Raw genomic sequence first — 227228 nt, 5'->3', positions numbered from 1 at the left:
CAGGCCGCGGGCAATGGCCAACTGCACCAGGGGGATGTCGAACAGGTCGCGGTTCTTGTCCTGGGCTTTGCCGGGCGTTTCGTTTTCCTGGCCGTACAGCGCTGGGTCGATGTTGCTGCCGGCGCCGGTCAGGTAGACGCCGTCGGCCATGTCCAGGTAGCTCTCCAGGTCTTCGGTACCACAGCACGTGGGAACCAGGACCGGAATGCAGCCTGCGAAGTCGACCAGCGGAGTGATGTATTTGTGGGTCATGACCTGATAGTCATGGCCTTTGCGCTCTTGGCTGCCCATGGTCATCAGGACGACGGGCTTGCGCAGGGAAGGTTGCTTGTTGCCAATGTTGCTGTTGGACATATGTCACCTTGGGACAGGTGCTTCCTGTCGTTGTTGTGCAGGCGCACGGCCTTGGCCTTGTGTACGACCTCGGGCCCCGAGCACTGCCGGCTCGCAGAGGGAGACGATGCCGGTCGGGGCTTACTCATAGCTTGCCAGAGCCGTTCGATATGTCAAACGAGTGGCGCGCGCTTTGGCGCCGGTTTTCGGGGGGTGTAGAGCGGCGGGGCCTTGGCTGGCAAGGGTTTGGCGGGGGTTTTGGTAAATATATTTAACGATGCAGTTGGATCATTGCAGCGCTGCAATGATCGGGGGCAAGCCGCTCCCACGATCAACGTGCTCGCGTGGGAGCGGGCTTGCCCCGCGATAGGGCCCATACTGCCTAGCTCAATGCAGGATCTGCTTCAAGAACGCCTGCGCCCGCGCCGTGCGCGGCTGCCCGAAGAACACCTGTGGCGGGCTGTCCTCGATGATCTGCCCTCCCTCCAGAAACAGCACGCGCTCTGCCACCTGCCGAGCAAAGCCCATCTCATGGGTGACGCAGAGCATGGTCATGCCGGTATCGGCCAGTTTCACCAGCACATCCAGCACCTCGGCGACCATCTCCGGGTCCAGCGCCGAGGTTGGCTCATCGAACAGCATGATCCGCGGCTTCATGCACAAGGCGCGGGCGATGGCCACGCGCTGCTGCTGGCCACCGGAGAGCTGGCTGGGGTATTTATGCGCCTGGCTCTCGATCCCGACTTTGCTCAGGTACATCCGCGCACGCTCCTCGGCGTCCTTGCGCGATAGCCCACGAACGCTGGTGGGGGCGAGCAGGCAATTGTCCAGCACGCTCATGTGCGGGAACAGATTGAAGTGCTGGAACACCATGCCGATTTCGCTGCGTACCTGGGCGGCCTCGCGGCGGCTACTGGCCAGATCGATCCCGGCAACCTGGATAGTGCCTTGTTCAGCAATTTCCAGGCGATTGATACAGCGAATCAAGGTCGACTTGCCCGACCCCGAGGGGCCACAGAGCACGATCCGCTCGCCTTCACGGACCTGCAGGTTGATATCACGCAGGACATGGAAGGCGCCGTAGTGCTTGTTCAGGCCTTCGATGTCGATCAGCACCGGCCGCGAGTCGGCTTCGGGGGTAATACTGGCAAGGCTTAGAGGGGCGGTCATGTTGTTGTTCTCCCGCTGAAGTTCTAGTCGAAGCGTGCGGCGCTGTAAGGCGCAGGATCAGTAAACGGCTGTTCGCCGGTGAGCATTTCGGCCAGCAAGCGCCCGGTCACTGGGCCCAGGGTCAGGCCATGGTGGGCGTGCCCGAAGTTGAACCACAGGCCTTTGTGCCTGGGCGCTGGGCCAATCACCGGGCGCATGTCCGGCATGCACGGGCGCCGGCCCAGCCAGGGCTGGTCGTCCAGGCGCTCACCAAGCGCCGGGAACAGCTTGCGGGCCAAGGCTTCGCAGCGCTGCAGCTGGATTTCGTTGGCCGGCGCATCGCTGGCGGCGAACTCGATGCCGGTGGTCAGGCGCACGCCACGGGCCATCGGTGCCAGTACGTAGCCGCCTTGGGTGTCGCAGATCGAATGCTGCAATTGGGCATCGCCACGGGTGGCGTAGTGCATGTGATAGCCACGCTTGATGCCCAGCGGGAAGCGATAGCCCAGCGGTGCGTACAGCTCGGCCGATTGCGGACCAAGGCAGGCGACTACTTCGTCGGCGCTCAGCGCTCCGCGCTGGCTGTCGACCTGCCATTTGCCATCCACCTGGCGCAGGCTACTGGCATCGCCATGCAGGAACTGCCCGCCACGCTGGACGAACAGTGCGGCATAACCACGGGTCAGACCACCTGGGTTGCTGACGGTTTTCGGGTCGAGCCAGTGGATGCCGCCAACGACATCACCTTGCAATTGCTGCTCGCGTGCTTGCAGCTGCTCGCGCTCCAGAAATTCATAGTGCAGGCCATAACGGGCCAGGCCCTTGACCTCTTGTTTGGCCTGGGCGAACAGGGCAGGGTCGCGGAACACCTCGATCCAGCCTTTGGCCTTGACCAGCGCAGCCAGCCCGGCGGCTTCTATCAACGCGTCGTGCTCCTCGACGCTGCGCTGCACCAGCGGCAGCATGTCGGCCGCCGCCGCAGCCAGGCGGCCGGGCGCCGATTGTTGCCAGTAGCGCAGCAGCCAGGGCGCCGCCTTGGGCAAGTGCAGCGGGCTGTAGCGCACATCCGGCTGGCGGTTCAGGCCATAGCGCAGCAGCGCGCCAAGGTTACGCGGGAACGCATAGGGAATGACGCTGGAGCGTTCGATCAGCCCGGCGTTGCCATGGCTGGTGCCGCTGCCCGGCTCGTCGCGGTCGATCAGGATCACCTGACGGCCACGCGCTTGCAGGTGCAGCGCAGTGCTGACGCCGACGATACCGGCGCCCAGGACAAGGGTTTGGCAATGCATGGAGCGTATCCTTCGGTCAGTTCAGGTGGCGGCCCAGGCGGGCTTCCAGGTGTTTCAGGGTGCGCCGGACGATTTCCACGATCAGCAGATAGAGCACCGCCGCCCACAGGTAGATCTGGAAGTCGAAACTGCGCGAGAAGGCCAGCTTGGTCACGCCCATCAGGTCATAGATGGTCACCAGCGAGGCGATGGCGCTGGCCTTGATCATCAGGATCAGCTCGTTACCCAAGGGGCCGATGGCCACCAGCAACGACTGCGGCATGATCACCTTGAAGAAGGTGGTCGAGCGCTTGAGGTTGAGCGCTCGCGCCGCTTCGTACTGCCCCGGGGCGATGGCCAGCAGGCTGCCGCGGAAAATTTCTGCCTGGTAGGCGGCAGTGTTCAGGGTGAAGGCGAGCACGGCGCAGTACCAGGCCTCGCGGAAGAACCACCATAGCCCCAAGTCTTGCCAGAAGCCTTTGAGCGAGCCGAGGCCGTAGTACAGCAAAAACAGCTGGGCCAGCAGTGGCGAGCCACGGAAGAAATAGATGTAGCCAGCAGCCAGGCGGTTGAGCAGTGGCTGCTTGGACATCCGCGCCAGCGCCAGCAGCAGGCCCAGTAGCGCCCCGAGGGTAAACGAGATAGCCACCAGCTTGGCGGTCACCAGCAGGCCATCGATAAAGCGCGGTCCGTAGCGCTCCAGCAGTTCGGGGTCGAGCACCAGCCCCAGCAGTTGTTCGACAGTCATGCCCGTGCTCCTTGCAGGTGACGGCTGCAGCGCCGCTCGATGAAGGCAAACACCCGGCCCGACAGCGCCGAGAACAGCAGGTAGCCCAGGCAGGCCACGCCATAGAAGAACATCGGCTCCTTGGTCACGCTGACCGCCAGGTTGGTCTGGCGCATCAGATCGACCAGGGAGATGGTCGACACCAGCGAAGTGTCCTTGAGCAGCGACAACCAATTGTTGGATAGGCCGGGCAGGGCGATGCGGGTCAACTGCGGCAATACCACCTTGAAGAACCCGGTGCGCTTGCTCAGGCCCAGTGCCGAGCAGGCTTCAAGCTGGCCCTTGGGCAAGGTCTTGAAGGCGGCCAGCCAGATTTCGCTGGAGAAGGCGGCGAACACCAGGCTGAAGGCGATCATCGCCGCGAGGAAGGTATTGATCAGCACCTCGCCTTGATAGCCCATGGCAGCGAGAATCTTCTGCGCAGCGATCTGGCAGCCGTAATAGATGATCAGCAGGGTCAGCAGCTCCGGCAGGCCGCGAAATACCGTGGAAAAAGTGGTTGCCCAGGCCCGTGGCAGGCGTTTGCGCGAGCGGGCGGCAAGGGCCACAGCCAGGCCAAGTGGCAGGCCAATAGGCAGACAAGCCAGGGCCAGCGACACAGTCACCAGGGCGCCGGCGAGCAGCGCCTGGCCCCAGCCACCGCTGGCGAAAGACAGCAAGGACAGTTGATCGAACATGGGTGTTTCCCCACTTGCAATGAGTGCATGCGAACGTGCGCGGGAGCGGGCTTGCCCCGTGATGGCGCCCGTCAGGCGCCTAGGCTGAGCCCGCTGCCACGCAAATGTCCTGGTGGTCAGTTATAGATGTCGAACTCGAAGTACTTGCTGGCGATCTTCTGATAAGTGCCATTGGCGACGATCTCGCCCAGGGCCTTGTTCAGTCGCTCGCGCAGCGCCTCGTCGTCCTTGCGCACGGCGATGGCGGCATCGGCTTTGGTCTTGCTGACATCACCGAGGATCTTGCAGCAGTCCTGGCCGTTCTTTTTCTGCCAGTCGAGCAGGGGGAACTTGTCGGCGATCACCCCGTCCAGGCGCCCGGCAGCGAGGTCGGCATTGGCCTCATCCATGGTCGGGTAGAGCTTCACATCGGCGCCGGCCTTGGCGTACACGTCCTCGGCGTAGATCGCCTGGGTCGAGGACGACTGGGCGCCAACGGTGTAGCCTTTGAAGTCGGTCTGGGCGTCGCTGATCGGGCTGTCCTTGGCGACCGCGACGGTCAGCGGGGTGCGGTAATAGTGGTTGGTGAAGGCGATCTTCTTGCGCCGCTCCTCGGTGTCGATCATCGAGGCGACCACAGCATCGTATTTGCGCGCCATCAGCGCCGGAATGATGCCTTCCCAGTCTTGCGCGACCAGCGTGCACTCGACTTTCATCTGCTCGCACAGGGCGTGGGTGATATCGATATCGAAACCGTGCAGCTTGTTGTCGGCATCGACATAGTTGAACGGCGGATAAGCGCCTTCAGTGGCGAAACGCAGGGTCTCGGCGCTGGCAGTCCCCGCCAGCAGCAGGGCGCACGCACCCACCATAGCCATGGTCTTGTTCATCTTGCACCTCTAGGGTTGCTCGCTTGCTATTGTTGTTTTCCCGCCGGCCACGAGGTGTAGCCGACGAACTCGTTATGTAGAGCGGCAGTCGCTTCCAAGCGCTTTTCAACATCAGGCCCGAGTTTCTTGCAGACCTCGTTGACCATCAGGTGCACCCACGACAGCATCGCCGAGGTGGATTCCCAGAACAGATTGAACTCGGTGGGGATGCGAAATACCTCGTCGGCATTGGCATCGGCCCAGTCACAGAAGGTGTCGGTCACCAGCGTGACCGGAATGCCCGCCTGGCGTGCCTTCTGGCACAGCATCAGGGCGTGGCGTGAATAGCGGCGCGCCTCGAAGACCACCAGCGCACTGTGGTCTGGGCGGCCGAGCAGGACCTCGCCAAAGTGCCCGGCGCTGCCGTCGACCACCTGCACGCCATCGCGCAGGTAGTGCAGCAGGTGGGTCATGCATTGGGCGACGCCGCGCTCGGTCTGAAACCCGGCGATGAACACCCGGGGCCGTTGTGCCAGGCGCTGGGCAACCTGGTGCCAGGCCTCAGTGCGGCTGTACTCATGCACCCGCACCAGGGCGGCGATTTCCAGCTCCAGGCTGCCGCTGCTTTGACTGTCGTCGTGCTTCTGGCGATATTCTTGCAAACGGTCACCCACCAGCCATGGGCCATCGCCCAGGTCGCTTTGCAGGTCTTGCTTGAGCGCCTTCAAGTGGGCATAGCCGAGCGAGCGGCAGAAGCGACCAACGCTGGATTCGCTGACACCAAGCTTCTCGGCGATGCTCGCCGAAGTCTGGAACGGCAGTTCGTGCAGGTTGCCGAGCATGTAGCTGGCGATCTTGCGGCCCGAGGCGGCAGCACTGTGCAGGCTGTGCTCCAGGCGTTGCTTGATCGATTGGCTCATGACGTGCTCCGGGCTGGGTGAGGCGTGAAATAGAAAATGGATCTTTTCTGTCATCAAGTCAACATTTGACAGATAGCTGTCACATGCATGAAAGTTTTTGTCATTGCCAGCGCTGTTGCCATTGCGTTTCCAATAATTCCAAAAAGGAGCTTCAGATGTCCGCACCCTCCACCAGCGCAGTCGTGCGCGTGCCGTTTGCCCAATTGCAGGCGTTGCTGCAAGCGATCCTCGAGCGCCATGGCTGCAGCCAGCAAGTCGCCAGTGCGCTGGCGTTCAACTGCGCCAGTGCCCAGCGTGACGGCGCCCATAGCCATGGCGTGTTCCGCATTCCCGGCTACGTCTCGACCCTGGCCAGTGGCTGGGTCAACGGCAAGGCCGTCGCGCAGGTCAGTGATGTGGCGTCGGGGTATGTCCGGGTCGATGCCGGCGGTGGCTTTGCCCAGCCCGCGCTGGCTGCGGCGCGCGCGCTGCTGGTCGAGAAGGCGCGCAGCGCCGGGATTGCCGTGCTGGCGATTCACAACTCGCACCATTTCGCGGCCCTTTGGCCGGATGTCGAGCCGTTCGCCGATGAGGGCCTGGTGGCGCTCAGCGTGGTCAACAGCATGACCTGCGTGGTGCCCCATGGCGCCAGCAAACCGCTGTTCGGCACCAACCCGATTGCCTTCGCTGCACCGTGCGCCGGGACTGACCCGATCGTCTTCGACATGGCTACCAGCGCCATGGCCCATGGCGATGTGCAGATCGCGGCGCGCGCCGGTCAGCAACTGCCGCTGGGCATGGGGGTGGATGCCAATGGCCAGCCGACCACTGACCCCAAGGCGATTCTTGAAGGTGGCGCGCTATTGCCGTTTGGCGAGCACAAGGGCTCGGCGCTGTCGATGATGGTCGAGCTGCTGGCAGCGGCATTGACCGGCGGCAACTTCTCCTGGGAGTTCGATTGGAACGGTCATCCGGGGGCGAAGACGCCTTGGACTGGGCAGCTGATCATCGTCATTGACCCAAGTAAGGCGGAGGGTGATCGCTTTGCCCAGCGCAGCCGCGAGCTGGTTGCGCAGATGCAGGCGGTGGGGTTGACGCGCATGCCGGGTGAGCGGCGTTATCGCGAGCGCGAGGTGGCTGAGCGTGAAGGGGTGGCGTTGACCGAGCAGGAGTTGCACGAGCTTGAGGCAATGGCTGGCTGAACTGGCGCTATCGCGGGGCAAGCCCGCTCCTACTAGTAGTCGTGCAAGGGACACACCTGGCGGGTCGTGCAGCCTTGCACTGACTCTGTTGCACCAAGGTGATGTTCCTTGGGCGCAACTGCGGGTATCCTCGCTCAAGCATTTCCGAACTGTCCTGATTCAAGGAGCTGTGCGCTGTGTTCAAACATGTCGATGCCTATGCCGGCGATCCGATCCTCTCGTTGATGGAAACCTTCAAGGCCGACCCGCGTGCCGACAAGGTCAACCTGAGTATCGGCCTGTACTACGATGAGGCCGGCGTCGTGCCGCAGCTGGCGGCCGTGGCCGAGGTGGAAAAGCGCCTGGCCGGTCAGCCCCATGAAGCTTCGCTGTACCTGCCGATGGAAGGTCTGGCCAGCTACCGCCAGGCGATCCAGGCACTGCTGTTCGGTACCGATCATCCGGCCGTCGCTGGCGGGCGGGTTGCCACCGTGCAGACGGTCGGTGGCTCCGGCGCGCTGAAAGTCGGCGCCGACTTCCTCAAGCGCTACTTCCCGCAGTCCGAAGTCTGGGTGAGCAATCCGACCTGGGACAACCACCGGGCAATCTTCGAAGGCGCGGGATTCAAGGTCAACACCTACCCGTACTTCGATGCGAGCACCCGTGGAGTGGACTTTGCCGGCATGCTGGCAACCCTGCAGAGCCTGGCACCCAACAGCGTGGTGCTGCTGCACCCGTGCTGCCACAACCCGACCGGTGTCGACCTGGACCAGAGCCAATGGCAGCAAGTGGTCGAAGTGGTCAAGGCGCGTGAGCTGATTCCGTTCCTGGATATCGCCTATCAAGGCTTTGGCCAAGGCCTAGTTCAAGACGCCTACGCCATTCGCGAAATGGCCCGTGCCGGTGTCCCGTGCCTGGTCAGCAATTCGTTCTCGAAAATCTTCTCGCTGTATGGCGAGCGGGTAGGGGGCCTGTCGGTGGTCTGTGACGACCAGGCGACTGCGCAGAGCGTGCTGGGTCAGCTCAAGGCCACCGTGCGCCGCAACTACTCCAGCCCACCGGCATTTGGTGCGCAGTTGGTAGCCGGCGTACTGAACGATGCCGAGCTCAATGCCCAGTGGACGGCGGAAGTCGAAGTGATGCGCAAGCGTATCCTGCAAATGCGCCAGGGCCTGGTCGATCTGCTCGGCGAGCTGTTGCCAGGTCAGGACTTCCAGTTCTTCCTCGAGCAGCGTGGCATGTTCAGCTACACCGGTTTCAACGTCGAGCAAGTGCGCCGTCTGCGCGACGAGTTCGGCGTTTACCTGATCGACAGCGGCCGGGTCTGCATGTCGGGGCTGCGCCCAGACAACCTGCGCCGTGTGGCCAAGGCGTTCGCCGCGGTTCAGAAGTAAATCGTTTGGGGCCGCTACGCGCCCCTTCGCGGGCAAGCCCGCTCCCACAGGTATAGCGCTCATCTTCAAAGTGGCGCGGGCCCTGTGGGAGCGGGCTTGCCCGCGAAGGGGCGCGTAGCGGCCCCATCATTTCACCCATTCTTGCAGCTCATGTCGCCTTTTCCTGTCATGACAAGTGCAACCGTCCCTCGGACGGGGCTTCGCAAGTGCAACCTTTCAGTGCACAATCGCGCCCCTCTTTTCGGTTGAGGTGTGCGATCCCTCTGTTTCGCCACTCTCAGCCTGTTGCAGTCTTGCGAGTGGAGTTGCACCCGGAATGAATGAGCAGGCCCAAGGCGTTGAACAACGCTTCGAACAATCGTCCCCCGCCGTCCTCGGCAGCTGGTCGCGTCAAGACACTACCTGGATGCTGGGCCTGTTTGGCACGGCTATCGGCGCCGGAACCCTGTTCCTGCCGATCAACGCAGGCCTGGGCGGCTTCTGGCCGCTGCTGATCCTGGCGATCCTCGCATTCCCCATGACTTACTACGCACACCGCGGCCTGACCCGCTTTGTCCTGTCCGGACGCAGCGGCGACATCACCGAGGTGGTCGAAGAGCATTTCGGCATCAAGGCCGGTGCACTGATCACCATCCTGTACTTCTTTGCCATCTTCCCGATCCTGCTGATCTACAGCGTGGCGTTGACCAACACGGTCACCAGCTTCATGCAGCACCAGCTGCACATGACCCCACCACCGCGCGCGCTGCTGTCGTTCGTGCTGATCCTGGGCCTGCTGGCGATCGTGCGCTGCGGCGAGCAGGCCACGGTCAAGGTCATGAGCCTGCTGGTGTACCCGTTCATCGTTGCCCTGGCGCTGCTGGCGCTGTACCTGGTGCCGCACTGGAGTGGTGGCATCCTCGACACCGCCATGCAGGTGCCGTCCGGCTCGGCCTTCCTGCACACCGTGTGGCTGGCGATTCCTGTGATGGTGTTCTCCTTCAACCACTCGCCGATCATCTCGGCGTTCGCCGTCGACCAGAAGCGTCGCTATGGCGAACATGCCGATCAGCGCAGCGGTCAGATCCTCTCGCGCGCCCACCTGCTGATGGTGGCCATGGTGCTGTTCTTCGTGTTCAGCTGCGTACTGACCCTGGACAGCGCTCAACTGGCTGAAGCCAAGGCGCAGAACCTGTCGATTCTGTCGTACCTGGCCAACCACTTCAGCAATCCGACTATCGCCTTTGCCGCGCCATTGATTGCCTTCATTGCCATCGCCAAGTCGTTCCTGGGTCACTACATTGGCGCCAGCGAAGGCCTTAAAGGCATCATCAGCAAGGCCGGCCTGCGTCCAGGTGCCAAGGCCCTGGATCGCATGGTCGCCGCGCTGATGCTGGTGGTGTGCTGGATCGTCGCCACGCTCAACCCGAGCATCCTGGGCATGATCGAATCACTCGGCGGGCCGATCATCGCCGTGCTGCTGTTCCTGATGCCGATGTACGCCATCCGCAAAGTGCCGTCGATGCGCAAGTACAGTGGCGCGATGTCCAATGTGTTCGTGGTGGTGGTGGGTCTGGTCGCCATTACCTCGGTGGTCTACTCGCTGGTAGACAGCCTGCTGGGCTGATCGCGTTATTGTTGTAAGAAATGTCCGGGTCGGCTGTCGCCACCCGGACATTTTTATGTGCGGCCATAGGCTTGGGCGCAGCTTCATGCTTAACTCAGTGTCCTTTCCAAACCCCGTATAAGGATTACGCTCATGGCTCAAGTGACCCTCAAAGGCAACCCGGTTCAGGTCAAAGGTGTCCTGCCGAAGGCTGGCGCCCAGGCTCCGGCCTTCTCGCTGGTTGGTGCGGACCTGTCTGACCAGTCGCTGAAGGACTTCGCCGGCAAGCGCAAGGTGCTGAACATCTTCCCGAGCGTCGATACCCCCACTTGCGCCACCTCGGTACGCAAGTTCAACGCCCAGGCCAATGACCTGGCCAACACCGTAGTGCTGTGCGTGTCGGCTGACCTGCCGTTCGCCCAAGCGCGTTTCTGCGGCGCCGAAGGCCTGGAAAACGTCAAGAACCTGTCTACCCTGCGTGGTCGTGAGTTCCTCGAAAACTACGGCGTGGCCATTGCTGACGGCCCGCTGGCTGGCCTGGCTGCCCGCGCAGTAGTGGTGCTGGACGAAAACGATAAAGTCCTGCACAGCGAACTGGTTGGCGAGATCGCTGAAGAGCCGAACTACGAAGCAGTGCTGGCTGTCCTGAAGTAATCGCTTATTGGGGCTGCGCAGCGGCCTCAATAGTATCTAAGCAACACCCTGAAACGGCCTGGAACGATTTCCAGGCCGTTTTCATTTAAAGTTCATCATTTTAGCAACGTCAGCCAAAGGTAAATGCCTGGTAAAGCCGCTTTGCTAAACCGGTCTCAATGCTTATCGTTCACCCTCCCACGTCGCCGTTTCCGAACAAGGTTCGTTCAACCCATGCAAGCTTCCGTCTCCCGCTCCCCTCGTCGCTGGCTCATCGGCCTGCTGATCCTGCTACTGGTGGCCTTGTTGGCCTGGTGGCTGTGGCCCGCTGCGTCGACCTCCAAGGAACCGGCCGGGCGCATGGGGAAAAATGGCCGCCCAGGCTTTGGTGGCTCGACCGAGGCGGTGCCGGTGCGAGTCGAACCGGTGCAGATCGGCGATTTCCCGCTGTATTACAAGGCGTTGGGCACGGTCACGGCGAACAACACGGTCAATGTGCGCAGCCGCGTTGCCGGTGAGCTGGTCAAGATCCATTTCAAGGAAGGCCAGCAGGTCAAGGCAGGCGATCTGCTCGCCGAGATCGATCCGCGCAGCTACCGCATCGCCTTGCAACAGGCCGAAGGCACGCTGGCGCAAAACCAGGCGCAGCTGAACAATGCCCTGGTCGATGTAGCGCGCTATAAAGGCCTGTACGCCGAAGACAGCATCGCCAAGCAAACTCTGGACACCGCCCAAGCGCAGGTGGCGCAGTTCCAGGGCTTGGTCAAGACCAACCAGGCAGCGGTAAGCGATGCCCGGCTGAACCTCGAATTCACCCAGATCCGCGCACCGATCAACGGGCGCTTGGGCCTGCGTCAGCTCGACCTGGGCAACCTGGTTGCCGCTAACGACACCACCGCGCTGGTGGTCATCACCCAGACCGAGCCGATCAGCGTCGCCTTCACCCTGCCGGAAACCGAGCTGAGCACCGTGCTCGAGCGCTATCGCAGCGGCGCGGCGTTGCCGGTCGAGGCCTGGGACCGTGGCGACAGCAAGTTGCAGGCCACCGGTGTACTCGGCAGCCTGGATAACCAGATCGACACCACCACCGGCACCCTCAAATTCAAGGGCCGTTTCGAAAACAAGGACCAGGCCCTGTTCCCCAACCAGTTCGTCAACGTGCGCCTGCTCGCCGATACCCTCAAGCAGGTGGTGATGGCCCCAGCCGCGGCGATCCAGTTCGGTAACGAAGGCACTTTCGCCTACGTGGTCAACGCGCAGAACACCATCAATGTGCGCAAGCTCAAGGTCGGTGCCAGCGATGGCGAACGCAGTGTGATCCTCGAAGGCCTGGCTGCCGGTGATCGATTGGTGCTGGAAGGCACCGACCGCCTGCGCGAAGGCAGCAAGGTCGAAGTGGTCGAAGACAGCTCGCAAGTGCCGACCACCCCCGGTCAGCATTTGCAGGGCCAGGACGCCAATGGCGCGATCGAGGCCGGTAAGTCGGACAAGGCGGGCGCATGAACCTCTCGCGCCTGTTCATCCTGCGACCAGTCGCCACCACGCTGAGCATGCTGGCCATCGTCCTGGCCGGCCTGATCGCCTACAAGCTGCTGCCAGTCGCGGCCTTGCCCCAGGTCGACTACCCGACAATCCGGGTCATGACCCTGTACCCCGGTGCCAGTCCGCAGGTGATGACCAGCGCGGTCACCGCGCCGCTTGAGCGCCAGTTCGGCCAGATGCCAGGCCTGACCCAGATGGCCTCGACCAGTTCCGGCGGCGCCTCGGTGTTGACCCTGCGCTTTAGCCTGGACATGAACATGGACGTCGCCGAGCAGCAGGTGCAGGCTGCGATCAACGCCGCCAGCAATCTGTTGCCCAGCGACCTGCCGGCCCCCCCGGTGTACAACAAGGTCAACCCGGCCGATACCCCGGTGCTGACCCTGGCCATCTCGTCCAAGACCATGCCGCTGCCCAAGCTCAACGACCTGGTCGATACCCGTGTGGCGCAAAAGCTCGCCCAGATCAGCGGCGTGGGCATGGTCAGCATCGCTGGCGGCCAGCGCCAGGCAGTGCGGATCAAGGTCAACGTCGACGCCCTGGCCGCCAACGGCCTCAACCTGGATGACGTGCGCACCTTGATCGGCGCCTCCAACGTCAACCAGCCCAAGGGCAACTTCGACGGCCCGACCCGGGTGTCGATGCTCGATGCCAACGACCAGCTGCGCTCGCCCGAGGAATACGCCAACCTCATCCTCGCCTACACCAATGGCGCGCCGCTGCGCCTGAAGGACGTCGCCGAAATCGTCGATGGCGCTGAAAACGAGCGCCTGGCGGCTTGGGCCAACGAGAACCAGGCGGTGCTGCTCAATATCCAGCGCCAGCCGGGGGCCAACGTCATTGAAGTGGTCGATCGGATCAAGGATTTGCTGCCATCGATCACCGACAACCTGCCGGCCGGCCTGGATGTAATGGTACTCACCGACCGCACCCAGACCATCCGCGCCGCCGTTACCGATGTGCAGCACGAGCTGCTGATCGCCATCGTCCTGGTGGTGATGGTTACCTTCGTGTTCCTGCGCCGCTTCAGTGCGACCATCATTCCCTCGATTGCCGTGCCGCTGTCGTTGATCGGCACCTTCGGTGTGATGTACCTGGCGGGCTTTTCCATCAACAACCTGACCCTGATGGCCCTGACCATCGCCACCGGCTTCGTGGTGGACGATGCCATCGTCATGCTGGAGAACATCTCCCGGCACATCGAGGAGGGCGAGACGCCGATGCAGGCGGCGCTCAAGGGCGCGCGGCAGATTGGCTTTACCCTGATCTCGCTGACCTTCTCGCTGATTGCCGTACTGATCCCGCTGCTGTTCATGGCCGACGTGGTCGGCCGGCTGTTCCGTGAGTTCGCCATCACCTTGGCCGTGGCCATCCTGATTTCCCTGGTGGTGTCGCTGACCTTGACCCCGATGATGTGCGCGCGCTTGCTCAAGCGCGAGCCCAAGGAGCAAGAGCAGAGCCGCTTCTATCGTGCCAGCGGCGCGTGGATCGACTGGCTGATCGAGCACTATGGGCGGGGCCTGCAGTGGGTCCTCAAGCACCAGCCGCTGACGTTGCTGGTGGCGGTCGGCAGCCTGGTGCTGACCGTGTTCCTCTACATGATCGTGCCCAAGGGCTTCTTCCCTGTGCAGGACACCGGGGTGATCCAGGGCATCTCCGAAGCGCCGCAATCGACCTCGTTCGCCGCCATGAGCGAGCGCCAGCAGGCGCTGAGCAAGGTCATTCTGCAAGACCCTTCGGTGCAGAGCCTGTCCTCGTATATCGGCGTCGATGGCGACAACGCCACGCTCAACAGTGGCCGTCTGCTGATCAACCTCAAGCCCCACGGCGAGCGCGACGTCACTGCCAGCCAGGTGATCGATCGCCTGCAACCGCAGGTCGACAAGCTGGTGGGTATTCGCTTGTTCATGCAGCCAGTGCAGGATTTGAGCATCGAAGACCGGGTCAGTCGCACCCAGTATCAGTTCAGCCTGTCCTCACCAGACGCAGACATGCTTGCGCAGTGGAGCGGCAAGCTGGTCCAGGCCCTGCAACAGCGCGCCGAACTGCGCGATGTCGCCAGCGACCTGCAAGACAAGGGCCTACAGGTCTACCTGGTGATCGACCGCGACATGGCCAGCCGCCTGGGCATCAACGTGGCGCAGATCACCAATGCCTTGTACGACGCCTTCGGCCAACGCCAGATATCCACCATCTATACCCAGGCCAGCCAGTACCGCGTGGTGCTGCAGTCGCAGGCTGCGGCCAGCATCGGCCCGGCAGCGTTGGAGTCGATCCACGTCAAGGCCAGCGACGGTGGCCAGGTGCGCCTCTCGGCCCTGGCGCGTATCGAGCAGCGCCAGGCGCAGCTGGCGATCTCGCACATTGGCCAGTTCCCGGCGGTGATGATGTCGTTCAACCTGGCACCAGGCGTGGCCTTGGGCGAGGCAGTCCAGGCCATCGAGCAGGTGCAGCAGGACATCGGCATGCCCATTGGCGTACAGACCCGTTTCCAAGGCGCCGCCGAAGCCTTCCAGGCTTCGCTGTCGAGCACCTTGCTGTTGATCCTGGCGGCGGTGGTGACCATGTACATCGTGCTTGGCGTGCTCTACGAGAGCTACATCCATCCGGTGACTATCCTCTCGACCTTGCCGTCGGCAGCGGTCGGCGCGTTGCTGGCGTTGATCCTCAGCGGTAATGACCTGGGCATGATCGCGATCATCGGCATCATCCTGCTGATCGGTATCGTCAAGAAGAACGCCATCATGATGATCGACTTCGCCCTGGAGGCCGAGCGCAATCAAGGCATGGCGCCGCAAGAGGCGATCTACCAGGCCGCGCTGCTGCGCTTCCGACCGATCCTGATGACCACCCTGGCCGCGTTGTTTGGCGCGGTGCCGTTGATGCTCGCCACCGGCTCCGGTGCCGAGCTGCGTCAGCCGCTGGGCCTGGTGATGGTCGGCGGGTTGCTGGTCAGCCAGGTGCTGACCCTGTTCACCACGCCGGTCATCTACCTGTACTTCGACCGCCTGGCGCGCCGCTGGCGTCCGGCTGCTGACGCCAAGCAGGCCGAGGCATGAATCTCTCCGGTCCTTTCATCCGCCGGCCAGTGGCGACCATGCTGCTGAGCCTGGCGATCATGCTGCTCGGTGGCGTGAGCTTCGGCTTGCTACCGGTGGCGCCGCTGCCGCAGATGGACTTCCCAGTGATCGTGGTGTCGGCCAACCTGTCGGGCGCAAGCCCCGAGGTCATGGCTTCCACCGTAGCCACGCCACTGGAGCGCAAGCTCGGTGCCATCGCCGGGGTCACCACCCTGACCAGTAGCTCCAACCAGGGCTCGACCCGGGTGATCATCGGTTTCGAGCAAGGCCGCGATATCGATGGCGCGGCACGCGAGGTGCAGGCGGCGATCAACGCCACCCGCAACCTGCTGCCAAGCGGCATGCGCAGCATGCCCACCTACAAGAAGATCAACCCATCGCAGGCGCCGATCATGGTCCTGTCGTTGACCTCCGACGTCTTGCAGAAGGGCCAGCTGTATGACCTGGCCGACACCATCCTGTCGCAAAGCCTGGCCCAGGTCAGCGGGGTAGGGGAAGTGCAGATCGGCGGCAGCTCGCTGCCGGCGGTGCGCATCTCGCTGGAGCCACAGCTACTCAACCAATACGCGCTGTCGCTCGATGAAGTGCGCACGGCGGTGGCCAACGCCAACCAGCGCCGGCCGATGGGCTTTGTCGAAGACGCCGAGCGCAATTGGCAGGTGCGCGCCAATGACCAGTTGGAGAAAGCCAAGGACTACGCGCCGCTGGTGATTCGCCAGAGCGATGGCTCGATCCTGCGCTTGTCTGATGTGGCGACCATCACCGACAGCGTCGAGAACCGTTACAACAGCGGCTTCTTCAACGACCAGAGCGCGGTGTTGCTGGTGATCAACCGGCAGAACAACGCCAACATCATCGAAACCGTCGAGCAGATCAAGGCGCAGTTGCCGGCCCTGGAATCGCTGCTGCCGGCCAGCGTCAAGCTGAACATCGCCATGGACCGCTCGCCGGTGATCAAGGCGACCCTCAAGGAAGCCGAGCACACCTTGTTGATCGCGGTGGTGCTGGTGATCCTGGTGGTGTACCTGTTCCTCGGCAACCTGCGCGCCTCGCTGATCCCAAGCCTGGCGGTGCCGGTGTCGTTGGTCGGCACGTTCGCGGTCATGTACCTGTGCGGGTTTTCCCTGAACAACCTGTCGCTGATGGCGCTGATTCTGGCCACCGGCCTGGTGGTGGACGATGCCATCGTGGTGCTGGAGAACATCTCCCGGCATATCGAGAACGGCGAGCCACCGATGCGCGCGGCGTTCCTCGGCGCCAAGGAAGTGGGCTTCACCCTGCTGTCGATGAACGTCTCGCTGGTGGCGGTGTTCGTCTCGATCCTGTTCATGGGCGGTATCGTGCGCAGCCTGTTCCAGGAGTTTTCCATCACCCTGGCCGCAGCGATCATCGTCTCGCTGGTGGTATCGCTGACCCTCACGCCGATGCTCTGCGCGCGCTGGTTGCGCCCGCACCAGCAGGAGCAGAACCGCTTGCAACGCTGGAGCGACAAGGTTCACCAGCGCATGGTCGCCGGTTACGACCGCAGCCTGGGTTGGGTCTTGCGTCATCGCCGCCTGACCCTGCTCAGCTTGTTGGTGACCATCGGGGTCAACGTCGCCCTGTACGTAGTGGTGCCCAAGACCCTGATGCCGCAGCAGGACACCGGCCAGCTGATGGGCTTCATCCGCGGCGACGACGGTTTGTCGTTCACCGTGATGCAGCCGAAGATGGAGGTCTACCGCCGCGCGCTGCTCGCAGACCCGGCCGTGCAGAGCGTGGCCGGCTTCATTGGTGGCAATAGCGGCACCAACAACGCCATGGTCCTGGTACGTCTCAAGCCGATTGCCGAACGCAAGCTCAACGCCCAGCAGGTGATCGAGCGCCTGCGCAAGGAAATGCCCAAAGTGCCAGGCGGGCGGCTTTACCTGATGGCCGACCAGGACTTGCAATTGGGCGGCGGCGGGCGCGACCAGACCACCTCGCAGTACCTGTATACCCTGCAAAGTGGTGACCTGGCGGCATTGCGCGAGTGGTTCCCGAAAGTCACCGCGGCCTTGCGCGCACTGCCTGAGCTGACCGCCATCGACGCCCGTGATGGCGCCGGCACCCAGCAAGTGACCCTGGTCGTCGACCGCGATCAGGCCAAGCGCCTGGGCATCGACATGGAAATGGTCACCAGCGTGCTCAACAACGCCTACAGCCAGCGGCAGATATCGACCATCTACGACAGCCTCAACCAGTACCAGGTCGTGCTGGAGATCAACCCCAAGTATGCCTGGGACCCGAGCACCCTGGAGCAAGTCCAGGTGATCACCGCGGACGGCGCACGCGTGCCGCTGTCGGCCTTCGCCCGCTACGAGAACAGCCTGGCCAATGACCGCGTCAGCCACGAGGGCCAGTTCGCCGCCGAAGACATCGCCTTCGACGTTGCCGAAGGCTACAGCCCCGACCAGGCGATGGCCGCGGTGGAGAGGGCAGTGGCCAAGCTTGGTCTGCCCGAGGAAGTGATCGCCAAGCTCGGTGGCACCGCCGATGCCTTTACCAAGACCCAGGAAGGCCAGCCGCTGATGATCCTTGGCGCGCTGGTGCTGGTTTACCTGGTGCTGGGCATTCTCTACGAGAGCTACATCCACCCGCTGACCATTCTTTCGACCTTGCCTTCGGCCGGCGTCGGCGCGTTGTTGGCGTTGTACGTCACCGGTGGCGAGTTCAGCCTGATCTCGCTGCTTGGCCTGTTCCTGTTGATCGGCGTGGTGAAGAAGAACGCCATCCTGATGATCGACCTGGCCCTGCAATTGGAGCGTCAGCAAGGCATGAGCCCGGAGGAGTCGATCCGCCGCGCGTGCCTGCTGCGTCTGCGGCCGATCCTGATGACCACCATCGCCGCCATTCTCGGCGCGCTGCCGTTGATGCTCAGCAGCGCCGAAGGTGCCGAGATGCGCCAGCCATTGGGCCTGACCATCATTGGCGGTCTGGTGTTCAGCCAGGTCCTGACCCTTTACACAACGCCGGTGGTCTACCTCTACCTCGACCGCCTGCGTCACCGATTCAACCGTTGGCGCGGCGTGCGCACCGACGCCGCTCTGGATACCCCGCTATGAACTTTGCCCAGACTCCACTTCACCGTGCCCTGCAGCAGCTGGGCCGTGGCCGCGGCTCGCGACTGCTCGGCGCCAGCCTGTGCGCATTGATGCTCAGTGCCTGTACCTTGAGCCCCGACTACCATCGGCCGGAGCTGGCCACGCCTGCGCAATTCAAGCAGGCCGAAGGCTGGACCCAGGCCAATCCCTCCGACGCCATTGCCCGTGGCGCCTGGTGGGAGCTGTATGGCGATGCCGGGCTCAATGCCCTGGTCGAAGAACTCAACCGCAGCAACCAGACCGTGGCCCAGTACGAGGCCCAGTACCGCCAGGCGACCGCACTGATTCGCAGCAGCCGCGCTTCGCTGTTCCCCAGCCTCGATCTGTCGGCCGGCAAGACCCGTTCGGCGCAAGGTACCGGCAGTAGCAGCTCAAGCCTGTCGAACAATAGCAGCGGCATCCGCAACACCTACAACGCCCAGCTCGGCGTCAGTTGGGAGATCGACCTGTGGGGCAAGCTGCGCGAGACGCTCAATGCCAACGAAGCCAGCGCGCAAGCCAGCTTTGCCGACTTGGCGGCGATTCGCCTGAGCTTGCAGTCGGAACTGGTGCAGAACTACCTGCAACTGCGCGTCATCGATGAGCAGAAGCGCTTGTTGGAGGCCACCGTGGCTGCCTATGAGCGTTCGCTGAAAATGACCGAGAACCAGTACCGCGCCGGTGTTTCCGGCCCGGATGCGGTGGCCCAGGCGCGCACCCAGCTCAAAAGCACCCAGGCCGACCTGATCGACCTGATCTGGCAGCGCGCGCAGTACGAGAACGCCATTGCCGTGCTGATGGGTAAGGCCCCGGCCGATTTCGCCTTGGCTGACAGCAAGTCGATTCCGGCCTTGCCGCAGATTCCCGTTTCGCTGCCCTCGCAGCTACTGGAACGGCGCCCCGATATCGCCTCGGCGGAGCGCAACGTCATGGCGGCCAACGCCAATATCGGCGTGGCGCGTGCGGCGTACTTCCCAGACCTGAGCCTGAGCATGAGCGGCGGCTATTCGAGCAGCAGCTTCAGCAACTGGATCGAGCTGCCCAACCGCTATTGGTCGGTGGGGCCATCGCTGGCCATGACCTTGTTCGATGCCGGTAAGCGCAGCGCCGAGGTCGATCGCACCGTCGCGGTGTATGACCAGACCGTGGCGCAGTATCGCCAGACCGTGCTCGACGGCTTCAAAGAGGTCGAGAACTACCTGGTCCAGCTCAAGGTCTACGGCGACGAGGCGGTGGTACGCCAGGAGGCGCTGGACGCTGCCCGTGAGTCGCTGCGCCTGACCGAGAACCAGTATCGCGCTGGGTTGATTGGCTATCTGGATGTGGTCAATGTGCAGACCACTGCCCTGAGTAACGAGCGCAGTGTGTTGACCCTGTTGCAAGGGCGGCTGGTGGCCAGTGTGCAGTTGATTGCCGCGCTGGGTGGCGGTTGGGATGCCGAGCAGGCCTTCGCCGAGGCTGAGCGCGCCCAGGACTGATGAGGTAGCGGTTGCTGGCCCTGCAGATTTGCTTCAGCTACGCCCCGGCAGCTCAACCTGCGCAATCAGCCCTGAGCCGCTGCCATTGCGCAGGGTGAGCTCGCCGCCTTGCTCACGCACGATCGCCCGCGCTGCCGACAGGCCCAGGCCCACCCCGCCGGTGTCGCGGTTACGCGAGCCCTCAAGGCGAAAGAACGGATCGAACACGCGCTGCAGGGCGGGTTCGGGAATCCCCGGCCCTTGGTCGCTAATCTCGATGCGCACGGCTTGCTCGTCACTGCTCAGGTCAATGCGCGGCTGTCGGCCATACTTCACCGCATTGTCCAGCAGGTTGACGATCACACGCTTGATGCTCAGCGGCCGGCCGTCATACACCAGGTGCGCGGGGCCGGCGAAGTCGACGGCAATGCCCTGGTCGCGGTAGTCGTCGATGATGGTTTGCAGCAGCTCCGACAGATCGAACGCGGTGCTCTGCTCCAGCGCGGTGTCTTCGCGGAAAAACGCCAGGGCGGCGTTGATCATCGATTGCATTTCTTCGACATCGCGAATCAGTTTGCGCTGGTGATCGAGGTCTTCCATGAACTCGCTGCGCAAGCGCATCCGCGTCAACGGCGCACGCAGGTCGTGGGAGATGGCTGCGAGCATGTGAGTGCGCTCAGCGATGAAATGCTGAATCTGCGCCTGCATGGTGTTGAAGGCGATGATCGCCTGGCGGATTTCGTGGGGGCCTTCAAGCTTGATCGGTGGCGCGCTTAAATCACCTCCAAAGCGCCGGGCCGCACCGGCAAAGCGCTGCAGGGGCTTGGCCAGTTGGTGGGTGGCGATCCAGGCGACCAGCAAGGTGGCGATCAGCCCCAGGGCGATGATCACGCCAATACGGGCCGGCAAGTTCAAACCCCAGCTGCGCTCAGGTGGCACGAACGAGAGCCAGCTGCCATCGCCGAACTCGATCAGCACGGCATACCGCGCCTGGACGCTGCCGCTGGGCCAGTCACTGGGCCGGTAGACTTCGATTTCCCGCTGATTGCCGAGCAATTGGCGCAGCACGGGCACTTTGCCGGGGTCGACCTGCGCGCCACCCGGCGGCAAATCGAATGCGCGGCGCTCGGCTTGCCATTGCACCTGCAGCATGGGGCTGCTGGCGGCATTGGCCAACTGCGGGCGCAGGGGCGCCGGGGCGGCTTCGATCACCCGCGCGGTGGCGGCAATCTGGTCGAGCAAACCTGTGCGGTCGATCGGCGGCCGCGCCCAGATGCCTGCCACCTGCACGAACAAGGCATTGAGGGCCAACGAGATCAGCATCGCCAGCAGGATAGTCAGGGCAATGCGCCGGTTGAGGGTATCGCGGCGCCAGCGTGGTGTAGTCACGAGCGGCTGACCTTGGCGGTGAACATGTAGCCGCCATTGCGCACGGTGCGGATCAGGTCCGGACGCTTGCTGTCGGGCTCGATCTTGCGCCGCAGGCGGCTGACCTGCACGTCGATGCTGCGGTCATAAGCGTCGTGGCCTTGGCCGTGGGTGAGGTCGATCAGTTGCTCGCGGGTGAGGATGCGCTGTGGATGCTCGAGAAACACCAGCAACAGATCGAACTCACCGCCAGACAGTGGGATCATCACGTTTTCAGGCGAGCGCAACTCGCGCGCGGTGATGTCCAGGTGCCAACCGGCAAAGCCGATTATCGGCCGTGACGGTTCGCTGTCGGGCACTTGCCGTTCGCCTACCCGGCGCTGCAAGGCGCGCAACCGCGCCAGCAGCTCACGCGGGGCGAACGGCTTGGTCAGGTAATCGTCGGCGCCCAGCTCCAGGCCGACGATGCGGTCGCTCAGTTCGGCCATGGCGGTGAGCATGATGATCGGGATGCCGGTTTGCGCGCGGACTTTCTGGCACAGGCTCAGGCCGCCTTCACCAGGCAGCATCAGGTCGAGAATGATGGTGTCCGGGCGCTGCTGGGCGATCGCCGCCCACATCGCCTCGCCATGCGGGGCGACATCCACCTCATAGGCATGCTGAAGGAAGAACTTCTTCAGCAACGACAGGATTTCCATATCGTCGTCGACGATCAGCAGTCTGCTCACGATCACTCAGGTCCACAGGCGAAAAAAGGGCAACTGTAAAACCATTGCCCGGGTTGGGTCATATATTTCAATCGAGCAACAAAGCGTCAGCGCAGCCATCAAGCGGACATCCTCCAGCAAAACGCGCCGGGCACTCTGCCGGCTTTCCAAGCCAAAGGGGGCGTCCATGAAGGTTTTGCACAGCAAGTATCCCGCACACGACATCGCCCGCTCGTTGATCCTGATGCAGCGCACCACCACCACCGGGCGCGACGAGCCGATCATTTTCCAGCAGTCGTGCCTGGGGCTGGCCCAGGATCAGCACCAAGTAGTGCTGCGCCGCTACGTCGAGCACTACAGCCCGGACAGCGGTCACTGGGTCGAGTACGCCCACGCAGTGCCCACCGCCGAGCTGATCGCCTGGATCATGGCCCATGGGCAACTGCGCATCGCCTGCTCCGAAGGCGCTGAAGGTAGCCAAGTCCATGTATGACCACGTAGTTGTTAAAGGGATTGCCGTGATGAGAAGCAACCGTTCGCTGTCGCTGCTGTTTGCCGCCGTGTTGACCCTGTCGGCCTGTAGCAGCAAAAAGGCGCCCAATGAGATGCACGCCGGGTTTCTCCAGGACTATAGCCTGCTCAGCCAGCGTCAAGCGCCCTCGGGCCAGACGGTGCTGAGTTGGGTCAGCCCTGGCGTGAGCCGGGGGCAGTACACCCAGGTGTACTTTGCCCCCAGCGTGTTTTACCCACGGTTCGAGCCGAGCGAGCGGATTCCTGGGGCCACTTTGACTAACGTGCTCGGCTATTACGATGCATCGCTCAAGTACGAGCTGGGCAAAGTCTTGACCGTGGTCGACAAGCCAGGCCCGCATACCTTGGTGGTCAGGCCTGCCATTACCCGGGTTGCGGCCAGTACCCAGGGCCTGCGCTTTTATGAGTGGCTGCCAATTACCTTGGTCGCAGCCGGGGTGAGCACTGCCACCGGGATACGCGATCAGGACAGCGAGATCAGCACTGAGCTTTCATTTGAGGATGGCGCGACCGGGGCGGTGGTGGCCGAGGTGATGAGGATGGGCACCGGGGTGCCGCTGGAGAATGACCGGCAGGTGATGACGGCGGATAACGTCAAGGCTGTGCTCGATGGCTGGGCGTGTGATTTGCGTGAGGCGTATGCGGCGGTCTACAGGTAGTTGCCGGACGAATATAGGGGCGCGCAGCGGCCCCTCTTGCACAGGATTGGATCCGTTCTCATTCGCGAAAACCCGTGCGTTTCGCTAAAGCTTGAGTACAATCATCAGCTTTTTGCGGGCACTCTCACGCCCGCCGCTGGATGTGCCAATGCTGATCGGTAGCTACTCTTCCTCGCTGGTGTTGATCTCGCTGTGCGTCGCCATTCTTGCCTCCTACACCGCCCTTGACCTGACCGGGCGGATCGCCACGGCCAAGGGCCGTGCAGCGCATTTGTGGATGGCTGGCGGGGCGTTGGCCATGGGTATCGGCGTGTGGTCGATGCACTTCATTGGCATGCTCGCCTTCAGCCTGCCGATCGACCTGGGCTACGACTTGCCACTGACCGCGCTGTCGTTGCTGATCGCGGTGCTGTCGTGTGGCTTTGCCTTATGGCTGGTGAGCCAGCCTAGCCTGCCGTGGCTGCAACTGGGCTTTGGCGCGCTGATCATGGGCAGCGGCATCAGCAGCATGCATTACATGGGCATGGCTGCCCTGCGCATGCAACCGGGCATCGATTACGACCCGACGCTGTTCGGCGCCTCGCTGGCGATCGCAGTCGGCGCTTCGGCCGCGGCGCTGTGGATTGCCTTCCGTCTACGCCAGCACACCCCTTATGTGCGGCAGATCCGCGGCGCGGCGGCAGTGGTGATGGGTATTGCCATCGTGGGCATGCACTACACCGGCATGGCTGCGGCGAACTTCCCCGAGGGCAGCTTCTGCGGCGCGTTGACCACTGGCCTGAGTGGCGACGGCCTGGATTACCTGGTGCTGATCACCACCTTGGCAGTGCTCTCGGTGGCACTGCTGACCTCGGTGCTCGATGCCCGGCTGGAAGCGCGCACCGCAGAGCTTGCGCGGTCGCTGACGTTGGCCAACCAGGAACTTACCCAGTTGGCGCTGCACGATATCCTTACCGGCTTGCCCAACCGCACGCTGCTGGCCGATCGGATCGACCAGGCAATCGGCAAGGTGACCGAGCAGGGCGGTTGTTTCGCGCTGATGTTCATCGACCTGGATGGCTTCAAGCCGGTTAACGATGCGTTTGGCCATCATGTCGGTGATCAGTTGCTCAAGGCTGTCGCCTCGCGCCTGCGTGGTCACTTGCACAGCCAGGACACCCTGGCGCGGATTGGCGGCGATGAGTTCGTCCTGCTGGTCGAGCTGCAAGAGCCGGAGGACGCCATGGATGTAGCGGCCAAGCAAGTCAACCTGGTCTCGCGGCAATTTCGCGTGGCCGAGCACGACCTGCAACTGACCGCGAGCCTGGGCATCGTGCTTTATCCGGGCAACGGCGTCGATCAGCTCGAACTGCTGCGTAACGCCGATGCGGCGATGTACCACGCCAAGAGCGCAGGCAAGAACGGCTACAGCTTCTTCGACGTGTCGATGAACAGCAACGCCCGCCAGCAGCTGCAATTGCTCCAGGACCTGCGCGCAGCGTTGGAGCTTGGCCAGTTCCGCCTGCATTACCAGCCTAAATTCGACGCTACCCTGCGCCAGCCAATTGGTGCCGAGGCGTTGCTGCGTTGGGATCATCCGCAGCAGGGGCTACTGCTGCCGGACCGCTTCATCGGCCTTGCGGAAAAAACCGGGCTGATCATCCCCATCGGTGAATGGGTGCTCGATGAAGCGTGTCGGCAGATGCGCGAGTGGCTGGAGCAGGGGCACCCAGACTGGCGCATGGCGGTCAACCTGTCGGCGATCCAGTTTTGCCACGCAGGCCTGGTGGCCAGTGTTGCCAGCGCCTTGCAGCGCAATCAGCTGCCCGCCAACCGCTTGACCCTGGAGATCACCGAAACCACGGCCATGCACGACGCCGATGCCAGCCTGACCGTGCTGCAGAAGCTGTCCGACATGGGCGTGGACATTTCCATCGACGACTTTGGCACCGGCTATTCGAGCCTGATGTACCTCAAGCGCCTGCCGGCCAACGAACTGAAGATCGATCGCGGATTCGTCCGTGATCTTGAGCACGACAGCGATGACGCCGCGATCGTCTCGGCCATCGTCGCCCTTGGCCAGGCGCTGGGCCTGCGGATCGTTGCCGAGGGGGTCGAAACCGATCGCCAGCAAGACTTTCTCACCCGCTTAGGGTGCGATTCGCTGCAGGGCTACCTGATGGGCAGGCCGGTACCTGCCGAGCAGTTCATGGCAGGGCTGGTGGCATTGCGGGAAAAACAGCAGCAGGTCGGCTAGACCGCGTCGCGCAAGGCGAACGATGGGACGAACGCGGCCATTTCATCCTCTACCGCTTCGATGATCCGTTCGACATCGGCCGCGGCCATGATCGCCGCACAGGGAATGCCGGCGATGGCCAGTACGGTTTCGCCAGTGGCGCGGTCGAACAGGCGGGCGATCATGCTGCGCGGCGCATCCATGCTGGCTTCGAATCCCAAAGGGTGGAAGTGCCAGCGCATCACCTGGCAGGCGTTGGGGAACGTCATCTTGTTCATGCCAGCCTCCTTGTCCTCATTTTGAACGCGGTGATCATGCGGCCACTCATGCGGCCGGTGGGACTGTAACGATAGCACTTGGCTTAGCAGTGTCCCCCAGAAAATATGACAAATGTGCTAATGCATGACGGCGGTCACAGCACCTGCTTGGATGCTCGCTGGCGGCAGTTTGTCAGGCAAACGTTTTCGCTGTGTGCAGGGCCTGGGGCGAGAGGAGGGCTGTGCTGTTTTTCCGCCTGCGCCTGCCCAGCAGTTTCCGACCGACGGTGCAGCTAATTTGCGCCAAGCAGGCCGGCAGCAATGTTGATGGTAAAGCCCAGGATGGCGGTATTGAATACGAAGCCTACCAGTGAGTGGGCTAGCACCACCCGGCGCATGCCTCGGCCGCCGACACCGACATCAGAGGTCTGCACGGCGACGCTGATGGTGAAGGAGAAGTAGTGAAAGTCCCAGTAGTCGGGGTTGCGCTCGTTGTCGGCAAAACGCAACAGCGGCTGGTGGCCCTTGTCGGTGTAGAACAAGCGCGCGTAATGCAGGCTGAAGATGCAGCCGATCAGCAGCCATGAGCCCGCCACCGTCAGGCCGGTGTACAGGTAGTGCAAGGCGAGCGCGCTGCCTTGCAGGCCGCGGCTGGACACCAGTTGCAGGGTCACCGCGGCAAGGCTGGCGATAGCCGCGATGCACACGGTGAACAACACCAGCGCTGCGTTCTCATCCTCGACCCGGGCGACCTTGCGCACCGTCTCAGGCGTGGCCCGCCAGGTCAGCCAGGCGACCAACAGCAAGTACAGCCAGACGCCCAGGTTCCAGCCCGCGAGAATGTGCTGGGTCAGATCATCTGCTGGGATCAGCCAGGCGCCCACCAGTCCGGCAAGGGCGGCGATGCTCAGGCGTGGGTGGGTACGGGTCAAACGGTGCAAAGCCATGCTGCCTCGGCGCTCAATGGTCATGGCTACCACTCTAGCCCACCCCGGGGCTAGGCCTCAGGTTCGATCAGAGCAGTAGGAATGAGGTACCATCACCGCTTTCACACTGCGCAAAGCCCTTGTATATCAAGGTGATGGCACCGTTTTCGCCTCCGTTTCACGCTACAGGATCCACGTTTTGTCTGATCTCCTGCACAATCCGCTGTTGCAGTATCTGGGGCGCTTGGCGCCATCCAGCCAGTTGACCATGCGTTACATCCTCCAGGATGGCGCCGACCGCCTGGGGTTCGTCGATTGCGATATCGAAGAGGTGCCGTGGCATCGTCTTGAGCCTGGCCATGTCATCGCTCTGGTGGCGGCGCTGCGTGCCGATGGCTATGCGCCGAATACCTCGTCGTTGTATGTCAACGCGGTGCGCGGGGTGATGAATGAAGCCTGGCGCCAAGGCCTGATCGACCACGAGCAGTTGCTGCGCATACGCGAGGTCAAGCCAGACAGCGGCAGCCGCTTGCCACCGGGGCGCAATCTGCGCCGTAGCCTGATTCGAGAGCTGATGGACGTCTGCGCCGCCGACCCACGCCCGCAAGGCGTGCGCGATGCGGCGATCATTGCCTTGTTGTATGGCACCGGCATGCGCAAGTCGGAATCGGTCGATGTCGATCTGGCCCAGGTCGACTTCCAGGCCCGCAGCCTGCAAGTGGTGGGCAAGGGCAACCGCCAGTTGGTCAAGTATGCACCGGCTTGGGCCTTCGAAAAGCTACAGGCCTGGCTCGACCTGCGCCGTGCGCAGTTAGCGGAAGGTGAGGGCGATGACGGCTTTCTGTTCAATCGGATTCGCCGGGGCAATCACATCACTCGCGCGCGGATCACCAAGCATGCCATCTATTACATCGCTCGCCAGCGTGGCGCCCAGGTCGGAGTGAAGATCATGCCCCATGATTTTCGCCGGGCGTTCATTACCCGGGTGATCGAGGAGCACGACCTGTCGATTGCACAGAAGCTGGCCCACCATGCCAATATCCAGACCACCGCCGCCTATGACCGGCGCGACGACAACGAGCGGCGGCGGGCGGTGGATCGCTTCGATTACTGAGGCTTGCGCTCAATGAATGCTCGAAGCCAGCTCGAAGATCGGCATGTACATCAGGATCACGATCAGGCCGATCAACAGGCCAATGAAGGTCATCAGCAAAGGCTCGAACAGTTTCACGAACCATTCCACCCAGCGACCGACTTCCTGGTCATGAAAGTCGGCGCAGCGCTCGAGCATCTCGCCCAGGTTGCCCGACTGCTCGCCGGCCCTGAGCAGGCGCAGTGACACTGGCGTCACCAAGCCGCCAGCCTCCAGTGCATCGGACAGCGGCAGGCCTTCAGCGACCCGCTGGCTGGCTTGCTCAAGCCCCTGCGCGGTGCCGCTGCCGAGCAGCCCACGGGCCATGCCCATGGCAGTCAGAATGGATATCCCGCCTTGTAGCAAGATCCCCAGCGAGCGGTAGAAACGCGCCAGTTCATACATCAGCAAGCGCTGGTGCAACGCCCCAAAGCGCCGTATTTGCCGCCCTAGCCAGCGCCGTAATGCTGGGTTACGGCGCATCAGCGCCAGCGCCGTCAGCGCGCCAAGCGTGGCCACTGCCAGCGGCAGCATCTGCGCATGCAGGAACAGGCCAATCTGCATCAATACCCGTGACAGCCAGGGCAGTTCAGTGCCCATACCCTCGAACACCAAACTGAAGCGCGGCACCACATAGCCCAGCAAAAACAGCACCACGCCACCCCCAACCAGCAGCAACAGCAACGGATACACCGAGGCTCCCACCAGTTTCTGCCGGACCAGGTCCAGCCGCTGGCGGTAGCCGATGTAACGGCCCAGGGCATCGCCGAGGGCGCCAGTGCGTTCGCTGGACTGCACCAGCGCCACATACAGGGTTGGAAACACCTGCGGTTGCTGGCCTAGCGCCTGGGACAGCGAGCGGCCTTCATACAGCTGACGTACCAATTGCTCGAGCACCTTGCGGGACGACCCGCCAGGGGCTTTTTCGGCCAGGCTTTCCAGGGCATCGATCAGCGGCAGGCCGGCATTGAGCAGGGTGCTCAGTTCCTGACTGAACAGCACCAGGTCGAACGCCGGGGCGCGGCGCCAGGGCAGGCCACGCAGACTGTTGGCCTGGCCGCGCAGGCTGACCACCCGCAGGCCTTGCGCCTGGGCCTGGCGGCGCGCCTGCTCGGCATCCTCGGCGTCGATCTGCAGCTCAACGACGCCTTGGCTCCCCAATGCTTTGAGGTGGTAGCGCATAGTCGCTCTCCTTACTGCCAGCTGGTGACTTCGGCGTTTTCCCCATCGCCTCCGGGCTGGCCATCCTTGCCCATCGACAGCAGGTCGTACTCGCCACCGTTTTCGCCGGGTTGGCGGTAGATATAGGCGCGGCCCCAGGGGTCTTGAGGCACGGCTTTTTGCAGGTATGGGCCCGACCAGCGTGCCTCGCCGCTCGGCGCACTGACCAGGGCCTGCAAGCCTTGCTCGCTATTGGGGTAGTGACCGACTTCCAGGCGATACAGGTCCAGGGCTTTGCTTAGCCCTTCGATCTGGGCGCGGGCCACTTTCGCTTCGGAGCGGCCGAGTTGGCTGAAGTACTTGGGTGCGACGATGCCGGCCAGCAAGCCGAGCACCACCAGCACCACCAACAATTCAAGCAGGGTGAAGCCTCTCTGGGCGTTGGATCTGCGCTGCATGGTGAAACCCTCCAGTGCGGTTAGGCAGTTCTCGCCAAGCCTTATGCAACTGTCGTGCACGTCTGCCTCGCGGCCTTGCGCCATGGGCCATGGCAAGCGGCACAGTGCTTGCGTGAGAGGTTCAAACCTCGGGTTTTCCGGGGCATATCCCCCACATCGGGGGCCACGACGGGGAGGTGACCGACATGCGTGGAATTATCCTGGGACTGATCTGGCTAGCGGCGGGTGCTGCTCAGGCCGATGTGTATATCTCCATCGATGCCAAGGGCGGCTATGTGTTATCCAACGTGCATCGGCCAGGACGCCACTATGAGCGGGTGATCAGCGAAGTCGCGGCGCTGTCCGGGCCGGCCAACGCGCAATTGGTCACCGGCCGGCCTTATGCCGACGAGGTTGCCGCCGCCGCGCGTACCCACGACGTGCCTCAGGCTTTGCTGCATGCCTTGATCAAGGCCGAGTCGGGCTACAACCCCAAGGCACGTTCGCCCAGAGGCGCGGTTGGGCTGATGCAACTGATGCCCGATACGGCCAAGGAGATGGGTGTTAAGGATGCGTTGGACCCGGCCGCCAATGTGCAGGGTGGGGCGCGCTACCTCAAGCGCATGCTCAAGTTGTTCGACAATGACATCACCTTGGCGGTGGCCGCTTACAACGCAGGCCCCGAGGCCGTGCTGAGCCGTGGCCGGGTAGTGCCTCCGTTCGCCGAAACCCGCCGTTATGTGCCTAACGTGCTGCGTGAATACCGAAAGCTGCAGGGTTTGGCTGATGACGCGCCGCTGAGCGCCCAGATTGGCCGGCAGCAGGGTCTGTAGCGGGACCGGCGCGAAATCAGTCAATTGCCATCATGGTTTCCCCAACACTGGGCTATAACCTCTTACAGGTGCCCAGTTGTGGAGTCCGCCATGGACCTCGTCCCTCGTCCAGACACGCTTGAAGTGCCCGCAAGCGCTGATGGGGGCGCAAGCCGCAAGCCCTTCGACCTGTTGCGCTGGTATGCCTGGGTAAGCCTGGCGATCATCGTCTCGGTTGCAGCCGGACTTGGGCTGATCTCCAGCCGGTTCATCATTGATGAAAGCGTCGAGCGCGATGCGCTGCTCACCGCCCAGTTCATTACCTCCATCGCCGATGCCGAGGTACGCCATGTTGCGATCCCTAATGTGCGCAGCATGGGCGAATTACTCGATCCACGCACCGACCAGGACATGCCCGATGTCGACCCGGATGCGCGGCGCAAGGCCCGCGGCGAGTTTCTCGATCACATCGCCCACTTGCCAGATGTACTGTTGGCCAACATCTACGCACCCGATCGCACGGTGATCTGGTCGAGCAACCCGGCCTTGACCGGCAAGATCATCGAATCGGACGACGACCTGGAGCGCGCTTTCGAATACAAGATGCGCGTCTCAGCCAGCTACCACGACATTGACGATGCGCGCAGCGAGCAGAAGTTTGTCACCCCGCCACAGCAGCTGTTCATCGAAAACTACATACCGTTGTTCGATGCCGACGGTGAGCGGGTCACCGCCATGGTGGAAATCTACAAGGAGCCGCATGACCTGATCGTGCGCATCGAGCACGGGCTGTTGTTGATCTGGCTGGCCATCGCGGTGGGCGCTGGGCTGGTCTATGTCGGCTTGTACGGCATCATGCGCCGGGCCTCAAAGGTGATGGCGGTGCAGCAAAAGCGCCTGATCAGTAACGAGACCTACGTGGCGCTGGGCGAGATGTCCTCGGCGGTGGCCCACAGCCTGCGCAACCCATTGGCCAGCATTCGCTCCAGTGCTGAGCTGGCCCAGGTGTTCGACGAGGGGCCGGCGCAGAAGAACGTCAACGATATCATCAGCCAGGTCGACCGCATGTCGCAGTGGGTGCGGCAACTGCTGCAATCGTTGCGGCCACTGAATGATGACGCAGTCCCGGTGGATCTAACCCAGGCGCTGCAAGAGAGCCTGCAAACGTTCGCCGTGCCGCTGGTTCGGGCGGGGGTGAGCCTGGAGCTCAAGCCGTTGCCGGCGGTGCGGGTGCTCGGCCAGCCGGCCTTGCTGGGGCAGATCTTCAGCAGCCTGATCGCCAACGCGTTGGAGTCGATGGAGCAGGGCGGGCAGCTGCGCGTTGAGGTCGTACGGCGTGATCGGCGCAGCCTGACCTTACGTATCTCCGATACAGGCAAAGGCATGAGCGAGCAGCAGCAGCGCCTGGCCTTCCAGCCATTTTTTACCACCAAGCAAGGCGGGCTGGGCGTGGGGCTGGTGTTGGTCAAACGGATCATGGAGCGCTTCGGCGGATCAGTCAGGCTGAGCAGTTACGAAGGCAAGGGCACCCGAGTGTCACTGAGTTTTCGAGTCATCCACGATTGAAACAATGCCTTAGATTCTCTATCTAAAGATATGATTTATAAGGATTAATTAATTTTGGGTGAAAAATACCCATTATTGGGGAATACGACTGATATTTAGCATTAGATATGCATCCTAAGGTACTGAAAATAAACAGAATAATGAGTTATGAATTCTTGGCTGATTTCTTGCTGCATGAACGTACCGACCAGCGGCCGCTGCAACGCTAGCGGCAAAGTGATATCACCCTGCTACGCACGGTAGCAGTTCAAGGCGGGAATTACGCGATGCAGACGCTGGAAAACAATGCGCCAGACACGTCTTCGACGCCCTCCAGTGAGCTGGCTGTGCCGCCGCGCGAGTTCAATCTGCTGCGCTGGTTCTCGCTGATCAGCCTGTTGATCATCACCGCCGTGGCAGGCAGCCTGGGTTATGTCTCGACCCGCTTCGTGGTGCGAGACAGCGTTGAGCGCGATGCCATGCTCACCGCTCAGTTCATCCAGGCCATGGCCCAGGCGGAAGTGCGCCATTCGCAGCTACCACCGGGCACCACCATGGGCGAACTGCTTGACCCGCGCCTTGACGATCAGCACCTGCAGGTACCGGCGGCGCTGGCCAAGTCCACTCGTGAAGAGTTTCTCGATCACGTCGAGCACCTGCCTGACACCTTGCTGGCCAATGTCTATGCCCGCGACCGGACGATCGTATGGTCGACCAACCCGCAACTGATCGGCAAGCGCATCGAAGTCGACAGTGACCTGGACCACGCATTTCGCTCGCGCAAACCGGTCTCGGCCAGTTATCACAAGGCCGAAGAAGACCGCGAGGAGCAAAAATTCCAGCGTGAACCGCAATACCTGTTCATCGAGAACTACATCCCCTTGTTCGACAGCCAAGGTGAGCAGGTCTTGTCGATGGTGGAAATTTACAAGGAACCGGTAGATTTGATCCGCCGCATCCAGCGCGGCTACGTGCTGATCTGGGCCTCGACCCTGGTCGGTGGGGCGCTGATCTATTTCGGGCTGTTCTGGATCGTGCGCCGCGCCGCCGGCATGCTGCATCACCAGCAGGAACGCTTGGTCGCCAGCGAGACCTACGTGGCGCTGGGCGAGATGTCCTCGGCAGTGGCCCATAGCTTGCGCAACCCGCTGGCCAATATCCGCTCCAGTGCCGAGCTTGCCCAGGAAATTGCCAACGAGCCGGCACGCAAGAACATTGCCGACATCATCAGCCAGGTTGATCGCATGTCGCGCTGGGTGCGTGACCTGCTGGTATCACTGCGTCCAACCAGTGACGAAGCAGAGCCGGTCGACCTGGTTGCAGCCATCGAAGACACCCGCCTGGCCTTCGCCCAGCAGATCGAACGCAACGGCGTGCAGTTCAGCTACGAGGGCGCGGCGCAGTACTGGGTGGCCAGCCAGTCGTTGCAACTGACGCAAATTCTCAACAGCCTGTTCGCCAACGCCGTAGAAGCCATGCCCAAGGGTGGTCGGCTCAGCGCACAGCTGAGTGAGCTGGAAGGGCAGCAGGTGCAACTGCTGCTCAGTGACACCGGCAAGGGCATGAGCCAGCAGCAGGAGCGGATGGTGTTCAAGCCGTTCTTCACCACCAAGCAGGGCGGCCTCGGGGTGGGGTTGGTCCTGGTCAAGCGCATCATGGAACGATTTGGCGGCTCGGTCAGCCTGAGCAGTCGCGAAGAGGAAGGAACCCGGGTCTGCCTGATCTTCAATATTGCAGTGGGAGAGCACCATGGAGCACAGCATCCTGGTAGTCGAGGATGACGAAATCCTCGCCGACAACATCCGCACCTACCTGAACCTCAAGGGGTTCGAAGTGACGGTCTGCCACAGCGCCGAGCTGGCCCTGGAGCAGATCAGTCGTGCCCAGCCGGACGCGGTGCTCACCGACAACTCGTTGCCGGGCATGAGTGGTCACGACCTGCTGCGTAATCTGGTGGCGCAGGCGCCGGAGCTCAAAGTGATCATGATGACCGGCTACGGCAATGTCGAAGATGCCGTGCTGGCGATGAAAGAAGGCGCCTTTCATTATCTGACCAAGCCGGTGGTGTTGGCTGAGCTCAAGTTGATGCTGGAAAAGGCCCTGGCCACCGAGCGGATGGAGCGCACCTTGTCGTTCTATCAAGAGCGCGAGGCGCAAAAGTCTGGCCTGCAGGCGCTGATTGGCGAGTCGGCACCCATGCACAACCTCAAGCACACCCTGCGCCAGTTGCTCGATGCCGAACGGCGCATGGCCAGCGATGACCTGCCGCCGGTGTTGATCGAGGGCGAGACCGGAACCGGCAAAGAGCTGGTGGCGCGCGCCCTGCACTTTGATGGCATGCGCAGCAAGGGCCCGTTCATCGAGTTCAACTGTGCCTCGATCCCGGCCAACCTGCTTGAGGCCGAGCTGTTCGGCCATGAGAAAGGCGCCTTTACCGATGCCAAGGAGCGGCGGTTAGGCTTGGTCGAGGCCGCCGATGGCGGCACATTGTTCCTCGATGAGATCGGTGAGATGGACCTGGTGCTGCAAGCCAAGCTGCTCAAGCTGCTGGAAGACCGCAGCATCCGTCGGATTGGCGCGGTCAAGGAGCGCAAGGTCGACCTGCGGGTGATCAGTGCCACCAACTGCAACCTGGAGCAGATGGTCCAACAGGGCAAGTTTCGACGCGACCTGTTCTTCCGCCTGCGCATCATTGCCCTCAAAGTGCCCAGGCTGTATGCGCGCGGCCAGGATATCTTGCTGCTGGCGCGACACTTCCTGGCCCATCACGGGCGCCGCTACGGCAAGCCCAACCTGCGTTTCTCGGCCGAGGCCGAATCGCTGATGCTTGGCTACAGTTGGCCGGGCAATGTGCGCGAGCTGCGCAATATGCTTGAACAAACGGTACTGCTGGCGCCCAGCGAAGTGATTGCCGCGCATCAGTTGAACTTGTGCCTGACCTTGATCGACGAGCCACAGGCGCAGCCACAGCCCATGCTCAGCGCCTATGAAGCGCCACGGCATGAGGCCGACCCAGGTAGCAGTCTGCCGGAGATGGAGCGTGACCTGGTGTGCCGTACGCTCGACCGCACCGATTGGAACGTGACCAAGTCGGCGCGTCTGCTTGGGCTGTCACGCGACATGCTGCGCTACAAGATCGAAAAGCTTGGCCTGAGCCGTCCAGACAAGCGTCAGTGGTGATGCCAGCGGGCCCGGATCAGTCAGGGCTTGCTGCTGCCGCCTTCGCCCTGGCGGCCGGAACCCTCTGAGCCGGTGTCACCCATTCCGGGCAGATCGCGGTTTTCATTGCGCTCGGCGGGCGGGCTGTCTGGATCGTTACCTTGGATCCGTGGATCGGTATCGCGAGGCACAGGTGTCTCGATGGGGTTCAAGGTGCTATCGACGCCGGGCACAGGTGCCGGATTGTGGGGGTCGTCGGGGTAGGTCGTGCCGGTGCCAGCTGCCAGGGCCAAGGGCGAGGCGAGCAGGGCTGCGAGTAGCAGGGCGTGTTTCATGGGCAGGCTCCTTTGCATCGAGATAGTGGCTGCCTGGGCCAACGTCATCGCGGGGGCGTCGACGTTCGCCAGGCTTCTACCTCAGTTGGGCCATGCCCGATGGAGCGGGGTGCCATCACCCCGATCAACGGTCACACCACTTGGGCCAACAGCATGATGAAGATGATGCCCACCACCGAAAGGATGGTTTCCATCATGCTCCAGGTCTTGAAGGTCTCGGCCACGGTCATGTTGAAGTACTGCTTGACCAGCCAGAAGCCTGCATCGTTGACGTGAGAGAGGATCAGCGAGCCGGCGCCGGTGGCCAGTACCAGCAGTTCGCGGTTGACCCCGGGCACCAGGTCGACCACGGGTGCGACGATGCCGGCGCCGGTAATGGTCGCCACGGTTGCCGAACCGGTAGCGATGCGAATCACCGCCGCCACCAGCCAGGCCAGCATGATCGGCGAGATTTCTGCCTGCACAGCCATTTGCCCGATCACGTTGCCCACACCAGTATCCACCAGCATCTGCTTGAAACCGCCGCCAGCGCCGACGATGAGCACGATCGCTGCGGTCGGCGCCAGGCTCTGGTCGAGCATCTTCATGATTTGTTGGCGCGAGAAGCCGCGGGCCGAGCCGAAGGTGTAGAACGCCAGCAGCAGGGCAGCGAGCAGGGCGGTGATCGGGTGCCCGATCAGGTCCATCCACTGCCGCACGATGTGTTCGGCGGGCAGCACCACGTCAGCGAAGGTCTTGAGCAGCATCAGCACCACCGGCAGCAGCACGGTGATCAGGGTCACGCTGAAGCTGGGCAGGTTGCGCTGGTCGGACTCCTTGGCGATCTGGTCCATCAGCTCCTGGGACGGGTTGCCGGGGATGTAGCGGGAAATGAAGTTACCGAACAGGGGGCCGGCGATCACCGCCGTGGGCAGTGCCACCAGCAGGCCGTAGAAGATGGTCTTGCCGATGTCGGCGTGGAAGATGCCGATCGCCAGCAATGGCCCTGGATGCGGCGGCACCAGGCCGTGCACAACCGACAGGCCGGCCAGCAGCGGGATACCGATCTTCACCAGCGACACCCCGGAACGGCGGGCGACGATGAATACCAGCGGGATCAGCAGCACGAAGCCGATCTCGAAGAACAGCGGGATGCCCACCAGGAAGGCCGCGAACATCATCGCCCAGTGCACCTTCTGTTTGCCGAAGGCGCGGATCAGGGTCTGGGCGATCTGGTCGGCACCGCCAGAGTCAGCCATCAGCTTGCCGAGCATGGTGCCCAGCGCCAGGACGATGCCGACAAAGCCGAGCACACCGCCAAAGCCGTCCTGGAACGACTTCATGACCTTGGCCACCGGCATGCCTGAGGTCAGGCCGAGAAAGCCTGCGGCCAGGGTCAGGGCGACGAAGGGGTGAACCTTGAAATGGGTGATCAGCAGGATGAGCCCGATGATGGTCACCAGGGCATCGAGTAGCAGGAAGGTATCAGTAGCCAGTCCGAACATGGTTCATGAGCCTCGGTCTTGTCTTTGTTTTTAGGCGGAGCATTGGTGCAACTCTAGACGCCATCAAGCGTCGGGGTAGCGCTGTCTTTGGTGAGCCGGAAAAACCGCCCGCTCAGGCGGTCCGCGCCAATGTCCGCTCACCGCAGGGCTTTAGCCAGTCATTGACGGTTTCAGCCAAGGCGGCGACGGGACGGGTAGCGTCCAGCGGCAAGGTCAGGGGTTCGCCATGGGGCGGCTCAAGGGCGGCAAACTGGCTTTCGATCAGGCTGGCCGGCATGAAGTGGCCAGGTCTGGCGAGCACGCGCTTTTCGGCTTCGGCAGGGGTCAGCTCGAGGAACACGAAGCCCAGGTCCGGCACCGCGTGGCGCAGGGCATCGCGATAGCGGCGCTTGAGCGCAGAGCAGGTGAGGATTGGCCGTTCGCCGGATTTGAGCGTGGCCTGCAGCTCTTCTCCCAGGCGGATTAGCCAACCGGCACGGTCATCGTCGTCCAGGGGAATGCCGGCGCTCATCTTTTCGATATTGGCGGCCGGGTGGAAGGCATCGCCTTCAATCAGGCGGCCGCCGCTTCGCGTAGCAATAGCGGCGCCGATGCTGCTTTTACCGCAGCCGGCCACGCCCATTACCACAATCGCGGACAGGGGAGAGTTCATCAGTACCTCCTGCGGGGTAAGATAGCGCTGTCTCAGCTCTGGCAAGGAGTGATTGCGGGCGCCACCCTCCCGGGTGTTATTAGTCTTGTCTAACGCAGTATGGCCGTTGGACACGGGCTTGCTACCAAAGATTACATTGCCTGTGTCCTGGGACAGCGCTACCTTAGTGGCCGTTCCCTATCCTGGCAAGTAGTAAAATTACAACATCCATGTCCCGCACCGGCTCCCGTACTACAGGTCGCCCGACCCTGGCTGAAGTGGCCAGGCTTTCCGGCGTATCCCCCATTACCGCATCCCGTGCCTTGCGCGGCGTCAGTACCGTGGCCCCAGAACTGGTGGAAAAGGTCCTCAGCGCTGCCGCCAGCCTGGGCTATATCGCCAACCCGGCGGCCCGGGCGCTGGCCTCGGCGCGTAGCCACTCGGTGGTGGTGCTGATTCCGTCGCTGTCCAACCAGCTGTTCATCGATACCCTGGAAGCCATCCATGAGGTGATGCGTCCACGCGGTCTGGAAGTGCTGATCGGTAACTATCACTACGATATTGCCGAAGAAGAGAACCTGATTCGCAACTATCTGGCTTATCAACCCTGTGGGGTGCTGCTCACTGGCTTTGATCGCAGCGAAGCGGCAAGGCAGTTGCTGACCGCCAGCCGAGTGCCCTGTGTGCACATGATGGAGCTTGGTGGTGACGCCGGCGCGGTGTCGGTTGGTTTCTCGCAGCAACAGGCCGGGCGCGCTGCTGCGCGGCACCTGATCGAACGCGGCCGGCGGCGCCTGGCGTTCATCGCTGCGCAGCTCGATCCGCGGGTGCTGCAGCGTGCCGAAGGATTTCGCCAGGCCTTGGCTGAAGCCGGCATGCAGGCGCCTGAGCTGGAAGTGCTGGCGCCGCAGCCGTCGTCGATTGGCCTAGGCGGGGAGCTGTTTAGCCGCTTGCTGGCCCAGGCGCCGGATGTCGACGGGATCTTCTTCTGTAACGACGACCTGGCCCAGGGTGCAGTCTTGCAGGCATTGCGCCAAGGCATCGAGGTGCCGCGGCAAGTGGCGATGGTCGGTTTCAACGACCTGCCGGCCTCAGCGCATATGGTCCCGCCCTTGACCTCGATTCGCACGCCGCGCGCTGCGGTCGGACGGGCGGCTGCGCAGGCACTGCTGGCCATGCTCGACGGCAAGCGCGTGGCCAGCGAGCAGCAGGATCTGGGCTTCGAGTTGGTGGTGCGCGAAAGCAGCTGATGCGCATGCTCTGCTTCGTTCGGGCTGCGTTGCAGCCCGTTCACGCGGCGCACGGTTAATCCTAAAGTGATAGCAGATTGCTTGCATGGCGTCGGCGCCGATCTATGCTCAGGGCATCCCGTGGATGAAGGAGCCCGGCGTCATGTTCGAATACCATCGCAAGTCCGACCTCGTCGAGATTCAGCGTTGCCGCCAGGCCTTGGCGGGTATGGAGGCGAAGTTGGCGGCGGTCAGCCGTTCCATGGCCATGATCGAGTTCGCCCCTGACGGCACCATCCTCGGCGCCAACGACAACTTCTGCAAAGCCATGGGCTATAGCGCTGAAGAGATCAGCGGTAAACATCACCGCCTGTTCTGTGACCCGGCCTATGCCAAAACTGCCGAGTACCAGCAGCTGTGGCGTGAACTGGGCCAGGGCAAGGCGATCAGTGGCACCTTCGAGCGGGTCGACAAGGCTGGCCGCGAAGTGTGGCTGGAAGCTAGCTATATGCCGGTGCTGGATGAGCGCCAACAGGTTACCAGTGTGATCAAGGTGGCGTCCGATATCAGCCGGCGGGTGCTGGAGGAGCATGAAAGCGAAAGCCTGCTCAAGGCGATCGGTCGCTCGATGGCGATCATCGAGTTCACCCCGCAAGGCCGGGTGATCAAGGCCAACCAGAACTTCCTCGACACCATGGGCTATCGGCTCGAAGAAGTCGTCGGTCGCCATCATGGCTTGTTCTGCCTGGCGCATGAGCGCGAGTCGGCCGAGTACCGGGAGTTCTGGGCCTCTCTGAACCGCGGCGAGTACCACTCCCATCGTTTTGAACGGGTCAACAAGCGCGGCGATACGGTGTACCTGGAGGCTTCGTATAATCCGATTTTCGACAGCAAGGGCCGGCTGTACAAGGTAGTCAAGTTCGCCAGTGATATCACGGCTCAGGTCAGCACCCAGCAGAGTGCCGCCGACGCCGCCCATGCCAGTTCCGTGCAGACCGACGCCTGCGCCCGCAAAGGCAGCGATGTGGTGCAGCAGACGGTGCAGGTGATCGAGCAGATTTCCCAGGAGTTGAGCGATGCCGCGCGCACCATCGATGCGGTGAGTAAGCAGTCGGAAGTAATTGGCCAGATTGTCCTGACCATCCGGGGTATCGCTGATCAGACCAACCTGTTAGCGCTCAACGCCGCGATCGAGGCGGCCCGTGCAGGCGAGCACGGTCGTGGCTTTGCCGTGGTCGCTGACGAGGTACGCAGCCTGGCGGCGCGCACGAGCAAGGCTACCTTGGAGATCGTTGATGTGGTGCGCCAGAACCACGACCTGTCGCTGACTGCGGTGGCCAGCATGCAGTCGAGCCTGTCGCGCACTGGGCGCGGAGTAGCGTTGGCCAACGAGGCGGGTACGGTGATCCAGGAAATTCAACAGGGATCGCGGCATGTGGTCGATGCCATCAGCCAGATCAGCTCGACGTTGCAATTGCATTAAGGTTTTCGCGCAGCTCTCGTTGCAGCGTCTGCAGGCTGGCCTCCAGGCGCTGGAGCAGTTTCAAGGTGGATTCGTGGTGGCTGATGGCCTGTTCCACGGCCTCGCAATCGCGCACCACGCCCCTGACTTTAAGCATCTTTGCTCCGCCTTTGATCCGATGCACCAAGGTCCGCACAGCGTCTTCGCGCGGTGCTGGGCCTAAGGCGCGTAAGCCCTGCAGGTCTTCGCTGGCGCTCTGTGCCAGCTGCTCAAGCAGGCGTCTGATCAAGGTGGCGTCATCCTGGGTCAGGTGGCGCAGTTCATCGAGGTTAAAGCCGCTGCTGCTCAACCCAGGCTCTGCCTCGGGCGGTTGGACCAGCGGCAGGTGCGCCTTGATGGTTTGCAAACCGATAGGCTTGAACAGGCAGTCGTCCATGCCACTGGCCAGGCAGCGTTCACGTTCTTCGACCTGGGCATTGGCGGTGACGCCGAGGATCCGGCAAGGAGGGCGGTTAGTGAGTTTTTCCGCGGCGCGTATGCGCTGCGTCAGTTCATGGCCATCCATCACCGGCATGCTGCAGTCGGTGATCACCAGGTCAAACTGGCCTGTTTGCCAGAGGCCGAACGCCGCCTGGCCATGCTCGGCCAGCGTCACATGATGGCCCAAAGTGGAGAGCTGCTTGTCTAGCAACAGCAGGTTGGCTGGGTAGTCGTCAACCACCAGGATGTTCAGCGGCCCGCCCTGGTCGATGGGTTCAGCTTCGGCTGGCTCGACCTCGGCAGGCGCCTGGGCGGTTGTCAGTTGCAGTGTCACCTCGACTTTGGTGCCCATGCCCTCGACGCTTTGCAGGGTCAACTTGCCGCCCATCAATTCGGCCAGGGTGCGGCTGATTACCAGGCCTAAGCCTGCGCCCTGGCGCGCACGTGGTCCGTCTACCTGGGCGAAGCTATTGAACAACTTGGCCTGGTCGGCGGGGCTGATGCCCACGCCGCTATCTTGCACACAGAGCGTGACCTGTACGGGCTGGTTGGCTTGCCCGGCAGCCGCCGACAGGCGCACCAGAATTTCACCGCGATCGGTGAACTTGATCGCGTTGCTCAGCAGGTTGGACAGCACTTGCTTGAGGCGCAATGGATCGGCCTGCAGCCAAAGCGCCTGCTCGGGCAGCTCGGTGCGCAGGTGCAGGCCCTTGATGCGGGCATTGCCATCGAACACCCGAACCGTTGCGCGGACCAGCTCGACCAGATCGGTCGGTGCCGGTTGCAAGGTCATGTGACCGGATTCGATGCGGGAAATATCGAGGATATCGCCGATCAGCTCGAGCAGGCCGACAGCCGAGTCATGCGCAGTCTGTAAGGTGTGGGGGTCGCTTTGGCCATTTTGGGCGTCCTCCAGTGCCAACTCCAGCAAGCCGATCACCGCATTCATTGGCGTGCGGATTTCGTGGCTCATGGTGGCCAGGAAGGTGCTTTTGGTCTGGCTGGCCTGTTCGGCGTCGTCCTTGGCCTGGCGCAGTTGTTCGAGCAGGCCGCGGCTCAGTGCCAACTGGGCCTGCAGTGCACCTTGAGCCTCGGTACGTTGATGAATCAATTTGCGCAGGTAGCTGTTCCAGAACACCACGCCTGACAGCAGCAGCGCGGCAAGGATCAATACCTGCAAAGCCAGGGTGCGGTAATTGCGCCACGGGCTGTCACTGACCAGAGTGCTGCTGCGCCAGCGGTTGACCAGTTGGTCCATCTCGTCGGGGGGAATGCTGAGCAAGGCTTTGTTGAGGATGCTTTGCAGCTCGACCAGCTCGGGTGCGACGGCGAACGCAGCACTCGCTGGATCGTCGTTTTGCAGGCCGGCAATTCGCAGCTTGCCTTTGAACACCTGGCCAATGTAATAGCTGGCATTGATCAGGCTGCTCAGGGCCACATCGGCTTCACCATTGGCTACCGCTTCCATCAAGCCCAGTGGGGTGTTCACTTCGACAAAGCGGGCATGGGCGTACTGGGCCTGGAGCAAGGCGCGCTGGGGCGAGCCGCGGATCAACGCGACCCGCTTGCCTTCCAGCGAGCGCGAACCTGCCGGCCACGCCATATCCGCGCGGGTCACCAAGACCCGCGGGCTGACCAGGTATGGGCGGGTGTAGCGCAGGCGGGCGGCTCGGTCGCCGCCGTAGCCCAAGGCGCCGATCATCTGCGCCTCACCTTGGGCGACCTGTTCGACCATCGCCTGCACCGAGTCGACTTCGACGCAATTGAACTGCAGGCCGGTGCGCAGGCTGATTTGCCGGAGCAGGTCCATGGTGATGCCGGTAGGGCGTTGCTGGCTGTCGTTGAAGGTCAGCGGGGCCAGGGAGGGATTGACCAGCACGCGCACCACCGGGTGGCGGGTAATCCACTCTTGTTCGGCGGTAGTCAGGGCCGCCACCCGGCGCTGCATCAGCAGACTGGTATTGCCGCTGCTCCAGCGTCGCAGAATATTCAGGCGTTCGCTGTCGGTGATTCTGTCGAGCGCATTATCCACCAATCGGCGCAACTGGGTGTTTTCATTGGCCAAGGCGAAGGCAAAGAACTCAGCAGGCAGGGGCGAGAAGTGATCTACCCGAATCTGCCCTTGGTAGCTCTTGCCGATCAAGTAGTCGGTGCTGATGGCATCGCCCAGGTAGGCATCCACCTCGCCCAGCGCCACAGCCGAGAGGCCTGCCAGGGTCGAGCGATAGAGCGACAGCTGCGCCTGGGGATAGTGCGCGCGCACCATTTCGGTTGGCAGGTAGTGATCGACCATCGCCAGGCGCAGGCCGGCGAGCGCGTTGCTTTGATTGAGGGTGTGCCCTTGGCGGCTGACGATCACCGGCAAGTCATCGGCATACGGCTGGCTCAGGCTCAGTTGGGCCTCGACCGCTTCGAAGGCATTGGAGCTGCCTAAAAGATCGATGCGCCCTTCATGCAGGGCGGCGATCGCCTCGTCGCGGCTGGGAAAGCGCCGTACCTCGATGGGAATGCCCAGCTGTTCGGCGATAAGTCCCGCGTAATCGGCGCTCAAGCCCTCATAGTCGGCCTGATCAATGTTGATTTCAAAAGGCGGATAGTCAGGGCGAGAGCTGCCCAGCACCAACACCTTGCGCTTATCGAGCCAGTCACGATCTTGCTGATCCAGCACCAGCGGCGGGGCCGCGCTTGCCGAGCGGGCCAGTAGCTGGCGGACTTCGCCTTCGGCATGGGCCAGCGTGGCGAGGCTGATCGCCAGCATCATTGCCAGTAGAGCGCCCCTGATCATGTGCGCAGGTTCAGTTGACGTTATTGCGCTTGGCAAGGTCGACCATCTCAACCAGCGATTCGGATTTGAGCTTTTCCATGATCCTTCCGCGGTAGGTACTGATGGTCTTGGCACTGAGGTTCATGCGTTCGCCGATCGACTTGTTGTTTTCGCCTCGGCTCAAACGACGCAGAACTTCCATCTCTCGGTTGGAGAGGCTGCCCAGGCGCACGTTTTCGTTTTCCAGCGAGTTGCTGTTGACCGACATCTGCGGAAAGGTCGAATAACCCTTGACCAGTGCCTTGAGGGCGAACACCAAGGATTCGGTGTCTTCATCCTTGTTGACGAAGGCGGCGATGCCTGCATCCAGGCAGCGGCGTACGTAGAGATCGGCGGGTTGTCCGGTCAGCACCAGAATTTTTGGCGCAGGTTCCAGCAACTGCAAACGCTTGATCACTTCCATGCCGTCCAGGCCCGGCAGGCCGATGTCGAGAATCACCACTTGGGGCGAGAGTTTGCGCGCTTGTTGTACCGCTTCAATGCCGTTGCCGGCCTCACCGATCACCTGGAAACGTTCACGCTCCAGCAACATGCGTACGGCCATCCTTACGGTTGGGTGGTCATCGACCATCAGCACGGTTGTCATTGGGAAACTCCTGTCGGAAATTTAGTCCGTTTCCTGAATCACCCAGGAATACGTCTGTAGGGCCTGCCCGGCAGCGCGCAAGATACGTCGATTCAGAATCCTTGGTAATGGCGAGTATAGGTGCGTTGAAAAAACGCGGAGGGTCTGTTGAAAAAGCCTACAAAAAAGAGCGGTTTTGCACGCCCCGGCAAGCGATTTGGCTCACCGGAGCGTGTAGGGATCAGGCGCAGGCGGGGTGCGGTTTTACGATGCGTTGCGTCGAAGCGGGATTATTACTCAGCGCCGTGCCGACCCGGCTGGGCCTGGCCAGCAGCTGGCCCGAGCAATTTGGGCAGCGCCCCTGAAAACGCTGCTCGGCGCAGGCCTGGCAGAAGGTGCATTCGAATGAGCAAATCAGCGCCTGGGGGCTTTCTGCGGGCAAGTCGACATCGCAGCATTCGCAGTTGGGGCGTAGCTCGAGCATGGGCATGACTCCGGTGGGCGAGAGGTAGACCGCAGTCTGCTACGCCAGCCGCGCGCCTGGCAACGCTCAGTTGCCAGGACGATACAGGTGGGCATGGCCGGCCCGGTACAGGGCCGAGTCGCTGAAGGGGGCATCGCCCAGCACATGGCCAACCAGGATCAGCGCGGTGCGCCGGAAGTCCTTGGCCGAGGCGCGTTCGACGATGTCCTGCAACGTGCCCTGGACCCAGTCCTGATCTGGCCAGGAGGCCCGATGAATCACGGCAATCGGGCAGTCGGGGCCATAGTGCGGCAGCAGCTCGGCGACGATCCGTGGCAAGTGCTTGACGCCCAGGTGAATGGCCAAGGTGCTGCCGTGCCGGGCCAGGTCCGCCAGTTGCTCGCCAGCGGGCATCGGTGAGCGGTCGCCGTAGCGGGTGAGGATCACGGTCTGGGCGACCCCGGGCAAGGTCAGTTCGCAGCCAAGCAGGGCGGCGCTGGCGGCGGTGGCGGTGACGCCCGGGATGATCTGGTAGTCGATGCCCAGCTCGCGCAGGCAGCGGATCTGCTCGCCAATGGCCCCATACAGACTTGGATCGCCGCTGTGCACGCGGGCCACATCCTGGCCTTTGGCATGGGCTGTACGGATGGCGCTGATGATCTGCTCCAAGTGCAGCTCGGCGCTGTTGATCAGTGTTGCGGCGCGGTGGCCTTCGAGCACGGCGGCCGGTACCAAGGAGCCGGCGTAGATGATCACCGGGCACTGGCGGATCAGGCGCTGGCCTTTGACCGTGATCAGTTCCGGGTCGCCGGGGCCGGCGCCGATGAAGTAGACCGTCATGGAAAATCCTTGCAGATGAAATAGGCGCGATTATCGGCCACTGGCGAAGGCGAGGGTAGCGCCGCCGAGAATCTGCCGGGCAAGTACCAGTCGCGCAGCGCCATGGGCCTGGGCAGCCAGGGCCAGGGCGCTACTTTCGGCAACGCCCCAGCAGCCGCTGTGGGTGAAGGCTGCAGCGGAACGATGGGACAGTTGCGCTTCGAAGCGTTGCAGCTGCACGGGGGTGAACACCCGCAAAGGCAGCGCGAGTTGCCTGGCCAAGTCAGCCAGGCCAGCCTCGTCGGCTTTCAGCTCGATGCTGGCGATGCCCTGCACTGCACTCAGCGGCAGTTGCAGCTGTGCCAGGCCTAGGCGCAGCAGGGTTTCAAGGTTCTGCCGCGAGCAGCCCTGGCGACAGCCAAAGCCGGCATACAGCACCGGCAGGGCAGTGGCGCTAGGCATCAGGCCTGGCGGGAGCGGCGGAACAACCAGGCGCTGAGCAGGCCCAGGGCCACCCAGAACGCTGCGTTGGTCAGCCAGGAGGCGATCTTGAACTGGGTTTCCAGCGCCTCAGGGGCGAGGCTTTGATGAACCTCTGGCTGCGGCGCGCCGATCACGTGTGGCACCACCAACAGCAGCACACCCACCAGTTTGAGCAGCCAGTGCTGGGCGAACACGATCAGCGCCAGGCCCGTGGCAGTGGCGGCGGCAGTGCCAATCCACCAGGCCTGGCGCTGGCCAAGATCGGCCGCAGCGGTGCCCGGCAACTCAGGTGGCAGGCCCAGGGTCGGCGCCAGGCAGAACACCGCGAAACCGGCCAGGCCCCACAATGCGCCGGTGCTCACCCGATTGGGTTCGCGCAGGCTATACAGCGCGGCCAGAATCAGCGCGAATCCGACCGCGACCACCAGGTTGCCGCCCGTGGTCGACAGCACGCGCTGCCAGCCATCCTCAGGCGCCCAGGCTTCGGCGCTATGTTCATGAGGTGCGTGCGCTTCGCCGGCATGCTCATGCTGCTCGGCAGGTGCTGCGGTTTCGAAGGTTTCCGCTTGAAGAATCAGCGGGCTGACCCACACGCTTTGCAGCAGGGTCAGCAACAGGGCTGCAAGCAGGCCGCTGAAGCCGGCGGTACGGGCAATGCGCTTGATCATGCGAGGCTACTCAGTGGCAAGGAAAGGCGGCGCTGTGGCGGGTGTCGTGGGCAGCGTTGTGCACCGCTTCGATGTGCGAGAAACCGGCAAAGTAGATCAGGCACAGGCCGAGCAGGCTGGCGCCGGCGGCGATGATCACGCGCTGGCTGAGGCTGATGGGGGTGGCGATACTGTGCTTGGCGCTGGTGATGGGCATGACGCTTTCCTCTGCTTGTTATAGGCAACGGGCAAGCGCGGCAGCCCCGGACGTGATTCGTCCAGGGACATGCGACAGCGCCCGCCCACCGCGGGGTGTTCATTGCTACGTAGGCAGGCCGGTCTCCGGGCTTGCGAGGTGGAGCAGGGCTCCAGCAGAGGCGTCACCTTCCCATGCCAGACAACTCGGCACAGTGGTCAAGACGCTTCCTCGCTTACCGTTGCGGGGGCAGCACCGGCCTTGTCGTGGGCATGGATGAAGAGCCTACGACGCACCGGTTTCCCGTTTCACCCCCGTGGGGGCACCTGAACGCAAGGCGTTAGCAAACCACACCTGAGCTTCAGGCTACAAGCTGTAAGCGATGCGATGGCTGGCAAAGTCGGCTGTTTTTTGGTGTATTGAAGGACGACTGGATGTCGTTTGTTCTGGCCTCATCGCGGGGCAAGCCCGCTCCCACGGGATCTAGGTGCGTATCTACTTGCAGCTTATAGCCGTGATGCGTAGCCTTGCCGCTTCGAGGTTCTGCGCCTGTAGGCGCAGCTAAGACGGGAACGCGGTACAAGCCGCGGCTGCCCCCGCAACTGTAAGCACTGAACAGGATCGACACAGCCACTGCGCCCCGGCGCGGGAAGGCGTCATCCAACCGGCCTGGCGCCGGAGCGGTGCGAGCCAGGAGACCTGCCTCGTAGCGATTTCGACTTTTAATCCGGGCGGGGTGATCCGGTGGCGAACGAGCCTGGCCAATCGGCCTGAGGCTTTCGTCCTGCATGCCCGCGCCATCCTGCCAAGGGCATCGAGACATGAAAACACTGGCCAAGCTTCCCGTCACCATCGTCACCGGCTTCCTCGGCTCGGGCAAGACTACCTTGCTGCGGCACATGCTCGACAACGCCCAAGGCCGGCGCATTGCCGTTATCGTCAACGAATTCGGCGAGCTGGGCATCGACGGCGAGATTCTCAAGCAATGCAGCATTGGCTGCACCGAAGAAGAAGCCAGCGGCCGCGTCTACGAGCTGGCCAACGGCTGCCTGTGCTGCACTGTGCAGGAGGAGTTCTTCCCGGTGATGCGCGAGCTGGTGGCGCGCCGTGGCGACCTTGACCACATTCTCATCGAAACCAGCGGTCTGGCCCTGCCCAAGCCATTGGTGCAAGCCTTCCAGTGGCCAGAAATCCGCAACGCCTGCACGGTCGACGCGGTGATCACGGTGGTCGACAGCCCGGCCGTCGCGGCTGGCACCTTCGCCGCCTACCCAGACCAGGTGGATGCCCAGCGCAAGCTCGACCCCAACCTGGACCACGAATCACCACTGCATGAACTGTTCGCCGACCAGTTGGCCAGCGCCGACCTGGTAGTGCTGAACAAGGCCGACCTGATCGACGCCGAAGGCTTGGCCAAGGTTCGCGCCGAGGTCGCCGAGGAGTTGCCAGCGGCCGTCAAAGTGATCGAGGCGAGCAGTGGTCGTCTGCCACTTGAGGTGCTGTTGGGCGTGGGGGCAGAGTCTGAAGCGCACATCGATGGGCGTCGTACTCACCACGATTCGCACCACGACGACGGCGATCATGACGATCACGACCACGATGCCTTCGATTCCATCTCCATCGACTTGCCCGAGGCTGACGAAAGCCTGCTGCTCGACGCCCTGACCCAACTGGTGGTCGAGTTCGGCATCCTGCGCGCCAAGGGCTTCGCGGCGATCCCCGGCAAGCCGATGCGCCTGCTGATCCAAGGTGTCGGCACCCGTTTCGACAAACACTTCGACCGCGCCTGGCGTGCCGATGAACTGCGCATCACCCGCCTGGTGCTGATTGGCCAGGATTTGCACGCCGCTGAGCTCGAAGCGCGCCTGCGCCAGGCCCTGGGCGCCTGACCCATGCACTTGCTGCGGACCCAGCCCGGCGGCTTCGTGCCGGACGACAGCATCGCCGACCTCGGCCAGACCCCGGCCGAGCTGGTGATTCTCTGCAGCGGTGATTCGCACCTGGCGCTGCTGGCGGACACCGTCGAGCAGTTGCCCGGCGACTACCCCAGCGTGCGCCTGGCCAACCCTATGCAGGTACAGAACCATGCCTCGGTCGATCTGTATGTCGACCAGGTGCTGCGCCACGCCAAGGTGATTCTGCTATCGCTGCACGGTGGGGTGGGTTATTGGCGCTACGGGGTCGAACAGTTGGTCGAGCTGGCCAGTCGCGGCGTGCAACTGATCCTGGTGCCCGGCGATGATCGTCCCGACCCGCAGTTGACCGACCTGAGCACAGTGCCGGCAGCACACGCCGAACGGCTTTGGCACTATTTGCGCCAGGGCGGTAAGGCCAATGCGCTGAACCTGTTCAATTGCCTGGCCAACCTGTGGCTTGGGCGTAATTACTCCTGGGACGAGCCGCAGCCGCTGCCGCGCACCGCGGTCTACCACCCGCACAAGGCCAGTGCCCAGCCAAGCGACTGGTTCGCCGATTGGGACCCGCTCCAGCCGGTGGCGCCGCTGCTGTTTTATCGCTCACATTTGCAGGCGGCCAATACCGCCTTCATTGACGTATTTTGCCAGCGCTTGCAGGCCGCGGGCCTGAATCCGCTACCGATCGCGGTCGCCAGCCTTAAAGAGCGCGGCTGCCTCGATCAGGTCGAGGCCTGGATGGATGAGGTCGAGGCCGAAGTGGTGATCAATACCACCGGTTTCGCCTTGTCCAGCCCCGAGCAGCCCAACCTGCGGCCGTTACGCCGGGATGTGCCGGTGTTGCAAGCCATCTGCGCCCAGGACAACCAGCAGGGCTGGGAAACCAGCGAGCAGGGCCTGGGCGCGCGCGATTTGGCCATGCACATTGCCTTGCCGGAACTCGATGGGCGGATCATCACCCGCCCGGTCAGCTTCAAGGACTTGGCCTGGCGCAGCGAGCGCAGCCAAGCGGATGTGGTCTGCTACCGCGCCCATCCGGAGCGGATGGACTTCGTTGCCGAACTGGCCAGGCGCTGGGTTGAACTGGCGCGCTTGCCCAATGGGCAGAAACGCGTTGCCCTGGTGCTGGCCAACTACCCAACCCGCGACGGGCGCATTGGCAATGGCGTAGGCCTGGATACGCCGGGGGCTGCGCTGAACATCTTGCAGGCGCTGCGGGCCGAGGGCTATCCGCTAGGGGAATTGCCTGAAACGGGCACCGCGCTGATTCATCAGCTGTTGGGCGGTGTCACCAACGACCTGGATCACCTCGACCAACGCCCTTGCGCACAGAGCTTGAGCCTGGCCGATTACCAGCAGGCGTTCGCCCGCTTGCCCGAGGCCAATCAGCAGGCGGTGCTCGAACGTTGGGGGCCACCGGAACAAGACCCCATGTTCCGCAGCGGACGGCTGATGGTAGCGGGTTTGCGTTTCGGCCTGACCTTCGTCGGGATCCAGCCTGCGCGTGGTTATCAGGTCGATCCGAGCGCGGTGTATCACGACCCCGACCTGGTCCCGCCGCACGGCTACCTGGCGTTCCATTTCTGGTTGCGCCATGTCTATGCAGCCGACGCGGTGATCCATGTCGGCAAGCATGGCAACCTCGAATGGCTGCCTGGCAAGGGCGTCGGCTTGTCCGCGCAGTGCTGGCCGGATGCGCTGCTGGGGCCGCTGCCGAACATCTATCCATTCATCGTCAATGACCCGGGTGAGGGCGCCCAGGCCAAGCGCCGGACCCAGGCAGTGATCATCGACCACCTGATGCCGCCGCTGACCCGCGCCGAAACCTATGGCCCGTTGCGTCATTTGGAGCAATTGGCCGACGAATACTACGAAGCCCAGTTGCTCGACCCACGCCGGGCGCGTGAGCTGCAGCGGGACATCCTCGAGTTGCTCAAAGCCAACCACATCGACCGTGAGTTGCAGCTAGAAGGCCAGCTGGATGACGCCGCCGTCTGGTTGCCACGCCTTGACACCTACCTGTGCGACTTGAAGGAGTCGCAGATTCGCGATGGCCTGCATGTGTTCGGCCAGTCGCCCGAGGGGCGTTTGCGCATTGATACCCTGTTGGCGTTGCTGCGGGTCGCCCGAGGCGATGGCAAGGGCGGCAATGCCAGCCTGATCCGCGCCTTGGCCCAAGCCCTGGCGTTGGGCTTCGATCCGCTGGACTGCGATCTTGGCCTGGCCTGGCAAGGGCCACGGCCGCCGCTGTTGCAGGCGCTCGGTGAAAACCCATGGCGTACCCAGGGTGATACCCGTGAGCGGCTCGAACATCTGGCCCTGGCGCTGATCGAGCAGGCGCTGGCGGGGCAACTGACGCTTGACGCTGATGCGCAATGGCAAGGGGTCAACGAGGTACTGCGCGAGCTGGTCGACTCGGTAGCGCCGAACCTCGACGCCTGTGGCGCGGCGGAGCTTGACGGCCTGCTCGCGGCGCTTGCAGGCCGCTTCGTGCCAGCAGGCCCCAGCGGCGCGCCCAGCCGCGGGCGCCTGGACGTGCTGCCCAGCGGGCGCAACTTCTACACGGTGGATGTGCGCAACCTGCCCACCACTACGGCCTGGCGGCTGGGCTTCGCCTCGGCCAACCTGATTCTGGAGCGGCACCTGCAGGAGCACGGCGATCACCTGCGCCAGCTGGGGCTGTCGGTCTGGGGCACGGCCACCATGCGTACCGGCGGTGATGACATTGCCCAGGCCATGGCCTTGATGGGTGTGCGTCCGGTCTGGGCCACCGGCAGTCAGCGGGTCGATGATTTCGAAATCCTGCCCTTGAGCCTGCTGGACCGGCCACGGGTGGACGTAACCTTGCGGGTCTCCGGGTTCTTCCGTGATGCGTTCGGCAACCTGATCCGCCTGTTCGATGCCGCGGTGCAGGCGGTGGCAGCGCTCGATGAGCCCGCCGACCTCAACCCCCTGGCGGCGCGCGTGCGAGCGGAGCGAGAAGCCTTGCAGACACAAGGCCTTGACGCCGAACAGGCGGCGCGACAGGCCGGTTGGCGGGTGTTCGGGGCCAAGCCTGGTGCTTATGGTGCCGGGGTGCAGAATGCCATCGACGGGCGCTTGTGGCAGGGCCGCGAAGACCTGGCCGAGGTTTATCTCAACCATGGTGGCTATGCCTATGGTGGCGCTGACGAGGGCACCCCGGCCCGCGCCCAGTTCGCCACACGCCTGGGCCAGGTCCAGGCCGTGTTGCAGAACCAGGACAACCACGAGCACGACCTGCTTGACTCCAATGACTACTACCAGTTCCAGGGCGGCATGCTGGCAGCGGCCGAGACCTTGGCCGGCTCGACAGTGGCCAGCTATCACGGCGATCACAGCCAGGTCGATCGGCCGCGCATCCGCACCCTCAAGGAAGAGCTGAACCGGGTGATCCGTGCCCGCGCGCTGAACCCAAAGTGGATCGACGGCGCCAAGCGCCATGGCTACAAGGGCGCCTTCGAATTGGCCGCCACGGTGGACAACCTGTTCGCCTTCGACGCCACCACACACCTGATCGACGACCATCATTATCAGTCGCTGGCCGAGGCCTATGTGCTCGATCCAGCGACCCGTGACTTCATGCGTGAGCACAACCCAGAAGCCCTGCGCGACCTCACCGAGCGTCTGCTCGAAGCCCAGCAACGGGGCCTCTGGCAAGAGCCGGGCGCGTACCGCGAAGCGCTCGAAGAGCACCTGCTCGAGGGCGAGGAAGATTCGTTAAATGACTGAACCCGTGCAATTTCCCCTGGCCGCCGTAGTCGGCGCCGAGCCACTCAAACTGGCCCTGTGCCTGACCGCGATCGACCCCAAGATTGGCGGCGTGCTGATCGAAGGCCCGCGTGGCATGGCCAAAAGTACCTTGGCCCGTGGCCTGGCCGACTTGCTGGGCAATGCCGAGCACAGCCCGCCGTTCGTCACCTTGCCGCTGGGGGCGACTGAAGAGCGCTTGGTCGGCACCTTGGATCTGGATGCCGCACTGGGGCAGGGCAAAGCCCAGTTTTCCCCAGGGGTGCTGGCCCATGCCAATGGCGGCGTGTTGTACGTCGATGAGGTCAATCTGCTGCCTGATCCTCTGGTGGACCTGCTGCTGGATGTTGCCGCCAGCGGCACCAACCGTATCGAGCGCGACGGCATCTCCCATCGGCACGACGCCCGTTTCGTGCTGATCGGCACGATGAATCCGGAGGAGGGTGAACTGCGTCCGCAATTGCTCGACCGCTTCGGCTTGAATGTTTCCCTCGATGGCCTGCCCGAGCCTGCGGCGCGTCAACAGATCATTCGTCGGCGCCTGGCGTTCGACAGCGATCCGCAGGCCTTCTGCACCCAGTGGGCAAGCGCTCAGGCGCAGCTGCGCGAGCGTTGCCAGAACGCTCGCCAGCGGCTTGAGCAGATTGCCTTGGACGACCAAGCCTTGGCCTGGATTACCGAGCGTTGTTTTGCTGCGGGAGTGGATGGCCTGCGCGCTGACCTGGTCTGGTTGCGCGCGGCGCGTGCCCATGCTGCCTGGCGCGGCAGTGAGGCTATCGAAGAGCAGGATGTCGACGCTGTTGCAGAATTCGCCCTGCGCCATCGTCGGCGAGAAGCGCCGGCGGCCAATCCGCCGAGTGCAGCGCCTGCTGCTGGCGGTGCCGATAGCAAGTCTGAGGGCGGGCAGGGTGACTGGGGGGCGCTACCGCCACAACCGGTGGCAGCTGGCCCGCGGCGCGAGGTGCCGAACTGGGCAAAAAAGCCCTGAGCATCCGCCAGCCCAACGCTGCGGCGGCGGATGCCAGACCCCGCGTCGGCAAATTGACAGGCGCTCCGCGTGGACGGGGTCGCAGTGCCGCATCTGGGCGGGTCGCCTGGTTACCGACCCTGCTCAAAGGCAAGCCCCGCCTGCGTCAGGACTTGGCCTGGCAGCAGCGTCAGGCCCAGCAGCCAGAGCTGTGGTTGGTGATTGTCGATGCGTCGGCTTCGACCCGGCGCCATCAGGCGTTGGCTCAGACCAAGGGCTTGTTGGCGCAGTTGTTCGATCAAGCTTACCGCCAGCGCGCCCGGCTAGCCTTGCTCACCGCCAGTGGCCGTGGCCCGCAATGGCAACGGCATGGCCTGAAGGCCTCGGCGGCGCTGCAGTCATGGCTACACGCACTGGGCGCCGGGGGTGGTACGCCATTGATCACGGCGCTGGAGCAGGCACGGGACTGGTTGCAGCTACGGCGTAAACGCCATCCCCACGAGTTGCAGCGCTGCCTGGTGTTTACCGATGGGCGTCTGCAGCACTGGCAGCCAGTACTGCCAATGCCCTGTGCGACCTGCCTGGTCGACATGGAATTGGCGCCAGTGCGGCTGGGGCGTGCGCACGTGTTGGCCACGCAGCTGCAGGCCGACTATCAACATATCGACCAGTTAAAACGACTGAATTGATATAACTCGCTGTTGTGCGACCCAATGTCTCACGCGCAGAAGTTAGTCGATGGAAGTTGCTGTAAGTGCGTGGTTTAACACGCACTTACAGGCGAAGTAGGCTTACTTGGGCATCGACCAGGGTTGCAGGTCATAACCTTTTTCACACAGCTCGGCGCGTACTTCTTCGATCAAGCTGGCCCATTGGGCAGGGTCGGAGTAAATACGTGAGGAGACTTGCTTGGCGCCGATACGCGTGCTGGTCCGGTCGATCACTGCCAGGCTCAGCTCACCAGTACCGTTAGGTGCATCCCAGGCTACGCACTGGAACGGTTCGAAGGCGTGGTCGGCGATCAGCAGTGCTTCGTTGACACGGAGCGGGGCATTCATGGTTCGGTCTCTCTTTGGTCCCAAACAGCGAAAGTAAGTCCGCGAGGCTGAAAAGTTAAGTTACGCAGCGCGGGGTTAATGGTACTGATGCTCCGGGGCCGGGTTGAAGTCACATGGCAGTTGAATTTTTTTATCCGCGCTTGGTTTTAGCGGCGGGCTATCCGGCGTGTGACGCCGACAACTAAATAAAATTCCCGTACGGCTAGAACATGCCGTTAACTGGCAGACAAACGGTAGGGGGTTCTGACGCTTTCGTTGCTACTGTTAATTCGGGCGCTGCAACTTACTGTTTCTACGAAAAAAACCAATCATTGGCGCCAAGGAACGGTCATGCTCGAACCCGCACCGCAACGCCGCTTGTTGATCGTCGACCCTTGCGACGACTGCCTCCGTCTATTGCCTGGCTTGCGTAGCGCCGGCTGGGATGTTCACGGCTGCACCCTGGGCTCGGCACTGGAGCACCCCTGTGATGTCGGTTTGCTGCGCTTGCAGGCCTCGCATCTGCGCCATCCCGAGGCGGTCAAGGACATGATCAAGCGCAGTAATACCGAATGGATCGCAGTGCTCAGCGCCGAGGAGCTGCGCATGCAGAACGTGGGCGACTTCGTCTGCGAGTGGTTTTTTGACTTCCATACCCTGCCATTTGACGTCTCCCGGGTGCAGGTGACCCTGGGGCGCGCTTTCGGCATGGCGCGCCTGCGCGGTAAAGGCGCAATCAAGGTTGACGAGCCTGAGCACGAATTGCTCGGCGAGAGCCGGCCAATTCGTGAGCTGCGCAAGTTGCTCGGCAAGTTGGCGCCCACCGAATCACCTGTGCTGATTCGTGGAGAAAGCGGCACCGGCAAGGAGCTGGTGGCGCGTACGCTGCATCGCCAGTCACATCGGCGCGAAAAGCCGTTTATCGCGATCAACTGCGGGGCCATCCCTGAACACCTGATCCAGTCCGAACTGTTCGGGCATGAGAAGGGCGCGTTTACCGGCGCTCACCAGCGCAAGCTAGGCCGGATCGAGGCAGCCCATGACGGCACGCTGTTCCTTGACGAGGTGGGCGATCTGCCGTTGGAGTTGCAGGCAAATCTGCTGCGCTTTCTACAGGAAAAGCACATTGAACGGGTCGGTGGTAGCCAGCCGATTCCGGTCGATGTGCGGGTGTTGGCGGCGACCCACGTGGACCTTGAGAAGGCCATCGAGCATGGGCGTTTTCGCGAAGACCTGTACTACCGGCTCAACGTGTTGCAGGTGGTGACCGCCCCCCTGCGTGATCGGCATGGTGACCTGTCGATGCTGGCCAACCATTTCTCGCACTTCTATAGCCTGGAGACCGGACGCAGGCCGCGCACTTTCAGTGACAATGCCTTGGCCGCCATGGGCCGGCACGACTGGCCGGGTAATGTGCGTGAGCTGGCCAATCGGGTGCGGCGTGGCTTGGTCCTGGCAGAGGGGCGGCAGATCGAAGCGCAGGACCTGGGTTTGCAAGTGGTCGAGCAGGAAGATCAGCCGCTGGGCACACTGGAGGATTACAAGCACCGTGCCGAGCGCCAGGCACTGTGCGATGTGCTTAACCGGCACAGTGATAACCTGAGTATCGCGGCGAAGGTGTTGGGCGTTTCGCGGCCGACGTTCTATCGCCTGCTGCACAAACACCAGATTCGCTAGGTATGTCAGTGCCTGGCGCCTGGCCGGCACTGACTCAACAGAGCTGATCGGTCAACTGGACTGCGCGATATGCCCATCTGAGCGCTCTTCGGCTGGCTCTTCATCCCCAGGCAACGCGGTAATCACGCTGAAGTCACTCACCTCGACCTCACCGCCACCATAGCCCAGCAGATGGAAGGAGAACGCCTTGCGCATGTTGGGGTTGTCGAAGCTGAACTCCATGTCCAGCGGCTGATCGGCAGTGACCAGGATTTCATCCGGCAAGCCCAGCGGCACATCCTGTTCCAGTTCCTTGGCCTTGAGCTGGATGTGCGCAGTGCGCTGCGGGTCAAGTGAACGCACCTTCACCCGCACGCGGGTATGCGAGCCTTCAGGCATTTCCAGGTACTGCGCGCCAATCAGGTTGTCCGCCCAGTCATCGTGAATGCGTGCCTGCAATTGGATCGGCGAGGGCCCGCCGAACTGGTAACGCAGGTTAAGCGGTGTGCGCAACAGCGACTGATCGAGGACGCCGGCCAGGGCGCTGATCTGCTCGCCGACGGCAGCTTGCCCAGGGCCGAGGTACTTGGCCTGGTCGGCAATGAAGCCCTCGCTGGCGTAGCGGCGACAGCGCTGCTGGAAATCGCATTCGGTAAATACTCCCTGGCCGTTGTGGTAGCGCAGCATGCCATTGGTGTAGGCGATCATTTCCCGGCCGCTGTCATAGTTTCGGTACAGCGAGCGCCCGCCCAGCGCATCGGGGATTGGCAGGGCGAAGTAGTCGAGCAAGGAGGCGGCCAGGTCGATATGGCCATAGGTGCCACGTTTGACTCGTGGGAGTTCGGCCTGCTCCGGGGCCAGGGTGAGGTTGAAGCCCCAGGACGAGGCCAGGCGCACGCCATCGATGCCGTGGGACTCATCGGAGGTGACCACTACCAGGGTGTCCTTGAGCACGCCCTGGCGCTCCAGGCTATCGAGGAACGCACCAATGGCGTCATCCAGATAGGCGACCGCCGCTTGTTTGGGGGTGTCGTAGCGTTGCAAGTACTGCTCGGGTGCCGAGTAGGGCTGGTGGGTGCCAACGGTCAGCAGGGTCAACATCCAGGGTTGATCCTGCTTGCCGAGTTGACCGATGTAGTCCAGTGCACCTTCGAAGAAGGCGCGGTCATCCTTGCCCCAGGGGAACTCCAGGTAGTTGGCGTTGCTGAACCACTCCAGGCCATGCACCGAGTCAAAGCCGATGTGCGGCATGATGCGGTCCTTGGCCATGAAGCGCAGCCCGGCGCCTTGCAGGTAGTGGGTGGTGAACCCCGCCTGACGTAGCTGCGCGGGCAGGCAGGCCTGGTTGCGCTGGTTCTGGGTGAGCAGTTCGACACCCTTGGGGGTGCCGTTGGCCAATTTGTCGTAGTCGCCGCAGAGCATGGCATACAGGCCGCGGATGGTCTGATGGGTGTGCAGCACGTAGTCGGGGGTGTTCATGCCGCGCTCGGCCCACCGGCTGAGCTTGGGCATCAACGCTTCGTCGAAGCGGCTATCGAGGGCCTCACGGTTGGCTTGCACATAGGCGCCGGGAATGCCTTCGAGGGTAATTACCAGCAGGTTGCGCGCCTGTCCGGGGGCGGCCAACAGTTTCTGGCCGCTGAGGTCAGACTGGGTCAGGCCAACACTGGGTAAAGGGGTAACTGCCTGAGTCTGGCCCAGCCAGCCCTGAGCCTGGCGCTGCAGGTTGCCCACCCCGGCCGACAACAGTTGGTGCGAGAGGTTGTACTGACGCCACTGGTCGGCGTCGGAAGGGGCCAGGTGCTGGCTCGCCCAATGCAGGCCGAACAGCATGAGCGGTACCGCCAGCGCCATGCGCGGTAGCGCGGCTAGCGGCTGTGCCCGGCTGCGCCAGGCGCTGATCAGCCACGCCAGCAGGCCGGCGCCGAGCACGGCTGGCAGCCAGGGGTGGGCCAAGCCGCCGCCGGTGGAGTTTTCCATGAACTGCGGGTCGAACAGATAACCCAGGTCGGCACTGTTCGGCAGTCGGCCCACCGCGCTCACCAGCTCGGCCGAGGCCACCCACAGCGCAGCCCATGCCAGCAGCACCGGCAAGGCCAGCCACCATGGACGACGCAACAGCAGCAGCACCAGCAGGCTGCCCAGGGCGAGGTCCGACAAGTAGCCGAGCGGGTTGGACCAGCCCAGCAGGGCACGCGCACCCAGTGGAAGCACTAGCACCAGGGTCGCCAGGGCGACAAGCCGGGTCCGCGGGTGGCCGAACAGGTTTTTCACGCAAACTTTCCTTATTGCCATTAAAACGTCACACATCCGTGCTCGATGATAACAGGCCAGGGTCAGGAAAGCGGTTGGCTACAAGCCTGGTTACCAAAAGACGGACCCGCCAAGCAGGTCCGTACGTTCGGCAAACTCAGAAGTAATAAGGGAATTTCAGGCTGAAGGAGAAGTCTGGCGAGTCGTCGGTCAGGCCAATCGAGAGGTTGGGCACGATGGTCAGGTTGTCGGTTGCGGCGAAGGTCATGCCGATGTTGAAGTTTGCCGCGTTGTAGTCGCTGTTGGGCACGTCCTGCCAGTCGCCGCCATCGGGTTTGATCTTGCTCTTGGTGGCAAATTGGTCGGACACCGAGAACGACATACTCATTTTTTCGTTCAAGGCAAAGGCAATACCGGCGCCGATCTGCCAAGAGTCACCGAGCTTCACGTCCCCTGCGACTTTACTGTTGACCTGCGGGCTGATGTCGCTGAACGAGTCCTGCATGTTGTAGGTGTAGGACAAGCTGGCAAACAGCACCGCCGGGTCGAAGGTCTTGACCAGCGAGATACCCGGGGTGATCGACCAGACACCATTGCCGGTCGGCAGGCTTTCAGGCACCGACAGGTTATCGTTGGTCGGGTCGTTGACCAGCTTGATGCCATAGGGGTCTTTGCCGGTAGGCGCCTTGACCCGCAGGGTGGCCACCGCATCGGGCCAGTTTTCCGACTCATCGAGGAATTTATAGGCGACCCCGAAGTTGACATCGCCAATGGTCGGGTCGCGGGTGACGGTGGCATCGGAGGTAACTGGGCCTGCGCCACCGGCGCCGCCAGATGAGTAGGTGGATTCGCGGTAGACCACCGGTACGTTGACGTCGAATTGCCAGCGCTGATCGAGGTTGTAGCGGGCCGTCAGGTCCAAGGTCCAGTTATCGGCCTTGATCCGGTCAAGGTTGATATTGCCCAGGAATATCGAGTCCAGCGCCAGGAAACCATTGAGCACCAAGGCTCGGGTATCGTAGTGGGTGTAGGTCAGGCCGGTTTCGACGCTGAACTTGCCGCCGCCGAAGAAGCCACTGGCCTCGTCATACAGGTTCGATACACTTTGCGCAGGTTCGGAATCTTCCTTGAGCGATTGGCCGTATGAGCTGCCGCTAGTACCTGGCGCGCCTGCGGCAACGCTCTGGCCGCCCCGTACGGTTTCGGCAGGGGATTTGGTCAGGCGCTTGGGTGCAGGGGTTGCGGGTGCTTCCTCAACCTGGCGAACGCGCTGTTCAAGCACCATCAGCGCGTGTTGCTGGGCTTCGTAACGTTGTTTCAACTCCATCAGTTCTTGTTTTAGGGCTTCGACTTGAGGGTCGGGTGCTGCATAGAGCAATGCGGCTGGAGTCAGGCTACCCAAACAGACGATAGCTCTGAAGGTTAACGATCGGTGCATGGGTTAGCCGTCCCTTCTGACTACATTTGATGAGACAGAGCGTAGATCAGAATCCGAGAGTACGAAGGCCTTTGAGCTGGTCTAGGTTGCCGCTCACCGACCCGGCTGCCGAGACGTTGTCACGCAGCACGACATTGAGCGAAGTGAGGTTTCTGACCTGATTGCCGGCGCCGAGCAACGTGGTGTTCTGCATCAGCCCACCCTGGCCCAGGCGTTGGAAGGTGCTGCCCTGGTTATTGTTGGCATTGATGTTCAGTTGCACGCCGGTGCCGCTCGAGGACACGCTCAGCGCGCCTGCAGCATTGGCTCCGAGTACTTTGCTGCCAGCGGCCAAGGCCTCGCCCTGGGGCTGCGTGGTGGGCGCTTTGTTGCCTTTGCTGACATTGATATCAACGCCGTTGTAGGCCAGGTTATGGTCGCCGGCAGCCCGCACGATCTGGGTCACGCCCTCGGTGCTATTGAGCCCCTTGCCGCCGGTTACGCTGCCCGTGCCGGGGCCTTGGCCACGCGGTGTGCCGCTGCCTTTTTGGTTGATCATCGACACGTAGAACTGCGGCTTGATGGTCGATTGCTGGATTTGCATCGACGAGGTGGCGCCAATCACTTCGCCGTTGGCATTTTGCCAGGTGCTGGTCATGACAACCCCGAAACTGATGATCCGCCCTGGCATGACATAGCGCCCGCGCAAGTTGGCCAGCTCCTGATCCTTCAGCTCAATGGGTTTGAACGTCTCCGCCTGGAGCGGCAGGCTGGCGGCCAGGCACACCACGGCTAGCCAGGTTGAAGTCTTCATTGGATGCTCCCGGAGCGTGGTGCTCCCTTGTCATTATTAGAAGAAGTCGCTTTGGATGAATCCGAAATCCATCAACTCTGCGTCTTGCACCGGGGTGAAGTTGTTGATGCGACCTTTGACGGTCAGCGGAATGGGCGGGTCGAGCAAGGCATTGCTCTTGTCGTACCCCTGGCCGATGATGGCAAAGATGATGCCGTTCCAGCCTTTGATGAAATCTTCGACTTTGAAGCGCTTGTGACCCAGTACCGGATCACCGATATACACCCAGCCGTTGTCGACTTTTTGCATGACCACAAAATGCTTGTAGCCGCGGATGTCCATCAGGACCACGACGGGAATGCGGATACTGTGCAAGGTGTCGACGGCTACCCGGTAGCCGCGGGCGCGCATGCCGAGGGTTTCCACGTAGCGTTTCATGTCGAGCATGGAAAAACCCTGCACGCGGACCAGATCCTGATCGGCGTTGGCCAGCATGCCTTCGATGATCTGCTGTTCATCGACGTCCAGCCAATAGGCTTGGCGCAAGATGGTCGCCAGCGCGGCGGCGCCACAACTGAAGTCGGTTTTCTGTTGCACCAGATCGGCGAACTTGCGTTCGCGCACACTCTGGATGGGTTTGAATATCACCGCGCCACCCGGCAAAACGGAAAGTGGCATTTGCGCGGCTTCTGCTTGGCTTGCCAGGCAAAGCAACAGCGCCAAGGCGATAATGCGCATGTTCGACGTCCCCCTGCGGATGCTGAAAAAGGCCCCCCGAAGGGGGCCTCAGGCCACAGTACTTAGAACGAGGTGTTGGAGATGGCCAGCGAGTTGCTTTGCTGGTTGCCGACACCCGAGGCCACGTTGACGCCCAGGTTGCCGCTGCCGCCATTCACCGAACCGCTCAGGGTTGCAGTGTTGGTCACAGGGTTAGCCCAGCCGATTGGAGTCAACACTTGGTACGAGATGGTGTTGCTCAGCTCATACGAGTTGGCTTCGCTGTAGCTCTTCGAAATGTCTTTCGAAGACTCGTTGGCCTTCTCGTAGGACTTCTCGAACGAGCTGGAGGCGGTCTTGTCGTACGAGGACTCACGAGACTTATCGTACGAAGAGTCACGTGCCTTGTTGTACGACGAATCGCGCGATTTGTCGTACGAAGAGTCACGAGCCCTGTCGTAGGAGTAGTCACGAGACCTGTCGAACGAGGAGTCGAACGACTTCTCGAACGAAGCGTCATACGCGCTTTCATGCGACGTATCGATCGACGCATTCAACGAAGCGTCAAGCGATCCGCTGGCACTCTGGCTGCGAGTGCGATCGCCAAAGCCGTTGTTGACGGTAGTCGACCGGGTAGACTCGGCTGCGGCGGTCAAGGTAGCGTCCAGCGAAGCGCTAGAGCTCGAGCTGGCGCTGCCGCTAGCCGAACCGTTGGCACTGGCGCTGTTGGAACCACTGGCGTTGGCGCTGCCTGAACCGCTGGCGCTGGAGCTGTTGGACCCACTGGCGGTCATGCTGTTGGAGCCGCTGGCAGTCATGCTGTTGGATCCGCTGGCACTCCAGCTGTTGGAGCCACTGGACGCCGAGTTTTTCGAGCCGCTGACACTGCCGCTCGAAGACGAGCTGCGATTGTCGCTGGACTCGAAGGTGCCTTCGCGCGAGAACGAGCCGCTCGAAGTCTTGGTCAGGGTCAGCGTATCTAGCCGGGTTTCACGATCGGCATAGTTGTTGACGGTCAGACCAGGGCCACTTTGGTTGGCAGAAGCGGTGGCCACGGCGTTGCCAATGGGCGCATTGGTGTTAGCAATGGCCATGGTGTTTTTCTGTTGGTTGAGGTCGCCACTGGCGATGTTGACACCCACGTTGCCGTTGGCGCCGCTGGCTGATCCGCTCATGACCGCAGAGCTTTGGGTGGACCAGTTGGTGACCCGGTTGTTGTTGCTGACCTGGCGGACGTCGGCAGTGGCAGTGGCGGTGCCAAACACGAAGCTGTTATCCAGGCTTGAGTCGGAGGCCGCGTTGGCGATGGCGGCGGCGTTGTCTTGTTGGTTGCCGTTACCGGCTGCCACGTTGACCCCGACGTTGCCTGCGGCGCCTTCGGCGGAGCTGCTCATTTCAGCTTCGTTGACAGTCCCTTCGTTCCAGATGCGGTTGCCGGTACTGCTTTGACGATCGGTAGCTTCGGCAGTGGCGCTGATTGGGATGATGATCGGACGAGGGTTGTTGTTGCCGTTGTTGTGGCCGTTGTTATGGCCATTGTTGTGGCCGTTGCCACGCCTATCGTCAGCTTGTACAGCTACAGCCATGATCGCAGCAATTGCGAAAACCAGAGGCTTGATTGCCATCGAGGGTTTCATGGTGATTCTCCGTACTTTATTTTAGGTTAAGTGTTGTTATTACCTGTGGGTCAGTCCGCGACCCGGACGCTCAGGGTGTTGGCCGTTCGGTTTCCCACCCCGGCGCTCTGATTCAACTGGATCACCCCACGACTACCGGTGAAGGCCTGGTCACTCGTGGTGATCTGGCGATAGCCGGGTGCAGAGGCAGTTGCATCGGAGTTATTGATCAGCGCCACGTTTTGTTGCAGCAGGACGCTGTCATCAATGGTTTGCGGTTGCGCACTAATGCTGATGCGCAATGCGTTGGCTTGCTGGTTGCTGGCCCCCGCGCTCTGGTTGACGCCCAGCGCGCCAGTGCCTTTGCTGAAGGCATCGCCCTGGATGCTCGACTTGGCATCGCGCGAAGGGTCGACCTCGCTGCGCAGGCGTTGGCGAATTTGCGTGGTAGCGCTGGCGTTATGGCCAATGGCGAAGGCTCGGGCGTTGGCTTGTTGCTGGAGGTCGCCGGCCGCCTGGTTGACGCTAAGATTGCCCTGGTATTGCGCACCGGAACGGTCAATGGTGGCGGTGTCGATGATGGGGCCTTGGGCAAAGGCCGATGCACTGCAAAGGCTGGCCAGAATCAGCAGCGTGTGCTTCATCTCATTGGCCTCCGCCGAGGATCTTCAGCGCGCCCATGCCACGCTGGACGTTCGAGTTGACCATGTTGGAGATGCCATTGCCCGAGCCTGAAGCGCGTCCACCGGCCAGGTTAGGCAACTGGTTCTGGTTGTTGATCTGGCCGCCCAGGTTGTTGGTCTGTTGGGTGATCATGGTGCTGATGCCAGAACCGCTGCTGATACCGGCAAAGTCGCCATCGCTGAGCTCATTGGTTTGCTTGAGAATGTGAGCGGAGGGATTGGTATTGACGGTGACGGGGCTTGGATCGGGGATCAGCGGTGGGCGCATGGCGTTGCGCGGCTGCACATCGCGCGTGATGATGATCACCCCGTTTTCGGCTTGGACTGGCAGACTGAGACTGGGCGCCAGGGCACAACTGAGCAGCAGCAGGCGATAGATGCCTTTATCGAATTTCCCCACGATGGCAATTCCTTCTTCAGAGCGCTGGTCCTAGTCAGCGTTGCGAGGAATAGAGCAGAAGCTGTGCCGGTTTTGCTTATTGCAGTGCAATCAACAGCTTGTGCGGGGGAATGGGGCGCGCCGGGATTTTGCTGTATCAGCGCTGAGACAATTTTTCCTGAAATACCCGCGCAGCCCAGCACGGGCGGTGCCTGAGCGGGCTTTGCCGGGGGTGTATCACCGGCTTAACACTAGCCCCATAACTGGCGAGGGAGGCCCAACTGCGGGGACTATGGCCCAGTGGGATGTATCAGCGGCTTAACACTCGGTGGGGCACGCTGCGGCTTTGCCGTTCAGTAAACGCTGCACCGCAGCGAGCACGGCAGCGCTGCGCTGCGGCCAATCACCGCCAATTACCTGCACCGGCTGCTGATGGCGCTGCAGCCAGGCATGGCTGTCGCTGAAGAACGCCTGGCGTTCGCGCAAATCGGGCTGACAGCGCTGACCATCACCGACCCAACTGACGCCCTGCGGGTCGAGCAGCAGGTGCAGATCGTAGTGGCGTTCAAGCAGTGCTTGCTCGATCCATGCCGGACAATCGTTGAACAGTGCCCGGCTCCACAGCAGGTTGCTCAACAGGTGGGTGTCGAGGATCAACAACTCAGGCTGATGGGCGCGCGCGGCGTCTTCCCAGGCCAGTTGACCGCGAGCAATCGCCGGAATATCGGCGTAGCAGGTATCGCGCCCTTGCTCGTCGATAAAATGACGCACGTATTCGCCGACCAGTTCACCACCAAAGTGCGCCTGGATCTCACTGCTGAGCCAGCTCTTGCCGCTGGACTCTGGCCCGCACAGCACCAGGACCTTCATGCGTTGCCCAGCGCCGGGTCACGGCGCCACTCCAGCCAGCCACGCACCGCGATCACGGTGAGCACGACGAACAGTCCGGCGGTGAAGTACAGCTGCTGGTGCAGGTATTGGCCGACATAGACCACATCGACCACCAGCCACAGCGGCCAGCATTGCACGCGCTTTTGTGCCATCCACACCTGTGCGACCAGGCTGAAACCGGTCAGGGTAGCGTCCAGCCAGGGCAGGGCGGCATCGGTCCAATGCGCCATGGCAGCGCCTAGCGCCATACTCAACAGCAGGCCCACGGCCAGCCCGGCGAGTATCTGTGGGCGCGCCAGGCGCGATACCTGGCGGGCATCCTCGACCCGCTCGGGGCGTGTCCATTGCCACCAGCCATAGAGCTGCAGCAGGGCGTAGGTGGCCTGCAGGAGCATCCCCGAGTACAGCTTCACCTCGTAGAAGAACCAGCCATAGAGGGTCACCATCACCAGGCCGATTGGCCAGCACCAAGGGTTTTGCTTGACGGTGAGCCACACGGCAATGACGCCGAGCACGGCGGCGATCAGTTCAAGGCCGGACATCGGCGATCCTTGGCGGCAGGGAAAGGGCGCGATTGTAGCCTGTGGGGGCGGACAGGAGTAGCGCTCAGTGCAGGCCACGACGCGGGTAAACCTACAGGGTGTATCGCGCGCAATTGCTGCGAACGACACCAACCCTGTAGGCGCCGGCTTGCCTGCGAAGAGGCCGGCAGCGGCGACCTCTGCCGACGCTGTTACACCCTGAACTGCTTCAACAACTGCTCCAGTTCCTCGCTTAGGCGTGCCAGCGCCATTCCCGAATCCGTCGATTGCCGCGCCGCTTCGGCCGTTTGCAGCGACAGTCCGGCTGTCTCGGTCACATTGCGGTTAATCTCTTCGACCACATGCGATTGCTGCAAGGTAGCACTGGCGATAGACGCGTTCAGAGCCGTGAGGTTGTGCAGTACCTGGCTGATGGCATCCAGGCTGGTGCCTGCTTCACGGGCTTGCTCGACGGTCTGGCGCGACGCCTCGCTGCTGGTGTCGATGGCTCGCACCGCCGCTTCCGACTGGCCTTGCAGGTGCTCGATCATGGTCTGGATTTCGGCGGTCGATTGCGCGGTGCGCTGGGCCAGCAGGCGCACTTCATCGGCTACCACGGCAAAGCCGCGGCCTTGCTCGCCGGCCCGAGCGGCTTCAATGGCGGCGTTCAAGGCCAGCAGGTTGGTCTGCTCGGCAATCGAGCGAATCACCTCTAGCACGCCGCCGATCTTGTTGCTGTGCCCCGCCAGTTCACGAATGACCTGGACCGCTTGATCGATGGTGGCAGACAACCGGTCGATCTGCTCCAAGCTGCCGTGAATCGCCTGTTGGCCATGGCTGACCTGCTCCTGCGCGGCGCGCATCTCGCTGGCTGCCTGTTCGGCGTTCTTGGCTACGTCCTGGACGGCATAGGTGACCTCATTGACCGCTGTCGCCACCTGATCCATCTGCAACGACTGCTGGGCGCTGCGCTCGTGGGCTTGGCCGGCGTTGTCGCCGACATGGCCGGCCGATTGGGCCAAGGCGTGAGCGGTGCCCTGCAATTGACCAACCACCCCCTGCAGCTTGCCGTTGAAGCGGTTGAAGTGCTCGCCAAGGTGGGTGATCTCGTCGCGACCATGGGTGTCCAGGCGCTGGCTCAGGTCGCTTTCGCCACTGGCGATAATGCCCATGGCCTGTACCGCTTCCTGTAACGGGCGGGCAATGCTACGGGCGATCAGCATCACCAGCAGCCCCATCAACAGGGCGATACCCAGGCCCAACAGGCAGGCATCGCGAACCTGGCGGGCGAACTCGGCCTGTACGTCATCGACGTACACCCCCGAACCGATGATCCACCCCCAAGGCTTGAACAGCTGGATGTATGAGGTCTTGGCCACCGGCTCGCTGGCACCCGGCTTAGGCCAGCGGTAGTCGACGGGCCCGGCGCCCTGGCTGCGAGCCAGGGCGACCATTTCGTTGAACACGGCAAAACCATCCGGGTCCCGGATGGCCGCCAGGTCCTGGCCATCGAGCTTGGGGTTGGCTGGGTGCATGATCATCTTCGGCGCCAGGTCGTTGATCCAGAAGTAGTCGTTCTGGTCGTAGCGCAGGCCGCGCACCACTTGCAGGGCTTGCTGCTGGGCGGCGTCGCGGGTGAGCGTACCGTTGGCTTCCAGGCCTTGGTAGTAGGCCAGCACCCCCGCTGCGGTTTCGACCACATGGTGGGTCTTCTCGGCCTTGGCTCGGTACAGGTCAGCATGGATCTGGCGCAGCATCAGCAGCCCCAGTACCAGCAACATCGCCACCGCCACCAGCAGGATCAGCCACAAGCGGCGGCTGATCGACATCGACCTCAAGGTCTTCATTTATAAGCTACTCCCGCGTTGTTCTTGTTATTGAGATGCATCCAAGCATGCTTTGCCGTTGCTCCCCCAGTCGACCAATGGCTAGGTGTCCGGCAGGACAATCCATGATGTTTGCGCGCGAGCCTTCGGCGGGCTGCTCTGATAGCATCTCGGCCGCTTTGGATGAAACCTTTAGGCATCCGGAACAATTCAACTGGCATTGCGCCTGACAGTCGCTGTAAAACTGCCGGGCCGCGTGCGGCAATCACCAGCAAATCAAGAACAAGGGGCGTGCCACGAGCTGCGTCCCATCGGGGGAATGATGGATTTTTGGAGTGCCTTTCAGGCAATCATCTTAGGCGTCGTCGAAGGACTGACAGAGTTTCTGCCGATCTCCAGTACCGGGCACCAGATCATCGTCGCTGACCTGATCGGTTTTGGTGGCGAGCGGGCCATGGCGTTCAACATCATCATCCAGCTGGGCGCGATCCTGGCGGTGGTGTGGGAGTTCCGCCGCAAGATCTTCGATGTGGTGCTGGGGCTGTCCAGCCAAGCGCCGGCGCGACGCTTCACGGCCAACCTGCTGGTGGCGTTCATGCCTGCAGTGGTGCTGGGCGTGCTGTTCGCCGACTACATCCACGAGTACCTGTTCAACCCGATCACCGTGGCGGCCGCCTTGGTCGTGGGCGGGGTGATCATGCTCTGGGCCGAGCGGCGTGAGCATCGTATCGAGGTCGACCATGTCGATGACATGCACTGGAGCCACGCGCTGAAGATCGGCCTGGTGCAGTGTGTGGCGATGATCCCAGGGACTTCGCGTTCCGGCTCGACCATCATCGGCGGTTTGCTGTTTGGCTTGTCGCGCAAGGCCGCGACCGAGTTCTCGTTCTTCCTGGCCATGCCAACCATGGTGGGCGCTGCGGTGTACTCGGGCTACAAATACCGGGAGCTGTTCCAGCCTGCCGATCTGCCGGTATTCGCCATCGGTTTCGTGGTGTCGTTCATCTTCGCCATGATCGCCGTGCGGGCGCTGCTCAAGTTCATCGCCAACCACAGCTATGCGGCCTTCGCCTGGTACCGCATCGTCTTTGGCCTGATCATCCTGGCGACCTGGCAGTTCGGCTGGGTCGACTGGGCGACGGCGCAGGGCTGATATGGCGCGTATGCACACTGCGGCCAGACGCGGCAATGGCGCTGAACAGGGCGTGCGCCATGCACGCCTGAAGCTACTGATTCTCGCCGTTCTGTGCCTGTTGCCTGGCCTGGGTGCGGCGCAGATGGCCTGGAGTGGGCAGTCGTGGTTGCCATTGGCGGCCTATCCAGCCGTGAGCTTGATCAGCCTCATGCTCTATTGGCAGGACAAACAGCAGGCCCGCAGCCAGGCCTGGCGCACGCCGGAAAAGGTCCTGCATGCCAGCGAACTGTGCGGCGGCTGGCCTGGCGCCTTGCTGGCCCAGCAGCTGTTTCGGCACAAGACACGCAAGACCTCCTATCAGCTGACCTTCTGGGCCATCGTCGCCGTGCACCAGCTGTTTTGGTTCGATCATCTGGCGCTGCAAGGGCGCTGGCTAGGCGCGGCGGTAGCGCCGTTGTTCAGATAAGCAGCCCAAGGCGCAATCGCTTGGGCAGGCGCTGCACCACCAACTGGTGGGAGCGCTGCAGCAGATCGCACAGCGCGGTTCGGCCCATGGGATAGGGCGGGGCCATGCTGATCCAGCGGGCCCTGGCCAGGTAGGGAGCCGGGCGCACGCCCGGGAGGTCGACATACCCCAGGAACAGCTCGTCATCGACCTTGAACGACAACCCCGCACCCGCCAGGTCGAGCACGGCAAACATCTTGTTGCCGGCCACCGAGAACACCCGGATCCCACCCCACTTGTAGTCTTCTCGCGCTCCTGGCAGGCCCAGGCAAAACTCGGCCACCTGCTCAGGGCTCATGCGTTGCTCAGACATAGCGCTCTCCACAGGCCTCGAACGAGGCCGCCAGATGATCGATCCACACCCGCACCGCCGGCAGCACGCCCCGCCGGTGTGGGTACACCGCCTGCAGCCAGCCGCCCGGCAGCGACCAGTCGGGCAACAGGCGCACTAACTCACCGCGCTCCAGCTCTTCTTCGCAGTACATGCTCGGCAGCGCTGTGAAGCCCAGCCCGGCCAGCACCGAGGCCTTGCGTACGACAAAGTCATCGATGGCCAGGCGCGGCTCCAAGGCCAGGTCCTGCTGACGCCCACCAGGGCCAAACAAGCGCAGATGCACCAATCGATCAGCCTCGGCCGCGCCCAACACCGGTAGGCTGGCCAGCTGCGAAGGCTCACTGATACCGTCGGCAAAGCCTGGCGCGGCAACCAGATGCATCTGCGCCTGGCGCAAGCGGCGGGTGACCAAGGCCGGGTCCTCGTCGCCCAGGTCGCGCACCCGCAGGGCCACGTCGATGCCTTCGGAAATCAGGTCGACCCGGCGATTGAGCAGGACCATGTCCAACTGCACCAGCGGGTGCAACTCCAGAAAACGGCTGATCACCTCCGGTAAAAAGGCATGCGCCAAAGCCACCGGGCATGACACTCGCAAGCGCCCGCGTGGCTCACTGGTCATGCTGGCGACGGCTTCATCAGCCATCTCCGCTTCCAGCAGCATGGCCTGGCAGTGATGCAGATAGCGCTCGCCCACCGCCGTCAGCTTCAGTTGGCGCGTGGTGCGTTGCAGCAAGCGGGTGCCCAGGCGCTCCTCCAGCTCGGCGATGCGCCGCGACAGGCGCGATTTGGGGATACCCAGTTGGCGGCCGGCGGCGGCAAAGCCGCCAGCCTCGACCACGCGGGCAAAGTAGAACAGGTCGTTGAGATCTTGCATGTGAAAATCCATTGTTCCATCAGTAGGACAAACTAATGCATTTTTGCCGACTTATCAGCTATTCGATGGTTGTATAGGATTCTCTCCATCGTGATCGCCCACTACCGCGGTCGTCATTCACAGGAGAGTCCCATGAAACTGTTGCATATCGATTCGAGCATTCTGGGCGACAATTCCGCCTCCCGTCAGCTGAGCCGCGAAGTGGTAGAAGCCTGGAAAGCCGCTGATTCGAGCATCGAAGTGGTCTACCGCGACCTGGCCGCCGATGCCATCAGCCACTTCTCCGCCGCCACCCTGGTTGCCGCTGGCACCCCAGGCGAAATGCGCGATGCCGCCCAGGCTCACGAAGCCAAGCTGAGCCAGGAAACCCTGGATGAGTTCCTCGCTGTCGACGCCGTGGTGATCGGCGCGCCGATGTACAACTTCACCGTACCGACCCAGCTCAAAGCCTGGATCGACCGCATTGCTGTCGCTGGCAAGACCTTCCGCTACACCGAAGCCGGCCCAGAAGGCCTGTGCGGTAACAAAAAGGTGATCCTGGTTTCCACCGCAGGCGGCCTGCACGCTGGCCAACCGACCGGTGCTGGCCATGAGGACTTCCTTAAGGTGTTCCTCGGCTTTATCGGCATCAGCGACCTGGAAATCGTCCGTGCCCACGGCCTGGCCTATGGTCCAGAGCACCGCAGCCAAGCGATCGACGCCGCTCAGGCGCAGATTGCCGGTGAGTTGTTCGTCGCTGCCTGAGTGCAGTGATGTGCTGACGCCATCGCGGGCCAAGCCCGCTCCCACGCTACCTCCTTTTAGAGGGCGGTAGCGGGAGCTGGCTTGCCCCGCGCTGGGTTGTTTCATCCAGTTTTCATCTGCTGGCCAAGGCCGGGGCTTATGCTGGCGCTATCCTTTTGCTTCGCGGGGAGACGCCTGCGATGAACCGAACCCCTGTGCTGGTAGCGTGCCTGTTGTTGGCCGGCCTGTTGGCTCGCGCTGACGCGGCGCCGTGGGTTGCAGGGTTGCATCATCTGCAACTGGCCGACCCGCTAGACGCCCGCCCGATGCAGGCCTTGGCGTTCTATCCCTCCACAGGTCAAGCACATCACATCCGCCTTGAAGGCTATCCGCTCACCGTAGCCGAGGACGCTCCGGTCGCGCTGGGGCAGTTCCCTTTGCTGGTCGTGTCCCACGGCAATACCGGCAGCCCTTTGGCTCTGCACGATTTAGCCAGCGCGCTGGCGCGTCGGGGATTCGTGGTGGTGGCGCTGACCCACCCGGGCGACAACGCCAGTGACCACAGTCGCCTGGGTACCTTGAGCAATCTCTACGGCCGGCCATTGCAAGTGAGCGCAGCGATCAGCGCTGCGCGTGCGGACAGCGTGCTCGGCCCCTATTTGAACGACGGCAAGGTGGGCGTGATTGGTTACTCGGCAGGGGGCGAGACGGCCTTGATCGTGTCTGGCGCCCAGCCCGACCTCGATCGTTTGCACCGTTACTGCCTGGAGCGCCCAGGTGATGCCGATGCCTGCAAGACCCACGGCGTGTTGATCGCTGATCGCAGCGAGCTGACCGCCCAGGCCGACCCCAGGGGTGGCGCACTGGTGCTGATGGCGCCGTTGAGCTTGATGTTTGGCCGGCACGCCTTGAGCGGCGTGCATGTCCCTGCGCTGATCTACAGCGGTGACAACGATCAGTTGCTGGCGCTGGATCGCAATGCCCAGGCTCTGGCGCGCAAGCTGCCGGTCACCCCCGACTATCGGTTGTTGGCAGGGGCGGGGCATTTCATTTTCATGGCGCCCTGCGATGCCGAGCAGCATGCGCGCATGCCTGTAGTGTGCAAGGATGCCGAGGGCGTCGACCGTCGGCAGATTCATCACTCGCTACAGCGCGAAACCGCCGATTTCTTTAGCCAGACCCTGGGTGGGCCAGAGCCAGGCGAGCGCTCAGCGGCGGCGAGCGAGCACTAGGGTCAGGCCCACTCCAGAAAGCGCCAGCAGGGCGGCCACGCCGAAGATCGAGGCATAGCCCAGGTGCACCGCCACTGCGCCCATCACCGGGCCAGCGATTGCCAGGGCCAGGTCGAAAAACACCGCATACGCCCCCAGGCCAGCGCCACGACTGCTGCTCGGCACCTGTTTGATCGCTTCCACGCCCAGGGCCGGATACACCAGGGACAGGCCGAATCCGGTCAAGCCCGCGCCAACCAGCGCCCAGGCAGGCGAGGGCGCAAGCCAAAGCAGGCTCAGCCCTAGCACTTCCGTCGCCATACAGCTCACAGCCACCGCATAACCGCCAAAGCGATTGACCGCATTGACGAACAGCAGCCGCGAAATGATGAAGCACACGCCGAACGCGCTCAGGCACAACGCCGCGCCAGCCCAGCCGCGCTCCAGGTAATACAGGGTGACGAAGGTGGTCAGCGTGCCATAGCCAATCGAGGCCAGGGTCAGGCCCATTCCACAAGGCGCTACTCGGGCGAACGCCGACCAGAACGGCAGCCGTTCGCCGCGTACTACCACGACGTCAGGCCGCTTGCGCAGGGCCAGCAGCGCCAGTGCCGCCAGGATCAGCAGGGCCGGCCCCAGCACGCTGAAGTCCAGGCCATCGACCATCAGCACGCCCACCGGCGCGCCGATGGCGATGGCGCCATACGAGGCGATGCCGTTCCAGGAAATCACCCGTGCGGTGTGCTCGGCGCCCACCTGGCTGATGCCCCAGCTCAAGGTGGCAACGCCGATCAAGCCTTGGGCGATGCCCAACAGCAAACGCCCACCGAGCAGCAGCGCCAGGCTCAGCCAGGGCAGGCTCAGGGTCCAGGCCGAGAACAGGGTCAGCACCCCGCAACCGGCGATGCCAAACAAGCCGTAGCCAATGGCTCGCTTGCCACCCAGGCTGTCTGCCACCCGCCCGGCGAACGGCCGGCTGAGCAGTGTCGCCAGGTACTGCAGGCCGATGGTCACTCCAGCGATCACCGCGCCAAAACCCAGTTGGTCGTGCACATAGCTGGGCAGTACCGCAATCGGCAGGCCGATGCAGAGGAAGGCGATGAAGGTATAGAAGACGATCGAGAGGATCTGCTGGGTGATGGCAAAGCTATTACTGGGGGCGGGTTCTTGCGCGGTCATGGGCTCGTTCGCGGGCGGGCGGTTGGGCGTGCAAGCATCATGGCCGTAGTCTGGGATAAATGAAAGCAGGCTAACGAATTATTCGTCGGCTGGTGCTGGCCGCAGGCCGAAAAGAGCGCGGGGCAAGCCCACCCCCACGCACTGCGTGAGGGCGGGCTTGCCCCGCGATTGCTGGCTACTGACTCAGTCGCTCAGCTCAGACCACGACGCCCTGGCTACGCAGGTAGTCGTCATAGGTGCCGCTGAAGTCGACCACGCCCTCAGGCGTCAGCTCGATGATCCGGGTCGCCAGCGACGACACGAACTCGCGGTCATGGCTGACGAACAGCAGGGTGCCTGGGTAGTTTTCCAGCGCCAGGTTCAGCGCCTCGATCGATTCCATGTCCAGGTGGTTGGTCGGTTCGTCCATCACCAGTACGTTCGGCTTTTGCAGGATCAGCTTGCCGAACAGCATCCGGCCTTGCTCACCACCGGAAATCACCTTGACCGACTTGAGGATCTCGTCGTTGGAGAACAGCATCCGGCCCAAGGTGCCACGGATCATCTGCTCGCCCTGGGTCCACTGGCCCATCCACTCGAACAGGTTGACGTCATCTTCGAAGTCGTGGGCGTGGTCCTGGGCGTAGTAGCCCACTTCGGCGCTATCGGTCCACTTGACCGCACCCGCGTCGGGCTGCACTTCACCGACCATGGTACGCAGCAGGGTGGTCTTGCCGATACCGTTAGGGCCGATGATGGCGACGCGCTCACCGGCTTCGACGGTGAAGCTGAAGTCTTTGAACAGCACTTTGTCGTCGAATGCCTTGGCCATCTTCTCGATGGTCACCGCCTGACGGTGCAGCTTCTTGTTCTGCTCGAAGCGGATGAACGGGCTGACCCGGCTCGACGGCTTGACCTCGGCCAGCTGGATCTTGTCGATCTGCTTGGCCCGCGAGGTGGCCTGCTTGGCCTTGGAGGCGTTGGCCGAGAAGCGGCTGACGAAGGTCTGCAGCTCGGCGATCTGCGCCTTTTTCTTGGCGTTGTCGGCCAAAAGTTGCTCGCGCGACTGGGTTGCAGCAGTCATGTACTCGTCATAGTTGCCCGGGAACAGGCGCAGCTCGCCGTAGTCCAGGTCAGCCATGTGGGTGCACACGCTGTTGAGGAAGTGCCGGTCGTGGGAAATGATGATCATGGTGCTGTTACGCGCCGTGAGAATGGTTTCCAGCCAGCGGATGGTGTTGATGTCCAGGTGGTTGGTCGGCTCGTCGAGCAGCAGCACGTCCGGATCCGAGAACAACGCCTGGGCCAGCAGCACGCGCAGTTTCCAGCCCGGCGCGACTTCGCTCATCGGGCCGTAGTGCTGTTCCAGTGGAATACCCAGGCCCAGCAACAGTTCGCCGGCGCGCGAGTCGGCGGTGTAGCCGTCCATTTCGGCGAACTCGGTTTCCAGCTCAGCGACGGCCATGCCGTCTTCTTCGCTCATCTCAGGCAGCGAATAGATACGATCACGCTCGGCCTTGACCTTGAACAGCTGCTCATGGCCCATGATCACGGTGTCGATCACAGTGAAGTCTTCGTAGGCGAACTGATCCTGGCGCAGCTTACCCAGGCGGGTGTTCGGCTCAAGCATCACCTGGCCGCCAGACGGCTCCAGATCGCCGCCGAGGATCTTCATGAAGGTCGACTTGCCGCAACCGTTGGCGCCGATCAGGCCGTAGCGGTTGCCGTTGTTGAATTTGACCGAGACGTTCTCGAACAGCGGCTTGGCGCCGAATTGCATGGTGATGTTAGCGGTAGAAATCAAGTGCTTGTCCTGCGGGGATTCCAGAGGTGTATTTAGGCCCTGTCGTCAGTCTTGGGCCAATTTTGGGCCAATTCGACGCGGGGCGGCAGCTTCTCCAGCTCCCTCCAGTCCGAGGAGGAGCTGATCCATTTCGCGTAGGTAGAGAGCAACATCTCGACGCTGTGGCCAAGCTGGCTCGCGATGAACGCGGGGTTCATCCCAGGCATCAGGCACATGGTTGCGTAGGTGTGGCGGGTGTCGTACTGACGGCGTTCACGGATGTTCAGCGCCTTCAGCGCCGATTTGAAGTGGCGGATTGTAACACTTGGCTCGTTGATCCACAGCCCACCTTTGCCAGGTTGGAACACGAAGCGACTGGTCGGGTGGGCCGACTTGGACGCCATGCGACGAAGGGTAGCCTATCGAATCGTGGCGATTGATTGGCGCCACTCATTTGATATCGTTGGGTTCCGCTTACAGGAGGTTCTATGTCAGGAAAGTTTGTCACGCGCTGGTTCTACGCATCACTGGAATCAGGAACCAAGCCAGCCGGGCTCTTCGGGAACAAGGTCGAAGTTGTGCACAATCAGAAGGTCGTGGATTTTGATGAGTACGCGGCGCACTTACAAAAAATGTACGAAGACTTTGATCACGCCGGCTACGACGTTATCAACGTGGTACCGATTGCGATGGGGCGGTCCGAGTCATGCACACAAACGACTGGCAATTACGTAGGGGACGTCGGATTCTCGATCACCCGCGGCGCGGTCGTCGTTGGCAAGCGCCGAGATTCCTAGGCAACACTCGCGAGTTCCGATACCGTCGGCCATGGATCATCGGCTCGCGCCAGTGCTGCCATCGGCGGCGGGCTAACGCTGTTGCCACACGTACGCACCTGCTCGGTCTTGGTGAACGGCGGTCAGCAGCCGTTCTCCACTTATCTCTTTGTCGCTCTCCTTCGTCTACCCAGCCTGTCTGTATCAAGACTTTACTGACACGGCCAGGCTGCTAAAATACCGGCCCTTTGAAACCTTGAGACGGATCTTATGCGCAACTTTCTTGCTATGTCCTTTGGCGGTCTGACGCCTAGCTATTACGCTCGTCAATTGTTTTTCGGCGCACTCTTCGCGGCCTTTTTCATTTACATGAAGTCACGTGCTCCCCTCGGGCTTGACTTCGCCACCGTTGCCATTTCCGTGGTGAGCACGTTGCTCTATCCCTACTCAAGGTTCGTGTACGAGAGCACGGTGGGTTTCATCATGGGGCGCAACGTATTCTTCGTGAACGCGTTGTTCATGCTGGCTGCCAAGTTCTTCACGATGTTCGTGTGCTGGTTCCTGGCGATCTTTATCGCCCCGCTTGGACTGCTGTACCTCTATTGGCACCACAGTCGCCAGCCGTCCAACTAAACCTTCGCAGCCCGGCGAACGAGTCGGGCTTGGTCGTTTTTCAGCCCTGGCAAGTGCCGGGGCTTTTTTATGCATCAGTGCCTAGGGCCGAGCCCAGTGGCAGCGTCATCGCGCTGATCGACTTGGTGGCTATCTGTGGCTGGGATTGGCGCGTTGTCCTTAGGTGGGCTATTGCTGAAGCTTCTGCACTGGAGCGAATCAGGAGGTTGTATGAGGCATGTTCTGTTGGGTGCAGTGCTGGCTTGCCTAGCCGGGCTGGCCCAGGCGCAGATTCCACTGGTCAACGCCACATGCCCTGGCGACATCGAAGTACATGCCGACGAAGGCGGGCCGATCTACATCAACGGCAAGGAGGCCAAGCTGAAGAAGTTCAACGACAACTATTTCGAGGCCAAGGGTAGTGGTGTGACTATTTCCCTGACCGTCAGCCCCGATGGCTCGCCGAGCGTCTCCTACACCGGTAAAGGCGGCGCCAACGGTGTGTGTGAATTGACTGAAGAGGATTGATCGCGCATACACCTAGCCATGTCGCCAGGTGGCTGTGCGGGCAGCTAGCAGCTACAGTGCACGCCAGGGCAGGAAACGCCCAAGTCACGAACAGGGAGGTGGTGAGGTGGTTGCGAAGCTCTTGGTGACCGTTGGCATAGTCTTCTACGCCGTCATCGTGCCGATTCTCGAGGTCAATGACAGCCATGTCTTCAATCAGGCGTGGGCGCCGCATGCGCGCCTGCATGAGACCTGGCAATTGTTCACCAATACCGCGCTTGGGGTGTTCAGCGTCTGGCTGGTCTGGGTCAAGGATAATCTGCGCCTGGCCAGCCTGCTGACCGCCTTCGTCACCGGCGGCTTCTTGATGGCGTACTGGTTGCGTGATGGCTACGGTGGCTCGATGGTGCTCTCGGACGGCTCAGAGAAGATGATCCTGGGGGTTAACCTGGGGCTTTTTGCCTACACCCTGGCGATCGCGCTGGTGGGTATCGCGTTGGGGCTTGAGCGGCGCAAGCGAGATTCGCGTGCTGAAACCTGAGCGCTGCCCAGGTGCCGTTGCAGGCATTTGCAGGTAAAGTTCGCCGAACACGTTGTTACCTAGGTATTGGTCATGTCTTGCGCATTCACCCTCATGCAATCGCCCGTTGGCACCTTGACCCTGGTTGCGCGGGGTAATCGGCTGGCCGCGGTGTTATGGCAGGAGGAGCGGGAGAATCGTGTGCGTCTGGGCGAGCTTCAGCGCGATGACGAGCATCCGCTGTTGCAAGAGACTGCACTTCAGCTAGGCGAGTATTTTGCCGGCCAACGGCAGCGCTTCGAGCTGGATTTGGACTTTGTCGGCACCGAATTCCAGCGCCAGGTGTGGGCGGCGCTCTTGACCATTCCGTTCGGCGAAACCCGCAGCTACAGCGAAATCGCCCGACAGATCGGCAACCCCAGTGCTGTACGTGCGGTCGGCGCGGCCAATGGCCGTAACCCCATTTCGATCATCGCCCCTTGCCATCGGGTGATCGGCGCCTCGGGCAGCCTGACCGGCTTTGCCGGTGGTCTGCCGGCCAAGCAACTGCTGCTGGCCCTGGAGGGGCGGCAAAGTCTGACGCTGGATTTCTGATCCGCAGCGCGGGGCACGGCCAAGCCCTCAACTAAGCCAATAGGCCAACAGGCAAATCACCAGTGCTAGGGCGCTACCGGCCATCAGGCTGTATTGGCGATGGGCGCGCCGGGCATGCTGCTCGACTTCGCGCAAGTATTGGCCAGGCGTTGGCGCATCCGGCCGATGGCGCAGCCCTTGGGCAATATCGGCAAGTTGGCCGCGAATCAGCAGGCCCACCAGCCAGTAGCTGCAGGTGTAGCTGGCCAGGATCAGCAACAGGTATCTCATGGCCCCAACTCGGCCAATGGCACGGCCTGGGCCTTGCCCGTGAGGGTGTCGAGCACGATCAGTCCTGGCGACACGTCATCCAGGGTGGCCAGGAGGTTGCCCTGGGCATCCCAGGCAGCCGATCCGCCTGCGCCGACAAAGCTATCGGCAGGGCCTATGCAGTTGGCCAGCACTACCGGCATGGCGAAACGCCGGGCGACTTCGGGGTAGTGTTGGTAGCCTTCCTTTATGCCTTTGGCAGTCTTGGCCACGCTGACCAAGTAAAGCTCGGCGCCCAGTTGGCACACCTGCTGTGCGTGCTCGAAAAACATCGATTCATAACAGATCGCCGGCGCCAGCCGAAGGTCGTCAGCAGCAATCAGTAGCGGTTGATCGCCAGCGACGAAGAACGCCAGCTCATCGGCATGCAAGCGTTGCTTGGCATACCCCAGGCGAGGTTGATCAGGGCGCAGTACAGCCATAGCGATTTGCACGCCTGCCGCTGTCGCCAGCGGTAGTCCGAACGCGATGACCACGCCGTGGCGGTCGCTCACCACCTGCAAGGGGTCGACGAGCGTCGTGTCCAGCGGCTGGGCCAATTCGCGAGCCAGGCTCGGCTCGTAGCCGCTCAGGGACAGCTCAGGAAACACCACCACCTGCGCGCCGTGGCGCACGGCCTGCTCGACGCAATGGACATGGCGCAGGAGATTGGCTTGCAGGTCGCCCTTATCAGAGGCAAGTTGGACAGCGCACAGCTTCATTTTGGATCCATCCTGGTGACGGCTGAGCGCCGAGGATACTCTCGCTCACAGCGTGCACACCAGTGCACGCGGGCCAATTCCACGCAAGGAAGATCAACATGAGCCAAGTGCTACTCACTCAAGAGGTCGGCTTGGGCGCAAAGCGCTGGCGGAACCAGTCGTCGAGCATGGCTTTTTCGGCAAACAAGCGGTCGCTGCTGCTGACCTGGCGGCCCGGACGACTCAAGTACATCTTGTCGCTGACTCGCTCTTGGGCCTGCTGATCGGGTTTTCCCGGTTGGCTCAAGGTGTAGTTCAGCTCGATGGTCGGCCAAGTGATCTCGCGCATGAAGCGCACATCGTAGGCGTAGCTGTTCCATGGCTCGTAGCGACCCGCCAGGTCGATGTCGCGGATGTCGATGCGCAGCTGCTGACCGGGTTGCAGGTAGCGTTGACCGAGTTTTTGCAGATGAGCACTGAGCGCCTTCATCACCTGCTCATCGGCGCCACGCTCGTAGCCTTGGCTGTTGAGGCTGGCATCGCGGAATTTTTCCGGATGATCGAAACGCACCTCGACCTGCGCGGTCGGGGTGCCTTGTGCCATGCTGTCGAATGCCAGCACCATCAGTACGGCACAGGCAAGTACAGAACGCATGATGCACCTCCGGTTTTGCTGACTGCGTGTGCTTTCATTCTACGCCTGGCGTTGGCGCAGTAGCAGAGGAACGATGCCATGACGCTTTTTCGCCGGCTAGCAGCCAATAGCAAAGGGCGCGACCTGGCCGTGGGCGATATCCACGGGCACTTCGCGCGCTTGCAGCGATGCCTGGATGCGGTCGGTTTCAACCCGCTAGTCGACCGCCTGTTCAGTGTCGGCGACCTGGTCGATCGCGGGCCGCACAGTGAACAGGCGCTGCACTGGTTGGCCCAGCCCTGGTTTCATCCGGTGCAGGGCAATCACGAAGCCTTGGCCGTTACCTATCTGCGCGGTGGGCGCTTGGATCTGGACATGTACCGCGCTGCCGGCGGTGGCTGGTTTCTCGATCTGCCCAGCAGCGAGCAGCTGCGCTTTGTCGAGGTGTTCGCCAATCTGCCGCTTGCCCTGGAGGTACCGACCGAGGCGGGCTTGATCGGCCTGCTGCATGCCGACAGCCCGTTCGCCGACTGGCCGACCCTGCGTAGGCGGCTTCAGGCCGAGGATGACCCGCAGGTTCGCGAAGTCTGCCAATGGTCGCGACGTCGGCTCAAGGAGGGCGACACGCAGCGGGTGCAAGGCCTGGCAGCGCTGCTGGTCGGCCACACCCCGGTGCTGCAGGTCAAACAGTTGGGCAATGTCTGGCACCTGGACACCGGGGGCTGGAGCAGCGGCCACTTCAGCCTGCTGGACATGAACCGGCTGGTGTTGCTCAGCCCAGCGCCAGGTGAATGAGTACGGCGCTGGCCAGCAGGATCAGCATGATCCCCGAGGCGCGCTCGAGCCAGGGCAGGGCGCGGCTGAAGCGGCGCAGTACCCGGCGATTGCCGATGCTCATTGCTACCAGCAGGTCCCACAGCAAGACAATGGCGCACATCCAGCAGGCGTAGGCGATTTTCCAGCCTGCGCTGCTGCTGGCCAGCATGCTCGCCAGGCTTGCGTAGAACAGCGCGTTCTTCGGGTTGAGAATGCCCGAGGCAAAGCCCATTGCCAGGCTTGCCAACCAGCCCGGGGTCGCCCGTGCTGCGCTGGCTTGAAGGTTATCCAGGGCGTTCTGCCCGGCATGACGCAGGAACACTTTGCCGATGTACAACAGATAGGCGCAGCCAGCCAACTGCAGGGCCATGAACAGCGCACTGCCTTCGCGCAGTATTGCTACCCCAGCGAAGGCTGCGCCGATGAACACGCCATTGGCCAGCGCGATGCCCAGGCAAGCACCGCTGGCCACCCGCCAGCCAGCGCTGGCTGAGGTACGTGCTACCAGGAAGAAGTCCGGGCCTGGTGAGAGCAAGGCGAGAAAGTGGGCGGCGGCGACAATCAGAAATTGCTCCATGGACTAGGCTGGCTCCGGTGGCGAAAGCCCTAGTCTCAAGCGTCATCGCTTGGGCGTATTGAAGAATATTGCACGCAGCGGCCGGGCGCTGCGACGCAAAGCCTTTACTCCAAGCGGGCTGGCCTCATCGCGGGGCAAGCCCGCTCCCACGCCAGTCGGTGTTCGGCTTTGCCCCGCGATGAGGGCGGCCTGGCCAACAGAGAAACCGTTGTCGATCAGCAAGGGATTATTCCCAAGGTAGTAAGGCCGGTGCTGGGTGCAACAGCTACGCTAGAGCGCATTGCCCAGGTAGCGGGCAATTTCTGAGCTATGCATTGCCTCATCACAAGGAAGACGACACATGACCGAAGTCACCCTGATCGAAACCGTTAGCGCCGACTCCCTCACCCAGTTGCTGCAAGACGCCGGTTGCCGGGTCAACCGCAGCGAGCAGAACGCTGTGGTGCAGTTGCTCAGTGCCAGCCAGGGCGTGGGCTATGCCGTGCGGTTTGGTAATCGTGCGCCGAACAAGGAAGGCGAGTTCCTCGATTTCACCTTCAGCTGCGCCTTGCGTATCCAGGGTGAGCTGCCCGGGGGGCTGGCCGAGCGCTGGAACGCCAGCCGCCGTTTTGCCCGGTTGTCGGTGCAGGGCGAGTTCCTGGTGATGGAGAAGGATGTGGTAGTCGCAGACGGTGTCAGCGAAAAACACCTGCTGGGCAGCCTGCTGCTGTGGGACCGCCTGCTGCAAGAGTTCATCGTCTACCTGCGCGACTACAGCCGCAACGTGGCCGACCAGGCCCCAACCGAGGCAGGCTCTGCAACGGCGCGCGTCTCTTGAGCGCGCGCACCCTCTGGGCCGGCGCCGGGGCGCTGGCCGTGATTGCTGTGGCTGTGACCTTGGCGCTACGCCCAGGGGATGAGCCAGTGGCAGCGGCGCGTACTGCGCCGGCTGCCGACAGCGGGCCGACCTTGGCGCGGCTGGGCGATCAACACGTGGGCAGTGATGAACTCAAGGCACTGCTGGCGCTATTGCCTGAGGATGCGCGCAACCAGTTGCGCAACGATCGGCCAGCATTGGAAGCATGGATTCGTGCACGTCTGGCGGAGAAGGCGCTGTTCCAGCAGGCACAAACCCAGGGCTGGCCGCAACGACCTGAGATCTTGACCCAGACCCGCGCGGCGACCGAGCAAATCGTCTTGCGCGACTACCTGAGCTCGGTCAGCAAGGTGCCCGACGATTACCCCAGTGACGCGCAGTTGCAGCAGGCCTACGACAATGGCAAGGCGGGCTTGCAATTGCCTGTGCGTTATCGCCTGAGCCAGATCTTCCTACGGGTGGAGAACCCCAAGGATGACGAGGCAGTACGCAAGCAGGCCCAGGCACTGGCCAAGCAGGCGCAAGCCAGCGACGCTGACTTTGCCGCACTGGCGCGGGAGCACTCGCAGGATGAAGGCACCGCGGCGCAAGGCGGCGATACCGGGTTGCAGCCTCTAGCGGGGTTGTTGCCGGAGGTGCGCGGGGTGGTACCCAAACTTAAGCAAGGCGGTGTCAGCGAGCCGGTGCAAAGTGCTGCGGGCTATCACATCATCAAGCTGGTCAGCCAGGAGCCGGCGCGCACGGCAACGTTGGAAGAAGTTGCTCCGCGTTTGCGCGAGGTGTTGCGTGCCCAGCGTCAGGAGCAGTTGGCCAAGGCCTATGTCGAGGGCATGTTCGACAGCGCGACGTTGAGTATCGATGGCGCGGCGTTGAACAAGGTGGTTGAAGGTAGCTGATCGAGGTTGCAGTTGCTGAGCTCACAGGATCACTTGCCAATAGGGCCGCACAGCGGCCCCAAAACAGACGACGCCGGTCTTAAGTGAGCAGCGATATCACCCCGCCTTACGCAAAGTCAGGTTGATCCGCCGCTCACCCAGGCGTTCATGCACGCCGGGCTTGATGGGCAATACGCCATGAAAGCGCAATCGATCCTCGCCACCCCAGACCAGTACATCGCCATGGTTCAGGGCAATGCGCTGGGTACGATCGGCGCGCTGTAGCCCGCCAAACAGAAATACCGCCGGCAAGCCCAGACTGACCGACACGATAGGCTGACCGAAGTCGTGCTCGTCTCGGTCCTGGTGCAGGCTCAAACGCGTCCCGGGCAAATAATGGTTGACCAAGCACGCGTCGGGCACGAAGTCGTCGAACCCTGCTGCACTGGCGGCCCGGGCAGCGAGCGCCAACAAAACCTGGGGCAGGGCGGGCCAGGGTTTGCCGCTGACAGGGTCTATTGGGCTGTAGCGATAGCCGTGCTGATCACTGACCCAACCCAAGCTGCCGCAGTTGCTCAGGCCTACCGCCATGCGCAAGCCACCCGGCGTATGCATGTGGCGAAACGGTGCGGCCCGCAGCACCGGGCGCAGGGCATCGAGCAGCGCCTCGACGTCGCCCAGGGCGAAGCCTGGCAATAGCACGGTGTGACTGGCCAGGCGCTGCGGCTGCGGGCCGAACAGGTCGAGGTCGGACTGAATCATGCCGGTGGCTTCGGGGGGAGGTAGGCGCATTGTATCGCTGTCGGCCAATCACCACAGCGCCAGAGGCGATAAAAAGGAACCGCGGCGCCAGGGAGTGAGCGCCACGGTCCAAGGGGGAGGGATTACTGCTGGTTGACGGTCGCCAGGTTGGCGTTGCCGAATTGGGTGATGGTGGCGCTCTGGTTGGCGCCGCTCTGGTCGACGAATGCCTGGTTGGCATTGCCGCCTTGGGTCACGTAGGCGACGTTGTAGCTGTCGGTCTGTTTGAGGGTGGCCTCGTTACCGCTGCCATACAGCTGGTTGGTATAGCTCTGGTTGCTGTAGCCCGATTGCTCCAGGGTGATGGTGTTACCGGTGCCAGCGGAAAGGCCGGTGGCGTAGTTGTCGGTGCCGCGCTGATCGGCGATCAGCAGGTTGTCGGTGCCGTTCTGTTCGAAGTACAGCTCGTTGTTGCTGTCGACCTGATTGGTTTGCATCTCGTTGCCCACGCCTTTCTGGTTGAGGCGGGCGAGTTGGTTGGCGCCGTCCTGGGTCAGGTTGACGCTGTTGAGCGAGCCGTTCTGGTTGATTTCGGCGCGTTGCGCAGTACCGAACTGGCCCCCGGCTTTGTCACCCTTCCAATTGCTGGCCATGATCTTGTTGCCATTGCCGGTGGTGGTGATGCTCAGGTTGTGGTTGTCGCCGGTCTGGTAGGTGAAGTGCAGGTTGTTGTTGCCGTTCTGCGAAATACTGGTGACCGAGTTGTTGGTCTCGAACTGATCGGACCAGCTGGCGTTGGCGGTGCCGCTCTGGCTCAGGCTGGCCAGGTTGGCTTCGCCGAAGCTCTGGTCGATGTAGCCTTCGTTGCGCTCGCCGCTCTGGTTGACGCTGGCCTGGCTGTCGGTCTGATTGCCTTGCCAGACCTCCACCGAGTTGCCGTCGCCATGCTGGTTGATGCCGATGACTCCGGCAAAACCATCACGCTGGTCGCCGTAGGCCCAGTTGCCCTTGCCCTCTTGGAAGATCTGGATATTCCCGTCCTGATGATAGAGGTGCTCTGCGGCGGCAAAGTTGTCGGTACCCCCTTGCATGATCAGCGCGCTGTTGTTGGTACCACCGAACATTTGCTCGACCACCGCCTCGTTACGGTCGCCCCACTGCATGGTGGTGGCGTGGCTGCCCACTTGGGTGTCCTGGAACACGATCGATTTGTTGGCACTGCCTTGTTGGGTCTGCAAGGACTGGTTGCTTTCACCTACAGACTGACTGGACAAACTGTCGTTGAGGCTGCCACCCGATTGCTGGGTGATCTGGCTGCCTTGCTCGAACAGTTGCTCGCCGTAGCCGGCGTTCTTCGAGCCGGTGGCGCTCTGGTTGATGTGGCTGGTGCTGTTGTCCTGCACGGCTACGTGGTAGTGGCCTTGGCCAGTCTGGTTCTGGGTTGCCGAGGCGAACGACGACTGGGTCTGTTTGACTTCAGCGCTGTTGTCGGCGCCGAGCTGGTTTTGCGTCGAGGTGCTGTCGTCGGCCATGACCTGGCCGGCCAGGGTCAGGACTATCGCGGCGCTTAAAGGTGCGAGCTTGAACATGGTGGTGCCTCCAGGTCTATCGATATTGGGTGATCTGTACGTGTTGGCCATTGCCGGCTTGGGTCACGGCGCTGGTCAGCCCCGTGCCGGCCTGCTCGATGCTGGCGCTGTTGTTGTTGCCGATCTGCTCGATCGCAGCACTGTTGCTACTGCCGCTCTGGCGGATCGATGCGGAGTTGCCGTAACCCTGTTGGCTGATCGAGGCCATCAGGTCGTTGCCGTCTTGCAGGATGTACGCCTCCTGCGCGCCCCCGGCCTGGACGATCCGGCCCAGCAGGGCCTGACCGTTCTGGTCGAGGGCGGCGCGGTTGCCCGTGCCTTGCTGCTCGATGACTGCTGCCTGGCCCGAACCTGCCGGTAGCAGGCGCACGATCAGCGGTTCGCCAAGGTCGTTGCCGGCGGCAAGGTCGGCGTTGTCCATCAGGTCGTCGGCCCAGGCAGCCTGGCCACTCAGGGCCAGGCACAGCAGCAGCGGGTACAGGCGGTTCATGGCGTTCTCCTTGGCAGCTGTTACTGCACGACCACTGGCACGGTGCGGGTAGTGCCTTGGCTACTGCGCACGGTGGCCGATGGCGTGGCCGTTGGGATCACCGTGGTGCTGTTGCTCACCGCCAGGCGCCAGCGACCGGTCACCGGTACCGTTGTGGTGCCCAGGGTTACCAGGCCGTTCGGCGTGGTCACCTGCACGGTGATGGTGTTGCCGGTGGTCACCGACGAGGTGCCGCTGATGTCCCAGTTGTAACGGTTGTTGGAGCGCGCCGAGACCGTGGCGGCGGTTACCGCGAAGTTCTCTGCGACTGGGCGTGGCGACACCTGTACCGTGACCGTGCCTGGGCTGGACAACGCCCCAACCGCGTCACGCACCACATAGGTGAAGGTCGTGGTGAAGGCCGTGGTGACGGTGGTTGGCGGGGTATAGGTGACTGTGGTGCCATCGGTGGTCACGGTGCCTCGACCAGGTGCTGGTTGGCCGACGCTGGCGACGGTCAATGGCAGGTTGCCTTCCAGGTCGGTGTCGTTGGTCAACACGTTGATGGTCAGCGGTACGCCCAGGGTAGTGACGGTTTCAGCAACCGCAGTGGGTGCCTGGTTGGGCGCGACGTTGATGGTCACCGTGGTCAGCTCCGATTTCAGGCCTTTGCTGTCCTGGGCGCGGTAGCTGAAGATGGCCACCAGTGGCGAGGCAGCGCCGGGCGGTGGGGTGTAGGTGATCGCGGTCGTGCCGTTGAGCACCACCGAGCCCAGACCGGTGCCGGGTTGGGTCAGGTCGGTGATCGCCAGGGGCACGTTGAGGTCCGGGTCGCTGTCGTTGGCCAGCAGGTTCAGGGTCAGCGGCACGCCGACACTGGTACTGCCGCCGTCGGCCTGGGCCAGCGGTGGCTGGTTCTCGGCTTCGACCGGTGCGCTGCCGACTACGATCACCGGCTCGACATCGCTGCCGCCGTGGGCGGACTTGACGGTGACCGTTGCTGGAGGCTGGGTCAGGCCATTGACCGTCAGGCTTTGCAGCGTGCCGGATTTGGACATGCGCCCGTAGCCTTGGGCGACCAGGTCAGGCACCTGCACTTCATCGCTGGAGCTGGCTTCGATCAGCAGGCGTTTGTTGGCCCAGTCATAGCGTGCGGTGCGCACCTTGACCACGTCGGTGAGTTTGCTCGACAGCGAAGTCGGGCGGGTGGCGCCGGTCGCGCTGCTGGCGGTGACCACCACCACTGGCGGCGGTGCGGCCTGGGTCAATTGCTGGTTGAAGAACAGCCCGTTGTTGTCGGCCAACATGCTGAATTGGCAAGGGGAGGCCGGTGAGCCGACCAGCGCCAGGCCATTGCGCAGGCACAGGCTGGCGCTGTTCGGCGCCTTGGCGAAGACCTCGACGCGGGTACCGGCGCCGTTGCGCTGGTAGGTGGCACGTTGCAGCTCCGCCGGGGTTTGCTCACGCGGGTCGAGCACCTTGCCGGAGACGCTGAAGAGGTTGGTTTCGATCTGCCCAGGAGGGCCCTCGATGCGCACGAAGTTGGTATTGAACGGGCTGCCGACGACCGCCTCGGTGAGGTTGGGATCGCCGATGAAGGTCTCGATGGCGCTGGTGTCCGGGTTGACCTCGGTCACCAGGCCGGCGGCGCGCTGCAGGAACGGCCCGATGTTGCCGTTGAGTGCACCGGTAAAGTTGCCTGGGGCGCCGATGCCGATGTCGCGGGTGATGTTGATCGCACGCCGTCCACCTGCCGCGACCGTGACCCTCTCGACCCCGTAGGGGTGGGTGATGGTGTAGGTGCCGGCAGTGGGTACCGAGGCGCGGATGCGGATGCGGGCGAAGCTCTGCTGGTCGCCATCGACCGGATTCTCCGAGGCGAATGCCGCCTCGATACCGGCCACATAGACTTCCAGCTCGTAGCCGCTATTACCCACTTGCGGTATCGACGTCTCGGCCAGGAACCAGAACATTTCTGGCGGCCAGTTATCCGGGAACACCAGTGGCAGGGCATCGTCATAGATGCCTGGCTCTGGCAGCAGGGTGCACATGTAGGCAGGTGCACCAGGCGCACCGGGTGCCCGCGAGCTGGTAGCGCGCGATTGGCACAGTTCGAGGGCCAGGTCGTTGGCGTCCTTGTACCACATCGGGTAGCGCCCGGTGGCCAAGGTATAGGGACCAGGATCGACTTCGCTGAGCGCGGCCCAGGCCACGCTGCTCAGGGTAAAGGAGAGCCCGGCTGCGTACAGCGTGCGGCGTGACCATGTGTTCATGATGCCTCCTTGGAGGTACGGCCGTTGTCTGTTCATGGCACCAGCACCACGTCTTCGCTGTCGCTGCCGCCATGGGCGCTGGTCACCGTGACCGAGGCCGGCGGGATCGGCGAGAGCCCGGTGGTCAATGTTTTCACTGCGCCATTGCCGGCGAGGCTGCCGATCAGCGCGCCATTGAGGGTGCTGGCGGTCATCGCCGGCGGCGAGGTTTCATCGCTGCTGCTGGCGACCAGGGTCAGCTGGCCGCTGGCCAGGCTGTATTCCGCGCGGCTGATGGTCACCAGGTCAGTCAGCGCTAGGTTGACGTTGGTCGGCGTGCTGCTGGCGATGGCCACGCTGTTGTCGGCATTGACCACCAAGGTGGTGGGCAGGGTCGGGTTGAGGGCCGACTGCACGTACCAGGCGCCAGTGCCATTGGCCTCGGTCAGCGACTGGCTCGGGCTTTGGCTGGTCAGACTGACCGTAGCCGGTGGCGGTGGGGCCATGACGAACACGTCCTGCTGCGCGCGCAGGTCGCCATTGTCGGTGTGCCGCGAGTAGGTGCTGCGCAAAGGAATCAGCGGGGTGGGGCGCTCGACCGTGGACAGTTTGCCGGAGATCGAGAACAGCTCGGTGCGCAGGTCGATGCCGTTGGGGCCTTCGATGCGCACGAAGTTGGTGTTGAACGGGCTGCCGGTCACGGCTTCTTCAAGGTTCGGATCGCCAATGTAGCGTTCGCTGGCGCCGGTCAGCGGGTTGGTCTCGGTGTAGGGGCCGTTGACACTGCGCAGGAACGGCCCGACGTCGCCTTTGAGTGCGCCGCTGAAGTCGCCGGCACCGGCAATGCCGATGTCACGGGTCATGTTGATCGCGCGCCCGCCGGCAGCAGGCACGTCGAATACGTCGACGCCATAGGGGTGGGTGATGATGTAGGTGCCGGCCACCGGTACATCGACGCGGATCCGCACTCGGGCGAAGCTGACCTGGTCGCCTTCGACCGGCTCTTCGGCGGCGAACGCCGCCTCGATAGCCGTGCCGAAGCTCAGGTCGATGCCACGGGCAGCGTCGACGATGGCCGCATCGGCGGTAAACCAGAAGGTCTCGTCGGGGAAGTTGCTGGGAAACACGATTGGCTGGGTGTCGTCGAACACCCCGGGGGTCGGCAGCAGCGTACACATGTACGACGGTGCGCCGGGGGCGCCTGCTACTCGCGAGCTGACCGCCTTGGACAGGCACAGGTCGAGCGTGCGCCCGTGGCTGTCCTGGTACCACGAGGCGAATCCGCCGGTTTCAGGATGATAAGGCCCAGGGTCGACTGCATAGAGTGCAGCTTGGGCCGGAAGCTGGAGCATGCCGGCGAGGATCGCCACTGCCAGCGGGTGGGGTATCGGTCGGTGCATGAGTCAATCCCTCCTGCAAACGGGCCCAAGGGGTTGGGGCGTCTGAGGGGGTATGGGCAACAGCCGTGCCAGTTCTTGGTGATAGGCGTGCAGCCCTTGTGGGGCAAGGCTTGTAGCCCTGAAGGGCAGGGGGCTTTGGGTGTGCGCTGGGTGGGCGGTGGTCCCCAGCATTGGGGAAATGGGTGGAGGGATTGGCTATCCTCCGGGGCCGTTTAGCGGGTCAATGCGCTCAGTGGACGACGTACAATTGCCTACCTTTACGTATACGTAACCTTATGCCACCCTCAGGCCTACCTTGATGACGCTTGGTTGATTCTGACGCACACTGCAGGAAATTCCGTGGCCCGATGTCTCAGCGTGGCTGGGGCACCGCTGGAGTAAAACAATGGCGCGACAATTACCTATAACAAACGCCCAAGATCCGCTGCACGAATCCCGTCAGGCCCGTCTCAGACTGGCCCGCGAAGGCGAACTGCCGTCCGGGATGCTGCGTGACGAAATCGATGCCTCCTGGCGCCGCAGCCTGGGTCATGGCCTGGACTGCCTGCAAGGCGAACAGGTCGGCCTGGGCATGCAGCAAAGCCTCGACCTGCGCGCACTGCTCGAACACAACCGGCTGCTGATCGACGCCGTGACCCCTGAACTGGACTACCTGGTCGAGCGCCAGGGCAAGAGCGGTATCGTCATCCTCGGCGATGCCCAGGCCAACGTCCTGGCCATCGAAGGCCAGAAACATGTGCTCAACCGCGAGGGCCTGCGCGACCTGCACCCTGGCAGTTGCTGGAGCGAAGCCCTGCGCGGCACCAATGCCATCGGCACGGCCGTAGTAGAAGGACGGCCAACCCTGATCAATTGCGGCGAACATTACCTCGACCGGCTCAGCCCTTTCTCTTGTACCTCGGTGCCACTGCGCGACCCGCGTGGCGAGGTGATCGGCGTGCTCGATGTCACCCGCGAAGGGGTGATGAGCCAGCCCCAGGACAGCCTCTGCACCTTGATGCTCGCCGCGGGCAACATCGAAAGCCGGCTGTTCGGCCTGTGCCATCCCGAGCAACTGGTGCTGGCGTTTCATAGCCGCGCGCAGTACCTGACCAGTGCCTGGCAGGGGCTGTTGGCCTTGAGCCTGGAGGGCGAAGTGCTGGCGGCCAACGACAATGCCTGCCAGCTGCTGCAGGTGGCGCGCCAGGCCCTGATCGGCCGACGCTGCAGCGATCTGCTCGGCGAACGTTCGCCCGCGTTTATTGCCCGGCTGTGGCAAAACGGCGTGAGCAGTGTGCAGACCGCCAAGGGCGAGTTCTTCTTCCGCGCCTTGCAACTGCCGCGACACAGCAACCTCAATGGCAGCGTGCCGGCGAGCAAGCCTGCCCCTTCAAGTAAATCCCCCGCGTTGGACAGCCTGGCCGGTGGCGATCCGCGCCTGGCGCGCAACCTGCGCATGGCCCGCCAGGGCCTGGTCAATGGGCTACCGGTGCTGCTGCTGGGCGAGACCGGTACCGGTAAGGAAGTGGTCGCCCGTGCCTTGCATCAAGCCAGCCCGCGTGCCGACAAGGCGTTCGTGGCGGTCAACTGCGCGGCGATCCCTGAGGGCTTGATCGAATCCGAATTGTTCGGCTACCGCGAAGGCGCCTTCACCGGCTCACGCCGTGGCGGCATGATCGGCCGGCTGATGCAGGCCCATGGCGGTACGCTGTTCCTCGATGAGATTGGCGACATGCCGCTGGCCTTGCAAGCGCGCCTGCTGCGGGTGCTGCAAGAGCGCCGGGTAGCGCCGCTGGGCGCAGGGGAGGAGCAGGATATCGATGTCGCGCTGATCTGCGCCACTCACCGCGACCTCAAGCATTTGCTGGCCGAGCAGCAGTTCCGTGAAGACCTGTACTACCGAGTCAACGGGGTATCCCTGCGCTTGCCGGCGTTGCGTGAGCGTGATGACCTGTCCGGCATCATCGAAGGCCTGTTGGACAAGTTCGGCGCCAAGGGCGTATCGCTCGACCCGGCCCTGGCCGAACTGCTCGATGGCTTCGACTGGCCGGGCAACATCCGCCAGCTGGAGATGGTCTTGCGCACCGCCTTGGCCATGCGCGAGGACGGCGAGCAGTTGCTGGGTCTGGAGCATTTGACTGATTGCCTGCTGGACGAGTTGGCCAACGGCGCGGCGCCTTCTGGCAGCCTGCGCGAGAACGAGCTGGAGCTGATTCGCGGCGCCCTGGCGCGTCACCAGGGCAATGTGTCGGCTGCGGCCGAAGCCTTGGGCATCAGCCGCGCGACGCTCTATCGCAAACTCAAGCAGCTGCGCGGTTAAGCCATGGGCGGGTTATTTTCCAGGCTGATCGAAACCAGCGATCCGCTGCTGATGCGCCAGGCACTGGCCTGGCTGTATGGCTTTGTCCGCCCACAGCGCAAGGCGATTGCCGTGCTGCTAGGGTTGTCCCTGAGCGCCTCGCTGTTGGCATTGGCCCAGCCCTGGCTGGTCAAGACCCTGATCGATGAAGGCCTGCTGGCGCGCGATTACCAGACCTTGTGGCACATGGCGGCGATCATGATCGTCGCCGGCCTGCTCGGCACCGTGCTGGCCGGGGTCAATCGCTACCTGCACACGCGTCTGTCTGGGCGCATCCTGTTCGCTTTGCGCGACGACCTCTATCGGCACCTGCAGCAGTTATCGCCGACCTTCTATGGCCGCCGACGTACCGGCGATATCTTGTCGCGGCTGGACGGCGATGTCGCCGAGATCCAGCGCTTTGCCGTGGATTCGCTGTTCTCGGCGGTGTCCAGCGGGATCGGCCTGATCGGCGCGGTCACGCTGATGCTGATGCTGTCGTGGCAACTGTCGTTGCTGCTGGCGTTGTTGATCCCGATCGAGGTGCTGTGGCTGCGCTGGATGCGGCGCAAGGTCGAGCGTGAAGTGCGCAGCCTGCGTGAGCGTTCGGCGGATGTCTCGTCGTTTCTGGTCGAAACCCTGCCGGCAATGAAATTCATCCAGGCCTCAGGCCAACAGGCCCGCGAGGCCGGGCGGCTGGATCAGCTTGGCCAGGGGTATATGGGCCAGTTGCTCAAGGTGCAGGTCACCGAGTTCTTTACCCAGGCAGTGCCTGGCACGCTGACGTCGTGGTGCCGCGCCTGTGCGTTTCTGATCGGCGGCTGGTGGGTGATCCAGGGCACCTGGCAGCTGGGGGCGTTGATCGCGTTTTCGACTTACATGGGCATGGCGGTGGGGCCGGTGCAGAGCCTGCTGGGGCTGTACGTGGCAATCCAGCGGATGGCGGTGAGCCTGGGGCGGGTGATGGAACTGCGCCAGGAGCCGGTGGCCGTGCGCGAGGTGCCAGTGCCGCGACCGATGCCGCAAGGGACGGGCGAGCTGCGCCTGGAACGCGTGCAGTTCTCCCATGCCGGGCGCCAGGGTGCGGTAATGCGGGAGGTCGACGTGGTCATCCCGGGCGGGCTCAAGGTGGCCATCAGTGGTGCCTCCGGGGTCGGCAAGTCAACGCTGATCGACCTGTTGCAACGCTTCTACGACCCCGATGCCGGACGCATTCTGCTCGATGGCGCCGACCTGCGCGAACTCGACCTGGGCGCGCTGCGCCGCCGTATCGCGGTGGTCAGCCAGGACATCGTGCTGTTTCGCGGCACCCTGGCGCAGAACCTGGCCTACAGCGCCCCCGAGGCCAGCCGCGCCCAACTTGAACAGGTGGTGCAGTTGACCCAACTGGACAGCCTGGTGCAAAGCCTGCCGCTGGGCCTCGATGGCCTGCTGGGCGAGCGCGGCCAACAGCTTTCTGGTGGGCAAAAGCAACGCATCGCGATTGCCCGGGCATTGCTCCAGGAACCGGCCATTCTGGTGCTCGATGAAGCCACCTCGGCGGTGGACGAAGCCACCGAGCGTGAGGTGATCGCCGCCATCGACCAGCTGTTCGCCGGGCGTACGCGGATTCTGATCAGCCACCGTGCCTCGACCTTGGCCGATGCCCAGTTGCGTTTGCATTTGCATGAAGGGCAATTGCAGGTGTTGCCGCTGGAGACGGCTGGCCATGGGCGCTGAGCTGCGGGTCGGGGTGATCGACAGCGGCTGCTCGCCCGACCAGGCGGCAGGCTTGCTGGGTGCGCGCAGGTTCTGGCTGGACGACGGCGTGCTGCGCGAGGGAGAGGCGTTGGCCGATCAATTGGGCCACGGCACTGCCGTGCTGGCGCGGCTGCGCCGTGAAGCGAGCCGGGTGCCGGTGCTGATGGCCCAGGTGTTTCAGCAGCACGGCAGCACCAGTGCGCTACAGGTGGCTGCGGCGCTGTTGTGGCTGGTCGAGCAGGGGGTCAGTGTGGTCAACCTCAGCCTCGGCCTGCACCAGGACCGGCCGGTGCTACGCCAGGCCTGCGCCGAGGCTCAGGCGGCTGGAGTGCTGTTGTGCGCCTCCAGCCCTGCCCAGGGCATGCCGGTGTATCCGGCCAATTATCCGGGGGTTATCCGTATCACCGGGGATGCCCGCTGCGCTGCCGGGCAATGGTCGTGGTTGAACAGCGCCCAGGCCGATTTTGGCGGGCATATGGGCGGGCAGGGTTCTGCTGGTGCGAGCATGGCTTGTGCAGCGTTGACCGGGCGGATTGCCGCGATGCTGCGCGATCAGCCGCGGATGGACGCCCAGCAGGTGCTGGACCGGTTGCGCCGCCACGCAGCGTTTATTGGCCCGGAGCGCCGAGGTGTCGTGGATGCCTGAAACAGCGATCCTGATCCTCGGCGCAGGCCCCGCTGGCGCCGCCTGCGCGATTGGCCTGCGCCGGCTGGGCTACCCAGTTACGCTGGTGTCCGACTGGCGCCGCTTCGCCGCCGTTGAAGGCGTCTCGCAGCGGGTGCTGGATGCGCTGCGCCATGCCGGGCTCGGTGGCGCGCTGGGCCAAGCGGCAATGCCGGCCACCCGTCATGTGCGCTGGAACGGTGAGCAGTTGCAGCTTAACCAGGAGTTCTTGCTCGATCGCCAGCGCTTCGACGCGGCCTTGCGCGATGAACTGCGCCGCGCCGGGGTGGTGCTGGTCGAAGGCCGGGTGCGCGAGGTGCAGCGCGAGCACGGCTACCAGGTCAAGCTGGAGCACGGCCCAGTGTTGCAGGGTGGGTTTTTGGTCGAGGCACGTGGCCGCCAGGCACCGCTGGCGAGTGATCGGCTGCGCGGCCCGGAGACCGTGAGCTTGCTCAACCTCTGGCAATCGACCCCAGGCCCGCCAGCCTCGGCGGTGGAAAGCCTGGACGATGGCTGGGCGTGGATGGCGCGCTTGGCCGACGGCCGCTGCTACTGGCAGATCACCCTGGACGCCGGCGCTGCAGGCCTGCCCGGCAAGGCACAGTTGCCCGGGTACTGCGCCGACCGGCGCAGGCAGTCGGCCAAGGTCTGCGAACTGTTCGACCCGCAGGCCCTGCAACCCGCCCCAGTCCACGCACGTAGCAGCACAGCGATCCTCGCTGGGGACTGTGCGGGCAGTGACTGGTTGCGGGTGGGGGATGCGGCAATGGCGGTTGACCCATTGTCGGGGAATGGGATCTTCCAGTCGTTGTCCTCGGCATTGCAGGCGCCGGTGGTGATCAACACCCTGCTGCGCATGCCTGAACGGGCGGCGCTGGCACGGCAATTTCATCAGCAGCGGATCGAGCAACTGTTCCTGCGTTTTGCCCGGATGGGGCGCGATTTCTACCGTCAGGAGCAGCGCCTGGCCGGCCAGCCATTCTGGCGCAACCGCCAGGACTGGCCGGATGAGCAGCCGATGCATGTAGCGGCGCAGTGGAGCGCAGTGCGTATCGAGCGTCGGCCGGTGCTGCGCGATGGTTGGGTGGACCAAACCGAAGTGGTGGTGACTGCCGATCAGCCGCTGGGCATCTGGCATTTGCAGGGCATCGAGCTGGCGCCGTTGGTGGCCAAGCTGCAGGCGGGCGCAGCTATCGATGAGGTGTTGAGTGGCCGAGCGCCGGATCAGCAGGGCATGCTGCGGCGCTGGTTGGCAGAGCAGGGTTATCGCTGAAAGTGGGCTGCATGGCAGCCCACTGAGCCAGGTCAGTCAGTCTGTTACTGCTTCTACCCGTTTGGCAGCTGGAGCCGGTTGAACGCCAGGTTCGGCGTTACCCCCGACAGCCTTCACATCCTTGGCGAAGGTGCCGTCCACCTCACCCTTGAAGAAGTTCTTGCCGTAGATCAGCAGGCACAGCACTACACCAATGCCGAACGCCCAGCTGGCGCCCTTGATCGCCAGCACTGCGCCGATCACCCCGGCGATCCCCAGGTCGCGCTGGCTGCGCGCTTCGAGGATGCCCAGGCGCACACTGACATAGCCCTGGATCAGCAGGGTCAGCGACAGCGCGACACCCAGGATCGGCTGCACCAAGGTCACCACCGGCAGTAGCAACAAGCCAGTGTTGGTGCCCCAGCGGAACGAGCCGACCCCGCCGATGATCGACTGCATCGCCTTCGGCCCGCCTTTGAAGCGCTCGATGACCACCACCAGCATGGCCGCCCATTTCGGCCCGCACATGGCCACGTCCGGGCCAAAGATGCTCATGAACGCATTGCGTGCGCCGAAGATCAGGTGCGCGCGGTCGGCGTTGTAGTCGACCACCTCATCGGTGCGCACGGTTTCAGCCTCATCGAGCAGCGATTTGGCACTGAGCACGTCGCCAAACACGATGATGTACGCCGCGAGCATGGTCGGCAGGGCCGAAATGAACATCGACAGCGGTGGCATGCCCAGGCCGAACACGGTGTAGTTGTTCCACAGACCCGCGAAATCTGGCGTGCTGATGCCCCACTGGATGGTCGGCCAGGGCGCCTCGCCGAACAGCGGCGCAATCACTACCGCCAACAGGATGATCGGCAAGATGCCGAGCTTGGCGAAGTTCCACCAGAAGCGGTTGCGTTGCTTGAGCTGGTTGAAGTGCTGGGAAAAGATCAGGTAGAAGGCGATGCCCACGGCAATCGAGATGGTCCACGGCAGGACGTTGAACTTGCCACCGACCTGGAACACCGCGATCACCGCACTCAAGCCCGCGCCGACGATGATCCCCGACTTGATCGCCGAAGGCACATACTCGACCACCTTCTTGGCCATCCCGGTCGCGCCCAGGGCTATCGAGAACGCGCCGAGCATCAACTGGAAGGCAATCAGCGCATGCACCCGCTCCGGGCCTTCGGGAAACTGCGCGCAGTAGGCCATCAGCAGCGGCACCGCCGGGGTGATCCAGCCCGGCACCGTCGGGTCGCCGAGCAAATGGTGGGTGAGGTAGAGCAGGCCGTTGAGCATCACTACTGCCAGCGCCACTTCAAAGGGCATGCCCAGCAGCTCGGTCATCAGCGGAATGGCGGCCAGGTCCACCGCGCACATCAGCAAGCCTTGCAGGTAGTCCGGCAGCTCGATGCGGTAGTGAATGAACGGTAAGCGGACCTTGAACGGGCCCAGCGGGATGTACGGGCTTTCGCCTCGCGGCTCAGCAGGAGTGGTCATTGGGTGCACCTGTTTTATTGGTTTTGTAATGGCAGACGCCGCAGCCGCTTGGCTGGGCGTCGAGTTCGCTAATCAGTAGGCTGCGCGGTAGATCTGCTCGATATCGGCGGCGCTCAGCTGGCGCGGGTTGTTGCGCATCAAACGGTCGATCTTGCTGGCTTCTTCGGCCATCGCCGGGATAGCGTCGGCAGGCACGTTGAAGCTGCGCAGGCCCGAGGGGATATCCACCGCCGCGCACAGCTCGGCCATGGCCTGAACCGCCTGATCGGCGGCTTGCTTGTCGCTCAGCTCGGCCACGCGCACGCCCATGGCGGCGGCGATGTCGCGCAGGCGCTCGACGCAGGCCAGCTTGTTCCAGGCCATCACGTAGGGCAGGAGCAAGGCGTTGCTGACGCCGTGGGCGATGTTGAAGCGACCGCCCAGCGGATAGGCCAGCGCATGCACCGCGCCAACCCCAGCGTTACCAAATGCCATGCCGGCCATCAGGCTGGCGGTGGCCATGTCTTCGCGCGCTTTGAGGTTGGTCGGATTGGCGTAGGCCTTGGGCAGCGCCTTGGCGATCAGCTTGATAGCGCCCAGGGCGATGGCGTCGGTGATCGGCGAGGCGTTGACCGACAGGTACGACTCGATCGCATGCACCAGCGCATCGACACCGCTGGCAGCGGTCACGCTCCTCGGGCAGGTCAGGGTCATGCTCGGGCTGACCAGGGCCACGTCTGGCAGCAGGTAGTCGCTGACGATGCCTTTCTTGAGTTGTGCTTGCTTGTCGGAAAAGATCGCCACATTGGTCACTTCCGAGCCGGTGCCGGCCGTGGTCGGGATGGCGATCAACGGCGGGCCTTTGCGCGTGACCAGGTCAACCCCGAACAATTCAGCCAGCGGCCCTGCATGCCCGGCGAACGCTGCGACGCCTTTGGCGATATCGATTGCGCTGCCGCCGCCCAGGCCAATCACGCCATCGTGGCCGCCCTCACGGTAGGCGCGGGTGCAGGCCTCGACGATGGCGATCTCCGGCTCGGGTTGGACTTGATCGAAAATGCCGTAGGGGCGGGCGCCGAGCTGCGCCAGGGCGAGGTCGACGGTGCCGGATTTGAGCAGGATGGCATCGGTGACGATCAGCGGGTTGTCGACCTTGAGGCGGGTCAGCTCAGCGGCCAGTTGTTCGATGGCCGCGGGGCCTGTGATCAATTTGTTGGCGATCTTGAAGGCAGAAATGCTCATTAGGCGCGTCCTGTGTGCATTGTTGTAGTGGAAGACGTGCCAGAGCAGATAGCGAAAGCTGTGCCAAGATGCGCCAAGCCCCGTGCGGTGCGGCTTGGCGAGGCAGGCATGGGGTTTTACCGGCTGTGCACGGGGCGCTGGCGATTAGCTTTTTGATCGTTATCGCCGGGGATGATTGAAATCCTAATCAGAGCGCTCCCAGCGCTTCATCTTCTGCACCACGGTCGCCTGGCTCACGCCCAGCGCCTTGGCGGCCAGGCGGGTGGTCTTGTGCGTCTGTAGCGCGGCACGGATCGCAGCACGCTCGGCGTTTTCCAGCACCTTGCGCAGCGGCAGGCGGCTGTCGTCGGTGTTCTGCCGACTGAGGTCGAGGATCTCCTCGGGCAGGTCCAGCGCTTCGATGGTGCCGCTTTGGTTGGTCACCACCAGGCGCTCGACGATGTTGATCAACTCGCGGATGTTGCCCGGCCAGGCGTACTCGCACAAAAGATCCAGCGCCGCCAGGCTCCATTGCACCTGGCGCTGGTAGCGGCTGTTGAAGCTGTCGAGGTAGTAATGCAGCAGCGGCGGGATTTCTTCACTGCGCTCGCGCAGCGCCGGGATAGTGATCGGCACCACGTTGAGCCGGTAGTACAGGTCGGCGCGAAAGCGGCCTTCGGCGACCAATTGCTTGAGGTCGTGGTGGCTGGCGCTGATGATGCGCACATCGACTTCCTTGAGCTCCAGGCCGCCGACCGGGATGAAGCGGTTTTCTTCGATGACCTTGAGCAGCTTGACCTGCACCGGCAGCGGCAGATCGCCGATCTCATCGAGGAACAAGGTGCCGTTGTGGGCCAACTCCAGCAGGCCGCGCTTGCCCTTGGGGCCAGCGCCGGTGAAGGCGCCGGGCGCATAGCCGAACAGCTCGGCCTCGATCAGGTTCTCCGGCAGGGCGCCGCAGTTAAGCGCCAGGAACGGCTCGCCGGCACGCCCGCTGGCGTTGTGAATGAACTGCGCGACCAGGGTCTTGCCGACCCCGGTTTCGCCTTGGAGCAAGACCTTGACCGTGCTATCGGCAACTTGTCGGGCCAAGGCGAAGACTCGCCCGGACACCTCCTGGTCGGCCATCAGCGGCGAGTGCAACAGGCTGTCGCGCTGGCCTGCATGCAATTTCGCGGTGCTGTGGCGCAATTGCTTGAGCTGCTGCAGCTCATCGCGCTCATGCTTCATGCGCAGCAGTTCGGTCATGTCGCGCACGGTGCTCACGACGTAGGAGATTCGGTGCTCGGCATCGAGAATCGGTGTGGCGCTGACCAGGAGCTTCTTGCCTTTGCTCAGGCTTTGCATCACCGACACCGGCCGGCCTTCCTGCAACACCCGCAGGGATGCCGATTGGGAAATGATGCCTTCCTTGACCAGCTCCTGCATCAGCCGGCCGATCAGGTCGGCGCTGCTCAGGCCGGTCAGACGCTCATAGGCCTGGTTGACCTTGAGCGTCTTGCCGTCGCCATCGGTGATGTACACGCCGTCATGCAAAGCGTTGAGCAGTTCTTCGAAACTGGCGTCGTTGACGTTCACCGCAGGCTCCAGATGGGGTTGAGAAGCGCTGGAGTTTAAACGCTTGGGCCACCCATGCGCAGTCTGCAATGGTCCTAGAAGAACGTCCCGACCAGCAGTTGCAGATAGGTGCCGCCATCACGGCTGCCCATCTGCACGCCGCCGTTGTCGGCGCTGCGCTCAGGCGTGTAGTAGCCCACCAACGGGCTGATCAGGATGTGCTCGGTGACCATCCACTCGACATACAGATCCAGCTCGCGCCCGCCCAGGTTGCCCTGGTCGGTATCGAGCGTATCGAAGTCGAAATACAGCGCGCCGACGCTCAGGTTGTCGCGTGGCTTGGCCTTCAAGCCCAAGTGGTGCACCTGGCTGTTGCTGTTGAACGGCCCGGCATAGTTGGCCGCCACCTCGCCCTGGAACCAGGTGCCGTAGCCACGGCTCAGGCCATAGAACAGCGGGTCGAAGTCTTGCGAGAAGCGGCTGTAGCGGTAGGTGGCGGTCGGCGACCAGGGCAGCGCGGAGAAGGTCCAGTTGCCCTCCAGGTACCAGGCGTCTTCGCGCCCGCCGCTGCGGTCCTGGGTGACGTACTCGGCGGCTAGCTGCAGATCCTTGACCCCGAGGCTGCCGCGCCCGCGCAGGCTCACGGTGTCCATGCCATCGCGGTGCTCCAGGCCCATAATCTGCGCGTAGCGCTGGTCGACATCCAACCCGCGAATCCAGCTCAGCCCGACGGTGCCTGCATCGGAGACATGCTCAAGGTTGCTCACCGCCAGCGAGGTGTCGGCCTGGTAATGGTTGTCGGACTTGAGCCACATCAGGTCGCCACGCCAGCCCTGGCTGCCGCCAATGCGCAGCACCGCAGTGCGGTCGAAGGCCTTGCGCGCGGCCAGGTAGTAGGCGCCGCCGCGGTTGAAATTGGCGCCCAAATCGACCTTGCCGAGGTTGACCGGGTCGCCCTGGATCAGGAAGCCGTCGCCTAGGGTCACCAATTGGCGGCCAGCGGAAATATCCACGCCGTCTTCGCCCAGGGCTGGGAAGAGGCTGCCTGAGCGCCAGCCGAGGTAGGCGTCTTCGATGGCGGTGCGGCGCTCATCGCCCAAGGTCAGGCCGGCCGCATCGCCGTCGCCCCAGGTCGCCGAGCTGACCAGGCTGAAGGCGCCGTACAGGCTACCGCTGCCGGCCAGGGCCTGGCTGGCGCTGAGGCCGTACTTGATGTAGCCCTCGCGCCAGGCGCTGCTGCCGGGTTGGCGGTTGCCGGCCTGGTTGAAGCTTTCGTCGCTGTGGAACACGCCGAACAGGGCTTCGAGGTCGGCGTTCAGTACTGTGCCGTCCTGGTTGTACAGTTCATGGGCGTGGGCGGTGTGCAGGGCGAGGGCGGTGAGGGCGGTGATTGCCAGGCGGGGGATACGGGGCATCTTGGATGTTCCTTATTATTGTGTTGGTGTATTTCTTGTTCCGGCCTCATCGCGGGGCAAGCCCGCTCCCACGGGCATCACCACGCTGCGGCTTGCCCCGCGATGAGGCCGGAACTGATCAAAGAACACTCAAAGCTTGATCAGCACCGACTTGAGCTCGGTGTAATGCTCGATCGCCGCCGCGCCCATCTCCCGGCCGACGCCCGACATCTTGTAGCCACCAAACGGCAGCGCCGGATCCAGCGCACTGTGGCAGTTGACCCAGACCGAGCCTGACTTGATTCGCGGGATCATCCGGTGCACCGCGCCCAGGTCGTTGGACCAGATACTGGCGCCCAGGCCATACGGGTTGTCGTTGGCCATACGCACGACGTCATCGATGTCATCGAACGGCATGGCCACCAGCACTGGGCCGAAGATCTCCTCTTGCACCAGGCGATGACGCTGGTCGACATCGACGATCACGGTCGGCTTGACGAAGTAGCCCGGGCCGAAACCTTCGCCGCCGCAGGCGATGGTGGCGCCCAGTTCACGGCCAAGGTCGATGTAGCCAGTGACCCGATCCTGCTGCTTGGCCGAGATCAACGGGCCCATTTGCACCGCCGGATCCAGGCCACTGCCCAGCTTCATGCCGTTGGCAATGCCGGCGATATCGGCCACCACATTGTCGAAGTGCTTGCGGTGCACATACAGGCGTGAGCCGGCGCAGCACACCTGGCCCTGGTTGAAGAAGATCGCCATGGCCGCACCCGCTGCAGCTTCCTGCAGGTTGGCATCGGGCATGACGATGGTTGGCGACTTGCCGCCCAACTCCAGGGTCACCCGGGTCATGTTGTCCATCGCCGCCTTGCCGATCAGCTTGCCGATCTCGGTCGAGCCGGTGAACGTCAGCTTGTCCACCCCAGGGTGGCTGCTCAGCGCGGCGCCGGCATTCAAACCGGTGCCCGTGACGACGTTGAGCACGCCCGCTGGATAGCCTGCTTCATCGACCAGTTCAGCGAGTTTCAGCGCGGTCAGCGGGGTTTCGTCAGCCGGCTTGAGCACCAGGGTGCAGCCTGTCGCCAGGGCAGGGCCGAGCTTCCAGCAGGCCAGCAGCAGGGGGAAGTTCCAGGCCACGATCGCACCGACCACACCCACCGCCTCGCGCCGCACGAAGCCATGGAACTGCTCGTCCGGCATCAATGGCATCGATGGCTCGACCGTGCTGCCTTCAAGCTTGGTCGCCCAACCGGCCATGTAGCGCAAGAAGTCGATGGCCAATTGCACATCCATGACCTTGGCCACTGCCGCGCTCTTGCCGTTGTTCAGGCATTCGAGCTCGGCGAGGATTTGCGCGTCGCGCTCCATCAAATCGGCCAGGCGCCACAGCAGGTTCTGCCGCTCACGTGGGCGTACCCGGCTCCACGGCGAATCATCGAAGGCACGGCGCGCGGCGGCGACGGCGCGGTCGACGTCTTGCGGGTCGGCCGAGGGCACCTCGCCCAGGACTTCGCCGGTGGCCGGGTTGCGGAACGTCATGGTGCGGCCGCTGGCGGCGTCTTGCCAGTCGGCGCCAATGCGCATCTTCAGCTTGCGTTCGAGAAAGGCGCGGGTGGCGGGGAGGATGGGCAGATCACAAAGCATGGGGCTGTGCCTCTTGTCATTGAATGGTCAGAGGCGCTTGCGCAATGGCCGTGCCAAGGGCTGTAGATCGACCTAAGCCATTGAACCACCTGATGTTTGTCCTGGCGCACCGCTGCCATTGCAGGGGCGCGCTGTTGCACATTGAGACGGCGTGAGACGGGGGTGAAACAGCACGTCGACTTCTTGCCGGTGGCCTGGTTCAACTGCTGCGCCAGCGCTCATGGAACAAAAAGAATTCTTTGAGTTGACTGCGGCAGCGTGGGAGCGGGCTTGCCCCGCGATGCGGCGTTTGGCACCGGCTTTGCCGGTGATCGCGGGGCAAGCCCGCTCCCACGCTGGAACTCTGTTCCCTGCGCGACACCCGCAAGGGCTGTGTGATCTCCTACAGGGTTTTACTGTGGATTCATCAGCGGGCTGTCTCAAGGTGAAACACTCAGTCGCGAAATGGGACGTTCCGACCCGCCGGCTACCCGCGGCAATCGTCCAGCCGAACTAGCCAAGCAGTTGAAATCAAACAGCTTTGGCAAGGCTGGCACACTTCCTGTATTGCAACTGTCACATGCACCTGCAGTACCCAGGCGTGCACAAAAACGATAAGAAACGACACCGTGGAGGTCTGACCTTGAAGACGACTCGACTCCGGCGGCATGCGGGCAAACTGGCGCTGGTCGCCGCCGCACTGCTGGGCACCCAGGCCATGGCGGCCGAGCAGGGCCCGAGCCTGTTGCAAACCAAGTGCATGGGGTGTCACATCCCCGAAGGCAATGACGCCTACAGCCGCATCAGCCACCAGCGCAAGACCCCGGAAGGCTGGTTGATGAGCATCGGCCGCATGCAGGTCATGCATGGCCTGCAGATCAGCGATGATGACCGCCGCACCCTGGTCAAGTACCTGGCCGACAAACAGGGCCTGGCGCCTAGCGAAACCGAAGGCGTGCGTTACGCCATGGAGCGCCGGCTCAATACGGTCGAGCAGTTCGATGACCCGCTCAGCCAGATGTGCGGTCGATGCCACTCCGGCGCCCGGGTCGCCTTGCAGCGCCGTCCGGCGCAGGAGTGGGAACATCTGGTCAACTTCCACCTCGGCCAATGGCCGTCCCTGGAGTACCAGGCCCAGGCGCGTGACCGCGACTGGCTGGACATCGCCCTCAAGCAAATGGTGCCGGACCTGGCCAAGCGCTTCCCCCTCGACAACCCAGCCTGGAGCCAGTGGCAGCAGGCCAAGCCCAAGGCTGATGCGTTGGCCGGGCAATGGGCGTTTGGCGGGCACATGCTGGCCAAGGGCGATGTGCGCGGGGTAATGAGCGTTAGTGCAGGCGGGGGGGACACTTTCAAGGTCGAGGTCAAGGGCAGCTATGCCGACGGCACGCCGTTCAACGGCAGCGGTACGGCAATTCTCTACAACGGCTACGAGTGGCGCGGCAACGTCAAGATCGGCGAGGCCAACTTGCGCCAGGTGTTCGCCGCGCTCGATGGTGAGATGAAGGGCCGCATGTACGAAGCCGAGCATGATGAGCGTGGCCTGGACTTCACTGCGGTGAAGGAGGGCAAGGCACGCCTGCTGGCGGTGCAGCCGGCGTTCATCAAGGCCGGCGCTGAAAGCGAGATCACCCTGGTCGGCAGCGGCCTGAGTGGCAAGCCGGACCTCGGCGCTGGGGTCGAGGTGAGCGAGGTGCTCGAGTCGAGCGCAACCCTGGTCCGGGTCAAGGCGCGCGCCGCCAAGGACGCCGCGGCAGGCACCCGCGAGGTCGCCGTTGGCGCGCTCAAAGGTGTGACCCTGGCGGTCTACGACAAGGTCGAGCAGGTCAAGGTGGTGCCGGCATTCTCCATCGCCCGGATTGGCGAAAATGGCGGCTCCACGCCCAAGGTTCAGGGCCGCTTCGAAGCTGAAGCCTGGGGCAAGGACGCCAGTGGCCAGCCACTGCGCATCGGCTACCTGCCGGCGAAGTGGAAGGTCGAGCCGTTCAACGAGCGGGCAATCGAGGACGAGGACGTCAAGTTCGCCGGTGCCATGCAGCCCGACGGTGTGTTCATGCCGGCCGGTGCCGGGCCCAACCCTGAGCGCAAGATGATGACCAACAACGCCGGCAACCTGAAGGTCATCGCCCAGCTCGAAGACGGCGGCCAGCAGGGCGAAGGCCACCTGATCGTCACCGTGCAGCGTTGGAACAACCCGCCTTTGCCATAAGGGCGAGCAACGCGCGTCACTAACGGATCGATTACTGGAGGTCGCCATGGGCGCACAATTGAATCTGGTCGAACGCAACTTGCACGAAGTGCAGGTCGATGCCGACCGCATGCTCTTTCACATCCCCAGCAGTTCGCTGTTCAGCACCGATGCAGTCACCGGCGGGATCATCGACAGCTTGCGTCAACAAGGCTGCTCGGCTGAAGAACTGGTGCAGCGCCTGAGCCTGCAATTCAGCGGCCAGGACATCGAAGACACCCTGCGCGAGCTGATCGCCCTGGAAGTGGTCAGCGATGGCTCGCCGCTCACCCCGGAAATCGCCCTCAAGCGGGTCGAGCGCACCGCGCTGAACACTGTGGTACTGAACGTCAACACCGGCTGTAACCTGAGCTGCACCTATTGCTACAAGGAAGACTTGGACAAGCCTTCGGCGGGCAAGAAAATGAGCACTGCCACCGCCGAGGCCTCGGTGGAAATGCTGCTCAAGGAGTCACCCGATGAAACCCGCTACAGCGTGGTGTTCTTCGGCGGCGAGCCGCTGTCCAATCGGCCTCTGATCGAGCACATGGTCGCCTACTGCGAGCAGCGTTTCGCCGAGGCTGGCAAAGAGGTGGAGTTCATCATGACCACCAATGCCACGCTGCTCACCGAAGAGATCGTCGACTGGCTCAACGCCCACCGCTTCGGCTTGTCGATCAGCATCGACGGGCCGAAGACCGTGCACGACCGCAATCGCATCACCGTTGGCGGGCAGGGCACCTATGACGTGGTGCGGCGCAAAGCCGACATGCTGCTCTCGCGCTACACCAGCCGCCCGGTCGGCGCGCGGGTGACGCTGACCCGGGGCATCACCGACGTCGAGACCATCTGGAATCACCTGTTCAACGAGATGGGCTTTGCCGAGGTGGGCTTTGCCCCGGTCACCTCTGGCGACATGGCCGACTTCAACCTGACTGGCGAGGAACTGGTGCAGGTGTTCGCCAACATGAAAGCGCTCGGTCGGCGCTATCTTGAGGCTGCCCTGGAACACCGCAGTATTGGCTTTTCCAACCTGCACCAGCTGATCACCGACATCCATGAAGGCCACAAGAAGGCGCTGCCGTGTGGCGCCGGGCTGAAGATGCTGGCGGTCGATCACCAGGGAGAGTTGAACCTCTGCCACCGCTTCACCGGCTCCAGCCTGCCGACCTTCGGCAATGTCCATCAGGGCGTCAAACAGGCGCAGCTTAACGATTTCCTGTCCCAGCGCCTGGACCGCAGCAACACCGGCTGCGACGACTGCCGGATCCGTAACCTGTGCTCGGGCGGCTGCTACCACGAGAGCTACGCACGCTACGGCGACCCGACCCATCCGACCTATCACTACTGCGAACTGATGCGCGACTGGGTCGACTTTGGCATCGAAGTCTACAGCCGCATCATGGCCGTCAACCCGGCTTTCATCGATCGCTACATCACTCCGCGCAAGGCACATTGATATGAAGCACTTGAAGGCAATGAACAACAAGGCGCGCATCCTTGAACAAGCCGCCGCCGAGGACCGGGTCGAAGAAGTCATGGCCATGAGCGCGGTAGCCGGTTGCACCGCGACCACCGACCCGGGGTGGGAGGTCGACGCCTTTGGCGGCGTCAGCTCGCTATGCCAGCCGATGGAAGCCGACTTGTATGGCTGCTCCGACCCTTGCTGGTGGCCGGCCCAGGTGCCGGACATGATGAGCACCTACCAGGACTGGAACGCCCAGGCGAGCAACTCGCAGGACGACTGGCGCAACCTTGGCACCGTATTCCCGAAAGACAAGTGACCGGCCCGACAAGAACGACAAGGGGAAACCGCATGAAACCTGGATTCTGCGCGCAGCTCGCGCTCACCGTCGCCGCCTGTGCCGGCGCTTGGACTTCGGCGCAGGCCGCTGAAGCCGGCGCTGCGCTGACGCCTGGCCACGAGTACATGATCGTCACCAACTATCCGAACAACCTGCACGTGGTGGATGTGGCCAACGACAGCGTATTCAAGTCGTGCCGCATGCCGGACGCGTTCGGCCCGGGCACCGCGATGATGGCGCCGGACAACCGCACCGCCTATGTGCTGAACAACCACTTTGCCGATATCTACGGCATTGACCTGGACAGCTGCAACACCGTTTTCCACGCCAACTTGTCCAGCGTCCCTGGCGAAATCGGCAAGGCCATGTACTCGTTCGCCATCAGCCCGGACGGCAAGGAGGTCTATGCCACGGTCAACCCAAGCCAGCGACTGAACGATCATTACGTGGTCAAACCGCCGCGCCTGGAAGTGTTCAATACCGCCGACGGCCTCAACGCCAAGCCGGTCCGCAGCTTCCCCATGCCGCGCCAGGTGTACCTGATGCGCGCCGCCGACGATGGCAGCCTGTTCGTCGCCGGCCCCGACATCTACAAGCTGGATGTCAGCAATGGCAAGTACGAGGTGGCGTTGCCGCTACGTAACTGGAACCGCCCCGGCTACAGCGCCCCGGACGTGCTGTACTTCTGGCCGCACCAGAGCGCACGGCACGAGTTCTCGATGCTCTACACCATCGCCAAGTTCAAGGACGACAAGCAAGACCCCGCCACCGCCGATTTGTTGTATGGCTACCTGAGCGTGGACCTCAAGACCGGCAAGACCCACACCCAGGAATTTGCCGACCTGACCGAGCTGTACTTCACTGGACTGCGTTCGCCGAAAGATCCCAACCAGATGTATGGCGTGCTCAATCGGCTGGCGCGCTACGACATCAAGGAGCGCAAGCTGATCAAGGCGGCGAATCTGGACCACACTTATTACTGTGTGGCGTTCAACCGCAGCGGCAGCAAGCTGTACCTGGGCGGGACATTCAACGATCTGGCAGTGTTCGATCCCGATACGCTGGAGAAAGTCGGCAACATCAAGCTGCCGGGTGGCGACATGTCGACCACCACGCCGCAGGTGTTCGTCAGGTAGTTGTGGGTTGTTTGCGCCTTCCCCAGCGCGGGGCAAGCCCGCTCCCACGCGGCTGGTATCTTGGCTACGTGGGAGCGGGCTTGCCCCGCGATAAGGCCCGCACCGACACCCTAAAAATAACAAGAGATCACCATGACCCAGCCCAGCTATACCCAAGGCCAACAAGACAAACCGCTGCTCAGCCAGTGCATCGGCGACGCCTTCGACAGCACCGTGGCCCGCTTCCCTGAGCGCGAGGCGCTGGTGGTGCGTCATCAAGGCCTGCGCTACACCTGGCGCCAATTGGCCGCAGCGGTCGATCAACACGCCCGCGCGCTGATTGCCTTGGGCGTGCAAGTGGGCGATCGGTTGGGCATCTGGGCGCCTAATTGCGCCGAATGGTGTATCACCCAGTTCGCCAGTGCCAAGGTTGGCGCGATCCTGGTCAACATCAACCCGGCCTATCGCAGCAGCGAGCTGGACTACGCCCTGAGCCAATCGGGCTGTCGCTGGGTGATCTGCGCCGATGCGTTCAAGACCTCTGATTATCACGCCATGCTGCTCAGCCTGGTCCCGGGCCTGGGCAAAGGCCTGCCCGGTGAACTGAGCTGCGAACGCCTGCCCGAACTGCGGGGTGTGGTCAGCCTGGCCGCCCATCCGCCGGGCGGGTTTCTCGCCTGGCCTGATCTGCAGGCCAAGGCTGTCGACACCAGCCCTGAGACCCTGGCCGCGCGCCAAGCGCAACTGCGCCCCAGCGACCCGATCAACATCCAGTACACCTCAGGTACTACCGGCTTCCCTAAAGGCGCCACGCTCAGCCATCACAACATCCTCAACAACGGGTACATGGTGGGTGAGAGCCTGGGCTTGACCGAGCACGACCGCATGGTCGTGCCGGTGCCGCTGTACCACTGCTTTGGCATGGTCATGGCCAACCTCGGTTGCATGACCCACGCCAGCACCCTGATCTACCCCAGTGATGCCTTCGACCCCCTGGCCACTTTGCGTGCTGTGGCCGAGGAGAAAGCCACAGCGCTGTATGGCGTGCCGACCATGTTCATCGCCGAGCTGGATCACCCACAGCGTAGCGAGTTCGACTTGTCCAGCTTGCGGACCGGGATCATGGCTGGCGCTACCTGCCCGATCGAGTTGATGCGCCGGGTGATCGACGAAATGCACATGGCCCAGGTGCAGATTGCCTATGGCATGACCGAGACCAGCCCGGTGTCGTTGCAAACGGGCGCCGATGATGACCTGGAGCGCCGCGTGACCAGCGTGGGGCGCACTCAGCCGCAGCTGGAGAGCAAGATCATCGATGCCCAGGGCAATACCGTTGCGTGTGGGGAAATTGGCGAGCTGTGTACCCGTGGCTATAGCGTGATGCTGGGGTACTGGAACAACCCCAAGGCCACTGCCGAGAGCATCGATGGCGATGGCTGGATGCACACTGGCGATCTGGCGGTGATGGATGAGGCTGGCTACGTGCGGATCGTCGGGCGAAGCAAGGACATGATCATTCGCGGCGGCGAGAACATCTATCCGCGGGAGCTGGAGGAGTTTTTCTTCACTCATCCGGCGGTGGCTGATGTGCAGGTGATTGGTATTCCTTGTAGCCGCTATGGCGAGGAGATTGTCGCCTGGGTGCGTTTGCATCCTGGGCATTCGGTGGGTGAGGACGCGCTGCGGGAGTGGGCTAGGGCGCGGATTGCGCATTTCAAGGTGCCGCGGTATTTCCGCTTTGTGGATGAGTTTCCGATGACGGTGACGGGGAAGGTGCAGAAGTTCAGGATGCGTGAGATTAGTATCGAGGGGTTGGTTGGGGGTAAGTCTGGGTAAATGGGAGCTTGGGAGCTTGGGCATTTGGGCTGGGGCTTATCCATTTAATGGGGTGACTTTACTGGCCCCTTCCGCCTTTACGGCGGCTTACTTTTCTCTTGGGAAAAGTAAGCAAAACCGCTCGCTCCTACATACGGCCCTACGCTGCGCTTCGGGTCCCTTCGCGCCGGCGCCTTCCGGGCCCGCGCGGCCTACGATTTGCTGCGCAAATCTACATCTCGCGCCTTCGGCTGCGCCGAAGGATGCTGGCGCACCTGGCCCTCCAGGCACCTCTGCTCAGCCTCCTGAAGTCGCGAATCTGCGGCGCCTGCAATTATGCGCACGAAGATCAAGAGCAGGCGAATCGCTGCGCTCTCGCCAAAGCCAAAGCTTGAATTGTTCTTTTGTGTTGTTTGTTCCGGCCTCATCGCGGGGCAAGCCCGCTCCCACGTGACTCGTGGGAGCGGGCTTGCCCCGCGATGGCGTCCGACTATCCACCACACCTGTCACTATCGACAGATAACGCCAGCTCAGGCGCCGCCATCACCCATGGATAAACCCAATCTGCCTGCACAAAACGGATAACACTCTGCACGAAGCGGATATTGCGTAACACCCCCGCCACATAACCTGACCTGGCCTGAAACAATAACAATTGGAGACCCTGGCCATGTCCCTGGGATTCGACTACCTCAATGCCATGCTCGAGGACGACCGGGAATCGGGCGTCTACCGCTGCAAGCGGGAGATGTTCACCGACCCGCGCCTATTTGACCTGGAGATGAAACACATCTTCGAAGGCAACTGGATCTACCTGGCCCACGAAAGCCAGATCCCCGAAAAAAATGACTTCCTGTCCCTGACCATGGGCCGTCAGCCGATCTTCATTGCACGCAACAAGGACGGCGAACTCAATGCCTTCCTCAACGCCTGCAGCCACCGTGGCGCCATGCTCTGCCGGCACAAGCGCGGCAACCGGTCCAGCTACACCTGCCCATTCCATGGCTGGACCTTCAACAACAGCGGCAAACTGCTCAAGGTCAAAGACCCAAGCAACGCCGGCTACCCCGACAGCTTCAACTGCGACGGCTCCCACGACCTGACCAAGGTCGCGCGCTTCGAGTCCTATCGTGGCTTCTTGTTCGGCAGCCTCAATGCCGAGGTCAAGCCGCTGGTCGAGCACCTGGGCGAGTCGGCCAAGATCATCGACATGATCGTCGACCAGTCGCCAGAAGGTCTGGAAGTGCTGCGCGGCTCCAGCTCCTACATCTACGAGGGCAACTGGAAGCTCACCGCCGAGAACGGCGCCGATGGCTACCACGTCAGCTCCGTGCACTGGAACTATGCCGCCACCCAGAGCCAGCGCAAACAACGCGAAAGCGGTGACGAGATCAAGACCATGAGCGCCGGCGCCTGGGCCAAGCAGGGCGGGGGCTTCTACTCGTTCGACCACGGCCATCTGCTGCTCTGGACCCGCTGGGCCAACCCTGAAGATCGCCCGGCCTATGAGCGCCGCGAGCAACTGGCGGCGGACTTCGGCCAGGCCCGCGCCGACTGGATGATCGAGAATTCGCGCAACCTGTGCCTGTACCCCAACGTCTATCTGATGGACCAGTTCAGCTCGCAGATCCGCATCGCCCGGCCGATTTCGGTGAACAAGACCGAGATCACCATCTACTGCATCGCCCCCAAGGGCGAGAGCCGCGAGGCCCGGGCCAAGCGTATCCGCCAGTACGAAGACTTCTTCAACGTCAGTGGCATGGCCACCCCGGATGACCTGGAAGAGTTCCGCTCGTGCCAGACCGGCTACGGCGGCGGCACCGGCTGGAACGACATGTCCCGCGGTGCCATGCACTGGGTCGAGGGCGCCGACGAGGCGGCTCAGGAAATCCAGCTGCAACCGCTGCTGTCGGGGGTGCGCACCGAGGATGAAGGGCTGTTCGTGCTGCAGCACAAGTACTGGCAAGAAACCATGCTCAAGGCCCTTGAGCAGGAACCACAGCTGATTCCCGTGGAGGCCGTGCGATGAGCGATCTCTATGACAGCGTGCGCGATTTTCTCTACCGCGAGGCGCGCTACCTGGATGATGCCCAGTGGGATCAGTGGCTGGAGCTGTACGCCGCCGACGCGACCTTCTGGATGCCATCCTGGGACGACAACGACCAGCTCACCGAGGATCCGCAGAGCGAGATCTCGCTGATCTGGTACGGCAATCGCGGTGGCCTGGAAGACCGCGTGTTCCGTATCAAGACCGAGCGCTCCAGCGCCACCGTGCCGGACACACGCACCTCCCACAACATCAGCAATATCGAGATCGTCGAACGCAGCGAAGAGCAGTGCCTGGTGCGCTTCAACTGGCACACCTTGAGTTTTCGCTACAAGACCACCGACAGCTACTTTGGCAGCAGCTTCTACACCCTCGATCTGCGCGGCGAGCAGCCGCAGATTCTGGCCAAGAAAGTGGTGCTGAAGAACGACTACGTTCGCCAGGTCATCGACATCTACCACATCTGACTTCAGGTCTTGGCGAGTGCCGTTCGGGGCGCCCTCTGGCGCGCCGCGGCCAGGCTCGCCTGCGAGGTGCACCATGAGCTTCCAGATCGCACTGAATTTCGAAGACGGGGTTACCCGTTTCATCCAGGCCGATGGCCAGGAAACCGTTGCCGATGCCGCCTACCGCCAAGGCATCAACATCCCGCTGGACTGCCGCGACGGCGCCTGCGGCACCTGTAAGTGTCAAGCTGAGTCCGGCCGCTATGACCTGGGTGACAACTTCATCGAGGATGCCTTGAGCGAGGAAGAAATCGCCCAGGGTTACGTGCTCACCTGCCAGATGCGCGCCGAGTCCGATTGCGTCGTGCGCATCCCGGCTTCCTCGCAGCTGTGCAAGACCGAGCAGGCCAGTTTCGAGGCGGCCATCAGCGATGTGCGGCAGTTGTCCGAAAGCACCATCGCCTTGTCGATCAAGGGCGAGTCGCTGAGCAGCCTGGCGTTTCTGCCGGGGCAATACGTCAATCTGAAGGTGCCGGGTAGCGAGCAGAGCCGCGCCTATTCATTCAGCTCATTGCCCAAGGATGGCGAGGTCAGCTTCCTGATTCGCAACGTGCCGGGCGGGCTGATGAGCAGTTTTCTCACCAGCCTTGCCAAGACCGGCGACAGCATGACCCTGGCCGGCCCGTTGGGCAGCTTTTACCTGCGCGCGATCCACCGGCCACTGTTGCTGCTGGCCGGCGGCACGGGCCTGGCGCCGTTCACGGCGATGCTGGAGAAGATCGCCGAGGCCGGCAGCGAGCACCCGCTGCACCTGATCTACGGCGTGACCAACGACTTCGACCTGGTCGAGTTGGACCGCTTGCAGGCGTTTGCTGCGCGCATCCCCAACTTCACCTTCAGCGCCTGTGTGGCCAACCCGGACAGCCAGTATCCACACAAGGGCTACGTGACCCAGCACATCGAACCGGGCCACCTCAACCGAGGTGATGTGGACGTGTACCTGTGCGGCCCACCGCCGATGGTCGAGGCGGTCAGCCAGTACATCCGCGAGCAGGGCATTACCCCGGCCAACTTCTACTACGAGAAGTTCGCAGCAGCAGCCTGAACCTTTGTTGGGGCCGCCCGCATCGTGCGGGTGCTGGCGGCCTCTTTTTTATTACCTGAAGCACACAGTGGGTGATGGCGTGGCAGCGGGCTTGCCCGGCGATAGCGAACGGACATGCGCCGGCGATGGCCTGGCAGATCCAATCGCCGGGCAAGCCCGCTGCCGCGACCGCACCAACAAGGAGGCAACGATGAACGCTAGATTCCAAGGCAAGGTCGCCCTGGTCACCGGCGCCGCCCAAGGCATCGGCCGTGGCGTGTGCTGGCGGCTCAAGGCCGAGGGCGCGCAGGTCATTGCAGTGGACCGTTCGGAATGGGTCCATGAGTTGGCCGGGGAGGGCATGCTGACCCTCACCGCCGACCTTGAACAACACAGCGAGTGCGCCCGGGTCATGGCCCAGGCGGTCGAGACCTTCGGCCGCCTCGACATCCTGGTCAACAACGTCGGCGGCACCATTTGGGCCAAGCCGTTCGAACACTATGAGGTCGAGCAGATCGAGGCCGAGGTCCGCCGCTCGCTGTTCCCCACCCTGTGGTGCTGCCACGCCGCGCTGCCGTACATGCTCGAACGCAACAGCGGCGCCATCGTCAACGTGTCATCGATTGCCACCCGGGGAGTCAATCGCGTGCCGTATGGCGCGGCCAAGGGTGGCGTCAACGCCCTCACCGCATGCCTGGCCTTCGAGACCGCAGGCCGGGGCATCCGGGTCAACGCCACCGCGCCCGGCGGCACCGAGGCCCCGCCGCGCCGGGTGCCGCGCAATGACGCCGAGCAGAGCGAGCAAGACAAGACCTGGTACCAGCAGATCGTCACCCAGACCCTCGACAGCAGCCTGATGAAACGCTACGGCAGCATCGATGAGCAGGTCAGCGCGATCCTCTTCCTCGCCTCCGATGAAGCCTCCTATATCACCGGCGTAACCCTGCCGGTGGGGGGCGGCGATCTCGGCTGATTGCCTGCCCGGCAAGGTTCACCTCACACAACAAAAACAACAGAGACAGATGCCATGCGAACTATTGACGTCCACCCGATCATCGATAATGCCCGCTTCACGCCGTTTCACTGGATGGTCATGGCCTGGTGCGGCCTGCTGCTGATCTTCGACGGCTATGACCTGTTCATCTACGGCGTGGTACTGCCGGTGATCATGAAGGAGTGGGGCCTGACGCCCCTGCAAGCCGGTGCGCTGGGCAGCTATGCGCTGTTCGGCATGATGTTCGGCGCCTTGGTCTTCGGCAGCCTGGCCGACCGCATCGGACGCAAGAAGGGCATCGCCATCTGTTTCGCCTTGTTTTCCGGCGCGACCATTGTCAATGGTTTTGCCAGCAGCCCAAGCGAGTTCGGCATCTACCGCTTTATCGCCGGGCTTGGCTGCGGCGGCTTGATGCCCAATGCCGTGGCGCTGATGAATGAATACGCGCCCAAACGCCTGCGCAGCACCCTGGTGGCGATCATGTTCAGCGGCTATTCGCTGGGCGGCATGCTCTCGGCCGGGGTAGGGATCTTCTTGCTGCCGCGGTTTGGCTGGGAGTCGATGTTCTTCGCCGCTGCGCTGCCCTTGCTGCTGTTGCCGCTGATTCTCTACTACCTGCCCGAGTCGATTGGTTTTCTGGTTCGTCAGGGCCGCACCGAAGAGGCGCGCACGCTGCTCAAACGCCTGGACCCAGAGTGTGAGGTGCAGGCAGATGATCAATTGCAGGCCAACGATCGCAAAGGCAAGGGCGCCTCGGTGCTGGAGCTGTTTCGCGACGGCCTGGCGGTACGCACCCTGGCCCTGTGGCTGGCGTTCTTCTGCTGCTTGCTGATGGTCTATGCGCTCAGCTCCTGGTTGCCGAAATTGATGGCCAACGCCGGCTACAGCCTGGGTTCGAGCCTGTCGTTCCTGCTGGCGTTGAACTTTGGCGGCATGGCTGGGGCGATTCTCGGCGGCTGGCTGGGCGATCGTTACAACCTGGTCAAGGTCAAGGTCGCGTTCTTCATCGCGGCGGCCGTGTCGATCAGCCTGCTAGGGGTCAACAGCCCGATGCCGGTGCTGTACCTGCTGATCTTCATCGCCGGCGCCACCACCATCGGCACGCAAATTCTGCTGTATGCCGGCGCTGCGCAATTGTACGGCCTGTCGGTGCGTTCCACCGGCCTTGGCTGGGCCTCGGGCATTGGCCGCAATGGCGCCATCGTCGGCCCGCTGCTGGGCGGTGCGCTGATGGGCATCAACCTGCCGCTGCAACTTAATTTCATCGCCTTTGCCATCCCCGGCGCGATTGCCGCGCTGGCCATGGCCGTGCACCTGGCCAGCAGCCGGCGCCACGGCCTGGCCACGGCGGCCCAGGCGTGACCCTGTGACTTTAGCCAACTGGAGGCCTTGCATGACAAGCCCGACTATCGAACGGCTGGAGGCGATTATCGTCGACCTGCCGACCATCCGCCCGCACAAGCTGGCCATGCACACCATGCAGCAGCAGACCCTGGTGGTGCTGCGCCTGCGTTGCAGCGACGGCGTCGAGGGCATCGGCGAGGCCACCACCATTGGCGGCCTGGCCTACGGCTACGAAAGCCCGGAAGGGATCAAGGCCAACATCGATGCGCACCTGGCGCCAGCGTTGATCGGCCTGGCGGCGGACAACATCAATGCTGCGATGCTCAAGCTGGACAAGTTGGCCAAGGGCAACACCTTCGCCAAGTGCGGGATCGAAAGCGCACTGCTCGATGCCCAGGGCAAGCGCCTGGGCCTGGCCGTCAGTGAGCTGCTCGGCGGCCGCGTGCGCGACAGCCTGGAAGTGGCCTGGACCTTGGCCAGCGGTGATACCAGCCGTGACATCGCTGAGGCTGAGCACATGCTGGACATTCGCCGGCATCGCCTGTTCAAGCTGAAGATCGGCGCCAACCCGCTGGAGCAGGACCTCAAGCACGTGGTGGCGATCAAGCGCGAGCTGGGCGAGCGCGCCAGCGTACGCGTCGACGTCAATCAGTATTGGGACGAGTCGCAAGCCATCCGCGCCTGCCAGGTGCTGGGCGACAACGGCATCGACCTGATCGAACAGCCGATCTCGCGCATCAACCGTGGCGGGCAGATCCGCCTGAACCAACGCAGCCCGGCGCCGATCATGGCCGATGAGTCGATCGAAAGCGTCGAGGATGCCTTCAGCCTCGCCGCCGACGGCGCCGCCAGCATCTTCGCCCTGAAGATCGCCAAGAACGGCGGCCCCCGTGCCGTGCTGCGCACCGCGCAGATCGCCGAGGCGGCCGGCATCGCCCTGTACGGCGGAACCATGCTCGAAGGTGCCATCGGCACCCTGGCCTCGGCCCACGCCTTCCTCACCCTGCGCCAGCTGACCTGGGGCACCGAGCTGTTCGGCCCGCTGCTGCTGACCGAGGACATCGTCACCGAGCCGCCGCGCTACCACGACTTCCAGCTGCACGTGCCACGCAGCCCGGGCCTGGGCCTGAACCTGGATGAAGCGCGCCTGACGCGCTTCGCCCGCCGCTGAACCTGACTTGATCGAAGGAGAACTGCCCATGCTGTTCCACGTGAAGATGACCGTGAAACTGCCGCCCGATATGGCCCCGGCCAAAGCCGCCCAGCTCAAGGCCGACGAGAAGGAGCTGGCCCAGCGCCTGCAACGCGACGGCACCTGGCGCCACCTGTGGCGCATCGCCGGGCATTACGCCAACTACAGCGTGTTCGATGTGCCCAGTGTCGAGGCGTTGCACGACACGCTGATGCAGCTGCCGCTGTTCCCCTACATGGACATCGAGGTCAACGGCCTGTGTCGCCACCCCTCGTCGGTGCATGCCGACGACCGCTGATTTCCACCGACTCGCACAAGAACAACAGAGGTACGCAATCATGACCGTGAAGATTTCCCACACTGCTGACATCCAGAAGTTCTTCGAGCAGGCTGCCGGTTTTACCAATGACCAAGGCAGCCCGCGCCTCAAGCGCATCATCCAGCGCGTGCTGCACGACAGCGCCAAGCTGATCGAGGACCTGCAGATCAGCGAAGACGAGTTCTGGCAGGCCGTCGACTACCTCAATCGGCTGGGCGGGCGCGGTGAAGCCGGGCTGCTGGTGGCGGGGCTGGGCCTGGAGCACTTCCTCGACCTGCTGCAAGACGCCAAGGACGCCGAGGCTGGCCTCACCGGCGGCACTCCACGGACCATTGAAGGCCCGTTGTATGTGGCCGGTGCGCCGCTTGCCGAAGGCCAGGTGCGCATGGATGACGGCAGCGAGGAGGGCGTGGCCACGGTGATGTTCCTCGAAGGCCAGGTGCTCGACCCCAACGGCCAGCCGCTGGCCGGGGCTACGGTTGACCTGTGGCATGCCAATACCCGTGGCACCTATTCGTTCTTCGATCAGAGCCAGTCCGAGTACAACCTGCGCCGACGCATCGTCACGGACGCTGAAGGGCGCTACCGCGCGCGTTCCATCGTGCCCTCCGGCTATGGTTGCGATCCGCAGGGGCCGACCCAGGAGTGCCTGGATCTGCTGGGGCGGCACGGCCAGCGTCCGGCGCATGTGCACTTCTTCATCTCGGCGCCTGGCCACCGGCACCTGACCACCCAGATCAACCTGGCCGGGGACAAGTACCTGTGGGACGACTTCGCCTATGCCACCCGTGATGGGCTGGTCGGTGAGGTCGAGTTCCGCGAGGACGGCGCACGGGGTGTGGCCGGGCGCTATGCCGAGCTCAAGTTCGACTTCCAGCTGCAAAAGGCCCCGGACAGTGACGCCGAACAGCGCAGTGGCCGGCCGCGGGCGTTGCAGCAGGCCTAAGGGGCAATCGCGGGGCAAGCCCGCTCCCACGCCGGCCTGCTTGCAGCCAAGCCCGTTTGCGTGGGAGCAGATTGGCGTGGGAGCGGGCTTGCCCCGCGATCAAGGGCGTAGCCCTTGCCCCCTCTACAAAAACCAGAGCCGGTCACCCAGGCCGGCCGATGGCTCCCACGCCGATGTGTGGCAGCAGATTGGCGTGGGAGCGGGCTTGCCCCGCGATCAAGGGCGTAGCCCTTGCATCCCTATACAAAAACAAGAGCCAGCCACCAGGCCGGCCCGATGTCTTGCCAGAGGTCACATGAAAGACCTGTTCAAGGATTGCTCACTGTCTGCCATCGTTGCTGGCCTGATCGCGACGATGATCTCCTATGCCGGCCCGCTGGTGATCATCTTCCATGCCGCCGAGGCCGCCGACTTGACCCACGCCCAGTTGTCTTCCTGGGTCTGGGCGGTGTCCATGGGCAGCGCCGTGCTCGGTGCGCTACTCAGCCTGCGCTATCGCGTGCCCGTGGTCATCGCCTGGTCGATCCCAGGCTCGGCACTGCTGGTCACCGCCTTGCCACAGCTTGGCCTGGAGCAGGCCATCGGCGCCTACCTGCTCGCCAACCTGATCCTGCTGCTGATCGGTGTCAGTGGCGCTTTCGACCGGCTGATCGCGCGTCTGCCCGGCTCGATTGCCGCCGGCATGCAGGCCGGTATCCTGTTCAGTTTCGGCATCGAAGTATTCCGCGCCTTGCCGGTACAGCCCGCATTGGTCCTGGCGATGTTCGTCACGTACCTGCTGATGCGCCGGCTGCAACCACGCTACGCCGTGGCCGCTGTGCTGTGCGTCGGCGCCGCGGTCACGCTATTGAGCGGCCAACTGCGCAGTGAAGCGCTGGTGCTCGAGTTGGCCTCGCCGCAATTCATCACGCCGCACTTCAGTTTGTCTGCCCTGTTCAGCCTGGCGGTGCCGATGGTGCTGGTGGCCTTGACCGGGCAGTTCATGCCGGGCATGGCCGTGCTGCGTAACGCCGGCTACCCGACGCCGGCCAGCCCCCTGATCACGGCCAGCGCAGTGGGCGGGCTTGTGCTTGCCCCATTCGCGTGCCACGGGCTCAACCTGGCGGCCGTCCCCGCCAGCCTGTGCACCGGCCGCGAAGCGCACGAAAACCCGCGCCGGCGCTATATCGCGGCGCTTTCGGGCAGCGCCCTGTACCTGCTGCTGGGCATTGCCGGGGCGACCCTGATGTCGTTGTTCGCCGCATTCCCCGCCGCCTTGATCGCCGCTCTGGCCGGGCTTGCCCTGTACGGCGCGATCAGCGAAGCCCTGGCGCGCAGCCTGGCCGAGCCGCAGGAGCGTGATGCTGGGCTGTTTACCTTCTTGGTAACGGCATCCGGGGTGTCGTTCCTCGGTTTGTCGGCGGCGTTCTGGGGGCTGCTGTTCGGCCTTGGCGCCCATGCGCTGCTGGCGATTGGCCGGCCACGACAACCTGGCGCGGCCCTGCGCCGTAGCCCCTGAAAGGAGCCTGTGCACGCACAACCCCGTAATTGCAGCGCTTTACCCATAACAACAAGATCATAGAGAGCTTCGCAATGAACCATACCCCTTGTGTCGCCCTGGGCATCAGCTTGCTCAGCCAACCACTGCTGGCCGCTGAAGGCGGATTTTTCGAAGACGCCAAGGCCAGCCTCAGCGCCCGCAATTACTATTTCAGCCGGGATTTCTCCGATATCGTCGGCGCCAACCCGCAATCCAAGGCCGAGGAATGGGCCCAAGGCTTTATCCTCGACTTCAAATCAGGCTACACCCCAGGCCCGGTAGGTTTTGGGGTGGACGCCTTGGGCTTGCTCGGCATCCGCCTGGACAGCAGCCCCGACCGGGTCAACACCGGCCTGTTGCCGGTGCATGGCGATGGCCGTGCGGCGGGGGAGTACAGCCGCCTGGCACCGACCTTCAAGGCCCGCGTCTCGAAAACCGAGCTGCGTGTCGGTGAATTGCAACCCAACCTGCCAGTGCTGACCTTCAGCGATATCCGCTTGCTGCCGCCGACCTACCAGGGCGTGAGCCTCAACTCTGCCGAACTCGCTGGCCTGACCTTGCAGGCAGGGCATCTGTCGTCCACTCACCTGCGCAACGAAGGCGGTGACGACAAGCTCAATGCCATGCTCGGCCATGTGCCGATGCGTCAGGCCGCCAGCGACGCCTTCAACTACCTGGGCGGCGACTATGCCTTCAATGCCAACCAGACCTCCGCCAGCCTCTGGTATGGCCAGTTGCAGGACATCTACCAGCAGGGCTTCGTCGGCCTCAAGCACAACACGCCCGTGGGCGACTGGCTGCTCAGCGCCAACCTGGGTTACTTCACCGCCCGCGAGGACGGCGACGCCTTGCTCGGCCGGATCGATAACCAGGCGTTTTTCTCGCTGCTGACGGCCAAGCATGGCGGGCATAGTTTCCACGTCGGCTATCAGGGCATCTATGGCGACAGCCCATTCCCACGGGTGTTCGCCAACATCACCCCGCTGGGCAACGAGGTGCCCACCTACGAGTTCGCCTACACCGATGAACGCTCCTACCAACTGCGCTACGACTACAACTTCGCCGCCATGGGCATTCCGGGGTTGACCGCGACCGTGCGCTACATCACCGGTAACAATGTCGATACCGGCCTGGGCTATGAGGGCAAGGACCGCGAACGCGACCTGGACATTGGTTACGCGGTACAAAGCGGCGTGCTCAAGGGCCTGGGGATCCGCGTGCGCAACGCCATGGCGCGGTCCAACTATCGCAGCGATATCGACGAGAATCGGCTGATCCTGGTGTACACCTGGCAGTTGTTCTGAAGTGTTCAACGCTCGGCGTGGACGCCGATTGCATTTGCACTGTCGAACAGGATGCAGGTAGGTTGCCCAAACCACCTACTTGAGATCGTTTCCTTGGACTCAATCACCCAAGCCGTGCTCGGCGCCGCGCTGCAGGGCAGCGTGCTCGGCCGCATCCAGGGCCGGCGCTCGCTGCTTTATGGCGCCGCCCTGGGCACCTTGCCTGACCTGGATGTGATCATCCGCTACGCCGACCCGGTGTCGCAGATGACCTACCACCGGGGCTTTTCCCATTCCGTGTTCGTCCTCACCGGCCTCGCACTACTGCTGGCCTGGCTGGTGAGTTGGCTTGGCCAGCGCTACTGGCCGCAAAAAGGCTATCGCTGGCCACGGTTGTTCCTGGCGTTCTGGCTGGTACTGATCACCCACCCCGTGCTCGACGCCTTCACCGTGTATGGCACCCAGCTGTTCTGGCCGCTGCATTTCACCCCCGAAAGCTGGGCGGCGGTGTTCATCATCGACCCGGTCTACACCTTGCCATTGTTGGCAGTGGTGCTGATCGCCGGGTTCAAGGGCTTGCAGGGCAGGGCAACTACACTGCTCACGGCTACGCTGCTGTTGACTACCGCCTACCTGGGCTTGGGCCTGGCCAGTCGCATGGCCGCAGAGGCGCGCTTTCAGGCCGCACTGGACCAGCAGGGCATCGCCGTAAGCGAGGTGCGTGCAGTGCCTATCGCGTTCAACAGCCTGGTCTGGCGGGTAATGGCCAAGACCGCGGACGGCCATTACTACGAAGGCGTCAGCAGCGCGTTCGATCGCCAGCCCCCGGAAATGCTCCGCCAGTCGCTCAACCTGGAAGCGGCCAAGCCCCTGCAAGGCGCCCCCTTGCACGAGCGCCTGCGCTGGTTCACCGGCGACTGGTTGCGCTATGACGTGGTTGGCGATGCGCTGGTGGTGACCGATTTGCGCATGGGTATCCCGGGCAACTACACCTTCCGCTTCCAGATGGCCCGCCGCGATGGGCACGGGCAGTGGATCGTCGGCACGCCGTCGGCGTGGTCGGGCACGGCGCCCAATTCGATGTTCAATGGGCATGACCTGGCGCTGATCTGGCGACGCATCTTCGATCAGCAGCCACCGCTGCCGCTGGCGGCCTGGACCGCCAAGTACCTGGGCCATGCCGCAGCGCCCGAGCCTGGCCGCTGAGCATGCGCTCGGCCGGGTTGGACCTGGTCAAGTGGCTGGCGATCTTGACCATGGTCGCCGACCACCTGCGTTACCTGTGGCCGCAGGCTGACGGCCTGTTCATCGTTGGCCGGCTGGCGTTTCCGTTGTTTGCACTGGCCTTGGCCATCAACGTTGGGCGCAGCCATCCGCTTGCCTGGCCGAGCGCCACAAGTGCCCGGTATCTGGGTTGGTTGCTGGTGTTCTTGGTAGTTTCCGAGGCGCCGTACCGGTGGCTGGACAACGGCTCGACGACGTTCAACGTGATCCCTACGCTGACCCTAGGCCTGCTGGTCGCCTGGGGCGTACATCACCGCCCATCGGCAGCGCGTTGGCTTGCGGCAGGCGCGGCACTGTTCGCCGCTGTATACAGCGATCAGCTGATGTATGGCCTGCCGGGCGTATTACTGCCGGCTGCGGTCGTCGTTGCCAGAAGCCGTAGGGGCGCAACCTGGCTGCTGCCGTGCGCCCTGGCCGTTGCTGGCAATCTGACCAACAGCTGGTTGCGCGAGCACCCGCTGTTGCCGGTTTCCGTGCTGATCATGAGCGTGGCCGCCTTGTCGATCCCGTCAGGGTATTGGTTGCTGGGCCAGGATTACAGGCGTGTGCCGCGTGTCGGCCGCTGGGGTTATCTGTTCTATCCGCTGCACCTGCTGGCGATCAAACTGTTGCAGGGGGTGCTGTGACCGTTACGCTGACGGGCCTGATCGCGGCGACCGGGTCTTGAATATGTACAACCAATGCCACCCCTACCCAGTACCCAAGTAGCATTCGAGCCAACCCCTGGCTTGCCTATCCTGCCGCCAAGGCATTCCCCTCTCTACGGAACCGAACCATGAGCGAAGGCGTCCTCAGCGCACTTTCGCGCGCCAGCAGTGCCGCCCAGGCCGCGCGCGAGCTTGCCGAGCAGTTGCTGCATGCCGAGCTGGGCTTGGTGCTGTTCTTCTGTTCGGCCGAATACGATCTGCCGGCCTTGGCTACGGCATTGCAAAAGCAGTTCGCCGAGGTGCGCCTGGTCGGCTGCACCAGCGCTGGCGAGCTCACCCCAGAGGGCTACGGGCGTGGCTGCATTACCGCGCTGGGTTTTGATCGGCGCTATTTCTCCATCGCCGCCGGCCTGGTGGAAGCCATGCCCGGTTTCAGCCTGCTGGACGCCCAGGCAATGGTGGCGCGCTTGGTCGATGAGTGCCGAGGCAACAGCCTGGCGCCGATCAAGGGGCATAGTTTTGCCCTGACCCTGTTCGATGGCCTTTCCAGCCGCGAAGAGGTGGTGCTCGCCGCCCTGGCCGCAGCGTTGGGTGATATCCCGCAATTTGGCGGTTCGGCGGGCGATGACAATCATCTGAGCCGTACCCATGTGTATTTCGACGGCGCCTTTCACAGCGGCGCGGCGGTGTTGCTGCTGGTCAATACCTGGCTTGAGTTCGAGGTGTTCAGTACCGATCACATCCAACCTCGCCAGGAGAAGCTGGTGGTCACCCGTGCCGATCGCCAGTTACGCCGGGTGTACGAACTCAACGCCGAGCCCGCCGCCCAGGAGTACGCGCAGCTGATCGGTGTGGCGCAAGCGGCGCTCGATCATCGCGTGTTCGCTGCCCACCCGCTGGCGATGCGGATCAACCACAAGCACTACGTGCGCGCCATCCAGCAGGTGCATGACGACGGTAGCCTGAGTTTCTACTGTGCGGTGGAGAATGGCATCGTCCTCACCGCCATGCGCCCGGGCCCGTTGCTGGCCAACTTGCAGGGGTTGTTTGCCGGGCTGCGGCAACGTCTTGGCCCGTTGCTGCTGACCATTGGTTGCGACTGCGTGCTGCGCCGCCTGGAGCTGGAAGGCGAGGGCGGTGTGGCCGAGGTTGGGGCGTTCTTGCGGGAGCAGCAGGTGCTGGGTTTCAACACCTATGGGGAACAGTTCAATGGCATGCACATCAACCAGACCTTCACCGGCGTTGCCATCGGACGGCCCCGCGAGCCTCTTGCCAGCTGAGCAGATCGCCCAGCTACACAAGGACAACGCCAAGCTCAGGCGGATCAACGCCGCGCTGATCGAGCGCCTCGAATCCGGCGCGGCGCGGCCCGATGATGCCTTTGCCGCCTTTCAGCACTCAGTGGTGTTGGCCGAACAGGTGCGCGAGCGCACCGATGCGCTCAATCATGCGCTGCATGAACTCAAGGCCAGCCACCTGTTGCTCAGCGAGGCTCACCAGCGCGCTGAAACCGCGCATCAGCGCCTGGTGGACGCTATCGAGAGCATCTCAGATGCCTTTGTGCTGTTCGATCCAGACTTGCGCGTGGTGTTGTTCAATCGCCGCTTCAAGGCCCTATGGGCCAATAGCCGGCTACGGGTGGCCAGCGGTATGCACCTGGTGGAGGTCAAACGCCTGATGCACAGCCTGTTGCGCGAGGAGCCGCGGGCAAGCATCGACGAGCAACCGCTGTATCGGCTGCGCAATGAGCGCTGGCTGCAGGTCAGCGAGCGGCCCACCCGCGATGGCGGGCGGGTGATGCTGTTCACCGATGTCACGCGGGTCAAGCTGCGCGAGAATCACCGCCGCGAGCAGGCCCTGGCGCACAAGTCGTACCTGCTCCAGCGCGCCGTGGACAACCTGTCGCAAGGCTTGGCCATGGTCAATGCCGAAGGCGTGCTGGAGTTGTGGAACCGCAGGTTTCTGGAGGTCAGCGGCTTGGCGCCGATTGCCAGCCACCGGCACTTTTGCGATGTGATTGCCGACAGTGAACTGGCCCTGCTGACGCCGGCCAGCCGCGATGACCATGGCCAGCCGGTCCATGAGCTGGAGCAGCGCCTGTTCGATGGGCGCATGCTGGAAATCCGCACCCATCCGTTGCCTACTGGCGGCTTCGTCAATACCTTCACCGATATCACCGAGCGCTATGCCCATGCCGAAGCGCTGCACCAGGCCTATCAGCACCTGGAGCTGCGGGTGCATGAGCGCACTGCCGAGCTGACCTGCCTCAACCAGCAACTGCTGCGCGAAATCGACCAGCGCCGGCGCATGGAAGCCAACCTGCGTGAAGCCAAGGCCGAGGCCGAGCAGGCCAACCTGTCCAAGACCAAGTTTCTCGCGGCGGTCAGCCACGACCTGCTGCAGCCGTTGAACGCTGCGCGCCTGTTCACCAGCGCCTTGCTTGAGCAACCGGGCGTGGGGCCGTTGGTGCACAACGTCAGCAATGCGCTCGATGGCGTGGAGAACCTGTTGGGCACGTTGGTGGATATCTCCAAGCTCGATGCCGGGGTGATCCGCGCCGATGTCGCCAGCTTCGCCCTGAGCGATTTGCTCGATAACCTGGCCGCCGAATACGCCACGGTGGCGGCCAGCGAAGGCTTGCGCCTGGCCTATGTACCCAGCCGTTTGCGGGTGCGCAGCGATGTCCAGTTGCTGGCGAGGATCTTGCGCAACTTGCTCAGCAATGCCATCCGCTATACGCCCAAAGGGCGGATCTTGTTGGGCTGCCGTCGGCGTGGGCGCAAGGTATCGATCGAGGTGTGGGATACCGGAATCGGCATTGCCGCCGACAAATGCGGCGAGGTGTTCCAGGAATTCAAGCGTGGCGAGGCCCAGCGCCCCGATCAGGACCGTGGCTTGGCCATCGTCGACAAGATTGCCGGCATCCTTGGCCACCCGGTGCAGTTACGCTCGCAACCCGGCAAGGGCTCGGTGTTCTCGATCGAGGTGCCGTGCTGCCGGCGCGTGCCGCGCCAGGCGCACACGCTGGTGGGGCACATGCCCATGTTGCAGTCGTTGCAGGGGGTCCGTATCTGGGTGCTGGATAATGATGCGGCCATTTGCGAGGGGATGCGCAGCCTGTTGCAGCAGTGGGGCTGCAGGGTGACCACGGCGTTGAGCGAGGAGGACTTGGCCCGGCAGGTGAATGTCGCGCGGGCGCGGGTGGAGCTGTTGATCGCCGATTATCACCTGGATCATGAGCGTACCGGGATCGAGGCGGTAGCTGCGATCAATGCGCGGCGCGATCGGTCGATTGCGGTGCTGATGATTACCGCCAACTACAGCAATGAGCTCAAGCAGCAGGTGCGTGAGCTAGGCCATACCTTGATGCACAAGCCGGTCAGGCCGATGAAGCTTAAAACGGCTATCTGTCATCTGTTGGGTGGGCAGGTATAAAGCCGGGACCGCTGCGCGTGCCATTGCAGCGGTCCCCGAGCAGCTACCGGGCAATCCGCCCACTGACGTAATGCGCCACATCATTGAACCCCGGCGTTGAGGCATGCCCCGGCGTCACCAACGTATCGATGAAGGCTTCGTCCTCTGCCGTAACCTTGACCTGCAGCGCCCCGGCATAGGTATCCCACTGGGCCTCTGTGCGTGGGCCGACGATAGCCGAGCTGACCAGCTGGTTGTTCAGTACCCAGGCAATGGCGAACTCGACCATCCCCACGCCCTTGGCCTCGGTGTAGGCCTGGATCTTGCGGGCAATGCTCAACGATTCCTGGCGCCATTCGGTTTCCATGATGCGCTTGTCCTGGCGCCCGGCGCGGCTGCCGGCATCGGGCTGCGCACCGGGAGCGTACTTGCCACTGAGCACGCCGCGCGCCAGCGGGCTGAACGGCACCACGCCCAGGCCATGGAAAGCCGCAGCCGCCAACTGCTCAGGCTCGGCCTGGCGATTGACGATGTTGTACAGCGGCTGGCTCACCACCGGCTTGGCCACGCCTAGGCGCTCGGCCACGTTGCAGATTTGCGCGATGCGCCAACCGCGGAAGTTGGAAACGCCCCAATAGCGGATCTTGCCCTGCGCCAGCAGTTCGCCAATCGCCCGGACAGTCTCCTCAAGAGGCGTCCTGTGGTCTTCGCGGTGCAAGTAGTAGATGTCCAGATAGTCAGTGCCCATCCGCGTCAGGGTCGCTTCGATGGCATTGAACAGGTGCTTGCGCGACAGCCCGCTGCGGTTGGGCAGACCTTCTGCCGGGCCGAAGCCCGCCTTGGAGGCAACGATCCAGTCCTGGCGGTGACGTGCCACCGCCTCACCGACGATCTCCTCCGAGCGCCCACCGTTGTAGACGTCGGCGGTGTCGATGAAGTTGATGCCTTGGTCCCAGGCCTTGTCGATGATGCGCAGCGAATCTTCGGTGCTGGTCTGCTCGCCGAACATCATGCTGCCCAGGGTAAGGGCGGAAACCTGCAGGCCGCTGCGGCCGAGAGGGCGGTAGATCATGCGCTGGATCCTTTTCCGGTCATCAGGGTGATCGGATTGTTTTACACACATCCCGCAGGCTTTGAAAGGGTGCTGGGCTTGACGCTTCAACTGTGGCCAAGGGCATGACACACCTGTGTCAGGTCTGCGCCAGGTGCGTCAGCGATGGCTCAGTGTGGTCGCGGGCGATCTGCTCAAGGTTCACACACCGACCGCTCTGGCGCGGCGTTTCAGGGCAATCGCGCAACGCTGGCACAGGCGTTGCTCCTGCTGTTGTCGACAGCCCTGAGCTTTCGCCAATAACAAGAAACGGAGATCCGCCGATGACCCGATCAGGCCCGCACCGCCGGCCCCTGCCCACTGCCTTGATGACCACCGCAGGCTGCGCCTTGTTCGCCCTGGCCTGCCTGAGCCCGGCCTATGCCGCCCAGGTCGACGGCCAGCGCATCATCGATGCCGACAAGGAGCCCGGCAACTGGATGAGCCACGGCCGCACCTACGATGAGCAGCGCTACAGCCCGCTGAAGAACATCACCGATGCCAACGTCAACCAACTGGGCCTGGCCTGGAGCTACAAGCTCGACCTCGATCGTGGGGTGGAAGCCACGCCCATTGTGGTCGATGGGGTGATGTACACCACTGGCCCGTTCTCGGTGGTCTACGCCTTGGATGCACGCAACGGCAAGCTGTTGTGGAAGTACGACCCGCAATCGGACCGCCACCGCGCCGGCGAAGCCTGCTGCGATGCGGTCAACCGCGGCGTGGCGGTGTGGCAGGGCAAGGTCTATGTCGGCGTGCTGGACGGGCGCCTGGAAGCGATCGATGCCAAGACCGGCAAGCGCGTCTGGTCGGTCGACACGCGCAACGACGACAAGCGCAGCTACACCATCACCGGCGCCCCGCGGGTGGTCAACGGCAAGGTGGTGATCGGCAACGGTGGCGCCGAGTTCGGCGTGCGTGGCTATGTCACCGCCTATGACGCCGAGACCGGCAAGCAGGCCTGGCGCTTCTTCACCGTGCCGGGCGACCCCAAGTTGCCGCCGGAAGACAAGGCCATGGAGATTGCCAGCAAAACCTGGCACGGCGATGCCTTCGTCGAACAGGGCGGCGGCGGTACCGCCTGGGATTCGTTTGCCTATGACCCGGAGCTGAACCTGTTGTACATCGGCGTTGGCAATGGCTCGACCTGGGACCCGAAATGGCGCAGCCAGGCCAAGGGCGACAACCTGTTCTTGTCTTCGATCGTGGCGATCAACGCCGATACCGGCGAGTACGCCTGGCACTACCAGACCACCCCCGGCGACGCCTGGGACTTCACCGCCACCCAGCACATGATCCTCGCCGAGCTGCCGATCAACGGCCAGCAGCGCAAGGTGCTGATGCAGGCCCCGAAAAACGGCTTCTTCTACGTGCTCGACCGGGCCACCGGTGAGCTGTTATCGGCCAAGAACATCGTGCCGGTGAACTGGGCCAAGGGCATCGACATGAAAACCGGCCGGCCAATCTTCGATGACCAGGCCGCCGCCTACTGGAAAGACGGCAAACGCAAGCTGGTGACGCCAGCGTTCTGGGGGGCGCATGACTGGCACCCGATGTCCTACAACCCCAACACTGGGCTGGTGTACATCCCGGCGCACATCATGTCGGCCTACTACGAGCACATCCCCGAGGCGCCCAAGCGCAACCCGTTCAAGAGCGTGTATCAGCTCGGCCTGCGTACCGGGATGATGCCTGAAGGCCCGGATGGCCTGCTGGACATGGCCAAGACCTGGTCGGGCAAGCTGATCGCCTGGGACCCGGTCAAGCAAGCGCCGGCCTGGGAAGTGCCCTACATCACCATCTTCAACGGCGGCACCCTGAGCACTGCCGGCAACCTGGTGTTCGAGGGCAGCGCCGATGGCCGGGTGATTGCCTATGCCGCCGACAGTGGCAAGAAACTCTGGGAATCGCCCGCTGCCAGCGGGGTGATGGCCGCACCCATCACCTATTCGGTGGACGGCGAACAGTACGTGACCTTCATGGCCGGCTGGGGCGGAGCGTTCTCGACCTTCGCCGGCGCGCTGTCGCTGCGTGCCGGGGTGCAGCCGTTCTCCCAGGTGTTGACCTACAAGATTGGTGGCAACGCGGTGCTGCGCGAACCACCACCCCCGGCCGACGCGCCTGAGCCGCCCGCGCTTAGCGCCGATGAGCAGACCGTGGCGGCCGGCGCTGCGCTGTATGACGGTAACTGCTCGCAGTGCCACGGCATTCACGCAGTGAGCGGCGGGGTATTGCCGGACTTGCGCAAGCTGACGCCGGAAAAACACCAGATGTTCCTCGGCATTCTCTATGGCGGCCGGGTGCCCGATGGCATGCCGTCGTTCGCCGATGCGCTCAAACCTGAGCAGGTGGAGCAGGTGCATCAATACCTGATCAAGCGCGCCCATGACCTCAAAGGCGAAGGCACTGCCTGGCAGCGCTTCAGCGCCAAGCCAAGCGCCGCTACGCCGCTGGCTGACAACAATCCCAAGGAGTGAGACGACCATGCACGACGCGATTTATCAGAACTACATCGACAACGCCTTTGTCGCCAGTGAGCAACTGATCGAGGTGTTCAACCCGGCCAATGGCCAGTTACTGGCCAGGGTGCCCGAATCTTCCAACGAGCAGGTCGAGCGGGCAATTGCCGCCGCTCGCCATGCGCAAAAGGGTTGGGCAGCCAAGCCTGCAATCGAGCGCGCAGGCTACCTGCGCCAGATCGCCAGCAAGGTGCGCGCCAATGCCGAGCGCTTGGCCCGCACAATCACCCAGGAGCAGGGCAAGGTTGCCGGCTTGGCCATGATAGAGGTGAACTTCACCGCCGATTACCTGGATTACATGGCCGAATGGGCGCGCCGCCTGGAAGGTGAGGTACTGACCAGCGACCGCGTCAACGAACACATCTTCCTGCTGCGCAAGCCCTTGGGCGTGGTGGCCGGGATCCTGCCCTGGAATTTTCCCTTCTTCCTTATCGCGCGCAAGATGGCGCCGGCCTTGCTGACCGGCAACACCATCGTCATCAAGCCGAGCGAGGAGACGCCGATCAACTGCTATGAATTCGCCAAGCTGGTCGCTGAAACCGACTTGCCGGCTGGGGTGTTCAACGTGGTCGGCGGCAGCGGTGCCAGTGTCGGCCAGGGTTTGAGCAGCCATGCCGGTATCGACCTGGTCAGCTTCACCGGTAGCGTGGCTACGGGTGCGCGGATCATGGCGGCGGCAGCGCCGAACATCACCAAGCTTAACCTTGAGCTCGGCGGCAAGGCACCGGCCATCGTCCTGGCTGACGCCGACCTTGACCTGGCAGTGCGCGCCATCGTTGCCTCACGGGTGATCAATACCGGCCAGGTATGCAACTGCGCCGAGCGCGTGTATGTGCAGCGCGGGGTGGCCGATGCGTTCATCGACAAAGTCGCCCATGCCATGGCTGCCACCCGCTATGGCGACCCATCCAAGGACAGTGATCTGGACATGGGCCCACTGGTCAACCAGGCCGGCCTGGACAAGGTCGCGCAGATGGTGCGTACCGCCGTTGGCCAGGGCGCTCAATTGGTAACGGGCGGGCAGGTGGCGGACCTGGGGGCGGGCTTCCACTATCAGCCGACGGTGCTGGCCGGGTGCGCGGCGGACATGGAGATCATGCGCAAAGAGATTTTTGGCCCGGTGTTGCCGATCCAGGTAATCGACGACCTTGACCAGGCCATCGCACTGGCCAACGACAGCGAGTACGGATTGACCTCGTCGATCTATACCCGCGACCTCAATGCAGCGCTCAAGGCCAGCCGCGAGCTTGATTTTGGCGAGACCTATATCAATCGGGAGAACTTCGAGGCCATGCAGGGCTTCCACGCCGGTACGCGCAAATCGGGGATCGGTGGGGCGGATGGCAAGCATGGCTTGTATGAATACACCCGTACCCAGGTGGTCTATATCCAAGGCTGATCCTACTGGCCTCTTCGCGGGCAAGCCCGCTCCCACAGGCACAGCGCCAGCCGTAAGGTTTGTACTGACCCTGTGGGAGCGGGCTTGCCCGCGAAGAGGCCGGCCCGGTCAATCGACCAGATTCGGCGGTACGATCCCGTAGCGTTTCACTGGCGATAAAGCGTCGAGCACCATTGGTAATATTCGCGCTGCCCCTGTGGAAGCGGGCTTGCCCGCGAAGAGGCCGGCCCGGTCAATCGACCAGGTTCGGCGGTACGATCCCGTAGCGTTTCATCTTGCGATAAAGGGTCGATCGGGAAATACCCGCCGCCTCGGCCGCCGAACTGATATTCCACCGCTCGTTGCGCAGAACACCCAGCAGATGCCTGGCTTCGGCATCCCCGACCTGGTCGCCGAGGCGCAGCCCCAGGGCAGGCGTTACCCGCGCAGCTGGCGGGGTGAACAGCTCTTCTGGCAAGCAATCGCACTCGATTAGCCCATCCTCGGCCAAAGCCAGCGCATAGCGCAGGGTATTGAGCAACTGGCGTACGTTACCCGGCCAAGCATATCCCTCAAGACACTGCCGAGCTTCGTCACTGAGACGAACCCTGGCGCCTCCCGCCAAGCGCGCCAACACCCGTTCGATCAACTGCCCACGATCGCTGCGCTCGCGCAGCGCCGGCAAGCACACGCGCATCCCGCACAAGCGATAGTACAGATCCTCGCGAAAACGCTTCTCGCCAATCATTGCGCTGAGGTCCTGGTGCGTTGCAGACACCACCTGGATATCCAAGGCAACAGCCGTCTCGGCGCCCAACGGCTGCAATTCGCGCTCGGCCAGCACCCGCAGCAGGCGGGTCTGCAAGTGGGCGGGCATGTCGCCAATCTCATCGAGGAACAACGTGCCGCCATTGGCCAGTTCCAGCTTGCCCTTCATGCCTTTGCGATTGGCGCCGGTGAAGCTGCCGCTGCGATAGCCAAACAGCTCGCTCTCGATCAACGATTCGGGGATCGCCGCGCAGTTGAGGGCGACGAAAGGCCCGGCATGACGCTGACTGGCCTGGTGGATAGCGCGGGCGAAGGCTTCTTTGCCGGTGCCTGTTTCGCCCGTGATGAGGATGCAGATGTCTTTGTCCAGCACCTTGCGCAGGCGGCGCACGCCTTGTTGCAGCTGGGCATCGCCACCGGCCAGTTGCTCAAGGTCCGGATGGCTTGGCACTGCAGCGGGCCGACTGGGTTTTGCCTGCTGGCCGTAGCCTGCCGGCACCCGCAGGCCCACTTCGATGATGTGCTCACTGTTCGGCGCGCGCAGCTGGGTGCCGCGTGCGCCACCGCGAGTGAGATCCAGCAGCTCATCGATGGTGGCCGGCAACAGCTGCTCGATGCGCTGGCCGAGCAACTGGCCGGGCTGGGCGAGAAACGCTGCGCGATTGGCGCCGATCACCCGGCCGCCTTCGTCCAGCGCGAGCAACTGCTCGTTGGCAAGATCAGTAATGTCGTCATGCGCTTTGAGCGCCAGGGTCAGGCGATCGCGGTAGCACTGGCGAAAATGGGTGTTTTCGATCAGCCGCGCATACAGCATCACCAGGTGCAGGGTCAGGTGCTGGGCTTGCTTGGGGCCTTCGTTGTGCAGGCAAGTGGCGTTCAGGCAGCCGAGCAACTGGTTCTGCGCATCGAAAATCGGTGAGACCGAGCAACTGAGCCGGGCATTGGCCGCCAGAAAGTGCTCTTGGCGGTGGATGGTCAGTGCCTGCTCCGAGGCCAACGCAGTGCCAATGCCGTTGGTGCCAGCGATCGACTCGTCCCAGCGTGCCCCGACGATCAACCCGGCGCGGGTATAGCGTTGCGGGTCCTGGGGCAGGCGGGCGTCGAGGGTGATGCCATCGGCATCGCTGAGCAGCACCGCGAAACCGGCGTCGACCACGCGCCGGGCCAGGCCGTTGACACCTTGGCCGGCGATGCTCAGGTAAGCCTGGTGCTGGGCTTGGTGCTGGCGGATCTCGGCGGCGCTGAGGATATTGTCGACATGGCGCAGGCTAGGGTCGAGGCGGTGCTGGTTGATACTGCGGTACCAGGACTCGGCAATCAGCGCCTCGGGCGCCAGGCCGCGTTCGGCGAAATGGCAGTCGATAAAGGCGGCCAGTTCACTGGCGCGGGTGTCAGCGGTGTGCGCGGGCATGGGCGCTTCCCGTATTGTCGTTGTCTGGGGCCGCTTCGAATGGCGGATTAGAGGGAAACCATAGCTGGTTGTGGCCAAGGGTGCACGGGCGCAGTGGGCGTGTTGGTAGTTACCCCGCGACAACAATCGTGTGGGAGAGGGCTTGCCTCGCGATGGCGCCAGTACAGGCAACCTCAACCCTCCGGCCAAGCGTCGATCAACGCCCGCGCATCTTTGCTTGATAGAGGCCGCTTCATGCGCTGCGACAAGACCGCCATCGCCCGCCCGTAACCCTTGGCGATCACGGCCTCGACCTGGTCATCGATACACTGCAAGGCAATGAAATCGCCTTGCTCCGGCTCGCCGACATACTCGATCCGATTCCAGTTGCGGCCATGCCCGAGCACTTCATAGGTTCGCCCATGCTGATAGGTCCAGAAGAACGGCACGTCGTCATAGCGGCTACGCTCGCCAAGCATATTGGCCGCAGCGATCACTCCGTGCTGCTGGGCCAGGCGCCAGTGTTCGATGCGCACTGGCTGGCCAGCGAGGGGGAAGGTGGCGATGTCGCCGGCGGCCCACAGGCCCTCTGCAGCCAGCATGCGCGCGTCTACCCGCAAAGAATGGTCGTCAGCCAACTGCACACCTTGGATGAACGTGGTGGCCGGTTTCACCCCGGTGCCCAGCAGGACTAATGCGGTCGGCAAGCGTTCGCCATTGGCCAGCAGCACGGCTTCGACCTTGTCGCTGCCCTCGATGCGTTCAACCTCGGTCGGGCCATGGAAGATCACGCCCTTTCTTTGGTGCAGCTCGCGGATGCTGCGCCCAATCCGCTCGCCCAGTTGCTTGGCCAATGGCACGTGGTGACGGCTCACCACATGCACTTGCATCCCATACTTGCGCAGGGCCGAGGCCGCTTCCAGGCCAATGAAACCGTCACCGACGATCACCACTGGTTGGCCTGGCTCGGCGCTGTCGAGCAGGTGCGCGGCATCGTCGCGCGAGCGCAACACGCACACACCGCTCAATTGCACCCCAGCGATATCGGGCCGCAGCGGTTTGCCGCCGGTGGCCAGCAGCGCGTGGTCATAGTTGATGCGCTGGCCGTCGGCGAGGAGCACCTGGCGTTTGCCGGTATCGAGCAGACGCACCTTGCCGTGCACACGTTGCAGATGGCCTTGGCGCAGGTCATCCGCCTCCAGCAAGGCTGGAACTTCATCAGGCGACATTTCGCCGGCAATGACGAATTTGCTCAGCGAGGTTCGATCGTAGGCGGGGTGGCGCTCTTGATCGATCCACACCAGGCGGCCGCCAAAACCGTGGCCGAGCAGGGTGGCAACGGCCGCGCAGCCCGCAGCGCCTGCACCGATGACCACAAAGCAACGCGCATCACTGTGTCGCGGGGGTTGGGTTTCAGGTAGCGGCTGGTCGTCGACCCAGACCTCACCGCCTTTGACCTGGGTGGGGTAACGGCGCAGGTCGCACAGGGCGGGGGGCTCGCAGACGGCGCCTTCATCCACCGCGAAGGCGGCCTTGTGCCAGGGGCAGATCAGCAGCCCGCCGTACACCGTGCCTTCTTCCAGCGGTGCGCCGGCATGGGGGCAGTTGGCCTGGTAGGCGTGTACCTGGTCACCCTGGCGGAGCAGGATCACCTCTTCACTGCCGACCTGTACGCGCAGGGGGCGCTGTAGTTCGAGCTGTTCTAGGCGGGCCACGGCGTGCTGGGTCATGAGCGTTCTCCAAGGACCTTGTGGGTCATTGGACGCCTTTGCCGGGAGGAGGGTGCAGCGAACTGACGATTGGACGGGGGCAGGGGCTAAACCGGCAAGTGTGCGGGCAAGTCGTTAGCGACTTGCCCGCAAACCGCTTCAGTTGGCGCGAGCGGCCTTCAGCGCACCGCTACGGGTTACGCGCAAGGCCACCAGGCTGCCGACCACGATCAAGCCGGCCAGCGAGTACAGCGCGGCATCGGTGGAACCGGTTTGGTCCTTGATGAAGCCCACCAGGTACGGGCTGAGAAAACCGGCCATCTGCCCCACCGAGTTAATGATCGCCAGCCCCGCGACGGCTGCACCGGCGCTAAGCAGCGCGGTAGGCATTGGCCAGAACATCGGCAGGCCAGTCAGCGCGCCCATGGTGGCAATCGACAGGCCAAGGATGGCGATGGTCGTGTTGGCGGCGAAGTTCACCGCGATCAGCAGGCCGATAGCGCCCATCAGCATCGGCACCACCAAGTGCCAGCGACGCTCGTTGCGCAGGTCAGCCGAGCGGCCCACGATGATCATGAACACGCCCGCCAGCAGGTACGGGATGGCACTCAGCCAGCCGATCAGCAGCGGGTTGTCGAAGCCCATGTTCTTGATGATCGATGGCAGCCAGAAGTTGATCGCGTAGACCCCGCTCTGGATGCAGAAATAGACGAAACCGAAGGTCCAGATCAGCGGATTGGTCAACACTGACAGCACGCTGTCGCCACTGGTGGCCGGCTTGCTGGCAGCATCGGCCTTGAGGTCGGCTTCGATCAGTTGACGTTCGGCCGGGCTCAGCCAGGCGGCTTTGTGGTAGCCATCGCTGAGTAGCTTGATCGCCAGGATCCCCAGCACCACAGTCGGCAGCCCCTGGATCAGGAACATCCATTGCCAGCCTGCCAAGCCATGTTGGCCGGCAGCGAAGTGTTCCAGGATCCAGCCGGAGAACGGCCCGCCAAGTAGGCCGGAAACCGGAATCGCCGACATGAACAGGGCCATGATCCGCCCACGCCGATCGGCCGGGAACCAGCGCGAGAGGTACAGCACCACGCCTGGGAAGAAGCCAGCTTCGGCGGCGCCGGTGAGCAGGCGCAGGGCGTAGAACTCGGTGGGGGTGGTGACGAACAGCAGGCAGGTCGAGAGGCTGCCCCAGGCGATCATCATCACCGCGATCCAGCGCCGCGGGCCGAAGCGGTTGAGCGCCAGGTTGCTGGGCAGGCCGCACAGCACGTAGCCGATGAAGAAGATCCCGGCGCCGAGGCCGTAGACGGTTTCGCTGAATTTCAGTGCGTCGAGCATCTGCAGCTTGGCAAAGCCGACGTTGACGCGGTCCAGGTAGTTGAACAGGTAGCAGATGAAAATGAACGGAATCAACCGCAAGGTGATGCGCCGGTAGAGCGCGTTGCGGCTGATGTCTTGGCCTTGGTCAGGGGCAGGGCTGTGTGCCATGATCGGGTTCTCTGTTGTTATGGTTGTCGCCGCGTCGCCTGTGCCGGCGCTCGCCCTGACGAGTCTCGGGGACCGCGGCGCGGCTGTCTTTGTGCTTTTGCACAGGTCGGTGCGCTGGCTGCTGTGCTGCGGCCCAAATCCTATCACTGCAAGGATCGTTGAATGTTCGAACTGGACCATGACCTGGCGCAGGACATCGTCGATCGGGCGATGGCCATCTTGCCGTGCAACGTCAACGTCATGGACAGCCAGGGCCTGATCCTGGGCAGTGGCGAGCCGGAGCGGATCAATACCCGTCACGAGGGCGCCCAGCTGGTACTGGCCAACGGGCGTATCGTCGAGCTGGACGGTGAAGCCGCCAAGTGCCTCAAGGGCGTGCAACCTGGGGTGAACCTGCCATTGATGCTCGATGGCCGCTTGATCGGCGTGCTCGGCCTGACTGGCGATCCGCAGCAACTGCGCACCTTCGGCGAATTGGTGCGCATGACCGCCGAGATGCTGCTTGCCCAGCGCCACCTGCAAGTCGAGCAGCAATGGCGGCGCCAGCGCTGTGATGATCTGCTGGCCTTGCTGCTGGGCAGTAGCGGCGACTCCACGCGGTTGCTGGACGAGGCCCAGCAGTTAGGCCTGAAACCACAACTGGCGCGGGTGCCGTGCCTGTTCGAGTTGCATTCTGGGCCACCGGCCGAGGCACTGTCGGCCTGGCTGATGAGCCGTTACCCAGACAGCTGGTGCGTCAGCCCCGCACGCGAGTCGTTGCTGTGGTGTCGGCCGGCCGGGCTGGTATTGGACGAGCAGCGTTTGCTCGAGCGTTTGCAACGCCACGGCTGGCAGGTGCAGCGCCTGGCCCTGGGGCAACCGGCGCAGAGCCTGGAGCAGTTGCGCAAAGGCTATCGGCGAGTACGCGACCTGTTGGCCTATGGCCGCGAGGTTTTGCCTGGCGAGCGGCTGCTGAGCCTGGCGCGTTATCGCTTGCCGACCCTGCTCTGGCGCCACCGCAACGATGATGCCTTGGATGAGCTGCTTGAGCCGTTGCAGCGGATTCGCGCCAAGGATGCCAGTGGCCAGTTACTGGCGACCCTGCGCGCCTGGTGCGCGCATGATGGGCAGAGCCAGGCCTGTGCCGAGGCGCTGGGGATTCATCGCAATAGCCTGCGCTACCGCCTGGAGCGCATCGCCGAGCTGAGCGAGGTCGACCCGCAGCGTCTGGAAGGGATGCTGAGCTTGTACTTGGGACTGCAATTGTTACCTGCGCAGTAATAGCTCGGCTGATTATCGTGGGAGCGGGCTTGCCCCGCGATGAGGCCAGCCCAAGCAACCCCAAACACCCGTGCAAAGGCATATGCCCAAACAACCCAGCCAGGCTTTTGTGCATCCGACCGAGGCCCCTGCGCGGCGCAACTGTCAGCATGCGGGCTATCTGGATCAGGAGAATCCCCATGAAAGTCGTTATCGCCCCCGATTCGTTCAAGGACAGCCTCGATGCTGCCGGTGTCGCCCGGGCCATTGCCAGCGGCCTGGCCGAGGTCTGGCCGCACGCCGACTACGTTGAATGCCCCATGGCCGACGGCGGCGAAGGCACCATGGAGGCGATCCTGGCCGCAAGCCAGGGCGAACTGCGCCGGCAACAGGTCCGTGGCCCACTGGGCGAGAGCGTCGAAGCCGGCTGGGGTTGGCTTGCGCAAAGCCGCACCGCGATCATCGAAATGGCCCAGGCCAGCGGCCTGCAACTGGTCCCGACCGGTCAGCGCGATGCTTGTAGCAGCAGCACCTGGGGCACTGGCGAGCTGATCGCGGCGGCCCTGGCGGCCGGTGCGCGGCGGATCGTCCTGGCCATCGGCGGTAGTGCCACCAACGACGGCGGCAGCGGCATGCTGCGTGCGCTTGGCCTGCGCCTATTGGATGGCAACGGCCAACCGCTCGCCGAGGGCGGCCTGGCCCTGGCGCAGTTGGCGCGGATCGACGCCAGCGGCCTCGACCCGCGTCTGGCCGAAGTACAGGTCGAGGTCGCGGCAGACGTCGACAATCCGCTGTGCGGGCCTAACGGCGCCTCGGCCATCTTTGGCCCGCAGAAGGGCGCAAGCCCTGCGCAGGTGCAGGCGCTGGACCAGGCCTTGGGCCATTTTGCCGATCACTGTGCGCCACTTTTGGGTGAAGATGTACGTGACTTTCCAGGGTGTGGCGCAGCCGGCGGCATGGGCTTTGCGGCCAAGGCGTTCATGGGCGCGCGTTTCCGCCCTGGGGTCGAAGTGGTGGCCGAGCTGGCCGGCCTGGATGCGCTGGTCCAGGGGGCTGATCTGCTGATTACCGGTGAAGGCCGGTTCGATGCGCAGACCCTGCGCGGCAAAACCCCAATGGGCGTAGCCCGGGTCGCCAAGCGCCACGGCGTGCCGGTGGTAGTGCTCGCCGGCACCTTGGGCGAGGGCTATCAGCAGCTGTATGCCCACGGTATCGATGCAGCCTTTGCCTTGGCCAGTGGCCCGATGACCCTGGAGCAAGCCTGTGCCAATGCACCTGAGCTGCTGCGGGCACGCGCCAGTGACATCGCCAGGCTGTGGCGCTGCGCCCGCCAAGGCTGAAGATCAGCGCTGGCGTTGCGGTTCGGCGTGCGCAGCGGGTGCCGGATCAGGCGCCGCCTGCGCGCTCAGTGCCAGCAGCGCGATCAGCGCCGCGCCAACCCCGGCCAGGGGCAAGTAGGCCAAGCCCAGGTGAGTGATCAACCCGCCACCAATGGCGCCCCCAACTGCTGTGCCGAGGTTGAACGCGGCGATGCTCAGGCCGGAGGCCACGCCGGTGGCATGGGGTGCGAGGGTTTTAGCCAGGTTGAGCAGACGCAAGGTCGACAGGGTGACAATGGCAAAGAACAGCGCGCCGAGCACGCCGACCAATACCAGCACCGCCCACGCGCAATGCTTGGCGACGTACAGCAGCGCCAAGCTCGCGGCGAGCAAGCTCAGGGCAGCCATCAGGCAGCGTGTGCTGTCGTAGCGATCGGCGACATAGCCGCCCAGCAGGTTGCCAAGGATCGTGCAGCCACCGAACATCAGCATCGCCAGCCCTAGCAGCTGCACGCCTCCCTCGGTCACCTCCAGCACAAACGGTGACACATAGGTGAAGAATGAGAACACCGCCACGCTGACCAACATGGCAATCCCCGCAGCCGACAGCAGCGCGGTGTGCATGATTGCCGCCAGACTGGCAATCGGCCCACCCTGCGGGGCAGTCTGGGGCGCGCCCTCGCTGGGCATCAGCCGCAGCAGCCCAATCACGCTGAACAAGCCCAGCCCACCCAGCACGACAAAAATCACCCGCCATGACCAGAAGCTGCCCAGCACGGTGCCAAGCGGCACACCCAGCGCCAACGACAAGGTCAGGCCGATCCACACCACTGACAGCGCGCGGCCGGCGCGCGCCGGCTCGACCAGTTTGACTGCAACGTTGGAGGCAACGGCCATGAACACCCCATGGGCCAGGCCAATCAGGAAGCGCAGCAGGTACAGCGCCAGTAGTTGATCGACTTTAGCCAGCAGCAAACTGCCCAGGCCGAGCACCGCCAGGGTCATCAGCAATACCGCGCGATCGCGCCAGGTCACCAGCAGCGCAGTGAGAATCGGTGCGCCAATGGCAGCGCCCAAGGCATACGCGGCAATCGCCGAACCTACTGCGGTGATTGGGCTGCCAAGGTCGTCAGCCATGACCGAGACCAGACCGGCGACGACGAATTCAGACAGGCCAAATGCGAAAGTGCACAGCGAAAAAACGTAAATGACGATAGGCATTGGTGTATCAGACTCATCCTTGAGTGAAGGAGAAGGTTAACGGATGTCGGCGTTGCAGGCGAGGCGATCAAGGCTGACCCGCCGCGCCAGCTCCAGGGCTTGCTCACCGTTCAGGCGTGGGTCGACCTTGCTCAGGTAGCACTGGCCGAGGTCGCTCGCTTGCAGATCGGCGGGGCCGCCGAGGCATTCGGTGACCGCCTCGCCGGTCATTTCCAGGTGCAGGCCGCCGAGGATCGAACCGTGCCGGGCATGCACCCGGAAGGCCATGGCGATTTCCGCGAGGATGTCGTCGAAGGCGCGGGTCTTGGTGGCGCAGGGCAGGGTGCGGGTGTTGCCGTGCATGGGGTCGCACAGCCACAACACCTTGGCATCGGCGCGCTTTAGCGCATCGATCAGCGCACCTAGACGCTCCCCCAGTAACAGCGCGCCCATGCGGTGGATCAGGGTCAATCGGCCTGGCTGATTGCCCGGGTTGAGGCGCTCGACCAACTGCAGCAGGTCACTGGCCGTGGTGTCGGCACCGACCTTGACCGCCAGCGGGTTGTCCACCCCACGCAGGTACTCCACATGGGCGCCGTCGGGCTGGGCGGTGCGCAGGCCGATCCAGGGCAGGTGGGTGGACTGGTTGAGCCAGCGGCCATCGGCTTGTTGGCGGGTCAGGCTTTGCTCATATTCGAGCAGCAGGGCCTCATGGGAGATGAACAGGCTTCGCTCGGCCAGGTTGTCGCTGTGCATGATGGCCTGGATCGCCCGGGCATGCTCCAGGGTACTGGCGGAGTGGGCGTAGGCCTGTAGCAAGCGGGCAGGATCAGCCCGGCGTGCCTGCGGGCAGAACTCGGCTTGGTTGACGATATCGCCGCGATAGACCGGCAAGCTCAGGCCACCATGGGTCTCGATATCACTGGAGCGCGGTTTGGCATATTGCCCAGCCAAGCGGCCGATCTTGATCACCGGCCGTTGCAGGCCGGGCATCAGCGCCTGGCTCATGTGTTCCATCAGCACCAGCAGGCGCTTGAGCGCAGCGGGGTCGGTGTCGGCAAAGGCCTCGGCGCAGTCGCCGCCTTGCAGGACGAAGGCACGGCCCTGTTGCGCCTGAGCCAAGCGGGTTTTGAGCAAATCGATTGATTGCGCACTGACCAGCGGGGCGGCTTGGCGCAGGTGGGTAGCGGCCTGGCGCAAGCCCTGGGCATCGGCATAGTGGGGTTGCTGGGCGGCGATATGTTCGCGCCATGAATCGGGTGTCCAGGCCGTCTGGCCGTCCAGCACCTGGGCGCATGTGCTCAACATGATCTGTGTCTCCCTGAATGATCGTCGCTCAATCTGCAAGTGCTGCAGGTGGCGGCGATAGTGCGCAGTGACGACACAGCTTGGGAAATACAATAAACGTCTTTATCTGATACTCGGCCAACACCCCCGTGGCGTCGGCGGATGGTTATTTTGTGGCCTCGCTTCCTACGCTAAATCATTGTATTTCAAGGGCAACTAATACTTCGCGACTCTCACCGCAGGGTCGAAAATAGTATTTTACTCAGCGCAGGCACTCGCCAATTCTCGTCGCGACTTATTCGAGAGGGGCGGGTCGATGTTAGTTCACACGGATCATGATTACGCTGTCGTTAAGGACGCCGAACGCGAACTTCGACAGCAACTCGGGCGCATGCCCGAACAGGCTTTTTATACCGGCAAGTTGCACGCGGCCTGGGAGCGTGCTCGGGCCAGCACCTTCTACAGGGATTTGCCAGCCTTCAGCCTGGCAGCCTTTGACCAGCTGCAACCGACCGCCAAGGCCTGCCTCAAGGCACGGCCGCTGGACTTTTGCACCGTAGTACTTGGCGATGCTGCCAAGTATTACGCCACCACCGGCACCACAGGTGAGCCGACACCCACCCCGCGCCTGAAACAGGACATCATCTGGAACGCCATCAGCGTTGCCAGTCACTGGCGCTCGCTGTTACCGGCCGGGGCGCGGGTGGCCAACCTGATGCCCTCGGACATCGTCCCGGTCGGTGACTTGATCGCCAATGTCTGCGAATACCTGGATGTCTCCCATGTGCGGCTGTACCCGTTCACCACCGGCATCACCGACTGGGAACGGGTGTGCAAGACCTTCGCCACCTACCAACCCACGGTATTGTTCATCGCCCCAGGCGTACTGGTGCAACTGACCCGTTACCTGAAGCAGCGCGACATGCTTGCCGACTTCGCCCAGTCGGTGCGTTCTATCATGCTGTTGGGCGAGGTCAACACCCAGCCGTTTCGCCAGCGCCTGGCGCGTTGGTGGCAGTGCGAGGTGTTCGACGCAAGCTACGGCAGCACCGAGACCGGCACCTTGGCGGCGGTGGGCGACGATCAGGTGATGCGCCTGGCCACTGCGACCAACTACTTCGAACTGCTGCTGGCCGATGGCCGCGTGGTCGCGCCAGCCCAGGGCCTGACTGGGCGTTTGTTGGTCACGCCGCTGAATCTCTACGCCCGGCCGCTCCTGCGCCTGGACACCGGCGACAGTGTCACCATCACCGGTGGCTGTGAGCCAGGGCAGATCAGCCCGACCCTGCTGATCAATGGCCGCGACAATGACAGTGTCACGGTCAGCGGTGTCGGCCTTGAAATCCGGGCCGTGGAAGAGGTGGTGTACGGCAGCTGCGACGCGACCGGCTACATGATCGAAGTCGACCGTGACAGCGACACCGCGGCACTGATCCTGGAGCGTGATGTGCTTTGGGACAATGACCAGGAGGGCGCCCTGCAGCAGCACCTGCAAGCCCAGTCCGAGGCGCGCATGCGCCTGCGCTGGAGCCGCATCCTGTTCGTCAACAATCTCTCGGCCCTGAGCAAGAGCGGCGCTTCGCAGAAAAGCTGGAAGAAAACCAACCTGCGTTTTGTCGGTGGCCAGCAATGAACGAGCGTTTGCTGCAACAGCCGCGCTTCCCGCAAGGGCGAGGCCTGGCTAACCATCAACCGGATTTGTGGTGCACCTACGCGGCAATCCGCAGCCTGGCCTGGATCGAGCGGCTGCCCAGCGCGAACGTGGCGCAGCTGCAGGCCTATATCCAGTCTCGGCGCAACCGTGATGGCGGCTATGCCTGGAGCAAAGGCATGCCCTCCGATGCCTGGGCGACATTCTATTGCACCGAAACGCTCAAGGATCTCGCCGCGCCGGTCGATCAGCGCGAGGCTACCGCGCAGTGGATCGATACCCTGTTCGATGGCGACGCCTATGCCATGTGCCCAGGGCAAACCGCAGATGCCTGGGCAACTCACTATGCACTGCGCACCTTGTTGGACGTGTGCAATGGCCAGGTACGCGACGCCGACGCCCTGTACCGCTGGCTCGACGGCTTGCAGTGCGCCAACGGCGGCCTGAGCTGGTCAGCTGATTTCGCCAAGCGTGATGTGGCCGATACCCGCGCCTGCTTCTACGGCGTGATGGCCGCCCGCGCCCTTGCACGAGCGGGCCTGCGCGCACCGGCCTGGGACCGGCCGCGGCTGATCGGCTGGCTGCAGGCGCAGCAAGTTGAGGCAGGCGGCTTTCGCTTCAGCGAGACGGCGCAATCGCCGTGCTTGTGGGCGACCTATCGCGCCACCGCAAGCCTGGCCGAACTCAACGCGCAGCCGCTGGATCAACAGCGCTGCGTGGCCTGGATCGAGGCCCTGCGTGGGCCAGGTGGCGGATTCGTGCGTTGGGATGGTTACGACGGCGAGGATGTCTGGGCGGTGTTCTGCGCCGTGGGCTCGCTCAAGGCGATGGGCCAACCGGTTGAGCATATGGCCGATGCGCTGGCGTCGTTCATCGCTACCCTGGCCATGCCCCAGGGTGGCTACAGCTACCGTGAAGTGAGCAGCGCCGCCGATGTCTTGAGCACCGCAGCGGGCCTGCTCGGCAATGGCTTTGGCGATGATGATCGTGATGCTGCGTTGCGCTGGATCGAAGGCTGCCAGATGCCCAATGAAGCCGGGATCATGTACATGCCCGGGCGTGGCGCCGAGCTGCGCTGTACTGCTTGGGGCCTGGCCGCTGGGGCGTTTGCCGAGCAGCCAAGGGCGCGCCAGGCCATCGGCCAGTGGCTGGCCTCGTTACAGAACCCCGATGGTGGTTTCGGTTTCTGGGAAGGGCGCGGCTCGGATCTGGTCTCCAGCGCCTCGGCGGTGTCGATCCTGCAAGCGCTGAACGACAGTGCCGGGGTGGATCTGCCCAGCCTGGAACGCTTCGTGCGCAGCTGCCGCCGCGAGGAGGGCGGTGTAATTGCCTATTCGGCCTATCCCCGAGGCCAGTCGTCCTTGCGCGCGGGGTTGCAGGCATTGGGCTGCCTGGCCTATCTGGGCCTGGACGTGAAGGCCGAGGCTGCGACGCTGCTCGCCGCGCACAAAGTGCGCCAAGGTGGCTTTGCCAATCAGGGCCAGCGCATCCCTGATTTGCTCAGCACCTATCAGGCGCTGGCGTTGGCGCTCGCCCTTGAGTTGCCGATCGATATCCCGCACCTGGGCTTTTTCCTCGACAAGGTCGGCGCTGGGCAGGGCTTTGCCTGGTCGCCGTTGTACCTGGAGGGCCAGGACGCACTGTCTGCCTGTCTGGGCCAGCTATTGCTGGCGTTGGTCAACGGCGCACGTACGCAGCTACCCATCCTCCACCTCTCCTAAGGACTGGCCCATGCCCACCATTACTGTCGCCTGCGCGCCGTTGGCGCTGATCGAGCGTAAGCGCATCGCCCTGGGCTTCACCCGGGTGTTCAAGGAGCTCGGCGCCGACCCTGCGCACTGCATGGTGTTCTTCGCCCCCTTGCCGCTGGACTGCGTGTTCAGCGCCGGCATGCCGCTGCCCAGCGTCGATCGCCAGGGCAAGCCTGCGCAATTTCACCTGCGCATCACCTGCTCTGAAGAGCGCGACGCGCTCGCCCAGCAGGTGCTGGCCGACGGCTTGTATGCCGGGCTACGCGCCACTTACAGCGGCGCATTCATTTATTTGCAATTCGACCCCATCGCGCCTGCACAGGTGTTCTACAGCGCAGGTTCCGCGCTGATCAACGCAGGCTCACCACAAGGAAGCACACGCTCGTGAATACCCTCTCTATTGAACAGCGCATTCGTCACACGCTTGAGCAACTGCTCGGCGCCGAGGTCGCCTGCCTCGATCGCCACGCCAGTTTTCGCGATTTCATCGGCGAGCGCTTCGATAGCCTGATGGCGGTCGAAGTGATCACCGCGATCGAGCAGTGCTTTGAGATCGAAGTGGACTACCTCAGCGACGACGTGCGCTTCTGGTTCGAGACCCTGGACAAGATGCAGCGCTTCGTCGCGCAAAAGCTCGAGGACCAACTGACTTTGCAGGCCAGCGTGTGAGCCAGCACCAGCTGTTTCAAACCTCAGGCTCCACTGGGGCGCCGCGGCAATGGTTGCGCAGCCATGCGCAGATGGCCTGCGAGGCGCGCTTGATCTACCAGCGCTGGGCGGCGGATGTCGGCGAGATTATCGCGTTCGCTCCCGCGAGCCACAGCTACGGCAAGATCCTCGGCGAGTTCGGCGCAAGCGTGAGCGGTGCGCCGGTGCAGTTTTGCTCGCTGGAACAGCAACAACTGCCAACGCTCGATGGCACAGGACATTGCGTGATCCTGGCGATCGCCAGCACTTGGCGCCTGCTGCCGGGGCTGCTGGAAAGGTTAGTGGGCAAGCGCCAGGTGCTGGTCCTGCACAGCGCCTCATTGTTGCCACCGGATGCCTTGGCCATCGTGCAGCGCTTTGCCGGGCCGAAGGTGCGCTTCATCGAGCTGTTAGGTTCGACCGAAACCGGTGCCATGGCGTTTCGGCAGCTCGATGTGCAGAGCACGGCCGATCAGCCCTGGACCTTGCTCGACGATGTCGAACTGCTGACCCCGGCAGGGCAACCGGCGCCGCTCGAAGTGGCCAGCCCGCGCATCGCCTGTGAGCAAGGCCAGGCCACCGCTGCCAGCCACCGCTGCGACGACCTGATTCAGCCACTGGATGCCAGGCGCTTCCAGTGGCTCGGCCGGGTCAGCAGCCTGATCAAGGTCAACGGCCTGCGCGTCGATCTGGCAAGACTGGGCAGTGAGCTGAGTGGTCATCTCGGCTGTCCGGCGTTGGCCTGCGTGCCGGTGCGCGATGCGCTGCGCGCCGAGGCTTATGAACTGCTGTTTTGCTCCAGTTCGCTGACCGAACGCGAAGTACTGGGTGCTTTCACCGAACTGCCGCCTGCCACCCCGCGCCCGCTCGCGGTGCGGCGGGTCGCGCACCTGCCGCTGTCTGCAACCGGCAAGCCGCAACCCTGGGCGGCTGCCTCTACTGTCAAGGAATACACCGATGTCACACGTTAAAACCGAAGATGCCATTGCCGCTTACTTGGCCGACTGTGGCGCCGATCCAGCGCATGGCCGGCAGCCGCCGCAGTACCTGGCGCTGAGCCTGCGCGAACGCCACGCACGCCTGGAGGCCAACCCGGCTCTGGCCGCTGAATGGGCTGAGCAGTACGAGCAGTGGTCCGTGCATGCCGATCACCATTATCGCTGCCTGGTCAGTAGCCGAGCGGTCGCAGCGCCCTGGTATCGCCTAGGCGTCAAGGACACGGTCGACGTGGCTGGCCTGCCGACCCGCCTGGGCCTGCGCAGCTACCGCCATTACCCGGCGCGCAGCGCCGAGGCGCTAACCTGGCTGGACCCACGCGTGGCGCTGACCTGCAAGGTCACCACCACCGAGCTGAACATTGCCTTTGGCGGCGGTTGTCGCAACCCGCGTTTCCCCACGATCGACCCTTCAGGCTCCAGCACGGGCTCGGCGGTGTCGGTGGCAGCGGGGCTGTGTGATATCTCGTTGGGCACCGACGTGCTCGGCTCGGTACGTTGGCCTGCATCGCACAACGGCATGGTCGGCCTGCGCATGACGCAAAAGGCCCAGAGCCTGGCCGGGGTGTTCCCGCTGTCGCCCCGCATGGATGCCTTGGGCTGGGTGACGCGCACCGCTGACGACCTCGACTTCCTGTTTCCCTTGCTGGGCATCGAAGGCCTGCTCGGCGAGCAGCAACCCCTCAAACAGCACTACCGGGTCGGCTTTCTCAGCCATGTGCACGAGCCGGGCCTGACCAGCGCGCAGATGCTGGCCATGCTCGACAAGACCCGCCATGCCATGACTGAGCTGGGCATGCGCCAAAGCGAGGTGCAGATGCCTGAACTGTGGGCCTGCCGTGGCGACGCCTGGCAGCTGTGCGCACGCGATGCCTGGCTGGCTTCGGCAGCCTGGCAACAGGCCTTCGACTGTGAGCTGCACTGGTCGACGCAAAGCGCCCTGGCCGTAGGCGCCGGGGTGAGCGACAGCGAATACCAGCGCATTCACCAGCGTATGGATCAGATTCGTGGCGGGATTGACGCCTGGTTCGACGCTGCCGAGGTCGACTTCGTGGTGTTCCCGATGGACCCCAACCGGCCATTCGACCTGCGTCATCCGCAGCCCGGCGACTCGACCATCCCGTCGCCAGCAGACGCCGATTACGCGCAGAAAATCAGTTTTACCCCGCTGGCCAGCTTCAGCGGCCTGCCGGCGATCACCGTGCCGATCAGCCAGAGCACGGATGGCAAGGCGGCGCTGGCGGTGCAGATCATGGGCCGGCGCGACAGTGAACGGCAGTTGCTGGATATCGCCAAGCGCTTGCAAGCGCTGGTCGGCCTGGTGCCGGCAGACACCCAGGCACAGTAGGAGAGGCGCACATGTGTGGAATTACAGGGTGGGTGGACTTCACCCGCGACCTTGAACAACAACAGCCCATCATCGCCGCCATGACCGACACCCTGGCCCTGCGCGGCCCGGATGCCCATGGCAGCTGGCGCCACCGCCACGCGTTGTTGGGGCACCGGCGGCTGGCGATCATCGACCTGGCCGGTGGCGTGCAGCCGATGACCTACCGGTTCGCCGACGGCCAGCAAGTGGCGCTGGTGTACACCGGCGAAGTCTACAACCACAACCCGCTGCGCGAACGCCTGCAGGCGCTGGGGCACCAGTTCCAGACCCGCAGCGATACCGAAGTGGTGCTACACGCTTATCTGCAGTGGGGCGAGGCCTGCTGCGAGTACCTCACGGGGATGTTCGCCTTCGCCGTGTTCGACACGCGTGACGGGCATTTGCTGCTGGTGCGCGACCGCCTGGGGGTCAAGCCGCTGTATTACGCGCAGCAGGGGCGAGGGCTGCTGTTTGGCTCGGAAATCAAGGCCATCCTGGCCCACCCGGAGTTCGCCAAAGCGCTGGATATGGTCGGCCTGGTGGATGGCCTGAGCCTGTCACGCGCTACAGCGCGCACGGCGTTTCGCGGCATCAGCGAGCTGCCGCCCGGGCATCGTTTGTCCTGGCGCCCGCAAGGCCAGGTCAAGGTCAGTCGCTATTGGCAACTGAGCCGGCGCGAGCATGAAGATGACCTCGACAGCACAGTGCAGCGCACGCGCGAGCTGCTCGGCAAGGCGCTCGGCGAGCAGCTCTATGCTGACGTGCCGGTATGCTCGCTGCTGTCCGGCGGGCTGGATTCAAGCATTCTCACTGCCATGGCCCAGGGTAAGCTGCAGGCCGAGCATGGCGCTACGGTCAATTCGTTCTCGGTGGATTTTGTCGGCCAGGCCGAGCAGTTCCAGGCCGATAGCTTTCGCCCCGAGCGTGATGAGCCCTATGCGCTGGCCGCTGCCCAGTTCATTGGCAGCCAGCACCAGACTATCTTGATCGACAACCGCGAGCTGGTCGCAGGGCCCGCGCGCGAGGCGGTGTACCGGGCCAACGATTCGGCCAATACCTTCGGAGACGTCGATACCTCGCTGTACCTGCTGTTCAAGGCGATTCGCGGGCATTCCACGGTGGCGATCTCCGGTGAAGCGGCCGATGAGGTGTTTGGCGGCTATGCCTGGTTCCGCGATCCGCAGGCGATTGCCGCGCCGCGCTTGCCTTGGCTGTCGCGCATGCAACTGCTGCAAGCCGACCTGATCAACCCTGAGTTCAATCGCTTGTGCGACTTTGCCGGGTATCAGGACAGCGCCTACCACCAGGCGTTGGACCGGGTCGAGCATCTGCCCGGCGACAGCCCGCACGAGCGAAGGATGCGGGAGATCTGCCACCTGCACCTGCATCACTGGCTGCCGATCCTGCTCGATCGCAAGGACCGTTTGAGCATGGCCGCAAGCCTTGAGGTGCGGGTGCCGTATACCGACCACGAACTGGTGGAGTACGTCTATAACGTGCCCTGGTCGATCAAGGGCAAGGATGGCCAGGAGAAGTGGTTGCTCAAGCAGGCCTGTGCCGACTTGCTGCCCGCTGCGGTGCTGGAACGCAAGAAAAGCCCTTACCCGACCTCGGCCAACCTGGCGTATGAGCGGTTCTTGCGTGATCGCATCCGGCTGCTGCTGAGCGATTCACACAGCCCGGTGTTCCAGGTCATCGACCGCGCCCAGCTGGCGGCGCAGCTCAACCAGGCGCAGGGTTATTTCAATTCGCAGTTACGCCGTAACAACCTGGAAACGGCCTTGGCGCTGGATGCCTGGATGCGCCTGCATGGGCTAGCGGTGTAGTTCGCGGCGCACGATCTCTTCCTGGGTAGCGAGGTCCAGCAGGGTATCGCTGAAGCGCTTCGGCGCGCCCAGGTCGAGCATCGAGATGAAGCTGCCCAGGGCAGGGGAGGCGTTCTGGCTGTTCCAGTTCATGTACAGGCCCATGCTCGGGTTGGGTTGTTCATTGACCGGTTTGATCGGGCGGAACAGCACCCGGTCGCGCAGGGTCGAGTGGGCGATCGACTCCGGCACCAGCGCCACCCCGAAGCCACACGCGACCAGGCCGATCAGGGTATGGATCTGGCCAGCTTCCTGCACCACCTTGGGATAGAAACCGGCCGCTTCGCACAGGGCCATCAGCTGGCTGAAGTAACCATTGCCCAATACCTGCGGGGTGAAAACGAAATCTTCCTCGGCAAAATCACGCAGATCGACCGTCGACTGGCGGGCTTTTTCATGATGGGCCGGCAAGGCCATCACGATCTGCTCGTTAAGGATCAAGCGCGATTCGATCAGGTCAGGCGGCATCGGCAGCTTGCGCATGAAGGCGATGTCCGCTTCGCCGGCCATCAGCGCCGTGGCCTGGGAGGCCGAGGGCATTTCGCGGATGGTCAGGCGCACGTTGGGGTAGGTTTCGCGAAAGCGCCGCAGCGAATTGAGCAGTGATTCGTAGTAAGCGATGGAAATGGCCGTGATGGTCAGCTTGCCGCAGATACCCTCGGAGACATTGCGCGCATACTCGATGCCTTGTTCGAGCTCCTTGAGGGTGCGATACGCGGTTTCCAGGAAAGCCATCCCGGCCGCTGTGAGCTTGACCCCGCGCTTGTTGCGCAGGAACAGGCTGAAGCCAAGCTTCTCCTCGAGTCGGTTGATCGCTTGGCTCAGGGGCGGTTGCGCCATGTGCAGGCGAATGGCTGCCTTGTGAAAGTGCAGCTCCTCGGCCACGGCGATGAACTGCCTGAGCAAACGTGTCTCGATCATTCTACGTTCCTTCATCGAGTCGAACTGGTGCCAGGTCGGCGACGGGCGCCGGCCATTCCTGCAAGCGCGCCATCATAGAGTGTGACTTGGCCATGCAGAAGCCTCTAGACGAGGGCTTTTCCTATCTAAACGCACAGGTCTTAAAGCCTGCTTCATCCAATTGATAATCTTCGGTGATATCCAGGAGATATCAAGGTTGCATGCTTTTAGTATTAAGTCATTGATTTTTTTATTGTTATGGTTCGTGGATAAGAATCGGAGGGGATTCGACGATGTCATTCACGAACAAGGTCGCCATTGTCACCGGTGGCGGCCAGGGGCTGGGGCTTGAGTATGCCAAGGCGTTGCTGGCCCAGGGCGCCCGCGTGGTTGTCAGTGACCTGGGCACTGATCGCGTAGGCGAAGGTGAGAATCAAGCGCTGGTGACTGAGGCGGTCAGCGCCTTGCAGGCCGCCGGCGGGCAGGTGGTGGCGCATATTGGCCACCTGGATGATGAAGCGGGCTGCCAGCAGCTGGTGGAGCTGGCCATCGAACAGTTCGGCGCCTTGGACATTCTGATCCACAACGCCGGTTGGGTCGGCTACCAGGATATCGAAGACCAGCAAGAGGCATTCCTTGAGCGCGCCCTGGGCATCAGCGTGCACGCACCGGTGTGGCTGGCCAAGCATGCCTGGAAGCACCTCAAGCGTTCCGCCGCGCCGCGGGTGGTGCTGACCACCTCGGACCGGGCAATGTACCAGCGCTATGCCCAGCCAGGGTTGGTGGCCTATGCCGCCGGCAAGATGGCCCAGGTCGGCATCATGAACGCGCTGAGCATGGAGGGCCTGGAGCACGGCATTCTGGTCAATGCGATCTCGCCGGTGGCCAAGACCCGCATGTGGGGCGTAACCCAGCCGCCAGAAGACCTCAAGCCCGAGTGGGTCACCCCTGGCGTGCTGTACCTGGCCAGCGACTTGTGCCGCGACACCGGGTATATCCTGCGCGCCAGCAATGGCCAGTTCACCGCCACGCGCTTTTGCGAGAACAGCGGCGTCAATTATCCCCGCGACCTGGCCCGGGTCGAAGCGGGCAGCCTGAACGAGGTGGCCGAGCGCTGGAGCCGCATCAAGGAGTGTCACTACGTGCCGACCAAGGTCGCCCGAACCCGTGCCGATCTGGGTGAGAGTCCGGTTTGGGATGAACGAAACGGGCAGCTGTACTTCGTCGATATCTCTGGTGGCCGGATCAATCGGCTGCGCCCGGGTGGCGAGGTAGAGGAAGTGTATGCGTCGGCTGCACGTATCGGCGCCCTGGCCCTGACAGACAAGGGCAACCTGATCTTTACCGAAGATGCCAGTGCAGCACTGCTCGATGTGGCGCAAGGCAAGGTGCGCCAGTATTCGGCGCCGGTGCATCATCGCTCAAGCTACCGTTTCAACGACGGCGCCTGTGATCCGCAGGGGTATTTCGTCACCGGCCTGATGGATGAAGGCCCCAGCGGCAAGACCGGCGCGCTGTATCGTTTTGACCGTGAGTTGCATGCCGAGGTGATTCAGCGCGACCTGTCTCTGCCCAACGGCCTGGCCTGGAGCGAGGACGGCCAGACCCTGTTCTTCGTCTGTTCGGTTGCCCGCAGGATCTACCGCGCTCAATACCTGCCCGACGGCACGATGGGCGAGGCCACCCTGTTTGCTGAAACCCCGGCCGAGCTGGGGCGCCCGGACGGCATCGCCCTGGACCGCGAGGGTGGTCTGTGGGTGTGCCAGTTCAATGGCAGTTGCCTGTTGCGCTACGATCGCGAGGGCCACCTGAGCGATCAGGTGCTGATGCCGGTACCGCGCCCGACCAGCTGCTGCTTTGGCGGCGAGGGGCTCGATACCCTGTACATCACCACCGCGCGCTTTGGCATGGCGCCGGCGCAGCTGGTCGACTATCCGGATGCCGGCGATCTGTACATGATTCGCCCCGAGGTGCCGGGGGTGGCGCGTCACCTGTTCAAGGAATGAGGCGCTTGTCCTGGCTGCGTGGCAGGACCAAGGTCAGGCCGACACCGGCTTCGTTCTGGATATGCTCGATGCGCATACAAGCGGCAAGTGGGAAGTGGCAAGTGGCAAGTAGCAAGTAGGAGCAACTGTCTTGTTGTGGAAGATGGTCTTGAGGTCTTGAGTCGGGAGCTTATCCATTCTTTGTAGCGACGCTAGCGGCCCCTTCCGCCTTTACGGCGGCTTACTTTTCTCTTGGGAAAAGTAAGCAAAACCGCTCGCTCCTGCATCCGGCCCTACGCTGCGCTTCGGGTTCCCTCGCTGCGGGCTTGCTCCCGGGAGGACCTCGCTGTACGGCCTCTCCTGGGCCGCAGCGCTTGACGGCCATCCATGGCCGTCACCTCCCTTCGCAAGCCCTCCGCTCGGCCTCCTGCCGTCGCAAAGTTAGTGGCGGTGCCTGGGCTGGCGTTATCTGGCGATAGTGGCATTTGTGCTGGATGCTCCGACCTCTTCACGGGCACGCCCGCACAGGTACCGCACAATTCTCCCGGCTGACGGTGAGCCAGCTCCCACTGCACCCACTGCTATCGCGCGCCGATGCTTGCGCGGACATCACTGTCCGGCGGCGTCCATCATCCGCTGCAACGCGGCGTAATCGGCATGGCTCACCGGCACCAAACCGCTGGCTTCCTGGGAGGCAACGAACCCCGCCAGTGCCTGTGGGTCGTCCAACATGGCATTGCGAATCCGTGCCTTGGTCGCTGGGCACAGGCTGGCACTGAATACATACGGGTCGTAGTGAATCGGCTGCGAACGCCACAGTACCTGCAGCCGTTCAGGCTTGATTGCATGACCGGCCAGATACGCATCGGCACGTTCGCTGGCGACGAATGCGGCATCGACGCGACCGTCCAATAGCGCCTCCAGAGCGTTGTCATGGTTGCCGGCATACACCAGCGCGCCAAAGTAACGTGGTAGCGCCAGGGCCACTGTGGCGGCGAACTCGACGCTGGGCACCAGGCTGCCTGACGTGCTGGCCGGGTCGCTCAGCGCGACCCGCTTACCGCGCAGGCTGTCGATTTGTTCAGGCCCATCGGCGCGGGTCAGCAGCAGTGCCTGGTAGTAGTTGCCCGCCGGGGTATAGGTGCCGGCGCTGAGGGTGAAGCTGGCGAAGGGCTCGATGCGCGGGTCGCGACGCTGGGCCAGGACGTAGGAGGCCGGGCCGAGCCGGGCAATATCGGCACCGCCGGAGACGATCGCATCGACCACGCTTTCATAGGAAGAGGCGATCACCAGCTCCACCGGCACACCGGTTGCCTGGCTCAAACGGTCGATCAGTGGCTGGTGTTCACGCTGCATGTCTTGCGCGCTCTTGATCGGGATCACCGCCAGGCGCAACGCACGAGGGCTGCAGTCGGCCTGGGCGTGACCGATAAGGCTCAGGGCCAGGCTCAGCGCGGCCAGCGCCTTGGCTACACGCATGCTTTGACCTCGAGGCTTCTGAACGGTGGATAGTCTTGCAGTTGAGCGACCGACAACGGCCGGCTGAAGTGATAACCCTGGGCAATGTCGCAACCGGCAAGCTTCAGGCACACCACCTGCTCGCGGGTTTCGACGCCTTCAGCAACCACTTCCAGGCCCAGGCGCTTGGCCAGGATGATGGTCGAAGAAACGATCGGGCTGTCGTCGTGGCTGTTGCACAGTGGCGCGATCAACGCACGGTCGATTTTCAGCTTGCTCAGCGGCAGAGAGTGCAGATGGGCAAAACCTGCGTAGCCGCGGCCGAAATCGTCCAGGCTGATGCCGATACCTGCCGCGCGCAAGCGGTGCAGGTGGTCGACGGCGGCGCCTTCGGGGTCGAGCACGGTGGTTTCGGTGATCTCCAGCTCCAGCCGGTGCGGGGCAATTTGCAGGCGCTTGAGCTCGGCGAGCAGGCGCTCGCTGAAATCGCCCTGGCGCAGTTGTAGCGCTGAGACATTCACCGCCAGGCGCGAATCGAGGTCGCGTTGGCGCCAGCGCACCAGTTCCTCGCAGGCCAGGCGCAGCACTTCCCAGCCCAGCTCGACGATAAAGCCGCTGCGCTCGGCAACCCCAATGAACCGGTCGGGGTAAAGCAGGCCGAACTCGGGGTGGTCCCAGCGCACCAGAGCCTCGTAACCCAGCACTTGCAGGGTATCCAGGCGAATCTGCGGCTGATAATGCAAGACGAACTGGCGCTCGGCCAATGCGCTGCCAAAGGCCTGTTCGAGGGTGAAGGCCTGGATGTCGCTCAGGTTCAACGAGGGATCGAAGAAGCGGTATTGGGCACGTCCGGCTTGCTTGGCCGAATACATGGCCGCGTCCGCGCAGCGGATCAGTGCGTCGATGTCCTGGCCATCGCGCGGGCAGATACTGACGCCGACGCTGGGGCTGGTGTTGACCTCCTGGCCATCCAGGGCATAGGTGGCAGAGAGCTTTTGCACCAATGTGCGCACCCAGGTGTTGATCTGTTCTTCACTGCGTTCCCCGGCCAGCAGCACCACGAACTCGTCACCGCCAAAGCGCGAGGCTTCGTCGCCGGGTTCAAGCAGGCGCTGGATGCGCCCGGCGACCGCTTGCAACAGCAGGTCGCCAATGCGGTGGCCAAGCGAGTCGTTGATCGATTTGAAGCGATCCATGTCGATGAACAGGATTGCCATCAGGCGGCGTTTGCCACGTTGCCGGCTGAGGGTCTGGGTAGCTACTTCGACGAACTGGCGGCGATTGTGCAGGCCGCTGAGGTGATCGGTAGCTGCCGCATGGCTGCTGCGCCGGTGCTCGTCTTCCAGGCGCTCGATCAGCTCATGGTTGACCTGCTGGGCCTGCTCCAGCGCACTGAAGGCTTCCTGGCGCTTGCCCAGCAGGCGCAGGCTCCAGGCGAGGCTGGCGAGGATCATCAGGGTCATGCACAGGTTCAGCCAGAATTGGCCTTCGTAGGTCAGTGCCGACGGGGTGAGGATTTCTTCATAGCGCTGGCTGACCACGATGCTGAAACCGCGATCAGCCACGCGCCGATACAGGCTCTGGTAGGGCCCTTCGGCGGCATATTGGGTCAGCACCCCGGCGTCATCACCGGTGTCTGGCAGGTCGGGCATCAATGTGTCGCCGGCCACCACTACGCCGCTGGTGTCGATCCGCAAGCGCTCCTGGCCATCATCCTGCAGCAGCCGCATCAGCCCGCTGCGGCCCAGGTCGATGTGTTGAAACAACACCGCCAGGTAGCCGATGTCCAGTTGCACCACCAGGATAGTGTCGATCTCGCGCCCCGGCAGATCAGTCAGGGGCAGCAGGAATGGCAGGCGCCAGTCGGGCAGGGCGGAGGGATTGTCACTCGCCGCGATGCGCGGCAGGAACGGCTTGAAGCCGTAGCGCGAGACGTGGTTTTTCAGCTGCTCCAGCCACTCATCAGGCAGGCGCTGGACTTCGTCGCCATGGCTGGCCGAGACCAGCTGTCCGTGCCGGTCATATAGGCTCATGCGCTTGAATACGGGGTCTTCAGCCAGAATCCGCGCCAGGCTGAAGCTGCCTTGGCGCAGCGCTTTCATATCGTCCTGGGTACCGCGGCCAACTGCCTGGGCGCGATCGACCAATTGGCGCAGGCTCTCGGCGACGATACTGGCAAGGTTCAGGTGCTCGGCCGCTTTGGCTGACAAAGCGCCCTGGCGGGCGGCGTGTTTCTGGGTGAAGTGCAGGCCCCAGAGAAATGCCAGGGTCGCGGCGCACAGCACCAGGATCAGAATCGGCAGAAGGCCTGCGGAGGATGATGTTCGGCGGATCACTGCTGGTGGTTCCCGACCCTGGGTAATGCTCGGAAAATACGACAGGCAGATGACAGCTGGATGACTAATGGCACTTTGCTTTCATTTTTTCTACCGAGCGCGCAGCCATAGGCTCACAACGCCTATGGCTGCGCATTGATCAACCGCGCACGAACGCCAACAGATCGGCGTTGATCACATCGGCATGGGTGGTCGGCATGCCATGCGGGTAGCCCTGGTAGGTCTTCAAGATGCCGTTGCTGAGCAGTTCTGCCGAGCGCGGGCCGGAGTTTTCGTAGGGCACGATCTGGTCGTCATCGCCATGCATGACCAGCACCGGGATGGTGATGCGCTTGAGATCCTCGGTGAAGTCGGTCTGCGAGAAGGCAACGATGCCGTCATGGTGAGCCTTGGCCGAGCCCATCATGCCCTGGCGCCACCAATTGAGGATGACCCCTTCGGCAGGCTCGGCCCCAGGTCGGTTGTAGCCGTAGAACGGGCCGGCGGGCACATCGTGGAAAAACTGCGCGCGGTTGGTCGCGGTTTGCACCTGGAAGTCGTCGAATACCGACTTGGGCAGCCCACCCGGATTAGCCTCGGTCTTGACCATCAGCGGGGGCACCGCTGCAATCAGCACGGCTTTGGCAACCGGATCCCTGGGATGACGGGTGATATAGCGCACCACCTCGCCGCCGCCGGTGGAGTGGCCGACATGCACCGCGCCCTGCGTCCCCAGGTGCTCGACCACAGCGGCGACGTCATCGGCGTAGTGGTCCATGTCGTGTCCATCCCAGACCTGGCTGGAGCGCCCGTGTCCGCGCCGGTCATGGGCGACCACGCGAAAGCCTTGGCCAAGGAAGAACAGCAATTGCGCATCCCAGTCATCGGCGCTCAGCGGCCAGCCATGGTGAAAGTGGATCACCTGGGCGTCGCGTGGCCCCCAGTCTTTGTAGAAAATCTCGACCCCATCTTTAGTTGTGACGTATCCCATGCTCGCGTCTCCTGTATCAAAGGGTGGCGTGGTGACCGACATCCACCGCACAGCCTGAGCCGGTTGAACCCTCGGTCGCCTATCCAGCGTAGGACTAAAGTCAGCTTCAAGGTCTGAGAATTTTCCGAAGGTGCGGCATCAGTAGTGGTAACTGGGCATACGGCACAAAAAAACAGGCCCATGACGGGCCTGTGAGGAAAGCACCATGCCTGCTTACAGCGTTTCGATACTGCGCGGCGCCATGAAGTACAGCCAGATCAGCGCCAGGAAGTACATGGCCGGAATCAGGGTGAACAACACCGCATAGTTGTTATGGGTAGCAGTCAGCACGCTGCCCACGATCTGGGTCATGAACATCCCACCAATGGCCGCGCACATGCTGGCGAAGCCGAACACCGAGCTGATCAGGTGCTTGGGCGTGTAGTCCATAAGCAGACTCCAGATATTCGCCGTCCAGGCCTGGTGCGCGCCAACCGCCACCGCGATGGCCAGTACCGCAATCCACAGGCCACTGGCGTGCGCGGCAAAAGTCACGCTGAGCATGCTGCAGGCGAAAATCAGCAGCGAGATCAGCCGCGCGCGGATGGCCCGTACGCCGCGACCGATCAACCAGGAAGACAGGATGCCGCCGCCGATGCTGCCGAAATCAGCGGTCAGCCAGATCAGAATCAGCGGGATGCCCATCTGGGTAACGCTGATGCCCAAGTCGTACTGCTGATTGAGAAACGGCGGCAGCCAGTACAGGTAGAACCAGAACACCGGGGCGGTGATCGAGTACGCCACGGCGAAGGCCCAGGTCCCGCGCATGCGCAGGATGCGCTTGAAGGGTACCCGGCGCGCCTCAGGCTCGACGTCCTGTTGGATGTAGTCCAGTTCGCTCTGGCGCACCCGCGGGTGCTGCTCAGGGTCGAAGTATTTCAGCCCCCAGAACACCAGCCAGACCAGGCCCAGGCAAGCCATGGCGATGAACGCGGCTTGCCAGCCCCAGGCGGCGAGGATCAGCGGCAGCAGCGCCGGGGTGACCATGGCGCCGACATTGGTGCCGGCGTTGAACAGGCCGGTGGCAATCGCCCGTTCGCCAGCGGGGAACCACAGCCGCGTGGTCTTGACGCAAGCGGGGTAATTGGCCGCTTCAGTCAGGCCAAGGATGAACCGGCAAACCATGAACCCCGCCGCCGAGGTCGCCAAGCCGTGGGCGCCTGTGGCAAGGCTCCAGAGCAGCACGGCGGCGAAGAACGCACGCTTGACGCCTACTTTGTCGATCAGCCGGCCTTGCAACAAAAAGCCGATCGCATAGCCGACCTGGAACCAGAAGTTGATGTTGGCGTAGTCCATCGCCGTCCAGCTCATGTCCTTGGCCAGCATCGGTTGCATGATCCCGAGGGCAGCGCGATCGATGTAGTTCAAGGTGGTGGCGAAGAACACCAGGGCGAGCATGCCCCAGCGGGTCTTGCCGACGGCGAAGGCATCGCGAACTTTGTCGCCGATGCCTCCCTGCGGGACGCGGGCGGTGGTGATCTTGGAATCGGTCATTTAAGGGTCGTTTGTTGAACTTGTTATGAGCTGCAAGGGCTTATCGAACGCGACCAGCCTTTAGCTAGAGCGGGGCGCGAGATCGGTGAATGGTGCGCAGTGAATCACAGACCGTCAATTCAAGGGGTGGCGCTTGTGTTCGATCATCGAACAGTAGCGGGCCGCGTTTCCTTGCGCCTGAGTATCGGCCGCTTTTCCCTATCCAGTACTCCCGCCGCGAGCTTCTGTACATCTGAGGGCGACTTTTAGCGACGCATTTGCCTCTCACATGCGATAAGCCGTGATTATTGAATGTTATCTAGTCCTTGAAAATCCGTGCCTCCACGATCAGAATCGGTACGTAATTACATAGTACGTACCACATTACGAAATCGTAGGAGCAAATATGGCGCGCGGCGGTATCAACAAAGCAGTAGTGCAGCAGGCGCGCCAGGCCTTGATAGCCCGTGGCGAACATCCCAGCATCGATGCGGTACGTATCGAGCTGGGCAACACTGGATCGAAAACCACCATTCACCGCTACCTCAAAGAACTGGAGGCCCAGCAACCCGCGGCGCCGTTGGCGATGGCAGGGCTGAACGAGCAATTGGCACGGCTGGTGGATCAGCTGGCGGCGCAATTGCATGAGCAAGCAGAGGCGCACGTTCGCCAGGCCGAGGCGGTATTCGTCGAGCAGCGTGAGCAGCTTCACGCGCAGCTGCAGCTGGCGCAGCAGGCGCTGGCTGCGGCGCACCAACAACAGCAGATCCAGGCCGCCGCCTTGCAGGCCGAATCAGAAAAACTCGCCTCGACCTTGAGTACTCTGCAAGCCGAGCAATTGCGCAGTGCCAGCCTCAACCAGTCGCTGGGCGAGTTGCAGCTGCGCCTGACCGACAAGGATGAACAGGTCCGATCGCTGGAAGACAAACACCGCCACGCTCGCGATGCGCTCGAGCACTACCGCGCCGCCAGCCGCGAGCAGCGCGAGCAAGAACAGCGCCGGCATGAGGCGCAGGTTCAACAGCTGCAGGTCGAACAGCGGCAATTGCAGCAGGGCCTGATCGTGCGCCAGGAAGAATTGACCCGCCTGCACCGCGACAATGAGCGCTTGCTAGGTGAGACCCGTCAGTTGACCGCGCAGCACACCCTGATGAACGAGCAACTTGAGCAACGCGATGCACAAGTGCAGGGGCTGCGCTCGATCCTGGCCCAGGCGCAGGGCAGCAGTGATGAGATGCGCCGTCAGCTCGAGGCACAAGCCCAGCAGTTGGAGCAAAAGCGCGAGTTGTGCAGCGAACAGAAGCAGCAGTTGGATTATTTGCAGGCTGAGCTCGGCAGTCGGTCTGCCGCGTTGAGCGAGTGCCGCGCGGTTTTGGCTGCCCAGGAGCACGCCAATGGGCTTGGCGAAGGCGGATAAATCAAACTTTGCGCTGCCGGTGGTTTCTTCTGTAGACACTCACCGGAGTCGCTCAACCATGTCCAAGCCAGAGCAACAGCCTACTGAACAGCCAGGGAAGGGGCCTCATTCTTCCGAGCATTCCACTCAAAAGGATGATCTGGGGTTTGATCCGGACTCGCCAGATGTCGATGATCCGCAAGTTGATCCCCAGGGGCCGGCCAAGCCGCCGCGGGATTTTGAGAAGAAGCAATGAAGACTCCGGCCTCTTTGCAGGTGAGCCCGCAAAGAGGCCGGAATGGGCTTAACCCAGTCAGGACGGTCAGCCTTCGACGTGCTTGGCTGCCTCAACCCCCGCGCTGGAGAGTTTGATCGGATACTGCACGCTGATCTGGTGCTCGGCGTCGACGCCAACGCTGCCATCGTGAATCAGCCCTTCGTCCTGCAGGGTCTTGAGCATGCCGGCCACGGCTTTCTCGCCGCGATAATTGTCCAGCACTTCCTTGCCCAGCCCCTGCGGGTGGGCATGCAGCAGGCGGGTAAGAACTTCTGAGCGTAGTGGATCGTTACTCATGGATGGCTAACCTCGCAGAATCAATTCATTTGCCGTGTTTGGCTTGGAGCTGCTTGGCATGCTCCAGGTGTTTTTGCAGGGTCGGCAGCGTGTCGCTGGCGAAGGCTTTCAGGTCAGGCTTGTCAGAAGAGCTGGCCTCTTTCTGGAACAACTCCACGGCTTTTTCGTGGGCATCGACCTGGTTGTTGATGTACGACTTGTCGAACGACTCGTCACGCCACTCCAGGATCACCTTCTTCACCTTGTCGGTCAGCGCGGCCTCATCCGGCACGCTGATATCGTGTTTGCGGGCGACATCGCCAAGTTGCTGATTGGCCTTGGTATGGTCGGTGACCATTTGTTGAGCGAAGGCCTTGATGTCGGCATTCTGGCTCTTCTGCATGGCCAGGTTGCCGGTCACCACTTCGGCAATACCGGCTTCGGTGGCAGCATCGACAAAGTCATCTGAACTTGCGGCCATGGCATGCAACGAAGCCATGCCCAATGCGACGGACAAGCCGACCCGCTTGAGGAACAGGTTGTTCATGACGCACTCCTTCTCAGTTGGCGCGACCTCAATGTCGCTTATGGTTGAGCCATGGCGCCGAGCAAAGGTTTAATTTTTCTGCGCACAGCGCCTCCTGTGCACCACTGGGGAACGATGCCAGCGGGCAGGGCTCAGAGATTCAAAGGTTGCATGAAGGAGCAGGGGGCATGAGCATTGAACGCAGCATTCCCGAGCTTGAAGCCTGGTACGCCCAGTACGACGACGAGAGCTATAGGCGCGAATCGCCGGATGCTTATCACCACGAGCTGATTCGTACTGCCCAGGCGCTGCGCGACGACGGCGCACTCGATTGGGATGATTGGCTGGCCCTCAAGGCGCTGGCCGACCAGGCCCATGTCCGCGCCCTTGAGGAGGCGGTGCAGGCCCACGTCAACGATCCAGACGCATGAAAGCGCTGAAAATTGCCACCTTCAACATCAATGGCATCCGCAGTCGCTTGCCTGGGTTACTGGCCTGGCTTGAACGGGAACAACCGGATATCGCCTGCCTGCAAGAGCTTAAGGCCGCAGACAAGGACTTTCCCCGTCAGGCCTTGGAAGCGGCCGGCTATGGCTGTGTGTACCAGGGCCAGCCAGCGTGGAACGGGGTGGCGATATTGGCCCGCGACAGTGAGCCTTTGGAGGTGCGCCGTGGTTTGCCAGGCATGCAAGACGACAGCCAGAGCCGCTACCTGGAGGCCGCGGTCCATGGCGTACTGGTCGCCTGTCTGTACTTGCCCAACGGCAATCCGCAACCGGGGCCGAAGTTCGATTACAAGCTCGCCTGGTTCGAACACCTGATCACGCATGCCCAGGGGTTATGCGCCAGCGAACACCCGACGGTGCTGGCCGGTGACTTCAACGTGGTGCCGACCGATCAAGACATCTACAACCCGCGCTCCTGGCTCAAGGACGCCTTGCTCCAACCCGAATCGCGCGCCTGCTACCAGCGCCTGCTTGGGCAAGGCTGGATCGATGCAGTGCGCCACCTGCACCCGGATGAGCGGGTGTATACCTTCTGGGATTACTTTCGTAATCACTGGGCGCGCAATGCCGGGCTGCGAATCGACCACTTGCTGCTCAATCGCGCGCTAGCCCCCTATCTGAAGGCGGCAGGGGTCGACGCCTGGGTGCGTAACGAGCCCAAAGCCAGCGACCACGCGCCGACCTGGATCGAGCTGGGCTCGCGCAAACGGCGCTGATCTATAGTCAAGGACGGCAATTGCGACAACAAGGGACTTCAATGCGTGCTGCCAGGAAACACGACGATGACGGGCTGTTCGCGGTAACCGGCGAGGGCCGCGCCGTGGCCTTGTTTCGTCTGGTATTGGTGTTCATGGCGGTGGTGATGCTGGCATTCGTGTCGACCGAAACCTGGCGCATCTGGCGGGATTATCGGCATGCGTTCGTCAATGCCGAAGACTCGGTCACCAACCTGGCCCGTGCCTCTGCGCAACACGCCGAAGATGCTATCCGCCAGGTCGATGCGATTACCGCAGCATTGGCCGAGCGCTTGGAAGGAGACGGCTTCGAGCACCTCGACCGACCGCGCCTGCACGCCTTGCTGCGTCAGCAGGCCACCATCATGCCGCAGTTGCACGGGTTGTTCGTGTATGGCCCCGACGGCAGCTGGATCGTCACTGACCAGGACGCCATCCCGGCCAATGCCAACAACGCCGATCGCGACTATTTCAGCTATCACCGCAGCCACACCGATCGCCACGTCCGCATCGGCTCGGTCGTCAAAAGCCGCTCGACCGGCGATTTGATCATTCCGATTTCCAGGCGCTTGAACTATCCCGACGGCAGTTTTGCCGGGGTGCTGCTGGGCACCATCAAAGTCGACTGGTTCGTGCGCTATTACGGCGATTTCAAGATCGACGAGCGCGGCGCCCTGGTCTTGGCCAAGCGCGATGGGACCATTCTGGTACGCCGGCCCTTTGTCGAGCAGGTGGTCGGCCGCAGCCTGGCCAACAGCGAGGTGTTTCGCAACCACCTGCCGTATGCCAACGAAGGCATCGCGCAAGCGGTGGCAGTGGTCGACGGCACGCCGCGGCTGTATGCCTACCGGGCGCTGAGCCGGTATCCGCTGGTGGTAGAAGCGGGGCTGTCGCGCGAGTCGATCATCGCGCCGTGGCGGCATGACATGATCAAGTCGATTGGCGTACTGCTGGTCTTGCTCCTGGGCTTGGCGGTATTCGGCTGGGTGGTGCTGCGCCAGCTACGCGAGCGGATTGCCATCGAACGCGCTCTGCACCAGGCGCACCAGACCCTCAAGGACCTGGCCCTGACCGACAGCCTGACCGGCCTGGGCAACCGCCGGCGACTCGATGCGGTGTTCGAAGCTGAAGTCGGCCGGGCACGTCGGCAAGGCTATCCGCTGGCCTTGGTGATGATGGATCTGGATTACTTCAAGGCCTACAACGACCGCTACGGCCACCCGGCAGGCGACCAATGCCTGCGCCGGCTTGGCGAATTACTACGGCACATGTTGAAGCGCCCTGCGGACCTGGCGGTGCGCTATGGCGGTGAAGAGTTCACCCTGTTGTTGCCCGATACCGACGCGCAAGGTGCCGTGTTGATCGTCCAAGAAACGCTGCATATGCTGCGCCGCTTGGGTATTGAGCACGCCGGCAGCCCGTTGGGACAGGTGTCGGCCAGTGCTGGGATTGCGGTGGCTTATCCGGCCCTTGAGACGATTACCGCAGAGGGCTTGATGGCGGTGGCCGATAGCGCGCTGTATGAAGCCAAACGCCAGGGTAGGGACCGTTATTGCCTGGCTGGTGCGCCGGCCACGAGTGCCTAGCCAGAGGTTTTGGGGCTGGCAATACCGGCCTCATCGCGGGGCAAGCCCGCTCCCACGTTAACCAGCTTCATAGAGGGCTGAGTGAGAGCAGGCTGTGTGAGAGCAGGCTGCGTGGGAGCGGGCTTGCCCCGCGATGAGGCCGGTACTGACACTATCAGACCAGAACCCTGCGCATGGCGCAGCGCCCAACCAGTCCATGGCGCTGTTCTTCCTCCAAGATCCCTAGCAACCGCTCGCCCAACTGCTCCTGGCTAATCACGACAAAACCAAGCCGCTGATAAAACGGCGCATTCCAAGGCACCTGGGCAAAGGTTGTCAACGTTACCTCTGCACAACCCATCCTTCGAGCCGCACTGACTGCCTGGGCAATCAACCCGCGGCCAAGTCCCTGGCCCTGCGCCTGCTGAGCAACGGACACTTCGTGAATATGCAGCGCATCGCCCTCCAGACGGGCGCAGAGAAACCCCAATACCCGTTCGTGCGCATCGACTGCCACCCAGCTCGCCTGGGCCTGAATGAATGTCCGATGCGCGGTTTCGCTCAGCACCTCACTCGCAGCCAGCCAGGCCAAGCTGGGCACACTGAGAAATGCCTGGGCTGCCGAACGCTCGATGCTCGGCAGCAGCGGGATATCCTTGGCCAGGGTAGGGCGGATACGCATAGGACGGTCTCGGGCAAGCAAAGCGGCAAGTCTGGGAGCTGACGGAGCGGTGAGCAAGCGGGGGCTTGCAAGTTAGTTGTTATAACGTAACATTTAAGGCTGCCCACCCTCTCAGGATCGACCACTGTGATTCGCAGAAACCCCTCCGGCCACCTCCCAGAAATCGCTGAGTCGGCCTACATCGACCAAACCGCGATCATCTGCGGCAAGGTGGTGATCAAGGACAACGTGTTCGTTGGCCCCTACGCCGTGATCCGCGCCGATGAAGTCGACGCCAGCGGTGATATGCAGCCGATCGTCATCGGCGCCAACTCCAATATCCAGGATGGCGTGGTGATCCACTCCAAGTCTGGCGCCGCGGTAAGCATTGGTGAATACACCTCGATTGCCCACCGCTCGATCGTCCATGGCCCCTGCACCGTGGGTGATCGGGTATTCATCGGCTTCAACAGCGTGTTGTTCAACTGCCGCGTGGGCAATGGCAGCGTGGTGCGGCACAACTCGGTGGTCGACGGCAGGGATTTACCCGAACGCTTCTACGTGCCGCCCACCGAGCACATCGGCCCCCACACAGATTTGCAGAGTTACCCGCCGGTCAGCGTTTCGGCCTCGGAGTTCTCCGAAGACGTCGCGCGCACCAATATCGATCTGGTCCAGGGCTACAAGGCCTTGCAGAACGAGTTTTGAGCATGGCCGACTTGCTCATACGCAATGCCCGGGTGGTCAATGAAGGGCGTGAGTTCGACGCCGACCTGCTGGTCGCCCACGGGCGCATCGAAAAAATCGCCGCGAGCATCGACAACGCCCAGGCGCGCATCGAACTCGACGCCGATGGCCGCTGGCTGGTGCCGGGCATGATCGATGACCAGGTGCACTTTCGTGAGCCAGGCGCTGCGCACAAAGGCTCCATTGCCAGCGAGTCGCGTGCCGCAGTGGCCGGCGGCATTACCAGTTTCATGGACATGCCCAACACCCATCCGCCCACCCTGACCCTGGCAGCGCTGGCCGACAAGCAGCGCCGCGCGGCGGAGACTGCGCGGGCCAACTATGGTTTTCACTTTGGCGTCAGCCGCGACAACCTGGAAACCATCGCCGCGCTCGACCCTCGCGCGGTCGCCGGGATCAAGGTGTTCATGGGCGCATCCACCGGCGACATGCTGGTAGATGACCCTCAGGTACTGGAAAAGCTGTTCAGCTGTGCCCCCACCATCCTGCTCGCCCACTGCGAGCACACCCCCAGCATCCTTGCCAACCAGGCGCGCTGGCAGCAGCGCCATGGCACGTTCATCCCGCCCGCCGCGCACCCACAGATTCGCGACGCCCAGGCGTGCTATCGCTCCTCGATGCTGGCCGTCGAGCTGGCCCGGCGTTTCGGCACTCGGCTGCACGTGCTGCACCTGACTACAGCCGGCGAACTGGCATTGTTCGAGCCAGGCCCGGTGACCGGCAAGCGCATCTCCGCCGAGGTCTGCCTGCACCATTTGCTGTTCGACGACAGCGACTACGCAGCGCTTGGCCATCTGATCAAGTGCAATCCGGCGATCAAGTCGCGCGCCGACCGCGACGCTTTGCGTCAGGCGCTGGCCAGCGATCTCATCGATGTAATCGGCACCGACCATGCACCGCACAGCCTTGAAGAAAAACAGCGCGATTACCTCCAGGCACCGTCCGGGCTGCCATTGGTCCAGCATGCCTTGCCGGCCGCCTTGGAGCTGGTCAGCGAAGGGGTAATGAGCCTGAGCCAGATGGTCAGCAAGACCAGCCATGCAGTAGCGGACTTGTTCGCCATTCGCGAGCGCGGCTACCTGCGTGAAGGCTACTGGGCGGATTTTGCGGTGGTCGAGCGCCTGGCTCAGCCCCTGCCAGCCAGCGCGCAACCGATACTTGCCCACTGCGGCTGGACCCCCTTTGCCCAGCGCAGCTTTCGCCATGCCGTGCGCAGCACCGTGGTGTCGGGGCAGTTGGCTTGGCACCAGGGCCAGGTGATAGACAGCTGCCAGGGGCTGCCCTTGATGTTTGAACGATGAAGGAAGCACCGCCATGACCGAACAAGAGTTACTCAAGCAAAGCCCAGCGGCCTACATGAACGAGCCGCAGCGCCAGTTTTTTCGCACATTGCTGATAAGCCAGCGTAGCGAACTGCAGCAGCGCATCGAGCAAGAGTTTCGCGCCTTGCGCGAACAGGAAGTGCTCAGCGACCCCGCCGACATTGGCAGCGCCGAGGAGGAGCGACACTGGCAATTGCGCTCGCTGGAGCGCGAGAAGAAGCTGCTGGACAAGATCGACCAGGCCCTTGAGCGCCTAGCCCGTGGTGAGTATGGCTGGTGCGAGGAAACCGGCGAGCCGATCGGCCTGCGCCGTTTGCTGCTGCGGCCGACCGCCACCTTGTGCATCGAAGCCAAGGAGCGCCAGGAGCTGAAGGAAAAGCACCAGCGGGACGGCGCCTGAGCCGCCCCACGCTGGCGTTCAGTCTGCCCCCAGCTCACGCACCTGCCAGCGCACCGCGCTGACGCCTTTTTCCAGGCTGACTCGGCCGACCAGCCGCTCCAGTTGAGCCGTGGCTTGCGCATTGCCCAGCAGTTCGGCGCGCACTTCCAGGCGGCTGGCGTCAGGCAGATCCTCGCTGTGCAGCGACTGCAAGCGCAGGCCAGGGTCGCTGAGACTGTGCAGCATCAGGCTGCGCACCTGGATCTCATCCTCGGCGCGGCAAACGATACGCACCTCGAAACGCTGCTCGACCTCGCTGGCCGGCAACACTTCCTGGTGATCCAGGCGTTGGGCGATATCGCGCAGCAAAATGTTGGCGCAGAGCACCACCAGGCTGCCCACCGCTGCCTCCAATAGCAGCCCAACGCTGCACAGCACGCCGACAGCGGCGGTGCACCAGAGGGTCGCGGCAGTATTGAGCCCGCGTACGTTCAAGCCGTCGCGCATGATTACGCCGCCGCCGAGAAAACCGATACCCGACACCACATAAGCGGCGATCCGCGACGCATCGGTCGGGGCCATGCCCGGCACTGCCTGGGTCATCAGCACGAACAGGCAAGCGCCGGTGCTGACCAGCGCATTGGTGCGCAGGCCGGTCAGGCGTTGACGCAGTTGTCGCTCAGCGCCGATCAAGGCACCGAGCAGCAGGGCTACGCTGACGCGCAGCAGAAAGACTTTCCAATCCATAGCAAACCTCGTTGCACGGGCAATCGCCCGTACGAGCACCATCGGCAGATGGCACGTTGAAAAATGAGAATGCGCAGGACCACAGCAGCCATCGCCCATCGGGCGGCGGTGTAGAGAAGAGGGGGGAGGGAGCATTGACCCGTTTGGGCCGTGCTGAACCACCGTCTACCGAGTTTGGCGAGACAGTGGCAGAAATACTGCCGGACTAGCTCGCCGTGTGGACCTGTCGCAATCGACTGGGGCTACTGTCCAATGCAGGACTCCTGTGCGGGGATGCGTAATTGCGCGGCGGACCTTACCCCTGGCACGGGGCAAGGTCAACGACACAAAGATGACAATTGCGTCATAGAGGCGTTTGCTCGATCAGGCTGGGCTGATCCGTACCGGCTGCGGTGGTAATCTTGCGCCTTTGGTTACCTACTGCGGATTTTCCCATGCTGTTCAATCTCGCCATCCTCTTCGCCACCGTGCTGGCCATGGAAGGCGTCGGCACCTTGGCGCACAAGTACATCATGCATGGCTGGGGCTGGTGGTTGCACCGCTCGCACCATCAGCCGCAGCTGGGCATGCTGGAAACCAACGACGTCTACCTGGTGGCGCTGGCCTTGATTGCGACCGGCCTGGTGGCGCTGGGCAAGGCCGGGCATACGCCATTGCAGTGGGTCGGCGGCGGGGTAGCGGGTTATGGCCTGCTGTATGTGCTGGCCCATGACGGCTGGTTTCACCGGCATTGGCCGCGCAAGCTGCGCCCAGCCAATCGATACCTGAAGCGACTGCATCGGGCGCACCGGCTACACCATGCGGTTAAGGGGCGCCAGGGCTGCGTGTCGTTCGGGTTTTTCTATGCACCGCCCTTGGCCGTGCTCAAGCGCCAATTGCGTGCACGGCGTACGCACATCGAGCGCTGAAGCAGCGGGCCTCATCCCGGATCAAGCCCGCCCCTGCAAAGGTCAATCTTCAGCGGTACGCCCAGAACCCGCCGCGCCCGGCTCTAGCGTGTGGCCACGACTCACCCACCAGCCAAACCCCGCCGCGGTGAAGAACATCAGCAAGCTATAGATCGCCGCTGGCACTGCCATGGTGGCGTTATTGAGCAGCGACGGGCTCAAGGCCAGGGCAATGGCCAAGGTGCCGTTGTGAATACCGATCTCCATGCCAATGGCAATCGCCTGGCGCTTGGGGATGTTCAACAAGCGCGGCACCCAGTAGCCCACGCCCAGGCTGAGCAGGTTGAACAATAGCGCTGCGCCGCCGACGATCGGTGCGTACTCGACCACGGTCTGCCAATCCTTGGCCAGCGCCAGGACGATGGTGAACGCCAGGAACAGCGCCGCCACCAGCTTCATCGGTTTCTCCATGCGCGCGGCAAAGCCCGGCGCCCAGCGGCGGATCATCATGCCCAGCGCCACTGGCAGCAAGACGATGGCGAACACTTGCATGACCTTGGCAAATTGCAGCGGAATGGCCTGGTCCGATTCCATGAACCAGATCAGCGACAGATTGACCAGCAGCGGCATGGTCAGGATCGCGATCAGCGAGTTGACCGCGGTCAAGGTGATGTTCAGCGCCACATCGCCATGGGCCAGGTGGCTGAACAGGTTGGCCGTAGTGCCGCCGGGCGAGGCTGCCAACAGCATCAGGCCGACCGCCAGTGCCGACTCCAGGCCAAAGCCATTGGCGATCAGGAAGCACACCAACGGCAGCAGCAGGATCTGGCAAGCCAGGCCAATCACTACCGGCTTGGGGTACTTCACCACCCGGGCGAAGTCAGCCAGGGTCAGCGACAAGCCAAGCCCGAGCATGATGATGCCCAAGGCGATAGGCAGGACGGCGGTAAGCAAGGGTGAGGCGGTCATGGGCACTGTCTCGAGCAAAGTAGTGCCAGCAGTGTAGGTGGCGCCCGAACGATCGCTAATCGCACTAGGCCAGGTCTTGGTAAAGTTTTGTTACTGCGCCTGTGGCCAAAGCACCGTCACAGCGGCCCTGCGCCGCGTTGCTTACTGGCGGCGGGCGCAGTAGGATTCGCGCTTTTGCCGAGGATTAGCCTGTCATGCCGTTCCAGCAAGGTCTGCTTGCCACCCCGGTGCCGGCGCACGCCCGTCACCTGTTCTTCACCTTGCACGCAAGCCAGGCGCTGCCTGCGGTGCTCGACGCTTTGCTGACGCACGTCGATGGCCAGCAACTGATCGTCGGCATCGGCGCGCCGCTGGCCAAGGCCCTGGGCCGCGAAGTCCCGGGGCTACGCAGCTTCCCGCAACTGGACGCGGCGGTCGAGAACCCTAGCACCCAGCACGCCCTGTGGCTATGGCTGCGCGGTGCTGAGCGCGGTGAGCTGTTCCTGCGCGCGCAGGCCTTGGAACAACTGCTGGCACCGGCCTTGCGCCTGGTAGACAGTGTCGATGGCTTCCTGCACCGCGGCGGTCACGACCTGACCGGCTATGAGGACGGTACTGAGAACCCGGTCGAGCAAGCGGCAGTAGACGCGGCAATCGTTGCCGGCGAGCAGCCAGGCCTGAGCGGTTCGAGCTTTGCTGCCTTCCAGCTGTGGAAGCATGACCTGAACTACTTCAAGTCGCTGCCGCAGGCTGAGCAAGACAACATCATTGGCCGCCGTCTCAGCGACAACGAAGAGCTGGACGATGCGCCAGAGTCGGCACACGTCAAACGTACCGCTCAGGAGAGCTTCGACCCTGAAGCCTTCATGGTCAGGCGTTCGGTCGCCTGGACCGATGAGCGTGGCGCGGGCCTGGCATTCGTTGCCCTCGGGCATAGCTTCGACGCTTTCGAGGTGCAGCTGCGCCGCATGAGCGGCCTGGAAGACGGCGTGATCGACGGCCTGTACCGCTTCAGCCGGCCACTGACCGGCGGTTACTACTGGTGCCCACCGCTCAATGCTGGCGGTCTGGACTTGAGCTTGCTGCTGCAGGCCTAAAGCTAAACATCCAGATACAGAAACACCCACCGGTGCGGGGTAGAGCGGCTAGCCTTGAAAGTTTCCGATTCATGACGGGAGCTTTTCTATGTACGGTCGTCGTGATGTCCTACGCACTGGTGCGGCTTTAGGCCTACTGGCTGCCAGCCCTTGGCTACGCGCTGAAGCCGCCAGCGGCATGCTCACCCGCAAGGTCCCCGCAACCGGTGAAGCCTTGCCGGTCATCGGCGCTGGCACCTCTGGCAGTTTCGAGGTCGAGGCGGGCTCTGCGCAGTACCAGCAGCTCAAGCAAGTACTCAAGGCGTTTTTCGACGGTGGCGGCAAGGTCATCGACACCTCGCCCAACTACGGCGGCGCCGATGCCATTCTCGGCCAGTTGCTGGAGGAGGGCGGCTGGCACCGCCAGTGCTTCATCGCCACCAAGATCGCCGCCGACAGCGCCGCTGCCGCCCAGGAGCAGTGGGCGGGTACGCTCAAGAGCCTGCGCACCGACAAGGTCGATTTGCTGCAGATCCACAACCTGCGAGACTGGCAACGCCAACTGCCCTACGCCCGCGAGCTCAAGGCCCAGGGCAAGACCCGCTATATCGGCATTACCCACTACCTGGCCAGCGGCCAGGATGATGTCGAGCGGATTGTGCGCAGCGAAAAGCTCGATTTCATCCAGATCAACTATTCGGTCAACTCGCCTGAGGCGGCGAAAAGCCTGCTACCGCTGTGCCAGGACAAGGGCGTGGCGGTGCTGATCAACCGTGCCTTCGATGACGGCCGGCTGTTCGCCAAGGTCAAGGATCAGCCGTTGCCGGGCTGGGCGGCAGAGGCCGGGGTTAGCAGCTGGGCGCAGTTGTTTCTGAAGTTCGCCATCAGCCATCCGGCCGTGACGGCGGTGATCCCCGCGACCAGTCGCCCGGACCGCCAGCTCGATCAACTCAAGGCCGGCAGTGGTGCGTTACTCAGCCAGACGCAGCAGCAAGCGCTGATCGAGCAGTTCGCCTGAGCCGATGAGCAACTGGCGGCGGCGCCTGGATCAAGGGCTCAACCTCAAGCCCGACGAGGGCCCGGCGGTAATCGCCGGTCTGGCCTTGTTCTACCTGCTGTTCACCGGTTACTTCATGCTGCGGCCGGTACGCGAGACCATGGGCGTAGCTGGCGGGGTGGACAACCTGCAATGGCTGTTCACTGGCACCTTCGTGGTGACGCTGATCTGCCTGCCGCTGTTCGGCTGGCTGGCTTCGCGGGTCAAACGACGGCGCATCCTGCCTTGGACCTATGCCTTCTTTGCCAGCAACCTGCTGCTATTTGCCGTGCTGTTTGCCCGCGACCCTGACGATATCTGGCAGGCGCGGGCTTTTTACATCTGGCTGTCGGTGTTCAACCTGCTGGCCATATCTCTGGCCTGGAGCGTGTTGGCTGACCTGTTTTCCAGCGAACAGGGCAAGCGGCTGTTCGGCCTGCTGGCGGCCGGCGCCAGCTTGGGCGGCTTGACCGGTCCGGTGCTCGGCACTTTGCTGGTGGCGCCGCTGGGGCATGCTGGGCTGCTGGTCCTGGCGTGTCTGTTGCTGCTTGGCAGCATCGGCGCCACCCTCTACCTGCAGCGCTGGCGTGACCGCCATCCGTTGCCGGCGATGAGTGAGCATCCGGCCTCCAAGCCCTTGGGTGGCAATCCGTTCGCCGGCGCTACCGCGGTGCTGCGCTCGCCGTATCTACTGGGTATCGCACTGTTCGTGGTGCTGCTGGCCAGTGTCAGTACGTTTTTGTACTTCGAACAGGCACGCATCGTCAGTGAAACGTTCTCTGACCGGACCCGCCAAACCCAGGTGTTTGGCCTGATCGACAGCGTGGTGCAGGCGCTGGCCATACTGACCCAGGTGTTTATCACCGGGCGGCTGGCCCGGCGCCTTGGGGTCGGCGTGCTTTTGGTGGCAGTACCGCTGGTGATGGCGGCCGGTTTCATCTGGCTGGCCATGGCGCCGGTGTTTGCTGTGTTCGTGGTGGTGATGGTGGTACGCCGCGCCGGTGAATACGCCTTGGTTCGCCCTGGGCGAGAAATGCTGTTTACGGTGTTACCTGCCGAAGACAAGTACAAGGCCAAGAACTTCATCGACACCGTGGTCTATCGCGGCGGCGATGCCTTGAGCGGCTGGGTCAAGCGTGCGCTGGATGTGATGGGCGACCACCCGCAGCTGGCCATGCTGATCGGTGCGGCGATTGCCCTGGGCTGGGCGGTTACCGGGGGTTGGCTGGGTCGCCGTCAGCGGGGGCTGGAGGAGCGAAACTGAAATGCGGCCTTGGGGCCGCTGTGCGGCCCTTCGCGGCGGTTCGGCGCCCCGACAAGCCCGCTCCCACAGGGGTAGCGCTGCTCTTAAGTTTTGCGCTGTACCTGTGGGAGCGGGCTTGTCGGGGCGCCGAACCGCCGCGAAGGGCTGCACAGCAGCCCCAATACAGGCGACCCAGCAGTTCGGTAATACCCTGGGGTAGCCGCCGTATGGGCCTTGAATACCCGCTGAAAATGGCTCTGATCAGCGAAACCCAGGCGGTAGGCCACCTCGGCAAGTTCCTCACCTTGGCGAAGCAGCTGCCGCGCCCGGTTGATCCGGGCGTTGAGCAGATAAGCGTGGGGCGTAAAACCAGTGGCTGCACGGAAGGCGCGAATCAGCTGATAGCGCCCAAGGTCGGCTTGGCGTGCCAGCGAGTCGAGGCTCAACTCGGCCAATTCCGCCTGTTCGATATGCTCAATCAGTTGACCCAGAACAGACCGCCCCAGCGGTGCAATGGGAGCTGCCTCCAGCGCAGGGTATGCACTGAAATCATGGTCCCCCATGAACGTCACCAACGCTGCGTGCTTCTCGGCAACCCCGGCGTCTGAGAACAACAGCGCATTGAGCTGACAAAAGTGCTGGTAAAGCTCCACTGAGCGGACGATGCGCGCCGGTTCACCCGCATCAGCCGCTGGCGTGCCCATCTCCAGGCGCAATTGCTGCAACCATTGGGCATCCAGGTGCAGCATCTGGTAACTCCAGGCCGTACCCGGTTCCGGGTTGCAAGCGTGCACCCGCTGCGCCGGCACCAGCACCAGGGTGCCTGGCGTCAGGCGCACTTGCCGTTTGCCGGCACCGCTGAAACGGCTAAAACCCACATCGACCGCACCTATGGAAAACGTTGGGTGGCTATGGGCCTTGTAACAGGCGCGGCTATGACAAGCGCGGCGACTTTCGACGAAGGGCAGGGCGGGGTCATGCCAGATTTCGCTGCTTGCGCAATGCATGGGCCTGTCTCGGGTGTCAGCGGAGCGCGCAGTCTAACCTGTGGCCCACTGTTGCGGCCATTTACCCCGTGACTGTGCTTGACGCCGGCAGGCCAGGGCGGCGAGGCTGGCCCGGTCGCAACGGAGAACAATAATGGACCTGTCGAGCCTGCTGCTTTTCATCCCCGCCTGCTTTGCCCTGAACATGGCACCTGGCCCCAACAACCTCTTGTCCCTGCACAACGCCAGCCGTTATGGCCTGCGCACTGCCTGTGTGGCCGGCGCTGGGCGGATTCTCGCCTTCAGCGGCATGATCACCCTGGCGGCAATGGGCCTGGCGGTGGTGCTGCACACCAGCGAATACCTGTTTCTAAGCATCAAGGTGATTGGCGCGGCCTACCTGTTCTACATCGCCTGGCAACTGTGGCGGGCACCGGTTGCTGAGGCACAACTGACGGGTGAACACCCGCGCGGCACTTGGCGCCTGGCGCGGCAAGAGTTCTGGGTGGCGGCGGGTAATCCGAAAGCGATTTTGCTGTTCACCGCCTTTTTGCCGCAGTTCGTATCGATGAACAGCGCCACGCCGGTCAGTGAACAGTTCCTCTGGCTGGGCGGGCTGTTCCTGCTGTTGGAGTGGGCGGCAATCGCGATCTATGCGGGGCTGGGCGCTTACCTGCAGCGCTGGTTCAATCGGCCTGGACCACGACGGGTGTTCAACCGGGTCAGTGCTTCGCTGCTTGGCTGTGCCGGGTTAGGGTTGCTGGCAGCGCGGCGCTAGGCTTCATCAATCGCGGTAGAACACCTGCACCAGGTGATAGCCAAACTTGGACTTGATCGGCCCGTGGATCTCTCGCAGGGCTTTCTTGAAGATCACCTGGTCGATCGCGCCGACCATCTGCCCTGGGCGCACTTCACCCAGATCGCCGCCGCGCTTGCCCGACGGGCAGGTGGAAAACTTCTTCGCCAGGACGTCGAAGGCCTCGCCCTTGGCGATGCGCTGCTTGAGCTGTTCGGCCTCGGCAGCGGTCTTGACCAGGATGTGACGGGCTTGAGCTTTCATGGGACACCTGTGTATCGGGCAAAAAAGGGCGCCATTATGCCTGATCGCGCAGCTCTGCGCGGTCGCGGAATTGCTCCAGCGCTTCAGGGTTGGCCAGGGCATCGGTATTTTTCACAGGCTGGCCGTGGACCACATTGCGAATCGCCAATTCCACCAGCTTGCCGCTGATGGTCCGCGGGATATCGTTGACCTGGGCGATCACCGCCGGCACGTGGCGCGGCGTGGTGTACTGGCGAATCACCTGGCGGATACGTTGGCGCAGGGCGTCATCCAGTTGCAGCCCCTCGCGCAGGCGCACGAACAGCACCACGCGCACATCGTTGTGCCACTGCTGGCCAATGGCGACGCTCTCGACCACTTCTTCGACCTTCTCAACCTGCCGGTAGATCTCTGCCGTGCCAATGCGCACCCCGCCCGGGTTGAGCACTGCATCGGAGCGGCCATGGATTATCAGGCCACCTGTGGCACTTTGCTCGGCATAGTCGCCCTGGGCCCAGACCCCGGCAAACTGGCTGAAATACGCCTCGTGGTAGCGGCTGCTATCGCTATCGCCCCAGAACCCCAGCGGCATCGAGGGGAAGTTGCGCGTGCAGACCAGCTCGCCTTTCTCGCCGATCAGCGGCTGGCCGTGCTCGTCCCACACCTCCACCGCCATACCGAGGCCTTTGCACTGAATCTCGCCACGGCGCACTGGCAGTAACGGATTCCCCAGGACAAAGCAGGAAACGATATCGGTACCGCCAGACATCGAAGCCAGGCACACGTCGGCCTTGATCTTGCGATAGACGTAGTCGTAGCTGTGCGGCGACAGCGGCGAGCCGGTCGAGAGGATCAGGCGCAGGCTGTCCAGGCGATGGCTGGTGGCCGGCTGCAGGCCTTCTTGCTCCAGCGCGGCCAGGTACTTGGCACTGGTGCCGAAGGCGGTGACCTGCTCGCTATCGATCAGGTCGAGCAGGCGTTCGGCGGCTGGATGAAATGGCGAGCCGTCGTAGAGCACGATCGTTGCGCCAACGGCTAAGGCGCTGGCCAGCCAGTTCCACATCATCCAGCCGCAGGTGGTGTAGTAGAACAGGACGTCGTCGGCCTTCAAATCGTTATGCAGGCCATGTTCCTTGAGGTGCTGCAACAACACACCGCCAGCGCGATGGACGATGCACTTTGGCACGCCGGTGGTGCCGCTGGAGTAGAGGATGTACAGCGGATGGTCGAAGGGCAGCGCAGTGAACTGCGGCTCGCCCCCGGGCTGGTAGAACGCATTCCACAGGCTGACGTTGGGCGCGACGAACTCCTCGGCTTGGGTATGGCTGCGGGTATAGGGCACGATCAGCAAGCGCTCAAGGCCTGGCAGCTGGCTGACCACTTGGTTGATCTTGTCCACCTGGTCGATGCACTTGCCGGCGTACTCGTAGCCGGCGCAGGCAATCAGGAGTTTCGGCTCGATCTGGCCGAAGCGATCGATGATGCCGTGCAGGCCGAATTCGGGTGAGGAGCTGGACCAGACCGCGCCGATACTGGCGCAGGCGAGCATGGCCACCAACGTTTCCCAGGTATTGGGCATGACCGCAGCAACCCGGTCACCGGCCTGGATGCCCCACGCGCTCAAGGCACGCTGGAAACCGGCCACCTGGGCGGCCAGTTGGCTATGGGTGAACCCCTGGCGTTTACCGTCTTCACGTACGGCGATAACCGCCGGGCGGTCGTCGCGGCGCTGCAGCAGGTGTTCGGCGTAGTTGAGGGTGGCGCCAGGGAACCAGCGCGCATCGGGCATGCGGGGGCCTTCTTCGAGTACCTGGCTGGCGGGGGATTGCCACTGTACGTGGAAGTACTCCGCCAGGGTCTGCCAGAAGGCTGCGCGGTGCTCGATGCTCCAGCGGTGCAGGGCGGGGTAATCGTTGAGCTGCAGATTGAAACGCAGGTTGACCCGGCGGCGGAAGGCATCCATCCGGCTGGCCTCGATCCGCGCCGTGGAGGGGCGCCAGAGCACATCGTTCATGCCGAAATCTCCGCAAAGGCGTGTAGGCGCGAGTAAGCCCGCGCCTACAAGGGCTCTATTACTCCACTTTAGCTGTTTCTACCTTTTCGGACGCCGACCATACGCGATAACGCACCTCGACACCTTTGGGCACGTAGACCACCACCGGCAGCTTGCTGTTGTAGCGCAGCATGAAGCCTTCGCCGATTACCGGCACGAAGGCCTTGGTTTTCTTGCCATCCGGGCAGGCCATCAGGGTGCTGGCCGGGCCGCCGACTGTTTCCAGCCGGTAGTAGCTGTAGCCCCAGCCTTCCAGGGTTTTTTCTTCCAGGGTTCCTGCCAGACGCTGACGATTGCAGTCCACCTCAAGGGTTTTGCCAGCCAGAATCTCCAGCTTGTGGGCCGATTCATCTGCCTGCGCGGGCAGGCGGATGACCTGGCGGGTGAAGCCTTGTTCCGCCTCAGGATAGGGCGCGACGTCCTTGAGCGTGGCCGCCATTGCCGGAACGGCGGCGGCCAGGGTCAGGGAGAAGATCGCGGTCAGTGGGAATGGGCGCATACGGCCTCCTTGCAATTGAACGAATGCAAGACCGCGCCAGGCCCACCGCCAACCCTCACTGGGCCAGCCAGCCACCATCGACGTTCCAGGCGGCGCCGCGGACCTGGCTTGCGGCCTCGCTGCACAGGAACAATACCAGCTCACCCAGATGCTGGGGGGTGACGAACGCCAAAGAAGGTTGTTTTTCGGCGAGCAAATCGTGCTGCGCTTGCTGCGGATCAGCCCCGGCCGCTGCGCGATCGTCGATCTGCTTCTGCACCAGCGGGGTCAACACCCAACCGGGGCAGATGGCGTTGCAGGTGACATTGCTGGTAGCGGTTTCCAGCCCCACCACCTTGGTCAGGCCGATCACGCCATGTTTGGCAGCCACATACGCGGCCTTGCCAGTAGAGCCCACCAAACCATGCACCGAAGCGATATTGACGATCCGCCCCCAGTTGCGCGCACGCATGCCGGGCAAGGCCAGACGCGTGCCATGAAACACCGCCGAGAGGTTCAGGGCAATGATCTTGTCCCAGCTTTCGAGGGGAAAGTTCTCGACCGGGGCGACGTGCTGGATCCCGGCGTTATTGACGAGGATATCGACCCCGCCAAAGTCGCGCTCAGCCAGGGCGAACAGGTCTTCAATCTGCGTGACCTGGGACAAGTCTGCCGGGTGATGGGCAACCTTCACCCCGTGGCGGGCGATCTCGGCCAGTGCCGGCGCCGGATCGCCAAAGCCGTTGAGGATGATGTTCGCCCCAGCGCCTGCCAGCACTTGGGCAATGCCCAGGCCGATGCCGCTGGTGGAACCGGTGACGAGTGCAGTTTTGCCAGTCAGTGTCATGCAAAAGCTCCTTAGACGATGCCGGTGGCGTAGAAAGTCGCGATGACCACGAAAACCGCCAGGGTCTTGATCAGGGTAATCCCAAAAATATCTTTGTAGGCTTCGCGGTGGGTCAGGCCGGTGACGGCCAGCAACGTGATCACCGCGCCGTTGTGCGGCAGGGTGTCCATGCCGCCACTGGCCATCGCCGCCACCCGGTGCAGCACTTCAAGCGGGATGTTGGCGGCGTTGGCCGCTGCGATGAAACTGTCGCCCATCGCCGCCAGGGCAATACTCATCCCGCCTGATGCCGAGCCAGTGATGCCCGCCAGCAAGGTCACGGTGATGGCTTCGTTGACCAGCGGATTAGGGATACCGCGTAGCGCATCGGCCAGCACCAAGAAGCCCGGCAGCGAGGCGATCACCGCACCGAAGCCGTATTCCGATGCGGTGTTCATGGCAGCGAGCAAGGCGCCGCTGACAGCGCTTTTGGTGCCCTCGGCCAGGCGCTGGCGGATTGCGCCGAAGGCGCACACCAGCACCATCAAGATGCCCACCAGCAAGGCCGCCTGCACCGCCCAGATCGCGGTCAGCTTGGCCACATCGCTCTGCACTGGCGCGGCCATCCCCGGCAGTTGCAGGCTATGGCTGCTGCCGTACCACTGGGGGATCCAGTGGGTGAACAGTAGGTTCATCACCCCCACCAGCAGCAGCGGGGCGAGTGCCAGCAGCGGGTTGGGCAGGGCCAGGTCGTCAGCGGTTTCTGGCTCATTGCGCAGTTCGCTGCCATAGCCTTCGCCGGCTCGCTGAGCCTTGTTGCGTTGGCGCTGCAGGTAGAGCATGCCGGTACAGAACACGAAGATTGTGCCAATCAAGCCCAGCCAGGGCGCGGCCCAGGCCGTGGTGTTGAAGAAGGTGCTGGGGATGATGTTCTGGATTTGTGGCGTGCCGGGCAGGGCGTCCATGGTGAAGGAGAACGCACCCAGGGCAATGGTCGCCGGGATCAGGCGCTTAGGGATATTGCTCTGGCGGAACATTTCCGCAGCGAACGGGTACACCGCGAACACCACCACGAACAGCGACACACCGCCATAGGTGAGCAGGGCGCAGACCAGCACGATCACCAGCATGGCCTGGCGGGTGCCCAGTAGGCGGATGGCGGCGGCAACGATCGAGCGCGAGAAGCCAGACAGCTCGATCAGCTTGCCGAACACCGCGCCGAGCAGAAATACCGGGAAGTACAGCTTGATGAAGCCGACCATTTTTTCCATGAACACGCCGGTGAAAGCGGGGGCAACAGCAGAAGGGTCGGTGAGCAGCACCGCGCCGAGGGCGGCGATGGGGGCGAAGAGGATTACGCTGTAGCCGCGGTAGGCGGCGAGCATCAGCAGCGCGAGGGCTGCCAAGGCGATGAGCACAGTCATCGGGTCTATCTCCTGGGTGAATCTTGTTTTTATGGGTTTGGAGGGGATAGCGGGAATCGTGCCAGCTGCTTAAGTGATTGATTTATATGTGTTTATCTTTTAGCTCAGGAATGTATGTCTCTGATTTGAGATTGTTGGGGCCGCGTTGCGGCCCATCGGAGCGGTTCGTCGGGGCGCCGAACCGCTCCGATGGCCGCAACGCGGCCCCAACTCTGCGGTCTCTAACTATAGATCGCCAATCTCATTATTGAGACAAAACCCCCAGCGCGACCATCTTCTTGTATAACGTCGACCGTCCCACCCCCAGGCTCTGCGCCGTTTGCGGCACATTCCCGGCACAACGCGCCAAGGCCTCGACAATCACCTTACGCTCAAACTGCTCACACGCTTCGCGCAGATTCAACGCAACCGGCGCCCCTTCCACAACCAGCAGAGGCCCTAGCGCTTCCTGCAAATCACACAACCCCAAGCGCGGCTGATCCGCCAACAGCGTCGCCCGCTCCAGCACGTTACGCAGCTCACGAATATTGCCCGGCCAGGCATGGCGCATCAGCAAGGCCTGCGCCTCATCTTCAAGCTCATACTGACTGCCCAAATCCGCCAGAATCGCCTCACACAGTGCCGGCAGGTCATCCAGACGCTCACGCAGCGGCGGCACCTGGATCGGCAGCACGTTCAGCCGGTAGTACAAATCCGCACGGAACCGGCCTTCGGCCATGGCTGCCTGCAGATCGATGGACGTTGCAGCGATGATCCGCACATCGCTGCGCAGCATCTGGTTGGAACCAACCGGCTCGTACTCTTTCTCTTGCAGCACCCGCAGCAGCTTGCTCTGTAATGCCAGCGGCATATCGCCGATCTCATCGAGAAACAGCGTGCCGCCTTCGGCCAATTGCAGCTTGCCGGAACGGCCCTTGCGCTCAGCGCCGGTAAAGGCACCCGGCGCGGTGCCAAAGAACTCGGCCTCAAGCAGCGTTTCAGGAATCGCGGCGCTGTTGATGCTGACAAAGGCCTTGTGTGCCCTGGCCGAGGCGGCGTGGATGGCGTGGGCCAGCAGCTCCTTGCCGGTGCCGGTTTCACCCAGCAGCAACACCGGCGAATCACTGTTGGCCCCACGCCGGGCACGGCGTTTGGCTTCAAGGCTGGCTGGGCTGGTGCCGACGAACTGGGCGAAGGTGTACTTGGCCTGGCGCGCCCGCAACTGCGAACGGGTCGATGCCAGTTCCTGCTGCATGCTCGAATAACGTTTGAGCAGCGGTGACAAGCTGCGCAGTTCATCGAACAAGGCAAAGCCAATCGCCCCGATCAGCTTGCCCTGGTCGTCATGAATCGGCAGGCGCATGACCACCAAGGGTTCATTGGGCGTATCGAGCATATCCAGCAGGATCGGCTTGCCATCGCTGACCACCTCGCGCATCAGGCTACCGGGAATCACCGCCTCGCACGGCTGGCCGATGGCAGTGGCGGCGTCCGGCAGGCCAAAGCGGCGGGCGTAGCGCTCGTTCATCCAGACGATGCGCGCCTGGCGGTCGACGATCACCGTGCCTTCGCTGGACTGCTCGATGATCTCGAACAGCGATCGGATCGCCAACTGGCGTACTTGGGGATAGTCCTTGAGGCTGTCGCTGTCGTGCATGGGGAGGCCTGGATAGGTGGAGCATGATTAAAGGTTTGTCAGTCGTAGCGGGTTGTCTGTTTCGCGGGCAAGCCCACTCCCACAGGGATCGCAGCGATCCGCTTGCCAGTGCTGAGCCTGTTACCTGCGCGGGTCGAACGCCTCGCGCAGGGCATCACCCATGAATACCAGCAACGAGAGAATCAAGGCCAGGGCAAAGAACGCGGTGAAGCCTAGCCAAGGCGCCTCCAGATGCTGCTTGCCCTGAGTCACCAACTCGCCCAGCGAGGCGCTGCCAGCAGGCATGCCGAAACCGAGGAAATCCAGGGCGGTGAGGGTGGTGATGGCGCCGGTGAGCATGAACGGGATGAGCGTCAGGGTGGCATTCATGGCATTGGGCAGGATATGCCGCAGCATGATCTGGCTGTCCGCCATGCCCAGCGCACGGGCCGCCTTGACGTACTCAAGGTTGCGCCCGCGCAGGAACTCTGCACGTACCACATCGACCAGGGTCAGCCAGGAAAACAACGCCATGATCCCCAGCAGCCACCAGAAATCCGGCTCGACAAAGCCGCTGAGGATGATCAGCAAATACAGCACCGGCAACCCCGACCAGACCTCCAACAAGCGCTGCCCGAGCAAGTCGACCCAACCGCCGTGATAGCCCTGCAAGGCCCCGGCAAGCAGCCCGATCAGCACACTGACAACCGTCAGGGCGAAAGCGAACAGCAGCGATACCCGCGTGCCATACAGCACCCGCGCCAGCACATCGCGCCCCTGATCATCGGTGCCCAGCCAGTTAGCGGTGGACGGCGGGCTGGGTGTCGGCACTTGCAAGTCGTAGTTGGGGGTATCGGCACTGAACGGGATCGGGGCAAACAGCATCCATCCCCCTTGGCCCTCGATCAGCTCGCGTACGTACTGGCTGCGATAGTCCGGCTGGAACGGCAATTGCCCGCCAAACGCCTGCTCGGTGTAACGCTTGAGCGCCGGTACGTACAGCTCGCCCTTGTAAGACAGCAGCAGCGGTTTGTCGTTGGCCACCAGCTCAGCGCCCAGGCTCAGCAGCAACAGCCCGGCAAACAGCCACAGGGAAATCCAGCCGCGACGATTGTCGCGAAAGCGTCGCAGGCGGCGTCGCGAGACAGGCGAGAGCATCAGTGCGCCCTCGTGTCGAAGTCGATACGCGGATCGAGCAGGGTGTAGCACAGGTCACCGATCAAGCGAATCAGCAGCCCGGCCAGGGTGAAGATGAACAGCGTGCCGAACACCACCGGATAGTCGCGTGATACAGCGGCCTCGTAGCTCATCCGCCCCAGGCCATCGAGCGAGAAGATCACTTCGATCAGCAAGGAGCCTGCGAAAAACACCGTGATCAACGCCTGCGGCACTCCAGCCACCACCAGCAGCATGGCATTGCGCAGCACATGCCCATACAGCACCCGCCGCTCGCTCAGGCCCTTGGCGCGGGCGGTGACCACGTACTGACGGGAAATCTCATCGAGAAAGGCATTTTTGGTCAGCAGGGTCAGCGTCGCGAAACCGCCGATCACCAAGGCGCCGACTGGCAGCACCAAGTGCCAGAAGTAATCCGCGACTTTGCCCAGCAAGCTGAGCTGGTCGAAGTTTTCCGAGACCAGCCCGCGCACCGGGAACCAGTTCAGCGACGTGCCGCCCGCGAACAGCACGATCAACAGCAAGGCGAACAGGAACGAGGGCAGGGCATAGCCAATCACGATCAGCGCACTGCTCCAGGCGTCGAACCGACTGCCGTGGTGCACGGCTTTGCGAATGCCCAGGGGGATGGACACCAGGTAGGTGATCAGCGTCGCCCAAAAGCCCAGCGACAGGGTCACCGGTAGTTTTTCCAGGATCAGCTCGGTGACCTTGGCGCCGCGAAAGAAACTGTTGCCAAAGTCGAGCCTGGCGTACTGGCCGAGCATCAACCAAAGGCGTTCCGGGGCGGTCTTGTCGAAACCGTACTGGCGCTTGATCTCTTCGATCAGCTTTGGGTCCAGCCCGCGGGTCGCCCGCGATTCCCCCTGGAGCGTCTCGACCCGTGCCCCAGGTGCGCCACCGCCAATACCTTGCAGACGCGCGACTGCTTGCTCCACGGGGCCACCAGGCGCTGCCTGGACGATGGCGAAGTTGACCAGCAGGATCGCCAGCAAGGTGGGAATGATCAACAACAGCCGGCGCAGGATGTAGGTCGTCATGGCGAAGTCTTCCGGCGCTCGGCCATCTGTTCGTTGGTCAGGGCGGTGGGGCTGATTTCCCACCAGGTATCCAGGCCTTCGTCATAGCTCGCTTGCACCTTGGGCAGGCCGAAGCGATTCCACCACACGGTCGAGCTGCCGGGCGGGTAGTAGTTGGGGATCCAGTAGTAGTTCCATTGCAGCACCCGGTCCAGGGCGTGGGCGTAGCGCAACATGCTCGCCTGGCTGTCGGCCCGCACCAGGCCATCGAGCAGGGTGTCCACGGCAGGGTCCTTGAGCACCATGAGGTTGTTCGAGCCCGGGTCGTTGGCCGACGCCGAGCCAAAGTAGTTGTATAGCTCAGCGCCCGGCGACAGGGTGACTGGGTAGCCGGTGACGATCATGTCGTAGTCGCGCGCCATCACCCGGTTGATGTATTGCGCCGAGTCGAGGTTGCGGATGTTCAGGGTGATGCCGATCTGTGCCAGGTTGCGCTTCCACGGCAGCAACAACCGCTCAAGGCCAGACTGGCCGTTGAGGAAGGTGAACGCCAGTGGCTCGCCCTGGGCGTTCACCAGGCGATCCCCCTCGGGCTGCCAACCAGCGCTTTGCAGCAGCTGCAACGCTTGCAACTGCTGTGGGCGGATGATCCCGGAGGCATCGGTGACCGGCGCGCTGAAGACTGTGCTGAACACCTCATCCGGCACCTGGCCGCGCAGCGGTTCCAGCAGCTTGAGCTCTTCGGCATCCGGCAGTTGCCGCGCGGCCAGGGGGGTATTGGAGAACACGCTCTGCTGGCGGATGTACATCTTGCGCATCATCTGCCGGTTGCTCCATTCGAAATCCCAGAGCATGGCCAGCGCCTGGCGGGTGCGACGGTCCTTGAACATGGCGTGGTCCAGGTTGAACACAAAACCCTGGGCGGTCTGTGGCTTGGCAGGCCCCAGGTGTGCACGTTGCAAGCGGCCATCGTCGAGTTGCGCGCCGTTGTAGCCAATGGTGTAGGCGGTGGCGGAAAACTCGCGGTTGTAATCGTAGCCACCGCCCCGCAATACCTGGCGCGCGACTTCGGTATCGCCGAAAAACTCGATGCGGATACGTTCGAAGTTATAGCGCCCACGGCTGACCGGCAGGTCTTTGGCCCACCAATTGGCATCGCGCTCGAAGGTAATGCTGCGCCCGTTGTCGATCCGGCCAATACGATAAGGCCCACTGCCAACGGGTTTGCTGAAGCCTGCGCCATTGGCGAAGTCACGCTGTTGCCAATCGTGCTCGGGCAAAACCGGCAGACTGGCCAGATCCAAGGGCAGGGTACGGCCATGAGGCTGCTTGAAATCAAAGCGCACCCGCTGCGGGCCTTCGACCGTCACCTTGGCGACTTCAGCGAACTGGGTGCGGAATTTCAGGCTGCCCTTGCTCATCAGCAGCTCGAAGGTAAAACGCACATCCTCGGCACGCACCGGCTTGCCATCGGCGAAGGTCGCGCGCGGATCGAGGTCAAAGCGCAGCCAGGCATCGTCCGGTCCACGCTCCATGCGACGGGCGATCAGCCCATAAACGGTATAAGGCTCATCGAACGAACGCACTGCCAGCGGTGCATACAGCCAGCCATCGACTTCACTGACGCCAGTGCCCTTGTCGATGTAAGGCAAAATATGGTCGAACTGACCAATCTCGATCGCCGAGCGGCGCAGCGTGCCGCCCTTGGGGGCATCGGGATTGACGTAATCGAAGTGGCGGAACGCTTCGGCGTAGCGGGGGGCTTCGCCATAGACCGTGAGTGCGTGTGAAGCACCGGCATAGGCGCTGGATGACTGCACCAGCAGACCGACCAGCAACCCGCGCCAGGCGCATTTCCCCAAACGATTCAGCACCTTGTAGGAGCGGGCTTGCCCCGCGATAGCGCCAGCAAAGTCACCACAGTTACCAGCCGGATCACCCTCGACGGAGCACCCCACCCCCACAGGCTGCATAGCGTTCCTGAGGAACAATCGCCGATCAGTCCTGACGGCTGGTCACTTCCAACAGGTGGTAACCGAACTGAGTCTTGACCGGGCCTTGCACGACGTTGATCGGCGCGCTGAACACCACGGTGTCGAATTCCTTGACCATCTGGCCTGGGCCGAACGAGCCCAGGTCACCGCCTTGGCGGCTGGACGGGCAGGTCGAGTTGGCTTTGGCAACTTCGGCGAAATCGGCACCCGCTTCGATCTGGGCTTTGAGTTCGTTGCACTTCTCTTCGCTGGCAACCAGGATGTGACGGGCAGTGGCGCGGGCCATGGGGTAACTCCTTGTGAGAAAAGGCACAGGGTAGCCTAATCGCTGCGTTTTGACAGCTGGGCTGTGGTGCGGACCTAGCATTTTTGCCAGTTGTTGGTTTTGCGGCGCGGCATCAGATTGGCCGTTAGAGCACCGCCGCTCTTCGCCCAGGAAACGCTGCCATGACCGATCTGAAAGCTTTCGATGCGATGTACCAAAAGAAGCTAGAAGCTGCCAACAATCCGACAAGTGCCCAACCCACGCCAACCCCAGTTGAGGAACCCTCCGTTGAACCCTCGCAACCAGACAGTGAGCCTAAAATTGAAGGGAGGATGCACTTCGGCCTGACTTTCCTGGAACCTGAACGATCCCATCGGTTGCTGGAGGGGGAAGCAGCAATCGAAACAATGAAGTCGACCTATGCTTCAGTTGTAGCAAGACAGGCGACTAACCGCGCATTGACGGTATCCACCCAGCAGGAGCCAGACGGTTTCGGGCCAGCGGTACCGACAGTGTTTGTCTTGATCGGCACTGAAGATGACCCGGTTATCGGGCTCAATCTGGCCGGCGTGCTGGGGCGCCACCTCGATCCCGATACCAACCAAGCAGTCGTGGGTTTACAGGTGGCACTCAGACCGTTCGAAGGCCGGTCAACCCAGCACACTTACCAGCTGTTCTGGCATGAAGCAGGCATCGTCAATCCTGCTCCGGTATTGACCGTGCCGGTCCGGGCTGGGCAAGAACAGGAAACTATTCTGGCGGTTATTCCGGCAGCCGCTGCGGTAGTCGGTAACGGCTTGTGGTATCTCAGGGTCACCACTGCCGGGGTTGGCAACCCAATTGAAACTGTACCGCTCGATGTGTTCTATAAGGACACTGTGCCCGGCGGTGTCGACGACAGTCCTGCTGCAACGCACCCGGGCTTACTGGCGCCCACACTGACGCTTCCGCCGCAGCTGGTACCCGAGTCACAGATTGCCGTCACCATTGCGCCGTATGTGAATCTAACTGCGGGCGATGTCATCAGTCTGTTCATCGGCAACGTGGTGATCAGCCATACGGTGTTGGCAAGCCAAGTCATTACGGGCCAACCGTTGGTACTGATGGTCTCCAGCACTGCGCTGGAACCTATCCAGAGTCTGGACACGGTAACGGTGTTCTGGAGGGTGGTCGACCTGGTGCTCAACCCTCAGCCCAAACCCTCCCAATCAACACTGCTCAGGCCCAATTTCAGCGATGGACGACTTGGTGTCCCGCTGCTGCTGATCGACAACGTGCGGCAGGATACTGAAATTCATCTGGACGAGCTTGGCAGGCAAGATCTTCAGGTCCGCATTCGCGCGACCAGCCCACCGTTTTTGACTTCAGATCAAATCGTCACCAGCTATGAAATCACCTCCAGCGATGGGCAATCGGTCCTAAGCAGAAACCTACCCATCTTGCCAGTAGGTGACGCAGTGGGGGGGGACCATGACAGTGCACTCCCCAATGCTGATCTACTGCTTGGCGCCGCCGGTCAGTTGTGGGTCAACTATGTGCAGTTACGTAACGGCGTTCAGATCGATCGTTCGCCGCGCATCAGCCGGTTTATCAGAGCTGCGGTTCGTCGTCTGCCGGCGCCCGTCGTACGCGAAGCCCGGGGGCTGTTGCTAGCCGCCAATCTGCCTGAACTGACGGTTGAGCTGCGCTGGCCGACGATCAGTCTGCAGGAGCGGGTTACAGTCGTGCTCGATGGCACGTCGGCCGCTAATCGGAGCTTCCAGAGTACATTTGCATTTCCCATCGATAGCCGGGATGTCGAGAGCGGGGTCAAAGTTGTAAGGCTCAATGCGTCTGGGATGTTGGCTGATTTGAATGGTGGCCGGCTGACGGTAAGTTACCGAGTGCAGCAAGGCGAGGCTGAGCCGGTGTCGTCCGCAGTGCTTAACTTGCTGGTGGGTGATCAAGTGGCATTGCTACCCGCTCCGTTAGTGCAGGGGCTGAGCCAGAACAGAACCTTACCCTCCACTAGCAGCGCTACCGTCACGGTCACTTACGACGGCATGAACTCGGAAGATTTTGTAAGTCTGGTGTTGGTACCATCGAGGAGTGCAACTCATACCATCGAACAGTTCGGCTCTACCACGCCGGTGTCGATCACCGTTAAGCAAGATGTCGTTGCCAGCTGGCTGAATGAAGTAGTGCAGGTCTTCTACACAGTGAGGGATCGCAACGGCCGCGTACGTCTATCGCAGCAAGAGACGATAATCGTTGCCGACCCTCAACCGTTGAACCTGGTGCGCCCAGAGTCGCCGCTTGCTGTCGGTGGGCTGCTCGCTCCAGCCGTGATTCCAGACATGCCCGGTGCAACCTTTACCGTGAATTTCCCCGGGATGCTCCCGCTGGATCAAGTGCAATTATTGGTGAGCGGTGTTGGTTCACATGCCAGCGCAGTTCAAACCGTCAGCCGTCCTGGGCCGCTCACGTTTGTTGTTCCTCGAAACGTCATTTTGTCCAGTCTGCTGAAGACCGTGCGGGTTTATTACACCTTGACTCGAAACGGGCAAGCTCCTCAGCACTCAGCCCAATTAGACTTATTGGTCAACCCACCGCTGATGGTGGATCAACGTCGGCTGGTGCTTAATGGCATTTCTGTAAAAATGCCAGGTTGGACAAGAACCGGGGCGGACTCTATTAATAACACCGCCATTAGGGCCGCGACTGGTGGACAAGCACCCTACACCTACAGTTCTAGCAATCCTGCGGTTGCATCAGTGACCTCTACCGGGCGCGTGGTGGGAGAAAGAAATGGAAGTGCAACCATCACTATTGCAGATGCAAGAGGAACACGGGTCTCCTATCAGGTGCAGGTGAGTAACGTCTACACTCTGGTAGTCAATACCGGCAAGCTTAGTGACGCTCAGTTCAATACCTGGCTGAGACAGACGGGTGTGCATCTGAGCCACCCAATGAGCTATGACATCGCTCGAGTGTATGGCGCCATGCAGCTGAGCCAGTTTACCTGGTTAAGCGTTCCTCCAAATACTCCGCGATATTGGTGGTTCTTCCACACAACCACTCGCGCCAGCGCTGCCTGGGGCGCTGATGGTGGCCCACACCAGCGCTTGAATGGAGTCTGCGCGAGGCTGTACAACGCCTAAATGCAGCTAAGCAGCACCCGCAACCGCCCTACAGCAGTGCGGGTGCTTTTGGGCCAAGGCTCAAGCACCCTGGCGGGCGAGTTTGCTCGCTGCAGTCGTGAGAAGTTGCGCTGTTTTGTCCCAACCCAAACAACCATCAGTGATGGACACACCGTATTTCAACGGTGTTTTGCCCAGCGCCTGGCACCCATCGAACAAATGCCCCTCGAGCATCACCCCTACCAACGACGTATCGCCTGCTAAGCGTTGCGCCAGCACCTGTTCGAACACCGCCGGCTGCCTGGCCGGATCCTTGCCACTGTTGGCATGGCTGCAGTCCACCATGATCCGCGCCGCCAGGCCGACCTTGGCCAAGCCAATGCGTGCCTGAGCCACGCTATCGGCATCGTAGTTCGGCCCTTTGTGGCCACCGCGCAGCACCAGGTGTGTATCAGGATTGCCCAGCGTCTCGATGATCGCCGGGTAGCCTTGCGCATCCATCCCGAAGTGGCGATGCGGGTGCGCCGCGCTGCGCATGGCATCGCAAGCAATGCCAATACCGCCATCGGTGCCATTCTTGAAGCCCACTGGCAACTCAAGCCCACTGACCATCTCGCGGTGAATCTGCGATTCGGTAGTGCGCGCACCAATCGCGGCCCAGCCCAGCAGATCATCGAAGTAGCCAGCAGCCATCGGTTGTAGCAGCTCGGTGGCAATCGGCAGCCCGCGTTCGAGCATGTTCAGCATCAAGCCACGGGAGAGGGCGATACCGGCGTGCATGTCGTCGCTGCCATCGAGGTGCGGATCGTAGGCCAGGCCTTTCCAGCCGACCGTGGTGCGCGGTTTTTCCACGTAGGCGCGCATCACCAGCAGCAACTGGTCATCGACCTCACGGCTCAAGGCGGCGAGGCGGTCAGCGTATTCCAGGGCTGAACGTGGGTCGTGGATCGAGCACGGGCCAACCACGACCAGCAGGCGCGAATCGCGGCCTTCAAGAATATTGCGGATGGCCTGGCGGTGCTGCTGCACTTGCTGGGCGAGCTCGCTGGAGAGCGGCATCTGCTGCTTGAGCAGGTGTGGGCTGGGTAGACGCTGGCTGACGGTGGTGTTGGCAGCTTGCGGTTGGGTCAGGGGCAGGGCGAGGTTGGAGGCTTGCATGGCGTATTGTTCCCTGGGCGGACGGCGGGTTGATGCCCGCGCAGTCGGCCCTATCGAGGTGTTCGACAGATCGTCAAATGGGGTTGTTGTGCGGCATTGCCACCACGAATCGACCGAACGGAGGCGGCAGGCTGGCCCGAACGGGATTGGCTAAATCGCCAGGCGCAGGTGCTTGGGTAGGCGTAGGTGGCGTAGTTCATCGATCTGTCCTCAGGTGCAATCTGTGTGTTTTTCAAAGGTCTGGAAAAGCAAAACCCCCGGTCGGGGAGCCGACCGGGGGTTGAGTATTCTCGTATTCGGCGGCCCCTCGAAGAGTGGGCGCCGTTGGGGTATCAGCGGCGCCTAGTGGCTAAACCAATACCCAAAATAAAAGCTGGCAACGGACGAGCAGCCGACAACGGCCAGCACGCGGCGCAGGATGCGAGCGGTGTGGTTGGCGTGGTCGTGGATGCTGTGGGTCATGTTGCTCTCCAGTGAATGAGCCCGAGCTTACTGCACCTGTAACAAGGTGTTCAATGGATAAATGCTATCGGCGCAATGATTTTTCTGACACACCATTGCGCTCAAAACCAGCAAGGCCCCCTGTAGGAGCGGGCTTGCCCGCGAATAGGCACTAAGGTTCACCGGCGCAGATAAGCACTGAAATCGATATCCCCAGCACTGAGAATCGCCTGCACGCGGTTATGCACATTGAGCTTGCGCAAAATCGCCGAGACATGCGCCTTGACCGTGGTCTCGGCGATATCCAGGTTGTAGGCGATCTGCTTGTTCGACTCGCCCTTGGTCATCCGCTCGAGCACCAGCAGTTGCTTGCGCGTCAGCGCCTGCAGCAGCTCCGGGGCAAAGCCGTGGTGCTCGCTGGTCGTGCGGCGGCTGCCCGGTTTCTGGGTGCGGATGATGTCCGGTGGCAGGTAGACGTTGCCGTTGAGAATCTGCTCGATCGCCTCGGTCATCTGCGAGCGCGGCGAGGACTTGGTGATAAATCCCACCGCGCCATAGGTGATCGCCTGCAACACCACTTGCTTGTCCTGTTCGGCTGACACGATCACCACCGGAATGGTCGGGGCTTCGTTGCGCAGGTTCATCAACCCGCCCAGCCCATGCATGCCCGGCATGTTCAGATCCAGCAGGATCAAGTCCAGATCATCGTGTTCACCGGTCAGGGCCAGGGCGCTGTCGAGGTCGGCGGTCTCCATCACTTCGCTACCGGGAAAGCCATCGGCGATCACATTGTGGATGGCCTCGCGAAACAACGGGTGATCGTCGGCAATGAGGATCTTGTACATGGCTGTGCACCTTATTGTTGTATGTGTGCTCGCACGCAAGGGGCAAATTGCTCGGCAGCCCTTGTTATGCCGCTATTAAGAGCCGGTAGCAAGGCTTTGTGAATGCGACCATCGCCAGGCAAACCAGTACCAAAGTAGTAGAGGGTGGCAGGCGCGCTACTTCTAGCATGGGGCGACACCTTTGCGCAGGAGCAGCACCCCATGGCCATTTTGCTGGTGGACGATCATCCGCTGCTGCGCATCGGCCTGGCGGCGACCCTGGCCCAGGCGATGCCCGAGATGCGAGTGCTGCAGGCCGACAGTGGCGAGGCGGCCCTGGCCCAGGTCCAGGCCCAGGTGCCGGGGCTGGTGATCATGGACTTCGATTTGCCCGGCATCAGCGGATTGGAAACTACCAAGCGACTGCGCCAGCGCCTGCCGCAGTTACGCGTGCTGTTTCTCAGTGAACATACCGAGCTTGGCTTGGTACGTCAGGCCCTGGCAGCGGGGGCGTGTGGGTTCTTGTCCAAGCAGGTGGCGCCGCAGGTGTTGCTCGAAGCGGTGCAGCGAACCTTGGCTGGACATGCCTATATCGAGCAAGCCTTGGCGACCGCGCTGGCCTGCCAGCCGCGTCAACATGGGGATGATCGTTTGCAGGGGTTGACCCAGCGTGAAACGGAGATCTTCCTGATGCTGGCCAAGGGCACGGCGGTGCGCACTATCGCCGAGCAGCTGTGTATCAGCAGCAAGACCGTGTCCAATCACCTGACCTTGCTCAAGAGCAAATTGCAGGTCAGTTGCCAGGCCGAACTGGTGCACCTGGCCATCGAGGCGGGGTTGCTGCGGGTTGCGGCCTGACTGGCGTGTTAGTTAGGACCCTTCGCGGGGCAAGCCCGCTCCCACAGATACCGGCTGTTCTTGAAGCTGGCGCTGAGCCCGTGGGAGCGGGCTTGCCCCGCGAAGAGGCCGCAACTGACTCACCAAGCCGCTTCACTGCCAAGAATCCGGGCAGCCCTGGCAACCTTCCATATTGCTGTCCTGGAAATTCGCATAGTGCTGCCGCGTCCCGCGCAGGTCGGCATTCTCAAGGTTGCTCTCGCCAAACTTGGCCTCCTGCAAATTGGCATCGGCCAGGCTCGCGCCCTTGAGGTCAGCCTTGCTCAGCCAGGTCATTTCCAGGTCGGCCGCCTTCAGCGAGGTGCCATGCAGCTTGGCCCCCGACAGCCTGGCGAACTCCAGGTAGGCCGCAGACAGGTCGGCTTTTTCGAAGTTGGCACCCTGGGCAAACATCCCCCAGGCCTGGACCGCGACCAGTGTCGCCCCTTGCAGCTGGGCCAGGCGCAGGTTGCTCTGTTGCAGGCTGGCACGGGTCAGGTTGGCGCCGCGCAGATCGGCTTTTTCCAGATTGGCCAGATCAAGCCGGGCATGGCGCAGATTGGCCTCGCGCAGGTCAGCGCCGGACAGGTCCATCTTGCGCAGGTCCTGGTTGTTCAAGTCGGCGCCCCGCAGGTTGGCGTTGGGGCATTTGCTTTCTGCGGCGATGACGCAGCCATTGATCGTCAGCGGCGCGTCGGCCTGGTCGTCGGCGAAGGCGCTGGGGAGCAGTAGCAGCAGGGCCAGTGGCAGGTAGTTCATGACAGGCTCCAGGGTTTCAAATGTGCAGGAGCGGCGGTGCGCCGCTCCTGCAGGGGAGGTGTGAATCGGTGATCTAGCTCAGCGCTGAGCGGTCTTGGTGTCCCACGCAGGGATCTTGAACACCCAGAACGATCCACCCTGCGCCACCGGCTTGGTCAGCTCGGCCATGTCGCCACCCCACAGCGGCACCGCGCCGCCGTAGCCCACGGTCACACCGATGTACTGCTCACCATCCTGCTCCCAAGTGATAGGCGGGGAGACGATGCCGCTGCCGGTCTGGAACTTCCACAGCTCATCGCCGGTTTTGGCGTTGAAGGCCTTGAAGTAGCCGTCACCGGTGCCGGTGAACACCAGGTTGCCCTTGGTTGCCAGCACCCCGGCCCACAGCGGCAAGCGCTCCTTGTGCTCCCAGACCATCTTGCCGGTGGTCGGGTCCATGGCGCGCAGCGAGCCTACGTGGTCCTCGTACATGCGCTTGATCCGAAAGCCCATGCCCAGGTACGCCGAGCCCTTCTTGTAGTTGACCTCTTCGGTCCAATACTCTTCTTTCCACTGGTTGGACGGTACATAGAACAGGCCGGTGTCCTGGCTGTAAGCCATGGGGTTCCAGTTCTTGCCGCCGAGGAACGGCGGCGACACTTCCACGGGCTTGCCCTTGGTCTGCCCAGGCTCCGGCTTGGCCGGGCGCTGACCTTCATTTTCCACCGGGCGGCCGGTTTTCAGGTCGATATGGCTGGCCCAGGTGATGTTGTCGGCGAACGGGAAGGCGTTTTTCAGCTTGCCGTTGCTGCGATCGACCACATAGAAGAAGCCGTTGCGGTCGGCGTGGGCGGTGGCCTTGAACTGCTTGCCGTCCTTGTCCTTGTAGTCGAACAGCACCAGCTCGTTGTTACCCGAGAAGTCCCAGGCATCGTTGGGGGTGTGCTGGTAGAACCACTTGACCTCACCGGTGGTGGGGTCGACCCCGACCTGGCCTGAGGTGTACAGGCTGTCGTAGTCGTGCGGGTTGCCGTCCTTTGAGGTGCGCGCCCAGGTGTTCCAGGGGCCGGGGTTACCGGCACCGACGATGATGGTGTTGGTTTCGGCATCGAAACTGGCGCTCTGCCAAGGCGCGCCGCCACCGTGGCTCCAGGCCTCGACCTTGCCGGTCTCGGTGCTCGGATCATCCGGCCAGGAGGGCGCCTTGACGTCGCCGGTGGGCGTGCTGTCCTTACCATTGAGGCGGCCCATGTGGCCTTCGACGAAGGGCCGCATCCATACCTCTTCACCGGTGTCCGGGTCACGTGCATACAGCTGGCCGACCACACCGAACTCATCGCCAGAACTGCCATGGATCAACAGCACCTTGCCGCTCTTCTGGTCTTTGACGATGGTCGGGGCGCCGGTCATGGTGTAGCCAGCGCTGTGGTCGCCGAACTTCTTGTTCCACACCACCTTGCCGGTGTCCTTGTTCAGCGCGACCAAGCGTGCATCGAGGGTGCCGAAGTAGATCTTGTCGCCATAGATGGCCGCGCCGCGGTTGACCACGTCACAGCAGGGGCGAATGTTGTCCGGCAGGCGGTGGTTGTAGGTCCACAGGCGCTTGCCGGTCTTGGCGTCGAGGGCAAATACCCGCGAGTAGGAGCCGGTGACGTAGATCACCCCGTCGTTGACGATGGCCTGGGACTCCTGGCCGCGCTGTTTCTCATCGCCGAAGGAGAACGACCAGGCTGGCGTGAGCTTGAACACGTTCTGCTCGTTGACCTGCGCCAGCGGGCTCCAGCGCTGGGCGTTGGTGCCCATGCCGTACTGCAGCACGTTGTTGGTGGTCTTGTGGTCGTCGGCGATGTCTTCCCAGGTGACCGGCTTGGCCTGGGCGGTACCGCCAATGGCCAGGCTCGCCAGCAGCAGGGCAGCAGAAAGGGGCGAAAGCATGGCGGGTAACGTTCTTGTTGTCATGGTGGAGTTCCCAGTGAGGTTGTGGCCTGCATAGCCTGGAACGCCACCGCGCGGCGAGATACGGAAATCTTCCCGGCCATTACGGGAAAACTTCCCAGGGCGGGCATGATTTGGCACTGCCCCGCACGGGCTACGACCAAGGGAGGAGGGCGCGGCCACCAAAGCAGCATGGGGGCCGGCCTGGCCGCTTTCTAGGATGCTCCAACCGCCTCGCTCTCAGAGGTGGCGCGTGCACTCTCAGAAGTCGAGGCCAGAACAATGACAATCGTGAAAAACGCCTGCAAATCCACCCTGCTGATGCTTGGCCTGTGCGCTGCCGGCGCTGCCAGCGCCCATGGCAACGTCACCCCAACGGCAGTCAATACCGAAGGGCTGGAGCCGCTTGGCAGCGAATGGCGCGCCGAAAACCCGTATCGCGACAGCAAGGATCACGACAAGGCGGTGTCCATCGGTGCGTCGGCGTATAACCAGAACTGCGCGGCATGCCATGGCCTGGAGGCCAAGTCGGGCGGGATTGCCCCGGATCTGCGCATGCTCGATGAAGGCGCGGCGGGGGATGAGTGGTTTGTCGAGCGCGTGCGCAATGGCGCGGTACGCGATGGGCGGGTGTATATGCCCAAGATGGCGGATTTTCTCAGCCAGGAGGCGTTGTGGGCAGTGCGTACCTACCTGGACAGTGTGCATGTGACGGAATGATTGCGGCAGGGCCGGCCTCATCGCGGGACAAGCCCGCCCCCCCAGCGGGTAGGCGCGGGCCGGCCCCGCAATGAGGCCGGTAGGTGTTGCGCCTACAACGGATAGTTCTTCAGTTCCCGCGCAATCAGCATCCGTTGAATCTCGCTCGACCCTTCATAAATCTGGGTAATCCGCGCATCCCGGTAATAGCGCTCCACCGGGTAGTCCTCCAGATAGCCATAGCCACCATGTACCTGAATCGCCATCGAGCACACCCGCTCAGCCATCTCCGAGGCGAACAGCTTGGCCTGTGAGGCCTCCGACAAGCACGGCTTGCCGGCACTGCGCAGACGCGCGGCATGCAAGATCAACAGGCGCGTGGCATTGATCTGCACCTGCATGTCCGCCAGCAGGTTGGCGATGCTCTGGTGCTCATTGATCGGCTTGCCAAACTGGATGCGATCACGCGAGTAGACCAGCGCTGCTTCAAATGCGGCGCGGGCAATACCCAATGCTTGCGCAGCGATGCCGATGCGCCCGCCTTCCAGGTTGGACAGGGCAATCGCCAGCCCCTTGCCGCGTTCACCGAGCAGGTTGGCAGCGGGAATGCGGCAGTTGTCCAACGTCACCGCACAGGTATCGGAGGCGCGAATGCCCATCTTGTGCTCGCTGCGATCAACCTTGAAGCCAGGGTTGTCGGTGGGCACCAGGAAGGCTGACAGGCCCTTCTTGCCAAGCTCCGGGTCCGTCACCGCGAACACAATCGCCAACCCGGCGCGACGGGCATTGCTGACAAACTGCTTGGCGCCGTTGATCACCCACTGGCCATCCACCAGCTCGGCGCGGGTGCGCAGGTTGTGCGCCTCGGAACCGGCCTGGGGTTCGGTCAGGCAGAAGCAACCAATGACTTCGCCGCTGGCCAGGCGTGGCAGCCAGGCCTGTTGCTGTTCAGGCGTGCCGTAGGCGAGCAGCGGCCCGCAGCCGACCGAGTTGTGGATGCTCATCAAGGCGCCCGTGGCGCCGTCACCTGCGGCAATCTCTTCAACCGCCAGGGCGTAGGCGACGTAATCGGTGTAGCTGCCGCCAAAGTCTTCCGGAACGACCATGCCCAGCAGGCCCAACTCGCCCATCTTGCGCACCACGCCATCATCGATCCAGGCGGCTTTTTCCCAGGCCTGGGCATGCGGGGCGATCTCGCCACGGGCAAAGTCCCGGGCCATATCGCGGATCATGATTTGCTCTTCGCTCAGTTCCAGGTCTTGCATCTGCGTACTCCCGGCCTTACAGGCCTTCGAAGAATTGGTCGACTCGGGCCTGTTGCAGCTGCTTGAGGCTCGGTGGATTCCAGCGGGGCTGCTTGTCCTTGTCGATGATCAGCGCGCGCACACCTTCGATGAGGTCGCCGTATTCGAACCACTGGCGGTCCAGGTGCAGCTCCATGGCAAAGCAGTCCTCCAGCCCCAGATGGCGACCACGGCGCAACATCTGCAGGGTAACCGCCATTGCCAGCGGCGAGCGGCTTTCCAGCTGGTCGGCGGTGGCCAGTGCCCATTGATGGCTGTCGCCAATGGTCACCGCACGCAGTTGCTCGATGATGCTGGCCAGGTCGGGCTGGGCGAAGAAGTGATCGATCACTGGGCGCAGCCTGGCCAGCGGCGCGTCGTCGAGGACCTGGGTGCCAAGCTTGGCCAGCAGGCCCTGGAGGTCTTTTAGCGGATGCTCGCCGAAGCTGATGCGCTCCAGTGCTTGATCCAGGGCCGATAGCTTGTCGCTGGCCAGGTACCAGTCGGCCAGACCGCAATACAAGGCATCGGCCGCCTGGATCTGCGCGCCACTGACGCCCAGGTAAGTACCTAGCTCGCCGGGAATGCGCGACAGGAAATAGCTGCCGCCGACATCCGGGAAGTAACCGATGGCAGTCTCCGGCATACCTAAACGGCTGCGCTCGGTGACCACCCGCAGGTCGGCGCCCTGGGCCAGGCCCATGCCACCGCCCAAGGTGTAGCCGTCCATCAGCACCAGTACCGGCTTGCGGTAGCGGTGGATGCACTGGTCGAGGGCGTACTCCTCGACGAAGAACTGCTCGTGCAGCGTGCTACCGGCCTTGAAGCTGTCATACAGCGAGCGGATATCGCCGCCGGCGCAAAAGCCCTTGGGGCCTTCGCCACGCAGGACAATGGCCTGCACCTGGCTGTCATCGGCCCAGGCGTCCAAGTGCTGCTGCAGGCTGCGCACCATATCCAGGGTCAGGGCATTGAGGCCGGCGGGGCGGTTGAGGGTGAGGTGGCCAATCTGATTGCGGACTTCGGCCAAGACATGATCCGTTGCCGAAATGTGAGCATGCGCGGTCATCGCGTTCTCCCTGCTTTGTTATTGATTTTCCAAGTGAAGTCTGGAGGGCGCTGGAGGATCAGGGGATCCTGTCATGCGATTTTGCCTTGCACAATCGACAAATATGCAGGGCCTGCTTGCATTTTTGCCTTAAAGGCGCGCCTTCCGGACCGGGTCTTGCCACTTTAGCCGTGTGACACGGGTGGACAAGGGATTAGTTCGCTGTGCCGCCATCCACTCGCGCCCGGCCAAGGCACTGGCCAATCGCTGCCAAGGCAGCGTAGGGCAGGGCGCACGCGCTTTCGATAATCGGCCCGACACCCGTCCCTACCGATTGCGGAGCGCGCCATGCACAACAATAACAATGCCCAACGCCGTATCCTGCCGCTGCTTGGCGGCCTTGCCAGCCTGGCCCTGAGCCCAATGGCCAGCGCCGAAATCATGCTCTATGACAAGGACCAGACCACCTTTTCCACCGACGGCTACATCAACGCCTTCTACGTCAACAGCGATATCGACCGGGCTGGCGAGCAGTACGACCGGCGCCAATCGCGGGTAAAAATGGGCTTTTTGCCCAACACCCTAGGCTTCAACATGACCCGCCAGATCGACGATCTCAAGCTCGGCGGGCGCTCCTCGTTCTGGGTCACCATCAACGACAGCGAGACCAACGGCACCGACACTGCCATCGATGTGCGCCAGTTCTACGGCACCGTGGCCAACCCTGAATGGGGCGAAGTGCTGATCGGCAAGGATTTTGGCCTGTTCGCCCGCTCCAACATCCTCCTCGATGAACTGCTCGCCGGTTACGGTCAGGTCAGCGATACCCTGGGCCTGGTGGACGGCGGCGGGGTGTCGTTCGGCAACATCGGCAGCGGTTACCCGTACCCGTTCCCGACCTCGCAGATCACCTACCGCAGCCCGCAAATGCACGGCCTGCGCATCGCCGTGGGCATCATGGACCCGGTCGATACCAACGATGACAGCGCGGTGGGCAAGGCCTACCAGGAAAATCCGCGCACCGAGAGCGAGATTACCTACCAGTTCGACCTGGCCGGCGCGCAGATCTACAGCTGGCTCAACGGCAGCTACCAGACCTCCGACAACACCGACAGCACGGTCGAGTCGGTGACCTCCAAGGGCGTGGGCTATGGCGTGCAGGCCAAAATGGGGGCGTTTTCCCTGACCGGTTCTGGCTTTACCGCCAAAGGCATCAACCCGTTTTTCACCAACAATGCCGGCGAGGCGACCCTGCGCGAGGTCGACAGCAAGGGCTACCTGCTGCAGGGCTCGTATCGCTTGGGCAAGAACCGCCTGGCGCTGTCGTATGGCAAGACCAAGGATGATGGCAATGGCGCGGTCAATACCGGGGCCGATTATCAAACCCGCGGCATTGCCCTGTTTCACGACATCAATGACAACCTCAAATTGGTCGCCGAGTACAACCAATTCGAGATCGAAGGCCATGAAGGGGATGCGCAGAACGAAGACACTGACACCTTCGCGGTGGGCGCAGTGCTGACCTGGTAGCGCGCAAGGCTTGCGCACCAAATAAGCGCCTGGTGCTTATTTAATGCCACCGGTCAGGCCGCTTCGGAAATAAAGCGAATCCGCGCTTATCGCCGTACTCCCACACTATGTACGGCGCAGCGCTGTGCATTTTCCCAAGCCTCATGAGGTTCATGACCATGGCTAACAAAGAAAGTGGCAAGTCGGGCAGTCAGGGCGGCACCAAGAACCCTGGCAATTTCGCCAATGACCGGCAGAAAGCCTCCGAGGCTGGCCGTAAAGGCGGCCAGCAATCGGGCACCACTACCGACCGCAGCGAGTCGGGCCGCAAAGGTGGCCGCTCGTAAATGAAGCACGCAGTGCCGTTTGCGCGGCACTGCGTTTTTTATTCGCAGGAGGACAGCCCATGCGCCTGGTATCTACCGTTTGCCTGTTGAGCAGCCTTGCACTGCTTGGCGGTTGCTTTGACCGAGACACCGATCATCCGGCCGAAGACGCCGACCAAAGCAAGCCTTCCCTGCAAATGCAAAAACCCGATCAACCTGCACCGCAGCCAACCCCCGGCCCTGAGCCGATCCCCCAAGACAGCAAACGTCCGTAGTTGGGCAAGGAGTCAGGCATGACGGTGATGACCCGCAAGACTGACCTGCTGGTACCGGCCCAGAGCAGCAGCCTACAGCAGCGCTACCACGCCTTGCTGCAAGGCGGCAACGGCGCGCAGTGGCTTGCCGAGCAGTTGCAACGGGCCGCGCAAATGCCTGATGACCTGCCTGATGATCCGCAGCAACTGGCGCAGTGGAGCGCACACGCCGCTGCCCGGGTCGCGCGTGACTACGCTACCTATCTCCAACAGCGCCGCCAGGGCGAACCCCGGCGGTATTTCGCCAACCGGGCGCAGGCGCTGTGGTACTTGCAGCAAGTCGCTCCGACCAAGGCGGTCGATGGCGCCTGGTTGCACGGCACCTTGCACCAGTGGCGCGACCCACGCTACCACGGCCTGATCCGCACTTATCTGGAAGAGCTGGGCGACGGCGATTCGCGCTGTAACCATGTGTTGATCTACCAGCGCCTGCTCAGTCGCCTGGGTTGCCTTGAGTCGATCGCGCTGGACGACGCCCGCTATCTACAAGGCGCTGTGCAATTGGCCTTGGGGCAGAACACCGAGCAGTTCCTGGCTGAAGTGATCGGCTACAACCTGGGCTACGAGCAACCGCCGCTGCACCTGTTGATCACCACCTACGAGCTGGCTGAGCTGGGTATCGACGGGCACTATTTCCAGCTCCACGTCACCATCGACAATGCTGCCAGCGGCCATGCCCAGCGCTCGATCCAGGCACTGCTGCACCTGTGTCCGCAATCAGATCCGCAGGCGTTCTACCAACGCGTGCGAGGCGGTTATCGCTTGAATGACCTGGGCGTTCCGGCCGCCGAGTTGATAGCCCGTTTTGACCTGCAAGGCGAGCTGTTCGCAGCCCTGGAGCGCAAGCGTGGGTTTGGCCAGTTCATGCACTCTGACCACTGCAAGCTGCAAGGCCGTACGGTCAACCAATGGCTGGCAGGCTCAGAGGCGATCGCCGAGTTCGTCCAAGCCATGCAAGCGCAAGGCTGGATAAAGCGCAATCAAGCGCCGGATCAGAGCCGCTTCTGGGGTTTGATTGAGGGCCCTTCGGCCGCTATGTTCGGGGTGTTCAGCGCCTACGAGAAGCAGCTTTGGTACGACTGGATTGCCGGTGACTGGCAAGGGCCCAAACCGCGCCGGCTGATACCCGGCAGCTGGGAGGCTGATTCATCCGTGCAACCCTCGGCGGCCGACCCGGCACTTGAGCCTATTGACGTACTGATCGAGCGGATGGCTGGCAACCGTCACGCATTGCCAGAAGGCCTGCTGGCGACCCAGGCGTATATCCGCGCCACCGGGCTTACCCAGGAGGGCGCGCACTGATGCAACTGTCCCAGGGGCAAATCCACGCCGACCAAGCCCTGCTGCAGCTGGGCCAACGCCTACGCGCCGATGGCTACCGCTTTACCTGCGTCACGCCCGCCACCCATGCGCGCAACAACGCTCGCCCCGGCGCCGAGCAGGCGCACAATGTGCGCGATGTGTTTGGCTGGAGCCGACCGTTTGCCCCCTCGCTGGTGTCTGCCGATGAGCTGGCACTGCTACACAGTGCGCAGGTTGTCGAGCAGCAGGCTGAGCTGCTGCGCAGCAAGGTCCGATGGTCGAACCTGGATGAGCTGCTGCTGGTGCACTCAGCCTATCCTACCGAGGCCAGTGACGCGGTGTTTTTCGGCCCGGACAGCTACCGCTTCGCCCAGGTCATTGGCGATCATCTACAACGCAGCCCCGAGCCGGTCCAGCACGCCGTCGACATCGGCTGCGGCGCGGGTATTGGTGCGCTGTTGATCGCCCAGGCCGCACCCCATGCGCAAGTCAGCGCGGTCGACATCAACCCCCTGGCGCTGCGCTACACCGCGATCAATGCCGCGTTGGCCGGGCTCAGCAACGTGTCGGTCGAGCCGAGCGACCTGCTCCAGGGGCTGACGGGCAGCTTCGACCTGATCGTCGCCAACCCGCCGTACATGCTCGATACCCAGCAGCGCCAGTATCGCCATGGTGGCGCTGCGCTCGGCGCTGAGCTGTCGATGCGGATCATCGAGCAAGCCTGCCAGCGCCTGAGCCTTGGCGGGACCTTGCTGCTGTACACCGGCGTTGCCATCGTCGAAGGTCGCGATGCCCTCCTGCAAGCTGCCCGCCAACGCCTGGCGGGGCCGCGCTGGAGTTGGCTGTATCAAGAGCTGGATCCGGATGTGTTTGGCGAGCAACTGCTTGAGCCTGGCTATGAGCAGGTCGAGCGCATCGCCGCGGTTGCCTTGCGCGTTACCCGCATTGGCTGACGGGCCATGTACCGGCCATGTACCTTTGGCATCGAGGAGGAATACCTGTTGGTGGACCTCGCCAGCGGTCGTGTGCTGGCCTCACCCTCGCCAGCGATAGCCCGGCGTTGCCGAGAAGTCGCCGGCAGCTACTTTGCCGAAGAAATGTTTCGCAGCCAGATCGAAATCGCCTCACCGGTGTTTGCCAACCTGCACCAGGCACGAAGCTTTTTCGTTGAATACCGGCAACGCCTGAACCAAGCACTGGCCGAGGAGGGCGCTGGCCTCTACTGCGCTGCCAGCCACCCCAGCGCCCATTGGCGGCGACAACGACCGCGGACCTCAACGCACTTTCGGCAGTTGTTCGACGACTATCAGCAGGTGGCCAAGCGCAGTCTGTTATCTGGCCTGCACGTGCATGTCGGCGTGCCGCCCGGCTGCGATCGCATGCAGTTGATCAACCGCGTGCTGTATTGGCTGCCGTTGCTGCTGGCCATGAGCACCTCTTCGCCGTTGTGGAGCGGGCAGAACACCGGCTACATGAGTTATCGGCGGGTGATCTGTGGCGAGTGGCCGCACATGGGGCTGCCCGAGCCCTTGGCCGACTGGGCCGCCTACCAGCGCTATCGCGCCTTGCACCAGCGCACCGGCGCCCTGGCCAAGGACGGCGCGTTCTGGTGGGCGATACGGCCCTCGCAGCGCTATCCCACGGTCGAGCTGCGCATTTGCGATGCCTGCCCGCAGCTGGAGGACGCGCTGGCCATCGCTGCTGTATTTCGTCATCTGGTCGAGCAGTGCGCCCTGGCGCATTACAGCCCCTTGCCACTCAGCCGTGAACAGCACTGGATTACCCAGGAAAACTACTGGCGCGCGCTGCGCTACGGCCGCCACGGCCAGTTCCTCGGCGTTCATCAGCAACAGCCGGTCACCGCCCAAGCCTGGCTGGCGCAATTGCGCAGCCAGCACCCACCGGATACCGCAGATGCCGAGCGAGCCTTCATCCATGGTCTGAACATCCTTGAGCACGGCACCAGCGCCGATCGCCAGCTCAGCTGCCTGGCAGAGGCGCGCGGTGCCGGGCTGGACAGCGCCAAGGCATTGCATCAGGTGGTCGCTCAGGTACTGGCCGAGGGCCGCAGCAGCGCCAGCGGCGCAAAACCGCTGCCATAGGGCAATACGAGTAAACCTTCGCGCCAGCGCGCAGTCAGTGCAAGTAAGAGCCCGCGAAAGCGCGGGTCAAGGAGGTGGCTGATGAAACTCCTCTGCCTACTGCGTGGCTGCCAGTGGCGCACCACGCTCAGTGGTGAAATTGCCGGGCTGCAGTGCCAATGCTGCGAGCGTTGCGGCGCCTTGCGCTACTGCCAATCTGGCCAAACCTGCCAACCCTAGGAGCTGACCGACCATGGCCCGGGCAATCTGGAAAGGCGCGATCAGCTTCGGCCTCGTGCACATCCCTGTCACCCTCAACACCGCCGTGCGTACCGAGCGGGTCGATTTCGACTGGCTGGACAAGCGCAGCATGGATCCGGTCGGCTACAAACGGGTGAACAAGGCCACCGGCAAGGAAATCGACAAGGACAACATCGTCAAGGGCGTGCAGTACGAGAAAGGCCGCTACGTGATCATCAGCGAAGAAGAAATCCGCAATGCCCGCCCGGAAGCGACCCAGACCATCGACATCTTTTCGTTCGTCGAGGCCAGTGACATTCCCTTGCAGCACTTCGATACCCCCTACTACCTGAGCCCAGACCGGCGTGGCGGCAAGGTCTATGCCTTGCTGCGCGAAACCTTGGAAGGCACCGGCAAGGTGGCCCTGGCCACGGTGGTCTTGCACACCCGGCAACACTTGGCGCTGCTGCGGCCGCTTGAGGATGCGCTGGTGATGATCACCTTGCGCTGGCCCGAGGAAGTGCGCGGCATCGATACCCTGGAGCTGGACAAGAGCGTGACCGACAGCAAGCTCGACAAGCGTGAGCTGGACATGGCCAAGCGGCTGGTGCAGGACATGAGCGGGCCGTGGAACCCCGACGAATATCACGATGCCTTCCGCCAGACCATCATGGACCTGGTCGAAGAAAAGGCCAGCAAAGGCAAGATCAGCGTGGTGGAGAAAGCCGAAGGCGAGGGCGCTTCGAAAGGCGCCGATATCATCGACTTGACCGAGCTGCTCAAACGCAGCCTGGGTGGCAAGGGGGCGCCTGCGCCGAAGAAGAAGGCTGCACCGGCCAAAGAAACTGACAAGAAACCAGCCAAGCGCACGCGCAAGGCTTCTTGATCTTATGGGGACTGTATCGGCCTCTTCGCGGGCAAGCCCGCTCCCACAGGGATCTAGGTGTTCTCCAGTGCGCGCTGTGCTTGTGGCTCCAATGACCTGAAAACACCGCGATCCCTGGGGAAGTGGGCTTGCCTGCGAAGAGGCCAGCACAGCCCCTCAACACTCACACAGTAATCTAGTTGTTCTCCAGTGCGCGCTGTACTTGCGTCTTCAAAAGGCACAGCCCAGACCTGAAAACACCACGATCCCTGTGGGAGCGGGCTTGCCCGCGAAGAGGCCAGCACAGCCCTCAACACTCACACAGTAATCTAGGTGATTTCCAGTTTGCGCTGTGCTTGCGTCTTCAAAAGGCACAGCGCAGATCTGAAAACACCGCGATCCCTGTGGGAGCGGGCTTGCCCGCGAAAAGGCCAGCACAGCCCCTCAAACACTCACAGTTTCCAACCCCGCCAGATAATCCCCAAAGCCTTCGCGGGCACGGCTGTCCCGCCGGCTACTGGTCGCGACACTGTGCTTGGCCGTCCAGACGATCTGCGCTCCGTGGGCTTCCAACGCACGTACCAGATGCACATCTTCATGCGCCGGCAACGGCGCGAACCCGCCCACTTTTTCATACGCCTTGGCGCACACGCCCAGGTTCGCCCCGTGGATATGCCGATGCCCCTCACGCGCTTCATAGCGGCTGCGATACAGCTCGCGCAACGCCGCCTTCTGCCAGGGCTGCCAACGCTCGATGTGCACGGTGCCGCACACCGCATCGGCGGCACAGGCGAGCTGCCACAACAGCCAATGACTGGGCACGCGGCTGTCGGCGTCTGTACAGGCCAACCACGAGGCGCCACGTTCAAGCATCAGCGCCGCCCCGGCACGCCGGGCAACGCCCACGTTACCCGCATCGACGGCGAGCGTGTCGACCCCATGGCGCCTCGCAATGGCGGCACTGCCGTCGCTGCAGCGATCGAGCACGACCAACACCTCGACCCGATGGCCTGCCTGCTCGGCCAGCAGAGCGGCGGCCTTGACCGATTTCAGGCATCGCCCCAGACGCCGGGCTTCGTTATGCGCGGGGATGATCACTGCAATCATTCGCACCTCTCATCCAGGTCGACCACGCTGGGCTGACATGACCAGTATTCGAGCAGAAAATCGGCTTCTTCATGGCGAAGCACGGGGTACAGCGGCAAATGCTTGGCCAGCAGGTCATGCACGTGGCGGCCATCCTGCGGGCAACCGGCAATCGGATGGCGCCAATGACAAGCCAGCAGGCCGCCGTCGTAGTCAAGGCTGGCGACCGATTGCTCGATGACTTGCAGCCAATCGGTCGGATCCAGGTAATAACCCACTTCACTCAACACGATCAGGTCGAAGCGTTGCCCCGGCCAGTCTGCGGGCAAGTGGCCTTGTTCGACGCGGGCATGATCCACTCCGGCCAGTCGCTCACGGGCAAGGTTCACTGCGGTGGGGTCAAGGTCCTGGCACAGCAAGCTGGCACAGCGATCGGCCAGCAATACGCTGAGTTCGCCATTGGCGCAGGCCGGCTCGAACACTCGCTCGTAGCATTGGCGTGGGAGGCTGGCCATGACCAGGTCGCGCTTGCGCCGCTCGTACCAGCGGGTGCGAAAGGCCCAGGGGTCATCATTACCGGCATACAACTGGGCGAAGTACTGCGCATCGAGGCTCATAGGAATACCAATTCGAAAGGTTGCAGTAGGCAATCGAGCAAACGTTGGGGCAGCACCGCTGGCGTGTCGCCGTCAGGCTGCAACTGGCTGGCATGGGCGGCGAGCGCCTGACGCTTACGGGCCACAAGGGCCTCACCCAACTGGATACGATGCGCTCGTGGCCAGGGCAGGCGGGGGTCGTCTGGGGTCGCCCAGTGCCAGGCCCATACCGGCACCTCGGCCAGCTGCGCCTTGCGCGCCAGCGCCGCTTGAGCGGCAGCACGGCCAACCGCCTCGTGATCGCAATGGCCATCGTTGCGCCAAGTGGTCAGGAGCAGGTCGTCGGGCTTGAGCAGCTGGTTCAGGTGATTGACCAGAAACGCCTCGTCGCGGGACAGGGCGCCGTCTTTGAGGTTCAGTCGCCGCCAGTCCAGGGTATTGAGGTCCAGTTCCAGTTGTTGCAAGGCATGGCGACTCTCCAGTGGGCGCTGGCGGCGCAGGCGATGCTCGGTCCATTGTGTCGAATGTGGGTGACTGCCTTCGCCATCGGTGACCGAGATCAGCACCAGCTCCTGTTCACGGCCCTTGAAGCTGGCCAGCAAACCGCCAGCCATGAGGATTTCATCGTCCGGGTGCGGCGCCACCAGCACCAGGCGGCGGCCTGGCGGACATAGCTGCTGGGGGGCGATCCAACTGGCCCGGGCCAGGTGCGCAGAGTGTTGCCAGTCGGCCCACGGGGTGCCAGTGCTGGACTGGATCAGGTTTTCGCTCATAGTTGCCAGGCTCCTGTTGGCAGCTGCGCCAGCTGTACGCCAAGGGCAGCCAGATCGCGTTCGGCATGGCTTTGCCGCAGATAGACCGGCAGGTCGGCGCTGAGCCTGGCGAAGTGACTGTTGCGGCAGAACGGGGTGGCGCCAAGGGCGCGGCCGACGTGCTGGATCACGCAGTCCACCGCCTGCTCGACTTGGGCGCGGGTGCGGCGTACCTGCAAACTGGCGTCCGCCATCGGCTGCTGGTCGATCCAGCCGGCACATTCGCGCAGGGCGGCGCTGGCACCCAGGAGCGCCGCATCTACAGCGCCAAGGTGGGCAGCGGCGTGCGGCTCGGGGCTCGGCTTTGCGCAATGCGCACGCAAATACCCAGCGAGCGCCTGCGCCGCGCCATACCAGCACGCGGCGATCCCTGCGCCGCCGTGCCAGAACCCAGGGCGGGCCAGGTACTGACCCGGTTGGCCCACCGCGGTGCCAAGCGAGTCGTCGAAGAGGATATCGGCGCTGGCAGTGCTGGCCATGCCCACCGCCTGCCAATGATCCGCCGCAAGAGTGAGACTGGGATCGGACAAATCGATGGCCACCAGTTGCGGCTGCTGATTCTGGTCCCAGGCCGTGATCAACGCGCGGTCGATCTGCAAGGCACCCGAACACCAGGCCTTGCGCCCGCGCAGACGCAGCTGGTCGCCGGCACGGTCGACGATCTCTACCCGAGCATCGGGCGGCTCAGCGGCGTACACCCCCCAGATGCCATCATCTGCCAGTTCCGGTGCACCGCATTCGGCCAGAATCGCCAGGGCGTCGGTGTGCCCTTCGTAGAGCTTGGCCAGTGCCAGGTCGCAGCCAGCGACTTGCGCCAGGATCTGCCAACGTTGCAGGGTCTGGCCTTGACCTGGCAACGGCAGCACATCCAGATGATCGGCCTGCAGCGCGCGCATCAGCTGCGCCAGCTGATCCTCGATCAGCAGCGGCTGCTTGCGCTCGGCGAATGCCTGTAGCAGGCCTTCCAGGCGCGGTGGGGCAAGATGTGAAAAGGTATTCATGTCTGCGACTCCATGCTCATGTTCTTCTTCCAGCCGCGCAGGTTCATGGCTGCCAGGCAGAACTGCAGCACGATCAGCGCCCAGGCCTGGATCTGCCAGCCCCACAGCACCCACAACACGTTGCTGGTGATAAAGCAGCAAAAACCCAGTCGCCGCCGCCCGGGCTGGCGCGAGCCAATGCACCAGGCGGCCAGTACGGTCAGGAGCATGGCGGGCCATTGCAGCATGTCGATCCAGCGTTCCATTACGTCAACCCCAGCTGCTTGCGCATCCGCGCGGTAATCATCTGGCGGGTTTTGCCTAACTGCGCCCAGGGGTCATCGACCTCGGCCAGACGCTCGCGAATAGTGCTGATAGTCCATTGATTGGCGGCCTTGAGCTGGGTCAGCTCTTCGCGCCAGATCGGCACCGAGACCGGTAGCCCTTCGCGCGCGCGCAGCGAATAGGCGCACGCGGTGGTGGCGCCTTTGCCGTTGCGCAGGTAGTCGATGAAGATCCGTCCGACGCGGTTTTTCGGCCCGGACACCGCACTGAGCCGATCCGGAAACAGCTTGGCCAGGTAGTCGACGATGGCGTGACTGAAGTCCTTGACCTGGTCCCAGCTGTCGCGCCGGCTCAGCGGTATGACCAGGTGCATGCCCTTGCCGCCGCTGGTCTTGAGGAACACCTTCAAACCCAGCTCATCGAGCAGGGTCAGGGTCAACTGGGTCGCCTCGACCATCGATTTCCACGGCAGCGCAGGGTCTGGGTCGAGGTCCAGGACGAACCGATCGGGCTTGTCGAAATCCTTGTCGGTGGCGTTCCAGGTGTGCAGTTCGAGCATGTTCATCTGCACCGCGCCCAGTAACGAGTCAGGCCGATTGAGGACCATCGCCGCCTGGCCCGCCTCGGCTTTTTCGTAACTGAGCACGCCTGGGATGTGCAGCTGGCCGGCATTTTTTTGAAAGAACAGCTCGCCGCTTAGCCCCTCAGGGGCGCGGACCAGCGCCACGGGGCGGTTTTTCAGCTGGGGCATGAGCCACTTGGCGACGTCAGCGTAGTACTCGGCGATCTCGCGTTTGGTCACACCCGTGGTGGCGTCGATGACCCGCTCGGGGTGGGTCAGGTGCAGGTCGCTCAAAAGCGTGTTCTCCTTGTTCTTGGCGGTTTTGTTCGCCGGGCGTTCCAGGTCGATCGACTGCGCCGGCTTGTCGTCGCGAAGGCCATGAAACACCGCATGGCGCACCACGCCGTCGCGGGTCATCTGGGCATAGGCGACCTCGGCCAGCAGCGTCGGCTTGAGCCAATGCACGCCACGCGCCTCGGCGCCTGTGGGTGGCTTGGCCAGGGCGGATTTGCCGACCTCAAGGGGCTTGAGCCGGGCATGAATACTGGCCAGGGTGGTGGCGGTGAACCCGGTGCCGACCTTGCCGGCATAGCGCAGCGCGCCGCTGTCGCTGTCATGCAGCGCCAGCAGCAAGGCGCCGAAGCCACTGCGGCTGCCCTTGGGATCGGTGTAGCCGACGATGACGAATTCCTGGCGCTGTTGGCACTTGAGCTTGATCCAGTCATTGCTGCGGCGGCTGACGTAGGGGCTGTCCAGGCGCTTGCCAATCAGCCCTTCAAGCCCCAGGCGGCAAGCACTGTCGAGCAACGACTGCACCGGCTCATCGAAATCGGCGGAAAAATTGAGCACATCGCTGCGATCTTTCTTCAACAGCTTGGCAAGCTGCTCACGACGCGCCTGCAGCGGCGCCTGGCGCAGGTCCTGGCCATCGAAGAACGGCAGGTCGAACAGGTAGTAGCTGATCTGCTCGTCGCGCTCGGTGTCGAAGGCGTTCTGCAACGCTTGAAAATCAGCCACGCCGTTGTCGCCAGTGACCACCATTTCGCCGTCGAGCCAGGCGGACTTGAGCTTGAGCTTGCGCAGCGCCTGCACCTGATGCGGCATCTTCGCGCTCCAGTCATGGCCGTTGCGGGTGAACAGGCGCACGTCCTCGCCATCGATGCGGGCCAGAATCCGGTAGCCGTCGAATTTCACCTCATAGTGCCAATCGCCGCTGGGTGGGGAGTCGACCAGGGTCGCCAGTTGCGGCTGCAAATGATCAGGCAACGCTGTCTTGGCTGTAGAGCTGGCGCGCTTGCGGCTGGCCGCGGGGCGCTTGGCCGGTTGGTCGGCGACCTTGGCGCGCCGGGACACCAGCGTGCGATCACTGAGCACGCTATCAGGTTGCGCCTCGACGATGCTGTATTCGGCTTCGCTACGCGCCTCGTCATCATGCGACTTGACCAGCATCCACTGCTCTTTCTTGCCTGCCAGATGAGTGCGAAACAGGTTCCACACCCCGGAGAGCTTTTCTCCTTGCAAGCGAAAACGCAGCTTGCCCTTGGCGTAGCTGGCATGCGGATCGCCTTCGGGCTCCCAGATGCCGCGGTCCCAGACGATCACATCGCCCGCGCCGTAGTGCCCCTCGGGGATATTGCCCTCGAAATCGGCGTAATCGAGCGGGTGATCTTCGACGTGCACGGCCAGGCGCCGGACCTTCGGATCCAGAGACGGCCCCTTGGGGATGGCCCAGCTTTTCAGCGTGCCATCGAGCTCCAGGCGAAAGTCGTAGTGCAGGTGGCTGGCATCGTGTTTCTGGATGCAGTACTGCAAGGCATGCACCTGCTTGCCGCGCTGGCGCTTGCCAGCAGGCTCAGGGGTAGCGCTGAAGTCGCGCTTGCGTTGGTACTCCTGCAAGGGTTTGGCCATGGCCGGCTCCGGGACGATTCGCGGGTCTCTAGAGGTGGGAGAGGCCGGCGCCAGACAGAGTTCAATCTGTTGGCAGGCGCCACCTGGCAGAAACTCTGAATCATTGCCAGGGGTTGGCAGTCGACCGAATGAACCCTTTGCCGGAGAACCAAGATGGCCCAGCCAGATGATCGGAAAAACCGCCCTCAGGTCGAGATCGACGACACCGAGGACCGTATGGGCAGCGTCCACGAACTGGATTTCGACGAGCGCAATGACCAGCGCCGAGGCCGCATTGGCGATGAGCGTCCGGCACGCGAAGTGGACCACGAATACCCCGCCCGGCGCGTTGCCGAGAGTGGCATGACCGGCGGTGAGGCGCTGAGCGACAGCCTGCACGAGGACAACGTCACCCTCGACGACCTTAGCCCCGACACCTTGTATGACGAGACCGGTGCCCGCGATGCCGATGAACTGGGTGACGGCGATGGCCCGGCTGATCAAACCCTGCGCGAAGTCGAGGCCAATGAGATTGGCGGTGGGATTGGCCTGGATGAAGCAGAGCTGGCCCGCTCAGCACCGCTGGACGGCGAGCCCTGGACCGATGAGGTCTCGCCGGTTGATTCGCACGATGAAGAGAAAAGGAGCTGACCATGAAAGAGCAACGCTGCGCCTGCCCACACTGCAATTGCACGGTAGACGCCAATGCCGTGCAGCAAGGGGGCAAGGCTTATTGCTGTGAAGCCTGTGCCACGGGGCATCGTAATGGTGAACGGTGCCGGATGGGGGTTGTTCCTGCGGCACGCCTGATCCATCTGAGCAGACCTAAGTTTTTGGGGCCGCGCTGCGGCCCTTCGCGGGCGAGCCCGCTCCCACAGGGACGGCGGCGAGCCAAGATAGCGTCGTATCAGAAAGATACCTATTTTGAAGTCCACGCCGTCCCTGTGGGAGCGGGCTAGTCGGGGCGCCGAACCGCCGCGAAGGGCCGCAAAGCGGCCCCAACAGCCATCTCACCGGTCAATGAGTCTGCCAGATACCATTGTTCCGCTCACAATCGTTACGCGCCTGCCCCAGGCTTGGGGTGTCGTAGTAGTAGGTGATCACCCGCGCATCCTTGGGCAGAGCTGGCCGGGTCGAGGGTTGGTCACTGCCAGCGGCTTTCGGATTGGCGAGCGATTCCTGGGTCAACGGCGCGATGCAACTGCCAACGCTGCCATCGGCGCAGCGGGCGACCTTGTGCTTCTCGGTGCTGAGCATGTCCTTGCTTTCATTGCTGCACGACCAGTTGATCGCTTCGGCAGGCATATTGCTGTAGCTGTAGCAGGTATGTCGGTCCACCGGTTTGACCGCCTCGCTGGACGAACGCGTGATCACATCGCAGGCCTCGGCCAGCACTTGGGTGCTGGTCAAGCTTGCCAGCACCAACAGCAGAACAGGGACACGCATGGCTAACCTCCTGGGCCGTCGGCCCTTGTTCAGGTCTTGCGCAATGTCGCCTTGCCCTGCTGGCGCATGGCCCTGGCGCGCTTTTCCAGGACCAGATAGGCGACCACCGCCAGCAGTAATGGAATCAGGTAATACAAAGTGCGATAGCCAAGCAGCGCCGCCACCAGCGTGCCCTGGCCCAACTGCCCATGGAGCAGGGCGAGGAACACCGCTTCGAGCACCCCCAGGCCTGCCGGGATGTGCGCCACTACACCGGCCACACAGCTGATCAGCAAAATACCCAGCACCGAGGGGTAGAACAGCTCATGCGGCAACAGCCAATGAATCAGTGCGGCCATCAAGGCCCAATTGCTGGCCCCCAGTGCTACCTGACACAGCGCCAGGCGCAGCGAGGGCAGGGTGATCTCATGCTCACGCCACTGCCAGGTACGCCGCTTGGCAAAGGCGCAGGCCAACAGGTATCCGGTAACGATAGCCAACAACAGAAAACCGATTAGCTGTAGCCCGCTAACGCCCACTGCCCAGCTGTCCGGCAGCTTGACCTGACGTGAAGCGAACACCACCCCAGCGAGCAGCATGTAGCCCATCCAGTTGGTCAGCAGACCCAGGGTGAGGATCTTGGTGATGGTCGCGGTATCCAGCCCTAGCCGGCCATACAGCCGATAACGCAGGGCCACGCCACCCACCCAGGTGGTGAAATTGAGGTTGAAGGCATAGCAGACGAACGCCACCGGCAATACCTGGCGCGCCGGCAACGAGTGCCCCGTGTAGGCCCGGCCGAGCAGATCGTAGCTGGCAAATACCAGATAGCTGCATAACGCCAGCACCAGGCCGATCACCAAGGTGCTGGGTTTATAGGCGAGCAACGATTGGCGCACCTCGTTCCAGTCCAGATTGCGCGCCAGGGTATACAGCAGCACAGGAATCAGGATCAGGAACGCCACGGTGAACAGCCGTTTGGCCCAGGTATGCCAGCGCTTGGTCTGCATCAGGTCTTACCCTCGTGAAAGTTGGCGTGGCTATCGGTGTCCGGTTGCAGCGATTGCAGGCGCTGGCGATGGGCCGGGAACCAGCCGGCGACGCGGGGGAACCAGCGGGTCAGGTGGAAACCCATGAAAATCAACGGTGCCCGCCACCAATAGCCGCGAATCATCCGCTCCAGGGTTACCGCCTTGCATTGCTGCATGGCCAGTTCGCTGAGGTGCTTGTAGAGCATCTGGTTGAAGGCGCGATCGCGAATCAGCAGATTGGCCTCCAGGTTGAGCGACAGGCTCAACGGGTCGAGGTTGCTCGAACCGACCGTCGACCACTCCTCGTCGACCAGCGCAACCTTGCCGTGCAGCGGCCGCTGGCAGTACTCGTGAATGCGCACGTTATCGCGCAGCAGGTAGTTATAGAGCAGCCGGGACAACGCCCGGACCCAGCGCATGTCCGGTTGCCCTTGCAGGATCAAGGTCACCTCGACCCCGCGGCGGGCGGCATTGCGCAGTTCTCGCAGCAAGCGATAGCCGGGGAAGAAGTAGGCATTGGCCACTACAATTCGCCGCTGGGCCTGGCGAAACACCTGCAGGTACTGCTGCTCGATATCGGTGCGGTGGCGGTTGTTGTCGCGCTCCACCAAGACCGCACTGGCGTTGCCGGTAGGCGCGCTGACTGGCCGCACCTGGCTTGGCGGTTGCAGGACGGGCGCCAGTAGCCGTCGGCTGGACGCATGGACCTGGGCCACCACCGGCCCTGTGACTTCCACGGCGTAATCCTGCTTGGCCATCGGCCCGAATTCGCCCAAGTGGTCGAGGCAGTAGTTGATTCCGCCAATAAACGCCCGCTCGCCGTCGACCACGACGATCTTGCGGTGCAAGCGACGGAACAGGTTGGTGCGCATCCCGACCAGCCGCGGCTGCGGATCGAAAGCATGGAAACTGACCCCAGCCTCGGTCATGGCCGCGATGAACTGATCGGTCAGGTCCGCTGTGCCGTAGCCGTCGACCGCCACTTCGACACGCACGCCGCGCTTGGCAGCGTCGATCAGCACTTGCTGCAACTGCTGGCCGACCTTGTCCTCGAAGATGATGAAGGTTTCCAGCAGGATCTCTTCACGCGCCTGGGCCATGGCCTCGAACACGCGCGGGTAGTACTCCTCGCCATTGATCAGCAGCTGTACACTGTTGCCGTCTGTCCAAGGGGTTTTCACAGGCTCACCTCCGCAACCAAGGGCGCATGGTCAGACAAGTGCGACCACGGGTATTTGGCCAACACCTGGGCTTTGCAGGGCATGGCGTTACGCAGGTAGATGCGGTCCAGCCGGAGCAACGGCAGGCGTGCCGGAAAGCTGCGGGCGGGCGTGCCAAAGTGCTCGCCGAACGCCTCTACCAGCCGCTCCGATAGCAGCGCATCAGCCTTGAGCCGCCAGTCATTGAAGTCTCCGGCGACGATCACCGGCGCCTTCGCTGGCAGGCTGTCAAGAAACTCCAACAGCAAACGTACCTGGCGCTGGCGATGGGCTTCGCGCAAGCCCAAATGCACGCAGATGGCATGCACCTGCTCATGCCCAGGCACTTGCAGGCGGCAATGCAACAAACCGCGCTGCTCGTTGCCGGCAATACTCACATCCAGGTTGTGGTATTCGCTGATGGGAAATTTCGACAGCAGCGCGTTGCCGTGGTCACCGTCGGGGTACACCGCATTGCGCCCATAGGCGAACTGCGGCCACATGCTGTCGGCAAGAAACTCGTACTGCGGGGTCTGCGGCCAGGCGGCATGGCGCTCGGCATGGCGCTCGTGGCTGCCATGCACCTCCTGCAAGAACACCAGGTCAGCCCCCGTGGCCCGCACCGCTTCGCGCAGCTCGGGCAGGATGAAACGCCGATTGAAGAAGGTGAAGCCCTTGTGCACGTTGATCGTCAGCACATTGAGCCGGTGCACCGCTGTATCGCTGTCGGTGATCTGGCGAGGGTCGGTAAGCGGTGAGTTCACAATTCTACCTCCGGTTCCACGCCGGGCTCGGTCACCAGCTCACCATCGAGATTGAGCTTGGCCAGCAGGCGGCGGGCGTCATAGGGCGCATGGACCTTCTGGTCATTATCGAAATAGCAGTACACATCTCGCGAACGCCGTTTGCGCGGCGCGTGCGCGCTGACCAGCTGGACATCTGCCGGCTGCTCACCCTGGCTCCAGGCTTCGACGCGCATGCGCCAACGGCGTAGGGCGCGCGAGGTATAGCCGCTGCTGTACAGCTCGACATCGCCATGCAAGCGCATATAGACGAAATCGGCGGTCAGATCTTCGACGTAGGGCCATTTGCCGGCACTGTCGGCGACCACCAGAGCGACATTGTGGGTACGCAGCAGCTTGATGAACGACTCACAGAGAAAGCTCTCGTGGCGGATCTCCACGGCATGGCGCAACGGCGCATCGCCCTTGATCTGGGTACCGCTATTGCCCACCAAGCGCTCGGCGCAATGCTGGGCACAGCGCCGGGCGGCCTTGCGATCGAACGGCAACAGCTCGAGAAACTGGCTGAAACGCTCCTCGTCATAGTGCATGTTCGGTGGAAACTGCCAAACAATCGGCCCGAGCTTGTCGCCCAGCAGTAAGGGGCCGGAGGCGAAAAAGTTGGCCAGCGGCTGTTCGATGTCTTTAAGCCTGCGCATATGGGTGATATAGCGCGGGCCCTTGACCGAAAACACGAAGTCCTGCGGGGTTTGCTCAGCCCAATGAAGATAGCGCTCTGGCGTTTGCAGGCTGTAGAACGAGCCATTGATCTCGATGCTGTTGACTGCCCGCGAGGCGAACGCCAGTTCGCTGTCCTGGGGCAGCCCCTCGGGGTAGAAATCTTTGCGCCAGGGGCCATAACGCCAGCCTGAAATACCGATACGGATCTCGCTCACACTGCCTCCTTCAATCCTGGAACGGGAATCAGGCAATCCTTGAGTTGCGACCTTGGCGCGCCGCCCAGGGTTCAGCAGGATTTGACGAATGGCCCGGGCTTGCAGGTGTGCATGAGTTGAACTTTGCCGCGTCGGACGATTCCACCAAAGGTGGGCCATGAGTTTCATCGCTCGCCTGACATTGGAGGACACGCCGATGAAGTTCGATCGCTTCGCCCAATGGCTGGCCAACTGCACGGGACGCCCGGTTACGTTCGCCATCGCCATGTTGATGATCTTGATCTGGGGGATCAGCGGCCCACTGTTCGACTTCAACGACACCTGGCAGCTGGTGATCAACACCTCCACCACCATCATCACCTTCTTGATGGTGTTTCTGATCCAGAACACCCAGAACCGCGACAGCGACGAGCTGCACGTGAAAATCGACGAACTGCTGCGCACCACGCGCAAGGCGCACAAGGCCCTGCTGGATCTGGAAGACATGGATCCCGCCCAGCTGCATGCCTTACGCAAGCAGTACCAGCGCATGGGCGAGCAGGGCGATCAAGCATCCGCCAAGGACACATCCGATTGAGCGTTCGCCCATCCGGGCAAGACCCGCCGACTCTGGAGGCACGCATGGCCAGGCATATCGTTCACTTCACCGGCCCGATCAACTCAAGCACCTGCGGCAACCTGATCAATACCTGCTCGCGCATTCTCCAGCAGAGCCCTGAGGTACTGCAGCTCAACATCGCCACCATGGGCGGGGAGTGCAGCTACGGCTTTACCTTGTACAACTTCCTGCGCTCGCTGCCGGTGCCGGTGCACACCCATAACCTGGGCACAGTGGAGTCGATGGGCAACATAATCTTTCTCGCTGGCGCCCATCGCACGGCCTGTGCACTGAGCAAATTCTTGTTCCACCCGTTTCATTGGACCTTGCATGGCTCGGTCGACCACGCGCGCATGGCCGAATACGCCATGAGCCTGGACTACGACCTGCGCCTGTACGCCGAGATCGTCGCCGAACGTACCCAAGGCGCCACCGAAGCGCTCGATGTACAACGCTACCTGATGGCTTATCCGCGCATTCTTGGGCCGAGCGAGGCATTGGCCAGCGGCATGATCCACGCCATCGATGAGCGGCCCATCGAGGAGCACGACAGCCAATGGAGCGTGCATGCATGAGCCGCTCGTCAGTTAGAACCGACCGCGATTGAGCGCCAGGGCAGTCAAGACGCTCGGAGTTAATGACAAGAGCAATTCGTGCCAAGGAGACCTGATCATGCGCGCATTGACCTACCACGGTGCTGGCGACGTACGGGTCGATACTGTGCCTGATCCAGTGATTCAGGCAAATGACGATATCGTGCTGCGGGTGACCGCCACGGCCATCTGTGGCTCGGACTTGCATCTGTACCGCGGCAAGATTCCAGCGGTTGAGTCTGGCGACATCCTTGGCCATGAATTCATGGGTATTGTCGAAGAGGTGGGCAGCGAAGTGACCGCGGTCAGCCCGGGTGATCGGGTGGTGATCCCGTTCGTGATTGCCTGCGGTAGCTGTTTCTTCTGCCAGCACGATTTGTTTGCCGCATGCGAAACCACCAACACCGGTCGCGGCGCCATCCTCAACAAAAAGGCCATCCCACCGGGTGCGGCGCTGTTCGGTTACAGCCACCTGTACGGTGGTATCCCTGGCGGCCAAGCCGATTACGTGCGCGTGCCCAAGGCCAATGTCGGGCCGTTCAAAGTGCCGGGTCACCTGGCGGACGACAAGGTGCTGTTTCTCTCCGACATTCTGCCCACTGCCTGGCAGGCGGTGCTCAATGCCGAGGTCGGCCAAGGCGCGTCACTGGCGATCTTCGGCGCAGGCCCGGTTGGGCTGCTGTCGGCGGCTTGCGCGCGGATGCTGGGGGTTGAACAGATCTTCATGGTCGATGAGTGCGGTTATCGCCTCGACTACGCCCGTGACGCCTACGGCGTGATCCCTATCGATTTTTCCCACGATGATGATCCGGCCGACACCATCATCCGCCAAACCCGCGGCATGCGCGGTGTGGATGCGGTGATCGACGCCGTGGGTTTTGAAGCCAAAGGCAGTACCACCGAGTCGGTGCTCACCGCGCTCAAACTCGAAGGCAGCAGTGGCAAGGCGTTGCGCCAGAGCATGGCAGCCGTTCGTCGCGGCGGTGTGGTCAGCGTGCCAGGGGTCTACGCCGGTTTTATCCACGGTTTCTTGTTTGGCGACGCCTTCGACAAAGGCCTGACCTTCCGCATGGGGCAGACCCATGTACAGCGCTACTTGCCGGAGCTGCTCGAACATATCGAAGCCGGCCGCCTGAACCCCGAAGCCATCGTCACCCACCGCATCGCCCTGGAAGACGCGATCCGCGGCTATGAGATGTTCGATGAACAACAAGAACGCTGCCGCAAGGTAATCATGGTGCCCGGTGAGGCAGCAGACGCCGTGCTCAGCGTTCACCCTTGAGAGGATTGCATGTCACAACGCATCATCACTTCAGTCAACAGCGAGGATTTACATCCGCCCCAGCAGGGCCTGCTGTTTGAAAGCCCACGCGAGCGCCTGGAGTTCTATCGACGCGAGATCCAGTACGAGACCACCATTCTGGCCAACCGCACCGACGCCTTTCTGGCGGCGCAATCGTTCCTGGTGATTGCCTTCATCTCGTGCATGGCCAATCTCAACCAGAAATGGGGCGGGCAATTCACCTTGATCGTGCCACCGTTTCTTGCACTGTTGGGCGCGCTCAGTTCGCTCAACGCCTGGCCAGGTATTCGCGCCGCCTACGGCATCATCGATCACTGGCACTTCAAGCAGAGCCAGCTGTTACGCAGTGAGCCCAGCGTCGGCATGGCCTATGACGACTGGCCGCTGTTCTGCGAGACCGAATCGAGCCACCGCGGCTATCGCAAGTCGCTGATGTTCTCGATTCGCGCGCCGTGGTTGTTTCTGGTGTTTTGGGTGCTATTGGGAGGCTATTGCCTTTTTTTGCAGCTTGATCCGGCCGGCAGTTAAGGGGCGGCTTTTTGCCACCTGACCGCTCATTCACATTGTTCGACAATGTTTTGAATTTTCACGTAAATCGCTGATCCATTGGCTTGTCATCCATGGAGAAGAGGAGGGCCCCACAGATGCCAAACCCACAGCTTTACATCATCGACTACCGGCTGCATGGCGAGCCGCGTAGCTTCATTATTCGCCTGGAACGGATGGACAATGCCGAGGCTTGGCATTGGGCCAGTTGCGATGCCGGTATTGGCATCATTCCCAAGTTTGGCCGGGAGAAGATTCGCAAGGTCAGCCGGCCCATGGCTGAACGCTATGGAATCAGTGAGGTGAACTGGCGCCTGTCGGGCAGTAGGCCGACCCCGGTCGAGGCCTCCAGCGGCGACGATGCCCAGGCCACTTCGCCTATTGCTTGACCCTGGGGCCGCTGATTGCGGCCCCAGTCATTTTCAGCTCATGCACCGGACTCAGGATCACTGGCCGGCACGCCGGGGCGATTTTCTTCCTCGTCGGTGAGGTTCGGATCGGCATCGGGATCATCGGCGCGGTCGTTGCGCCGATCAGGTTGCAGTTCTGGCCAGTCGTCCTCGACGTTGCCGCCGCCCATGTTCAGAATCTTGCTCATAACACCTCCTTTGGCGCCGCTGCCCCAGGTACAGCGCTTACCCAGAGAACAGCGCGGAACCTGTGGGAGCGGGCTCGCCCGCGAAGGGCCGCGAAGCGGACCAAAATCCGCAAGCCCTCAACAATTGAGAACCGCTCAGCACCCTCAATGCTCCATGGCCAGCCACACCAGCCCGACCAGCGGCATCAGGTGCCGGTGTACTTGACCGCAGCGGCTGTACGCGACGAGACATTCAGCGTGCGCAACAGCGAGGACACATGAATGCGCACGGTGAACGGCGAGATATCCAACTCGCGGGCGATTTCCTTGTTGGTCTTGCCTTGGGCGATCAGGCGCAGCACGTCTTGCTGGCGCTGGGTGAGCTGTTCGACTTCGCTTTCTGCGCCCAGCGCGGGCAGCAGGCCAGAAGGCTGGTACTTGACCACGACTTCACCTTCACGGATGGCCAGGATCGCCGCGCCGAGCTCCTCGGGGGTGATGCTCTTGCCGATGAAGCCGTCGGCGCCGGCGGCCATCACCTGGCTGATCAGCTCCGGTTCATCGACCATCGAGACAATGATCAGCGAGGTGCGGCGCAACTGCTTGCGCAGCGCAGCCAACCGCTCAAGGCAGGTCAGGCCGGGGAAACGCAGGTCGAGAATCAGCGTATCCGGCGTATCGCCGTGATCGATCAGCTCCAGCACTTGGCCGAGGTTGCCCGCTTCCTCCAGGCAAGCCTGCGGTAATATCCGTTGCACGGTACGGACCATGGCTTCCCTGAATAGCGGATGGTCGTCCGCGACGATGATGCGGCAGCTCACGTCTTGTCGCTCCTGAAAACGCCCGTTGTCCGGGTCATGCTAATTTAGCACCTGCCTGCGCAGCCTTCCTGGCGCGCACGGCGCGGATGTCGACTGGCGCACAAGGATGCTTGCAATGGACTTTGACAAGAATAACGAACTGGACCAGGCCAACCTGCGCATCATCGTCGCGACCTGTGCACTGGTCTACATGGGGTTGCTCGGCTTTCTGCCGGGGCGCACCTACCAGACCTACCTGCCAGTGGTGTACTACATCGCAGCGTTCCTGCTGGTGTCGATCGGCTTGCGCCAGGCCATCGCCCATTGGCCTGGGCATTACCCGTGGCGGCGCGTGCTGGGCATGGTGCATGACTATACCGGCACCTGCTTTGGCCTGGTGGTCGGCGGCGAGGCGGCCTTGCCGCTGTATGCGGTGATGGTCTGGGTGAACCTGGGCAACGGCATGCGCTTCGGCTCGCGCTACCTGGCCATCGCCACGGTGCTGGCGCTGGCGGCGTTGCTGGTGGTGTACCAGATCACGCCGTATTGGCAGCAGCAGCCGTTCATGGTGTTGATGCTGTTGACCACCAGCACACTGATCCCGATTTATGCCCACCTGCTGCTGGAGCGCACGCGCAAGGCCTCGGAACTGGCCATGCTTGCCACCCGCGAGAAATCGCGGTTCCTTGCCCAGGCCAGCCACGACCTGCGCCAGCCAATCCACTCCATCGGCTTGTTCACCGCCTGCCTGCGCGAAGGGCAGTTGGGTGAGCAGGAACGGCGCCTGGTGGACAATATCGATCGCTCCTTGCTCAACGTCTCCCAGCTGTTTCGCTCGATTCTCGACCTGTACACCCTCGACAACGGCCGGGTGCAACCCAAGTACGAAACCTTCGCTGTGCAGCCGTTCTTGCGCGAGTTGCTGCGCCAGAACGCCGAAGCTGCGCGCTGGGCGGGGGTGGAGATGCGCTTGCGCGCCGGTCGGCACTGGACGTTGGCTGACCCAGGCATGCTCGCCACCATGGTGCAGAACGTGCTGTCCAACAGTTTCAAGTACGCCGCGCAGCGGCCGCTGCTGATTGGCGTACGCCGGCGCGGCGATCACTTGCAGATCGAGATTCATGACCAAGGCCGCGGCATTGCCGCCGAGCATCAAGACAAGGTGTTCGAGGAGTTCTACCGGATTCGCGAAATGCGCGACAAGGATGTCGAAGGCGTCGGCCTGGGTCTGGCCATCGTCAAGCGCTTGGCCCAGCTGATGGATCTGCGCGTGAGCCTGCGGTCGCGTCCGGGCCATGGCACCAGCGTCACCCTGCAGGGGCTGGCGCGGGTAGCGCCGCGAGCCGTGCACAGCGGCGTCGACCCAGCCTTGCAGGCGGGCCTGCTGACCGGGCTGCGGGTGTGCCTGGTGGAAGATGACCACAACGTATTGCAGGCCACCTCGGCATTGCTCGGGCGCTGGGGTTGCCAGGTGCAGGCAGAAAGCTCGGCCAAGGGCCTGAGCAGTGACTGTGACGTGATCGTCGCCGATTACGACCTGGGGCCGGAGGCCACCGGGCTGGACTGCATCGACAGCCTGCGCGCGCAACGCGGCAGGCAAGTGCCGGCCCTGATCATGACCGGGCACGACATTGAACGGATTCAGGCGGCAGTACATGACCGGAATATCGCCATTTTGTCCAAGCCGGTACGTCCGGCCGAACTGCGTGCAGCCCTACGGGCCTTGCGGGAGGAGCCAGCAACGCCGGTGGGTTAGACCGGCGTCGGGGCTGAAGGGGAAACGCGGACAGTGTCGCTCAGCGCAGAATCAGCGGCTGGCCTTCCTTGAGGCACGACGGCGTTGGGTCGTACAGGCCCATGCCAGCGACGGCAACGATAGCGCCGCTCGGCATCTGGCAGTCGTACTCGCCTTTGGCGGTGGTGGCGGTGAAGTAGGTCAGGGTGCTGTCGTTGCGCACGTTGGAGACCTTGGTCACCGGCACGCCGAGGGCGATTTCGGAACGCTGCTTGAGGGTGTCTTCGGTGGGTTTGACGGTCTGGCAGCCAGCCAGGGTGGCCAATGCTGCGAGGGTCAGGATTGGCATGAGCAGGGGATGACGGGGCTTCATGGGGTGCTTCCTTGGCGTTGTTCTGATTGTTCGGCCACACGCCGGCCTGGCGCCGCGGGGACGGCGCGTGGAAAGCGGGTGAGTGGCCGGACTATAACGCCGAGGATGGGGCGCTGGGATTAGGGCAGATGTACGAGGTGGCGTAGTGCCGCTACTGATGGGGTGTCAGTTATGGCCTCTTCGCGGGCAAGCCCGCCCCCACAGGTGTTGCGCTGATCGTGTAGGCGCGGCCTTGCCCGCGCAGAGGCCGGGACACTCACGCGAGAATGACCCGCATCAGCCCGCCCGCTTGAGCACCAGGGTCAAAATGTCATAGCTGGCCACCAACTCACCCAGCTGGTTGGTCACCTCGACATCCCACGCCACCACACCTTGCGGCTGCCCCAGCGGGCTGCTCTTGCCCTGGTCGATCTTGCGCTTGCAGGTCAGCCGCGCCTGGATGGTGTCGCCGATCCCGACCGGGTTGATGAAGCGCAAGGTATCCAACCCATAGTTGGCCAACACTGGCCCCTCGCCAGGCGAGACGAACAAGCCGGCGGCAGCCGACAGTACGAAGTAGCCGTGGGCGATCCGTTTGCCGAACTGCGACTGCTTGGCGGCAATCTCGTCGAAGTGCATGTAGAAGTGATCGCCCGACAGGCAACCGAAGTTGACCAGGTCGGCCTCGGTCACCGTGCGTCGATGGGTCAGCAGCGATTCGCCGATTTGCAGCTCGTCGAAATAGCGGCGGAACGGATGCACTTGGGTCTCGATCACCTCGGCGCCGCGCACATACTCGCCCGTCACCGCACTGAGCATGCTCGGCGAGCCCTGCACGGCCGCGCGTTGCAGGTAATGCTTGACCGCTCGCAGGCCGCCCAGCTCCTCACCACCCCCGGCCCGCCCTGGGCCGCCGTGCTTGAGCTGCGGCAGGGGCGATCCATGCCCGGTCGACTCCTTGGCCGCTTCACGATCCAGCACCAGCAGCCGGCCATGCCACGCCGCCGCCACCGGAATCGCCTTGGCGGCGACCGCGCGCTCGCCAGTGATCAGGCTCGCGACCAGGCTGCCTTTACCTCGTGCGGCCAGTGCCAGGGCTTCGTCCAGATCGTGGTAGGTCATCAGCGTGCTGACCGGGCCAAACGCCTCGATGTCGTGCGCGCCGCCTTCGGCATGCGGGTCGCGCGCGTGCAGCAGGGTTGGCGCGAAGAAGGCCCCTTCAGCCACACCGTCACCCACCGGCGCAAAGCCATCGCTGGCGCCGAACAGCTGGTCGCAGCTGGCGAGCAGGCTGCGCACCCGCTCGCCAACATCGCGCTGTTGATCATGCGAGGCCAGCGCGCCCATGCGCACGCCTTCCACCGAGGGATCGCCGACCACCACCTTGGCCAGGCGCTCGCGCAGGCGAGTGGCGACCGCATCGAGGTGCTTGGCCGGGACGATGGCGCGGCGGATGGCGGTGCATTTCTGCCCGGCCTTGGTGGTCATCTCGCGCACCACCTCCTTGATGTACAGTTCGAACTCTTCGTCGTCCGGAGTTACGTCCGGGCCGAGAATGGCACAGTTGAGCGAGTCGGCCTCGGCGGTGAACGGTACCGAATGGCGGATCAGGTTGGGGTTTACCCGCAGCTTGGCCGCGGTGTCGGCAGACCCGGTGAAGGTCACTACATCCTGGCCTTGCAGGCGGTCGAGCAGGTCACCGGTACTGCCGATCACCAGTTGCAGGCTGCCAGTGGGCAGCAGGCCGGACTCGTTCATCAGGCGCACCACCGCCTCGGTCAGGTAGCTGGTCGAAGTGGCCGGTTTGACGATGCACGGCATGCCCGCGAGGAAGGTCGGGGCGAACTTTTCCAGCATGCCCCAGATGGGGAAGTTGAAGGCGTTGATGTGCACTACCACGCCGGCACGCGGCACCAGGATATGGCTGCCGGCAAAGTGCCCTTGCTTGCCCAGTGCGATGGCCGGGCCTTCGTGCAGCAGATTGCCCGAAGGCAACTCGCGGCTGCCGATGCCGGCATAGGAAAACAGCGTGGCGTTGCCGCCTTCGATGTCGATCCAGCTGTCGGCGCGGGTCGCGCCGCTGTGATGGGACAGGGCGTAGAGCTGTTCCTTGCGTTCGGCCAGGTACAGGGCCAGCGCCTTGAGGCGCGCAGCGCGCTGCTGGAAATCCATGGCCAGCAACTGGGCCAGGCCCTGGCTGCGAGCAAATGCCACAGCCTCGGCGAAATCAGGACGCTCTTCATGGCTGTAGGCCAGGATGTGGCCGTCCAGGGCGCTACGCAGGGCCTGGGCGCCGTGCTGGCCAATCCAGCGGCCAGCGATGAAGCTCTGCAGGGTAGGGGCGTCAGACATACTGTTCTCCAAGCGGTTGTGATGGACAGGGGCGCGGTTACCACAGCGCCAGGGTGTAGCCGATGATCAGGCGGTTCTCGTCCAGCTTGCTGGTCAGGCCGTTGCCAGAGCGGAAGGTGACGTTGCGCCAACGCAGGCTGACGTCCTTGAATGGGCCGCTCTGGATGACGTAGGTAAGGTCGGTGTCGCGTTCGCGCTCGCGGCCATTGCTGAGGGTTGCGGTTTCGGCGTGGCGGCCGTCGGTGTAACGGGTCATGAAGCTCAGGCCGGGGATGCCCAAGGCGACAAAGTCGTAGTCGTAGCGCAACTGCCAGGAGTCGAGCCCGGCGCGGGTGAAGGTGTTGTAGGTGACCAGGTTGACGGTGTAGGGGTCGCCGCCATTGAGGAACGGGAAGGCGCTGTCGCCGGACATCTGCTGCCAGGTCGCGGTGAACTTATGCGCGCGCACCCCAAGGGTGAACATGGCGTTGAAGTTGCGGTTGTCGATGCGCCCGGCGCGCTCGGCGCCGTCACCACGGCTATCGAAGTAGCGCAGGTCGCTGCGCAGGCTCAGGCCTTCGCCCAGCGGTTGGGTATGCAGCAGGCCGACATACTGCTGACGGTAGATCTCGTCGAGCTTGGCGTAGTAGTAGCTCAGGCTGGTCTGTGGGGTGAGTGCGTAGCTGCCACCGGCAAAGTCGAAATGATCGCTCTGCGCTGCGCCATAGCCGATATCGTCACGCCCGGACGAGTCACGCAGGTTGGCCTCGGTCAGACGCCCGGCATTGACCGTCAGCCCGTCGATTTCCTGGCTGGTCAGCAAGCCACCTTGGAAGGTCGATGACAGCAAGCGGGTGTCGTTGTACACCACCACCGGCAGGATCGGCTGCAGGGTGCCCAGGCGCAGGGTGCTCTTGGACAGCCGTAGCTTGCCGGTCAGGCCCAGCTCACTGTAGTTGTCGACCGGCTCGTGGCTGTTCGGCCCATACGGCAGCAGGCCGGTATTGCGCCGATCACGGCTGGAGTCGAGCTTGATCCCCAGCTGTCCCATGGCGTCGAGGCCAACCCCCAGCGGGCCTTCGCTGAAGCCCGACTCGAAGCGCGCGGTGAAGCCTTGGCCCCATTCCTCGGCCTTGGACTGCGGGGCATTGGCCTGGCGAAAATCGCGGTTGATGTAGTGGTTGCGCAGCTCGATACGCGCGTGGCTGTCTGCGATCAAATCCGCCATGGCGGGCGAGGGCAGGGCCAGGCTGGCCAGCCAGGCCAGCGACTTGAAGCGAGTGTGGTTCATTATTGTTGTACCCGACATTCGAAGTTCAAGGGTTAGTGTTTGCTGGCGCCAACCGCGCCAATACCGGTCATGGAGCGGATGAACTGGCCCAGGTAGCGCCCACGCTCCTGCGCGGCGCGTTCAGAGCCGTCGGTGACCGAGAACGCCCAGGCGCTGAAGAACGCCAGGCTCATGGAGAACAACGCCGGGTTGCTGTAGGGGAACAGCGCTTGCTGGTTGTGCAGGACGTTGACCCACACCGCCGGGCCGAGCACCACCAGCACGATCGCCGAAATCAGCCCGGCCATGCTGCCGCACACCGCCCCACGGGTGGTCAGGCCCTTCCAGAACATCGAGAGCAGCAGCACCGGGAAGTTGACCGAGGCCGCTACCGCCAGCACCAGGCCGGAGAGGAAGGCAATGTTCTGCGACTCGAACATCAGACCGAGAATGATCGCCAACACGCCGATAACCAACGTTGCCAGGCGCGACACGCGCATTTCATCCTGCTCGCTGGCCTGGCCTTTGCGCATTACGCAGGCGTACAGGTCGTGGGAGACTGCCGAGGCGCCAGACAACGCCAGACCTGCAACCACCGCCAGGATGGTGGCGAAGGCCACGGCCGAGATGAAGCCGAGGAACAAGTTGCCACCTACGGCCTGGGCCAGGTGCACGGCGATCATGTTGCCACCGCCGATGATTGCGCCGCTGGCATCGCGATAAGACGGCTCGGTGCCGACCATGACGATGGCGCCGAAGCCGATGACGATCAGCAGCAGGTAGAAGTAGCCGATGAAGCCGGTGGCGTAGAACACGCTCTTGCGTGCTTCCTTGGCATCGCTGACAGTAAAGAAGCGCATCAGGATATGCGGCAGGCCAGCGGTGCCGAACATCATCCCCAAGCCTAGGGAAATCGCATCGATCGGGTTGGACAGCAAGCCGCCCGGGGCCATGATCGCCTGGCCTTTGGCATGCACCGACACCGCGCTGGCAAACATCGCCTCGGTGCTGAAGCCAAAGTGCTTGAGCACCATGAACGCCATGAACGTCGTGCCCGAAAGCAGCATCACCGCCTTGATGATCTGCACCCAGGTGGTTGCCAGCATGCCGCCAAAGGTCACGTAGAGCACCATCAGCACGCCGACCAGCACCACCGCATACAGGTAGCTGATGCCAAACAGCAGTTCGATCAGCTTGCCGGCGCCGACCA

The 227228-nt window shown here is 63.0% G+C and carries 203 protein-coding genes, 5 pseudogenes and 2 riboswitches (2 of these 210 cut by a window edge); of the genes and pseudogenes, 104 read left to right on the top strand and 104 right to left on the bottom strand.

The annotated features are described in order from the left end of the window. The 7 genes from HU737_RS10610 to HU737_RS10580 all read right to left on the bottom strand — a co-directional run. On the bottom strand, positions 1–354 hold the start of the coding sequence (locus HU737_RS10610) for a gamma-glutamyl-gamma-aminobutyrate hydrolase family protein (protein WP_186557071.1). The gene continues 459 nt to the left of window position 1, outside the view; the window shows 354 of its 813 coding nt (coding positions 1–354); it begins with the start codon at positions 352–354; the stop codon falls past the left edge of the window. 366 nt (positions 355–720) lie between these two features. After that, complete coding sequence (locus tag HU737_RS10605; protein ID WP_186557072.1) at positions 721–1503, bottom strand: amino acid ABC transporter ATP-binding protein; 783 nt, start codon at positions 1501–1503, stop codon at positions 721–723. A 23-nt stretch (positions 1504–1526) separates the two neighbouring features. Then, entirely contained in the window at positions 1527–2771 is a 1245-nt protein-coding gene (locus HU737_RS10600; protein ID WP_186557073.1) for an NAD(P)/FAD-dependent oxidoreductase, read from the bottom strand. A 16-nt stretch (positions 2772–2787) separates the two neighbouring features. Then, on the bottom strand, positions 2788–3498 hold the full coding sequence (locus tag HU737_RS10595) for an ABC transporter permease (protein WP_186557074.1): 711 nt from the start codon (positions 3496–3498) through the stop codon (positions 2788–2790). Continuing rightward, the gene (locus HU737_RS10590) at positions 3495–4214 is read right to left on the bottom strand and encodes an ABC transporter permease (RefSeq protein ID WP_186557075.1); all 720 of its coding nucleotides are present in this window, start codon (positions 4212–4214) and stop codon (positions 3495–3497) included. The genes HU737_RS10595 and HU737_RS10590 overlap by 4 nt, the downstream gene beginning before the upstream one ends. 116 nt (positions 4215–4330) lie before the next feature. After that, a complete protein-coding gene (locus HU737_RS10585; RefSeq protein WP_186557076.1) occupies positions 4331–5083 on the bottom strand; it encodes a transporter substrate-binding domain-containing protein in 753 nt (250 codons plus the stop codon). Positions 5084–5109: 26 nt separating this feature from the next. Further along, complete coding sequence (locus HU737_RS10580) at positions 5110–5982, bottom strand: MurR/RpiR family transcriptional regulator (RefSeq protein ID WP_186557077.1); 873 nt, start codon at positions 5980–5982, stop codon at positions 5110–5112. 155 nt (positions 5983–6137) lie between these two features. Here HU737_RS10580 and HU737_RS10575 point away from each other — a divergent pair, with 155 nt between their 5' ends. From HU737_RS10575 to HU737_RS10540, 8 genes are all read left to right on the top strand, one after another. Beyond that, positions 6138–7163, top strand: a complete 1026-nt coding sequence (locus HU737_RS10575; protein ID WP_186557078.1) for an Ldh family oxidoreductase — start codon at positions 6138–6140, stop codon at positions 7161–7163. Positions 7164–7339: 176 nt separating this feature from the next. Further along, on the top strand, positions 7340–8536 hold the full coding sequence (locus HU737_RS10570; RefSeq protein WP_186557079.1) for an amino acid aminotransferase: 1197 nt from the start codon (positions 7340–7342) through the stop codon (positions 8534–8536). Positions 8537–8852: 316 nt separating this feature from the next. Then, complete coding sequence (locus HU737_RS10565) at positions 8853–10142, top strand: serine/threonine transporter (RefSeq protein WP_186557080.1); 1290 nt, start codon at positions 8853–8855, stop codon at positions 10140–10142. Between the two features lie 132 nt (positions 10143–10274). Further along, entirely contained in the window at positions 10275–10775 is a 501-nt protein-coding gene (gene tpx / locus HU737_RS10560; protein ID WP_186557082.1) for a thiol peroxidase, read from the top strand. A 213-nt stretch (positions 10776–10988) separates the two neighbouring features. Beyond that, positions 10989–12257, top strand: coding sequence for an MdtA/MuxA family multidrug efflux RND transporter periplasmic adaptor subunit (locus HU737_RS10555; RefSeq protein WP_186557084.1), 1269 nt, complete (start codon positions 10989–10991; stop codon positions 12255–12257). Continuing rightward, complete coding sequence (locus HU737_RS10550; protein WP_186557086.1) at positions 12254–15352, top strand: MdtB/MuxB family multidrug efflux RND transporter permease subunit; 3099 nt, start codon at positions 12254–12256, stop codon at positions 15350–15352. The genes HU737_RS10555 and HU737_RS10550 overlap by 4 nt, the downstream gene beginning before the upstream one ends. Next, complete coding sequence (locus HU737_RS10545; RefSeq protein WP_186557088.1) at positions 15349–18456, top strand: efflux RND transporter permease subunit; 3108 nt, start codon at positions 15349–15351, stop codon at positions 18454–18456. The genes HU737_RS10550 and HU737_RS10545 overlap by 4 nt, the downstream gene beginning before the upstream one ends. Further along, positions 18453–19952, top strand: a complete 1500-nt coding sequence (locus HU737_RS10540; RefSeq protein WP_186557091.1) for an efflux transporter outer membrane subunit — start codon at positions 18453–18455, stop codon at positions 19950–19952. The genes HU737_RS10545 and HU737_RS10540 overlap by 4 nt, the downstream gene beginning before the upstream one ends. A gap of 33 nt (positions 19953–19985) precedes the next feature. Here the strand turns inward: HU737_RS10540 and HU737_RS10535 are convergent, their stop codons facing one another. Together HU737_RS10535 and HU737_RS10530 are read right to left on the bottom strand one after the other, a co-directional pair. Then, positions 19986–21254 (bottom strand): ATP-binding protein, encoded by a 1269-nt coding sequence (locus HU737_RS10535; protein ID WP_186557100.1) that lies wholly within the window; start codon positions 21252–21254, stop codon positions 19986–19988. 62 nt (positions 21255–21316) lie between these two features. Beyond that, on the bottom strand, positions 21317–22027 hold the full coding sequence (locus HU737_RS10530) for a response regulator (RefSeq protein ID WP_186557093.1): 711 nt from the start codon (positions 22025–22027) through the stop codon (positions 21317–21319). Positions 22028–22193: 166 nt separating this feature from the next. Here HU737_RS10530 and HU737_RS10525 point away from each other — a divergent pair, with 166 nt between their 5' ends. The 3 genes from HU737_RS10525 (at position 22194) to HU737_RS10515 (ending at position 25432) form a co-directional block, all read left to right on the top strand. Beyond that, positions 22194–22499 carry a hypothetical protein gene (locus HU737_RS10525; RefSeq protein WP_186557094.1) on the top strand — a complete coding sequence of 102 codons (306 nt, stop codon included), beginning with the start codon at positions 22194–22196 and terminating at the stop codon, positions 22497–22499. Between the two features lie 28 nt (positions 22500–22527). Beyond that, complete coding sequence (locus HU737_RS10520; RefSeq protein ID WP_186557096.1) at positions 22528–23196, top strand: DUF3313 domain-containing protein; 669 nt, start codon at positions 22528–22530, stop codon at positions 23194–23196. Between the two features lie 148 nt (positions 23197–23344). Beyond that, a complete protein-coding gene (locus tag HU737_RS10515) occupies positions 23345–25432 on the top strand; it encodes a putative bifunctional diguanylate cyclase/phosphodiesterase (protein WP_217838527.1) in 2088 nt (695 codons plus the stop codon). Here HU737_RS10515 and HU737_RS10510 read toward each other — a convergent pair. Together HU737_RS10510 and HU737_RS10505 are read right to left on the bottom strand one after the other, a co-directional pair. Beyond that, a complete protein-coding gene (locus HU737_RS10510; protein ID WP_186554305.1) occupies positions 25429–25689 on the bottom strand; it encodes a DUF1652 domain-containing protein in 261 nt (86 codons plus the stop codon). The genes HU737_RS10515 and HU737_RS10510 overlap by 4 nt on opposite strands. A 272-nt stretch (positions 25690–25961) precedes the next feature. Next, positions 25962–26615: a DUF1345 domain-containing protein gene (locus HU737_RS10505; RefSeq protein WP_186554306.1), complete on the bottom strand. Its 654-nt coding sequence runs from the start codon at positions 26613–26615 to the stop codon at positions 25962–25964. 178 nt (positions 26616–26793) lie between these two features. Here HU737_RS10505 and HU737_RS10500 point away from each other — a divergent pair, with 178 nt between their 5' ends. Further along, positions 26794–27708: a site-specific integrase gene (locus HU737_RS10500; RefSeq protein ID WP_186554307.1), complete on the top strand. Its 915-nt coding sequence runs from the start codon at positions 26794–26796 to the stop codon at positions 27706–27708. 9 nt (positions 27709–27717) lie between these two features. Here the strand turns inward: HU737_RS10500 and HU737_RS10495 are convergent, their stop codons facing one another. Both HU737_RS10495 and gspG read right to left on the bottom strand, forming a co-directional pair. Next, on the bottom strand, positions 27718–28908 hold the full coding sequence (locus HU737_RS10495; RefSeq protein ID WP_186554308.1) for a type II secretion system F family protein: 1191 nt from the start codon (positions 28906–28908) through the stop codon (positions 27718–27720). A gap of 11 nt (positions 28909–28919) precedes the next feature. Further along, entirely contained in the window at positions 28920–29345 is a 426-nt protein-coding gene (gene gspG, locus HU737_RS10490) for a type II secretion system major pseudopilin GspG (RefSeq protein WP_186554309.1), read from the bottom strand. Between the two features lie 185 nt (positions 29346–29530). Here gspG and HU737_RS10485 point away from each other — a divergent pair, with 185 nt between their 5' ends. From HU737_RS10485 to HU737_RS10470, 4 genes are all read left to right on the top strand, one after another. Further along, entirely contained in the window at positions 29531–30157 is a 627-nt protein-coding gene (locus HU737_RS10485; RefSeq protein ID WP_186554310.1) for a lytic transglycosylase domain-containing protein, read from the top strand. A gap of 90 nt (positions 30158–30247) precedes the next feature. Next, complete coding sequence (locus tag HU737_RS10480) at positions 30248–31702, top strand: ATP-binding protein (protein ID WP_186554311.1); 1455 nt, start codon at positions 30248–30250, stop codon at positions 31700–31702. A 266-nt stretch (positions 31703–31968) separates the two neighbouring features. After that, positions 31969–33462 carry a sensor histidine kinase gene (locus HU737_RS10475; RefSeq protein WP_186554312.1) on the top strand — a complete coding sequence of 498 codons (1494 nt, stop codon included), beginning with the start codon at positions 31969–31971 and terminating at the stop codon, positions 33460–33462. Further along, positions 33431–34861, top strand: a complete 1431-nt coding sequence (locus HU737_RS10470; RefSeq protein ID WP_186554313.1) for a sigma-54-dependent transcriptional regulator — start codon at positions 33431–33433, stop codon at positions 34859–34861. The genes HU737_RS10475 and HU737_RS10470 overlap by 32 nt, the downstream gene beginning before the upstream one ends. Before the next feature lie 20 nt (positions 34862–34881). Here HU737_RS10470 and HU737_RS10465 read toward each other — a convergent pair whose 3' ends face one another. The 3 genes from HU737_RS10465 to HU737_RS10455 form a co-directional block, all read right to left on the bottom strand. Beyond that, positions 34882–35175 (bottom strand): hypothetical protein, encoded by a 294-nt coding sequence (locus HU737_RS10465; RefSeq protein WP_437182215.1) that lies wholly within the window; start codon positions 35173–35175, stop codon positions 34882–34884. A gap of 131 nt (positions 35176–35306) precedes the next feature. Then, positions 35307–36659, bottom strand: coding sequence for a GntP family permease (locus HU737_RS10460; protein ID WP_186554314.1), 1353 nt, complete (start codon positions 36657–36659; stop codon positions 35307–35309). Between the two features lie 112 nt (positions 36660–36771). Continuing rightward, positions 36772–37311: a gluconokinase gene (locus HU737_RS10455; protein ID WP_186554315.1), complete on the bottom strand. Its 540-nt coding sequence runs from the start codon at positions 37309–37311 to the stop codon at positions 36772–36774. Positions 37312–37520: 209 nt separating this feature from the next. On the opposite strand from HU737_RS10455, the gene gntR reads away from it, so the two are divergent. The 3 genes and pseudogenes from gntR (at position 37521) to HU737_RS26575 (ending at position 40002) form a co-directional block, all read left to right on the top strand. Continuing rightward, positions 37521–38540 (top strand): HTH-type transcriptional regulator GntR, encoded by a 1020-nt coding sequence (gntR, locus tag HU737_RS10450; protein ID WP_186554316.1) that lies wholly within the window; start codon positions 37521–37523, stop codon positions 38538–38540. 85 nt (positions 38541–38625) lie between these two features. Continuing rightward, positions 38626–39465: pseudogene (locus tag HU737_RS26580) on the top strand (PAS domain-containing protein); the annotation flags it as partial. A 42-nt stretch (positions 39466–39507) separates the two neighbouring features. After that, the gene (locus HU737_RS26575; RefSeq protein WP_392467266.1) at positions 39508–40002 is read left to right on the top strand and encodes a methyl-accepting chemotaxis protein; all 495 of its coding nucleotides are present in this window, start codon (positions 39508–39510) and stop codon (positions 40000–40002) included. Here the strand turns inward: HU737_RS26575 and HU737_RS10440 are convergent. The 7 genes from HU737_RS10440 to HU737_RS10410 all read right to left on the bottom strand — a co-directional run bounded on the left by HU737_RS10440 (position 39977) and on the right by HU737_RS10410 (position 46479). Beyond that, positions 39977–43243, bottom strand: coding sequence for a transporter substrate-binding domain-containing protein (locus tag HU737_RS10440; RefSeq protein ID WP_186554602.1), 3267 nt, complete (start codon positions 43241–43243; stop codon positions 39977–39979). The two genes, HU737_RS26575 and HU737_RS10440, sit on opposite strands and share 26 nt — an antisense overlap. A gap of 13 nt (positions 43244–43256) precedes the next feature. Continuing rightward, complete coding sequence (locus HU737_RS10435) at positions 43257–43871, bottom strand: response regulator transcription factor (RefSeq protein WP_186554318.1); 615 nt, start codon at positions 43869–43871, stop codon at positions 43257–43259. 220 nt (positions 43872–44091) lie between these two features. Further along, entirely contained in the window at positions 44092–44334 is a 243-nt protein-coding gene (locus HU737_RS10430) for a DUF1272 domain-containing protein (protein ID WP_186554319.1), read from the bottom strand. 66 nt (positions 44335–44400) lie between these two features. After that, the gene (gene cobM, locus HU737_RS10425) at positions 44401–45153 is read right to left on the bottom strand and encodes a precorrin-4 C(11)-methyltransferase (protein WP_186554320.1); all 753 of its coding nucleotides are present in this window, start codon (positions 45151–45153) and stop codon (positions 44401–44403) included. Positions 45154–45183: 30 nt separating this feature from the next. Continuing rightward, complete coding sequence (locus HU737_RS10420) at positions 45184–45576, bottom strand: cobalamin biosynthesis protein (protein WP_186554603.1); 393 nt, start codon at positions 45574–45576, stop codon at positions 45184–45186. Between the two features lie 17 nt (positions 45577–45593). Next, positions 45594–46283, bottom strand: coding sequence for a CbtA family protein (locus HU737_RS10415; protein ID WP_186554321.1), 690 nt, complete (start codon positions 46281–46283; stop codon positions 45594–45596). A gap of 10 nt (positions 46284–46293) precedes the next feature. Then, entirely contained in the window at positions 46294–46479 is a 186-nt protein-coding gene (locus tag HU737_RS10410) for a CbtB domain-containing protein (protein ID WP_186554322.1), read from the bottom strand. Between the two features lie 99 nt (positions 46480–46578). Beyond that, positions 46579–46803: riboswitch (cobalamin riboswitch) on the bottom strand. 176 nt (positions 46804–46979) lie between these two features. Further along, a riboswitch (cobalamin riboswitch) is annotated at positions 46980–47179 on the top strand. A gap of 100 nt (positions 47180–47279) precedes the next feature. Between HU737_RS10410 and cobW the strand changes: the two genes are divergently transcribed. The 4 genes from cobW to HU737_RS10390 are packed head-to-tail and all read left to right on the top strand — an operon-like array spanning position 47280 to position 53795. Next, positions 47280–48347, top strand: a complete 1068-nt coding sequence (gene cobW / locus HU737_RS10405) for a cobalamin biosynthesis protein CobW (RefSeq protein WP_186554323.1) — start codon at positions 47280–47282, stop codon at positions 48345–48347. Positions 48348–48350: 3 nt separating this feature from the next. Continuing rightward, positions 48351–52121, top strand: a complete 3771-nt coding sequence (cobN, locus tag HU737_RS10400) for a cobaltochelatase subunit CobN (protein WP_186554324.1) — start codon at positions 48351–48353, stop codon at positions 52119–52121. Next, positions 52114–53127 carry a magnesium chelatase ATPase subunit I gene (locus tag HU737_RS10395; protein ID WP_186554325.1) on the top strand — a complete coding sequence of 338 codons (1014 nt, stop codon included), beginning with the start codon at positions 52114–52116 and terminating at the stop codon, positions 53125–53127. Before cobN ends, HU737_RS10395 begins: the two co-directional genes overlap by 8 nt. 53 nt (positions 53128–53180) lie before the next feature. Further along, positions 53181–53795 (top strand): vWA domain-containing protein, encoded by a 615-nt coding sequence (locus HU737_RS10390; protein ID WP_225915605.1) that lies wholly within the window; start codon positions 53181–53183, stop codon positions 53793–53795. 102 nt (positions 53796–53897) lie between these two features. Here the strand turns inward: HU737_RS10390 and HU737_RS10385 are convergent, their stop codons facing one another. Then, positions 53898–54164 carry a hypothetical protein gene (locus HU737_RS10385; RefSeq protein ID WP_003247923.1) on the bottom strand — a complete coding sequence of 89 codons (267 nt, stop codon included), beginning with the start codon at positions 54162–54164 and terminating at the stop codon, positions 53898–53900. 330 nt (positions 54165–54494) lie between these two features. Here HU737_RS10385 and HU737_RS10380 point away from each other — a divergent pair, with 330 nt between their 5' ends. Continuing rightward, positions 54495–55820, top strand: coding sequence for a sigma-54 dependent transcriptional regulator (locus HU737_RS10380; RefSeq protein WP_186554326.1), 1326 nt, complete (start codon positions 54495–54497; stop codon positions 55818–55820). A gap of 51 nt (positions 55821–55871) precedes the next feature. Here HU737_RS10380 and HU737_RS10375 read toward each other — a convergent pair whose 3' ends face one another. The 11 genes and pseudogenes from HU737_RS10375 to HU737_RS26565 form a co-directional block, all read right to left on the bottom strand. After that, entirely contained in the window at positions 55872–58073 is a 2202-nt protein-coding gene (locus tag HU737_RS10375; RefSeq protein WP_186554327.1) for an LTA synthase family protein, read from the bottom strand. A gap of 136 nt (positions 58074–58209) precedes the next feature. Further along, positions 58210–59490: a fibril amyloid transporter FapF gene (gene fapF, locus HU737_RS10370; RefSeq protein WP_186554328.1), complete on the bottom strand. Its 1281-nt coding sequence runs from the start codon at positions 59488–59490 to the stop codon at positions 58210–58212. 46 nt (positions 59491–59536) lie between these two features. Then, the gene (gene fapE, locus HU737_RS10365) at positions 59537–60283 is read right to left on the bottom strand and encodes a fibril amyloid subunit FapE (protein WP_186554329.1); all 747 of its coding nucleotides are present in this window, start codon (positions 60281–60283) and stop codon (positions 59537–59539) included. Between the two features lie 36 nt (positions 60284–60319). Then, positions 60320–61000, bottom strand: a complete 681-nt coding sequence (fapD, locus tag HU737_RS10360; RefSeq protein WP_186554330.1) for a fibril amyloid maturation endopeptidase FapD — start codon at positions 60998–61000, stop codon at positions 60320–60322. Positions 61001–61062: 62 nt separating this feature from the next. Further along, positions 61063–62616, bottom strand: a complete 1554-nt coding sequence (fapC, locus tag HU737_RS10355) for an amyloid-like fimbrin subunit FapC (RefSeq protein ID WP_186554331.1) — start codon at positions 62614–62616, stop codon at positions 61063–61065. 50 nt (positions 62617–62666) lie between these two features. Continuing rightward, complete coding sequence (fapB, locus tag HU737_RS10350) at positions 62667–63239, bottom strand: fibril amyloid subunit FapB (protein WP_186554332.1); 573 nt, start codon at positions 63237–63239, stop codon at positions 62667–62669. A gap of 1 nt (position 63240) precedes the next feature. Further along, positions 63241–63678 (bottom strand): functional amyloid chaperone FapA, encoded by a 438-nt coding sequence (fapA, locus tag HU737_RS10345; RefSeq protein ID WP_186554333.1) that lies wholly within the window; start codon positions 63676–63678, stop codon positions 63241–63243. A 297-nt stretch (positions 63679–63975) separates the two neighbouring features. After that, positions 63976–64527: an AAA family ATPase gene (locus tag HU737_RS10340; protein WP_186554334.1), complete on the bottom strand. Its 552-nt coding sequence runs from the start codon at positions 64525–64527 to the stop codon at positions 63976–63978. Then, positions 64524–65090, bottom strand: coding sequence for a nicotinamide riboside transporter PnuC (pnuC, locus tag HU737_RS10335; RefSeq protein ID WP_186554335.1), 567 nt, complete (start codon positions 65088–65090; stop codon positions 64524–64526). The genes HU737_RS10340 and pnuC overlap by 4 nt, the downstream gene beginning before the upstream one ends. Before the next feature lie 191 nt (positions 65091–65281). After that, complete coding sequence (locus HU737_RS26570) at positions 65282–66016, bottom strand: methyl-accepting chemotaxis protein (protein WP_405129529.1); 735 nt, start codon at positions 66014–66016, stop codon at positions 65282–65284. A 138-nt stretch (positions 66017–66154) separates the two neighbouring features. Beyond that, positions 66155–66826, bottom strand: a pseudogene (locus HU737_RS26565) (cache domain-containing protein); the annotation flags it as partial. Between the two features lie 391 nt (positions 66827–67217). Here HU737_RS26565 and HU737_RS10325 point away from each other — a divergent pair. Further along, complete coding sequence (locus HU737_RS10325) at positions 67218–68048, top strand: undecaprenyl-diphosphate phosphatase (RefSeq protein ID WP_186554337.1); 831 nt, start codon at positions 67218–67220, stop codon at positions 68046–68048. A gap of 10 nt (positions 68049–68058) precedes the next feature. Further along, positions 68059–68496 carry a DUF1294 domain-containing protein gene (locus HU737_RS10320; protein ID WP_405129528.1) on the top strand — a complete coding sequence of 146 codons (438 nt, stop codon included), beginning with the start codon at positions 68059–68061 and terminating at the stop codon, positions 68494–68496. Here the strand turns inward: HU737_RS10320 and HU737_RS10315 are convergent. Next, positions 68489–68848: an MmcQ/YjbR family DNA-binding protein gene (locus HU737_RS10315; RefSeq protein WP_186554339.1), complete on the bottom strand. Its 360-nt coding sequence runs from the start codon at positions 68846–68848 to the stop codon at positions 68489–68491. The two genes, HU737_RS10320 and HU737_RS10315, sit on opposite strands and share 8 nt — an antisense overlap. Next, positions 68841–69743 (bottom strand): LysR substrate-binding domain-containing protein, encoded by a 903-nt coding sequence (locus HU737_RS10310; protein WP_186554340.1) that lies wholly within the window; start codon positions 69741–69743, stop codon positions 68841–68843. The genes HU737_RS10315 and HU737_RS10310 overlap by 8 nt, the downstream gene beginning before the upstream one ends. A 132-nt stretch (positions 69744–69875) precedes the next feature. Here HU737_RS10310 and HU737_RS10305 point away from each other — a divergent pair, with 132 nt between their 5' ends. Continuing rightward, positions 69876–70487 (top strand): FMN-dependent NADH-azoreductase, encoded by a 612-nt coding sequence (locus HU737_RS10305; RefSeq protein WP_186554341.1) that lies wholly within the window; start codon positions 69876–69878, stop codon positions 70485–70487. 179 nt (positions 70488–70666) lie between these two features. Next, entirely contained in the window at positions 70667–71698 is a 1032-nt protein-coding gene (locus HU737_RS10300) for an alpha/beta hydrolase family protein (RefSeq protein ID WP_186554342.1), read from the top strand. On the opposite strand, the gene HU737_RS10295 is transcribed toward HU737_RS10300, so the two are convergent. From HU737_RS10295 to HU737_RS10285, 3 genes are all read right to left on the bottom strand, one after another. Continuing rightward, the gene (locus tag HU737_RS10295) at positions 71675–72856 is read right to left on the bottom strand and encodes an MFS transporter (protein WP_186554343.1); all 1182 of its coding nucleotides are present in this window, start codon (positions 72854–72856) and stop codon (positions 71675–71677) included. The two genes, HU737_RS10300 and HU737_RS10295, sit on opposite strands and share 24 nt — an antisense overlap. Positions 72857–73052: 196 nt before the next feature. After that, a complete protein-coding gene (locus HU737_RS10290) occupies positions 73053–74639 on the bottom strand; it encodes an ABC-F family ATPase (protein WP_186554344.1) in 1587 nt (528 codons plus the stop codon). A 32-nt stretch (positions 74640–74671) separates the two neighbouring features. Beyond that, positions 74672–75022: a site-specific integrase gene (locus HU737_RS10285; protein ID WP_186554345.1), complete on the bottom strand. Its 351-nt coding sequence runs from the start codon at positions 75020–75022 to the stop codon at positions 74672–74674. Between the two features lie 84 nt (positions 75023–75106). Here HU737_RS10285 and HU737_RS10280 point away from each other — a divergent pair, with 84 nt between their 5' ends. The 5 genes from HU737_RS10280 (at position 75107) to HU737_RS10260 (ending at position 77627) form a co-directional block, all read left to right on the top strand. After that, complete coding sequence (locus HU737_RS10280) at positions 75107–75415, top strand: hypothetical protein (RefSeq protein ID WP_186554346.1); 309 nt, start codon at positions 75107–75109, stop codon at positions 75413–75415. A gap of 249 nt (positions 75416–75664) precedes the next feature. Then, positions 75665–76027 carry a hypothetical protein gene (locus tag HU737_RS10275; protein ID WP_186554347.1) on the top strand — a complete coding sequence of 121 codons (363 nt, stop codon included), beginning with the start codon at positions 75665–75667 and terminating at the stop codon, positions 76025–76027. Between the two features lie 210 nt (positions 76028–76237). Further along, positions 76238–76534, top strand: coding sequence for a hypothetical protein (locus tag HU737_RS10270; protein ID WP_186554348.1), 297 nt, complete (start codon positions 76238–76240; stop codon positions 76532–76534). A 106-nt stretch (positions 76535–76640) separates the two neighbouring features. Further along, on the top strand, positions 76641–77054 hold the full coding sequence (locus tag HU737_RS10265) for a hypothetical protein (protein WP_186554349.1): 414 nt from the start codon (positions 76641–76643) through the stop codon (positions 77052–77054). Positions 77055–77126: 72 nt separating this feature from the next. After that, positions 77127–77627: a methylated-DNA--[protein]-cysteine S-methyltransferase gene (locus HU737_RS10260; protein ID WP_186554350.1), complete on the top strand. Its 501-nt coding sequence runs from the start codon at positions 77127–77129 to the stop codon at positions 77625–77627. Positions 77628–77654: 27 nt separating this feature from the next. Here HU737_RS10260 and HU737_RS10255 read toward each other — a convergent pair whose 3' ends face one another. The 3 genes from HU737_RS10255 to HU737_RS10245 form a co-directional block, all read right to left on the bottom strand. Next, entirely contained in the window at positions 77655–77897 is a 243-nt protein-coding gene (locus HU737_RS10255) for a hypothetical protein (RefSeq protein WP_186554351.1), read from the bottom strand. Next, positions 77894–78637 carry a carbon-nitrogen hydrolase family protein gene (locus HU737_RS10250; protein WP_186554352.1) on the bottom strand — a complete coding sequence of 248 codons (744 nt, stop codon included), beginning with the start codon at positions 78635–78637 and terminating at the stop codon, positions 77894–77896. The genes HU737_RS10255 and HU737_RS10250 overlap by 4 nt, the downstream gene beginning before the upstream one ends. A gap of 118 nt (positions 78638–78755) precedes the next feature. Continuing rightward, on the bottom strand, positions 78756–79271 hold the full coding sequence (locus HU737_RS10245; RefSeq protein WP_186554353.1) for a DUF3016 domain-containing protein: 516 nt from the start codon (positions 79269–79271) through the stop codon (positions 78756–78758). Between the two features lie 78 nt (positions 79272–79349). On the opposite strand from HU737_RS10245, the gene HU737_RS10240 reads away from it, so the two are divergent. Beyond that, positions 79350–80045: a metallophosphoesterase gene (locus tag HU737_RS10240; protein ID WP_186554354.1), complete on the top strand. Its 696-nt coding sequence runs from the start codon at positions 79350–79352 to the stop codon at positions 80043–80045. Here the strand turns inward: HU737_RS10240 and HU737_RS10235 are convergent. Beyond that, complete coding sequence (locus tag HU737_RS10235; RefSeq protein WP_186554355.1) at positions 80023–80643, bottom strand: LysE family translocator; 621 nt, start codon at positions 80641–80643, stop codon at positions 80023–80025. The genes HU737_RS10240 and HU737_RS10235 overlap by 23 nt on opposite strands. A 340-nt stretch (positions 80644–80983) precedes the next feature. Between HU737_RS10235 and HU737_RS10230 the strand changes: the two genes are divergently transcribed. Then, positions 80984–81460: a YbjN domain-containing protein gene (locus HU737_RS10230; protein WP_186554356.1), complete on the top strand. Its 477-nt coding sequence runs from the start codon at positions 80984–80986 to the stop codon at positions 81458–81460. After that, positions 81457–82395, top strand: coding sequence for a peptidylprolyl isomerase (locus tag HU737_RS10225; protein WP_186554357.1), 939 nt, complete (start codon positions 81457–81459; stop codon positions 82393–82395). The genes HU737_RS10230 and HU737_RS10225 overlap by 4 nt, the downstream gene beginning before the upstream one ends. 96 nt (positions 82396–82491) lie before the next feature. Here the strand turns inward: HU737_RS10225 and alkB are convergent, their stop codons facing one another. The 5 genes from alkB to HU737_RS10200 all read right to left on the bottom strand — a co-directional run bounded on the left by alkB (position 82492) and on the right by HU737_RS10200 (position 88825). Further along, complete coding sequence (alkB, locus tag HU737_RS10220) at positions 82492–83136, bottom strand: DNA oxidative demethylase AlkB (RefSeq protein WP_186554358.1); 645 nt, start codon at positions 83134–83136, stop codon at positions 82492–82494. Positions 83137–83258: 122 nt separating this feature from the next. After that, a complete protein-coding gene (locus HU737_RS10215; RefSeq protein WP_186554359.1) occupies positions 83259–84704 on the bottom strand; it encodes a curlin in 1446 nt (481 codons plus the stop codon). A 16-nt stretch (positions 84705–84720) separates the two neighbouring features. Continuing rightward, entirely contained in the window at positions 84721–85194 is a 474-nt protein-coding gene (locus HU737_RS10210; protein ID WP_186554360.1) for a curlin, read from the bottom strand. A 20-nt stretch (positions 85195–85214) separates the two neighbouring features. Continuing rightward, positions 85215–87446: a cadherin-like domain-containing protein gene (locus HU737_RS10205; protein ID WP_186554361.1), complete on the bottom strand. Its 2232-nt coding sequence runs from the start codon at positions 87444–87446 to the stop codon at positions 85215–85217. Between the two features lie 32 nt (positions 87447–87478). Then, positions 87479–88825, bottom strand: coding sequence for a hypothetical protein (locus tag HU737_RS10200; protein ID WP_186554362.1), 1347 nt, complete (start codon positions 88823–88825; stop codon positions 87479–87481). Between the two features lie 385 nt (positions 88826–89210). Here HU737_RS10200 and HU737_RS10195 point away from each other — a divergent pair, with 385 nt between their 5' ends. The 4 genes from HU737_RS10195 to qhpG are packed head-to-tail and all read left to right on the top strand — an operon-like array spanning position 89211 to position 94819. Continuing rightward, positions 89211–91124, top strand: a complete 1914-nt coding sequence (locus tag HU737_RS10195) for a sigma-54-dependent Fis family transcriptional regulator (RefSeq protein ID WP_186554363.1) — start codon at positions 89211–89213, stop codon at positions 91122–91124. Positions 91125–91127: 3 nt separating this feature from the next. Continuing rightward, positions 91128–92861: an ABC transporter ATP-binding protein gene (locus HU737_RS10190; protein WP_186554364.1), complete on the top strand. Its 1734-nt coding sequence runs from the start codon at positions 91128–91130 to the stop codon at positions 92859–92861. Further along, complete coding sequence (qhpE, locus tag HU737_RS10185) at positions 92851–93528, top strand: subtilisin-like serine protease QhpE (protein WP_186554365.1); 678 nt, start codon at positions 92851–92853, stop codon at positions 93526–93528. Before HU737_RS10190 ends, qhpE begins: the two co-directional genes overlap by 11 nt. Further along, on the top strand, positions 93521–94819 hold the full coding sequence (qhpG, locus tag HU737_RS10180; protein ID WP_186554366.1) for a flavin-dependent monooxygenase QhpG: 1299 nt from the start codon (positions 93521–93523) through the stop codon (positions 94817–94819). The genes qhpE and qhpG overlap by 8 nt, the downstream gene beginning before the upstream one ends. Before the next feature lie 36 nt (positions 94820–94855). Here qhpG and HU737_RS10175 read toward each other — a convergent pair whose 3' ends face one another. From HU737_RS10175 to HU737_RS10155, 5 genes are all read right to left on the bottom strand, one after another. Further along, positions 94856–96292 (bottom strand): hypothetical protein, encoded by a 1437-nt coding sequence (locus HU737_RS10175; protein WP_225915604.1) that lies wholly within the window; start codon positions 96290–96292, stop codon positions 94856–94858. Between the two features lie 72 nt (positions 96293–96364). Further along, positions 96365–97513 (bottom strand): iron-containing alcohol dehydrogenase, encoded by a 1149-nt coding sequence (locus HU737_RS10170; protein ID WP_186554367.1) that lies wholly within the window; start codon positions 97511–97513, stop codon positions 96365–96367. A gap of 183 nt (positions 97514–97696) precedes the next feature. Next, a complete protein-coding gene (locus HU737_RS10165; protein ID WP_186554368.1) occupies positions 97697–99070 on the bottom strand; it encodes a sigma-54 interaction domain-containing protein in 1374 nt (457 codons plus the stop codon). A 74-nt stretch (positions 99071–99144) separates the two neighbouring features. Continuing rightward, positions 99145–100464: an alginate export family protein gene (locus HU737_RS10160; protein ID WP_225915603.1), complete on the bottom strand. Its 1320-nt coding sequence runs from the start codon at positions 100462–100464 to the stop codon at positions 99145–99147. A gap of 129 nt (positions 100465–100593) precedes the next feature. Beyond that, the gene (locus HU737_RS10155; RefSeq protein ID WP_186554369.1) at positions 100594–102087 is read right to left on the bottom strand and encodes an aldehyde dehydrogenase family protein; all 1494 of its coding nucleotides are present in this window, start codon (positions 102085–102087) and stop codon (positions 100594–100596) included. A 622-nt stretch (positions 102088–102709) separates the two neighbouring features. On the opposite strand from HU737_RS10155, the gene peaA reads away from it, so the two are divergent. From peaA to HU737_RS10060, 19 genes are all read left to right on the top strand, one after another. Then, the gene (peaA, locus tag HU737_RS10150; protein ID WP_225915602.1) at positions 102710–104275 is read left to right on the top strand and encodes a quinohemoprotein amine dehydrogenase subunit alpha; all 1566 of its coding nucleotides are present in this window, start codon (positions 102710–102712) and stop codon (positions 104273–104275) included. 46 nt (positions 104276–104321) lie between these two features. Continuing rightward, positions 104322–105752, top strand: a complete 1431-nt coding sequence (gene peaB, locus HU737_RS10145) for a quinohemoprotein amine dehydrogenase maturation protein (RefSeq protein ID WP_186554371.1) — start codon at positions 104322–104324, stop codon at positions 105750–105752. Between the two features lies 1 nt (position 105753). Next, positions 105754–106077, top strand: a complete 324-nt coding sequence (gene qhpC / locus HU737_RS10140; protein ID WP_186554372.1) for a quinohemoprotein amine dehydrogenase subunit gamma — start codon at positions 105754–105756, stop codon at positions 106075–106077. A 32-nt stretch (positions 106078–106109) separates the two neighbouring features. Continuing rightward, positions 106110–107234: a quinohemoprotein amine dehydrogenase subunit beta gene (peaD, locus tag HU737_RS10135; RefSeq protein WP_186554373.1), complete on the top strand. Its 1125-nt coding sequence runs from the start codon at positions 106110–106112 to the stop codon at positions 107232–107234. A gap of 132 nt (positions 107235–107366) precedes the next feature. Next, positions 107367–109049, top strand: a complete 1683-nt coding sequence (locus HU737_RS10130) for a fatty acid CoA ligase family protein (protein WP_186554374.1) — start codon at positions 107367–107369, stop codon at positions 109047–109049. A 649-nt stretch (positions 109050–109698) separates the two neighbouring features. Next, positions 109699–111057: a benzoate 1,2-dioxygenase large subunit gene (gene benA, locus HU737_RS10125; RefSeq protein ID WP_186554375.1), complete on the top strand. Its 1359-nt coding sequence runs from the start codon at positions 109699–109701 to the stop codon at positions 111055–111057. Continuing rightward, the gene (gene benB / locus HU737_RS10120) at positions 111054–111542 is read left to right on the top strand and encodes a benzoate 1,2-dioxygenase small subunit (protein WP_186554376.1); all 489 of its coding nucleotides are present in this window, start codon (positions 111054–111056) and stop codon (positions 111540–111542) included. Before benA ends, benB begins: the two co-directional genes overlap by 4 nt. Before the next feature lie 73 nt (positions 111543–111615). Then, entirely contained in the window at positions 111616–112626 is a 1011-nt protein-coding gene (gene benC / locus HU737_RS10115; protein ID WP_186554377.1) for a benzoate 1,2-dioxygenase electron transfer component BenC, read from the top strand. Between the two features lie 190 nt (positions 112627–112816). Beyond that, a complete protein-coding gene (locus HU737_RS10110) occupies positions 112817–113578 on the top strand; it encodes a 1,6-dihydroxycyclohexa-2,4-diene-1-carboxylate dehydrogenase (protein ID WP_186554378.1) in 762 nt (253 codons plus the stop codon). Positions 113579–113632: 54 nt separating this feature from the next. Further along, positions 113633–114961, top strand: a complete 1329-nt coding sequence (locus tag HU737_RS10105; protein ID WP_186554379.1) for an MFS transporter — start codon at positions 113633–113635, stop codon at positions 114959–114961. A gap of 31 nt (positions 114962–114992) precedes the next feature. Next, entirely contained in the window at positions 114993–116114 is a 1122-nt protein-coding gene (locus tag HU737_RS10100) for a muconate cycloisomerase family protein (RefSeq protein WP_186554380.1), read from the top strand. A gap of 28 nt (positions 116115–116142) precedes the next feature. After that, complete coding sequence (gene catC, locus HU737_RS10095) at positions 116143–116433, top strand: muconolactone Delta-isomerase (RefSeq protein ID WP_186554381.1); 291 nt, start codon at positions 116143–116145, stop codon at positions 116431–116433. 40 nt (positions 116434–116473) lie between these two features. After that, positions 116474–117400 carry a catechol 1,2-dioxygenase gene (gene catA, locus HU737_RS10090; protein ID WP_186554382.1) on the top strand — a complete coding sequence of 309 codons (927 nt, stop codon included), beginning with the start codon at positions 116474–116476 and terminating at the stop codon, positions 117398–117400. Positions 117401–117695: 295 nt separating this feature from the next. Then, positions 117696–118898, top strand: coding sequence for a benzoate/H(+) symporter BenE family transporter (locus HU737_RS10085; RefSeq protein ID WP_186554383.1), 1203 nt, complete (start codon positions 117696–117698; stop codon positions 118896–118898). 74 nt (positions 118899–118972) lie between these two features. Next, entirely contained in the window at positions 118973–120223 is a 1251-nt protein-coding gene (locus tag HU737_RS10080; RefSeq protein ID WP_186554384.1) for an OprD family porin, read from the top strand. A gap of 93 nt (positions 120224–120316) precedes the next feature. After that, entirely contained in the window at positions 120317–121408 is a 1092-nt protein-coding gene (locus HU737_RS10075) for a metal-dependent hydrolase (RefSeq protein ID WP_186554385.1), read from the top strand. Positions 121409–121410: 2 nt separating this feature from the next. Continuing rightward, positions 121411–122112: a TraX family protein gene (locus HU737_RS10070; protein ID WP_186554386.1), complete on the top strand. Its 702-nt coding sequence runs from the start codon at positions 121411–121413 to the stop codon at positions 122110–122112. A 149-nt stretch (positions 122113–122261) separates the two neighbouring features. Further along, positions 122262–123413, top strand: a complete 1152-nt coding sequence (nosP, locus tag HU737_RS10065) for a nitric oxide-sensing protein NosP (RefSeq protein ID WP_186554387.1) — start codon at positions 122262–122264, stop codon at positions 123411–123413. After that, the gene (locus tag HU737_RS10060; RefSeq protein WP_186554388.1) at positions 123343–125568 is read left to right on the top strand and encodes a PAS domain-containing hybrid sensor histidine kinase/response regulator; all 2226 of its coding nucleotides are present in this window, start codon (positions 123343–123345) and stop codon (positions 125566–125568) included. The genes nosP and HU737_RS10060 overlap by 71 nt, the downstream gene beginning before the upstream one ends. A gap of 43 nt (positions 125569–125611) precedes the next feature. On the opposite strand, the gene HU737_RS10055 is transcribed toward HU737_RS10060, so the two are convergent. Then, positions 125612–126619 (bottom strand): aldo/keto reductase, encoded by a 1008-nt coding sequence (locus HU737_RS10055; RefSeq protein ID WP_186554389.1) that lies wholly within the window; start codon positions 126617–126619, stop codon positions 125612–125614. Between the two features lie 302 nt (positions 126620–126921). On the opposite strand from HU737_RS10055, the gene HU737_RS10050 reads away from it, so the two are divergent. After that, positions 126922–129114 (top strand): PQQ-dependent dehydrogenase, methanol/ethanol family, encoded by a 2193-nt coding sequence (locus tag HU737_RS10050; protein WP_186554390.1) that lies wholly within the window; start codon positions 126922–126924, stop codon positions 129112–129114. A gap of 7 nt (positions 129115–129121) precedes the next feature. Then, a complete protein-coding gene (gene aldA / locus HU737_RS10045; RefSeq protein WP_186554391.1) occupies positions 129122–130555 on the top strand; it encodes an aldehyde dehydrogenase in 1434 nt (477 codons plus the stop codon). Between the two features lie 232 nt (positions 130556–130787). On the opposite strand, the gene HU737_RS10040 is transcribed toward aldA, so the two are convergent. From HU737_RS10040 to HU737_RS10030, 3 genes are all read right to left on the bottom strand, one after another. Beyond that, a complete protein-coding gene (locus HU737_RS10040) occupies positions 130788–132713 on the bottom strand; it encodes a sigma-54-dependent Fis family transcriptional regulator (RefSeq protein WP_186554392.1) in 1926 nt (641 codons plus the stop codon). Between the two features lie 173 nt (positions 132714–132886). Beyond that, positions 132887–134422, bottom strand: a complete 1536-nt coding sequence (locus HU737_RS10035) for an FAD-dependent oxidoreductase (protein ID WP_186554393.1) — start codon at positions 134420–134422, stop codon at positions 132887–132889. A gap of 138 nt (positions 134423–134560) precedes the next feature. Then, positions 134561–135889 carry an MFS transporter gene (locus tag HU737_RS10030; protein WP_186554394.1) on the bottom strand — a complete coding sequence of 443 codons (1329 nt, stop codon included), beginning with the start codon at positions 135887–135889 and terminating at the stop codon, positions 134561–134563. A gap of 162 nt (positions 135890–136051) precedes the next feature. Between HU737_RS10030 and HU737_RS10025 the strand changes: the two genes are divergently transcribed. Beyond that, positions 136052–137149 (top strand): sugar diacid recognition domain-containing protein, encoded by a 1098-nt coding sequence (locus HU737_RS10025; RefSeq protein WP_186554395.1) that lies wholly within the window; start codon positions 136052–136054, stop codon positions 137147–137149. A gap of 179 nt (positions 137150–137328) precedes the next feature. Then, positions 137329–138468 (top strand): glycerate kinase, encoded by a 1140-nt coding sequence (locus HU737_RS10020; protein ID WP_186554396.1) that lies wholly within the window; start codon positions 137329–137331, stop codon positions 138466–138468. 3 nt (positions 138469–138471) lie between these two features. Here HU737_RS10020 and HU737_RS10015 read toward each other — a convergent pair whose 3' ends face one another. Together HU737_RS10015 and HU737_RS10010 are read right to left on the bottom strand one after the other, a co-directional pair. After that, positions 138472–139668, bottom strand: a complete 1197-nt coding sequence (locus HU737_RS10015) for an MFS transporter (RefSeq protein WP_186554397.1) — start codon at positions 139666–139668, stop codon at positions 138472–138474. 36 nt (positions 139669–139704) lie between these two features. Beyond that, positions 139705–140955 carry a 3-deoxy-7-phosphoheptulonate synthase gene (locus HU737_RS10010; protein ID WP_186554398.1) on the bottom strand — a complete coding sequence of 417 codons (1251 nt, stop codon included), beginning with the start codon at positions 140953–140955 and terminating at the stop codon, positions 139705–139707. A 295-nt stretch (positions 140956–141250) separates the two neighbouring features. On the opposite strand from HU737_RS10010, the gene HU737_RS10005 reads away from it, so the two are divergent. Genes HU737_RS10005 through asnB form a run of 7 tightly spaced genes read left to right on the top strand, consistent with a single transcriptional unit; the run spans position 141251 to position 149213 of the window. After that, positions 141251–142567, top strand: coding sequence for an AMP-binding protein (locus tag HU737_RS10005; protein ID WP_186554399.1), 1317 nt, complete (start codon positions 141251–141253; stop codon positions 142565–142567). After that, positions 142564–144306, top strand: a complete 1743-nt coding sequence (locus tag HU737_RS10000) for a prenyltransferase/squalene oxidase repeat-containing protein (RefSeq protein ID WP_225915601.1) — start codon at positions 142564–142566, stop codon at positions 144304–144306. The genes HU737_RS10005 and HU737_RS10000 overlap by 4 nt, the downstream gene beginning before the upstream one ends. A gap of 10 nt (positions 144307–144316) precedes the next feature. Continuing rightward, positions 144317–144724, top strand: coding sequence for a hypothetical protein (locus tag HU737_RS09995; RefSeq protein WP_186554400.1), 408 nt, complete (start codon positions 144317–144319; stop codon positions 144722–144724). Next, a complete protein-coding gene (locus HU737_RS09990) occupies positions 144721–145005 on the top strand; it encodes an acyl carrier protein (RefSeq protein ID WP_186554401.1) in 285 nt (94 codons plus the stop codon). Before HU737_RS09995 ends, HU737_RS09990 begins: the two co-directional genes overlap by 4 nt. Continuing rightward, positions 145002–145994 (top strand): AMP-binding protein, encoded by a 993-nt coding sequence (locus HU737_RS09985; RefSeq protein WP_186554402.1) that lies wholly within the window; start codon positions 145002–145004, stop codon positions 145992–145994. The genes HU737_RS09990 and HU737_RS09985 overlap by 4 nt, the downstream gene beginning before the upstream one ends. Next, complete coding sequence (locus HU737_RS09980) at positions 145981–147366, top strand: amidase family protein (protein ID WP_186554403.1); 1386 nt, start codon at positions 145981–145983, stop codon at positions 147364–147366. Before HU737_RS09985 ends, HU737_RS09980 begins: the two co-directional genes overlap by 14 nt. A gap of 11 nt (positions 147367–147377) precedes the next feature. Next, positions 147378–149213: an asparagine synthase (glutamine-hydrolyzing) gene (gene asnB / locus HU737_RS09975; protein WP_186554404.1), complete on the top strand. Its 1836-nt coding sequence runs from the start codon at positions 147378–147380 to the stop codon at positions 149211–149213. On the opposite strand, the gene HU737_RS09970 is transcribed toward asnB, so the two are convergent. Next, positions 149202–150173 carry a LysR family transcriptional regulator gene (locus HU737_RS09970; protein WP_186554405.1) on the bottom strand — a complete coding sequence of 324 codons (972 nt, stop codon included), beginning with the start codon at positions 150171–150173 and terminating at the stop codon, positions 149202–149204. The two genes, asnB and HU737_RS09970, sit on opposite strands and share 12 nt — an antisense overlap. Positions 150174–150445: 272 nt before the next feature. On the opposite strand from HU737_RS09970, the pseudogene HU737_RS26185 reads away from it, so the two are divergent. Together HU737_RS26185 and HU737_RS26180 are read left to right on the top strand one after the other, a co-directional pair. Continuing rightward, positions 150446–151054, top strand: a pseudogene (locus HU737_RS26185) (SDR family NAD(P)-dependent oxidoreductase); the annotation flags it as partial. After that, on the top strand, positions 151049–152158 hold the full coding sequence (locus HU737_RS26180) for an SMP-30/gluconolactonase/LRE family protein (protein WP_434727074.1): 1110 nt from the start codon (positions 151049–151051) through the stop codon (positions 152156–152158). The pseudogene HU737_RS26185 and the gene HU737_RS26180, both read left to right, overlap by 6 nt. A 588-nt stretch (positions 152159–152746) precedes the next feature. Here the strand turns inward: HU737_RS26180 and HU737_RS09960 are convergent. The 4 genes from HU737_RS09960 to HU737_RS09945 form a co-directional block, all read right to left on the bottom strand. Beyond that, positions 152747–153616 (bottom strand): phosphate/phosphite/phosphonate ABC transporter substrate-binding protein, encoded by an 870-nt coding sequence (locus HU737_RS09960; RefSeq protein ID WP_186554407.1) that lies wholly within the window; start codon positions 153614–153616, stop codon positions 152747–152749. Beyond that, positions 153607–155931 carry a putative bifunctional diguanylate cyclase/phosphodiesterase gene (locus HU737_RS09955; RefSeq protein WP_186554408.1) on the bottom strand — a complete coding sequence of 775 codons (2325 nt, stop codon included), beginning with the start codon at positions 155929–155931 and terminating at the stop codon, positions 153607–153609. Before HU737_RS09955 ends, HU737_RS09960 begins: the two co-directional genes overlap by 10 nt. Positions 155932–156070: 139 nt before the next feature. Further along, positions 156071–156901, bottom strand: coding sequence for an alpha/beta fold hydrolase (locus HU737_RS09950; protein WP_186554409.1), 831 nt, complete (start codon positions 156899–156901; stop codon positions 156071–156073). A 213-nt stretch (positions 156902–157114) separates the two neighbouring features. Then, on the bottom strand, positions 157115–158434 hold the full coding sequence (locus HU737_RS09945; protein ID WP_186554410.1) for an MFS transporter: 1320 nt from the start codon (positions 158432–158434) through the stop codon (positions 157115–157117). A 385-nt stretch (positions 158435–158819) separates the two neighbouring features. On the opposite strand from HU737_RS09945, the gene HU737_RS09940 reads away from it, so the two are divergent. Next, positions 158820–159830: a DNA-binding protein gene (locus HU737_RS09940; protein WP_186554411.1), complete on the top strand. Its 1011-nt coding sequence runs from the start codon at positions 158820–158822 to the stop codon at positions 159828–159830. Positions 159831–159888: 58 nt separating this feature from the next. Then, entirely contained in the window at positions 159889–160065 is a 177-nt protein-coding gene (locus tag HU737_RS09935) for a DUF6021 family protein (RefSeq protein ID WP_225915688.1), read from the top strand. Between the two features lie 66 nt (positions 160066–160131). Here HU737_RS09935 and HU737_RS09930 read toward each other — a convergent pair whose 3' ends face one another. Continuing rightward, the gene (locus HU737_RS09930; protein ID WP_186554412.1) at positions 160132–160383 is read right to left on the bottom strand and encodes a hypothetical protein; all 252 of its coding nucleotides are present in this window, start codon (positions 160381–160383) and stop codon (positions 160132–160134) included. 25 nt (positions 160384–160408) lie between these two features. Further along, positions 160409–160909: a DUF4142 domain-containing protein gene (locus HU737_RS09925; RefSeq protein ID WP_186554413.1), complete on the bottom strand. Its 501-nt coding sequence runs from the start codon at positions 160907–160909 to the stop codon at positions 160409–160411. Between the two features lie 167 nt (positions 160910–161076). Here HU737_RS09925 and HU737_RS09920 point away from each other — a divergent pair, with 167 nt between their 5' ends. Genes HU737_RS09920 through HU737_RS09910 form a run of 3 tightly spaced genes read left to right on the top strand, consistent with a single transcriptional unit; the run spans position 161077 to position 163714 of the window. After that, positions 161077–161319 (top strand): hypothetical protein, encoded by a 243-nt coding sequence (locus HU737_RS09920; RefSeq protein WP_186554414.1) that lies wholly within the window; start codon positions 161077–161079, stop codon positions 161317–161319. Continuing rightward, positions 161316–162110: an exodeoxyribonuclease III gene (xth, locus tag HU737_RS09915; RefSeq protein WP_186554415.1), complete on the top strand. Its 795-nt coding sequence runs from the start codon at positions 161316–161318 to the stop codon at positions 162108–162110. Before HU737_RS09920 ends, xth begins: the two co-directional genes overlap by 4 nt. Positions 162111–162151: 41 nt before the next feature. Next, positions 162152–163714: a sensor domain-containing diguanylate cyclase gene (locus HU737_RS09910; protein WP_186554416.1), complete on the top strand. Its 1563-nt coding sequence runs from the start codon at positions 162152–162154 to the stop codon at positions 163712–163714. A 154-nt stretch (positions 163715–163868) separates the two neighbouring features. Here the strand turns inward: HU737_RS09910 and HU737_RS09905 are convergent, their stop codons facing one another. Further along, complete coding sequence (locus tag HU737_RS09905) at positions 163869–164375, bottom strand: GNAT family N-acetyltransferase (RefSeq protein ID WP_186554417.1); 507 nt, start codon at positions 164373–164375, stop codon at positions 163869–163871. A gap of 126 nt (positions 164376–164501) precedes the next feature. Here HU737_RS09905 and HU737_RS09900 point away from each other — a divergent pair, with 126 nt between their 5' ends. The 3 genes from HU737_RS09900 to dksA are packed head-to-tail and all read left to right on the top strand — an operon-like array spanning position 164502 to position 166823. Further along, entirely contained in the window at positions 164502–165062 is a 561-nt protein-coding gene (locus HU737_RS09900; RefSeq protein ID WP_186554418.1) for a gamma carbonic anhydrase family protein, read from the top strand. Positions 165063–165064: 2 nt separating this feature from the next. Then, positions 165065–166402 (top strand): dihydroorotase, encoded by a 1338-nt coding sequence (locus HU737_RS09895; RefSeq protein WP_186554419.1) that lies wholly within the window; start codon positions 165065–165067, stop codon positions 166400–166402. Positions 166403–166415: 13 nt separating this feature from the next. Next, positions 166416–166823, top strand: a complete 408-nt coding sequence (gene dksA / locus HU737_RS09890; RefSeq protein ID WP_186554420.1) for an RNA polymerase-binding protein DksA — start codon at positions 166416–166418, stop codon at positions 166821–166823. An 18-nt stretch (positions 166824–166841) separates the two neighbouring features. Here the strand turns inward: dksA and HU737_RS09885 are convergent, their stop codons facing one another. Continuing rightward, a complete protein-coding gene (locus HU737_RS09885) occupies positions 166842–167549 on the bottom strand; it encodes an MgtC/SapB family protein (protein WP_186554421.1) in 708 nt (235 codons plus the stop codon). A gap of 434 nt (positions 167550–167983) precedes the next feature. On the opposite strand from HU737_RS09885, the gene HU737_RS09880 reads away from it, so the two are divergent. Next, positions 167984–168457, top strand: coding sequence for a sterol desaturase family protein (locus HU737_RS09880; protein WP_186554422.1), 474 nt, complete (start codon positions 167984–167986; stop codon positions 168455–168457). Between the two features lie 42 nt (positions 168458–168499). Here the strand turns inward: HU737_RS09880 and HU737_RS09875 are convergent, their stop codons facing one another. Beyond that, a complete protein-coding gene (locus tag HU737_RS09875) occupies positions 168500–169405 on the bottom strand; it encodes a bile acid:sodium symporter family protein (RefSeq protein WP_186554423.1) in 906 nt (301 codons plus the stop codon). Between the two features lie 194 nt (positions 169406–169599). Here HU737_RS09875 and HU737_RS09870 point away from each other — a divergent pair, with 194 nt between their 5' ends. From HU737_RS09870 to HU737_RS09860, 3 genes are all read left to right on the top strand, one after another. Next, positions 169600–170481 carry a Dyp-type peroxidase gene (locus tag HU737_RS09870; RefSeq protein ID WP_186554424.1) on the top strand — a complete coding sequence of 294 codons (882 nt, stop codon included), beginning with the start codon at positions 169600–169602 and terminating at the stop codon, positions 170479–170481. A gap of 88 nt (positions 170482–170569) precedes the next feature. Next, the gene (locus HU737_RS09865; protein ID WP_186554425.1) at positions 170570–171478 is read left to right on the top strand and encodes an aldo/keto reductase; all 909 of its coding nucleotides are present in this window, start codon (positions 170570–170572) and stop codon (positions 171476–171478) included. A gap of 4 nt (positions 171479–171482) precedes the next feature. Beyond that, entirely contained in the window at positions 171483–172760 is a 1278-nt protein-coding gene (locus tag HU737_RS09860) for an NTP/NDP exchange transporter (RefSeq protein WP_186554426.1), read from the top strand. Between the two features lie 83 nt (positions 172761–172843). Here the strand turns inward: HU737_RS09860 and HU737_RS09855 are convergent, their stop codons facing one another. After that, positions 172844–173746 carry an AraC family transcriptional regulator gene (locus HU737_RS09855; protein ID WP_186554427.1) on the bottom strand — a complete coding sequence of 301 codons (903 nt, stop codon included), beginning with the start codon at positions 173744–173746 and terminating at the stop codon, positions 172844–172846. Positions 173747–173879: 133 nt separating this feature from the next. On the opposite strand from HU737_RS09855, the gene HU737_RS09850 reads away from it, so the two are divergent. Next, positions 173880–174503, top strand: coding sequence for a LysE family translocator (locus HU737_RS09850; RefSeq protein ID WP_186554428.1), 624 nt, complete (start codon positions 173880–173882; stop codon positions 174501–174503). 6 nt (positions 174504–174509) lie between these two features. Here HU737_RS09850 and HU737_RS09845 read toward each other — a convergent pair whose 3' ends face one another. From HU737_RS09845 to HU737_RS09800, 10 genes are all read right to left on the bottom strand, one after another. After that, the gene (locus HU737_RS09845; protein ID WP_186554429.1) at positions 174510–174785 is read right to left on the bottom strand and encodes a peptidylprolyl isomerase; all 276 of its coding nucleotides are present in this window, start codon (positions 174783–174785) and stop codon (positions 174510–174512) included. A gap of 34 nt (positions 174786–174819) precedes the next feature. Continuing rightward, on the bottom strand, positions 174820–176778 hold the full coding sequence (locus HU737_RS09840; RefSeq protein WP_186554430.1) for an acetoacetate--CoA ligase: 1959 nt from the start codon (positions 176776–176778) through the stop codon (positions 174820–174822). 58 nt (positions 176779–176836) lie between these two features. Beyond that, positions 176837–177316, bottom strand: coding sequence for a serine protease inhibitor ecotin (gene eco / locus HU737_RS09835; RefSeq protein WP_186554431.1), 480 nt, complete (start codon positions 177314–177316; stop codon positions 176837–176839). Between the two features lie 55 nt (positions 177317–177371). After that, entirely contained in the window at positions 177372–178142 is a 771-nt protein-coding gene (hbdH, locus tag HU737_RS09830) for a 3-hydroxybutyrate dehydrogenase (protein ID WP_186554432.1), read from the bottom strand. 11 nt (positions 178143–178153) lie between these two features. Continuing rightward, positions 178154–179545 carry a GntP family permease gene (locus HU737_RS09825; protein WP_186554433.1) on the bottom strand — a complete coding sequence of 464 codons (1392 nt, stop codon included), beginning with the start codon at positions 179543–179545 and terminating at the stop codon, positions 178154–178156. Positions 179546–179789: 244 nt separating this feature from the next. Beyond that, positions 179790–181181 (bottom strand): sigma-54 interaction domain-containing protein, encoded by a 1392-nt coding sequence (locus HU737_RS09820; RefSeq protein ID WP_186554434.1) that lies wholly within the window; start codon positions 181179–181181, stop codon positions 179790–179792. Between the two features lie 120 nt (positions 181182–181301). Then, the gene (locus tag HU737_RS09815) at positions 181302–182318 is read right to left on the bottom strand and encodes an ABC transporter permease (RefSeq protein ID WP_186554435.1); all 1017 of its coding nucleotides are present in this window, start codon (positions 182316–182318) and stop codon (positions 181302–181304) included. Next, a complete protein-coding gene (locus tag HU737_RS09810) occupies positions 182318–183376 on the bottom strand; it encodes a microcin C ABC transporter permease YejB (RefSeq protein ID WP_186554436.1) in 1059 nt (352 codons plus the stop codon). The genes HU737_RS09815 and HU737_RS09810 overlap by 1 nt, the downstream gene beginning before the upstream one ends. Continuing rightward, the gene (locus tag HU737_RS09805) at positions 183373–185328 is read right to left on the bottom strand and encodes an extracellular solute-binding protein (protein ID WP_225915600.1); all 1956 of its coding nucleotides are present in this window, start codon (positions 185326–185328) and stop codon (positions 183373–183375) included. Before HU737_RS09805 ends, HU737_RS09810 begins: the two co-directional genes overlap by 4 nt. Positions 185329–185353: 25 nt before the next feature. After that, positions 185354–185635 carry a peptidylprolyl isomerase gene (locus HU737_RS09800; protein WP_186554437.1) on the bottom strand — a complete coding sequence of 94 codons (282 nt, stop codon included), beginning with the start codon at positions 185633–185635 and terminating at the stop codon, positions 185354–185356. A gap of 161 nt (positions 185636–185796) precedes the next feature. Between HU737_RS09800 and HU737_RS09795 the strand changes: the two genes are divergently transcribed. Next, positions 185797–188754: an immunoglobulin-like domain-containing protein gene (locus HU737_RS09795; RefSeq protein WP_186554438.1), complete on the top strand. Its 2958-nt coding sequence runs from the start codon at positions 185797–185799 to the stop codon at positions 188752–188754. 60 nt (positions 188755–188814) lie between these two features. Here the strand turns inward: HU737_RS09795 and HU737_RS09790 are convergent, their stop codons facing one another. Continuing rightward, the gene (locus HU737_RS09790) at positions 188815–189891 is read right to left on the bottom strand and encodes a 3-deoxy-7-phosphoheptulonate synthase (RefSeq protein ID WP_186554439.1); all 1077 of its coding nucleotides are present in this window, start codon (positions 189889–189891) and stop codon (positions 188815–188817) included. A gap of 620 nt (positions 189892–190511) precedes the next feature. Next, on the bottom strand, positions 190512–191177 hold the full coding sequence (locus tag HU737_RS09785; RefSeq protein WP_186554440.1) for a response regulator transcription factor: 666 nt from the start codon (positions 191175–191177) through the stop codon (positions 190512–190514). A 201-nt stretch (positions 191178–191378) separates the two neighbouring features. Between HU737_RS09785 and HU737_RS09780 the strand changes: the two genes are divergently transcribed. Further along, the gene (locus tag HU737_RS09780) at positions 191379–192014 is read left to right on the top strand and encodes a response regulator (RefSeq protein ID WP_186554441.1); all 636 of its coding nucleotides are present in this window, start codon (positions 191379–191381) and stop codon (positions 192012–192014) included. Positions 192015–192146: 132 nt separating this feature from the next. Here HU737_RS09780 and HU737_RS09775 read toward each other — a convergent pair whose 3' ends face one another. Together HU737_RS09775 and exaA are read right to left on the bottom strand one after the other, a co-directional pair. Then, positions 192147–192791: a pentapeptide repeat-containing protein gene (locus tag HU737_RS09775; RefSeq protein ID WP_186554442.1), complete on the bottom strand. Its 645-nt coding sequence runs from the start codon at positions 192789–192791 to the stop codon at positions 192147–192149. Positions 192792–192869: 78 nt separating this feature from the next. Then, positions 192870–194729 carry a quinoprotein ethanol dehydrogenase gene (exaA, locus tag HU737_RS09770; RefSeq protein ID WP_186554443.1) on the bottom strand — a complete coding sequence of 620 codons (1860 nt, stop codon included), beginning with the start codon at positions 194727–194729 and terminating at the stop codon, positions 192870–192872. 297 nt (positions 194730–195026) lie between these two features. On the opposite strand from exaA, the gene pedF reads away from it, so the two are divergent. Then, a complete protein-coding gene (pedF, locus tag HU737_RS09765; protein WP_372353281.1) occupies positions 195027–195425 on the top strand; it encodes a cytochrome c-550 PedF in 399 nt (132 codons plus the stop codon). Positions 195426–195517: 92 nt separating this feature from the next. Here the strand turns inward: pedF and HU737_RS09760 are convergent, their stop codons facing one another. Together HU737_RS09760 and HU737_RS09755 are read right to left on the bottom strand one after the other, a co-directional pair. Continuing rightward, positions 195518–196669, bottom strand: a complete 1152-nt coding sequence (locus HU737_RS09760; protein ID WP_186554445.1) for an acyl-CoA dehydrogenase family protein — start codon at positions 196667–196669, stop codon at positions 195518–195520. Between the two features lie 16 nt (positions 196670–196685). Further along, entirely contained in the window at positions 196686–197756 is a 1071-nt protein-coding gene (locus HU737_RS09755; RefSeq protein WP_186554446.1) for an enoyl-CoA hydratase/isomerase family protein, read from the bottom strand. Between the two features lie 327 nt (positions 197757–198083). Here HU737_RS09755 and HU737_RS09750 point away from each other — a divergent pair, with 327 nt between their 5' ends. The 8 genes from HU737_RS09750 to ku all read left to right on the top strand — a co-directional run bounded on the left by HU737_RS09750 (position 198084) and on the right by ku (position 204393). Beyond that, on the top strand, positions 198084–199265 hold the full coding sequence (locus HU737_RS09750; RefSeq protein WP_186554447.1) for a porin: 1182 nt from the start codon (positions 198084–198086) through the stop codon (positions 199263–199265). Positions 199266–199423: 158 nt separating this feature from the next. Continuing rightward, positions 199424–199591 carry a con-10 family general stress protein gene (locus HU737_RS09745; protein WP_186554448.1) on the top strand — a complete coding sequence of 56 codons (168 nt, stop codon included), beginning with the start codon at positions 199424–199426 and terminating at the stop codon, positions 199589–199591. 59 nt (positions 199592–199650) lie between these two features. Further along, the gene (locus tag HU737_RS09740) at positions 199651–199845 is read left to right on the top strand and encodes a hypothetical protein (RefSeq protein WP_186554449.1); all 195 of its coding nucleotides are present in this window, start codon (positions 199651–199653) and stop codon (positions 199843–199845) included. Between the two features lie 18 nt (positions 199846–199863). Next, positions 199864–201186: an iron-containing redox enzyme family protein gene (locus HU737_RS09735; protein WP_186554450.1), complete on the top strand. Its 1323-nt coding sequence runs from the start codon at positions 199864–199866 to the stop codon at positions 201184–201186. After that, positions 201186–202139 (top strand): methyltransferase, encoded by a 954-nt coding sequence (locus HU737_RS09730; protein ID WP_186554451.1) that lies wholly within the window; start codon positions 201186–201188, stop codon positions 202137–202139. The genes HU737_RS09735 and HU737_RS09730 overlap by 1 nt, the downstream gene beginning before the upstream one ends. 6 nt (positions 202140–202145) lie before the next feature. Beyond that, positions 202146–203288, top strand: coding sequence for a carboxylate-amine ligase (locus HU737_RS09725; protein ID WP_186554452.1), 1143 nt, complete (start codon positions 202146–202148; stop codon positions 203286–203288). Between the two features lie 81 nt (positions 203289–203369). Next, positions 203370–203507, top strand: coding sequence for a PSPA7_2676 family Cys-rich small protein (locus tag HU737_RS09720; RefSeq protein WP_186554453.1), 138 nt, complete (start codon positions 203370–203372; stop codon positions 203505–203507). Positions 203508–203520: 13 nt separating this feature from the next. Next, the gene (ku, locus tag HU737_RS09715; protein ID WP_186554454.1) at positions 203521–204393 is read left to right on the top strand and encodes a non-homologous end joining protein Ku; all 873 of its coding nucleotides are present in this window, start codon (positions 203521–203523) and stop codon (positions 204391–204393) included. A gap of 423 nt (positions 204394–204816) precedes the next feature. Here ku and HU737_RS09710 read toward each other — a convergent pair whose 3' ends face one another. The 6 genes from HU737_RS09710 to ligD are packed head-to-tail and all read right to left on the bottom strand — an operon-like array spanning position 204817 to position 210601. Continuing rightward, complete coding sequence (locus tag HU737_RS09710; protein ID WP_186554455.1) at positions 204817–205479, bottom strand: glycosyltransferase family 2 protein; 663 nt, start codon at positions 205477–205479, stop codon at positions 204817–204819. Then, complete coding sequence (locus tag HU737_RS09705; RefSeq protein ID WP_186554456.1) at positions 205476–206075, bottom strand: class I SAM-dependent methyltransferase; 600 nt, start codon at positions 206073–206075, stop codon at positions 205476–205478. Before HU737_RS09705 ends, HU737_RS09710 begins: the two co-directional genes overlap by 4 nt. Beyond that, the gene (locus tag HU737_RS09700) at positions 206072–206827 is read right to left on the bottom strand and encodes a PIG-L deacetylase family protein (protein ID WP_186554457.1); all 756 of its coding nucleotides are present in this window, start codon (positions 206825–206827) and stop codon (positions 206072–206074) included. Before HU737_RS09700 ends, HU737_RS09705 begins: the two co-directional genes overlap by 4 nt. Continuing rightward, a complete protein-coding gene (locus HU737_RS09695; RefSeq protein WP_186554458.1) occupies positions 206824–207867 on the bottom strand; it encodes an acyl-CoA dehydrogenase family protein in 1044 nt (347 codons plus the stop codon). Before HU737_RS09695 ends, HU737_RS09700 begins: the two co-directional genes overlap by 4 nt. Then, complete coding sequence (locus HU737_RS09690; RefSeq protein WP_186554459.1) at positions 207864–208112, bottom strand: hypothetical protein; 249 nt, start codon at positions 208110–208112, stop codon at positions 207864–207866. Before HU737_RS09690 ends, HU737_RS09695 begins: the two co-directional genes overlap by 4 nt. Then, the gene (gene ligD / locus HU737_RS09685; protein WP_186554460.1) at positions 208112–210601 is read right to left on the bottom strand and encodes a DNA ligase D; all 2490 of its coding nucleotides are present in this window, start codon (positions 210599–210601) and stop codon (positions 208112–208114) included. The genes HU737_RS09690 and ligD overlap by 1 nt, the downstream gene beginning before the upstream one ends. Positions 210602–210754: 153 nt before the next feature. Between ligD and HU737_RS09680 the strand changes: the two genes are divergently transcribed. After that, complete coding sequence (locus HU737_RS09680; RefSeq protein WP_186554461.1) at positions 210755–211231, top strand: phosphotransferase system, HPr-related protein; 477 nt, start codon at positions 210755–210757, stop codon at positions 211229–211231. Between the two features lie 2 nt (positions 211232–211233). Then, positions 211234–211409, top strand: a pseudogene (locus tag HU737_RS26175) (metallothionein). 188 nt (positions 211410–211597) lie between these two features. Here the strand turns inward: HU737_RS26175 and HU737_RS09670 are convergent. The 5 genes from HU737_RS09670 to HU737_RS09650 are packed head-to-tail and all read right to left on the bottom strand — an operon-like array spanning position 211598 to position 215913. Continuing rightward, complete coding sequence (locus tag HU737_RS09670) at positions 211598–212026, bottom strand: hypothetical protein (protein WP_186554463.1); 429 nt, start codon at positions 212024–212026, stop codon at positions 211598–211600. A 29-nt stretch (positions 212027–212055) separates the two neighbouring features. Continuing rightward, a complete protein-coding gene (locus HU737_RS09665; protein WP_186554464.1) occupies positions 212056–213015 on the bottom strand; it encodes a lysylphosphatidylglycerol synthase domain-containing protein in 960 nt (319 codons plus the stop codon). Continuing rightward, positions 213015–214217 carry a cardiolipin synthase ClsB gene (gene clsB / locus HU737_RS09660; protein WP_186554465.1) on the bottom strand — a complete coding sequence of 401 codons (1203 nt, stop codon included), beginning with the start codon at positions 214215–214217 and terminating at the stop codon, positions 213015–213017. Before clsB ends, HU737_RS09665 begins: the two co-directional genes overlap by 1 nt. Continuing rightward, positions 214214–214999 carry an endonuclease/exonuclease/phosphatase family protein gene (locus HU737_RS09655; RefSeq protein ID WP_186554466.1) on the bottom strand — a complete coding sequence of 262 codons (786 nt, stop codon included), beginning with the start codon at positions 214997–214999 and terminating at the stop codon, positions 214214–214216. Before HU737_RS09655 ends, clsB begins: the two co-directional genes overlap by 4 nt. Beyond that, positions 214996–215913 carry a DUF72 domain-containing protein gene (locus tag HU737_RS09650; protein WP_367616020.1) on the bottom strand — a complete coding sequence of 306 codons (918 nt, stop codon included), beginning with the start codon at positions 215911–215913 and terminating at the stop codon, positions 214996–214998. Before HU737_RS09650 ends, HU737_RS09655 begins: the two co-directional genes overlap by 4 nt. A gap of 196 nt (positions 215914–216109) precedes the next feature. Here HU737_RS09650 and HU737_RS09645 point away from each other — a divergent pair, with 196 nt between their 5' ends. The 5 genes from HU737_RS09645 to HU737_RS09625 all read left to right on the top strand — a co-directional run bounded on the left by HU737_RS09645 (position 216110) and on the right by HU737_RS09625 (position 219342). After that, positions 216110–216490, top strand: a complete 381-nt coding sequence (locus HU737_RS09645; protein ID WP_186554608.1) for a low affinity iron permease family protein — start codon at positions 216110–216112, stop codon at positions 216488–216490. A gap of 44 nt (positions 216491–216534) precedes the next feature. Continuing rightward, positions 216535–217086 (top strand): ATP-dependent Clp protease proteolytic subunit, encoded by a 552-nt coding sequence (locus tag HU737_RS09640; protein WP_186554468.1) that lies wholly within the window; start codon positions 216535–216537, stop codon positions 217084–217086. 97 nt (positions 217087–217183) lie between these two features. Further along, positions 217184–218386: a zinc-dependent alcohol dehydrogenase gene (locus tag HU737_RS09635; RefSeq protein WP_186554469.1), complete on the top strand. Its 1203-nt coding sequence runs from the start codon at positions 217184–217186 to the stop codon at positions 218384–218386. A 9-nt stretch (positions 218387–218395) separates the two neighbouring features. Beyond that, positions 218396–218935, top strand: coding sequence for a hypothetical protein (locus HU737_RS09630; RefSeq protein WP_225915598.1), 540 nt, complete (start codon positions 218396–218398; stop codon positions 218933–218935). A 116-nt stretch (positions 218936–219051) separates the two neighbouring features. After that, positions 219052–219342, top strand: a complete 291-nt coding sequence (locus HU737_RS09625; protein WP_186554470.1) for a DUF6555 family protein — start codon at positions 219052–219054, stop codon at positions 219340–219342. A gap of 38 nt (positions 219343–219380) precedes the next feature. Here HU737_RS09625 and HU737_RS09620 read toward each other — a convergent pair whose 3' ends face one another. After that, a complete protein-coding gene (locus HU737_RS09620; protein ID WP_186554615.1) occupies positions 219381–219551 on the bottom strand; it encodes a hypothetical protein in 171 nt (56 codons plus the stop codon). A gap of 185 nt (positions 219552–219736) precedes the next feature. Further along, positions 219737–220351 carry a LuxR C-terminal-related transcriptional regulator gene (locus HU737_RS09615; protein WP_186554471.1) on the bottom strand — a complete coding sequence of 205 codons (615 nt, stop codon included), beginning with the start codon at positions 220349–220351 and terminating at the stop codon, positions 219737–219739. Positions 220352–220466: 115 nt separating this feature from the next. On the opposite strand from HU737_RS09615, the gene HU737_RS09610 reads away from it, so the two are divergent. Further along, positions 220467–222086, top strand: coding sequence for an ATP-binding response regulator (locus tag HU737_RS09610; RefSeq protein WP_186554472.1), 1620 nt, complete (start codon positions 220467–220469; stop codon positions 222084–222086). A gap of 40 nt (positions 222087–222126) precedes the next feature. On the opposite strand, the gene HU737_RS09605 is transcribed toward HU737_RS09610, so the two are convergent. From HU737_RS09605 to HU737_RS09590, 4 genes and pseudogenes are all read right to left on the bottom strand, one after another. Continuing rightward, the gene (locus HU737_RS09605) at positions 222127–222438 is read right to left on the bottom strand and encodes a hypothetical protein (protein WP_186554473.1); all 312 of its coding nucleotides are present in this window, start codon (positions 222436–222438) and stop codon (positions 222127–222129) included. Between the two features lie 276 nt (positions 222439–222714). Then, positions 222715–224769 carry a phenylacetic acid degradation bifunctional protein PaaZ gene (gene paaZ / locus HU737_RS09600; protein ID WP_186554474.1) on the bottom strand — a complete coding sequence of 685 codons (2055 nt, stop codon included), beginning with the start codon at positions 224767–224769 and terminating at the stop codon, positions 222715–222717. 37 nt (positions 224770–224806) lie between these two features. Beyond that, on the bottom strand, positions 224807–226039 hold the full coding sequence (locus HU737_RS09595) for an OprD family porin (protein ID WP_186554475.1): 1233 nt from the start codon (positions 226037–226039) through the stop codon (positions 224807–224809). Between the two features lie 32 nt (positions 226040–226071). Further along, positions 226072–227228, bottom strand: a pseudogene (locus HU737_RS09590) (cation acetate symporter); its annotated part runs 412 nt beyond the window's last position; the annotation flags it as partial.

The sequence above is a fragment of the Pseudomonas urmiensis genome, assembly GCF_014268815.2.
Lineage (GTDB): Bacteria > Pseudomonadota > Gammaproteobacteria > Pseudomonadales > Pseudomonadaceae > Aquipseudomonas > Aquipseudomonas urmiensis.
Note: the sequence above shows the minus strand (reverse complement) of the source record. Positions and strands in the feature narration are given on the sequence as shown.

Excerpts from the sequence above, each read along its gene's own strand:
- HU737_RS10605 (WP_186557072.1), bottom strand. The coding sequence starts at position 1,503 with ATGACCGCCCCTCTAAGCCTTGCCAGTATTACCCCCGAAGCCGACTCG.
- HU737_RS10600 (WP_186557073.1), bottom strand. The coding sequence starts at position 2,771 with ATGCATTGCCAAACCCTTGTCCTGGGCGCCGGTATCGTCGGCGTCAGC.
- HU737_RS10595 (WP_186557074.1), bottom strand. The coding sequence starts at position 3,498 with ATGACTGTCGAACAACTGCTGGGGCTGGTGCTCGACCCCGAACTGCTG.
- HU737_RS10590 (WP_186557075.1), bottom strand. The coding sequence starts at position 4,214 with ATGTTCGATCAACTGTCCTTGCTGTCTTTCGCCAGCGGTGGCTGGGGC.
- HU737_RS10585 (WP_186557076.1), bottom strand. The coding sequence starts at position 5,083 with ATGAACAAGACCATGGCTATGGTGGGTGCGTGCGCCCTGCTGCTGGCG.
- HU737_RS10580 (WP_186557077.1), bottom strand. The coding sequence starts at position 5,982 with ATGAGCCAATCGATCAAGCAACGCCTGGAGCACAGCCTGCACAGTGCT.
- HU737_RS10575 (WP_186557078.1), top strand. The coding sequence starts at position 6,138 with ATGTCCGCACCCTCCACCAGCGCAGTCGTGCGCGTGCCGTTTGCCCAA.
- HU737_RS10565 (WP_186557080.1), top strand. The coding sequence starts at position 8,853 with ATGAATGAGCAGGCCCAAGGCGTTGAACAACGCTTCGAACAATCGTCC.
- tpx (WP_186557082.1), top strand. The coding sequence starts at position 10,275 with ATGGCTCAAGTGACCCTCAAAGGCAACCCGGTTCAGGTCAAAGGTGTC.
- HU737_RS10555 (WP_186557084.1), top strand. The coding sequence starts at position 10,989 with ATGCAAGCTTCCGTCTCCCGCTCCCCTCGTCGCTGGCTCATCGGCCTG.
- HU737_RS10550 (WP_186557086.1), top strand. The coding sequence starts at position 12,254 with ATGAACCTCTCGCGCCTGTTCATCCTGCGACCAGTCGCCACCACGCTG.
- HU737_RS10545 (WP_186557088.1), top strand. The coding sequence starts at position 15,349 with ATGAATCTCTCCGGTCCTTTCATCCGCCGGCCAGTGGCGACCATGCTG.
- HU737_RS10540 (WP_186557091.1), top strand. The coding sequence starts at position 18,453 with ATGAACTTTGCCCAGACTCCACTTCACCGTGCCCTGCAGCAGCTGGGC.
- HU737_RS10535 (WP_186557100.1), bottom strand. The coding sequence starts at position 21,254 with ATGCTGATCTCGTTGGCCCTCAATGCCTTGTTCGTGCAGGTGGCAGGC.
- HU737_RS10525 (WP_186557094.1), top strand. The coding sequence starts at position 22,194 with ATGAAGGTTTTGCACAGCAAGTATCCCGCACACGACATCGCCCGCTCG.
- HU737_RS10520 (WP_186557096.1), top strand. The coding sequence starts at position 22,528 with ATGAGAAGCAACCGTTCGCTGTCGCTGCTGTTTGCCGCCGTGTTGACC.
- HU737_RS10515 (WP_217838527.1), top strand. The coding sequence starts at position 23,345 with ATGCTGATCGGTAGCTACTCTTCCTCGCTGGTGTTGATCTCGCTGTGC.
- HU737_RS10510 (WP_186554305.1), bottom strand. The coding sequence starts at position 25,689 with ATGAACAAGATGACGTTCCCCAACGCCTGCCAGGTGATGCGCTGGCAC.
- HU737_RS10505 (WP_186554306.1), bottom strand. The coding sequence starts at position 26,615 with ATGGCTTTGCACCGTTTGACCCGTACCCACCCACGCCTGAGCATCGCC.
- HU737_RS10495 (WP_186554308.1), bottom strand. The coding sequence starts at position 28,908 with ATGCGCTACCACCTCAAAGCATTGGGGAGCCAAGGCGTCGTTGAGCTG.
- gspG (WP_186554309.1), bottom strand. The coding sequence starts at position 29,345 with ATGCAGCGCAGATCCAACGCCCAGAGAGGCTTCACCCTGCTTGAATTG.
- HU737_RS10485 (WP_186554310.1), top strand. The coding sequence starts at position 29,531 with ATGCGTGGAATTATCCTGGGACTGATCTGGCTAGCGGCGGGTGCTGCT.
- HU737_RS10480 (WP_186554311.1), top strand. The coding sequence starts at position 30,248 with ATGGACCTCGTCCCTCGTCCAGACACGCTTGAAGTGCCCGCAAGCGCT.
- HU737_RS10475 (WP_186554312.1), top strand. The coding sequence starts at position 31,969 with ATGCAGACGCTGGAAAACAATGCGCCAGACACGTCTTCGACGCCCTCC.
- HU737_RS10470 (WP_186554313.1), top strand. The coding sequence starts at position 33,431 with ATGGAGCACAGCATCCTGGTAGTCGAGGATGACGAAATCCTCGCCGAC.
- HU737_RS10465 (WP_437182215.1), bottom strand. The coding sequence starts at position 35,175 with ATGAAACACGCCCTGCTACTCGCAGCCCTGCTCGCCTCGCCCTTGGCC.
- HU737_RS10460 (WP_186554314.1), bottom strand. The coding sequence starts at position 36,659 with ATGTTCGGACTGGCTACTGATACCTTCCTGCTACTCGATGCCCTGGTG.
- HU737_RS10455 (WP_186554315.1), bottom strand. The coding sequence starts at position 37,311 with ATGAACTCTCCCCTGTCCGCGATTGTGGTAATGGGCGTGGCCGGCTGC.
- gntR (WP_186554316.1), top strand. The coding sequence starts at position 37,521 with ATGTCCCGCACCGGCTCCCGTACTACAGGTCGCCCGACCCTGGCTGAA.
- HU737_RS10435 (WP_186554318.1), bottom strand. The coding sequence starts at position 43,871 with ATGACAACCGTGCTGATGGTCGATGACCACCCAACCGTAAGGATGGCC.
- HU737_RS10430 (WP_186554319.1), bottom strand. The coding sequence starts at position 44,334 with ATGCTCGAGCTACGCCCCAACTGCGAATGCTGCGATGTCGACTTGCCC.
- cobM (WP_186554320.1), bottom strand. The coding sequence starts at position 45,153 with ATGACGGTCTACTTCATCGGCGCCGGCCCCGGCGACCCGGAACTGATC.
- HU737_RS10415 (WP_186554321.1), bottom strand. The coding sequence starts at position 46,283 with ATGATCAAGCGCATTGCCCGTACCGCCGGCTTCAGCGGCCTGCTTGCA.
- HU737_RS10410 (WP_186554322.1), bottom strand. The coding sequence starts at position 46,479 with ATGCCCATCACCAGCGCCAAGCACAGTATCGCCACCCCCATCAGCCTC.
- cobW (WP_186554323.1), top strand. The coding sequence starts at position 47,280 with ATGAAAACACTGGCCAAGCTTCCCGTCACCATCGTCACCGGCTTCCTC.
- cobN (WP_186554324.1), top strand. The coding sequence starts at position 48,351 with ATGCACTTGCTGCGGACCCAGCCCGGCGGCTTCGTGCCGGACGACAGC.
- HU737_RS10395 (WP_186554325.1), top strand. The coding sequence starts at position 52,114 with ATGACTGAACCCGTGCAATTTCCCCTGGCCGCCGTAGTCGGCGCCGAG.
- HU737_RS10385 (WP_003247923.1), bottom strand. The coding sequence starts at position 54,164 with ATGAATGCCCCGCTCCGTGTCAACGAAGCACTGCTGATCGCCGACCAC.
- HU737_RS10380 (WP_186554326.1), top strand. The coding sequence starts at position 54,495 with ATGCTCGAACCCGCACCGCAACGCCGCTTGTTGATCGTCGACCCTTGC.
- fapF (WP_186554328.1), bottom strand. The coding sequence starts at position 59,490 with ATGCACCGATCGTTAACCTTCAGAGCTATCGTCTGTTTGGGTAGCCTG.
- fapE (WP_186554329.1), bottom strand. The coding sequence starts at position 60,283 with ATGAAGACTTCAACCTGGCTAGCCGTGGTGTGCCTGGCCGCCAGCCTG.
- fapD (WP_186554330.1), bottom strand. The coding sequence starts at position 61,000 with ATGCGCATTATCGCCTTGGCGCTGTTGCTTTGCCTGGCAAGCCAAGCA.
- fapC (WP_186554331.1), bottom strand. The coding sequence starts at position 62,616 with ATGAAACCCTCGATGGCAATCAAGCCTCTGGTTTTCGCAATTGCTGCG.
- fapB (WP_186554332.1), bottom strand. The coding sequence starts at position 63,239 with ATGAAGCACACGCTGCTGATTCTGGCCAGCCTTTGCAGTGCATCGGCC.
- HU737_RS10340 (WP_186554334.1), bottom strand. The coding sequence starts at position 64,527 with ATGAAGGTCCTGGTGCTGTGCGGGCCAGAGTCCAGCGGCAAGAGCTGG.
- pnuC (WP_186554335.1), bottom strand. The coding sequence starts at position 65,090 with ATGTCCGGCCTTGAACTGATCGCCGCCGTGCTCGGCGTCATTGCCGTG.
- HU737_RS26570 (WP_405129529.1), bottom strand. The coding sequence starts at position 66,016 with ATGGATCAGGTGGCGACAGCGGTCAATGAGGTCACCTATGCCGTCCAG.
- HU737_RS10325 (WP_186554337.1), top strand. The coding sequence starts at position 67,218 with ATGGATTTTTGGAGTGCCTTTCAGGCAATCATCTTAGGCGTCGTCGAA.
- HU737_RS10320 (WP_405129528.1), top strand. The coding sequence starts at position 68,059 with ATGCACACTGCGGCCAGACGCGGCAATGGCGCTGAACAGGGCGTGCGC.
- HU737_RS10315 (WP_186554339.1), bottom strand. The coding sequence starts at position 68,848 with ATGTCTGAGCAACGCATGAGCCCTGAGCAGGTGGCCGAGTTTTGCCTG.
- HU737_RS10310 (WP_186554340.1), bottom strand. The coding sequence starts at position 69,743 with ATGCAAGATCTCAACGACCTGTTCTACTTTGCCCGCGTGGTCGAGGCT.
- HU737_RS10305 (WP_186554341.1), top strand. The coding sequence starts at position 69,876 with ATGAAACTGTTGCATATCGATTCGAGCATTCTGGGCGACAATTCCGCC.
- HU737_RS10300 (WP_186554342.1), top strand. The coding sequence starts at position 70,667 with ATGAACCGAACCCCTGTGCTGGTAGCGTGCCTGTTGTTGGCCGGCCTG.
- HU737_RS10295 (WP_186554343.1), bottom strand. The coding sequence starts at position 72,856 with ATGACCGCGCAAGAACCCGCCCCCAGTAATAGCTTTGCCATCACCCAG.
- HU737_RS10285 (WP_186554345.1), bottom strand. The coding sequence starts at position 75,022 with ATGGCGTCCAAGTCGGCCCACCCGACCAGTCGCTTCGTGTTCCAACCT.
- HU737_RS10280 (WP_186554346.1), top strand. The coding sequence starts at position 75,107 with ATGTCAGGAAAGTTTGTCACGCGCTGGTTCTACGCATCACTGGAATCA.
- HU737_RS10275 (WP_186554347.1), top strand. The coding sequence starts at position 75,665 with ATGCGCAACTTTCTTGCTATGTCCTTTGGCGGTCTGACGCCTAGCTAT.
- HU737_RS10270 (WP_186554348.1), top strand. The coding sequence starts at position 76,238 with ATGAGGCATGTTCTGTTGGGTGCAGTGCTGGCTTGCCTAGCCGGGCTG.
- HU737_RS10260 (WP_186554350.1), top strand. The coding sequence starts at position 77,127 with ATGTCTTGCGCATTCACCCTCATGCAATCGCCCGTTGGCACCTTGACC.
- HU737_RS10255 (WP_186554351.1), bottom strand. The coding sequence starts at position 77,897 with ATGAGATACCTGTTGCTGATCCTGGCCAGCTACACCTGCAGCTACTGG.
- HU737_RS10250 (WP_186554352.1), bottom strand. The coding sequence starts at position 78,637 with ATGAAGCTGTGCGCTGTCCAACTTGCCTCTGATAAGGGCGACCTGCAA.
- HU737_RS10245 (WP_186554353.1), bottom strand. The coding sequence starts at position 79,271 with ATGCGTTCTGTACTTGCCTGTGCCGTACTGATGGTGCTGGCATTCGAC.
- HU737_RS10240 (WP_186554354.1), top strand. The coding sequence starts at position 79,350 with ATGACGCTTTTTCGCCGGCTAGCAGCCAATAGCAAAGGGCGCGACCTG.
- HU737_RS10235 (WP_186554355.1), bottom strand. The coding sequence starts at position 80,643 with ATGGAGCAATTTCTGATTGTCGCCGCCGCCCACTTTCTCGCCTTGCTC.
- HU737_RS10230 (WP_186554356.1), top strand. The coding sequence starts at position 80,984 with ATGACCGAAGTCACCCTGATCGAAACCGTTAGCGCCGACTCCCTCACC.
- alkB (WP_186554358.1), bottom strand. The coding sequence starts at position 83,136 with ATGATTCAGTCCGACCTCGACCTGTTCGGCCCGCAGCCGCAGCGCCTG.
- HU737_RS10215 (WP_186554359.1), bottom strand. The coding sequence starts at position 84,704 with ATGTTCAAGCTCGCACCTTTAAGCGCCGCGATAGTCCTGACCCTGGCC.
- HU737_RS10210 (WP_186554360.1), bottom strand. The coding sequence starts at position 85,194 with ATGAACCGCCTGTACCCGCTGCTGCTGTGCCTGGCCCTGAGTGGCCAG.
- HU737_RS10205 (WP_186554361.1), bottom strand. The coding sequence starts at position 87,446 with ATGAACACATGGTCACGCCGCACGCTGTACGCAGCCGGGCTCTCCTTT.
- HU737_RS10200 (WP_186554362.1), bottom strand. The coding sequence starts at position 88,825 with ATGCACCGACCGATACCCCACCCGCTGGCAGTGGCGATCCTCGCCGGC.
- HU737_RS10195 (WP_186554363.1), top strand. The coding sequence starts at position 89,211 with ATGGCGCGACAATTACCTATAACAAACGCCCAAGATCCGCTGCACGAA.
- HU737_RS10190 (WP_186554364.1), top strand. The coding sequence starts at position 91,128 with ATGGGCGGGTTATTTTCCAGGCTGATCGAAACCAGCGATCCGCTGCTG.
- qhpE (WP_186554365.1), top strand. The coding sequence starts at position 92,851 with ATGGGCGCTGAGCTGCGGGTCGGGGTGATCGACAGCGGCTGCTCGCCC.
- qhpG (WP_186554366.1), top strand. The coding sequence starts at position 93,521 with ATGCCTGAAACAGCGATCCTGATCCTCGGCGCAGGCCCCGCTGGCGCC.
- HU737_RS10175 (WP_225915604.1), bottom strand. The coding sequence starts at position 96,292 with ATGACCACTCCTGCTGAGCCGCGAGGCGAAAGCCCGTACATCCCGCTG.
- HU737_RS10170 (WP_186554367.1), bottom strand. The coding sequence starts at position 97,513 with ATGAGCATTTCTGCCTTCAAGATCGCCAACAAATTGATCACAGGCCCC.
- HU737_RS10160 (WP_225915603.1), bottom strand. The coding sequence starts at position 100,464 with ATGCCCCGTATCCCCCGCCTGGCAATCACCGCCCTCACCGCCCTCGCC.
- HU737_RS10155 (WP_186554369.1), bottom strand. The coding sequence starts at position 102,087 with ATGCTTTGTGATCTGCCCATCCTCCCCGCCACCCGCGCCTTTCTCGAA.
- peaB (WP_186554371.1), top strand. The coding sequence starts at position 104,322 with ATGGGCGCACAATTGAATCTGGTCGAACGCAACTTGCACGAAGTGCAG.
- qhpC (WP_186554372.1), top strand. The coding sequence starts at position 105,754 with ATGAAGCACTTGAAGGCAATGAACAACAAGGCGCGCATCCTTGAACAA.
- peaD (WP_186554373.1), top strand. The coding sequence starts at position 106,110 with ATGAAACCTGGATTCTGCGCGCAGCTCGCGCTCACCGTCGCCGCCTGT.
- HU737_RS10130 (WP_186554374.1), top strand. The coding sequence starts at position 107,367 with ATGACCCAGCCCAGCTATACCCAAGGCCAACAAGACAAACCGCTGCTC.
- benA (WP_186554375.1), top strand. The coding sequence starts at position 109,699 with ATGTCCCTGGGATTCGACTACCTCAATGCCATGCTCGAGGACGACCGG.
- benB (WP_186554376.1), top strand. The coding sequence starts at position 111,054 with ATGAGCGATCTCTATGACAGCGTGCGCGATTTTCTCTACCGCGAGGCG.
- benC (WP_186554377.1), top strand. The coding sequence starts at position 111,616 with ATGAGCTTCCAGATCGCACTGAATTTCGAAGACGGGGTTACCCGTTTC.
- HU737_RS10110 (WP_186554378.1), top strand. The coding sequence starts at position 112,817 with ATGAACGCTAGATTCCAAGGCAAGGTCGCCCTGGTCACCGGCGCCGCC.
- HU737_RS10105 (WP_186554379.1), top strand. The coding sequence starts at position 113,633 with ATGCGAACTATTGACGTCCACCCGATCATCGATAATGCCCGCTTCACG.
- HU737_RS10100 (WP_186554380.1), top strand. The coding sequence starts at position 114,993 with ATGACAAGCCCGACTATCGAACGGCTGGAGGCGATTATCGTCGACCTG.
- catC (WP_186554381.1), top strand. The coding sequence starts at position 116,143 with ATGCTGTTCCACGTGAAGATGACCGTGAAACTGCCGCCCGATATGGCC.
- catA (WP_186554382.1), top strand. The coding sequence starts at position 116,474 with ATGACCGTGAAGATTTCCCACACTGCTGACATCCAGAAGTTCTTCGAG.
- HU737_RS10085 (WP_186554383.1), top strand. The coding sequence starts at position 117,696 with ATGAAAGACCTGTTCAAGGATTGCTCACTGTCTGCCATCGTTGCTGGC.
- HU737_RS10080 (WP_186554384.1), top strand. The coding sequence starts at position 118,973 with ATGAACCATACCCCTTGTGTCGCCCTGGGCATCAGCTTGCTCAGCCAA.
- HU737_RS10070 (WP_186554386.1), top strand. The coding sequence starts at position 121,411 with ATGCGCTCGGCCGGGTTGGACCTGGTCAAGTGGCTGGCGATCTTGACC.
- nosP (WP_186554387.1), top strand. The coding sequence starts at position 122,262 with ATGAGCGAAGGCGTCCTCAGCGCACTTTCGCGCGCCAGCAGTGCCGCC.
- HU737_RS10060 (WP_186554388.1), top strand. The coding sequence starts at position 123,343 with ATGGCATGCACATCAACCAGACCTTCACCGGCGTTGCCATCGGACGGC.
- HU737_RS10055 (WP_186554389.1), bottom strand. The coding sequence starts at position 126,619 with ATGATCTACCGCCCTCTCGGCCGCAGCGGCCTGCAGGTTTCCGCCCTT.
- HU737_RS10050 (WP_186554390.1), top strand. The coding sequence starts at position 126,922 with ATGACCCGATCAGGCCCGCACCGCCGGCCCCTGCCCACTGCCTTGATG.
- aldA (WP_186554391.1), top strand. The coding sequence starts at position 129,122 with ATGCACGACGCGATTTATCAGAACTACATCGACAACGCCTTTGTCGCC.
- HU737_RS10040 (WP_186554392.1), bottom strand. The coding sequence starts at position 132,713 with ATGCCCGCGCACACCGCTGACACCCGCGCCAGTGAACTGGCCGCCTTT.
- HU737_RS10035 (WP_186554393.1), bottom strand. The coding sequence starts at position 134,422 with ATGACCCAGCACGCCGTGGCCCGCCTAGAACAGCTCGAACTACAGCGC.
- HU737_RS10030 (WP_186554394.1), bottom strand. The coding sequence starts at position 135,889 with ATGGCACACAGCCCTGCCCCTGACCAAGGCCAAGACATCAGCCGCAAC.
- HU737_RS10025 (WP_186554395.1), top strand. The coding sequence starts at position 136,052 with ATGTTCGAACTGGACCATGACCTGGCGCAGGACATCGTCGATCGGGCG.
- HU737_RS10020 (WP_186554396.1), top strand. The coding sequence starts at position 137,329 with ATGAAAGTCGTTATCGCCCCCGATTCGTTCAAGGACAGCCTCGATGCT.
- HU737_RS10015 (WP_186554397.1), bottom strand. The coding sequence starts at position 139,668 with ATGCCTATCGTCATTTACGTTTTTTCGCTGTGCACTTTCGCATTTGGC.
- HU737_RS10010 (WP_186554398.1), bottom strand. The coding sequence starts at position 140,955 with ATGTTGAGCACATGCGCCCAGGTGCTGGACGGCCAGACGGCCTGGACA.
- HU737_RS10005 (WP_186554399.1), top strand. The coding sequence starts at position 141,251 with ATGTTAGTTCACACGGATCATGATTACGCTGTCGTTAAGGACGCCGAA.
- HU737_RS10000 (WP_225915601.1), top strand. The coding sequence starts at position 142,564 with ATGAACGAGCGTTTGCTGCAACAGCCGCGCTTCCCGCAAGGGCGAGGC.
- HU737_RS09995 (WP_186554400.1), top strand. The coding sequence starts at position 144,317 with ATGCCCACCATTACTGTCGCCTGCGCGCCGTTGGCGCTGATCGAGCGT.
- HU737_RS09980 (WP_186554403.1), top strand. The coding sequence starts at position 145,981 with ATGTCACACGTTAAAACCGAAGATGCCATTGCCGCTTACTTGGCCGAC.
- asnB (WP_186554404.1), top strand. The coding sequence starts at position 147,378 with ATGTGTGGAATTACAGGGTGGGTGGACTTCACCCGCGACCTTGAACAA.
- HU737_RS09970 (WP_186554405.1), bottom strand. The coding sequence starts at position 150,173 with ATGATCGAGACACGTTTGCTCAGGCAGTTCATCGCCGTGGCCGAGGAG.
- HU737_RS26180 (WP_434727074.1), top strand. The coding sequence starts at position 151,049 with ATGTGGGGCGTAACCCAGCCGCCAGAAGACCTCAAGCCCGAGTGGGTC.
- HU737_RS09960 (WP_186554407.1), bottom strand. The coding sequence starts at position 153,616 with ATGCGTGTAGCCAAGGCGCTGGCCGCGCTGAGCCTGGCCCTGAGCCTT.
- HU737_RS09950 (WP_186554409.1), bottom strand. The coding sequence starts at position 156,901 with ATGGGATACGTCACAACTAAAGATGGGGTCGAGATTTTCTACAAAGAC.
- HU737_RS09945 (WP_186554410.1), bottom strand. The coding sequence starts at position 158,434 with ATGACCGATTCCAAGATCACCACCGCCCGCGTCCCGCAGGGAGGCATC.
- HU737_RS09940 (WP_186554411.1), top strand. The coding sequence starts at position 158,820 with ATGGCGCGCGGCGGTATCAACAAAGCAGTAGTGCAGCAGGCGCGCCAG.
- HU737_RS09935 (WP_225915688.1), top strand. The coding sequence starts at position 159,889 with ATGTCCAAGCCAGAGCAACAGCCTACTGAACAGCCAGGGAAGGGGCCT.
- HU737_RS09930 (WP_186554412.1), bottom strand. The coding sequence starts at position 160,383 with ATGAGTAACGATCCACTACGCTCAGAAGTTCTTACCCGCCTGCTGCAT.
- HU737_RS09925 (WP_186554413.1), bottom strand. The coding sequence starts at position 160,909 with ATGAACAACCTGTTCCTCAAGCGGGTCGGCTTGTCCGTCGCATTGGGC.
- HU737_RS09920 (WP_186554414.1), top strand. The coding sequence starts at position 161,077 with ATGAGCATTGAACGCAGCATTCCCGAGCTTGAAGCCTGGTACGCCCAG.
- xth (WP_186554415.1), top strand. The coding sequence starts at position 161,316 with ATGAAAGCGCTGAAAATTGCCACCTTCAACATCAATGGCATCCGCAGT.
- HU737_RS09910 (WP_186554416.1), top strand. The coding sequence starts at position 162,152 with ATGCGTGCTGCCAGGAAACACGACGATGACGGGCTGTTCGCGGTAACC.
- HU737_RS09905 (WP_186554417.1), bottom strand. The coding sequence starts at position 164,375 with ATGCGTATCCGCCCTACCCTGGCCAAGGATATCCCGCTGCTGCCGAGC.
- HU737_RS09895 (WP_186554419.1), top strand. The coding sequence starts at position 165,065 with ATGGCCGACTTGCTCATACGCAATGCCCGGGTGGTCAATGAAGGGCGT.
- dksA (WP_186554420.1), top strand. The coding sequence starts at position 166,416 with ATGACCGAACAAGAGTTACTCAAGCAAAGCCCAGCGGCCTACATGAAC.
- HU737_RS09885 (WP_186554421.1), bottom strand. The coding sequence starts at position 167,549 with ATGGATTGGAAAGTCTTTCTGCTGCGCGTCAGCGTAGCCCTGCTGCTC.
- HU737_RS09880 (WP_186554422.1), top strand. The coding sequence starts at position 167,984 with ATGCTGTTCAATCTCGCCATCCTCTTCGCCACCGTGCTGGCCATGGAA.
- HU737_RS09875 (WP_186554423.1), bottom strand. The coding sequence starts at position 169,405 with ATGACCGCCTCACCCTTGCTTACCGCCGTCCTGCCTATCGCCTTGGGC.
- HU737_RS09870 (WP_186554424.1), top strand. The coding sequence starts at position 169,600 with ATGCCGTTCCAGCAAGGTCTGCTTGCCACCCCGGTGCCGGCGCACGCC.
- HU737_RS09865 (WP_186554425.1), top strand. The coding sequence starts at position 170,570 with ATGTACGGTCGTCGTGATGTCCTACGCACTGGTGCGGCTTTAGGCCTA.
- HU737_RS09860 (WP_186554426.1), top strand. The coding sequence starts at position 171,483 with ATGAGCAACTGGCGGCGGCGCCTGGATCAAGGGCTCAACCTCAAGCCC.
- HU737_RS09855 (WP_186554427.1), bottom strand. The coding sequence starts at position 173,746 with ATGCATTGCGCAAGCAGCGAAATCTGGCATGACCCCGCCCTGCCCTTC.
- HU737_RS09850 (WP_186554428.1), top strand. The coding sequence starts at position 173,880 with ATGGACCTGTCGAGCCTGCTGCTTTTCATCCCCGCCTGCTTTGCCCTG.
- HU737_RS09845 (WP_186554429.1), bottom strand. The coding sequence starts at position 174,785 with ATGAAAGCTCAAGCCCGTCACATCCTGGTCAAGACCGCTGCCGAGGCC.
- HU737_RS09840 (WP_186554430.1), bottom strand. The coding sequence starts at position 176,778 with ATGAACGATGTGCTCTGGCGCCCCTCCACGGCGCGGATCGAGGCCAGC.
- eco (WP_186554431.1), bottom strand. The coding sequence starts at position 177,316 with ATGCGCCCATTCCCACTGACCGCGATCTTCTCCCTGACCCTGGCCGCC.
- hbdH (WP_186554432.1), bottom strand. The coding sequence starts at position 178,142 with ATGACACTGACTGGCAAAACTGCACTCGTCACCGGTTCCACCAGCGGC.
- HU737_RS09825 (WP_186554433.1), bottom strand. The coding sequence starts at position 179,545 with ATGACTGTGCTCATCGCCTTGGCAGCCCTCGCGCTGCTGATGCTCGCC.
- HU737_RS09820 (WP_186554434.1), bottom strand. The coding sequence starts at position 181,181 with ATGCACGACAGCGACAGCCTCAAGGACTATCCCCAAGTACGCCAGTTG.
- HU737_RS09815 (WP_186554435.1), bottom strand. The coding sequence starts at position 182,318 with ATGCTCTCGCCTGTCTCGCGACGCCGCCTGCGACGCTTTCGCGACAAT.
- HU737_RS09810 (WP_186554436.1), bottom strand. The coding sequence starts at position 183,376 with ATGACGACCTACATCCTGCGCCGGCTGTTGTTGATCATTCCCACCTTG.
- HU737_RS09805 (WP_225915600.1), bottom strand. The coding sequence starts at position 185,328 with ATGCAGCCTGTGGGGGTGGGGTGCTCCGTCGAGGGTGATCCGGCTGGT.
- HU737_RS09800 (WP_186554437.1), bottom strand. The coding sequence starts at position 185,635 with ATGGCCCGCGCCACTGCCCGTCACATCCTGGTTGCCAGCGAAGAGAAG.
- HU737_RS09795 (WP_186554438.1), top strand. The coding sequence starts at position 185,797 with ATGACCGATCTGAAAGCTTTCGATGCGATGTACCAAAAGAAGCTAGAA.
- HU737_RS09790 (WP_186554439.1), bottom strand. The coding sequence starts at position 189,891 with ATGCAAGCCTCCAACCTCGCCCTGCCCCTGACCCAACCGCAAGCTGCC.
- HU737_RS09785 (WP_186554440.1), bottom strand. The coding sequence starts at position 191,177 with ATGTACAAGATCCTCATTGCCGACGATCACCCGTTGTTTCGCGAGGCC.
- HU737_RS09780 (WP_186554441.1), top strand. The coding sequence starts at position 191,379 with ATGGCCATTTTGCTGGTGGACGATCATCCGCTGCTGCGCATCGGCCTG.
- HU737_RS09775 (WP_186554442.1), bottom strand. The coding sequence starts at position 192,791 with ATGAACTACCTGCCACTGGCCCTGCTGCTACTGCTCCCCAGCGCCTTC.
- exaA (WP_186554443.1), bottom strand. The coding sequence starts at position 194,729 with ATGACAACAAGAACGTTACCCGCCATGCTTTCGCCCCTTTCTGCTGCC.
- pedF (WP_372353281.1), top strand. The coding sequence starts at position 195,027 with ATGCTTGGCCTGTGCGCTGCCGGCGCTGCCAGCGCCCATGGCAACGTC.
- HU737_RS09760 (WP_186554445.1), bottom strand. The coding sequence starts at position 196,669 with ATGCAAGACCTGGAACTGAGCGAAGAGCAAATCATGATCCGCGATATG.
- HU737_RS09755 (WP_186554446.1), bottom strand. The coding sequence starts at position 197,756 with ATGACCGCGCATGCTCACATTTCGGCAACGGATCATGTCTTGGCCGAA.
- HU737_RS09750 (WP_186554447.1), top strand. The coding sequence starts at position 198,084 with ATGCACAACAATAACAATGCCCAACGCCGTATCCTGCCGCTGCTTGGC.
- HU737_RS09745 (WP_186554448.1), top strand. The coding sequence starts at position 199,424 with ATGGCTAACAAAGAAAGTGGCAAGTCGGGCAGTCAGGGCGGCACCAAG.
- HU737_RS09740 (WP_186554449.1), top strand. The coding sequence starts at position 199,651 with ATGCGCCTGGTATCTACCGTTTGCCTGTTGAGCAGCCTTGCACTGCTT.
- HU737_RS09735 (WP_186554450.1), top strand. The coding sequence starts at position 199,864 with ATGACGGTGATGACCCGCAAGACTGACCTGCTGGTACCGGCCCAGAGC.
- HU737_RS09730 (WP_186554451.1), top strand. The coding sequence starts at position 201,186 with ATGCAACTGTCCCAGGGGCAAATCCACGCCGACCAAGCCCTGCTGCAG.
- HU737_RS09725 (WP_186554452.1), top strand. The coding sequence starts at position 202,146 with ATGTACCGGCCATGTACCTTTGGCATCGAGGAGGAATACCTGTTGGTG.
- HU737_RS09720 (WP_186554453.1), top strand. The coding sequence starts at position 203,370 with ATGAAACTCCTCTGCCTACTGCGTGGCTGCCAGTGGCGCACCACGCTC.
- ku (WP_186554454.1), top strand. The coding sequence starts at position 203,521 with ATGGCCCGGGCAATCTGGAAAGGCGCGATCAGCTTCGGCCTCGTGCAC.
- HU737_RS09710 (WP_186554455.1), bottom strand. The coding sequence starts at position 205,479 with ATGATTGCAGTGATCATCCCCGCGCATAACGAAGCCCGGCGTCTGGGG.
- HU737_RS09705 (WP_186554456.1), bottom strand. The coding sequence starts at position 206,075 with ATGAGCCTCGATGCGCAGTACTTCGCCCAGTTGTATGCCGGTAATGAT.
- HU737_RS09700 (WP_186554457.1), bottom strand. The coding sequence starts at position 206,827 with ATGAGCGAAAACCTGATCCAGTCCAGCACTGGCACCCCGTGGGCCGAC.
- HU737_RS09695 (WP_186554458.1), bottom strand. The coding sequence starts at position 207,867 with ATGAATACCTTTTCACATCTTGCCCCACCGCGCCTGGAAGGCCTGCTA.
- HU737_RS09690 (WP_186554459.1), bottom strand. The coding sequence starts at position 208,112 with ATGGAACGCTGGATCGACATGCTGCAATGGCCCGCCATGCTCCTGACC.
- ligD (WP_186554460.1), bottom strand. The coding sequence starts at position 210,601 with ATGGCCAAACCCTTGCAGGAGTACCAACGCAAGCGCGACTTCAGCGCT.
- HU737_RS09680 (WP_186554461.1), top strand. The coding sequence starts at position 210,755 with ATGGCCCAGCCAGATGATCGGAAAAACCGCCCTCAGGTCGAGATCGAC.
- HU737_RS09670 (WP_186554463.1), bottom strand. The coding sequence starts at position 212,026 with ATGCGTGTCCCTGTTCTGCTGTTGGTGCTGGCAAGCTTGACCAGCACC.
- HU737_RS09665 (WP_186554464.1), bottom strand. The coding sequence starts at position 213,015 with ATGCAGACCAAGCGCTGGCATACCTGGGCCAAACGGCTGTTCACCGTG.
- HU737_RS09645 (WP_186554608.1), top strand. The coding sequence starts at position 216,110 with ATGAAGTTCGATCGCTTCGCCCAATGGCTGGCCAACTGCACGGGACGC.
- HU737_RS09640 (WP_186554468.1), top strand. The coding sequence starts at position 216,535 with ATGGCCAGGCATATCGTTCACTTCACCGGCCCGATCAACTCAAGCACC.
- HU737_RS09635 (WP_186554469.1), top strand. The coding sequence starts at position 217,184 with ATGCGCGCATTGACCTACCACGGTGCTGGCGACGTACGGGTCGATACT.
- HU737_RS09630 (WP_225915598.1), top strand. The coding sequence starts at position 218,396 with ATGTCACAACGCATCATCACTTCAGTCAACAGCGAGGATTTACATCCG.
- HU737_RS09625 (WP_186554470.1), top strand. The coding sequence starts at position 219,052 with ATGCCAAACCCACAGCTTTACATCATCGACTACCGGCTGCATGGCGAG.
- HU737_RS09620 (WP_186554615.1), bottom strand. The coding sequence starts at position 219,551 with ATGAGCAAGATTCTGAACATGGGCGGCGGCAACGTCGAGGACGACTGG.
- HU737_RS09610 (WP_186554472.1), top strand. The coding sequence starts at position 220,467 with ATGGACTTTGACAAGAATAACGAACTGGACCAGGCCAACCTGCGCATC.
- HU737_RS09605 (WP_186554473.1), bottom strand. The coding sequence starts at position 222,438 with ATGAAGCCCCGTCATCCCCTGCTCATGCCAATCCTGACCCTCGCAGCA.
- paaZ (WP_186554474.1), bottom strand. The coding sequence starts at position 224,769 with ATGTCTGACGCCCCTACCCTGCAGAGCTTCATCGCTGGCCGCTGGATT.
- HU737_RS09595 (WP_186554475.1), bottom strand. The coding sequence starts at position 226,039 with ATGAACCACACTCGCTTCAAGTCGCTGGCCTGGCTGGCCAGCCTGGCC.